Annotated in this window: 213 protein-coding genes, 4 tRNA genes and 3 riboswitches; of the genes, 110 read left to right on the top strand and 107 right to left on the bottom strand. The window is 59.8% G+C overall.

Annotation, left to right across the window (positions count from 1 at the left end):
* Positions 1–247 precede the first annotated feature (247 nt).
* On the top strand, positions 248–1,738 hold the full coding sequence (locus AB4Y71_RS01085; protein WP_441717308.1) for a SulP family inorganic anion transporter: 1,491 nt from the start codon (positions 248–250) through the stop codon (positions 1,736–1,738).
* 5 nt (positions 1,739–1,743) lie between these two features.
* Here the strand turns inward: AB4Y71_RS01085 and AB4Y71_RS01080 are convergent, their stop codons facing one another.
* Together AB4Y71_RS01080 and AB4Y71_RS01075 are read right to left on the bottom strand one after the other, a co-directional pair.
* Entirely contained in the window at positions 1,744–2,703 is a 960-nt protein-coding gene (locus AB4Y71_RS01080; RefSeq protein ID WP_441717307.1) for an IS481 family transposase, read from the bottom strand.
* Positions 2,704–2,845: 142 nt separating this feature from the next.
* Positions 2,846–4,453 carry an AMP-binding protein gene (locus tag AB4Y71_RS01075; protein ID WP_441717306.1) on the bottom strand — a complete coding sequence of 536 codons (1,608 nt, stop codon included), beginning with the start codon at positions 4,451–4,453 and terminating at the stop codon, positions 2,846–2,848.
* A 380-nt stretch (positions 4,454–4,833) separates the two neighbouring features.
* Here AB4Y71_RS01075 and AB4Y71_RS01070 point away from each other — a divergent pair, with 380 nt between their 5' ends.
* From AB4Y71_RS01070 to AB4Y71_RS01040, 7 genes are all read left to right on the top strand, one after another.
* On the top strand, positions 4,834–5,760 hold the full coding sequence (locus AB4Y71_RS01070; protein ID WP_441717305.1) for a LysR substrate-binding domain-containing protein: 927 nt from the start codon (positions 4,834–4,836) through the stop codon (positions 5,758–5,760).
* The gene (locus AB4Y71_RS01065; RefSeq protein WP_441717303.1) at positions 5,741–6,862 is read left to right on the top strand and encodes a mandelate racemase/muconate lactonizing enzyme family protein; all 1,122 of its coding nucleotides are present in this window, start codon (positions 5,741–5,743) and stop codon (positions 6,860–6,862) included. The genes AB4Y71_RS01070 and AB4Y71_RS01065 overlap by 20 nt, the downstream gene beginning before the upstream one ends.
* A gap of 12 nt (positions 6,863–6,874) precedes the next feature.
* Positions 6,875–7,153 (top strand): muconolactone Delta-isomerase, encoded by a 279-nt coding sequence (gene catC, locus AB4Y71_RS01060; RefSeq protein ID WP_441717301.1) that lies wholly within the window; start codon positions 6,875–6,877, stop codon positions 7,151–7,153.
* A 193-nt stretch (positions 7,154–7,346) separates the two neighbouring features.
* A complete protein-coding gene (gene catA / locus AB4Y71_RS01055) occupies positions 7,347–8,204 on the top strand; it encodes a catechol 1,2-dioxygenase (RefSeq protein WP_441717299.1) in 858 nt (285 codons plus the stop codon).
* A gap of 104 nt (positions 8,205–8,308) precedes the next feature.
* The gene (locus tag AB4Y71_RS01050) at positions 8,309–8,809 is read left to right on the top strand and encodes a hypothetical protein (RefSeq protein WP_441717297.1); all 501 of its coding nucleotides are present in this window, start codon (positions 8,309–8,311) and stop codon (positions 8,807–8,809) included.
* Positions 8,810–8,953: 144 nt separating this feature from the next.
* Positions 8,954–9,676 carry a hypothetical protein gene (locus AB4Y71_RS01045; RefSeq protein ID WP_441717295.1) on the top strand — a complete coding sequence of 241 codons (723 nt, stop codon included), beginning with the start codon at positions 8,954–8,956 and terminating at the stop codon, positions 9,674–9,676.
* Positions 9,562–10,512 carry a DUF222 domain-containing protein gene (locus AB4Y71_RS01040; protein WP_441717736.1) on the top strand — a complete coding sequence of 317 codons (951 nt, stop codon included), beginning with the start codon at positions 9,562–9,564 and terminating at the stop codon, positions 10,510–10,512. The genes AB4Y71_RS01045 and AB4Y71_RS01040 overlap by 115 nt, the downstream gene beginning before the upstream one ends.
* 261 nt (positions 10,513–10,773) lie before the next feature.
* Here AB4Y71_RS01040 and AB4Y71_RS01035 read toward each other — a convergent pair whose 3' ends face one another.
* From AB4Y71_RS01035 to benA, 6 genes are all read right to left on the bottom strand, one after another.
* Entirely contained in the window at positions 10,774–13,458 is a 2,685-nt protein-coding gene (locus AB4Y71_RS01035; RefSeq protein ID WP_441717294.1) for a LuxR C-terminal-related transcriptional regulator, read from the bottom strand.
* A gap of 48 nt (positions 13,459–13,506) precedes the next feature.
* On the bottom strand, positions 13,507–14,853 hold the full coding sequence (locus tag AB4Y71_RS01030; protein WP_441717292.1) for an MFS transporter: 1,347 nt from the start codon (positions 14,851–14,853) through the stop codon (positions 13,507–13,509).
* 174 nt (positions 14,854–15,027) lie between these two features.
* A complete protein-coding gene (locus tag AB4Y71_RS01025; RefSeq protein WP_441717290.1) occupies positions 15,028–15,867 on the bottom strand; it encodes a 1,6-dihydroxycyclohexa-2,4-diene-1-carboxylate dehydrogenase in 840 nt (279 codons plus the stop codon).
* Positions 15,864–17,405, bottom strand: coding sequence for a benzoate 1,2-dioxygenase electron transfer component BenC (benC, locus tag AB4Y71_RS01020; protein ID WP_441717289.1), 1,542 nt, complete (start codon positions 17,403–17,405; stop codon positions 15,864–15,866). The genes AB4Y71_RS01025 and benC overlap by 4 nt, the downstream gene beginning before the upstream one ends.
* A 78-nt stretch (positions 17,406–17,483) precedes the next feature.
* Entirely contained in the window at positions 17,484–18,014 is a 531-nt protein-coding gene (gene benB, locus AB4Y71_RS01015; RefSeq protein ID WP_441717287.1) for a benzoate 1,2-dioxygenase small subunit, read from the bottom strand.
* A 19-nt stretch (positions 18,015–18,033) separates the two neighbouring features.
* The gene (gene benA / locus AB4Y71_RS01010; protein ID WP_441717286.1) at positions 18,034–19,392 is read right to left on the bottom strand and encodes a benzoate 1,2-dioxygenase large subunit; all 1,359 of its coding nucleotides are present in this window, start codon (positions 19,390–19,392) and stop codon (positions 18,034–18,036) included.
* A gap of 238 nt (positions 19,393–19,630) precedes the next feature.
* Between benA and AB4Y71_RS01005 the strand changes: the two genes are divergently transcribed.
* Together AB4Y71_RS01005 and AB4Y71_RS01000 are read left to right on the top strand one after the other, a co-directional pair.
* Positions 19,631–21,049 (top strand): MFS transporter, encoded by a 1,419-nt coding sequence (locus AB4Y71_RS01005; protein WP_441717285.1) that lies wholly within the window; start codon positions 19,631–19,633, stop codon positions 21,047–21,049.
* The gene (locus AB4Y71_RS01000) at positions 21,018–21,443 is read left to right on the top strand and encodes a DUF1801 domain-containing protein (RefSeq protein WP_441687528.1); all 426 of its coding nucleotides are present in this window, start codon (positions 21,018–21,020) and stop codon (positions 21,441–21,443) included. The genes AB4Y71_RS01005 and AB4Y71_RS01000 overlap by 32 nt, the downstream gene beginning before the upstream one ends.
* A 24-nt stretch (positions 21,444–21,467) precedes the next feature.
* Here AB4Y71_RS01000 and AB4Y71_RS00995 read toward each other — a convergent pair whose 3' ends face one another.
* Together AB4Y71_RS00995 and AB4Y71_RS00990 are read right to left on the bottom strand one after the other, a co-directional pair.
* Positions 21,468–21,878: a hypothetical protein gene (locus AB4Y71_RS00995; RefSeq protein ID WP_441717284.1), complete on the bottom strand. Its 411-nt coding sequence runs from the start codon at positions 21,876–21,878 to the stop codon at positions 21,468–21,470.
* Between the two features lie 112 nt (positions 21,879–21,990).
* The gene (locus AB4Y71_RS00990) at positions 21,991–23,100 is read right to left on the bottom strand and encodes a hypothetical protein (protein WP_441717283.1); all 1,110 of its coding nucleotides are present in this window, start codon (positions 23,098–23,100) and stop codon (positions 21,991–21,993) included.
* 403 nt (positions 23,101–23,503) lie between these two features.
* Here AB4Y71_RS00990 and AB4Y71_RS00985 point away from each other — a divergent pair, with 403 nt between their 5' ends.
* The 5 genes from AB4Y71_RS00985 to AB4Y71_RS00965 all read left to right on the top strand — a co-directional run bounded on the left by AB4Y71_RS00985 (position 23,504) and on the right by AB4Y71_RS00965 (position 28,151).
* Complete coding sequence (locus tag AB4Y71_RS00985) at positions 23,504–24,280, top strand: electron transfer flavoprotein subunit beta/FixA family protein (RefSeq protein ID WP_441717282.1); 777 nt, start codon at positions 23,504–23,506, stop codon at positions 24,278–24,280.
* 14 nt (positions 24,281–24,294) lie between these two features.
* Positions 24,295–25,275, top strand: coding sequence for an electron transfer flavoprotein subunit alpha/FixB family protein (locus AB4Y71_RS00980; protein WP_441717280.1), 981 nt, complete (start codon positions 24,295–24,297; stop codon positions 25,273–25,275).
* 5 nt (positions 25,276–25,280) lie between these two features.
* Complete coding sequence (locus AB4Y71_RS00975; protein ID WP_441717278.1) at positions 25,281–27,101, top strand: cytochrome b/b6 domain-containing protein; 1,821 nt, start codon at positions 25,281–25,283, stop codon at positions 27,099–27,101.
* 102 nt (positions 27,102–27,203) lie between these two features.
* Positions 27,204–27,872 (top strand): class I SAM-dependent methyltransferase, encoded by a 669-nt coding sequence (locus AB4Y71_RS00970; protein WP_441717277.1) that lies wholly within the window; start codon positions 27,204–27,206, stop codon positions 27,870–27,872.
* A gap of 126 nt (positions 27,873–27,998) precedes the next feature.
* A complete protein-coding gene (locus tag AB4Y71_RS00965; protein WP_173362799.1) occupies positions 27,999–28,151 on the top strand; it encodes a hypothetical protein in 153 nt (50 codons plus the stop codon).
* Between the two features lie 97 nt (positions 28,152–28,248).
* On the opposite strand, the gene AB4Y71_RS00960 is transcribed toward AB4Y71_RS00965, so the two are convergent.
* A complete protein-coding gene (locus tag AB4Y71_RS00960) occupies positions 28,249–30,039 on the bottom strand; it encodes a plasmid pRiA4b ORF-3 family protein (protein WP_441717275.1) in 1,791 nt (596 codons plus the stop codon).
* A gap of 216 nt (positions 30,040–30,255) precedes the next feature.
* Here AB4Y71_RS00960 and AB4Y71_RS00955 point away from each other — a divergent pair, with 216 nt between their 5' ends.
* The 6 genes from AB4Y71_RS00955 to AB4Y71_RS00930 all read left to right on the top strand — a co-directional run bounded on the left by AB4Y71_RS00955 (position 30,256) and on the right by AB4Y71_RS00930 (position 36,887).
* Positions 30,256–30,879 carry a hypothetical protein gene (locus AB4Y71_RS00955; protein ID WP_441717273.1) on the top strand — a complete coding sequence of 208 codons (624 nt, stop codon included), beginning with the start codon at positions 30,256–30,258 and terminating at the stop codon, positions 30,877–30,879.
* A gap of 90 nt (positions 30,880–30,969) precedes the next feature.
* Complete coding sequence (locus tag AB4Y71_RS00950; protein WP_441717272.1) at positions 30,970–31,668, top strand: maleylpyruvate isomerase family mycothiol-dependent enzyme; 699 nt, start codon at positions 30,970–30,972, stop codon at positions 31,666–31,668.
* A 257-nt stretch (positions 31,669–31,925) separates the two neighbouring features.
* Positions 31,926–33,110, top strand: a complete 1,185-nt coding sequence (locus AB4Y71_RS00945; protein ID WP_441717270.1) for a TAXI family TRAP transporter solute-binding subunit — start codon at positions 31,926–31,928, stop codon at positions 33,108–33,110.
* Positions 33,111–33,121: 11 nt separating this feature from the next.
* Positions 33,122–35,170 (top strand): TRAP transporter fused permease subunit, encoded by a 2,049-nt coding sequence (locus AB4Y71_RS00940; protein WP_441717268.1) that lies wholly within the window; start codon positions 33,122–33,124, stop codon positions 35,168–35,170.
* Between the two features lie 30 nt (positions 35,171–35,200).
* Positions 35,201–36,001, top strand: a complete 801-nt coding sequence (locus AB4Y71_RS00935; protein WP_441717266.1) for an enoyl-CoA hydratase/isomerase family protein — start codon at positions 35,201–35,203, stop codon at positions 35,999–36,001.
* 10 nt (positions 36,002–36,011) lie between these two features.
* Positions 36,012–36,887: a 3-hydroxyacyl-CoA dehydrogenase family protein gene (locus tag AB4Y71_RS00930; RefSeq protein ID WP_441717264.1), complete on the top strand. Its 876-nt coding sequence runs from the start codon at positions 36,012–36,014 to the stop codon at positions 36,885–36,887.
* Here the strand turns inward: AB4Y71_RS00930 and AB4Y71_RS00925 are convergent.
* Positions 36,872–37,783 carry a LysR substrate-binding domain-containing protein gene (locus AB4Y71_RS00925; protein WP_441717262.1) on the bottom strand — a complete coding sequence of 304 codons (912 nt, stop codon included), beginning with the start codon at positions 37,781–37,783 and terminating at the stop codon, positions 36,872–36,874. The two genes, AB4Y71_RS00930 and AB4Y71_RS00925, sit on opposite strands and share 16 nt — an antisense overlap.
* 152 nt (positions 37,784–37,935) lie before the next feature.
* On the opposite strand from AB4Y71_RS00925, the gene AB4Y71_RS00920 reads away from it, so the two are divergent.
* From AB4Y71_RS00920 to AB4Y71_RS00905, 4 genes are all read left to right on the top strand, one after another.
* Positions 37,936–39,174, top strand: a complete 1,239-nt coding sequence (locus tag AB4Y71_RS00920; protein ID WP_441717260.1) for a CaiB/BaiF CoA transferase family protein — start codon at positions 37,936–37,938, stop codon at positions 39,172–39,174.
* Entirely contained in the window at positions 39,137–39,586 is a 450-nt protein-coding gene (locus tag AB4Y71_RS00915) for an acyl-CoA thioesterase (RefSeq protein WP_441717259.1), read from the top strand. Before AB4Y71_RS00920 ends, AB4Y71_RS00915 begins: the two co-directional genes overlap by 38 nt.
* Positions 39,587–39,595: 9 nt before the next feature.
* Positions 39,596–40,810, top strand: coding sequence for an acyl-CoA dehydrogenase family protein (locus AB4Y71_RS00910; protein ID WP_441717257.1), 1,215 nt, complete (start codon positions 39,596–39,598; stop codon positions 40,808–40,810).
* 136 nt (positions 40,811–40,946) lie between these two features.
* Entirely contained in the window at positions 40,947–41,996 is a 1,050-nt protein-coding gene (locus tag AB4Y71_RS00905; RefSeq protein WP_441717255.1) for a CobW family GTP-binding protein, read from the top strand.
* A gap of 89 nt (positions 41,997–42,085) precedes the next feature.
* On the opposite strand, the gene AB4Y71_RS00900 is transcribed toward AB4Y71_RS00905, so the two are convergent.
* From AB4Y71_RS00900 to AB4Y71_RS00880, 5 genes are all read right to left on the bottom strand, one after another.
* Entirely contained in the window at positions 42,086–42,292 is a 207-nt protein-coding gene (locus AB4Y71_RS00900) for a hypothetical protein (protein WP_441717253.1), read from the bottom strand.
* An 86-nt stretch (positions 42,293–42,378) separates the two neighbouring features.
* Positions 42,379–43,215, bottom strand: a complete 837-nt coding sequence (locus AB4Y71_RS00895) for a bifunctional allantoicase/(S)-ureidoglycine aminohydrolase (protein WP_441717251.1) — start codon at positions 43,213–43,215, stop codon at positions 42,379–42,381.
* A 10-nt stretch (positions 43,216–43,225) separates the two neighbouring features.
* A complete protein-coding gene (locus tag AB4Y71_RS00890; RefSeq protein WP_441717249.1) occupies positions 43,226–44,479 on the bottom strand; it encodes a DUF6986 family protein in 1,254 nt (417 codons plus the stop codon).
* Positions 44,476–46,107 carry a malate synthase A gene (gene aceB, locus AB4Y71_RS00885; RefSeq protein WP_441717248.1) on the bottom strand — a complete coding sequence of 544 codons (1,632 nt, stop codon included), beginning with the start codon at positions 46,105–46,107 and terminating at the stop codon, positions 44,476–44,478. Before aceB ends, AB4Y71_RS00890 begins: the two co-directional genes overlap by 4 nt.
* A gap of 78 nt (positions 46,108–46,185) precedes the next feature.
* A complete protein-coding gene (locus AB4Y71_RS00880; protein WP_441717246.1) occupies positions 46,186–47,571 on the bottom strand; it encodes an NAD-dependent malic enzyme in 1,386 nt (461 codons plus the stop codon).
* 218 nt (positions 47,572–47,789) lie between these two features.
* Here AB4Y71_RS00880 and AB4Y71_RS00875 point away from each other — a divergent pair, with 218 nt between their 5' ends.
* A complete protein-coding gene (locus tag AB4Y71_RS00875; protein ID WP_013350632.1) occupies positions 47,790–48,563 on the top strand; it encodes an IclR family transcriptional regulator in 774 nt (257 codons plus the stop codon).
* A 12-nt stretch (positions 48,564–48,575) separates the two neighbouring features.
* On the opposite strand, the gene AB4Y71_RS00870 is transcribed toward AB4Y71_RS00875, so the two are convergent.
* Complete coding sequence (locus AB4Y71_RS00870; RefSeq protein ID WP_441717244.1) at positions 48,576–50,429, bottom strand: ABC transporter ATP-binding protein; 1,854 nt, start codon at positions 50,427–50,429, stop codon at positions 48,576–48,578.
* Positions 50,430–50,703: 274 nt separating this feature from the next.
* Entirely contained in the window at positions 50,704–51,300 is a 597-nt protein-coding gene (locus tag AB4Y71_RS00865; protein WP_441717242.1) for a TetR family transcriptional regulator, read from the bottom strand.
* Positions 51,301–51,493: 193 nt separating this feature from the next.
* On the opposite strand from AB4Y71_RS00865, the gene AB4Y71_RS00860 reads away from it, so the two are divergent.
* Together AB4Y71_RS00860 and AB4Y71_RS00855 are read left to right on the top strand one after the other, a co-directional pair.
* A complete protein-coding gene (locus AB4Y71_RS00860; RefSeq protein WP_441717241.1) occupies positions 51,494–52,525 on the top strand; it encodes an aldo/keto reductase in 1,032 nt (343 codons plus the stop codon).
* Between the two features lie 75 nt (positions 52,526–52,600).
* On the top strand, positions 52,601–53,395 hold the full coding sequence (locus AB4Y71_RS00855; RefSeq protein WP_441717240.1) for a carbon-nitrogen hydrolase family protein: 795 nt from the start codon (positions 52,601–52,603) through the stop codon (positions 53,393–53,395).
* Positions 53,396–53,398: 3 nt separating this feature from the next.
* On the opposite strand, the gene AB4Y71_RS00850 is transcribed toward AB4Y71_RS00855, so the two are convergent.
* Positions 53,399–54,283 (bottom strand): alpha/beta hydrolase family protein, encoded by an 885-nt coding sequence (locus tag AB4Y71_RS00850; RefSeq protein ID WP_441717238.1) that lies wholly within the window; start codon positions 54,281–54,283, stop codon positions 53,399–53,401.
* Between the two features lie 131 nt (positions 54,284–54,414).
* Between AB4Y71_RS00850 and AB4Y71_RS00845 the strand changes: the two genes are divergently transcribed.
* Entirely contained in the window at positions 54,415–55,440 is a 1,026-nt protein-coding gene (locus AB4Y71_RS00845; protein ID WP_441717236.1) for a Gfo/Idh/MocA family protein, read from the top strand.
* A gap of 42 nt (positions 55,441–55,482) precedes the next feature.
* Here the strand turns inward: AB4Y71_RS00845 and galE are convergent, their stop codons facing one another.
* From galE to AB4Y71_RS00820, 5 genes are all read right to left on the bottom strand, one after another.
* On the bottom strand, positions 55,483–56,442 hold the full coding sequence (gene galE, locus AB4Y71_RS00840; protein ID WP_441717234.1) for a UDP-glucose 4-epimerase GalE: 960 nt from the start codon (positions 56,440–56,442) through the stop codon (positions 55,483–55,485).
* Positions 56,439–57,635, bottom strand: a complete 1,197-nt coding sequence (galK, locus tag AB4Y71_RS00835; protein ID WP_441717233.1) for a galactokinase — start codon at positions 57,633–57,635, stop codon at positions 56,439–56,441. Before galK ends, galE begins: the two co-directional genes overlap by 4 nt.
* On the bottom strand, positions 57,632–58,747 hold the full coding sequence (galT, locus tag AB4Y71_RS00830; protein ID WP_441717231.1) for a galactose-1-phosphate uridylyltransferase: 1,116 nt from the start codon (positions 58,745–58,747) through the stop codon (positions 57,632–57,634). Before galT ends, galK begins: the two co-directional genes overlap by 4 nt.
* Positions 58,744–59,535, bottom strand: coding sequence for a DeoR/GlpR family DNA-binding transcription regulator (locus AB4Y71_RS00825; RefSeq protein WP_096282740.1), 792 nt, complete (start codon positions 59,533–59,535; stop codon positions 58,744–58,746). Before AB4Y71_RS00825 ends, galT begins: the two co-directional genes overlap by 4 nt.
* 288 nt (positions 59,536–59,823) lie before the next feature.
* Positions 59,824–60,426, bottom strand: coding sequence for a TetR/AcrR family transcriptional regulator (locus AB4Y71_RS00820; protein ID WP_441717229.1), 603 nt, complete (start codon positions 60,424–60,426; stop codon positions 59,824–59,826).
* A 181-nt stretch (positions 60,427–60,607) separates the two neighbouring features.
* On the opposite strand from AB4Y71_RS00820, the gene AB4Y71_RS00815 reads away from it, so the two are divergent.
* From AB4Y71_RS00815 to AB4Y71_RS00800, 4 genes are read left to right on the top strand one after another with little or no spacing between them, the layout of a single operon-like run.
* Entirely contained in the window at positions 60,608–61,948 is a 1,341-nt protein-coding gene (locus AB4Y71_RS00815; protein WP_441717227.1) for an ABC transporter substrate-binding protein, read from the top strand.
* An 11-nt stretch (positions 61,949–61,959) separates the two neighbouring features.
* Entirely contained in the window at positions 61,960–62,877 is a 918-nt protein-coding gene (locus AB4Y71_RS00810) for a carbohydrate ABC transporter permease (RefSeq protein ID WP_049862759.1), read from the top strand.
* Positions 62,874–63,749 carry a carbohydrate ABC transporter permease gene (locus AB4Y71_RS00805; protein WP_441717225.1) on the top strand — a complete coding sequence of 292 codons (876 nt, stop codon included), beginning with the start codon at positions 62,874–62,876 and terminating at the stop codon, positions 63,747–63,749. Before AB4Y71_RS00810 ends, AB4Y71_RS00805 begins: the two co-directional genes overlap by 4 nt.
* Positions 63,746–66,874, top strand: a complete 3,129-nt coding sequence (locus tag AB4Y71_RS00800; RefSeq protein ID WP_441717224.1) for a glycoside hydrolase family 2 TIM barrel-domain containing protein — start codon at positions 63,746–63,748, stop codon at positions 66,872–66,874. Before AB4Y71_RS00805 ends, AB4Y71_RS00800 begins: the two co-directional genes overlap by 4 nt.
* A 21-nt stretch (positions 66,875–66,895) precedes the next feature.
* Here AB4Y71_RS00800 and AB4Y71_RS00795 read toward each other — a convergent pair whose 3' ends face one another.
* From AB4Y71_RS00795 to uraD, 12 genes are all read right to left on the bottom strand, one after another.
* Positions 66,896–67,840, bottom strand: a complete 945-nt coding sequence (locus tag AB4Y71_RS00795; protein ID WP_441717222.1) for an aldose 1-epimerase family protein — start codon at positions 67,838–67,840, stop codon at positions 66,896–66,898.
* Between the two features lie 95 nt (positions 67,841–67,935).
* Positions 67,936–69,117 carry a multiple monosaccharide ABC transporter permease gene (gene mmsB, locus AB4Y71_RS00790; RefSeq protein WP_417365367.1) on the bottom strand — a complete coding sequence of 394 codons (1,182 nt, stop codon included), beginning with the start codon at positions 69,115–69,117 and terminating at the stop codon, positions 67,936–67,938.
* A complete protein-coding gene (mmsA, locus tag AB4Y71_RS00785; RefSeq protein ID WP_441717220.1) occupies positions 69,114–70,652 on the bottom strand; it encodes a multiple monosaccharide ABC transporter ATP-binding protein in 1,539 nt (512 codons plus the stop codon). Before mmsA ends, mmsB begins: the two co-directional genes overlap by 4 nt.
* An 88-nt stretch (positions 70,653–70,740) precedes the next feature.
* Positions 70,741–71,910: a multiple monosaccharide ABC transporter substrate-binding protein gene (gene chvE, locus AB4Y71_RS00780; RefSeq protein ID WP_441717218.1), complete on the bottom strand. Its 1,170-nt coding sequence runs from the start codon at positions 71,908–71,910 to the stop codon at positions 70,741–70,743.
* 175 nt (positions 71,911–72,085) lie between these two features.
* Positions 72,086–73,597 (bottom strand): L-arabinose isomerase, encoded by a 1,512-nt coding sequence (gene araA / locus AB4Y71_RS00775; protein ID WP_441717216.1) that lies wholly within the window; start codon positions 73,595–73,597, stop codon positions 72,086–72,088.
* Positions 73,598–73,604: 7 nt separating this feature from the next.
* Entirely contained in the window at positions 73,605–74,321 is a 717-nt protein-coding gene (locus tag AB4Y71_RS00770) for an L-ribulose-5-phosphate 4-epimerase (RefSeq protein ID WP_441717214.1), read from the bottom strand.
* Positions 74,322–74,346: 25 nt separating this feature from the next.
* A complete protein-coding gene (locus tag AB4Y71_RS00765) occupies positions 74,347–75,960 on the bottom strand; it encodes a xylulokinase (protein ID WP_441717734.1) in 1,614 nt (537 codons plus the stop codon).
* A 169-nt stretch (positions 75,961–76,129) separates the two neighbouring features.
* A complete protein-coding gene (locus AB4Y71_RS00760; protein WP_441717213.1) occupies positions 76,130–77,185 on the bottom strand; it encodes a LacI family DNA-binding transcriptional regulator in 1,056 nt (351 codons plus the stop codon).
* Positions 77,186–77,441: 256 nt separating this feature from the next.
* Entirely contained in the window at positions 77,442–78,929 is a 1,488-nt protein-coding gene (locus AB4Y71_RS00755) for a nucleobase:cation symporter-2 family protein (protein ID WP_013350655.1), read from the bottom strand.
* Positions 78,930–79,052: 123 nt separating this feature from the next.
* The gene (pucL, locus tag AB4Y71_RS00750; protein WP_441717212.1) at positions 79,053–79,976 is read right to left on the bottom strand and encodes a factor-independent urate hydroxylase; all 924 of its coding nucleotides are present in this window, start codon (positions 79,974–79,976) and stop codon (positions 79,053–79,055) included.
* 3 nt (positions 79,977–79,979) lie between these two features.
* Positions 79,980–80,336, bottom strand: a complete 357-nt coding sequence (gene uraH / locus AB4Y71_RS00745) for a hydroxyisourate hydrolase (protein WP_013350657.1) — start codon at positions 80,334–80,336, stop codon at positions 79,980–79,982.
* Positions 80,337–80,399: 63 nt separating this feature from the next.
* Positions 80,400–80,894: a 2-oxo-4-hydroxy-4-carboxy-5-ureidoimidazoline decarboxylase gene (gene uraD / locus AB4Y71_RS00740; RefSeq protein WP_441717210.1), complete on the bottom strand. Its 495-nt coding sequence runs from the start codon at positions 80,892–80,894 to the stop codon at positions 80,400–80,402.
* Between the two features lie 324 nt (positions 80,895–81,218).
* On the opposite strand from uraD, the gene AB4Y71_RS00735 reads away from it, so the two are divergent.
* Positions 81,219–81,413: a hypothetical protein gene (locus AB4Y71_RS00735; RefSeq protein ID WP_013350659.1), complete on the top strand. Its 195-nt coding sequence runs from the start codon at positions 81,219–81,221 to the stop codon at positions 81,411–81,413.
* 71 nt (positions 81,414–81,484) lie between these two features.
* Here AB4Y71_RS00735 and AB4Y71_RS00730 read toward each other — a convergent pair whose 3' ends face one another.
* From AB4Y71_RS00730 to AB4Y71_RS00720, 3 genes are all read right to left on the bottom strand, one after another.
* Positions 81,485–81,781: a hypothetical protein gene (locus AB4Y71_RS00730; protein WP_441717208.1), complete on the bottom strand. Its 297-nt coding sequence runs from the start codon at positions 81,779–81,781 to the stop codon at positions 81,485–81,487.
* A 3-nt stretch (positions 81,782–81,784) separates the two neighbouring features.
* A complete protein-coding gene (locus AB4Y71_RS00725; RefSeq protein ID WP_013350661.1) occupies positions 81,785–82,120 on the bottom strand; it encodes a LuxR family transcriptional regulator in 336 nt (111 codons plus the stop codon).
* Positions 82,121–82,227: 107 nt separating this feature from the next.
* Positions 82,228–83,244: an AEC family transporter gene (locus AB4Y71_RS00720; RefSeq protein WP_441717206.1), complete on the bottom strand. Its 1,017-nt coding sequence runs from the start codon at positions 83,242–83,244 to the stop codon at positions 82,228–82,230.
* 197 nt (positions 83,245–83,441) lie between these two features.
* On the opposite strand from AB4Y71_RS00720, the gene AB4Y71_RS00715 reads away from it, so the two are divergent.
* Complete coding sequence (locus tag AB4Y71_RS00715) at positions 83,442–84,206, top strand: SDR family oxidoreductase (RefSeq protein WP_441717204.1); 765 nt, start codon at positions 83,442–83,444, stop codon at positions 84,204–84,206.
* Between the two features lie 30 nt (positions 84,207–84,236).
* Positions 84,237–84,614, top strand: coding sequence for a nuclear transport factor 2 family protein (locus tag AB4Y71_RS00710; protein WP_441717202.1), 378 nt, complete (start codon positions 84,237–84,239; stop codon positions 84,612–84,614).
* Positions 84,615–84,624: 10 nt separating this feature from the next.
* Here AB4Y71_RS00710 and AB4Y71_RS00705 read toward each other — a convergent pair whose 3' ends face one another.
* The 3 genes from AB4Y71_RS00705 to AB4Y71_RS00695 all read right to left on the bottom strand — a co-directional run bounded on the left by AB4Y71_RS00705 (position 84,625) and on the right by AB4Y71_RS00695 (position 85,928).
* A complete protein-coding gene (locus AB4Y71_RS00705) occupies positions 84,625–85,074 on the bottom strand; it encodes an SRPBCC family protein (protein WP_013350664.1) in 450 nt (149 codons plus the stop codon).
* A 47-nt stretch (positions 85,075–85,121) separates the two neighbouring features.
* Positions 85,122–85,379 (bottom strand): hypothetical protein, encoded by a 258-nt coding sequence (locus AB4Y71_RS00700; RefSeq protein WP_013350665.1) that lies wholly within the window; start codon positions 85,377–85,379, stop codon positions 85,122–85,124.
* An 87-nt stretch (positions 85,380–85,466) separates the two neighbouring features.
* Entirely contained in the window at positions 85,467–85,928 is a 462-nt protein-coding gene (locus tag AB4Y71_RS00695) for a MarR family winged helix-turn-helix transcriptional regulator (RefSeq protein ID WP_441717200.1), read from the bottom strand.
* A 123-nt stretch (positions 85,929–86,051) separates the two neighbouring features.
* On the opposite strand from AB4Y71_RS00695, the gene AB4Y71_RS00690 reads away from it, so the two are divergent.
* Entirely contained in the window at positions 86,052–87,053 is a 1,002-nt protein-coding gene (locus AB4Y71_RS00690; protein ID WP_013350667.1) for a pirin family protein, read from the top strand.
* 17 nt (positions 87,054–87,070) lie between these two features.
* Positions 87,071–87,403, top strand: coding sequence for a GNAT family N-acetyltransferase (locus tag AB4Y71_RS00685; protein ID WP_013350668.1), 333 nt, complete (start codon positions 87,071–87,073; stop codon positions 87,401–87,403).
* Here the strand turns inward: AB4Y71_RS00685 and AB4Y71_RS00680 are convergent.
* The 4 genes from AB4Y71_RS00680 to AB4Y71_RS00665 form a co-directional block, all read right to left on the bottom strand.
* Positions 87,400–88,782 (bottom strand): MFS transporter, encoded by a 1,383-nt coding sequence (locus AB4Y71_RS00680; RefSeq protein ID WP_013350669.1) that lies wholly within the window; start codon positions 88,780–88,782, stop codon positions 87,400–87,402. The genes AB4Y71_RS00685 and AB4Y71_RS00680 overlap by 4 nt on opposite strands.
* Positions 88,783–88,804: 22 nt before the next feature.
* Positions 88,805–89,548 (bottom strand): ZIP family metal transporter, encoded by a 744-nt coding sequence (locus AB4Y71_RS00675; RefSeq protein ID WP_441717198.1) that lies wholly within the window; start codon positions 89,546–89,548, stop codon positions 88,805–88,807.
* 62 nt (positions 89,549–89,610) lie between these two features.
* Entirely contained in the window at positions 89,611–90,966 is a 1,356-nt protein-coding gene (gene dnaB, locus AB4Y71_RS00670; protein ID WP_013350672.1) for a replicative DNA helicase, read from the bottom strand.
* Between the two features lie 655 nt (positions 90,967–91,621).
* Positions 91,622–92,122 carry a flavin reductase family protein gene (locus AB4Y71_RS00665; protein WP_102598877.1) on the bottom strand — a complete coding sequence of 167 codons (501 nt, stop codon included), beginning with the start codon at positions 92,120–92,122 and terminating at the stop codon, positions 91,622–91,624.
* Positions 92,123–92,215: 93 nt separating this feature from the next.
* A riboswitch (SAM riboswitch) is annotated at positions 92,216–92,332 on the bottom strand.
* Between the two features lie 375 nt (positions 92,333–92,707).
* Between AB4Y71_RS00665 and AB4Y71_RS00660 the strand changes: the two genes are divergently transcribed.
* The 4 genes from AB4Y71_RS00660 (at position 92,708) to AB4Y71_RS00645 (ending at position 96,485) form a co-directional block, all read left to right on the top strand.
* Positions 92,708–94,315 carry a long-chain-fatty-acid--CoA ligase gene (locus tag AB4Y71_RS00660; RefSeq protein ID WP_441717197.1) on the top strand — a complete coding sequence of 536 codons (1,608 nt, stop codon included), beginning with the start codon at positions 92,708–92,710 and terminating at the stop codon, positions 94,313–94,315.
* 15 nt (positions 94,316–94,330) lie between these two features.
* Positions 94,331–94,753, top strand: coding sequence for a PaaI family thioesterase (locus AB4Y71_RS00655; RefSeq protein ID WP_441717195.1), 423 nt, complete (start codon positions 94,331–94,333; stop codon positions 94,751–94,753).
* 70 nt (positions 94,754–94,823) lie between these two features.
* Positions 94,824–95,414 (top strand): dihydrofolate reductase family protein, encoded by a 591-nt coding sequence (locus AB4Y71_RS00650; RefSeq protein ID WP_441717193.1) that lies wholly within the window; start codon positions 94,824–94,826, stop codon positions 95,412–95,414.
* A 6-nt stretch (positions 95,415–95,420) separates the two neighbouring features.
* On the top strand, positions 95,421–96,485 hold the full coding sequence (locus AB4Y71_RS00645; protein ID WP_441717192.1) for a PQQ-dependent sugar dehydrogenase: 1,065 nt from the start codon (positions 95,421–95,423) through the stop codon (positions 96,483–96,485).
* Here AB4Y71_RS00645 and AB4Y71_RS00640 read toward each other — a convergent pair.
* The 10 genes from AB4Y71_RS00640 to AB4Y71_RS00595 form a co-directional block, all read right to left on the bottom strand.
* Positions 96,482–97,999, bottom strand: a complete 1,518-nt coding sequence (locus AB4Y71_RS00640; protein WP_441717190.1) for an acetyl-CoA hydrolase/transferase family protein — start codon at positions 97,997–97,999, stop codon at positions 96,482–96,484. The two genes, AB4Y71_RS00645 and AB4Y71_RS00640, sit on opposite strands and share 4 nt — an antisense overlap.
* A 214-nt stretch (positions 98,000–98,213) precedes the next feature.
* Positions 98,214–98,519: a helix-turn-helix domain-containing protein gene (locus tag AB4Y71_RS00635; protein ID WP_013350681.1), complete on the bottom strand. Its 306-nt coding sequence runs from the start codon at positions 98,517–98,519 to the stop codon at positions 98,214–98,216.
* A gap of 285 nt (positions 98,520–98,804) precedes the next feature.
* Positions 98,805–99,263, bottom strand: coding sequence for a 50S ribosomal protein L9 (rplI, locus tag AB4Y71_RS00630; protein ID WP_013350682.1), 459 nt, complete (start codon positions 99,261–99,263; stop codon positions 98,805–98,807).
* 20 nt (positions 99,264–99,283) lie between these two features.
* On the bottom strand, positions 99,284–99,523 hold the full coding sequence (gene rpsR / locus AB4Y71_RS00625) for a 30S ribosomal protein S18 (RefSeq protein WP_013350683.1): 240 nt from the start codon (positions 99,521–99,523) through the stop codon (positions 99,284–99,286).
* 61 nt (positions 99,524–99,584) lie between these two features.
* Positions 99,585–100,154 carry a single-stranded DNA-binding protein gene (locus AB4Y71_RS00620; protein WP_013350684.1) on the bottom strand — a complete coding sequence of 190 codons (570 nt, stop codon included), beginning with the start codon at positions 100,152–100,154 and terminating at the stop codon, positions 99,585–99,587.
* 55 nt (positions 100,155–100,209) lie between these two features.
* Positions 100,210–100,506 carry a 30S ribosomal protein S6 gene (gene rpsF / locus AB4Y71_RS00615; protein ID WP_013350685.1) on the bottom strand — a complete coding sequence of 99 codons (297 nt, stop codon included), beginning with the start codon at positions 100,504–100,506 and terminating at the stop codon, positions 100,210–100,212.
* 171 nt (positions 100,507–100,677) lie between these two features.
* A complete protein-coding gene (locus AB4Y71_RS00610) occupies positions 100,678–102,765 on the bottom strand; it encodes an acyltransferase family protein (RefSeq protein ID WP_441717189.1) in 2,088 nt (695 codons plus the stop codon).
* Between the two features lie 117 nt (positions 102,766–102,882).
* Positions 102,883–103,374: a helix-turn-helix domain-containing protein gene (locus AB4Y71_RS00605; protein WP_441717188.1), complete on the bottom strand. Its 492-nt coding sequence runs from the start codon at positions 103,372–103,374 to the stop codon at positions 102,883–102,885.
* A 139-nt stretch (positions 103,375–103,513) separates the two neighbouring features.
* Positions 103,514–104,065, bottom strand: coding sequence for an LURP-one-related/scramblase family protein (locus AB4Y71_RS00600; RefSeq protein ID WP_013350688.1), 552 nt, complete (start codon positions 104,063–104,065; stop codon positions 103,514–103,516).
* Positions 104,066–104,159: 94 nt separating this feature from the next.
* The gene (locus tag AB4Y71_RS00595) at positions 104,160–105,422 is read right to left on the bottom strand and encodes a M18 family aminopeptidase (RefSeq protein WP_441717186.1); all 1,263 of its coding nucleotides are present in this window, start codon (positions 105,420–105,422) and stop codon (positions 104,160–104,162) included.
* A 258-nt stretch (positions 105,423–105,680) separates the two neighbouring features.
* On the opposite strand from AB4Y71_RS00595, the gene AB4Y71_RS00590 reads away from it, so the two are divergent.
* Positions 105,681–106,067, top strand: a complete 387-nt coding sequence (locus AB4Y71_RS00590; protein WP_441717184.1) for a LapA family protein — start codon at positions 105,681–105,683, stop codon at positions 106,065–106,067.
* A 67-nt stretch (positions 106,068–106,134) separates the two neighbouring features.
* Here AB4Y71_RS00590 and AB4Y71_RS00585 read toward each other — a convergent pair whose 3' ends face one another.
* The 7 genes from AB4Y71_RS00585 to AB4Y71_RS00555 form a co-directional block, all read right to left on the bottom strand.
* Positions 106,135–106,839, bottom strand: coding sequence for a response regulator (locus tag AB4Y71_RS00585; protein WP_013350691.1), 705 nt, complete (start codon positions 106,837–106,839; stop codon positions 106,135–106,137).
* A complete protein-coding gene (locus AB4Y71_RS00580) occupies positions 106,836–108,131 on the bottom strand; it encodes a sensor histidine kinase (protein WP_441717182.1) in 1,296 nt (431 codons plus the stop codon). The genes AB4Y71_RS00585 and AB4Y71_RS00580 overlap by 4 nt, the downstream gene beginning before the upstream one ends.
* Positions 108,132–108,165: 34 nt before the next feature.
* Positions 108,166–109,011, bottom strand: a complete 846-nt coding sequence (locus AB4Y71_RS00575; RefSeq protein ID WP_013350693.1) for a drug ABC transporter inner membrane subunit — start codon at positions 109,009–109,011, stop codon at positions 108,166–108,168.
* 4 nt (positions 109,012–109,015) lie between these two features.
* Complete coding sequence (locus AB4Y71_RS00570) at positions 109,016–109,942, bottom strand: ABC transporter ATP-binding protein (protein WP_013350694.1); 927 nt, start codon at positions 109,940–109,942, stop codon at positions 109,016–109,018.
* Positions 109,943–110,080: 138 nt separating this feature from the next.
* Entirely contained in the window at positions 110,081–111,109 is a 1,029-nt protein-coding gene (locus tag AB4Y71_RS00565; RefSeq protein ID WP_441717180.1) for a YdcF family protein, read from the bottom strand.
* A gap of 6 nt (positions 111,110–111,115) precedes the next feature.
* Positions 111,116–112,549, bottom strand: coding sequence for a phytoene desaturase family protein (locus tag AB4Y71_RS00560; protein ID WP_441717178.1), 1,434 nt, complete (start codon positions 112,547–112,549; stop codon positions 111,116–111,118).
* Positions 112,546–114,009 carry a glycosyltransferase family 87 protein gene (locus tag AB4Y71_RS00555; protein ID WP_441717176.1) on the bottom strand — a complete coding sequence of 488 codons (1,464 nt, stop codon included), beginning with the start codon at positions 114,007–114,009 and terminating at the stop codon, positions 112,546–112,548. Before AB4Y71_RS00555 ends, AB4Y71_RS00560 begins: the two co-directional genes overlap by 4 nt.
* 239 nt (positions 114,010–114,248) lie before the next feature.
* On the opposite strand from AB4Y71_RS00555, the gene AB4Y71_RS00550 reads away from it, so the two are divergent.
* The 7 genes from AB4Y71_RS00550 (at position 114,249) to AB4Y71_RS00520 (ending at position 122,407) form a co-directional block, all read left to right on the top strand.
* The gene (locus AB4Y71_RS00550; RefSeq protein ID WP_441717174.1) at positions 114,249–115,433 is read left to right on the top strand and encodes a cytidylyltransferase domain-containing protein; all 1,185 of its coding nucleotides are present in this window, start codon (positions 114,249–114,251) and stop codon (positions 115,431–115,433) included.
* Positions 115,434–115,445: 12 nt separating this feature from the next.
* Positions 115,446–116,339, top strand: a complete 894-nt coding sequence (locus AB4Y71_RS00545; protein ID WP_013350699.1) for an N-acetylneuraminate synthase family protein — start codon at positions 115,446–115,448, stop codon at positions 116,337–116,339.
* A 76-nt stretch (positions 116,340–116,415) separates the two neighbouring features.
* Positions 116,416–117,423 carry a glycosyltransferase family 2 protein gene (locus AB4Y71_RS00540; RefSeq protein ID WP_441717172.1) on the top strand — a complete coding sequence of 336 codons (1,008 nt, stop codon included), beginning with the start codon at positions 116,416–116,418 and terminating at the stop codon, positions 117,421–117,423.
* Positions 117,420–118,763, top strand: coding sequence for a polysialyltransferase family glycosyltransferase (locus AB4Y71_RS00535; protein WP_441717170.1), 1,344 nt, complete (start codon positions 117,420–117,422; stop codon positions 118,761–118,763). The genes AB4Y71_RS00540 and AB4Y71_RS00535 overlap by 4 nt, the downstream gene beginning before the upstream one ends.
* An 8-nt stretch (positions 118,764–118,771) precedes the next feature.
* Complete coding sequence (locus AB4Y71_RS00530) at positions 118,772–119,785, top strand: hypothetical protein (protein WP_223261403.1); 1,014 nt, start codon at positions 118,772–118,774, stop codon at positions 119,783–119,785.
* Positions 119,786–119,793: 8 nt separating this feature from the next.
* Positions 119,794–121,026: a DUF6716 putative glycosyltransferase gene (locus tag AB4Y71_RS00525; RefSeq protein ID WP_441717168.1), complete on the top strand. Its 1,233-nt coding sequence runs from the start codon at positions 119,794–119,796 to the stop codon at positions 121,024–121,026.
* A gap of 295 nt (positions 121,027–121,321) precedes the next feature.
* Positions 121,322–122,407, top strand: a complete 1,086-nt coding sequence (locus AB4Y71_RS00520) for an inositol-3-phosphate synthase (protein WP_013350704.1) — start codon at positions 121,322–121,324, stop codon at positions 122,405–122,407.
* 185 nt (positions 122,408–122,592) lie between these two features.
* Here AB4Y71_RS00520 and AB4Y71_RS00515 read toward each other — a convergent pair whose 3' ends face one another.
* The gene (locus tag AB4Y71_RS00515) at positions 122,593–122,715 is read right to left on the bottom strand and encodes a hypothetical protein (protein WP_013350705.1); all 123 of its coding nucleotides are present in this window, start codon (positions 122,713–122,715) and stop codon (positions 122,593–122,595) included.
* Positions 122,716–123,299: 584 nt separating this feature from the next.
* A complete protein-coding gene (locus AB4Y71_RS00510) occupies positions 123,300–124,751 on the bottom strand; it encodes a CCA tRNA nucleotidyltransferase (RefSeq protein WP_441717166.1) in 1,452 nt (483 codons plus the stop codon).
* 124 nt (positions 124,752–124,875) lie between these two features.
* On the opposite strand from AB4Y71_RS00510, the gene AB4Y71_RS00505 reads away from it, so the two are divergent.
* From AB4Y71_RS00505 to trxA, 5 genes are all read left to right on the top strand, one after another.
* Positions 124,876–125,415: an NUDIX domain-containing protein gene (locus AB4Y71_RS00505; RefSeq protein ID WP_013350707.1), complete on the top strand. Its 540-nt coding sequence runs from the start codon at positions 124,876–124,878 to the stop codon at positions 125,413–125,415.
* The gene (murJ, locus tag AB4Y71_RS00500) at positions 125,399–127,162 is read left to right on the top strand and encodes a murein biosynthesis integral membrane protein MurJ (protein WP_441684891.1); all 1,764 of its coding nucleotides are present in this window, start codon (positions 125,399–125,401) and stop codon (positions 127,160–127,162) included. Before AB4Y71_RS00505 ends, murJ begins: the two co-directional genes overlap by 17 nt.
* 123 nt (positions 127,163–127,285) lie before the next feature.
* Positions 127,286–128,887 carry a hypothetical protein gene (locus AB4Y71_RS00495; RefSeq protein WP_441717165.1) on the top strand — a complete coding sequence of 534 codons (1,602 nt, stop codon included), beginning with the start codon at positions 127,286–127,288 and terminating at the stop codon, positions 128,885–128,887.
* A gap of 100 nt (positions 128,888–128,987) precedes the next feature.
* Complete coding sequence (gene trxB, locus AB4Y71_RS00490; RefSeq protein ID WP_134778996.1) at positions 128,988–129,953, top strand: thioredoxin-disulfide reductase; 966 nt, start codon at positions 128,988–128,990, stop codon at positions 129,951–129,953.
* A gap of 28 nt (positions 129,954–129,981) precedes the next feature.
* Complete coding sequence (gene trxA / locus AB4Y71_RS00485) at positions 129,982–130,305, top strand: thioredoxin (RefSeq protein ID WP_013350711.1); 324 nt, start codon at positions 129,982–129,984, stop codon at positions 130,303–130,305.
* Between the two features lie 5,639 nt (positions 130,306–135,944).
* Here the strand turns inward: trxA and AB4Y71_RS00480 are convergent.
* The 8 genes from AB4Y71_RS00480 to rpmH all read right to left on the bottom strand — a co-directional run bounded on the left by AB4Y71_RS00480 (position 135,945) and on the right by rpmH (position 142,009).
* Positions 135,945–137,138: a ParB/RepB/Spo0J family partition protein gene (locus AB4Y71_RS00480; RefSeq protein WP_102598864.1), complete on the bottom strand. Its 1,194-nt coding sequence runs from the start codon at positions 137,136–137,138 to the stop codon at positions 135,945–135,947.
* 646 nt (positions 137,139–137,784) lie between these two features.
* Complete coding sequence (locus tag AB4Y71_RS00475) at positions 137,785–138,708, bottom strand: ParA family protein (protein ID WP_013350715.1); 924 nt, start codon at positions 138,706–138,708, stop codon at positions 137,785–137,787.
* A gap of 177 nt (positions 138,709–138,885) precedes the next feature.
* A complete protein-coding gene (gene rsmG / locus AB4Y71_RS00470; RefSeq protein WP_441717163.1) occupies positions 138,886–139,527 on the bottom strand; it encodes a 16S rRNA (guanine(527)-N(7))-methyltransferase RsmG in 642 nt (213 codons plus the stop codon).
* Between the two features lie 45 nt (positions 139,528–139,572).
* Positions 139,573–140,100: a Jag family protein gene (locus AB4Y71_RS00465; RefSeq protein ID WP_013350717.1), complete on the bottom strand. Its 528-nt coding sequence runs from the start codon at positions 140,098–140,100 to the stop codon at positions 139,573–139,575.
* A 2-nt stretch (positions 140,101–140,102) separates the two neighbouring features.
* Positions 140,103–141,077 carry a membrane protein insertase YidC gene (yidC, locus tag AB4Y71_RS00460; RefSeq protein ID WP_013350718.1) on the bottom strand — a complete coding sequence of 325 codons (975 nt, stop codon included), beginning with the start codon at positions 141,075–141,077 and terminating at the stop codon, positions 140,103–140,105.
* The gene (gene yidD / locus AB4Y71_RS00455) at positions 141,077–141,454 is read right to left on the bottom strand and encodes a membrane protein insertion efficiency factor YidD (protein ID WP_013350719.1); all 378 of its coding nucleotides are present in this window, start codon (positions 141,452–141,454) and stop codon (positions 141,077–141,079) included. Before yidD ends, yidC begins: the two co-directional genes overlap by 1 nt.
* The gene (gene rnpA / locus AB4Y71_RS00450) at positions 141,454–141,807 is read right to left on the bottom strand and encodes a ribonuclease P protein component (RefSeq protein WP_441717162.1); all 354 of its coding nucleotides are present in this window, start codon (positions 141,805–141,807) and stop codon (positions 141,454–141,456) included. The genes yidD and rnpA overlap by 1 nt, the downstream gene beginning before the upstream one ends.
* A 64-nt stretch (positions 141,808–141,871) precedes the next feature.
* Positions 141,872–142,009 (bottom strand): 50S ribosomal protein L34, encoded by a 138-nt coding sequence (rpmH, locus tag AB4Y71_RS00445; protein WP_013350721.1) that lies wholly within the window; start codon positions 142,007–142,009, stop codon positions 141,872–141,874.
* Positions 142,010–142,527: 518 nt separating this feature from the next.
* Here rpmH and dnaA point away from each other — a divergent pair.
* The 11 genes from dnaA (at position 142,528) to AB4Y71_RS00390 (ending at position 153,576) form a co-directional block, all read left to right on the top strand.
* Positions 142,528–143,964 (top strand): chromosomal replication initiator protein DnaA, encoded by a 1,437-nt coding sequence (gene dnaA / locus AB4Y71_RS00440; RefSeq protein ID WP_102598860.1) that lies wholly within the window; start codon positions 142,528–142,530, stop codon positions 143,962–143,964.
* 466 nt (positions 143,965–144,430) lie between these two features.
* Positions 144,431–145,558 (top strand): DNA polymerase III subunit beta, encoded by a 1,128-nt coding sequence (gene dnaN / locus AB4Y71_RS00435; protein ID WP_013347405.1) that lies wholly within the window; start codon positions 144,431–144,433, stop codon positions 145,556–145,558.
* Positions 145,559–145,616: 58 nt separating this feature from the next.
* Positions 145,617–146,780 (top strand): DNA replication/repair protein RecF, encoded by a 1,164-nt coding sequence (recF, locus tag AB4Y71_RS00430; RefSeq protein ID WP_441717160.1) that lies wholly within the window; start codon positions 145,617–145,619, stop codon positions 146,778–146,780.
* Positions 146,773–147,330 carry a DUF721 domain-containing protein gene (locus AB4Y71_RS00425; RefSeq protein WP_013347407.1) on the top strand — a complete coding sequence of 186 codons (558 nt, stop codon included), beginning with the start codon at positions 146,773–146,775 and terminating at the stop codon, positions 147,328–147,330. The genes recF and AB4Y71_RS00425 overlap by 8 nt, the downstream gene beginning before the upstream one ends.
* Positions 147,331–147,672: 342 nt before the next feature.
* Positions 147,673–149,676: a DNA topoisomerase (ATP-hydrolyzing) subunit B gene (gene gyrB / locus AB4Y71_RS00420; RefSeq protein ID WP_081461199.1), complete on the top strand. Its 2,004-nt coding sequence runs from the start codon at positions 147,673–147,675 to the stop codon at positions 149,674–149,676.
* 58 nt (positions 149,677–149,734) lie between these two features.
* Positions 149,735–152,362 (top strand): DNA gyrase subunit A, encoded by a 2,628-nt coding sequence (gene gyrA / locus AB4Y71_RS00415; RefSeq protein WP_102598858.1) that lies wholly within the window; start codon positions 149,735–149,737, stop codon positions 152,360–152,362.
* Positions 152,359–152,982 carry a DUF3566 domain-containing protein gene (locus AB4Y71_RS00410; protein ID WP_441717157.1) on the top strand — a complete coding sequence of 208 codons (624 nt, stop codon included), beginning with the start codon at positions 152,359–152,361 and terminating at the stop codon, positions 152,980–152,982. Before gyrA ends, AB4Y71_RS00410 begins: the two co-directional genes overlap by 4 nt.
* Before the next feature lie 122 nt (positions 152,983–153,104).
* Positions 153,105–153,178: transfer RNA gene (locus AB4Y71_RS00405), tRNA-Ile, on the top strand.
* 30 nt (positions 153,179–153,208) lie between these two features.
* Positions 153,209–153,328, top strand: a complete 120-nt coding sequence (locus tag AB4Y71_RS00400) for a DLW-39 family protein (protein WP_441717155.1) — start codon at positions 153,209–153,211, stop codon at positions 153,326–153,328.
* 7 nt (positions 153,329–153,335) lie between these two features.
* Positions 153,336–153,408, top strand: a tRNA-Ala gene (locus tag AB4Y71_RS00395).
* 95 nt (positions 153,409–153,503) lie between these two features.
* Positions 153,504–153,576, top strand: a tRNA-Ala gene (locus AB4Y71_RS00390).
* Between the two features lie 63 nt (positions 153,577–153,639).
* Here the strand turns inward: AB4Y71_RS00390 and AB4Y71_RS00385 are convergent.
* Entirely contained in the window at positions 153,640–154,782 is a 1,143-nt protein-coding gene (locus AB4Y71_RS00385; RefSeq protein WP_441717153.1) for a glycosyltransferase family 4 protein, read from the bottom strand.
* 111 nt (positions 154,783–154,893) lie between these two features.
* Between AB4Y71_RS00385 and AB4Y71_RS00380 the strand changes: the two genes are divergently transcribed.
* Positions 154,894–155,865: a bile acid:sodium symporter family protein gene (locus AB4Y71_RS00380; protein ID WP_441717151.1), complete on the top strand. Its 972-nt coding sequence runs from the start codon at positions 154,894–154,896 to the stop codon at positions 155,863–155,865.
* A gap of 131 nt (positions 155,866–155,996) precedes the next feature.
* On the top strand, positions 155,997–156,866 hold the full coding sequence (locus AB4Y71_RS00375) for a DMT family transporter (RefSeq protein ID WP_441693812.1): 870 nt from the start codon (positions 155,997–155,999) through the stop codon (positions 156,864–156,866).
* Between the two features lie 6 nt (positions 156,867–156,872).
* Here AB4Y71_RS00375 and AB4Y71_RS00370 read toward each other — a convergent pair whose 3' ends face one another.
* Positions 156,873–157,079: a hypothetical protein gene (locus AB4Y71_RS00370; RefSeq protein WP_013347414.1), complete on the bottom strand. Its 207-nt coding sequence runs from the start codon at positions 157,077–157,079 to the stop codon at positions 156,873–156,875.
* 170 nt (positions 157,080–157,249) lie between these two features.
* Here AB4Y71_RS00370 and AB4Y71_RS00365 point away from each other — a divergent pair, with 170 nt between their 5' ends.
* Together AB4Y71_RS00365 and AB4Y71_RS00360 are read left to right on the top strand one after the other, a co-directional pair.
* Complete coding sequence (locus AB4Y71_RS00365; protein ID WP_013347415.1) at positions 157,250–157,795, top strand: peptidylprolyl isomerase; 546 nt, start codon at positions 157,250–157,252, stop codon at positions 157,793–157,795.
* A 248-nt stretch (positions 157,796–158,043) separates the two neighbouring features.
* Positions 158,044–158,754 (top strand): rhomboid family intramembrane serine protease, encoded by a 711-nt coding sequence (locus tag AB4Y71_RS00360; protein ID WP_441717149.1) that lies wholly within the window; start codon positions 158,044–158,046, stop codon positions 158,752–158,754.
* 481 nt (positions 158,755–159,235) lie between these two features.
* Here AB4Y71_RS00360 and AB4Y71_RS00355 read toward each other — a convergent pair whose 3' ends face one another.
* A complete protein-coding gene (locus AB4Y71_RS00355) occupies positions 159,236–159,853 on the bottom strand; it encodes a LysE/ArgO family amino acid transporter (RefSeq protein ID WP_102598853.1) in 618 nt (205 codons plus the stop codon).
* A 70-nt stretch (positions 159,854–159,923) separates the two neighbouring features.
* Between AB4Y71_RS00355 and AB4Y71_RS00350 the strand changes: the two genes are divergently transcribed.
* Together AB4Y71_RS00350 and AB4Y71_RS00345 are read left to right on the top strand one after the other, a co-directional pair.
* Positions 159,924–160,808 carry an ArgP/LysG family DNA-binding transcriptional regulator gene (locus AB4Y71_RS00350; RefSeq protein ID WP_441717147.1) on the top strand — a complete coding sequence of 295 codons (885 nt, stop codon included), beginning with the start codon at positions 159,924–159,926 and terminating at the stop codon, positions 160,806–160,808.
* Between the two features lie 3 nt (positions 160,809–160,811).
* Positions 160,812–160,879, top strand: a riboswitch (guanidine-III (ykkC-III) riboswitch).
* Between the two features lie 11 nt (positions 160,880–160,890).
* The gene (locus AB4Y71_RS00345; protein WP_102598975.1) at positions 160,891–161,208 is read left to right on the top strand and encodes a DMT family transporter; all 318 of its coding nucleotides are present in this window, start codon (positions 160,891–160,893) and stop codon (positions 161,206–161,208) included.
* A 61-nt stretch (positions 161,209–161,269) separates the two neighbouring features.
* Here the strand turns inward: AB4Y71_RS00345 and AB4Y71_RS00340 are convergent, their stop codons facing one another.
* Entirely contained in the window at positions 161,270–161,527 is a 258-nt protein-coding gene (locus AB4Y71_RS00340) for a cell division protein CrgA (RefSeq protein WP_102598851.1), read from the bottom strand.
* A gap of 222 nt (positions 161,528–161,749) precedes the next feature.
* Between AB4Y71_RS00340 and AB4Y71_RS00335 the strand changes: the two genes are divergently transcribed.
* Positions 161,750–162,526, top strand: coding sequence for a class E sortase (locus AB4Y71_RS00335; protein WP_193057850.1), 777 nt, complete (start codon positions 161,750–161,752; stop codon positions 162,524–162,526).
* A 175-nt stretch (positions 162,527–162,701) separates the two neighbouring features.
* Positions 162,702–163,346, top strand: coding sequence for an anthranilate synthase component II (locus AB4Y71_RS00330; protein WP_013347423.1), 645 nt, complete (start codon positions 162,702–162,704; stop codon positions 163,344–163,346).
* Positions 163,347–163,354: 8 nt separating this feature from the next.
* On the opposite strand, the gene pknB is transcribed toward AB4Y71_RS00330, so the two are convergent.
* Genes pknB through AB4Y71_RS00295 form a run of 7 tightly spaced genes read right to left on the bottom strand, consistent with a single transcriptional unit; the run spans position 163,355 to position 172,619 of the window.
* Positions 163,355–165,277, bottom strand: a complete 1,923-nt coding sequence (gene pknB, locus AB4Y71_RS00325) for a Stk1 family PASTA domain-containing Ser/Thr kinase (protein WP_134778988.1) — start codon at positions 165,275–165,277, stop codon at positions 163,355–163,357.
* Positions 165,274–167,079, bottom strand: coding sequence for a protein kinase domain-containing protein (locus AB4Y71_RS00320; RefSeq protein WP_441717144.1), 1,806 nt, complete (start codon positions 167,077–167,079; stop codon positions 165,274–165,276). Before AB4Y71_RS00320 ends, pknB begins: the two co-directional genes overlap by 4 nt.
* Positions 167,076–168,539, bottom strand: a complete 1,464-nt coding sequence (locus tag AB4Y71_RS00315) for a peptidoglycan D,D-transpeptidase FtsI family protein (RefSeq protein ID WP_441717142.1) — start codon at positions 168,537–168,539, stop codon at positions 167,076–167,078. Before AB4Y71_RS00315 ends, AB4Y71_RS00320 begins: the two co-directional genes overlap by 4 nt.
* Positions 168,536–169,933 (bottom strand): FtsW/RodA/SpoVE family cell cycle protein, encoded by a 1,398-nt coding sequence (locus AB4Y71_RS00310; RefSeq protein WP_134778985.1) that lies wholly within the window; start codon positions 169,931–169,933, stop codon positions 168,536–168,538. Before AB4Y71_RS00310 ends, AB4Y71_RS00315 begins: the two co-directional genes overlap by 4 nt.
* The gene (locus AB4Y71_RS00305) at positions 169,930–171,324 is read right to left on the bottom strand and encodes a PP2C family protein-serine/threonine phosphatase (protein WP_441717140.1); all 1,395 of its coding nucleotides are present in this window, start codon (positions 171,322–171,324) and stop codon (positions 169,930–169,932) included. Before AB4Y71_RS00305 ends, AB4Y71_RS00310 begins: the two co-directional genes overlap by 4 nt.
* 3 nt (positions 171,325–171,327) lie before the next feature.
* A complete protein-coding gene (locus tag AB4Y71_RS00300) occupies positions 171,328–171,807 on the bottom strand; it encodes an FHA domain-containing protein FhaB/FipA (protein ID WP_013347434.1) in 480 nt (159 codons plus the stop codon).
* Positions 171,804–172,619 (bottom strand): FhaA domain-containing protein, encoded by an 816-nt coding sequence (locus AB4Y71_RS00295; protein ID WP_441717139.1) that lies wholly within the window; start codon positions 172,617–172,619, stop codon positions 171,804–171,806. Before AB4Y71_RS00295 ends, AB4Y71_RS00300 begins: the two co-directional genes overlap by 4 nt.
* Positions 172,620–172,902: 283 nt before the next feature.
* On the opposite strand from AB4Y71_RS00295, the gene AB4Y71_RS00290 reads away from it, so the two are divergent.
* A tRNA-Leu gene (locus tag AB4Y71_RS00290) sits at positions 172,903–172,986 on the top strand.
* A gap of 84 nt (positions 172,987–173,070) precedes the next feature.
* On the opposite strand, the gene AB4Y71_RS00285 is transcribed toward AB4Y71_RS00290, so the two are convergent.
* Positions 173,071–173,526, bottom strand: a complete 456-nt coding sequence (locus tag AB4Y71_RS00285) for a DUF523 domain-containing protein (protein WP_441717138.1) — start codon at positions 173,524–173,526, stop codon at positions 173,071–173,073.
* Between the two features lie 78 nt (positions 173,527–173,604).
* On the opposite strand from AB4Y71_RS00285, the gene AB4Y71_RS00280 reads away from it, so the two are divergent.
* Positions 173,605–174,141 (top strand): YdeI/OmpD-associated family protein, encoded by a 537-nt coding sequence (locus tag AB4Y71_RS00280; RefSeq protein WP_441693466.1) that lies wholly within the window; start codon positions 173,605–173,607, stop codon positions 174,139–174,141.
* Here AB4Y71_RS00280 and AB4Y71_RS00275 read toward each other — a convergent pair.
* Positions 174,130–174,291 carry a hypothetical protein gene (locus AB4Y71_RS00275; protein WP_441717137.1) on the bottom strand — a complete coding sequence of 54 codons (162 nt, stop codon included), beginning with the start codon at positions 174,289–174,291 and terminating at the stop codon, positions 174,130–174,132. The genes AB4Y71_RS00280 and AB4Y71_RS00275 overlap by 12 nt on opposite strands.
* Before the next feature lie 9 nt (positions 174,292–174,300).
* Positions 174,301–175,350, bottom strand: coding sequence for a LacI family DNA-binding transcriptional regulator (locus AB4Y71_RS00270; protein WP_441717135.1), 1,050 nt, complete (start codon positions 175,348–175,350; stop codon positions 174,301–174,303).
* A 150-nt stretch (positions 175,351–175,500) separates the two neighbouring features.
* Here AB4Y71_RS00270 and uriH point away from each other — a divergent pair, with 150 nt between their 5' ends.
* The 9 genes from uriH (at position 175,501) to AB4Y71_RS00225 (ending at position 182,492) form a co-directional block, all read left to right on the top strand.
* Entirely contained in the window at positions 175,501–176,472 is a 972-nt protein-coding gene (uriH, locus tag AB4Y71_RS00265; protein ID WP_134778979.1) for a uridine-preferring nucleoside hydrolase UriH, read from the top strand.
* A gap of 87 nt (positions 176,473–176,559) precedes the next feature.
* Positions 176,560–177,258 carry a dienelactone hydrolase family protein gene (locus AB4Y71_RS00260; RefSeq protein ID WP_287041644.1) on the top strand — a complete coding sequence of 233 codons (699 nt, stop codon included), beginning with the start codon at positions 176,560–176,562 and terminating at the stop codon, positions 177,256–177,258.
* A 55-nt stretch (positions 177,259–177,313) separates the two neighbouring features.
* Positions 177,314–177,745 (top strand): universal stress protein, encoded by a 432-nt coding sequence (locus tag AB4Y71_RS00255; protein ID WP_038992696.1) that lies wholly within the window; start codon positions 177,314–177,316, stop codon positions 177,743–177,745.
* Between the two features lie 87 nt (positions 177,746–177,832).
* The gene (locus AB4Y71_RS00250) at positions 177,833–178,549 is read left to right on the top strand and encodes a LysR family transcriptional regulator substrate-binding protein (protein WP_441717133.1); all 717 of its coding nucleotides are present in this window, start codon (positions 177,833–177,835) and stop codon (positions 178,547–178,549) included.
* 42 nt (positions 178,550–178,591) lie between these two features.
* Entirely contained in the window at positions 178,592–179,380 is a 789-nt protein-coding gene (locus tag AB4Y71_RS00245) for an enoyl-CoA hydratase/isomerase family protein (protein WP_134778976.1), read from the top strand.
* A 14-nt stretch (positions 179,381–179,394) separates the two neighbouring features.
* A complete protein-coding gene (locus tag AB4Y71_RS00240; protein WP_134778975.1) occupies positions 179,395–180,060 on the top strand; it encodes an alpha/beta hydrolase in 666 nt (221 codons plus the stop codon).
* 9 nt (positions 180,061–180,069) lie between these two features.
* A complete protein-coding gene (locus AB4Y71_RS00235) occupies positions 180,070–180,969 on the top strand; it encodes a PfkB family carbohydrate kinase (RefSeq protein ID WP_134778974.1) in 900 nt (299 codons plus the stop codon).
* Positions 180,970–181,764, top strand: a complete 795-nt coding sequence (locus AB4Y71_RS00230) for an HAD family hydrolase (RefSeq protein ID WP_102598810.1) — start codon at positions 180,970–180,972, stop codon at positions 181,762–181,764.
* Entirely contained in the window at positions 181,761–182,492 is a 732-nt protein-coding gene (locus AB4Y71_RS00225; RefSeq protein WP_441688311.1) for a glycerophosphodiester phosphodiesterase family protein, read from the top strand. The genes AB4Y71_RS00230 and AB4Y71_RS00225 overlap by 4 nt, the downstream gene beginning before the upstream one ends.
* Here the strand turns inward: AB4Y71_RS00225 and AB4Y71_RS00220 are convergent.
* Positions 182,489–183,466: a hypothetical protein gene (locus AB4Y71_RS00220; protein ID WP_441717131.1), complete on the bottom strand. Its 978-nt coding sequence runs from the start codon at positions 183,464–183,466 to the stop codon at positions 182,489–182,491. The genes AB4Y71_RS00225 and AB4Y71_RS00220 overlap by 4 nt on opposite strands.
* A 92-nt stretch (positions 183,467–183,558) precedes the next feature.
* On the opposite strand from AB4Y71_RS00220, the gene AB4Y71_RS00215 reads away from it, so the two are divergent.
* A complete protein-coding gene (locus AB4Y71_RS00215; protein ID WP_441717129.1) occupies positions 183,559–186,741 on the top strand; it encodes a beta-phosphoglucomutase family hydrolase in 3,183 nt (1,060 codons plus the stop codon).
* Between the two features lie 93 nt (positions 186,742–186,834).
* Here the strand turns inward: AB4Y71_RS00215 and AB4Y71_RS00210 are convergent, their stop codons facing one another.
* The 7 genes from AB4Y71_RS00210 to AB4Y71_RS00180 all read right to left on the bottom strand — a co-directional run bounded on the left by AB4Y71_RS00210 (position 186,835) and on the right by AB4Y71_RS00180 (position 194,629).
* The gene (locus AB4Y71_RS00210; protein ID WP_441717127.1) at positions 186,835–188,241 is read right to left on the bottom strand and encodes a sugar porter family MFS transporter; all 1,407 of its coding nucleotides are present in this window, start codon (positions 188,239–188,241) and stop codon (positions 186,835–186,837) included.
* A gap of 213 nt (positions 188,242–188,454) precedes the next feature.
* A complete protein-coding gene (locus AB4Y71_RS00205; protein ID WP_441717125.1) occupies positions 188,455–189,738 on the bottom strand; it encodes a uracil-xanthine permease family protein in 1,284 nt (427 codons plus the stop codon).
* 28 nt (positions 189,739–189,766) lie between these two features.
* Complete coding sequence (gene thiD / locus AB4Y71_RS00200) at positions 189,767–191,191, bottom strand: bifunctional hydroxymethylpyrimidine kinase/phosphomethylpyrimidine kinase (RefSeq protein WP_441717123.1); 1,425 nt, start codon at positions 191,189–191,191, stop codon at positions 189,767–189,769.
* Positions 191,188–191,829, bottom strand: a complete 642-nt coding sequence (thiE, locus tag AB4Y71_RS00195; RefSeq protein WP_441717121.1) for a thiamine phosphate synthase — start codon at positions 191,827–191,829, stop codon at positions 191,188–191,190. The genes thiD and thiE overlap by 4 nt, the downstream gene beginning before the upstream one ends.
* Positions 191,822–192,616 (bottom strand): hydroxyethylthiazole kinase, encoded by a 795-nt coding sequence (gene thiM, locus AB4Y71_RS00190; RefSeq protein ID WP_441717119.1) that lies wholly within the window; start codon positions 192,614–192,616, stop codon positions 191,822–191,824. Before thiM ends, thiE begins: the two co-directional genes overlap by 8 nt.
* Positions 192,606–192,700, bottom strand: a riboswitch (TPP riboswitch). Its footprint overlaps the gene before it by 11 nt.
* A gap of 37 nt (positions 192,701–192,737) precedes the next feature.
* A complete protein-coding gene (locus AB4Y71_RS00185; protein ID WP_441717117.1) occupies positions 192,738–193,103 on the bottom strand; it encodes a GntR family transcriptional regulator in 366 nt (121 codons plus the stop codon).
* The gene (locus tag AB4Y71_RS00180; protein ID WP_441717115.1) at positions 193,100–194,629 is read right to left on the bottom strand and encodes a hypothetical protein; all 1,530 of its coding nucleotides are present in this window, start codon (positions 194,627–194,629) and stop codon (positions 193,100–193,102) included. The genes AB4Y71_RS00185 and AB4Y71_RS00180 overlap by 4 nt, the downstream gene beginning before the upstream one ends.
* 89 nt (positions 194,630–194,718) lie before the next feature.
* Between AB4Y71_RS00180 and AB4Y71_RS00175 the strand changes: the two genes are divergently transcribed.
* Together AB4Y71_RS00175 and AB4Y71_RS00170 are read left to right on the top strand one after the other, a co-directional pair.
* A complete protein-coding gene (locus AB4Y71_RS00175) occupies positions 194,719–196,152 on the top strand; it encodes an aldehyde dehydrogenase family protein (protein WP_441717113.1) in 1,434 nt (477 codons plus the stop codon).
* Positions 196,153–196,231: 79 nt separating this feature from the next.
* Complete coding sequence (locus tag AB4Y71_RS00170) at positions 196,232–197,680, top strand: amino acid permease (protein WP_441717111.1); 1,449 nt, start codon at positions 196,232–196,234, stop codon at positions 197,678–197,680.
* Here the strand turns inward: AB4Y71_RS00170 and pgm are convergent.
* Positions 197,677–199,314 carry a phosphoglucomutase (alpha-D-glucose-1,6-bisphosphate-dependent) gene (gene pgm, locus AB4Y71_RS00165; RefSeq protein ID WP_441717109.1) on the bottom strand — a complete coding sequence of 546 codons (1,638 nt, stop codon included), beginning with the start codon at positions 199,312–199,314 and terminating at the stop codon, positions 197,677–197,679. The genes AB4Y71_RS00170 and pgm overlap by 4 nt on opposite strands.
* A gap of 17 nt (positions 199,315–199,331) precedes the next feature.
* On the opposite strand from pgm, the gene AB4Y71_RS00160 reads away from it, so the two are divergent.
* Positions 199,332–199,655: a DUF4190 domain-containing protein gene (locus tag AB4Y71_RS00160; protein ID WP_134778963.1), complete on the top strand. Its 324-nt coding sequence runs from the start codon at positions 199,332–199,334 to the stop codon at positions 199,653–199,655.
* Positions 199,656–199,735: 80 nt separating this feature from the next.
* On the opposite strand, the gene AB4Y71_RS00155 is transcribed toward AB4Y71_RS00160, so the two are convergent.
* A complete protein-coding gene (locus AB4Y71_RS00155; RefSeq protein WP_441717107.1) occupies positions 199,736–201,193 on the bottom strand; it encodes a peptide MFS transporter in 1,458 nt (485 codons plus the stop codon).
* A gap of 52 nt (positions 201,194–201,245) precedes the next feature.
* Positions 201,246–202,592, bottom strand: a complete 1,347-nt coding sequence (locus AB4Y71_RS00150) for an amidase (protein ID WP_441717105.1) — start codon at positions 202,590–202,592, stop codon at positions 201,246–201,248.
* Positions 202,593–202,659: 67 nt separating this feature from the next.
* Here AB4Y71_RS00150 and AB4Y71_RS00145 point away from each other — a divergent pair, with 67 nt between their 5' ends.
* Both AB4Y71_RS00145 and pheA read left to right on the top strand, forming a co-directional pair.
* Positions 202,660–202,986 carry a rhodanese-like domain-containing protein gene (locus tag AB4Y71_RS00145; RefSeq protein WP_013347463.1) on the top strand — a complete coding sequence of 109 codons (327 nt, stop codon included), beginning with the start codon at positions 202,660–202,662 and terminating at the stop codon, positions 202,984–202,986.
* Positions 202,983–203,906: a prephenate dehydratase gene (gene pheA, locus AB4Y71_RS00140; RefSeq protein WP_013347464.1), complete on the top strand. Its 924-nt coding sequence runs from the start codon at positions 202,983–202,985 to the stop codon at positions 203,904–203,906. Before AB4Y71_RS00145 ends, pheA begins: the two co-directional genes overlap by 4 nt.
* 70 nt (positions 203,907–203,976) lie before the next feature.
* On the opposite strand, the gene AB4Y71_RS00135 is transcribed toward pheA, so the two are convergent.
* Complete coding sequence (locus tag AB4Y71_RS00135) at positions 203,977–205,023, bottom strand: diacylglycerol/lipid kinase family protein (RefSeq protein ID WP_102598790.1); 1,047 nt, start codon at positions 205,021–205,023, stop codon at positions 203,977–203,979.
* Positions 205,024–205,061: 38 nt separating this feature from the next.
* On the opposite strand from AB4Y71_RS00135, the gene serS reads away from it, so the two are divergent.
* A complete protein-coding gene (gene serS / locus AB4Y71_RS00130; protein ID WP_102598789.1) occupies positions 205,062–206,339 on the top strand; it encodes a serine--tRNA ligase in 1,278 nt (425 codons plus the stop codon).
* Positions 206,340–206,463: 124 nt separating this feature from the next.
* Positions 206,464–207,294, top strand: a complete 831-nt coding sequence (locus AB4Y71_RS00125; protein ID WP_102598788.1) for an HAD family hydrolase — start codon at positions 206,464–206,466, stop codon at positions 207,292–207,294.
* 18 nt (positions 207,295–207,312) lie between these two features.
* Here AB4Y71_RS00125 and AB4Y71_RS00120 read toward each other — a convergent pair whose 3' ends face one another.
* Positions 207,313–207,915 carry a hypothetical protein gene (locus AB4Y71_RS00120; RefSeq protein ID WP_441717104.1) on the bottom strand — a complete coding sequence of 201 codons (603 nt, stop codon included), beginning with the start codon at positions 207,913–207,915 and terminating at the stop codon, positions 207,313–207,315.
* Between the two features lie 105 nt (positions 207,916–208,020).
* Here AB4Y71_RS00120 and AB4Y71_RS00115 point away from each other — a divergent pair, with 105 nt between their 5' ends.
* Positions 208,021–209,499 (top strand): protein kinase domain-containing protein, encoded by a 1,479-nt coding sequence (locus AB4Y71_RS00115; protein ID WP_441717102.1) that lies wholly within the window; start codon positions 208,021–208,023, stop codon positions 209,497–209,499.
* On the opposite strand, the gene AB4Y71_RS00110 is transcribed toward AB4Y71_RS00115, so the two are convergent.
* Complete coding sequence (locus AB4Y71_RS00110; RefSeq protein WP_441717101.1) at positions 209,496–210,782, bottom strand: hypothetical protein; 1,287 nt, start codon at positions 210,780–210,782, stop codon at positions 209,496–209,498. The two genes, AB4Y71_RS00115 and AB4Y71_RS00110, sit on opposite strands and share 4 nt — an antisense overlap.
* Complete coding sequence (locus tag AB4Y71_RS00105; RefSeq protein WP_441717099.1) at positions 210,782–212,782, bottom strand: vWA domain-containing protein; 2,001 nt, start codon at positions 212,780–212,782, stop codon at positions 210,782–210,784. Before AB4Y71_RS00105 ends, AB4Y71_RS00110 begins: the two co-directional genes overlap by 1 nt.
* A 48-nt stretch (positions 212,783–212,830) precedes the next feature.
* On the opposite strand from AB4Y71_RS00105, the gene AB4Y71_RS00100 reads away from it, so the two are divergent.
* Positions 212,831–213,301 (top strand): DNA-binding protein, encoded by a 471-nt coding sequence (locus AB4Y71_RS00100; protein ID WP_441717097.1) that lies wholly within the window; start codon positions 212,831–212,833, stop codon positions 213,299–213,301.
* A gap of 10 nt (positions 213,302–213,311) precedes the next feature.
* On the opposite strand, the gene yczE is transcribed toward AB4Y71_RS00100, so the two are convergent.
* Together yczE and AB4Y71_RS00090 are read right to left on the bottom strand one after the other, a co-directional pair.
* Positions 213,312–213,953 (bottom strand): membrane protein YczE, encoded by a 642-nt coding sequence (gene yczE, locus AB4Y71_RS00095; RefSeq protein ID WP_134778957.1) that lies wholly within the window; start codon positions 213,951–213,953, stop codon positions 213,312–213,314.
* Positions 213,954–214,134: 181 nt separating this feature from the next.
* On the bottom strand, positions 214,135–214,794 hold the full coding sequence (locus AB4Y71_RS00090) for a pyroglutamyl-peptidase I family protein (protein WP_441717095.1): 660 nt from the start codon (positions 214,792–214,794) through the stop codon (positions 214,135–214,137).
* Positions 214,795–214,876: 82 nt separating this feature from the next.
* Here AB4Y71_RS00090 and AB4Y71_RS00085 point away from each other — a divergent pair, with 82 nt between their 5' ends.
* On the top strand, positions 214,877–216,085 hold the full coding sequence (locus AB4Y71_RS00085) for a DNA recombination protein RmuC (protein ID WP_441717093.1): 1,209 nt from the start codon (positions 214,877–214,879) through the stop codon (positions 216,083–216,085).
* Positions 216,086–216,146: 61 nt separating this feature from the next.
* Positions 216,147–216,488: a transcription initiation protein gene (locus tag AB4Y71_RS00080; RefSeq protein WP_441717091.1), complete on the top strand. Its 342-nt coding sequence runs from the start codon at positions 216,147–216,149 to the stop codon at positions 216,486–216,488.
* A gap of 58 nt (positions 216,489–216,546) precedes the next feature.
* Here AB4Y71_RS00080 and AB4Y71_RS00075 read toward each other — a convergent pair whose 3' ends face one another.
* Positions 216,547–217,026, bottom strand: coding sequence for an inorganic diphosphatase (locus AB4Y71_RS00075; RefSeq protein ID WP_013347472.1), 480 nt, complete (start codon positions 217,024–217,026; stop codon positions 216,547–216,549).
* Positions 217,027–217,123: 97 nt separating this feature from the next.
* Between AB4Y71_RS00075 and dacB the strand changes: the two genes are divergently transcribed.
* The 13 genes from dacB (at position 217,124) to panC (ending at position 229,385) form a co-directional block, all read left to right on the top strand.
* Positions 217,124–218,488, top strand: a complete 1,365-nt coding sequence (dacB, locus tag AB4Y71_RS00070; protein ID WP_441717089.1) for a D-alanyl-D-alanine carboxypeptidase/D-alanyl-D-alanine endopeptidase — start codon at positions 217,124–217,126, stop codon at positions 218,486–218,488.
* An 18-nt stretch (positions 218,489–218,506) separates the two neighbouring features.
* Complete coding sequence (locus AB4Y71_RS00065; protein ID WP_441717087.1) at positions 218,507–219,433, top strand: zinc-dependent metalloprotease; 927 nt, start codon at positions 218,507–218,509, stop codon at positions 219,431–219,433.
* The gene (tilS, locus tag AB4Y71_RS00060; RefSeq protein ID WP_441717085.1) at positions 219,430–220,356 is read left to right on the top strand and encodes a tRNA lysidine(34) synthetase TilS; all 927 of its coding nucleotides are present in this window, start codon (positions 219,430–219,432) and stop codon (positions 220,354–220,356) included. The genes AB4Y71_RS00065 and tilS overlap by 4 nt, the downstream gene beginning before the upstream one ends.
* A 64-nt stretch (positions 220,357–220,420) precedes the next feature.
* Positions 220,421–220,972, top strand: a complete 552-nt coding sequence (hpt, locus tag AB4Y71_RS00055; RefSeq protein ID WP_441717083.1) for a hypoxanthine phosphoribosyltransferase — start codon at positions 220,421–220,423, stop codon at positions 220,970–220,972.
* Between the two features lie 107 nt (positions 220,973–221,079).
* Positions 221,080–223,005, top strand: a complete 1,926-nt coding sequence (gene ftsH, locus AB4Y71_RS00050) for an ATP-dependent zinc metalloprotease FtsH (RefSeq protein ID WP_441717081.1) — start codon at positions 221,080–221,082, stop codon at positions 223,003–223,005.
* 9 nt (positions 223,006–223,014) lie between these two features.
* The gene (gene folE / locus AB4Y71_RS00045; protein ID WP_013347478.1) at positions 223,015–223,593 is read left to right on the top strand and encodes a GTP cyclohydrolase I FolE; all 579 of its coding nucleotides are present in this window, start codon (positions 223,015–223,017) and stop codon (positions 223,591–223,593) included.
* Between the two features lie 8 nt (positions 223,594–223,601).
* Positions 223,602–224,504 carry a dihydropteroate synthase gene (gene folP, locus AB4Y71_RS00040; RefSeq protein ID WP_441717079.1) on the top strand — a complete coding sequence of 301 codons (903 nt, stop codon included), beginning with the start codon at positions 223,602–223,604 and terminating at the stop codon, positions 224,502–224,504.
* Positions 224,491–225,324 (top strand): 2-amino-4-hydroxy-6-hydroxymethyldihydropteridine diphosphokinase, encoded by an 834-nt coding sequence (gene folK / locus AB4Y71_RS00035; protein ID WP_441717077.1) that lies wholly within the window; start codon positions 224,491–224,493, stop codon positions 225,322–225,324. Before folP ends, folK begins: the two co-directional genes overlap by 14 nt.
* The gene (locus AB4Y71_RS00030) at positions 225,321–225,782 is read left to right on the top strand and encodes a DUF3180 domain-containing protein (protein ID WP_013347481.1); all 462 of its coding nucleotides are present in this window, start codon (positions 225,321–225,323) and stop codon (positions 225,780–225,782) included. The genes folK and AB4Y71_RS00030 overlap by 4 nt, the downstream gene beginning before the upstream one ends.
* Positions 225,751–226,248 carry a PH domain-containing protein gene (locus AB4Y71_RS00025; RefSeq protein WP_441685597.1) on the top strand — a complete coding sequence of 166 codons (498 nt, stop codon included), beginning with the start codon at positions 225,751–225,753 and terminating at the stop codon, positions 226,246–226,248. The genes AB4Y71_RS00030 and AB4Y71_RS00025 overlap by 32 nt, the downstream gene beginning before the upstream one ends.
* Positions 226,245–227,645, top strand: a complete 1,401-nt coding sequence (locus AB4Y71_RS00020) for a PH domain-containing protein (protein WP_441717075.1) — start codon at positions 226,245–226,247, stop codon at positions 227,643–227,645. The genes AB4Y71_RS00025 and AB4Y71_RS00020 overlap by 4 nt, the downstream gene beginning before the upstream one ends.
* A gap of 2 nt (positions 227,646–227,647) precedes the next feature.
* On the top strand, positions 227,648–228,514 hold the full coding sequence (locus AB4Y71_RS00015) for a Rossmann-like and DUF2520 domain-containing protein (RefSeq protein WP_441717074.1): 867 nt from the start codon (positions 227,648–227,650) through the stop codon (positions 228,512–228,514).
* A 4-nt stretch (positions 228,515–228,518) separates the two neighbouring features.
* Entirely contained in the window at positions 228,519–229,385 is an 867-nt protein-coding gene (gene panC / locus AB4Y71_RS00010; protein ID WP_134778947.1) for a pantoate--beta-alanine ligase, read from the top strand.
* On the opposite strand, the gene AB4Y71_RS00005 is transcribed toward panC, so the two are convergent.
* On the bottom strand, positions 229,382–230,335 hold the full coding sequence (locus AB4Y71_RS00005) for an NAD(P)H-dependent flavin oxidoreductase (RefSeq protein ID WP_441717072.1): 954 nt from the start codon (positions 230,333–230,335) through the stop codon (positions 229,382–229,384). The two genes, panC and AB4Y71_RS00005, sit on opposite strands and share 4 nt — an antisense overlap.
* Between the last annotated feature and the right edge of the window lie 351 nt (positions 230,336–230,686).

The raw sequence follows: 230,686 nt of genomic DNA, 5'->3' as shown, positions 1-230,686 counted from the left end.
CCAAGAACCGTAGGAAGCCGAAAAACAACAGTTCGCTAAACATGCAGTCTGCGCTCAGGCACCGCATAGTTCCGGCGGATACATTGGGAAGTACCTCATGAAGGTGCGAGTGATGATCGAGAGGCCCCAGCCGTTGCAAACGGCTGGGGCCTCGACTTTAACCAACTCTGCTCCCAGCCCTCCTAGCGCCTAAGATGGGTAAGTCCCCAAATCTATTCCCTGGGATACCTGACGAAACGGAGCCCCGGTGAGTGCCGCGATCGCTGAACTGACACCCCTGCAACGACAGTCGGTGCTGCGCACCCTGAAGTCCCCGCGGCTGCTCAAAACCGAGCTGCTTGCCGGCCTGGTGGTCTCCCTGGCGCTGATCCCCGAGGTCATCGCCTTCACCGTGATCGCCGGCGTGGATCCGCGCGTGGGCATCTTCGCCTCGTTCACGATGTCCGTGGTTATCGCCATTACCGGCGGGCGACCGGCGATGATTTCGGCGGCAGCTGGCGCGGTGGCCCTGGTAGTCGCCCCGCTGGTGCGCGCCCACGGCGTGGAGTACCTCTTCGCTACCGTGGTCCTGGCCGGCGTGATCCAGGTAAGCCTGGCGCTGCTGGGCGTGGCCAAGCTGCTGCGCTTCATCCCGAGGCAGGTGATGATCGGCTTCGTCAACGGCCTGGCCATCTCGATCTTCTGGGCGCAGATGCCCGAGCTGCGCAACGTGCCGTGGATGGTGTACCCGCTGGTGGTCCTCGGGGTGGCCATCGTCTGCTTCTTCCCGAAGATCACCAAGGCGGTGCCAGCCCCGCTGATTGCCATCGTGGTGCTCACCGCGATCACCATCTTCGCCAAGGTTGCCGTTCCCACCGTGGGAGAGAAGGGCGAACTGCCCGATTCGCTGCCGCTCTTCCACCTGCCCGGCGTGCCGCTGGATCTGCAAACCCTCAAGATCATCGCACCCTACGCGATCGCCGTGGCCTTCGTGGGCCTGCTCGAATCGCTGCTGACCGCCAAGCTGGTCGATGACATCACCGATACCCCTTCGAGCAAGACCCGCGAGTCCTGGGCGCAGGGCGCCGCGAACATCGTCACCGGATTCTTCGGCGGCATCTGCGGTTGCGCGATGATCGGCCAGACCATGGTGGGAGTGAAGGTCTCCGGCGGGCGCACCCGCATCTCCACGGCCTTCGCGGGCATCTTCATGCTGCTGCTGGCGGTGCTGCTCGGCGATATTGTCGCGCAGATTCCGATGGCCGCGCTGGTCGCGGTGATGATCGTGGTTTCGGCGACGACCTTCGATTGGCACTCCATCCGACCGAGCACGCTGAAGATGATGCCCAAGAGCGAAACCTTCGTCATGGCCATCACCGTGCTGCTGACTGTGATCACCAGCAATCTGGCCATCGGCGTGGGCGCGGGCATCCTTTCGGCCATGGTGCTCTTCGCCAATCGCGTGGCCCATCTGGTCACCGTGGAACGGACCCCCGAGGGCGAAACGATGATCTACAAGGTCAACGGCGAGTTGTTCTTCGCCTCCTCCAACGATCTGTACACCCAGTTCGACTACGCGCAGGATCCCGAGCGCGTTGTGATCGACATGTCCGATTCGCACCTCTGGGACGCCTCAACCGTTGCGGCGCTGGATTCGATCCGCACCAAGTACGAGAAGTACGGAAAATCCGTGGAAATCCGCGGCTTGAATGAAGCCAGCCAGAAGATGCAGGACCGCTTGGGCGGCAAGCTGTCCTAGGTGTATTAGCCACGGAGGTTAGGAACACGGTCCGCTGGCGCCAGACCCTCCAGCGAAGTATGTCCACGACGGTGGTTGTAATAGTCTAACCACTGCGGGAATGCAGCCACCCCCTCGGCCTCAGAACGGTAAGGCCGGGCATAAGCCCACTCCTCGATCATGGTGCGATTGAACCGCTCGACCTTGCCATTGGTTTGCGGCCGGTAGGGCCGGGTGCGCTTATGCTTGACCTCCGGACCCAGCGCGTCGGCCAAGGTATGCGAGCGGTAGCAGGATCCGTTATCTGTGAGTACGCGTTTCACGGTGATCCCTGCACCTTGGAAGTAGGCGTTGGCCCGTTCCCAGAATCCTGCGGCGGTTTCCTTCTTCTCATCTGAGAGGATTTCGGTGTAGGCCAGCCGCGAGTAATCATCCACGGCGTTGCGCAGGTACGCGTAGCCCGGACGGCGGTCCTGGGGTGTCTTGGTCTTGTTGCGCCGCCCCGCGGCCCGGTCCATGACCCGGTGCCCACCACCGTCAGGGATTCGTCCGAGTTTCTTGATGTCCACGTGGATCAGGTCCCCGGGTGCCTCGTGCTCGTAACGGCGGATGACCTGCCCGGTGGCACGGTCCTGCCATGCCAGCCTGGAGAGCCCTACCCGGGAGAGGACCTTGTTCACGGTTGAGGGGTGCAGTCCCAGCAGGAAAGCAATCCGGGCCGGTCCCCATCTGCGGTTTACGCGCACTGCGATGATCCGCCGTTCGGTGCGCACGCTGGTGCGGCGCGGTGAATGGTGTGGCCGGCTGGAGCGGTCCTGCATCCCTGCCTCGCCTTGCTCCCGGTAGCGGGAAGCCCAGCGGGAGGCGGTGGACACGGAGACTTGGAACCGCTCGGCGGCGCGGCGCAGTGGCCAGCGGTCTTCCACGATGCACCGTGCCAGCAGCAACCGGCCTTTGGGCGCAAGGATGGCATTAGAATGGGACATGAAGACCTCCGGGATGTCGTAGATGTTGTCGCAAACAGCACTTCACTCGGAGGTCTTCTTTTTGTCACTCAGCTACGCCGCATGTTCCTAACGTCCGTGGTTAATACAACTAGCCCGCGGGATTGCCAATGCCGGTCTGGAGCTACAGCGACCTAGCTGCATCCTCGCGCAACTGGTTCTTGCGGATCTTGCCGGTCACCGTGGTGGGGAATTCTTCCAGGATCCGCACGTAGGCCGGGACCTTGTAATGCGCCAGCTGCCCGGCGGAATATTCGCGGATCGCATCCACGGTGAGCGGCTGGCGCCCGGCCTTCATGCGGATGCAGGCGCAGACCACTTCTCCGAATTTTGAATCGGGCACGCCGATGACAGAAACATCCTCGATATCAGGGTGCTTATAGAGGAATTCCTCGATTTCCGCGGGGTAGATATTTTCGCCGCCGCGGATCACCATGTCCTTGATGCGCCCGACGATGGTGCAGTAGCCGTCCTCGCGCATCACCGCCAGATCCCCGGTGTGCATCCAGCCTTCGTCGTCGATGGCCGCCCGGGTCTTCTCCTCGTCGTTCCAGTAGCCGAGCATCACCGAGTAGCCTCGGGTGCAGTACTCACCGGTTTCCCCGCGTTCCAGGGTTTCGCCACTGACCGGATCCACCACCTTGATCTCCACATGCGGGTGCACCCGGCCGATGGTGGCGGTGCGGCGCTCGAGATCGTCGTCGCCGCGGGTCTGGCAGGACACCGGAGAAGTCTCGGTCATGCCGTAGGCGATGGAGACCGCGCTCATCCCCATGTCATCGACGCAGCGGCGCATCACCTCCACGGGGCAGATGGATCCGGCCATGATGCCGGTGCGCAGCGCGGAGAGGTCGTAGTCCTTGAAGTTCGGGTGGTTCTGCATGGCGATGAACATCGTGGGCACCCCATACAAGCCCGTGCAGCGCTCCTCTGCCACCACGCGCAGCATGGTTTCGGCGTCGAATCCCGGGCCGGGAATCACCATGGTGGTTCCGCGGCTGGTGCAGCCCAAGTTGCCCATGACCATGCCGAAGCAGTGGTAGAACGGCACTGGAATGCACAGCCGGTCATGCTCATTGAGGTCGATCATGCCGGTGACCTGGTAGCCGTTGTTCAGGATGTTGCGGTGGCTGAGCACCGCGCCCTTGGGGTAGCCGGTGGTACCCGAGGTGTACTGGATATTGATCGGGTCTTCGGGCTTGGTGGCCGCCAGCCGCTTCGCCAGTTCCCCGTCGCCGACTTGCTCGCCTTCGGCCAGCAGCTGCGCATAGTCATCGGTGTCCACGTAGACCACGCGCTCCAGGCCGGGAGTATCGGTGCGCGCTTGCTCGATCATTGCCCGGTAGTTGCTGGTCTTGAATTCGGTGACTGCCAGCAGCAGGCGCATCTGGCTGTGGTTGACCGCGTAGGCGTATTCGTGGGTGCGGTAGGCAGGGTTGACATTGACCAGGATGACGCCGATTTTAGCGGTGGCGTACTGGGTAAAAACCCATTCTGCGCAGTTCGGTGCCCAGATGCCGACCCGGTCTCCGGGCTGCAATCCGGCGGCCAGCAGGCCCTTGGCCAGGCGATTGATCTGCGCGTCCAGCTCGTTCCAGCTCCAGCGCCGGCCGGTGGCTGATTCGACCAGGGCTTCTGCCGGGCCGAAGCGGGCTACGGTGCTTTCGAAGTTGGAGCCAATGGTCTCTTCCAGCAGTCGCGGTTCACTCTCGCCCTTGGCATAAGCCTTCATCTGCGCACCCCTTCGTGGATCGCTTCGTCGGAATCTGCGCGGGCATGAATAGTGTGCCCAACGTCACATTCACACACTAGCCGTGGTGTGACCCGCTGCCAAGCAACGGCGCGACGTGCGCCGCCAGGACTGCAACCGGTCGCTTAATTCGGCGGACAGCTCCGTAAGGTACAGCAAGCTTTTCTCCTCCAGCCCGCCTTTGCTGAATTAATGCACGCCGCAAGAACGTTAGAGACTCGGGCTCATAGCGGCGATCTCATTCATACTTGTAGACTCTCAATCAGACCAGAATAAGTATTTCACCCTCTTGGATCGCCGCGTTAGAGTTGCCAGCAAGCGTCTTCTGCGCATTCGACGCGCGGTCCGACGATCGGAGCACCATGGACACGAGACTACTTCGCTACTTTGTCGCTGTCGCCGAAGAGCGCCATTTCGGCCGCGCGGCGGCGCGCCTGCATATAGCGCAGCCTCCGCTCTCCCAGCAGATCAAGCAGCTCGAGGAGACGCTTAATACCCAGCTGCTGATCCGCACCACCCGCAAGGTGGAACTGACCAACGCCGGAGAGCTGCTGCTGACCCGCGGACGCATCCTGCTCGAAGAGCTCGAACAGCTCTCCCGCGACGTGCGCACCGTGGGCGATGGCGCCCTGGGCGTGCTGCGCCTGGGCTCCACGGGCAGCGCCACCTCGCGCATCATGCCCAAGCTCATCGAGAGCAGCTCGCAGCAGATGCCCGGACTGCAGCTGAATGTGCAAGGCGAAATGCTCACCCCGCAGATGGTCGAAGGCCTGGTCGAAGGCCGGCTGGATCTGGCCATCTTGCGCCCACCGGTGCGCGGCGCCGAGGTGGACTACATGCTGCTGGACCAAGATCATCTGGCCGTGGCCCTGCCGCTGGACCACCCGCTGTGCGCCTACGAGGAGCTGGGCCTGGAACAGCTGGCCGGCGAGAAGTTCATCTGCTACCCGCCTTCTTCCGCAGTGAACAGCATCATCGTGGATTCCTGCCGCCGCGTGGGCTTCGTCCCGCAGGTCGCGCAGGTGGCCAGCGAGACCTCTACCCTGCTCACCTTCGTCGCCGCTGGACTGGGCATCGGACTGCTGCCGACCACGCACTACCTGCCGCACAGCAACCGGATCACCTTCCGGCCGCTGCGCAATGCCCCTGCCGTCGATCTGGCGATCGCCTGGCGAGCGGGCAACGAATCTGCGCTGGTGCGCAACTTCTTGGAACTTTGCAAAGAACTATTCCCCGCGAAAAATACCGTCGAAGAAAGGCTGGAACCCCTTGAGAATCCAGCGGATTGAATCAATCCCCTACGCCATTCCGTACAACCACCCGCTGCGCTTTGCCAGCGGCGAGGCGCACACCGCGGACCACGTGCTCATCCGCGTGCACACCGATGAGGGCGTGATCGGCACCGCCGACGCGCCACCGCGCCCGTACACCTACGGCGAAACCCAGAAGTCCATCGTCGCGATCGTGCAGGACGTTTTCGCCCCGCAGCTGATCGGCGTGGACATCATGGACCGCGCGAAGATCCGCCAGGTGCTGGATCGGACCATCTACAACCAGGTGGCCAAGGGCGCGCTGGACATCGCCGTCTGGGATGCCATCGGCCAGGCGCTGGGCACCCCGGTGCACAAGCTGCTCGGCGGGTTCACCGACTCGATGCGCGTGAGCCACATGCTCGGCTTTCGCCCGGCGCAGGAACTGCTCGATGAGGCCCTGCGCTTCGGCGAGCAGTACGGCATTACCACCTTCAAGCTCAAGGTCGGCCGCCGCCCGCTGGCGCTGGATATCGAAGCCTGCCGCGTGCTGCGCGAAGGCCTGGGCGAGGACGTGGAGATCTACTTGGACGCCAACCGCGGCTGGAGTGCCAACGAGTCCATGGAAGTACTGCGCCAGACCGAGGGCCTTGGCCTGACCATGCTCGAAGAACCGTGCGATGCCAAGGAAGCGATGAGCCGCCGCCGACTGGTCGAGCGCTCCCCGATCCCGATCGTCGCCGACGAATCGGTACCGACCGCCGGCGATGTCTCGCGCGAGCTGCTCTCCGGCGGCGCCAACGCGATCTGCATCAAGACCGCCCGCTCGGGCTTCACCGAAGCCACCGAGATCCTGGGCCTGTGCACCGGACTGGGCGTGGACGTCACCATGGGCAACCAGATCGACACCCAGGTCGGCTCGCTGGCCACCGTCACCTTCGGCGCCGCCTTCGAGGCCACCAGCCGCCGTGCCGGCGAACTGTCCAACTTCCTGGACATGGCCGATGACCTGCTGGCCGAACCACTGCAGATCGTCGACGGCCGCATTTCGGTACGCACTGTGCCCGGCGTGGGAGCGGCGATCGACGAATCCAAGCTGGCGCGTTACCGCCAGGACCACGTACTTTCCACCTCGAACTAAAGGAGATGCACCATGTTGTTCCTTGCCCGTATGGACGTTGTTTTCCCAGATCACTTGACCGCCGAGCAGGTCGTCGATTTCCAGGCCCGCGAGAAGGAATACTCCGCGAGCCTGCAGCGCAGCGGCAAGATGCAGGGCATCTGGCGCGTGGTCGGCGAGTACGCGAACCACTCGCTGTACAACGTCGAGTCCAACGACGAGCTGCACGAAATCCTCAGCGGATTCCCGATGTATCCGTACATGAAGATCAAGGTCACCCCACTGGCCAAGCACCCTAATTCGCTGGTCTAGAACGCATCCAGGGCGCCGGCGCCAGACCGTGCCCCAGCCCACAAGTATTGATATTCAAAACGTGTCAATTGGTGGCAAATAAGTATTTCACTCATCAAGAACACTGCACTACATTGAATATCAATCACCCAAGATGGCGGGGGTCACACTATGGATCCCCGTACGTCACACCACAGAATTTAGGGGAGTCACCATGACCATCGAAACTCCAGCAGACGCAACTGCAGCCAAGTCCGGCAACGCCGCCACCGACAGCTTCCGCAACTCCGGCAAGCTCGCCAAGGTCGAGGCTTCGACCGAACGCGTGAACCTGCTTGCTTCCAAACTCGTCAAGGCCGCCAATGACATCATCCTCGAAGAGCGCGTGAGCTACGACGAGTTCAACGCCCTGAAAGCATGGTTGATCAAGGTCGGCGACGACGGCGAATGGCCGCTGTTCCTGGACGTTTGGCTGGAACACTCGGTGGAAGAGGTCGCTACCGACCACCGCGAAGGCAACAAGGGCTCGATCGAAGGCCCTTACTACGTGCCGGAAGCTCCTTCCCAGAACTCCCCTGCCACCATCTCGATGCGCGAAGACGAGAAGGGCACCAACTTGCTCTTCCAGGGCCAGGTCCGCTCGACCGACGGCTCTGCATTGAAGAACGCCAAGATCGAGCTATGGCACGCAGACGAAGAGGGCTTCTACTCGCAGTTCGCTCCTGGCATCCCGGAGTGGAACCTGCGCGGCACCTTCATCGCTGACGAGGAAGGCAACTTCCAGATCAACACCATGCAGCCAGCTCCGTACCAGATCCCAACCGACGGTGCCTGCGGCCAGCTGATCGCCGCTGCCGGCTGGCACGCATGGCGACCAGCCCACCTGCACCTGAAGGTTTCAGCCGAGGGCCACGAGCTGCTCACCGCCCAGCTGTACTTCCCAGGCGACGAACACAACGATGACGACATCGCAAGCGCCGTGAAGCCGGAACTGCTGCTGGACGTCCAGCCAGCCGAGTCGGGCAACGGCAAGCAGGTCACCTACGACTTCGTACTTGACCCAGTGAAGTAAATCCGAAGCAGAAGAAGCACCGCATCACGCGCAACGAGGGGGCGTGAGGCGGTGCTTACTTCATTTAATGCCTCGGTTGACCAGCGCGAGGTTAGACTACTGACATGCGTAAACTTCTAGCCATCAGCGGATTCGCCATAATTGCGGCTTACGCTGTTTATGGCGCCCTGCTCGCGAACAACTGGGCAGTGGAAGCCGCCAGCGGAATTCCTTTGGATGAAACCATCGTGGCGATGTCCGCCGCGGGGCAGGGCTACAGCTCGCGCGGCGGCTGGGTCTTCGCCTGCGCTGGAATCATCCTCGCGATTTCATGGCTACTCGTGACGCTTACCCCGAAATTCCAGCTGCCCGGCTGGGTCGCCGCCGGACTCTGGGGCCTGATTGTCGCGCTAGGCGCACCCACGTACTTCTTCACTGCTTTCGGCAACATAAATTCAGTGGGCGATACCTTTGAGGACTGGAATGCTGGTGCAGCCTTCGCCCTTGAAGCACCGCTATACACTGCCAGCATCCTCGCCGGCGTTCTGCTCGCTGCTATGGCGGCCATTGGAACCTGGTCCGCATTTTCCGGTACTTCACGGCCCCTTCGTCCAACCAGCAGCTAGACTTTCAGGCTGCGCCACCTGACTCGGAATGCTGATTTACCCCATGACGCCAGCTGAAATTACGGTCGAATAAACTTTCTATGAGTTACCCACAATTCGACTTGAATCAGAACAAACTGTCGGTGCTTAGCAGGAAAATTAACTATGAGTATTCCTGCATACCTAGAAGACCGCGACGGAGAACACCGTCTTCCACTGCGCCCACCGGGCACCCGTGAAGAGTCGCATAGGACTTCCGCTGAGGAGGCCGAACGCGAACACCAAACGTTCTTAGGGACGCTTAAGCAGACCGCCCTTGAGCTTTTCGATGCCGGGCCCATTAACGGCCCTACCGACGCGCTGGAGGCCCTGAAGAAAATCCAGCGGCTGCAGAGCAGTACCGAAGCCGCTATCGCCTACATCATGGCCGACGGAGTGGAACACGTCAGCGAATCGTTCAATGACCTGATATCGACCGAACACCCGCACTCCGCCGATGAAGAAACAGCAGCCGCGAAAAGCGCCGCATGCTACGGCGTGGACCGCGGCAGCGAGCAGATCATCAACTCCAACTTCATCGCCGAATCCTCCGTCGCACTGCGCGAGAGCAACCGCAAGGTATCCAAACGGATGTTCCACGCCAAGGGCTTGCGGCATGTCTGCAAGAACACCCTCGCGGCTCTGGCTGCAGGCGAAATCACCGTCAAGGCGGCCACGATATCGTCAAATTCTGCCAAGATCTCTCTCCCGAGCAGATCTCGCTCATGGAACAAATTCTGCTGCCCATGGCGAAGACGGCCCCGGATGAAGCCATCTACCAACGGGCTCGACGCCTGCACGACCGCCTTAATCCCGATTCAGCGGAGAACCGGCAGAGGAACGCGTTAGCTGCCCGCAACGTCCGGATGTGGAACGACGAGGATGGCATGGCCACCTTGCAACTTCATCACAGCGCTGATGTCATCCATTCAATCAACAACTCCATCAAGCACATGGCCAGCCAGATCACTGATCCTAAAGACTCACGCACCCAGGCCCAGGTTGAAGCCGATGCTTTCGCGGACGTCTATCTCAATGGTTGGCCCGGCGCCGAAGGCATGCCGCTGAAACCACGGGTCTCCATCACTATTCCTGCTGTGGAAATGCTGGCCAATCCCTCTCGCGGCCTTGCTGAACTGGAAGGCTACGGACCGATCCCCCTAGGCGTGGCTCTAAAGATCGCAGCTGATGCTCCGTCATTCCAACGGGTCCTGACAGACCCTTGGACCGGGGCTGCGATTGACGTGGAACCCAAGAGGTACCGACCTTCCCAAGGACTGCGGGATTTGCTGCGCCACCGCGACCAGCATTGCGGCTTCCCCGGATGTCGTCGTCCGGCAGATAGCTCAGAAATTGATCATATAGAAGCGTATGGGCAGGGCGGGCACACCACCCGGCAGAATACGCATCTCTTATGCAAACAGCATCAGATGTTCAAGCACGCTCTGGGCTGGAAGGTCCTTGCTTGTCCTGACGGTTCCAAAACATGGATTTCACCGCATGGCCTGCGTTCAATCACGATTCCTGAGAGCGTGAGCAACGTGGAGAACTTTGACCATCTCAATGATCACTGCCCTCAGCGTCCTGAAGATGAAACAACACCCGTAGTTCGGTTGACTCCGGAAACACGACGAGTTCTGAGCCTCGACCAGGATGAAGATCTTCCCGACACCGGAACCGGATAGCCCCTTCGCGAACCTTGAATCTTGAGTGACAAATTTTTTCAGTCACTAGAACAACCACACCACCTATAGACTCGACGGAAGCAGCCTCATCGAAGCTACTCGTATAGCCTGCTACGCCCAGAGTCCGGTTCCTGACGCTTAGTTCTTTTCGCGATAGTGCTGATTGAAAATAAATTTCACTCACTTCGCATCCAAACTACCCACGGCTAGCAGAGCTCCGAAGTTCCTTTAAGACTGAAAATAATTTTCAGTCAGAAGCTTCTAGCTCCCTTGGTCGAAACGAGCGATTGCAGCGAGCTCGGTACGGTTGGATACCGCCAGCTTCGTGTAGATCTTGGTCAAGTGGTACTGCACCGTTTTGGTACCTATATAAAGCTCTTCAGCGACACGGCGATTGCTAGCCCCTTCGCAAACCAGCTTGGCTACGGCCTGTTCCTGCGCGGTCAGCCTGGACCAATCAGCATTCTCCCTGCGTGACGTCCCGGTACCGCTTGCCTGAAGCTCGCGGTTGCAACGATCCATATACACGGTTGCATCGACGTGTGTGAAGATCGCCAACGCACGGGTCAACGGAGCAACGCATTCCGCACGTTTTCCTGCTCGACGCAAGCACTGCCCGTAATAGAAATCAACCTTCGCCCGGTGGTAAATCGAGCCGATGCTTTCCAAGCGGCGAATGGCATCTTCAAACACCAAGCGGGCTGCGTCAATATCACCACGCGCCGCGAGCAAAGAAGCCTGGACACTCTGGAATCGAGCTATTCCGCTCTGATGGCCTGAAGCAATCGCGCCCTCCAGCAATGGCTGAATGAACTTCTCTGCCTCATCAAGACGTTCGCAACGTATGAGCGCCTTGGCATATGTGTCTTGCCAGGTCCAGAAACCTGCCTGATCAATACCCTGTGAACGATCCAGCCGAAGCAAAGGCTCCAGTGCCCGCACTACCTCTTCATGGTTCGCCTGCACACGGGCAATCTCCGCCCGAGCCATCCGGTAAGGCATTTCCATAATGGCATAACTGCCGGTTTGAGCCCATGACTTCCGCAAGTGCAGATCAGCTTGCTCCCAGTTGCCGCGCAATGCGTGAATCTGAACCGCGGTCAGCTGGATCAGTGGACGCAGGATCTGAATTTCAGAACGCTCCTGCAGGGTCTGGGCAGATCGGACGGTCTCCAGCGCTTGATCCCAATCGCCCATGAGGAATTCGGCTCGTGCAGACCAGGCTTTGGCCCACAACGAGATGCGCAGCGATCCATCGCTGAAGTCCGTAGAGCTGGAGGCGGCGAGCTCATGCCGAGCCAGTTCCACGCGATCGGTGGCCAGGTAGACCCATCCCAGAGACATCTCTGCACGCTGCCGCTGGGCTCCCGCAGGAAGAGCCGACAAAAGGTCCATCAAGACCTTCTCCCCTTCTTCTGCCCGGCCCATCATGGCCAGTCCAAGACCTTGGATGACTGCATTTTCAATGGCCAGCGGGCTGCCCACTTGCGCAAGGCGCAGTGATTGCTCGGCCCAGTCAATGATTTTCTGTCCTTTGAGCCTGCATAGCGAATCGAGGACCTGTCGTTGCGCGACCACGGCCATCACATCGTTATCCTGTTCGTGCACTGCATTCTGCCAGGCACTTGAGAGCCAGCGCTGCGCGGTATTGGCCCTGCCCTGCAGGATGGAGATGTATCCCGAGAGCACGTCTCGTTCCGGGCTGCTCTCCAAGCTCGACAGCTGGTGCCCGAAAGTTTGCGCCCTCGGCAGCTCGCCGGCGGCCACGATTGCATCTACGGCGTTGAGCAACAGGGAATCGCGCTGTGCCGGTTCCGGGGACAAGTGCATGGCGTGGAAAAATGCGGTGGCCGCCGATGACCACTCCCCTCGCTTGCCCTGCTCCCGGCCGTAATCCCGCAGTTCCAGGGCCAATCCGCCATCGGGCAGGATGCACGCATCGGCCCGATGGCCCAGCCGCGCGCCCTGGTCCTCGACGATCTGCGCGGCGCTGGCATGCAAGCGGATGCGGGCGCTCAACGGGATCTGGTGGTAGATAGCCATTCGGGTCAGCTCATCCTCGAAGCCGAGCCGCACCTTGCCGCTGTGCCCGTAGGCCTTCGCCAGTGAGGAGTCGAGAACCTGCTGGATGGGCTTCAGCGGATCGGCTTCGCCCACCAGTTTGGCGACGTTGTCGATCCTGGCCTGCGCACCGAGCACGGCAGCCGCTTCAACCAGCGCTCGGGCTCGCGGCTCCAACCCGTCCAACAGCTCGATGACTTGTAATGACAGGGCGCGCGGGGCAGGCGGCCAGCGGTCCAGCTGCTCCCAGTCGCGCTCCGGATTTTCTTGGGCCAGCTCGATGACCACTTGCAGGTTGCCCTGGGTGTAGTCCACCAGCTGCTCCGCGGCAGTGGGAGGCAGGTCGATGCCCGTTCGAGCGCACACGATCTCGCGCACATGCGCCGGATCAGGCACTTCCAGCTGCAGGACCCTCAGCTGGCTGTCTGCCAGGAATTCACGGGTCTCAGGTGTCAGCCCGGCCAGGTTCTGCTGGCGCATCACCAGCACGATGAGTATCGGTTCATGGCGCAATCGGCGCCACGTATAGTGCAGCGCCTGGAAGCTGAGGTCATCGATCCACTGCGCATTTTCCAGCACCAGCACCCGGGGGCGCGATCCGTCCTTGCGCAGGTATTCCAGCAATGCCTCACCCAGCGCCCCGGCCGAACCAGCATGGCTGCGTTGCAGCAGTGGGCCAAGGGCGGCTCCGGGCTGCGCGGTTTCCCAGCGCGATGCGGTGACCAGCTGCACCGATTGGCTGGCCAACCGGGTCAGCAGCGCCTTGATCAGCGTGCTCTTGCCGCTGCCACGCGGGCCTTTGAGCACCGCGAAGATGCTGCCGTTCTGCTGTACTTCATGCGAAAGGTCGATGAGCGCCTCTTGGCCCTGCTGGGCACCGAGCATGGCGTTCACCAACCTTTCAGCATTGCTGCGTTGCTTATCGATGTGCTGCTACTTCCCTGCCCCAACGGTGGCCAGCGGCTCCTGCGCACTGCGATGTGCAGCGGAGCGAGCCATCGGAACAAATGTGGTGACCAGCGTTCCAACGATAGCAACCGCGGCGAAGACATAGAATGCGGTCCCCGGGGAAATCCCAGCCGAGAGCAGCATCCCGCCGAGCAGCGGACCGAAAATCCCGCCCAGACGGCCAAATCCGGCGCACCAGGCAACCCCGGCACCGCGGGCGGCGCTGTGATAGTAGTTCGACACAAACCCGTAGATCAGCACCTGGGTGCCGATGGTACCCACGCCGGCTACGGCCACCAGTGAAAGCAGCAGGCCCAGCGGCAGCTTGAGGGTCATCAGCGCCATCGCCAATGCGGCCAGGAAGAAGGTCACTGCCACTACCTGCTTGGGGCCGACGCGGTCGGCGGCCATCGAGGCCAGCAGCCCGCCGAAGACCGCGGCCAGGTTCAGCACCAGCAAGAAGAGCAACGAGTGGGACTTGCCGTAGCCAGCTTGCTGCATGATCTCCGGCATCCAGGTGTTCAGCCCGTACGTCAGCAGCAATCCGGTGAAGCTCATCATTCCCAGCAGCGCGGTAGGCAGCGCGTAGCGCTTGGTGGCCAGCGCGGCGAAGCCCACGCGTTCGGCCTCCAGGTCCGTGGCCTCGGCGCCGCTTGGAATTTCCAGGACTACCCCGGTGCGTGCGGAAATTTCCTGGGCTTCGGCCACGCGTCCGCGGGAGACCAGCCACTGCGGGGATTCGGGAAGCTTGAACCAGGCCATCGGCAGCAAGAAGACCAGTGGGAGGGCGCCGATGAGGAACAGTCCGCGCCAGCCGATCGCATCGCTGAGCACCATGGCCAGCAGCGAGGCGAGCACGCCGCCTGCGGGTACCCCGGAGTAGACGATCGCGTTGTAGTAGTTGCGGCGGTTCTTCGGGGCGAATTCGGCCACGACGGCACCTGCGGTGGCGACGATCGCACCCACGCCCATGCCGGTGGCGAAGCGCAGGATGCCGAACCACAGGGTGTCGGCAGCCAGCGCGGTCAGGCCCATGCCGACGGAGAACCAGACGATCCCGGTGAGCATGGCCTTGCGCCGGCCGATGTAGTCGCCGATCGCGCCGGTACTCAGCGCACCGACCATCACGCCCAGCAGCGCGTAGCTGCCCAGCAGTCCGGCGGTGGTTTCATCGAGCTGGCCCAGCTGGGTGGGGTCGGCCAGCAGCGTGGAGACGATGGTTCCGAAAACCACCAGGTCGTAGCCGTCGAAGATCAGTGCGATGGCGGCGATAACCACCACCCAGCGCACGGCGCCGGCAGCATTGCTGGAGGTCATAGGGCTGGTATTCACGTGTTTTTCCGTTCGTTTGCGGTGACCGGGGAACCTCGTTGTGCCCCGGAAAATACGTGCCCGTCGAATACAGCACGGCCGGGATGGTGCTTTGATGGTGCTAGATGGAACAAACGGCCCGTGAAGACGAGCCGTTTGTCCGATGGTGGTGCGTTTTTGGTGCTGTGCTGCGTCCTAGCCGAGGTCTCCGCCGGCCACGGCGAGGGTGGAGCCGGTGATGTAGGAGGCTTCGTCGGAGGCGAGGAACACGATCGGTGCGGACTGCTCGTCCAAGGTGCCGTAGCGCTTGAGCAAGGTGGAGTCCACAGTCTGGTCCACGATGGTCTGGTACCAAGCTTTTTCCTGCTCGCCCTGCGGTGCAGGGCCGCGTTTGACCTGGCGTTCAGGAGCTTCGGTGCCGCCGGGAGCGGTAGCGACCACGCGGATGTTCTTCGCCGCGCCCTCCATGGCCAGCGCCGAGGTGATGGCCTTGACCCCGCCCTTGGCCGCCGCGTACGGAGCGCGGTTCATGCCGCGGGTGGCAACCGAGGAGACGTTCACGATGGTGCCCGAGCCGGCCTTGGCCATTTGCTCGAACACCGCGCGGCACATCCACAGGGTCGGGAACAGCGAACGCTGGATTTCCTTCTCGATCTCGCCCGGAGCGTAGTGCTCGTAGGGCTTGGCCCAGATGGTTCCGCCGACGTTGTTGACCAGCACATCGATGCGGCCGAACTGGTCCATCGCCGCGGTAACCGCGGCCAAGGCCCCGTCGTAGGTTTCCAGATCCGCGGTGACGCTCAGCGCGGTGGCGCCGTGGGCGCGCAGGCCCTCGGCAACCTCGTGGATCAGTGGTGCGCGATCCACCAGCACCAACGCGCCATCTTCGGCGGCGATGCGCCGGGCTACGGACCAACCGATGCCCTGGGCGGCGCCGGTGACCATGACGATCTTGCCGGCAAAGCGCCCGGGGTGGAAGGACTCGGGCAGCCCGGCGGCTTCGGTCTGGTTCACCGCAGCCTGCGTGCCGCTCACTTGGCGCCCGCCTTCGCGGCGGCGGCCATGGTGGCCTTGGCGTGCTCGTTGTGGGCGGTGATCGCGGTACGGGCCGCGGCGATGTCCTGCTTTTCGAAGGCGTTGACGATTCCCAGGTGGTCGGCGTCGACCGCTCCATCGATCCAGTGCTCCTGGCGCAGTACGTTGGCCATCAGTGCTGGAACGTCCAAGCGGCGGTAGGCCTGCAGCAGGTGCTCGTTGCCCACGGCCTTGAACAGGAATTCGTGGAAGGCGTCATTGGTGACGGTAAATTCCTCGGCGTTGACGAACTTCTCGCCGTCCAAGGTCTTGCCGGCCAGTTCAGCCAGCACCTTGAATTCGCCCAGCTGGCCTTCGGTCAGCTTGCCCATGGTCAGCTCCACGACGGCCAGTTCCAGTGCCATGCGGGCATCGAACTCGGCTTCGAAGCTGGCGTGCTCTTCGCCGATCTCGTAGCTCTGCGCGGCAGGGGTCGCTGCAGCCGGTGCTGCTGGTGCTGCTGGTGCTTCGGCAGGCTCGGCGTCGGGCACAACGGCCAAGGCGAACTTCTCGTAGTAGAAGTTCTGCGGCTGGATGCCTTCGGATTCCAGGTGGCGGCGCACGCCTTCAACCATCGGAGGAGGGCCGCACAGGTAGATGTCCACGTCGCCCTCGGCCAGGTGCTGCGGCTCGAAGTGGTTGGTGACGTAGCCCTTCTTTTCCGAAGCGCTCTGGGGATCGCCCACCACGGTGTCGAAGCTGAAGCCGGCGATGCGCTGGGTGTAGTCCTGCAGCACGTCGAGCTCGACCAGGTCGATGTCGGTGTTCACGCCGTAGATCAGGTGCACCTTGTTCGGGTTGTCCATGCCGGCCAGCTTCTCCAAGATGGCCAGCAGCGGAGCCAGGCCGGTGCCGCCGGCCAGCAGCAGCGACTGGCGCTTTGGTTCGCGCAGGAAGAAGCTGCCCATTGGGCCGGTGAAGTTGATTCGGTCCCCGATCTGCGCGGTGTCGCGCATGTAGGTGGACATCAGCCCGCCGTCGGTGATGCGGATCAGGAAGGAAACGATGTCCACTTCCGGGCCCGAGCTGAAGGAGTAGGAGCGGGCCTGTCCGCCGGAGCCGGGGACTTCGATGTTCACGTACTGGCCGGGCAGGAAGGACAGGTCTTCGCGCTTGTCGACTTCGAGGCTGAAAGCGTAGGTGGTTTCGGAGATGCGGCGGATTTCGGTCAGCGTCGACTCAAAGGTGGTGGCCGAGGTCTTGGCGACATCCGAGGTGGTCGGGATCTGCAGCACGAGGTCGGACTCGGGGACCATCTGGCACGGCAGGCAGTAGCCGGCCTCTGCTTCGTCGTCGGTCAACGCCTCTTCGATGTAGTCGCCGCCGTCGTACTTGCCTGACTCGCAGAAGGACTTGCAGGTGCCGCAGGCGCCGTCGCGGCAGTCCAGCGGGATGTTGATGCGGGCTTTGTAGGAGGCGTCGGCGACGGTTTCGTTCGCGCCGACCTTGATGAAGCGGGTGATTCCGTCTTCAAAGGCGAGGGCTACCTGATGGGACATGGCTTGCTCATTTCAAGATTTTGGGGATGGCCGGGTCGGCGGGACCTGCTTGAGGTCCCGCCGCCGGATCGGTGGTGCTTAGATGTGGTAGATATCCACGACGTGGTGGATGTAGTCGTTCTTCAGAACGACCTTCTTCGCGGTGATCACCGGCGCGGTGCCGGAGTAGTCAATGGTGTAGAACGAGGTGCCGAAGTAGGTGTCCACATTCTGGTAGCGGTAGTACAGGGTGAACCAGTTGAAGCGGATGTCCACCTTGTCGCCGTTGACTGCAACGATCTCCACGTTGGTGATGTTGTGGCCGGTGCGCGGCTCGGGCAGCGAGGTGGCCGAGGAGCGGTCGGTCTTGATGCGGAAGACGCGGTCTTCCAGGCCGCCGCGGTTTGCGTAGTAGATCAGCGAGATCTCGCGCTGCGGATTTTCGGTCAGCTTCTCGTCATCGGCCCAAGCCGGCATCCAGAAGGTGGCTTCGGGGTGGTAGCAGTCCAACCAGCGGTCGAAGTCGCGGTCATCGAGGAAGCGGGCTTCCTGATAGAGGAACTGCTCGATATCGGTGGTGGTAATCGCGCCGTTGGAGGTCGGCGCCTCGGTCAATGCAATGGTGCTCATCTGGCTTTTCCCTTCGGCCTTAGTTCTGTGCTTCGCGTTCGTTATCCAGAGCCTGGCGCATGGTGGTCAGCCAGTAACCGTGCTGGATCGGGTACAGGCCTTCATCCTCGGTGCGGGCGCCGGAGGAAATCGGCTTCAGGCCGATCTTGTCGGCGTTCTCGTCCGGACCGGTGATCTGGTGGGCCTGGCCGCGCGAAAGGTCGTTCCACTTAGACGCGGTGGCCATGTAGGTCTTCTGGCAGGAGCGGAATTCTTCCAAGTCATCGGGGGTTGCCATGCCCGAGGCGTTGAAGAAGTCCTCGTACTGGCGGATGCGGTTGGCGCGGGCCTGATCGGATTCGCCCACCGGTGCGAAGCAGTAGATGGTGACCTCGGTCTTGTCCACGGCGACCGGGCGGAAGACGCGGATCTGCGAGCCGAACTGGTCCATCAGGTACACGTTCGGGTACAGGCACAAGTTGCGGGAGATGCCGATCATCCAGTCGGCCTTGGCTTCGCCGTGCTTGGCGACCAGCTCGTCGCGCTTTTCAGCCAGCGGACGGTTGGCCGGGTCAAGCCATTCGGTCCAGAGCAGCAGGTGGCCGTTCTCGAACGAGTAGTAGCCGCCCTTCTGCTTGTCCCAGCCACCGGCGTCCATGGTCTTGGTGTCGTTCGAGGATTCCCCGTTGGCGCGGCGGGCCTGGGTGGCGGCGTAGTTCCAGTGGGTTGCCGAGACGTGGTAGCCGTCGGCGCCGTTTTCGGCCTGCAGCTTCCAGTTGCCGTCATAGGTGTAGGTCGAGGCGCCGCGCAGCACTTCCAGGCCTTCTTCGGACTGGTCAACCATCATGTCGATGATCTTGGTGGCCTCGCCCAGGTGCTCCTCCAGGGGCAGCACATCTTCCTTCAGCGAGCCGAAGAGGAAGCCGCGGTAATTCTCGAAGCGGGCGACCTTGGTCAGGTCATGCGAGCCGTCCTTGTTGAACTGCTCGGGGTAGCCGGCACCGCGCGAGTCCTTGACCTTGAGCAGCTTGCCGGAGTTGTTGAAGGTCCAGCCGTGGAACGGGCAGGTGAAGGTGGTGCGGTTATCAGTCTTGCGGCGGCACAGCATGGCACCGCGGTGGCTGCAGGCATTGATCAGCGCGTTCAGTTCACCCTGCTTGTTGCGCGAGATGATGATCGGCTGGCGGCCGATGTTGGTGGTGTAGTAGTCACCGATGTTGGGGATCTGGGACTCATGGGCCAGGTAAACCCAGTTGCCCTCCCAGATGTGCTTCATTTCCATCTCGAAGATCTCTTCATCGGTGAAGATATTTCGATTGGCGCGGAACTCTCCGGTTTCCGGGCTGTCGACCAGTGCGTTATCCAGCAGGCTGGATACCTCATTCAGGGTTTCAGTCATGGCGTGGTGTGCTCCGTCCATTCAAGGCTCGTTTTAAGGGGAAAACCGCTGCAGCCGGTTTGCATGGATTCAACCTTGGCAGAAAGTGGGGGCGGTCACACTAGGGTTATGCCTAGGCTTGGACTAGGCATCTGATCACTATGTTTTCAAGCATCTGAATCCACACCTGTCGCCTATGAATTCGGCGGAGTATCCTTTTGCTACGACCTCCCGCCCACCTTTCGAAGCAGCCTTGCCCATGCGCGAAGAAGAAGCCCCGGACCTTCCCGCGGCCCGCAGCCAGAACCCCGAAGTTCCGCGGCAGGGCCAGCGTTCCTTCCTGCACATCCTGGCCAATACCGCCGTCGCAAACCTCACCACCAGCTACCTGTGGTTCGCGCTGACCTTCTGGGTGTATCTGGAAACCGAAAACGTCATGGCCACCGGCATCATCGGCGGCGCCTTCATGCTGCTGATCGCCGGATTCTCCATGATTTTCGGAACCATCGTGGATAATCACCGCAAGAAATCGGTGTTCGTGTTCTCCGCACTGGTCACCGCGGTGGCCTTTGCCCTGGCCGGGCTGATCTACCTCTGGCTGCCCACCGAGGACATCTTGAATATCGGCGGCTGGCAGTTCTGGATCTTCTGCCTGGTGATCCTGTTCGGTGCGATCGTGGAGCAGATGCGCGGCATCGCGTTGTCCACTACCGTCACCCTGCTGATCCCGGTGGAGCGCCACGCCAATGCCAACGGACTGGTCGGCACCGTCCAGGGCATCGCTTTCATCATCACCAGCGTGTTTTCCGGGCTGTCCATCGGCCTGCTGGGGATGGGGTGGACACTGGTCATTGCGATTGCGATGGTCGTGATTACGTTGCTGCACCTTCTGGGAATTTCCATCCCCGAGCAGGAGCCGGAAAAGGAAGAAGACCTCACGAAAACCAGCGACCTGCGCCTGGGCTTCACGACGGTTATGGCGATCCCAGGCCTGTTCGCGCTGATCATCTTCTCGATGTTCAACAATTTCATCGGCGGCATCTACATGGCTTTGATGGACCCCTACGGGCTGACCATCATGCCGGTCGAAGCCTGGGGCATCACCTTCGGGTTGGCCTCCACCGGCTTCATCATCGGAGGGCTGGCCATTGCCAAATTCGGGCTTGGGCCCAATCCGATCCGCACCATGCTCTTATTGGTGGCCATCATGGGATTCCTCGGAGCGGTCTTCACCATCCGGGAATGGACCTGGCTCTATGTGCTGGGGATCTGGCTCTACATGATGCTCATCCCGGCGGTGGAAGCCTCGGAGCAAACGGTGATCCAGAAGGTGGTCGCCTTCCGCCGCCAGGGCCGGGTGTTCGGCTTCGCCCAGATGATGGAAGCCGCGGCGGCTCCGATTACCGCCTTCCTGGTTGCCCCATTGGCCCAGTACCTGGTCATCCCCTATATGCGCTCGATGCAGGGAGATGAGCGCTTCGGCTGGCTGGTGGGACAGGGGCAGGCACGTGGAATCGCCTTGATCTTCTTGGTCGGCGGGTTGATCATGGTTGTAGCGGCACTGCTAGCCATGGGCACCGGCCAGTACCGCAAGCTTTCTGCAATTTTCCAGGCCGAATCGCCCGCAACGCCCCAGGAGGCATCAGTTGCCAACGAGTCAGAAGACCCTTCCAACTAGCGCGAGCGTTGAGGACTTCATCGAAGCTGCCACCCCGGAAAAACGCCGGATTGACGGGCACGAGCTGGATCGGATATTCCGCGAGGCCACCGGAGAGCAACCGGTGATGTGGGGGCCGAGCATCGTGGGCTACGGCAGCTACACCTACATCTCCCCTGCTAATGCACGCACTACCGGCATCTGGCCCAAGACCGGCTTCTCGCCTCGCAAGGCCCAGCTCTCACTCTATGGTTTGAAGGACCTTCCCCAAGGAGCGTCGCTGCTGCCCCAGTTGGGAAAGTACACCGAGGGTGCCGGTTGCGTGTACGTGAAGAAGCTGGAGGACATTGATCTGGCGGTGCTGCGCGAGCTGATCGCCATTGCGGCCTCGCGGCAGGATGACCAGCCTCGCTAGTAACTGGGGTTTTCACCCCAGCGTCTAATTCGCAGCGGCAGGCCGGGATTTGGCCAAAAGCCTGAAAATTGCACGTCCGCCTGCGACTGGGCCCAACACCATTAGCGCGGCACCGGCGCAGAGCGAAACGGCCACGGGTATCTGCGGGCTGGCGGAATCCGGGAAGGCGTCAAAGAGCAGAAGCGTCCAGAAAAAGCCGGGAATTACACCGACCGCCAAGACAATGAAACTGAAAACCAGCGCGTGCAGCCAGCTCGTAGCTGCGCTGCCCAGCCAGGCCATGGCCGCGGCGACACCCAGCCATGGCAGCAATGGGAAAGCCAATGGCACCCAGAGCCCAGGTTCGGCCCACCATGGGGTTCCCGCGATCAGCGGATCCACGATGAGCATCAGCGCTGCGAAGAGCAGTCCATTGGATGCGGCAAGCCACGTCAATGGCGATCTGTTTTCCCTGCCCACTGCTGATCACCTGTCTGCTGCTGGAGAAGATGCTATTAGGTTGGTGTTGCCCGCAGCGCAATGCAGCTACGGGCAACACCCGCGTTGGCTATTCGGCTTCTTCGAAGAAGGCTTCAACCTCGGAGATACCAGCGGAAATGATCGGGACAAGGCGCTCGTCGATACTGTAGTGCTCGCCGTCCTTGGTGATCAGACCGTAGTCAGCCAGTGAATCCATGGCGAGCTTCGCCTCGGGAAGAACTGCATCGTAGACCTTCGGACCGCAGTTTCGGCGCAGTCCTTCCAGGTCGCCTTCGCGGCCGGTGGATGCGGTAACCAGCAAGTTGCGCAGCACCAGGTAATGGGCCTCATCGCGCAGGGCGACATCGAAGGTCGGGTTCAGGTGCGCCTGCACGCAGCCAACGGCCATTTCGAAGAGCAGCTGCGCACTGGCAGCCTCTTCGCCGGCAACCAGCAGGTCGTAAGCATCCTGGTCGGTGCGCAGGACAGAGCCCTCGGACTCGACCACGGACATGCGCCCGGCACTCCAGATGTAGTTGAAGGCCAGCGGAGCCGGGCCTTCTGGGTCGAAGGTTTGCGCATCCAGGCCAACGGCCTGCATGACCTTGGCGCGCGGCTCCTGCGCTTCTGGGCTGAAGTCTTCCATGTCAACGCCCTCAACCAGCGTCTCAGCGTAGGCCTTGACCTGCGTGAACAGCTTGGTTGCGCGCAGCAGTTCGCACAGTTCCGCATCGCCTTCGGCAAAGCCGTTCAGGGTATCTTCGAGCATCTCGCGCAAAGCTTCGAGATTTTCCTCAGGGCCTTCCCAGAGCTGGCGGTCCTGGGCGAAGCTGAAGAAATCGAGCCACGTGGTGAAGATCGGCTCCGGGGCCAGGGATTCGGGCAGGTTGCCCAGATGCTCGGCAAGGGACTGCCCGAAGACATCTACGTCCAGGTCGAACAGGTTCGAGCTGCGCGCGTTTTCGGCGTACTGCCCGGCGACCTGGCCGATGACATCCAACTCCATGCCCGCTGCCTGAGCTGCCTGTTCAGGCGAGAACGCTGGAACCTGGTTGGCTACCCAAGCAGTGAAATCATGGCGAAGGGCATCAACCTGCGCTTCAGCTTGGATGCGGAAAACGCTGCGTCCACGCGCCGCTGCCTTGGCAGGGTTGCCTGCGCCTGAGTTCTTTTTTCCTTGACGCTTTTTGCTGGCCATGAGCCGTCCTTTGATTCCGAAATTGATCGCTGGCTTAAAGCCTACGGTGCACCGCGAAGAGCCGACGAATAGCGCGATGCGACTCACCTGCCGGCATACAGTTGCAGTTAACCACGCCAAACTGAAGACCTTTTGTTCTTCGAGCTGTTCACTTGCTGTTTTCTTGTCTGCTTTCATTGAAAAATGGCTTGAAATCCGACAAGATGAACACCAAAGAGACATGTAGCCTGCGACACATTACCTACGGCACTTTGGGAGGACTGAGCGGTGGCCTATTAATGAACTTGGATTTCCTAGTATTTTTGCCGGGGTCCAAATCATTGGCCACCAAAGCCCGGGATCAATGCGGCTTCCGAGCAGCGCAACCCCAGTCAACAGCTACTCCGATATGAGGGAGAAAATAATGAAGATCGCGGTCCTGATCAAGGAAGTCCCCGATACCGGAGAGGACCGGCTCCTGAATCTGGAGACCGGCCTGGCTGATCGAGCGGCTACGGAAGTGGTGCTCGATGAAATCAGCGAGCGCACCTTGGAAGTAGCACTCAAGCACGCTGATGCGAATCCAGATACGGAGATCACCGTATTGACCATGGGACCGGGTTCGGCCCAAGCCACTTTGCGCAAGGGCCTGGCCATGGGCGCTGCCAGCGCGGTGCACATCAGCGATGAAGAATTGCTCGGCGCCGATCTGGTGCTGACCGCCGAGGTTCTGGCTGCAGCCTTGCGCCGCGGCAACTACGACCTGATTCTTACCGGCAACATGTCCACAGATGGTTCGGCAGGCGTACTGCCGGTAATGCTGGCAGAGCTGCTGGATCTTCCCGCGGCGACTTCCCTGTCCTCGGTAGAAATTTCCGACGGCACGATCAGCGGTTCACGCGAACTCGAAGGCGCCAGCGCCAAGGTCAGTGCTCCGCTGCCGGCGATTGCTTCGATTACCGAGGCGCTGCCGGACGCGCGCTTCCCTAATTTCAAGGGCATTATGGCGGCCAAGAAGAAGCCGATTGAAACTTTGTCGCTGGCGGACTTGGGTGTTGAGCCTCTGCCTGCTGATACCGCGCGTTCCATCATGGTTTCGGTGGCGCAGCGCCCGGCGCGCACCGCCGGAACGATCGTGACCGATGACGGCGAGGCCGGGAACGCACTGGCCGAATTCCTGATCAAGAACAACCTGGCGTGAGCGGAAAGACGACCATGACTACTTTTGCTACTGACTCAATTCTTGTCTTCCTCGAAACCACGGCAGTCGGCACGCTGGCGAAGAACCACGCCGAACTCCTAGGCGCCGCAGCTGGCGTCGGCACGCCGATCGCGCTGGTCACCGGCTCTTCGGACGCGCTGGAAGCACTCGCCGCCCAAGCTAGCGAGGCAGGGGCCGCCCAGGTCCTGACCGCCGCCGTGGATTCCCCGGTGCAAACCGCACCGCTGGCGGATGCGCTTCAGGCCGCTTTCGCGCAGGTTCAGCCACAGGCCGTTTTGCTGGGCCACTCGCTGACCTCCCGCGAAGTGGCAGCACGCTTTGCGGTGCGCAGCAAACTGGCATTGAGCGTCGACGCGCTCGGAGTTTCACGCGATGATCAAGGCATCATCGCCACCCACTCGATCTACGGCGGTGCCTACTCAACGCACAGCGCCCCGACTTTCGGAGCACCGGTAATCACCGTGCGCGTGGGAAGCATCGAGGAACGCGCCGAAGCCCAGCCGGCGAACAGCACCGCGCTTGAGGTTGCGCCAAGCGGCAAGCCAGAGGTCGAAGTCAAGGAACTTGTTGCCGCCCAGGCGACTTCGACGCGCCCCGAGCTGCGTTCGGCTACCCACGTGGTTTCCGGAGGCCGCGGCCTGGGCAACGCCGAGCAGTTCGATCTGGTCCACCAGCTGGCTGACGCATTGGGTGCGGCCGTGGGTGCTTCGCGTGCCGCGGTGGATGCCGGCTACATCGAGCATGCCGCCCAGGTGGGGCAGACCGGTGTTGCAGTTTCCCCGCAGCTCTACGTTGCTCTGGGCATCTCCGGGGCAATCCAGCACAAGGCCGGCATGCAGACCGCCAAGACCATCGTCGCGATCAACAAGGACGCGGATGCCCCGATCTTCGAGATCGCCGACTTCGGCGTGGTTGGAGACGTCTTCAAGGTTGTGCCGCAGCTGATCTCCGCACTGGAAGCACGCAAGGCCTAATCACCATGAGCGCACCCAATCAATCCATCCGCCAGGGGTTGCCCCGTGTAGCCGGTGGCGACCCGTGGCCACCGGCGGAGCTCTTCGCTGCCGTAGCGGACACAGCCCTCTTGGCTGATCCTGTTGCCGATCACGCCGCCGAGCAGCCCGTACCTGAACAGGTAGCACTTAGCCAGGTGCCTGCTAGTGCCGAACCAGAGCCAGCGGCAGTCCACGAAGCGCCGGCTCAAGCAGAGGTTGCCGAAGAAGCGGCGGCTCCGCTCCCGGGCACCCGGACGTTTCGACAGGGTCTGCCGCGTGTTGCCGGCGGCTCTGCGTGGCCGCCTGCGTCAGTTGCTGCTGCCAGCAGCGTTCCGGAAGCAGCGCCACGTGCTGTTTCCGCGCCGGTTTCTGAACCGGTTTCTGAACCGGTGCCTGAGCCAGTTATCGCAGCGTCCGCGACTCCCGTTGATTCGGCGAGCGCAGCACCAGAACCGGTGGTTGCCAGTGGCGATGCTCCAGTGGTTCGCCGTGGTCTTCCACGAACTGTTGGAGCTGAAGCTTGGCCACCGGCCTCGTTCATCGCGACTCCTGCCCTCTTGGTAGCTGCCCCGGCCGTGAAGGCAGCAGTAGCGCCAGCAGAGGCGGAACCAGCTGCGGAACCAGTTGCGACCAAAACCGCCGCCACTGCCACGGTGGAAAAACCAGCCCCCGTGGAAAAACCTGTGGAAAAGCCGGCAGAGCAGCCAGCGCCCGCCACAAAGGCGCCAGTTGCTTCGGCAACCGCAGCAGCCCCTGTCCGCACCCGGATGGGCACGCCGCAACCATCGGCTCCCGCAGCGGCAAATACTGCTTCGAAGGCCAAGCCTGCAACTGCCCCCTCCGCACAGGTGGCCCCAGCGGCGGCAAAGACCAAGAAGGAACCGGTCAAGCATGGCCCGCTGACAACCAAGCAGTGGGTGCTGGCGGGAATCCTTGGCGCATTCTGCGCCTTGGGCATCGCCACCGCGGTAGTGCTCGTTGCCCGTGGCATCGCCGGCATCGATGCGGTCGAATCCTTCATGAAACGCTACCCAGGCGAATACCACCTGCCGGACTCGGCACCTATCGGGTTCCCGGCATGGCTGGCCTGGAACCACTTCTTCAATGTCTTCCTCATGGTCCTGATCATTCGTTCGGGCTTGCTGGTCAGGCATCAGAAGAAACCGCCTGCCTACTGGTCCTCGAAGCGCAGCCCGAAGGTGAGCATCAACCTCTGGCTGCATCAGGGCCTTGACCTGCTGTGGGTCATCAATGGCCTGGTGTTCCTCGTGCTGCTGTTCGCCACCGGCCACTGGATGCGCATTGTCCCAACCTCCTGGGAAGTCTTCCCGAACGCGATTTCCGCGGCGTTGCAATACCTGACGCTGGATTGGCCTACGGAAAATGGCTGGGTGAACTACAACTCGTTGCAGCAGCTGGCCTACTTCACGACCGTGTTCATTGCGGCCCCATTGGCTGCGATTACCGGTGTCCGACTCAGCGCCTTCTGGCCAAAGAACATGCCTGCGCTGACCAAGAAGTACCCAATCGAGGTTGCCCGCGCACTGCACTTCCCGACCATGCTGTACTTCGTGCTGTTCATCCTCGTGCATGTGATCTTGGTGTTCTCCACCGGGGCGTTGCGCAACCTGAACCACATGTACGCGGCGCAGGGTTCTACGGATCCGGCGCAATACGCGGACAACTGGGCTGGATTGCTCTTCTTCGCGCTCTCGCTGCTGGTGATTGCCGGCGCTTGGTTCGCCTGCCGTCCGATGATCTTGGCTTCCATTGCCCGGCTCTTCGGCAAGGTCAGCGCGAGGTAGCAGCGCAGTTTTTGCCTGCTGCGCAAATTCGATCGCGCACGGAGCCCGTTCGTCAGTAAGGTCTAAGGCAACGGCCGTACTGACGAATGGGGAACACCAAAGATGAGCCACCACCACGAACACGCGCAGGAAGCACTTGACGGCGTTGCCTTCTGGGAAAACCACTACGGCCAGTCCGAACGGGTCTGGTCCGGCAAGGTCAACCAGGTCCTGGAGAACATCGTTGCCCCGCTGGCTGCGGGCACTTGTCTGGACATCGGCAGCGGTGAAGGCGGCGACGTCCTCTGGCTGGCCTCCCATGGCTGGATAGCCACCGGCGTGGACATCTCGCCGACCGCGGTGAAGCGTGCCCAGGACGAAGCCGCCAAGCATGGGCTGGACGCGGGACAGACCCGCTTCATCGCCTCTGATCTGGCTGCGTGGAACACCGATGAAACCTTTGATCTGGTCACCTTGAGCTTCTTCCAGGCACCCTTCGCATTCCCGCGCGCAGACTTCCTGCGCAAAGCGGCCACGTTGGTAGCACCGGGCGGCCACTTGCTGGCCCTGTCCCATGCCACCATGCCGTCCTTCGCAGACAAGCCCGATCACCAGATGCCTGCATTCCCCACCCCCGAAGAGGAACTGGAAGCGTTGGCCCTGGACCCGGAGCAGTGGGACGTGCTGTGTGCCGAAGTGCGCGAACGCACCATCACCGGTCCGGACGGAAACCCGGCAACTTTAGATGATGCGGTGGTCTTCGTGCAGCGCAAGGCGCCGTCCCTAGGCTAGCGCTGTAGAACTAGCTGAAGCGCACTGAGGATTTCCTTACAGCTTCCTGAAAAGCTGGTCCTCCAGCTGACGGGGCTGAAGCGTCCTTGCTAGGTTGGCAGTCCAACCAACGAAAGGGATGGATTTATGAATGAGAAGAACCCTGAAGCTTTCTTGAACAAGAATGAAGCCGAAGAGCCCGATGTCATTTCCGACCCTGCGTTGAATGATGAAGTCGGCCAGGACTGGACCGGCGAGGGCGGTGCAACGCCAAATGGTGCCGCACTAGATAACGAGTAGGACCGCTGGCCAAACCTTCAAGAACTAGAACGCCGGTGGGTTGACGAGCATCCATGCTCGTTAACCCACCGGCGTTTTCTATGGCCTTGACCCAGGCCTAGAACTCAAGATCCAGGTTCGCGTTGATTTCTTCCTTGCTGAAGTAAGCAGGGTCGATTTCCTCGCCATCATCAAGTCCGAAGTCCTCGCCCCACTCCGCGACTTCCTCGTATTCAGGATCATCCGGGTCATTCAGAATTTCCAGCTTGGCTTCCCAGCCACCGATTCCGCCACTGTCTTCCATTGGAGCCATGCGGCGCCCGCCGGTGCAGCGCGGCAGCTGACCGCCGTCAGCGTCCAGAATCTTCTCCACATCGATGCGGACTTCCCAGTTGTCCCCGAAATCATAAACGTAATCCAGGCGGTCTTTTTCCTTCTTCAACACCGAAGAAACCAGGGTTTCCGCTTCATTCTTCTGGTAGTCCATCTCGGCAATTGCCGGACCGTAGGTGGTCCCGCCGAAACCATTTTCGTAGAAGCTATGCAGATGCCCGTCGTACCAGTCGAAGCTGGCCTGAATGATGTCATGCAGGTCGCCGAGGTTCAGGTCCATCGGAACCAGCACGCGGCGCCAGATTGGCGGCTTGGCGTCCTTGAGCGTCAGCTTCAGCTGCAGCACCTCACCGGTGTACGGTGTTTCGCGCTTCAGGCGCTTGGGCTCATCCTCATCGTCCGGACCGAAGATCGCATCGAGCTTCTCATCGTCGAGTTCGTCGTCGTCCTCGAAGATGTCGTCGTCGACATCGGTAACCGCCAAGCGCACGATATTGGGCAGCGAATACGCCTCTCCTGATTCAAGCAAACCCAAAACGCGCAGCTCGTGCATTCGCACCTGGGCGGTTTCCCAAACTTCCGAAGACCACTGCTCATCGCGCGGGGCAGCGGCAAGCTGCGGCTTGCCGTCCGCCGCTTCCACGATCCACAAGGCAGCCAAGCCCCAGGCTTCAAGGGCTGCCTGGTCATTTTCGCCAGGCTGCTCCAAAAGCATGTCCAGGCACGCTTGGAGGAAGTAGAAGTTCACGTCGAATGAATCCGCGTCTACAGGCTCAAGAATGTCCTGGCACCTCACACCGCGTTCCGGCGCTGCCTGCGGGTTCAGAGTTACGGCATTGACGGCCTCCAAGGCCTGGAGCACGAGCGCAACGACCAGGCCCTTGCGCGTCTCTTCCAGCCCTGCGGGCAGATCCTTCTCGACAGCTTTTGCGGCAGTTTCAGCGAACTTCTCGATCGGCAGGCTGGTCCAGAGGCTGCTGCCATCGGCGAGCACCCACGACAGGACCGCTCGACCCAGCGTGCTGATCGGCATGGCGGTGATTTCAGCCAAGGCCGCTATCGAGGCTTCCTCGGAATCCAGAATCACATCAAGTTCATCGTCCGCTTCGACCTCGTCCTCGCCAGCGAACGGATCTTGGGCTTCCAGTGTCTTCTGGAACCAGTCCAGGCTTTCGAACTCGCGCTCCCACAGGTTGGTATCGCGCAGGAACTCAACGTAGTCCACCCACGCCATGTAGATCATGGTGCCAAGTTCATTAGAAGCGGCCTCGGGATTTTCGGCTTCTTCGAATTCAATCATCGAGTTAAGCACCGCCAGCAACTTCGGCGGATCAAAATCGGTGACCTTGTCCAGTCCAACGACTTCTGCGTAGACCCCCAGAGTCTCACGCACCGCAGCTAGCACCATTAACGCCAGTTCAGGGTCATCGCGATATTCGGCGTACCACTGCACGAATTGCCCGGTCAGCGCGTCCAACCCGCGTCCGACCTTGACGCGATCCATGGAGACTACGCCTTGTTGCAAGCGTGCAGGGTGCCCCTGCTTGGGCTTCTGCTTCTTCTTTTTCTTCGCCACTGGACTGCTTTCCTTGGTCGCTTGTCTTCTACTCCTAGGCTACGTGCCAGCTGGCTGCTGATGGAACAGGCCCGGCGCATGTTCGAAGAATCGAACGCGGGCATTCCTTCCTACGGGAGTCCGTGTCATCCAGGGACAGAAAAAACTTTTCCCCGTGGCACGCGTTGGCCCAAGACGCCCGCACAAGGCTGGGCGCAAGGCAAGGAGAAGAATCCCATGATCCACATATCCGATTCCGGTGAAGCGCAACTGCACTATGGCGACCTCACCTTCAAGTACGCCATGACCGACCTCCGTCACGGGCTTGGCGTGAAGGTTTTCGCTGACACCCGAGCGGAGCTGGTGGCCTACCTCATCACCGGCCGACCCATAGATGACGCTGAGCTGAGCGCAACCCAGTTGCTCCGCTTCGCGGAAATCACGGCGGTTCACTTGCAGGGAGAGTTCCTTGACCAGCTGCTGGGCCCGGCCGATGAACTTCATCTCAGCAAACAGCTCGCTGCGGTTCTGGATGGACAGGACATCCCGCTGCAGCCTTCTCTCTGGCCAGATGACGCGCAGGTGCCGATAGTTCCACTGAGCACCAGCTTTGCGCCGCACACCTCGATTCCGGTCCCGGAAGGCGGCAACGTCATCTTGTTGGATCCGACAAACGAAGAGACGCTTCTTGACAGCATGGAACAAGCCGGATTGATCGAAGTCGAAGTCGGCCAAGCGCGTCTTGGTGGGAATGCTGACTACTACTACACCTATGAAGGTGATGTCTGGGGCAATCCGCTGGTCGAGGGGCTGATTGATTCGAGCTGGCTGGATGACACCCAGTGGCTCGACGAGGAATAACGCCACAGGGTTCGCATATGAATCAATTCCTATTCGATATGTATTGCGTAATCCTTATTCTTGCGGACTTCGCGTTGGTAGGGTGGCACCATGATCAACACTGCCCGCTTGCACTCGGACCTCTCACGACTCAGCCGCGAAACCGCGATGATGTCAGCGACGATCGAGACCCTGTCCACCGATGAACTGGCCGCCGCTTCGCTGTGCGAGGGGTGGAGCCGGGCGCATGTCATCGCGCACCTGGCCTCGAACGGACGCACCCTGGTCAAGCTGATCGACTGGGCCACCACCGGTGAGCCGCAGCAGCTGTATGCGTCGCGTGAAGCCCGCGATGCAGAGATCGACCAGCTGGCCGCGCTGCCGCGCGAAGAACTGGTCAAGGCCTTCAACGAGGCAGCCGCGTTCTTCGCCGAGCAGTGCGAACGGCTATCCGGGGACTTGGCCGTTGAAGAAGTGGACCTGCACAGCAAGGTCATCCCAGCGACCTCCATCGTTGCATTGCGCATTTCAGAGGTAGTCATCCACCACCACGACCTGGATACCGCATGGACCATCGAGGAAGCCGATCCTGACTCCCAGGAGAACGCCGTCGAGGCCGCGGTGCGCACCATGCGCGCCAAGAACGCTCCGGGCATGACCATCAACAGCGAAGAAGGCGATGAGTGGATCATCGGCGACGGCGCATTGAAGGTGCGTTCGGACCGCGAAGGCCTGATTGAGTGGCTGGCCCGTGGACAGGCACGCCACATCGAAGCCGATGGCCCGATTCCCGAGCTTCCTGTCTGGTAGACAGCTGGCATTAATCCCAGCACTGCTGGGCTAGAGCAACATGGCCGCTGGCCGTGAAACGTTTTTCGTTTCACGGCCAGCGGTTTTTTGCGTTCCCGGAAGTTCCCGAGATCCTTTCCGCAGGTAAGCGTCATTGTTGCTATTAGAACAACAATAAACGAAAAAGGTGGATTGGATCACATTTTTTATGCATCAATGAGGGTACAGCGAAAGCCGGTTCCCCATGATCGGCGTCGAATTCTTGCATCGGAGATCCAATGCCACGAGCTTTCACCCGCAGATCATTCTTAACCGGGTTGTCCGCCACTGCCGCCCTGGGCGCTTTGTCGGCTTGCGCCCGCTCCGCGGTCGCAGTACCCGGGCTGCCGCACCAGACCGTCTGGTCAACCTACGGGGTGGGCACTGGCACCTACAACGACGTAGCTGCCATCGCCAACACCTTGACCCAGCAAGTCGGGATGCAGGTCCGTTTGATGACTGGCGATACCGGCATTGGCCGCCTCGCCCCGCTGATCAACGGCACCGCCCACTACTCACGCACCGGTGACGAGTACTACTACGCCTTTGAGGGCGACGACGAATACGCCTCTGAAGTCTGGGGTCCCCAACCGTTGCGCCTAGTCATGTCACCCCCTGGCAACTACGGCATTCTGGTCCGCAAAGATTCGGGGATCAAGAAGGTTGAAGATTTGGCGGGCAAGCGATTCCCACGGCTGGTGGCCTCGACCTCGATGAACCGAAAGCTTGAAGGAATCCTCAATTATGGTGGTCTGACCACTGACGATGTAATCCTTGTAGATGTCGCTTACAGCGAGCAGATTGAAGCGATCAAGACCGGGCAAATCGACACCATGTACCAGAATGTGGTTGGCGCCAACGTCTCGGAATTGGCCTCCCAGTACCCCATCCGCTGGATGGATTTGGGCGGCAACGATCCGAGCAAATACGCCACCTGGGAAGACCTCTCCCCGATGATGATCCCCGGTTCCTTCACCGATGGCGCCGGCATGGAGCCCGGGGAAAGCGCGGTCAACCTGCAGTACTCGCTGCCCTTGGTGACCTTGGCTGATCGTCCAGTTCAAGAAGTCCAGACCCTGCTGGCGAGCATGGACAAGCACTATGACAAGTTCAAAGACGCGACTCCAGATGCCCACAAGTTCGGCGCGGACGAGGTCATGCTCACCCCCATGGTCATCCCCATGCATGAAGGCAGCGTGGCCTTCTTCAAGCAGGCTGGCCGGTGGACTGCGGATCTGGAAAAACGCAACCAAGCCCTGCTGGAGCGCGAGCAGCTCCTAGCCCAAGCCTGGCCCGATTTTTGGTCAAAGCACTCCGGGAAACCGGACATCGCGGCACGCTGGCGCAAGTGGAAGAAGCAGAACTTCCCCAAGTTGCCCGCAGTCAATGATGTCCCCACCGATTCCGCCAGCACCTCGGCCTAAGGAGAGTTCCCGTGAGCGTTGCATCCGCTAGTCTTCCCTCCACTAATTCCAACTCCCTACCGCAGTCACTGGCTGCCGCAGCTGTCGAATCTAAGGAACATAATCACCGGCTGACTACCTTCTGGAAATCAGTCATCATCGCGTTGACCATCGCCGGAATCCTAGTGACCATGAACCAGGTCTTTTTCTGGAACCTGTTCAACATGGCGGTGCTGACCAATGCCTTCCTCTACATGCTCACCGCATGTTTCGTACCGATCGTGTTCATCGTCCAGCCACTGCTCAAAGCCACCGGCGGCGAGCGCCCCGGGGTGCCTTGGTATGACGTGCTGTTCCTCCTGGCATTCATGGGCTGCGCTGGTTTCTTCGCCTTCCACGGTGTTGATATCGCCGAGTTCGGCTGGGCCTTCGTCTCGCCAGCCAGCGCGACCGTGATCAGCTACATTTTCTGGGCACTGATCGTCGAGGTGCTGCGCCGCACTGCCGGCTGGATCGTCGCGGCTCTGGCCCTGGTGGTCTCCCTCTACCCGCTGGTCGCCGGCGAGCTGCCCATCGGATTCCTGCAGGGCATCACCTACGACATCAACACACTCGCCCAACTGCACGCCATGGGTTCCGAGTCTATCCTCGGCCTGCCCCTCCAGACCGCCGGATCCGTGCTGGTCGGTTTCCTGCTCTTTGGCGTGGTACTGCAGCATACCGGAGGCGCGGATTTCTTCCACGACCTCTCGCTCTCGCTGTTCGGACGCTATCGCGGCGGCTCAGCGAAAGTTGCGATCACGAGTTCGGCCGCCATGGGCATGATGAGCGGATCGGCCGTCTCCAACGTGCTGACCACCGGCCCAATGACTATTCCAGCGATGATCAAGTCCGGGTTCAGCCGCAAGACCGCCGGCGCGGTTGAAGCCACCGCCGCAGCAGGCGGTTCGATCACTCCCCCGATCATGGGCACCGCGGCCTTCCTGATGGTCTCCTTCGTAGGAGTTCCTTACACCCAGATCATCATCGCCGCAGCCATCCCCGCCTTCCTCTACTACCTGGGCATTTTCCTGCAGGTGGACGGCTACGCCGCCATGCACGGGCTGAAGGGCACCCGCAAGGAACTGCTTCCCCGGTTCATTACCTCGCTGATTTCGGGATGGCCCTACATTGCGGCCCTGGGTCTGCTGACCGTGATGCTCTTCTTTGCCGGCTCCGAATCCCAGGTTCCCTTCTGGGTCGTCGGGCTGCTGCTGGTGATTGCCATAGCCAAGCCGCGACTGAAGTTCGGTGCTGTTGAATTCCGCGACATGATGCTCGACGCCGGCAAGACGCTGGCACAGATCATCGGCATCATCGCTGGTGTCGGATTGATCCTCGGCGGGCTGTCCGCCACGGGCGTCGCCTTGTCGCTGTCCCGCGACCTGATCGCTCTGGTGGGCGAAAGCGTGGTCCTGATCCTGATTGCCGGCGCGATCGCCTGCTTCGTGCTGGGTATGGGTCTGACCATCTCCGCGGCCTACGTCTTCCTGGCCATCGTGATGGCTCCGGCACTCACCGCGCTGGGCGTGGACCCGATTGCGGCGCACCTGTTCGTTATCTACTGGGCCTCGGTTTCCTATATCACCCCACCGGTAGGACTCGCGGCCTTCGCTGCGGCTGGTATCTCTAAGGCTTCACCGATGGGGACCTGCGTCGAAGCGATGCGGTTGGGTGCGGTGAAGTACGTCGTGCCCTTCGGCTTCGCTCTGAATCCCGCCCTGGTGGCCCAAGCCGGGCCCTCCGAGATCCTCGTTTCCACGCTGTTCAGCATCGTAGCTGTGGCCGCTATTGCTTGCTCCTTCAGTGGCTGGCTGCTGTTCGTCGAAACCAAATTGCCGGTGGTGCTGCGGATGGTGCTGGCCGTTGCAGGCTTCGTGCTTTTCCTGCCTGACACCAGCTACCGCTTCATCGCGGTGGCCGTGATTACCGCAGCATGCGCCATGGCGTACTTGACCCGTCGTTCCAAGGGTTCGGACCTTCCCGGCAGCAGCGCTGAAATTGCTTCCGGCGAGGCTCCGATCACCGCATCACGGCACTAATCTTTGAAACCCACAACGAGGAGAGAATACATGGAGCAGAATTCCGCATCACCAGTGATCCTGCGCGAAGACACCGACGGCGTCGCTGTACTGTCCATCAACCGCCCCGAGGCGCTGAACGCGATGAACAGACAGATCCTCGACGCGCTGTCGGCACAATTGACGCAGATCGCCCAGGACGACAGCATCGACGTGCTGGTCTTCACCGGTACCGGGACCAAGTCCTTCGTTGCCGGCGCGGACATCAACGAGCTCGCGCAGCGCACCCCGGTCGACGGGCTGGCAGCCCGGATGCAAACGGTCTTCTCGCAGATCGCCGCCAGTGCCAAGCCCACGATCGCAGCAGTCAATGGTTTCGCCTTCGGTGGCGGGCATGAGTTGGCCTTGGCCTGCGATATCCGCATCTGTTCGGAGAATGCCCAGTTCGCCTTGCCGGAGACCGGGTTGGGAATCATCCCGGCCGCGGGCGGCACCCAGCGGCTGGTCCGGCTGATCGGCATGGGACGAGCCATCGACATGATGCTCACCGGCAGGCGCATGGATGCCCTGACCGCATTAACTGCAGGGCTGGTCACCGAACTCACCGATGCGCAATCACTGCTGGAAACCGCGCACCACACCGCGCAGCGCATCCGTAGCAAAGGCCCGTTGGCCATCCGATTGGTCAAGTCAGTGGTTACCCATGGGGCGGATGCCAGCATGGATACCGGGCTGCTGCTCGAAACCCTCGCACAGTCCCTGCTCTACTCCACCGACGAGAAGATCGAAGGCACCCAAGCCTTCATCGACAAGCGCAAGCCCGACTTCCGTGCGGCCAGCCGCATCAGCTAAGGAGCATTAAATGACGACGTCAACACCGATTGAGCACATCACCGTTCTGGGTGCCGGGAGCATGGGTTCTCAGATCGCCGCGGTCTGCGCCCTATCCGGCTACCGCACCACCTTGGTGGATATCGCAGAAGCACCGCTAGAGCAGGCCAAGGCCCAACTGCGCGCACGACTGGAACGCGATGTCGCCAAGTCGCGCCGCACTGCCGAGGATGTAGCCGCCGCTTGGCAAAGGCTCCAGTTCGCTACCGACCGCGATGCCGTCGTGGCCACCACGGACTTCGTCATCGAGGCGGCCGTGGAGGATCTGGAGATCAAGCGCCAGATCTTTGCGTCGCTGGATGCGGTGGCTCCGGCCCACACCATCCTCGCCACGAACTCGTCGAATATCGTCTCCTCGCGGATCGCCGCGGCCACCCATCGCGCAGACAAGGTCTGTAACATGCACTTCTTCAATCCGGCGCTGGTCATGAAATGCGTGGAAATCGTCCCGCATGAAGGTACCTCGTCGCAGACCATGGAACGCACCCGCGCGCTGGCCGAGTCATTGGGCAAGAAAGTGGTGCAGCTGAATCGGGAAATTCCGGGGTTCGTCGCTAACCGTTTGCTCAATGCCTTGCGCAAGGAAGCTTTGAACCTGATCGACCAGGACATCGCCAGCCCTGCCGATATCGACAAGGCGGCCCGCGATGCGCTGGGCCACCCTATGGGCCCGTTTGAATTGATGGACCTGGTGGGTCTGGATGTCGTCTACCTGATCCGGCTGGCCGAGTACGAGCAGACCAAGGAGGAATCCAGCCTGCCGCACCCGCAGATCAAGCAGTTGTACGAGGCGGGCCGGTTCGGGCGCAAGTCCGGGCACGGTTGGTACGACTACGCGTCAGCGTAGCTGCGCGGATCCGGGAAGATGCGTTCAGCGACGTTAAGCACGCTGCGCACCGCAGGCGAGAGCTCGTTGCGCTGCCAGATCATCCGCACTTCCAGTGCGGTGTTGCCAGAACGCAGCGGAACGAAGTTCACCCCGTCGCAGATGATGTTGTCGCGAATCGAGTCCAGGCTCATCGCGATGCCCATCTCGGCTCCCACCAAGGCCACCAATGTCCAAGAATCCGGGGCAGTCTGCACGATGCGGGGCACGAAACCAGAAGCGATGGACAACGAGTTCATGCGATTCTGCAACGCGCCGCTGAAACCGCCGGGCAGGTTGATCCACCCTTCGCGGGACAGTTCCGAGAGCTCCACGCTCTCGCGGCAGGCCAACGGATGGGATTCGGGCAAGGCAATGAGGATCTGCTCGACGACCAGCAACCGTGAATCCACTTCGGCGGGCAAGAAGTCCCATCGTCCGATGGCGATATCCAACGAACCGTCCAAAACCCTTTCCAAACCAATATGGGAGAACTGCGAACTATGGAATTCCAAGGTCAGGCCCGCGTGAGTGCGGCGTACGCTGCGTGCCAGCTGGCCTACCCGGTCTCCGGTGGAGGCTCCGGCGAAGCCGATCTTCACCCTGCCGGTTTCACCGGTAACGGTGCTTTTCACGGTACTCATGGCAATTTCGGAAGCGTCCACGAGATTCCTGGCCGGCTCCAGCAACGCATGGCCTGCCGAAGTCAGCTCGACAGTACGCGTAGTGCGCGCGAACAGTTGCGCACCAATGGTGCGTTCCAGCTGGCTGATCATCCTGCTCAGCGGCGCATGGCCCATGCTCAGTTGCTGTGCTGCGCGGCCGAAATGCAGATGATCGGCGACAGCCAAAAATGCTCTGGCCTGTGCAACTTCCATAATTCTCCTCTGACTACGAACTTTGCTGCCGAACTCCCCACCCCACCATAATGGCCGGATGCTTCAAGCACTAGTACTTTTCCGGCGCAGCGCCGCCGCACGCAACAACTGCAATTCACCTGAACCACCTAGCAAGAAAACGAGGCCCACCCATGGTGTCACACCTGAACAACCCCGATGCCACCGCCACCGGCGGCCCGCTGTCCGGCGTAGTTATCGCCGACTTCACCCGCGTTCTGGCCGGCCCGTACTGCACCATGCTGCTGGCCGACATGGGTGCGACAGTCATCAAGGTCGAAGGCCCCACCGGAGATGACTCCCGCCAGTGGGTTCCGCCAGCCCGCGATGGCGTGAGCACCTACTACCTCTCAGTGAACCGCAACAAGAACTCGATCATGCTGGATATGAAGAATCCGGATGACCTGGAAACGGCCTACAGCATCATCGACCAGGCCGATGTCTTCATCGAAAACTTCAAGCCCGGCGGGCTGGCGCAATTCGGCCTGGATGAGCAGTCGGTAGCCCAGCGCTGGCCAGGTATTGTGCACGCATCCATCACCGGCTTCGGCACCGCCGAAGGCGCGCACATGCCCGGCTACGATCTGATCGCCCAAGCAGTCTCTGGAATGATGACCGTCACCGGCAGCCAGGACGGTCCTCCGCAGCGCGCCGGAGTGGCCATCTTCGACGTGGTCATGGGCCTGCAAGCCACCGTGGGCGTGCTCGGCGCGCTGCATGAACGCGCCCAGTCGGGCAAGGGCCAGCATCTGGAAATCGACTTGCTGTCGGCTTCCCTCTCCGGGTTGGTCAACCAGACCACCGGCTATGTGGCCTGTGGCAATGTACCCACGCGCATGGGCAACGACCACCCGAGCCTGTTCCCCTACGGACCGTTCAAGGCCGCGGACCGCGACATCATCATCTGCTGCGGCAACGACGCGCAGTTCTCGCGGATGATCATCCGGCTGGGGTTGCCCGAGTTGGCTTCCGATGACCGTTTCGCCAAGGTCAAGAATCGCAACGCCAACCGCGAGCCATTGCGCAACTTGATGGAACAAGCGCTGGCTGCGAAGAGCGCTGACGAATGGTTCGAGCTGCTCCAGCTCGATGGCGTTCCGGCATCCCCGGTGCTCGGCATCGATGAAGGCGTGGAATTCGCTCAAAAGCTCGGTTTGAACCCAGTGATTCACGCTGGGCAGGGGGCAGACACGGTGCCGCTGATCAAGCACCCGGTGACATTCAGCCGAACCCCTGCTCGCTACGACAAGGCCCCACCGACTCTGGACCAGGACCGGTCAGATGTCCTGGAATGGCTCAGCAAAGCCAAATCAACGACCCGAGGAAAGGAAGGCTATGACCTCGCAGGTATCGCAACCAACGCAGCGCGCTGAAAAGCTAACCTTTCCAGTGCCCATCCGCTGGTCCGACCAGGACGCAAATGGACACGTGAATAATGCCCGGATCCTCACGCTGGTGGAAGAAGGCCGAATCCAAGCCGGATACCGCTGGTGGGGTGCGAACCCGGATGAATCCTCACCGCGTGTAGTGCGCGCCATGAGCGTGGACTACCGCAATGCCGTTCATTACGGCCCCGAAACGACCATCGATGTTTGGATTTCGCGGATCGGCACCACCTCCTACACGGTCAGCCAAGAGCTGTTCCAGCAAGGACGTTCCTGCGTAAGCGCCGAAGTGGTCATCGTGATTCTTGATCGCGATACCCGGCAGCCGATGACCTTGCCCGAATCCGTTCGTGAAACTCTGCACGCCAACTTGTTCTCCGATCAGACACCACAGAACTAAGGACACTTCATGACTTCTCCAGCCAACCATTCCGATTTCTTCCTGCTCGACACGGACTTTTCTTCCGAAGAACTGGCGATCCGAGATCGCGTGCGGGCCTACGGCACCAGCCAGGTGCAACCGGTCATCAATGAATACTGGGAACGCGCCGAATTCCCCTATCAGATCCTGCCGGGCCTCAAAGATCTCGGCGTCGTCGGCACCTTCATCGAGGGCTACGGCTGCCCGGGCCTTTCGCGTCGCGCGTCGGGGATCGTCGCCCGCGAGATGGGACGTATCGACGGATCGATCAACACCTTCTTCGGTGTGCATTCGAATCTGGCCATGGGATCGATCTACATGCTCGGCAACGAAGAGCAGCGCCAGCGCTGGCTGCCGCAGATGGCCGCATTGCAGAAGACCGGTGCCTTTGCCTTGACCGAGCCAACCCACGGCTCGGACTCCGTATCATTGGAAACTTCTGCCCGCCGCGATGGGGACAGCTGGATCCTCTCGGGCCACAAACGCTGGATCGGCAACGGAGACCAGGCGGATGTCACCGTGGTGTATGCCCGCGACGTGGCCGATGGGAAGGTCAAGGCCTTCGTCGTGGAGAAGGATCCTGAGCACGGTTTCCCGGCCGGCTACCGCCCGCAGGTTATCGTGGGCAAGGTGGGCAAGCGCGGCATCATGCAGGCTGATATCGAAATCGAGAACGTGCGCATCCCGGCCGATAACCGGCTGGAGCACTGCGAATCATTTTCCGGGGTGAACCGGGTACTGAAAGCGACCCGCGGCGGCGCTTCGTGGGAGGCGCTGGGCCACGGCATTGCCGCCTTCGAGCTGGCGACTTCCTACGCACTGGAGCGCGAACAGTTCGGCGCGCCGATTGCCAGCTACCAGCTGGTCCAGGAGAAGCTGTCCACCATGCTTTCGGACCTGGTGGGCATGCAGTTGATGTGCAATCGCATGGCCGAACTGCAGGAACGGGACGAGTTCACTGCTCCGATGGCTTCACTGGTGAAGATGACCACCTCGCGCAAAGCCTTGGCGATGTGCCGCGAAGCCCGCGACATGATGGGCGGCAACGGGCTGCTATTGGAAAATCATGTCTCCCGCCATCTGACCGACATGGAAGTCGTCTCGACCTACGAAGGCACCGACTCGGTGCAGGCCCTCATTGTCGGTCGCGATATCACCGGGCTTTCCGCGTTCACTCGAACCCGCAGCTCGGTGCTCTCGTAGTTCATCGGCCGTGCGGGAGCCTCCGGATGCCGCTGGGAGCTCCGGCACGATTCGCTAACGCGTGTCAGCTTCATTTGGCGTGGTGCAACGGGGAGAATGGAAGCGGTCTGCCTGTCGAAGTGAAAAGGAGCCGGCATTGATCCCCGTCATCGTGCTCACCGGTTATCTGGGTGCCGGAAAGACCAGCCTGCTCAACTGCTTGCTGAACCGCCCTGGCACCCGCGTCGGCGTCATCATCAATGACATCGGCAAGGTCAATGTGGATACCGGGCTGATTACCGGGCAGATCGACGCGGCCGAATCCATCGCCGGCGGCTGCGTGTGCTGCCTGTCCGATAGCAGTCCGCTCGATGAACTGCTCGAAAAGCTGGCCCAGCCGCGCCTGCGCCTGGACGCGATCATCGTGGAAGCCAGCGGGGCGGCCGACCCGTTGAACGTGGATCGGCTGCTGCGCTTCGGCAAGGCCGACGGGGTGCGTTTCGGCGGCATTATCGACGTGATCGACGCCGTGGAGCATGAGCACACCGTGGATACTTCGGCGATGGCACCGGCACGCTTCAACGCCACCAGCATGGTGGTGGTCAACAAGCTGGACCGCATTGCCCCAGAGGACCGTGACACGGTCCTGGCCCGGATCAGCGGACGAATCCGCGAAATCAACCCGCAGGTGGCCATCGTTCCGGCATCGCACGCCGCCATAGATCTCGAGCTGGTCTTCGACATCGCCATGGATGAAGACCCTGTCGACGAGTTGCCCCTGGCCGCCGCCTCGCGCCCGCACCATGATCACGCTCATGCTGCGCACGCCAACGCGGTGACGGTGCACTGCCCCGAAGCGGCAGATGCAGGAGCCGTATTGGACCTGCTTGAGCACCCGCCGGCTGCTGCCTACCGGCTCAAAGGCCATGTGAAGCTGCGCACCGATCGCGGCACGAAGCGCTTCTTGATTAATATGGTGGGCCGGCAGATCCACTTTGCCGAAGCCACCGCCACCAGCGACCCAGCCGATGACGCACTGGTCGCTGTCGGCATGGGGCTGGATGAAACGGTGGTCGGCGCGGCGTTGGCTGGGGCCTTGGAACCTGCGCGCCAAGATCCTTCTCCGCGCAATCTCACCCGCTTGGAACGGCGGCTGATTCTAAGCAGCAATGCTGGCGATGACGCGGCCGAAGTTGACGCGTCCTAGCTGGAGCAGCCCTGGTGCCTTGCCGATTGGCGATGAGACCAAGGACAACGAGTTTACCTAAGGAACTCTTGTCGCCGAGATCAGCCGGATCAAGCTTCTTTCAGCACGGCGTTCTTCAACAGCTTCACGACAGCAAACCCCGCCAAAGATGCTGTTCCGGCCCAAATTACCAAGCCTTCTTTCAAAGCACTGGGGTCAGTGAATAGTGCTGGCACAGCCAGGATCACGGTTATTGCGCCGAGCACCATCGTGGCAAACGCGGCATAGAAAGCTATTTTCATTTGCCTTTCCTCCACTGCATCTCGAATATGCCTCAATCCAATCACAGGCTGTGGGCAATGCGCGAGACCCTGGCTGACCAAGCTTCTTTTCGCACCATCGCCTACAAAGCGATCTGGCGGTTCTGATCCTTGTAGAGCAGGTAGCGGAAGTTTTCCGGGCCGCCGGCGTAGCAAGCCTGCGGGCAGAAGGCGCGCAGTGACATGTAGTCCCCGGCTTCGACCTCGACCCAGTCGCCATTCATCCGGTACACGCCCTTGCCTTCCAGCACGTACAGGCCGTGCTCCATGACGTGGGTTTCGGCGAACGGGATGGACGCACCTGGTTCGAAGGTCACGATATTCACGCCGAAGTCGAAGGCCACATCGTTGGGATCGAGCATTCGGGTGGTGCGCCATTTGCCATCGGTGCCCGGCATCGGGCCAGGCTCGATGTCGCGTTCGTTGCCCACGACCGGGCCCGGTGCGGCCACGCCTTCGAGCACTTCGTAGCGCTTGCGCAGCCAGTGGAAGCTGGTCAGCTCGGTGCCATCGTTGCGCGCTGACCAGGTAGCGCCGGCGGGCAGGTAGGCGAAGCCTCCGTCGACCAGCACATGCTCGGTGCCCTCGATGAGAAGGGTCAGCTGCCCGGTGAGCACGAAGATGAATCCCTGCACCTGGGCCTGCGGTTCCGGCTTGGTGGCGCCGCCTCCCGGGGCGACTTCCACGATGGCTTGGGAGAAGGTGGTAGCGCCGCCAGCGACCGGGCGGTTCAGCACCCAGGCGCGGGTGTTGGTCCACTCGGGGAAGACGCTGGTGACGATGTCGCGCAGCACGCCCTTGGGGATGACGGTGTAGGCCTCGGTGACGATGGCGCGGTCGGTGAGCAGGTCGCTCTGCGGCGGGTGGCCGCCGAACTTCGAGAAGTACGACGAGGAGTTCTGGATGGCTGGAACAGTCATGGTGCAGTCCTTAGGCGTGGGAGCGATTCAGCGCGATCGCTTCGAGTTCGGGCAGGGTGATCTGGGCCAATTCGGTAACCTCATCGGCGGTGACAGCACCGCAGGCGACCCCGCGGTGGATGTAGCGGGCCAGGGCACGCGCGGTGGCTGGTTCGTCCATGATGGCCGAGCTGATCTGGTGGACGTAGTTGCGCAACCGGGCGCCAGCTGCCTGCAGGCCTTCGCGGAAGAAGGCGAAGGTCGCCAGGTAGCGGGTGACCAGGTGGTTTTCGTGCATATCCCAGCCCTGGTAGATGCCGCGGGACAGGTGGCGGGCCACCAGCCGGGCGTGCAGTTCCCAGGCGGCCGCGATGTTCTCCGGGTCGCCGGCCGGGATGATGTTGGTGGAACCATCGGACAGTTCCACGCCGGTGCCGGCCACGGCTACCTGCATGACATCCTTGGCGAAGTCCGCCACCGGATGCTCCATGGACTGGTAGCCGGCGGCCACGCCGAGCGAAGCGGAGTAGTCGTAGGTGCCGTAGTGCAGCGAGGAGACCCGTCCCTTGCCGGAGGCGATCAGCTGGGCAACCGGATGGGTTCCGTTGGCCGCCAGGATCACCTGCGGGGTTTCCACCTGCACTTCGAAGCGGATCCGCCCCTCTTCCAGGCCGTGGGCCTGCTCCAGCTTTTCGGCCAGGAAGACCATGGACTCCACCTGGGCCACGGTGGTGACCTTCGGCAGGGTCAGGCGCAGGCCTTCGGGAAGCGGCCCGTTTTCCAGCAGCCGGGTGATGAACAGGTCCAGGGTGCGGATGCCGCGGGCCCGGGTGGGGGCCTCGAAGCATTTGAAGCGGATGCCGATGCAGGCCGGAGCCTTGCCAGCGGATACCGCCGCGGACACCGAGTCGGCGGCAGCGATGACTGCTGCGTCCTCCTCGGCATCCGGGCGGTTGCCGTAGCCGTCCTCGAAATCGAGGCGCAGGTCTTCGATGGGTTCGCTAACCAGTTTCGCGGCGACCAGCTCGCCCAGGCGCTCGGGCTCGGCCAAGTTCAGCTTCGCGGCGAGCTCGGCCAGGCCTGCGGCGTCGCCCGCGGCGGCCAGGGCGTTGGCACCCCAGGCGGCAGGCAGATCCGCGGTGTACTTGTCCCCTGGGACGTACACGGTGTGGATCGACTGGCGCGCGCCGGAGTCTCCCGGGTAAGAGGTTTCCAGCAGCCGGTCGGTCGCGGCAAGCTTGGTTTCTACGCTGGCTAGCGTGGTCTCATCGAAGGTGCTGCTCATGGCTTGGTCACGTATTCCTTTTCCAATAGTTCATAGGCTCCGGTGGTGAGGAAGTCTGCGAAATCCTCGTCCTTGCCGCTGGTCAGTTTGGCGATCAGCTCTGCTGCTGGCTGGTAGTAGGCATTGAAGTGCTCTTCATTGCCCACCTCGCCGCGCAGGCGTTCAACTTCTTCGGCAAGAATGCCAGCGACCAGTTCGGCGGTGATGGTGTTGCCGGTGTCGGCCGCGACCACCTTGTTGCGGATCTGCTGCCAGATCTGCGAGCGGGAGATCTCGGCGGTGGCGGCATCTTCCATCAGGTTGTGGATGGCGACCGCGCCGTTGCCCGAAAGCCAGACGGCCACGTAATTCACTGCCACGTAGAGGTTGGCTCGCACCCCGGCTTCGGTGACATCGCCCGGTGCACTGGCCACATCCAGCAGCTGGGCCGCGGTGACCTCTACCTCCGGGCGCTGGCGATCGAGCTGGTTCGGCATTTCGCCCAGCTTCGCGTCGAAGATTTCCTTGCACAGTTCCACCAGGTCCGGGTGGGCCACCCACGAGCCGTCGAAACCGTCATTGGCCTCGCGGGTCTTGTCCTCGCGGACCTTGTCGAAGGCGGCAGCGGTGACATCCGGTTCGCGGCGGTTCGGGATGAAGGCGGCCATGCCGCCCATGGCGAAGGCCCCGCGCTTGTGGCAGGTCTTGACCAGCAACTCGGTGTAGGCGCGCATCATCGGCGCGGTCATCGACACGGCCGAGCGGTCCGGCATGATGAACGCTTCGCCGGCTTCGCGGAAGGTCTTGATGATCGAGAACAGGTAGTCCCAGCGTCCGGCGTTCAGGCCCGCGGCGTGATCGCGCAGTTCGTAGAGGAACTCGTCCATCTGGAAGGCCGCCGGAATGGTCTCGATGAGCATGGTGGCGCGCACGGTGCCGTGCTCAATGCCCAGCTCGGCCTGGGCGAAGGTGAAGATCTCGTTCCACAGGCGCGATTCCAGGTAGTGCTCCATTTTGGGCAGGTAGTAGAACGGTCCCTGGCCGGATTCGGCAAGCACCTTCGCGTTATGGAAGAAGTGCAGGCCGAAGTCCACCAGCGCGCCAACGGCAGGCTTGCCGTCGATCAGCACATTGTTCTCCGGCAGGTGCCAGCCGCGCGGGCGGACCACGACGACCGCACGTGGCGCGTCGGTGCGCAGCGCGTAGGACTTTCCGCTCTTCGCATCGGTGAATGCCAGCGTGCCGCGGGCGGCGGCCGAGAGGTTGGAAATCGCGTCGATGACGTTGGCCCAGCTCGGGGTGGAAGCATCTTCCAGGTCAGCCAGCCAGACCTTGGCGCCGGAGTTCAGCGCGTTGATGGCCATCTTGGCCGGGGAGGCCGGGCCGGTGATTTCCACGCGGCGGTCGCGCAGTGCCTCGGGGGCTTCGGCGACCTTCCAGTCGCCCTCGCGCACGGCCTGGGTTTCCGGATCGAAGTCGATGAAGCGGGCATCGGAGAATTGCTGGCGGCGTACAGCTCGGGCGGCGAGCAGCTCGTCGCGGGTGCCGGCGAACTTCTGGTGCAGCTTCTCGATGAACGCCAGGGCTTCGTTCGAGAGGATCTGCTGCGCATCGGCGACGTCGGGGATGGCGGTGATTTCAATACTCATGGATTGCTCCTTGCTTCTTGTGCTCTGTTCCAATGATCGGTGCGTTGACGTGCACCTTGAAGGTCTTGCGCGCGGGGCCTACTTGCCGGCCGCCGCTTCTTGCACCGCTGTAGCGACATCGGCGGCGACCTGTGGGTCGAACACCGACGGGATGATGAATCCGGGGTTGAGCTCTGATGCGCTGACCCGGGCGGCAATGGCATCCGCTGCGGCTAGGAGCATGGCGTCGGTGATCTCGATGACCCCTGCATCCAGCAGCCCGCGGAAGAAACCTGGGAATGCCAGGACGTTGTTGATCTGGTTGGGGAAGTCGCTGCGGCCGGTGGCGACGACCTCCGCATGGCGGCCGGCAATCTCCGGGTCCACCTCGGGATCCGGGTTAGCCATGGCGAACACGATTGCGCGCTCGTTCATGGCGGCAATGTCGTTCTCATCGAGCACATTCGGTGCCGAAACGCCGATGAAGACATCCGCGCCGACCATGGCTTCCTTGAGGGATCCGGTGAAGTTCTCCGGGTTGGTGTTTTCCGATAGCCAGATGCGGTGCGCATCGGTGTAGCTCTCGTTGCGGCTGATCGCGCCATTGCGTCCGCAGGCGATGATGTTCTGCGCGCCGCGGGCCTTGAGCAGCTGGATGATCGCGTTGCCGGCCGCGCCGACACCGGAGACCACGATGCGCAGGTCCTCGATCTTCTTGTCCACGACCTTCACCGCGTTGAGCAGCGCGGCCAGCGTGACAATTGCGGTGCCGTGCTGGTCGTCGTGGAAGACCGGGATGTCCAGCTCCTCGCGCAGCCGCGCCTCGATCTCGAAGCAGCGCGGGGCGGCGATGTCCTCGAGGTTCACCCCGCCGTAGACCGGGGCCAGCGCCTTGACGATCTTGATGATCTCCTCGGTGTCCTGGGTGTCCAGGCAGACCGGCCAGGCATCGACATCGGCGAACTGCTTGAACAGCGCGGCCTTGCCTTCCATGACCGGCAGGGCGGCGGCTGGGCCGATATTTCCCAGGCCAAGGACGGCTGAACCATCGGTGACGACAGCGATGGTGTTGCGCTTGATGGTCAGGTTGCGTGCATCGGCGGGGTTCTCGGCGATGGCCAAGCACACGCGGGCAACACCAGGGGTGTAGGCGCGGGAGAGGTCATCGCGGTTGCGCAGGGCCACCTTGGGGGTGACCGAGAGCTTTCCGCCCAGGTGCATCAGGAAGGTGCGGTCCGAAATATTGCGCACGGTCACGCCATCGAGCTTGTTCAGCGCATCGCGCACGATTTCGCCGTGGGAGACGTCGGTGGTGTTGCAGGAAACGTCGACCACCATGTGGGTGTGGTGCGATTCAGTGACGTCCAAGGCGGTGATGTGGGCGCCGGCCGAGCCAACAGCACTGGCCAGTTCGCTGGTCGCCGTGATCGAAGCTGGCGTCTGTACGCGAAGCGTCAATGAATACCCCGGGCTTGGTGCTGTCATCAGTTCCTCCTGTAAAAAGTTTCCGTATAGTGGATACTATTATCCTCAAAATGAAAATACAAGAGCGTTTTGTAGCTCCGGGCACTATTCTTTGCTCGGTTAATTTCGGATCGTGGAAGGAATGGCTGATTTTACGCTATTCTTGGGACTAGAATTTCGCATTGCAGAAGTAATGCACAGAGCACTTCCAAAAACCAGTGCCTTTATGAGGAGCAAAGATGACGCAGGTTTCCAGCAAGTCCACCACCGGCGGTGTCCAATCCGTCGAACGCGCATTCGAGCTCCTGGAAGTCATCGCCCGCGCCGGCGGCGAGGCTGCGCTCAGTGAACTTGCCGCTGATACTCCCCTGCCATTGCCGACCATCCACCGCCTGCTGCGCACCCTGGTGGGCGTGGGCTACGTGCGACAGTTGCCCAACCGCCGCTATTCGCTGGGCCCGCGGCTGATCCGGCTTGGCGAGGTGGCGAACCGCCAACTGGGCGCCCTTGCTTCCCCTGCACTGAAGGACCTGGTCTCGAAGCTGGGAGAATCGGCGAATATCGCGGTGCTCGATGGCGATATGGTCACCTACATCGCACAGGTGCAATCAGCCCACTCGATGCGCATGATCACCGAAGTCGGACGCCGCGCAATGCTGCACAACTCCGGGGTGGGCAAGGCCGTGCTTTCGGTATTGGATGATGAACGCGTGCAGCGCTTGGTATCCCAGGCCGGAATGCCGCCGAAAACAGCCAACACCATCACCACTCTGGGAAAGCTGTTCACCGATGTCGAAGCCACCCGCGAACGCGGCTACGCCATCGACGAGGAAGAGCAGGAGCTGGGGGTCCGCTGCATTGCCGTCCCGGTACCCGGCGCCCCGACCCCGATGGCTATTTCGGTCTCCGGGCCGGTCACCCGCGTCGACGAGGCATTCATCGCCAGCGCCGTCCCAGAACTTCAGGAGGCCGCCGAAAAGCTGGGCCGCCAGCTGGTCGCCGCGGTGGACTAGCCCGCCGCAGCCCTACTGGGCGAACTGGGTTTCGTACAGTTCGCTGTAGCGTCCGCCCGAGGCCAGCAATTCGCTGTGCGTTCCGCGTTCGATGATGCGCCCGCCTTCGACCACCAGGATCTGGTTGGCCGAGCGGATGGTGGATAAGCGGTGCGCAATAATCAGCGCCGTACGGTTTTCCAAGGCTTCGCCCAGCGCGGCCTGGACCGCAGCTTCATTGGCCGAGTCCAGCGCGGCGGTGGCTTCATCGAGGATCACTACCTGCGGAGCGGCCAGCAACAGGCGCGCAATGGTCATGCGCTGGCGTTCGCCGCCCGACAGCCGGTAGCCGCGTTCACCCACTACGGTATCCAGGCCGTCGGGCAGCGACTGGATGACCGGCTTGAGCCGGGCACGTTCCAGCGCTTCCCAAATCTGCTCTTCGGTAGCTTCGGGCCGGGCCAAGGTGAGGTTGGAGCGGATGCTCTCGTGGAACAGGTGGCCATCTTGGGTCACCATGGACACCGTGGACCGCAGCGATCCGAGTTTCAGCTGGCGGATATCCTCGCCAGCCAATTCCACGCTGCCCGAATCCACGTCATACAGGCGTGCCAGCAGCGAAGCGATGGTGGACTTTCCCGCGCCCGAGGAGCCGACCAGCGCAAAGGTCTGCCCGGCAGGAATCTCGAAATTAATGTCGTGCAGCACTTCTTCGCCGTCGCGGGTATCCAAGACCGCCACTTCTTCCAACGAAGCCAGCGAAACCTTATCCGCACTCGGGTAGGAGAAATTGACCTGGTTGAACTTCACGCTGACCGGGCCGGCGTCCAAGGCGCGGGCATTGGGCGCATCGGCAATCAGCGGCTCAAGGTCAAGCACCTCGAAGACGCGGTCGAAGCTGACCAGTGCACTGGTGATTTCCACGCGGGCGTTGGCCAGCGCGGTCAGCGGAGTGTAGAGCCGGGTGAGCAGCATGCCCAGCACCACCACATCGCCGGCGGCCAAATCCCCGCGCACCGCGTACATGCCGCCCAGACCATAGACCAAGGCCAGGGCCAGCGCGGCAACGAGGGTCAGCGCTGCCACAAAGTAGAACTGGCGCATGGCCATCTTCACGCCGATGTCGCGGACCTTGCCCGCACGCAGGGCAAACTGCTCGGACTCGTCCTTGGGGCGGCCGAAGAGCTTGATCAAGGTGGCGCCGGGAGCGGAGAAGCGTTCGGTCATCTGGTTGCCCATGGTTGCATTCAGTTCCGCAGATTCACGGCGAAGCAGTGCCACGGACTTGCCGAAGTGGCGGGCTGGAAGCAAGAAGATCGGCAAGAGCACCAGCGCGATGAGCGTGACCTGCCAGGAGGTGGTGAACATGACCGCCGCGGTGAGAACCAGCGCCACGGTATTGGACACCAAGCCCGAGAGGGTTCCGGCGAAAGCGGACTGCGCACCGATGACATCATTGTTCAAGCGGCTGACCAATGCGCCGGTACGGGTTCTGGAAAAGAATGCGACCGGCATCTTCTGCACATGGTCGAAGACCGCGGTACGCAGGTCGTAGATGATTCCCTCGCCCAATCGCGACGAGAACCAGCGGACCACCACGGAAACCACTGAGTCCAGGATCGCGATGACCGCCATGATCAACGCGAGATTGATGATGATCCGAATCCCGGACTGGGCCACGATTTCATCGACTACTCGGCCGGCGAGCACCGGCGTGATGACGGCGAGCACTGCGGCCAGGATGGAGAAGAGCACGAATACCAGCAGGCGTGATTTGTAGCCGGCGGCGAAGCCGAGCACTCGTTTAGGCGTGGTGGAAGCGTAGGCCTTGCCCTTGTCGCCTGACAGTTTCCAAAGGGAATGCCAAGCGGCACTTTCCATGCTCATTCGTTGGTGCTCTCTATCTTGCTTGGGAACTCGGTGGGATCCACCTTTGACCATAATCCCAGCAAGCCACCTGCGACTTCTAGGTAGGTTCAGCTTACGTGCGCAAGGTACCCGAGCACAGCGATCTTGCCTAGGGCGCAAAGATCCGATCATCAACCGTTTGTTCGGCGGACTTTCCGATGCCTCAGGTCATGCCCAGCTGAGGATTCTCAACGGCCTACCACTTTCCCGAACGCCTTGGAAGTACTGCGCTTGCCTCGCTCAGCGTGCAGGATCAGGACTTTACGGCCCACTTGTCGTCAATCATCGCAGCGAAATCGAAGGCCTCATCCAAGACCTCGCGCAGGGTACGCTGCGGAGAATCAAGCCAGCGTACAAGCGCATGATCGAACAGGGTCAGAGCCAGAAGGGCCGAAGTTTCGGCCAGTCGGTGATTCGCGCAAAAGGGCGAAAGCGCCTGGGCCAAGGGCATCTGCTGTTCACGCCGGGATTCCTGCCAGCTGGATCGCAGCGCAGGGGTGCTCCAGACCAATTCGATACGGTCGCGCATGCTTTGCGGATCTTGCTCCGCAGCCACGACGGTTGCTTCGAAACTACGGCGCAGCAGTTCGAGCAGGCTTTCACCCGAGACGGAGGACATGGAGGCTACCATGCCGGAAAAGTGGACGTTCATCGAACGCAAGGCAGTTACTACGGCATCTTCCTTCGAGGAGAAGTACCGGAAGAAAGTCGCCCGGGAAATGCCGATTGCCTGGGCGGCCTGCTGTGCGGTCACATTCTCCATGCCGCGTTCGGCGAATACGGCGTATGCCTGTTGCGCCAACTCGGCTTTCATCTTCTCGCGTACCCGATCGCGAACCACATTGCCCATGGGCAAAATTTTACGCTGAGATCATCACCCAAAACTGAGACACCGTCTCTTACGCCATGTCAGAAGCTATTCAAGCACGGCGTGTCGCCAGGGTTAATGTTCATCAAGCTAAATAGTTTCGCAGATTAGTGCCATGTGTCCGCCCCTTCGCTAGGCTCGACTTCGGACTGAAATGACAACGAGAAGGATCCTCATGACCAATCAGCAGATCGCAACTCGCATCGACCTCGGCCAAGGGTTGAACGTCAACGCCCAGGGTTTTGGCTGCATGTCGCTGAGCGGACCCTACGGTTCTGCAGATGACCAAGAGTCCTTGCGCACGCTGAACCACGTGTTGGATCGCGGGGTCGCCTTCCTTGATACTGCCAATATCTACGGGGAGGGCCACAACGAGAAACTGCTCGCGCAGGTTCTGAAGATCCGACGCGAGGAAGTCACGCTGGCCACCAAAGCGGGAATCGTCAGGCCAAAGAATCCGGGTGATCCCCGCGCCAACGGCGATCCGGAATTCATCAAGAACTGCGTTGACGAAAGCCTGCAGCGGTTAGGTACAGAGCACATCGACCTCTACTACTACCACCGGGTGGATTCGCGCGTGCCGATCGAAGACACTGTCGGCGCATACAAGGAATTGGTTGAAGCTGGCAAGATCCGCCATATCGGCTTGTCCGAGGTGACTTCCAATGAACTGCGCCGCGCCCACCAAGTCCACCCGATTACCGCGATCCAGATGGAGTACTCGATCTTCAGCCGCGATATCGAACGCTGGCTGCTGCCGACCGCCGGCGAGCTCGGTGTGGGGCTGGTGTCCTATGCATCGCTGGGCCGCGGATACTTCACCGGCGAAGTGGATTCCCTCGAGCAGCTCGAAGCCCATGACATCCGGAGGAACTTCCCGCGTTTTGAAGCTGCCCGCATGGAGCAGAACGAACCCTTGCGCCAGATTATCCGTGATGTCGCGCAGCGCGAGCAGATCACTGCCGCACAGGTGTCGCTGGCGTGGGTCTACGAGCAGGCCCGCCAGTATCAGGTCGCCGTTTCCCCGATCCCGGGTACGCGCTTCATTGAGCATTTTGATGAGAATCTGCAGGCCTTGGACATCCGGTTGTCCAACGAATCAATGGGGCAGCTGAATGATCTGGCCGCCAAGGTTGACGGCGAGCGCCAGCAGGATGTCATGTCGGTGTCCAAGGGTCGTGAAGAACAGCAAATGGCCCAAATGTAGCTTCGCGCACCGCTACTGCGTAAAGTCGACAAGTGGGTGCATATCCCCTTATTAGCCGCAGGAAAGGAACCCACCATGAGAATCGCTTTGGCACAGGTGCTTAGCACCGCAGACCCGCAGCGCAATCTGGTGACGGTACGCGACTACGCACGCCAGGCCAAGAAGGCTGGTGCTTCACTGGTGGTCTTCCCCGAGGCCATGCAGGTGTCCTTTGCCCACGATATTTCCAAATACGCCCAGCCTCTGGATGGCCCGTGGGCAACCCTGCTGCGGCAGCAGGCCCGCGAAATCGGCATTACCATCGCGGCAGGAATGTTCACTCCCGGAGTTGATCAGCGGGTACGCAATACCCTGCTGGTTGCCGGCTCGCAGGTAGATACGCACTACGACAAGATCCATCTCTACGATGCGTTCGGCTACCTGGAATCGGATTCGGTAACCCCCGGGGATGCTCCGGTGCAGTTCGAGCATGAGGGCGCGAGCATCGGCCTGGCCACGTGCTACGACCTGCGTTTCCCGCAGCTTTTCGTGCATCATGCCAAGGCCGGAGCCAGTGTATGCATTGTCAGTGCATCGTGGGGTCAGGGCGACGGCAAGGTCCAGCAGTGGACCACGCTGGCCCAGGCCCGCGCCCTGGACTCGACGACGTTCGTGCTGGCGGTAGACCAGGCGGATCCAGAAAGCGTGGGACGCAAGATCAGCGGTGCCGCGCCGCTGGGCGTGGGGCACTCCATCGCAGTGGATCCGCTGGGCCGGGTCATTGCCCAGGCTGGCACGCAGCCCGAGTTGCTGGTGGTTGATCTGGATCTGGATTTGATCGATACCGCGCGCAAGCAACTGCCGGTGCTGGCTAACGCGGTGCAGTTCTAGAAGCTACTGTGCCTTCTGGCTTGCATCCTGCAGCCAGGCAAGAATTTCATCCCATGCTCCGGTGCCGACGCCTCGGCGCATCAGTCCGTGATGGCCGATGCTCTTGACCGAAAGACCTGCCGGCGTATAGGTCTTCCGCTCTACCTTCGCTGCACTGAGCTGGGCGGTGAGAAGATCCATTTGCCGCGGTGAAGCCCACAGGTCATCGCTGGCCCCTGCGGCGAGAATCGGAACGGTAGTCCGCGCGGCCCGTTGGGCAGCGTTCATGCTCGGATCATCGAAGAAGTAGTTCTTCTTGAGCGCCCAGCCAGACCATTCCATCATCGCCGCACGGGGCATGTCCTCGCCCAGTCCCAGCTTGGTACCGGGCATGTAGCCGAATATCGTGCTGAGTACCGGGCCAAGCACTTTCAGCACCATGTTGACGCGCAGCCGTTCATGCCATGGCTTGATGGTGCGAATTGAAACGACATGGCTGGAAATGATGGCCGCTGCATCCAGGTGCTCGGTGCCGAAGCCCAGCACCAGCGCGTGGCCGCCGAGGCTGTGCCCGATAGCGTAGTGCGGCAGGTCCGGGTACCGGTCTTTGGCCCAGTGCGCCACCGCCGGTGCGTCCTGCTGGATCCAGTCGCGCATTTTGAAGCGGCTGTTCTGCTTGGGCGGACCCGAGCGCCCGGTACCGCGGTAGTCATAGGTCATGGCCACCAGCCCGTTGGCCGCCGCATGCTGCGCGAAGGCGCGGTAGAAGCCCTGCGGGGTGGCGGTGGCCGAGTGCACAACCAGCACCGCCTTGGGAGCAACCGCGGGGGCATAAACCGTGGCTTGGACCGTGTCCTTGGCGGTGATCAGGATGCGCACCATTTCGGCGCTGGAGTACTGGGCCTGCATGCAGCCATCCTAGCCACAAGTTACCGATCGGTAAATAGTTGATCGGCATTCAAAATCCACTTTCCCGCAGGGGCTGGCTGAACTAGTCTGAGTAGTAGTCACCCTGCTTTTCCTGCCATCGGAGATCCCCCGTGAGCCTAGCGCTGCCCCAGTCCGTTCTGCCCCATCCTTCTACGGCGCCGGCGCTGAACTGGGGGATCCTGGGGCCGGGCTGGATCGCCTCGCAGTTCGCCACGTCGCTCAAGGAGCTGACCAAGAGCAAGCTTGCTGCCGTCGGGTCGCGCACCCTGGCACGCTCGGAGGATTTCGCCCGCACCTACGGGGATGACGGCACGCGCGCCTACGGCTCCTACGCCCAGGTGCTCGAAGACCCGGCAGTAGATGTGCTCTACATTGCGGTCCCGCACAGCGGGCATGCAGATCTTGCGCTTCAGGCGATCGCGGCGGGCAAGCATGTGCTGGTGGAGAAGCCGTTGAGCCTGAACGCCCAGCAGAGTGCCCAGATCGTCCAGGCAGCCAAGGCCGCTGGGGTGTTTGCCATGGAAGCCATGTGGTCGCGCCTGCTGCCCATCGGCAATGTGGTTTCCCAGGTGATCGCCTCCGGGATGCTGGGGCAGGTCATCACCGTGCAAGCCGACTTCGGCGCCAAGTTCCCGGTTGACTACGAGTCGCGGATCTACGACCCGGCGCTGGGCGGCGGCGCCTTGCTGGATGTGGGCATCTACCCCATCGCCTTCAGCGCCATGGTCTCCCCCGCCAAGCAGCTCCTGCATGCCTCGGGGCGCCTGGCCAAAACCGGTGTTGATGCGTCCTTCACCGCGGTCCTTGCCAATGAAGACGGTTCTACGGCCACCGTGTTCAGCAGCATCGAAACGGAATCGCCGCAGAGCGCATGGATTGCCGGAACCGAGGGAACCTTGGTACTGGAGCGTCCGATTTGCTGCGGATCAGGTTTGGTCCTGCGAAGTGCCGACGGGAATATCGTAGATAGCCGCGAGTTCACCGAAACTTCCCCTGCCGCAGGCCTGGGCTGGGAGGCGGCCCACGTGACCCAGTGCATTGCCGATGGCCTGGCCGAGTCCCCGGTCATGCCATTGGCTCAGTCTCTGGCCATCGCGCAGACCATGGATGAGATCGCCGCACGGCTGCGCGCCTAGGCCCAAGCAGGGCCCGGACGCGTCAGCCTCGTGCCGGGTGCGTCAGCGGCGGGCCGAAGCCTTCCACGCGCTGTGCACCATCTGCTCAAGGCTATGGCGCATCTTCCAGTCCAGGTCGCGGGCGGCCAGCGTGCCATCGGCAACGATGCGCGCCGGATCCCCGGGGCGTCGGGCCTCTTCGAGGGCGCTGAACTCGATGCCGGTCACCTTGGCCACCGCGTCCATGATCTGGCGCACCGAAACGCCATCGCCGGAACCCAGGTTGTAGACCGGCTCCAGCGGCGCATCCGCCTCAAGCTTCTTCGCGGCCTCGACATGGGCCAGCGCGAGGTCTGCCACGTGCACATAATCGCGCACGCAGGTGCCATCGGCAGTGTCGTAGTCGGTGCCGAAGATCTTCGGAGTCTTCCCTGCATTCAACGCCTGGAAGACCAGCGGGAACAGGTTGTGCGGGCTGGCGTCGTAGAGCTCGCCGCTGCCCGAACCGACCACATTGAAGTAGCGCAGCGAGGTGTGCTTCAACCCGGCGGCAACGCCCTGATCACGGATCAGCCATTCGCCCACCAGCTTGCTCTGCCCGTACGGGGATTCGGGGAAGGTGCCGGTGGCTTCGGTAACCAGGTCCTCATCCGGGGTGCCGTATACGGCGGCCGAAGAGGAGAAGACCATATTGTGCACGCGGGAGCTCTCCATGGCTTCCAGCAGATGCGCGGTGCCCGTGACGTTCTGCTCGAAGGCCAGCAACGGGTGCTTCACCGATTCGCCCGCGTACTTGTAGCCGGCCAGGTGGATGACCCCGGAAACGTCATGGCGCTTCATGATTTCCACGAGCTTTTCGGTCTGCAGGATGTTCAGCTGGTAGAACGGAACCTGATCGGGCACGAAGCCGCGCACGCCACTGGCCATCGAGTCCACGACCACCGGGTCAAGGCCCGCAGCGGACAGCGAGCGAACCACATGCGATCCGATATACCCGGCTCCGCCGGTCACTAGCCAACTCATGCTTTTCCTGCTCCCTCGTCTGCGATCACGGTGAAAATAGCCGGTTCAACATAGCCGGCCTGGTCAAATGCTTCACGCACCGCCTGGCTAACCTTATCGATGTGCTCGCGCTTGATCAATGCGATGGCGCTGCCGCCAAAACCTCCACCGGTCATGCGCGCGCCAATGGCTCCGGCGGCCATCGCAGCTTCCACCGCAACGTCCAGTTCCTCACTGGAGATCTCATAGTCATCGCGCATGGATTCGTGGGACTGGTACAGCAGTTTGCCCACGGCTTCCAGGTCCCCTTCGCGCAGTGCGAAGACGGTGTCCAGCACGCGGCGGTTCTCGGTCACGATGTGCATGGCCCTCCGCTTGGCTACCGGATCCTCGATGGCTTCAAGCTCGGCCACGGCGTTGACATCGCGCAGCGACTGTACTTCCAAGGCGGCGGCGGCCTGCTCGCAGCTGGCTCGCCGGGCGGCGTACCCGCCATCAACATGCGAATGCTCCACCCGGGTGTCCATCACCAGCACCACCGCATCGTGCTGTGCCAGCGGCAGTGGCACCGCCTGGGTTTCCATGGAACGGCAGTCCAGGAACAGGGCGTGCTGGGCGTGGGACATCAGCGAGGCGCTCTGGTCCATGATGCCTGTCGGGGCGCCGACGAACTCATTCTCGGCGCGCTGGGTCAACTGCGCCATCTGCACCTTGGACAGGCCCAACTCGTAGAGGTCATCCAACGCCACGATGGTTGCCACTTCCAGGGCGTGCGAGGAGGACAGTCCCGAACCCACCGGAACATCGGAGTCCACCAGCAGCTGGATCCCGCCGAGTTCCACCCCGTCGAGCTGGTTCAGCGCCCAGAGCACGGCCGCCGGGTACGCTGCCCAGCCGGGAACCGCGCGCGGCACCAGCTCATCGAAGGTGATGGAGGTGATCGGCGGGTGTTCCCCTGACCCGTAGGTAGACGCAAAATCCAGTGTCTGGCGATCCGCGTCGAGCTGCGTCTTGCGGCGCACAGCCACCAGCGCATTCTTGTCGATGGCGAAGGGCAGCACAAAACCCATGTTGTAGTCGGTGTGCTCGCCGATCAGGTTAACCCGTCCCGGGGCGCGCCAGATGCCTTCTGGCTGGTGCCCGTAGATCTTGGCGAACTTCTGGTGCAAAGCGGCCATGCGCTGCGTGGTTTCCTTGGAGTTGCTGATGCTCATGGCATGACCTCGCGCAGTCGTGCCGCGGTCTGCTCGGCTGGAACGTCGTTGATGAATGCACCCATGGCCGCTTCGGAGCCGGCCAGGAACTTGAGCTTGTCGGCGGCCCGGCGCGGGCTGGTCAGCTGCAGGTGCAGACGGGAAGCTTCACGTTCCTTGCCTGCCACCGGCGCCTGGTGCCAGGCGGAAATGTACGGGGTGGGAGTCTCATAGAGGGCATCGAATCCGCGCAACAGATCGCGGTACACCACGGCCAGCTCGTCTTTCTCCGCCTCATTGAGCGCGGCGAAGTCCGGCACGTGGCGATGCGGCACCAGGTGCGCTTCCAACGGCCAGCGTGCAGCGAAGGGCACGAACACGGAGAAGTGCTCGCCGGCAGCAACCATGCGCGTACCTTCCTTGCGTTCGAAGTCCAGGATGTCGCCCATCAGGGTGCGTCCGGTCTTCTCCAGGTGGGCCACCGCTTGGGCGGCCATCTTGGTGGCGGTCGGGGTCAGGTAGGGGTAGGCGTAGATCTGTCCGTGCGGGTGGTGCAGGGTCACGCCGATATCCTGGCCACGGTTCTCGAATGGGAACACCTGGGCAATGCCTTCCATCGCCGACAGGGCCGCGGTACGCTGCGCCCACGCGTCGATGACGGTGCGCGCCCGGGCATCATCCAGCGAGGCGAAGGAACCCTCGTGGTCCGGGGTGAACACCACGACTTCGCAGCGGCCGTAGGCCGGGGCAGGAACCTGCACCGGAGCAGCAGCCGGGATCCGGCCCAGATCCGGTCCCAGCGAGGGGAAGCGGTTCTCGAAAACCACCACGTGGAAATCCTCGGCCGGAATCTCGCTGTGGCGGCCCTGGGTACTAGGGCACAGCGGGCATTCTTCCTTGGGCGGAAGGTAGGTGCGCGACTGCCGGTGGGCCGCGACGGCCACCCAGTCTCCGGTCAACCGGTCGTAGCGCAGCTGTCCAGGTTCCCCACGCGGATCCAGCGCCCTGGCGTCGGGTGCCGGTTCGGGGGCGATGGCATTGGCATCGGCGAAGAAGATCGCCTCGCGGCCATCGGCCAGGTGATGGACCCGGTGTGATATCAGGCCAGAAGGGATCCTGCCGGTAACGCTCATGATTCGACCACCTTTTCAATTTTCAAGTTCTCGATGTGCTGGCGGAGTTCCTCGACGGCCGTCTCGTCCAAGCCGTCGTCGCTGACGAGTGTGTCGATTTCGTGCAATGGAGCACTGGAGTACAAACCGGCCAAGCACCATTTGCTGGAATCCGCGACGACCACGCGGCTGTCACAGCGTTCCAGGAAAAGTCGATTGACTTCCACCTCGAGCATGTTCGGTGTCGTGATTCCGTCCTGGACGCTGAACCCGTGGACCCCCATGAAGCATCGGTCGACGTGCAGTGTCCGCAGGGCCGCAGTGGCCAGTGGACCGACCAACGCGTCGGATACCGTTCGCAGGCCACCGGTGAGCTGCACGGTCTGGCCTGCAGCCGGGGCATCTTGTAGGAGGTCGGCGATGCGCGGAGAGTTGGTCACAATCGTGAGGTCGGGGACTGCCCGCAGCAGGCGGGCCACCTCATAGGTCGTAGTCCCCGACGTAAGGGAGATGGACATTCCTGGTTCAACCATTTGCGCCGCCGCACGGGCAATGGCCGCCTTCTGCGGCAACTGCAGAGTTGACTTGCGCTGGAATCCCGGCTCTTCAGCAGACGCAGATTCCTGGAGCAGTGCGCCTCCGTGGACCTTATGCAATTCGCCGTCCTTGACCAGGCGGTCCAGGTCACGGCGCACTGTCATGTGCGAAACGCCAAATTCCTCAGCCAACTGGGCTACCTTGACTGCACCGTTGGCACGAACTCTATCCAGAATCCGCCGTCGACGCTGGGTTGGGAAGTTCTCGCTCATCGGGACTCCTTGGCAGACAGGTTGAAATAACACGCTCCGTAAAGCGATACAACCCTAATTCAAACACACTCAAACATATTTGAACACATTTGAACACGTTTTCAACCAGACTCGTCCACTTGCCGGGCAGCCCGAGAACGTAGATATCAGCCCCGGAAATACTTCGGGATCATCGCTCCGGCGTGCCGCTGCAAGTGCTTCGCCCTGCTTGCGCCAAGTCCGCGCGCAGTGGGGAGCTGGATTTTCGCGCGGCTACGGCGCCCCGGAGCCAATTTCGGCAAACACCCCTCATGATTCAGGCAAAATGACCAGGTCCAGATACGCCTTGAGGGTGCCAGCCATGTCAACATCGTCGGGAGACAAGAGCCACTGCACTTGGATCCCGTCCCACAGGGCCAGCAGCGACGCTCCCGCCACATGCGGGTCCACCCCGGGGCGCAGCCGACCAATGCTCTTCATGAATTCGAATTCAGCGCCGTACTCGCCGCGCAAGCGCTCGAAGCGGGCCTTGAAATACGAGCGCGCCGGATGATCGGAAGTGGTTGATTCCCCGCAAAGGGCTGCGTAGAGCTCGATCAACTCCGCGGCACCCTCGTTGAATTGCGCTTGCTCGACAATGGACTGGGCAAAGCGCTCACCAGTGCCCGGCGTGCCGTCGGTGACGGCGTCGCGGCGCTTGAGAGCGGCAATGAGAAGTTCCTGCTTGTTCGGATAGTGGTGCAAAATGCTGGTTTGGCTCATGCCTGCCGCGTCGGCAACATCCTGCACAGTTCCGCCGCGATACCCCCGCGCGCCGAATACCTGGAGGGCAGCCTGGGCGATCTGTTCCCTTCGGGCTGCAGATTTGGCATATGGACCGCGCCGGCGGCGGCCGGATTCATTGCTCGTCACAGTTACTCAGTGTAGGTAGGCCCAGCAGTATTCGAAAATGATGCATCGGCCTAGCAAGCCAGCATGATCGGCAAACAAGAAATTTAACCAAAACTGAGTAATCACTCTATTTTTGCAGTAACCTATTTCACATGCCCTCGTCCCGGGCACCATAAAGAAAACTACTTTTAAGTGAGCACGGATGCCATTGACAACAAGACGCCGCCTTCTCAAGGCCGGCCTGGGCGCCGCCGCCCTGGGCGTAATGACTGCATGCGGCACCGCAGGCCCCCGGTCTGCAGATGCCATGCCAACCATTGCGCCGGCCGCCCCAGGAGAAAAAGTCAGGCTGACGTATTGGAGCTGGCTCAAGGATATCCAGCGAGTCGCAGATGCTTTCAACGCCATGCATCCGAATATCCATGTTGAGGCGGTTTGGATCCCCAGTGGAAATCAAGGCGGATACCCAAAGCTCTACTCTGCTCTCGCAGCAGGCGGAGGACCCGATCTGGCCCAAATCGAATTCCGCACCCTCCCGGAGTTCATGCTCGTCAATGGCGTCGTGGATCTCGCGGCGTACGGTGCGCAGCAGTACGCTCACCGATATGATCCGTCACTGTGGGGCCAGGTCAGTTTTCCCAACGGAATATTCGGCATGCCTCAGGATTCCGGGCCGATGGCAATGTTCTACCAGCCAGAAACTCTGGACAAAGTCGGCGCCGTCGCCCCGGAAACATGGGCGCAATGGGCCGAGATCGGGTCAGAACTGCGTCAAGCCAACAGCTACATCGACTGCTTCTCCCTCAGTGATGCCTCCTACTTCGTGTCCTACGCGGCACAAGCAGGAGCCCAATGGCTTCGGCCATCCGACGACGGCTGGGTCATTAATATGACCGACGACGCAACACTGGAAGTCGCCAGGTTCTTCGACCGGGCCATCGACGAAGATGTCGTAACTACCGCGATCTCGCCCTTCAGCCCGTCTTGGTATGCTGCGGCTGCATCCGGCCAGCTCGCCTCTGTCACCAGTGGGAACTGGGCTGATGCGCTTGTCAGCTCTGTCGCTGGCGGACAGGGCAAATGGAGGGTCGCATCGATGCCGAAGTGGACCCCGGGCGGATACGGCTCCAGCTACCTGGGCGGATCGACGGTTGCGGTTCTGGCTAATAGCCGCCATCCGCATGAGGCCTTGGAGTTCGCCGCCTGGATGACGTCCACGGAAGCCGGGATCAACAACGAAATCGCGCACAGCGGCATTGGCTGGTCACCGGTTCCGGGCATCATCGGCGAGTCGCGCGAAGGCCCCTCCGAATTCTTCGGCGGGCAATCGTACAACAAGCAAGTCATTGTCCCAGCCAGCAAATCGCAGAATCCCAATTGGAGCTGGTGGCCGGTCACCCAGCAATCCTTCAATATCCTTTCCGACGGATTCCGCCGGAAAGCCGCCGGAACCAGCTTGGTCGATTCGGTGGTATCCGCAGAGCAGGAAATCATTGCGGTATTCCGCAACAAGGGCCTGAAGATCCGCAAGGAGGCATCGTGAGCACGCCGACCATCACCCGAGGCACCCGGAGAAAACGTGGTCCCTCACCAAGCAGGTTTGAGCTCGCCCCGTGGCTGTTGCTCGCGCCTTTCCTCGCGCTCTTCACCCTGACTTTCATCTTGCCCATCATTGCAGCCATACAAGCCAGCTTCACCCGTATCACACGGCGCGGATTGTTCGGAGAAGCCGGCGTGCACAGCGAATTCGCTGGATTCGGCAATTACGCGCAAGCCCTGGGAGACGAAGCCTTCGTTGCTTCGATTGGCCGCATGATCGTGTTCGGCATCGTGCAGGTTCCTATCATGATCCTTCTTTGCACGGTCCTGGCTCTGCTGCTTGAGTCGGCGAGCGCCAAATGGCCGGCCTTTTTCCGGGCGGCGTACTTCCTGCCCTACGGCGTGCCGGGGGTCATTGCCACTATCCTCTGGTCATTCCTCTATGTTCCCGGCCTGAGCCCGATCATCGATGCCGCCTCAGCCGTCGGCTTGGAAGTCGATTTCCTCGGGCCACAGAGCATCTTGTGGTCCATCGCCAACATCGTGACATGGAGCTACACGGGCTACAACATGCTGATCGTCATCGCGCAGCTCAAGGCAATTCCCGGCGAGATCTACGAAGCCGCACGCTTGGACGGGGCGGGTCCACTGCGTGTGGCATGGCATATCCAGCTGCCGCTCATCAGCCCGGCACTGGTCTTGACCACGGTCTTCTCCATCATTGGCACCTTGCAGCTTTTCGCCGAAGCGCAAGTTCTCATGAGTGTCGCACCCGCCATCGACAGCCAATACACCCCTAACCTTTCCGCCTACACAACCGCGTTCGCCTACAACGACTACAATGTTGCGGCTGCGCAATCCGTTCTCATTGCCTTGGCCGCATTCGCGCTCTCATTCGCCTTCCTGCGCCTGACCAATAGGAAGTCCTCATGACTCTGATCCGCCGCCAGTCCTTCGAAAAGCCCGCCTCTTCAAAACCAGCGGCTCTGATTGTCACGGCCTTGCTGACCATAGCCGCATTGTATTTCCTGGTCCCGGTCTACTGGGTCGTCGTTGCAGCAACGAAATCGACCCAGGACTTGTTCAGCACAAATGGTTTCCTCCTCTCCGGTGACTTCGTCCTATGGAAAAATCTGGGCCAGGTTCTGGCCTATGACGGCGGAATTTTCCTGCGCTGGTTCATGAACTCGTTGCTATACGCGGGGGCAGGGGCGCTGATTGCCGCTTACCTTGCTGCAGCTGGCGGATACGCCCTGGCCAAGTACCGTTTCCGCGGAAGCAATCTGGTCTTCGGTGTGGTCTTGGGAGGCGTTCTCGTGCCTGGAACCGCAACCGCCTTGCCCCTATTCCTGTTGTTCAGCGAAATGGGGCTGTCCAATACCTATTGGAGTGTCCTGCTGCCATCATTGGTGTCCCCGTTCGGCCTGTTCCTCTGCCGCGTTTACGCTTCCAGCACCGTGGATAGCGCGTTACTCGAAGCCGCGCGCCTGGATGGCGCAAGCGAACTGCGGATCTTCCACACGATAGGACTCAGAATCCTGTCCCCTGCTCTGGTGACGGTATTCCTGTTCCAGCTTGTCGGAATCTGGAATAACTATTTCCTTCCCCTGGTGATGCTGTCCGATTCGGATCTCTATCCAATTACCCTGGGCCTGAACACCTGGCTGGGACAGGTTGACCGCCTGCCAGAATTCTACGAGCTGACCACCGGCGGCGTCTTGCTGTCCACTATTCCCTTGGCCATTGCCATGATCGTCCTGCAGCGCTTCTGGCGCGGGGGCCTGACCGAAGGATCCGTTAAATGACTTCCCCAACAGCCTATCTGGCCGATACCGCCCCGGGCGGAGGCCGGCGCCTGCCGGCAACGTCCTGGACCCACAGTGATGCCCCTGAACTGAGCCTCGATGGACAGTGGAAGTTCCGCTGGCTCCCTGGCGTACCGGGCACGCCCGGAGGGCGCGGACTGCTGCCGGCAGGCGAGCTTCCCGAGTCCATGGCAGATGCTGGCTATGACGACTCGAGCTGGGACAGCATCGCAGTCCCTGGGCACTGGGTATTGCAGGCCGATGGCGCCTACGGACGCCCTTCGTACACGAACGTCCAATTTCCCTTCCCTTGCGACCCGCCCTATCCACCGGATGAGAATCCTACCGGCGACTACCGGCGGACCTTCGAAGTGCCCCAGAGCTGGACTTCCGGAATGGAGCGGCTGGTGCTGCGCTTCGACGGCGTTGAATCCCGGTACAAGGTATGGGTCAATGGGCAAATGATTGGCTGGGGTACCGGTAGCCGCCTTGCCCAGGAATTCGATGTGAGCTCGGCCGTAGCCGCCGGTGAAAATACAATCGTTGTCCGCGTGCACCAATTCTCCGCTTCGAGCTACGTCGAGGACCAGGACCAGTGGTGGCTCCCGGGAATTTTCCGATCGGTAACGCTCAAGGCCCGTCCGCACGGCAGCATTGACGACCTCTGGATAAAAACCGGCTATTCCTCCGGTACCGGAATCATTACACCGGAAATCATGGCCGCTGACGATGCGTTCCCGCTACGTTTCGTTGTTCCCGAACTGGAAATCGACGAAGTGTGGCAAAGCCGCGAGGATATCCGAGAGGTGGAAGTGCCCGCCGTTTCCCCATGGAGCGCTGAGCGGCCAAAACTCTATGGAGCAACCGTTTCCAGCACTGGCGAGACCATCAGCCTGCGGCTAGGTTTCCGCACGGTAAGAATTGCAGGCGACCAGTTCCTGGTCAACGATCGCAAAGTGGTCTTCAACGGGGTGAACAGGCATGAAACCCACCCGCTCCTCGGCCGGGCGTTCGATGAGCAATTCGCACGAGAAGACCTGATGCTAATGAAGCGCTTCAATGTCAACGCCATTCGCACCAGCCACTATCCGCCGCATCCGCGGCTCCTGGACTTGGCCGACGAGCTCGGTTTCTGGGTCATACTCGAAAACGATCTGGAAACCCACGGATTTGAACGTCACGGCTGGCAGGGCAATCCCAGTGACGACCCGGCCTGGCGAAGTGCCTATCTTGATCGGATGGAGCGGACTTTCGAACGGGACAAGAACCATCCCTCAATCATCATGTGGTCGCTTGGCAACGAGTCCGGCACCGGGGCCAACCTTGCCGCGATGTCCGCATGGATCCATGCGCGGGATAGCAGCCGCCCGGTGCATTATGAAGGCGACTACACCGGAGAATACACCGATGTGTATTCGCGAATGTACGCTTCGTTCCCCGAAGTGCAGACAATTGGAGAGGACCGGATGACCGCTCCGCTGCTGGGATGCACCACCGCAGAGGCCGCGCGCCAGCGGACCAGGCCCTTCCTGTTGTGCGAGTATGCGCACGCCATGGGCAATGGGCCCGGAGGATTGCAACGGTATGCGGATCTGGTGGACCGCTATCCCCGGTTGCATGGAGGCTTCGTCTGGGAATGGCGTGACCACGGGCTGCAGGCCAGCACACCGGATGGCAAGAGCTTCTATGCTTACGGCGGCGATTTCGGCGAGGAGCTCCACGATGGCACCTTCGTCATGGACGGACTGGTCCTCTCCGATTCCACTGCCTCACCGGGGCTCCATGAGTTCAAGCATGTAGTCGCCCCGATCAAGTTCTCCCTGTCCTCCGTGGACGGACACCGGGTGCGCTTGGGCATCCGGAATGACCGCCACAGTGCCGACAGCGGCGACCTCGCATTCAGCTGGCGCTTGGAAGCGGCCGGGCATCCGGTCACTAGTGCAGAATTCTTGGTATCCGGCTCTGACGACGCGCTGGAAGCTGGCGAAACTGCCACGGTTGAACTCGCCTTGCCGTACCCCCTGCCCGCAGGTGAAAACTGGTTAACCGTGGAGGCGCGGCTGGCCGAGGATGCAGCGTGGGCGGCCGCGGGCCATGAGGTGGCCAGCGCCCAATGGCCGATAGCTGCTCCATCCACCGCAATGCCGGGGCCGCGACCCGCACGGTTGCCCTCTTCGGCTGATGCGGGCGGAGCATCGATCCCTCTGGACAATGGCCGGATGCAGCTTGGTGCCGCAGTTTTCGCCGAGGGCAAGCTCATGGAGTTGGCCGGGCAGCCGGTGCATGGGCCGCGGCTGGAGTTGTTCCGCGCACCCACCGACAATGACCGTGGCGCACACTTCGGCAGCTATAACCATTCTGATCCCTGGCAGGAAGATGAGCACGGAGTCCCGGGCAATGGAGAACCCGGTCCGTCAAATGCGGACCTCTGGACGGCGGCCGGATTGGACCGGCTGAAGGCGCGGGTGCTCAGTGTCGCTACCGGTCCGGGTCGCGTGCAGGTGGCGACCAGGTATTCAGCAGCGGACCAGGCCTGCTCCATCCGGGTCGACGAGCAATGGAGCCTGGACGAGTCCGGCCTGTGGCTTCGCATCGATATGGTTCCAAGCCGAGGCTGGACATCGGTGTGGCCCCGATTCGGCGTGCGTTTCCAACTGGGCAAGGAGGTCGATTCGGCATCCTGGTACGGCTTGGGCCCGCACGAATCCTACCCGGACAGCCGTCTGGCGGCACGAGTAGGCCGCTACAGTGCAAGCATTGACGATTTGCCGGTCGAATACGCACGTCCGCAGGAAACAGGGCACCGCAGCGATTTGCGCGAATTGGAGCTCGGCGTGGGCGGTGCGCCGTGGCTGCGCATCGAGGCCTGGCCCGACGGATTGGACCGCCGCCCCGGTTTCACGTTCAGCCGCCACACGGCACAGCAGCTTGCCGGCGCTGCCCATCCGCACGAGCTGCCGGAACCAACCAACTCCTGGCTGTACCTGGATGCGGCTCAGCATGGCGTAGGTTCCCGGGCCTGTGGTCCCGATGTCTGGCCGGAAGACGCGCTGCGCCCCGAGGCGCGCTCCTTGCTCCTGCGGATCACCGGATTGACAGGGAACGAAACCTCGCGGAGCGGGTAGCGCCGCGAACTTCCCTGCCGCTCATCGCGGCTGGACCGGGCCAATCAGCCAGCTGGCTTCATGGCTGGCGCCCGGGGCCAGCGCGATGACGTCCTGGCCGGAGTTGAAGCCGCCGGGCGGGCAGGTCATCGGCTCGATGGCCAGCCCGGTGCGGTCAAGCGCCGGGTCATCGCGGTCTGCCGTGTGGATCTGGACCCACGGGCAGGCTTCGTCCCAGGTGATCTGCGACCCGAGGCCCTTGGCGTCGGTGATCGACGCGCTGAACAAGCCGTCCGCGCCGGCGGCCAACCCGGTGTAGGCATGATCGATGAAGAGGTCCCCGATCGGCTTCGGGGTGCGGAAATCCAGCTCGGTGCCGGACACCTCCACCACTTCCTTCGGCAGCAGGCGCGCGCCGTCGGTGAGCTGCACCTTGCCGGCTGGCAGGGTGAATTCCCATTCATCCGCCTTCGTGCCCGGTGCGACCAGGTAGGCGTGCGAACCCCAGCCGAAGGGCGCGGTGCCCTCCCCGAGGTTGGTGGCGGTGGCGAAGGTGCGCAGCCCGCCGGCCTCCAGCCGGTATTCGACCACCAGCTGCACCCGGTAGGGGTAGCCGGCGCTCGGTTCGATCACGGTGCGCAGCTGCGCGAAATCCGCGCGATGCTCGGCGATCTCGAAGGCGGTATCGATCACCAGGCCGTGCAGCGCGTGGCCGCGTTCGGGCTCGGTGATCTCAAGCTGCTGGTCCTGGCCCCGCCAGGAGTAGGCCCCGTCGATCACGCGGTTGGGCCAGGGTGCCAGGATGGCGCCGGAAAAGACCGGCCGCGGGCTGCGCGGGTCGAACGCACGCACCAGCGGGCGCGAGTTGTATTCCAGGGAAACCACGGTGGCGCCGTTGGCAGCCACTTGCGCGGTGAAGCCGTTGGCTGCCAGCGTGGCCACCTGTCCATTGGCGGTGTCCTGCAGGGGCAGTGCGGAGCGGGTCATCTGTTCATCCTTCTGGCGGGGCCGTCAAAATCCATCGGGCACGCACAGGCCCTCCCGCAATTGCGTGCGAGAGGGCCCATGGCGCTAATCAAATGCTAGTTGCCCGCACCTGCGCGGCGCTTGTTGTAGATGTCGAAGGCTACTGCCAGCAGCAGCACCACGCCCTTGACGATCTGCTGGGTGGAGGCTCCCACGCCCATCAGCTGCATGCCATTGGACAGCACTGCCATCACCAGGCCACCGACGATAGCGCCGGTAACACGTCCGACACCGCCGGTGGTCGAGGCGCCGCCGATGAAACAGGCCGCGATGGCGTCGAGCTCGAACATGTTACCCGCACCTGGCTGCGCGCCGTTGGAACGCGAGGAGAAGACCACGCCGGCCACGCCGGAGAGCAGGCCCATGTTGATGAAGATCCACATGTTGATGCGCTTCACGTTCACGCCTGAGAGCTTGGCTGCCGACAGGTTGCCGCCGATGGCGTAGACGTGGCGGCCGAAGACGGTCTTGGTGGTCAGCACGTGGTAGCCCAGGATCAGGGCGGCCAGGATGATCAGCACGATCGGCATGCCGCGGCTGGTGGCGATCTGCCAGAAGAACCAGAGGATGATGATGCCCGTGATGATGTTCTTGGCCAGGAACATGGCCATGGATTCAACGCTCTGGCCGTACTTCGCGCGGCCGGCGCGGTTGCGCCACTGCGAGACGATCAGGCCGGCTACGGCGATCACGCCGATGATCACGGTGAACAGGTCAAAACCGTTGCCGCCCAGCAACCCGTTGAGGAAACCGCCGGCAATCTGGCCGTATTCGCCAGGGAATGGCGAGAGCGAAACGTTGCTGAGCACTTCATAGGTCAGACCGCGGAAGAGCAGCATGCCGGCCAGAGTCACGATGAACGCGGGGATCCCGACGTACGCCACCCAGAAGCCCTGCCACACACCGCACAATGCGCCGGTGGCGATGCCGGCAAGCATGCCGACCCACCAAGGCATGTCGCCCTTGATCACCAGTACCGCGGAGACCGCACCGGTCAGTGCCACCAGCGAGCCCACGGACAAGTCGATATGCCCGGCGACGATCACGATGATCATGCCCAGGGCCAGGATCAGCACGTAGGAGTACTGCAAGATGATGTTGGTGATGTTGATCGGGCTGAGCAGCAACCCGTTGGTCAGGATGGTGAACAGCACCACGATGAGCACGAAGGCAATGTAGATGCCAGAGGTGCGCAGGTTCTTGGTGAAGATATCCTTCAGCTCGTTTGTGATGGTCATCGGGTGCTTTCCTTCTCGATGGTCATGAGTTCCATGAGGCGTTCCTGGGTGGCTTCACTGCTTGGCAGCTGGCCGGTCATCCGACCGTAGGCCAGGGTGTAGATGCGATCGCAAATACCCAGCAGTTCGGGTAGTTCTGAGGAGATCACCAGGACCGCTTTGCCGGCCGCGGCCAGCTCATTGATGATGGTGTAGATTTCGTATTTGGCGCCGACGTCGATGCCGCGGGTGGGCTCGTCGAGGATCAGCAGCTCCGGAGCGGTGTGCAGCCATTTGCCCAGCACGACCTTCTGCTGGTTGCCGCCCGAGAGGTTTCCGACCTTCGCCATCACATTCGGGGTCTTGATGCGCATGGACTTGCGGTAGTGCTCGGCAATCTGGATTTCCTTGTTGCCGTCCACGAAGCCCTTGGAGGAGATCTTGTCCAGGCCGGCCGCCGTGGTGTTCACGCGGATGTCCTCGATCAGATTCAGGCCGAACTTCTTGCGGTCCTCGGAGACGTAGGCGATGCCGGCGGCAATGGCCTTGCCCACCGTGGAGGTATCCACTGGCTTGCCGTCCATCTTGACGGTGCCGGTGATATTCCGGCCGTAGCTGTGCCCGAACACGCTCATCGCCAGTTCGGTGCGTCCAGCGCCCATCAACCCTGCGATGCCAACGATTTCGCCTGCACGGACGGTGAGGCTGGCGTTGTCCACCACGGTGCGCTCTTGCTGCACCGGGTGCTGGACCGACCAGTTTTCGACCTCGAAGACCACGTCGCCGATATCCGGTTCGCGTGCCGGGTAGCGGGCGGAGAGTTCGCGGCCCACCATGCCGCGGATGATGCGGTTCTGGTTGGAGGCCGGATCTGCCATATCCAGGGCTTCGATGGACTGGCCATCGCGGATGATCGTGGTGGTGTTGGCGATATCCTCGATTTCACCGAGCTTGTGCGAAATGATGATCGAGGTGATGCCCTGTTCGCGCAGTTCGCGCAGCAGGTTCAGCAGGTGCTCGGAGTCATCATCGTTCAGCGCCGCGGTTGGCTCGTCAAGGATCAGCAGCTTCACGTTCTTGCTCAGTGCCTTGGCGATTTCCACCAGCTGCTGCTTGCCCACGCCCAGCTGTCCTACCGGGGTGATCGGCAGTTCGTCCAGGCCCACACGGGCCAGCAGCTGCGCGGCACGGTGGTTGGTGCTGTTCCAATCAATGAAGCCACCGCGTGCGGTTTTATTGCCAAGGAAAATGTTCTCGGCCACCGACAGGTAGGGCACCAAGGCCAGTTCCTGGTGGATGATCACGATGCCTTGGGCTTCGGAATCCTTGATGCTCGAGGCCTTGAGTTCTTCGGCCTCGAAAATGATCTTGCCCTCGTAGCTGCCGTGCGGGTAGACCCCGGAGAGCACCTTCATGAGGGTGGATTTGCCGGCGCCGTTTTCGCCGCAGATCGCGTGGATTTCGCCCTGCCGGACCGAAAGGCTGACGCCGTCCAGCGCCTTGACCCCGGGGAAAGTCTTGGTGATGTCCTGCATGTGCAGGATCGTGGTGTCCATAGTGCAGACGTCCTTGGTGTTTGCTTGAGCTGGGCATCAAGCCGGCGGGAGCGAAAATGCGCCCCCGCCGGCTTGATAGCGGCCTGGACTACTTGGTCTGGCCGGCCTTGACTTCCTCGGCGGTGTAGTAGCCGGAGTCCACCAGCAGCGAGGTGATGTTGTCCTTGACTACGATGTCCGAGTCCAGCAGGTAGGAAGGAACAACCTTCTTGCCGTTGTCGTAGGTCTCGGTGTCGTTGGCTTCCGGCTCGCCGCCGCCGGCGTAGGCCTTCACGGCCTCTACTGCCTGGGTGGCCAGCTTGCGGGTGTCCTTGAAGATGGTTGCGTACTGCACGCCATCGTCGATCAGCTTCACCGAAGCGATTTCTGCGTCCTGGCCGGAGATGATCGGCAGGCCATCTTCGATGGACTTGCCGTAGCCGGCGTTGGACAGTGCGGTGATGATGCCGCGCGAGATGCCGTCGAATGGCGAGAGGATGCCGTCGATCTGGGTCTTGCCGCCCTTGTAGTGGGCGGTGATCAGGTCTTCCATGCGCGACTGGGCTTCTTCCTGGCTCCAGCGCAGGGTGGCTGCCTGCTCGATCTTGGTCTGGCCGGACTTGACCGTCAGGGTGCCGTCGTCCAGGAATGGCTTCAGGGTATCCATGGCGCCCTTCCAGAAGAAGTGCGCGTTGTTGTCGTCGATCGAACCGGCGAACAGCTCGATGTTGAACTTGCCCTTCTTGTCGGTGCGCTTGCCCTCTTCGTCAGCCAGGCCCATGCCGGTCAGCAGCGAGGTAGCCTGCTGCACGCCGACGTTGTAGTTATCGAACGTGACATAGAAGTCGACGTTCTCGGTGCCGTTGATCAAGCGGTCGTAGGAGATGATGGGGATGCCCTGGTCCGCTGCGGCCTGCAGCTGGGTGGACAGTGCGGTGCCATCGATGGAGGCGACTACCAGGATGTCATCACCCTTGGTAATCATCTGGTCGATCTGCTGCTGCTGGGTTGGGATGTCGTCATTGGCGAACTGCAGGTCGACTTCGAAGCCAGCTTCTTCCAGCTGGGACTTGACGGCTTCGCCGTCAGCGATCCAACGCTCCGAAGTTTCGGTTGGCATAGCCACACCGACCTGGATGTCCTCTGGGGCAGTCGACTCTTCGCCGCCAGCACCTGCTCCACCGCCGGCGCCACCGCCGCTGCAAGCCGCCAATGCGCCAACCAGCGCCAGTGATCCTACCGTTGCCGCAGCTTTGCGGGTCCAGTTATTCCATGCCATCTTTTCCTCCTTGAAAGGTTGCCATATCTGATAATGAGACTAGGCTCACACCATGTTAGCGCTAACACAGTGATTTGAGCCACCCCAAATGTAAATAAATTAAGATTCCTTACTCATTGGTTATGCACACGCATTGCAGCACGTGCATATCCATGGGAAAGGGCCTTGTGAGCTGCTAGAAACCCTGAGCCAAGCGATAGTAGCTCTGGTTCACGCGAATCTGTTGCGCGAAGTTCCGGCGGGTGGTTTCCTCATCGATGACCAGCAGCTCGGTGCCCGCGATTTCAGCGAACACCTCGAATGCCTCCAGCCCTGCGGCGGTGGACATCACGGTGTGGTGCGCGCCGCCGGCGGCCAGCCAGGACTCGGACGAAGTGTTGAAGTCCGGACGCGGGCTCCACACGGCACGGGCTACCGGAAGGTTGGGAAGGTCTGCCGGCGGGGTGACCACGTCGACGACATTTGCGGTCAAGCGGAAACGCTCGCGCATATCAGCCATGGAGACCACGACCGCACCTTCGGTGGCGTCGGCATTGAAGACCATGCGTACTGGATCCTCGCGGCCTCCAATGCCCAGCGGGTGGATTTCCACGCGCGGCTTGGAGGTGGTTAGCGACGGGCAGATCTCCAGCATGTGGGCGCCGAGAATCAGTTCCTTGCCCGGGGTCAGGTCGTATGTGTAATCCTCCATCAGCGAGGCGCCGCCGGGCAGGCCTTCGCCCATGACCTTGGCCGCACGCACCAGCACCGCGGTCTTCCAGTCACCCTCGGCACCGAAGCCGTAGCCCTTGCCCATCAGGCGCTGCACGGCCAGGCCTGGCAGCTGCTTCAACCCGCCCAGATCTTCGAAGTTGGTGGTGAAGGCCTTGGCGTGCGCTGCGCCCAGGAAGGTCTCCAAAGCGATTTCCTGGCGCGCGGCGTAGCGCAACGACTCATGGCGGGCACCGGAAGCGCGCAGTTCTTCGACAACGTCGTATTCACGCTCGTATTCGGCGACCAGTGCGTCGACCTCGGTTTCGGACACGGCTTCTACGGCTTCGACCAGGTCGTTGACCGCCCAGGTGTTCACCGAAACGCCGAAGCGGATTTCGGCTTCGGTCTTATCTCCCTCGGTGACTGCGACATTGCGCATGTTGTCGCCGAAGCGGACCAGATTCAGGTTCTGCACGGCGTGGAAACCGGCAGCGCCGCGGATCCAGGTGCCTATGCGCTTGGCAACGGCAGGGTTGGACACGTGCCCCACCACGGTGGTGCGCGCAGCGCCCAGGCGGGTAGCCAGGTAAGCGTATTCGCGGTCGCCGTGCGCGGCCTGGTTCAGGTTCATGAAGTCGAAGTCGATTGAGTCCCATGGCAGTTCGACGTTCGCCTGAGTGTGCAGGTGCAGCAGCGGCTTGGTCAGGGCCTTGAGGCCGTTGATCCACATCTTGGCCGGGCTGAAGGTGTGCATCCAGGTGATGACACCCAGCACGTTCTCATCCGAGTTGGCCGCCAGCATGGCGCGGCGGATCGACTCGGAGTCCTTGAGCACTGGCTTCCAGATGATCTTTGCCGGAACCTGCTCCGAAGCGTCCAGTGCTCGGGCCACCTCGGTGGATTGCTCGGCAACCTGGCGCAGGGTTTCTTCGCCGTACAGGTCCTGGCTTCCGGTGAAGAACCAGATTTCTTTGTCGTTATATGCCTTGGCCATGATGTCCTTACTGTCCGTAAACGTTCTGGTAGCGCTCGTAGAGCGAGTCGATATGCTGCTGGTCGATGGCCGCTGGGTCTCCCAGCTGGCGCGAGATGTGCACGGTGCGCGCTACTTCCTCGCACATCACTGCGGCCTTGACCGCGGCCTTGGCATCCTTGCCGATGGTGAATGGCCCGTGATTGCGCATCAGCACCGCAGGGCTGCGCGATTCGCTCAAGGTAGAGACGATGCCGCGTCCAATGGAGTCATCGCCGATGATCGCAAACGGGCCAACCGGGATCGGGCCGCCGAATTCATCGGCCATCATGGTCAGCACGCAAGGAATTTCTTCGCCGCGGGCCGCCCAGGCGGTGGCGTAGGTGGAGTGGGTATGCACCACGCCGCCGACTTCTGGCATGTGCTCGTAGGTGTAGGCGTGGGCCGCGGTATCCGAGGAAGGTGCACGGGTGCCATCCAGGAGCTTGCCGTCCAAGGTGCAGACCACCATGGACTGTGCGGTTAGCTCGTCGTAGGCGACGCCCGATGGCTTGATCACGAACAGATCCGCGCTGCCGTCGGTGATTTCCGGGTGGCGTACGCGCTGGGAGACGTTGCCAGCGGTCCAGACCACCAGCTCGTAGCGCGGCAATTCGGCGTGCAGGTCGGCGACGATCTGGCGGACCTTGGACACCTCGTCCTGCATCGACTGCGGGTAATCCGCCAGGGACTTGAGCTCACTCATGGTTTCTTGGCTTTCTTCTCGAAAATTACAAGGCTGCGATGGCTGCGCGCTGAATGGCCAAACCGGATTCATAGTTCGCCAGCCAGGCGCTGTAGCCGGCAACATCCTCCGGCAGTGGCGATGCCTCCTGGGTTTTGGCCGACGCGAAGACCTGTCCGTTGAGGAAGGCATCCAGGCTGGTGTCCGGGTTGGATTCCAGGTACTTCCGGAAGCTGGCAAGCACCGCAATTCCCCACGGACCACCGTGGCCGGCGGTTTGCGAAACGCTCACCGGGGTATCCAGTGCTGCGGCGAGGAAACGCTGGGCCACACCGGCAGTACGGAATATGCCGCCATGGGCATGCATCTTTTCCGCCCTCACGCCTTCGGCAGCCAGCACCTTCATGCCCAGGCTCAGGGTGGCGAACATGCCGTAGACCTGTGCGCGCATCAGGTTGGCCAGGTTCAGCGAGGAATCCGGGGTGCGGATGATCAACGGGCGCCCCTGCTCCAAGCCGGTGACCGGCTCTCCGGAAAGGTTGTTGTAGGCCAGCAGCCCGGCGCCATCGGCCGCGCCTTCCAATGCGGAGCCGAGCAAGGCCCCGAAGACCTCATCGCTGGAGGCGGTAGCGCCCAAAGCACGGGCGAAGTCGCCGAACACCCCGGCCCAAACACCGATTTCGCTTGCTCCGTTGTTGCAGTGGACCATGGCAACGCTATCGCCTGCCGGGGTGGTCACCACATCGATTTCGTGGTGCAAGCCTGCCAGGGGCTGATCGAGCACCAGCATGGCGAAGATCGAGGTTCCTGCCGAGACGTTGCCGGTGCGCACGGCCACCGAGTTGGTGGCCACCATGCCGGTTCCGGCATCGCCCTCTGGCGGGCAGAAGGGCACTCCTGCTTGCAAGGTTCCGGTGGGATCCAGCAGCCGGGCACCTGATTCGCTGAGCTTGCCGGCCGCAGCGCCAGCTGGCAGCACGGCAGGAAGCAGTTCCTCCAAGGAACGCCGGGCTGGGTAGGAAGCAGCTAGTTGCGCGAAGGTTTCAAGCATTGCGGCATCGTAATTGCCGGTGGCAGTGTCGATCGGGAACATGCCCGAGGCATCGCCTACACCCAGCACCTTTTCGCCGGTGAGCTGTTCATGGACGTACCCGGCCAGGGTGGTCAGGTGCGCAACCTTGGCCGCATGCGCTTCACGGTCCAGCATGGCTTGGAAGTAGTGGGCCACCGACCAGCGCAGCGGAATATTGAACCCGAAGGCTTCGGTGAGCTTCGCGGCGGCGGCCGAGGTGTTGGTGTTGCGCCACGTGCGGAAAGGCACCAGCAGTTCACCGGATTCATCGAAGGCCATGTAGCCGTGCATCATGGCCGAGATGCCAACCGAGGCGAAGCTGGTGGGGGTTACGCCGTAGCGCTGGCGGCAGTCGGCAAGCAGGGCTGCGAAGCAGTCCTGCAGGCCGGCGTGGATGGACTCGATCGAGTAGGTCCACAGCTGGTCGGAGAACTGGTTCTCCCACTGATGGCTGCCGCTGGAGAGTTGCTGGAAGTCCGGGCCAATCAGGCTGGCCTTGATGTTGGTCGATCCCAATTCGATGCCAAGGACGGCGTTTCCTTCAGCAATCAACTGGGCCGCGGGTGCAGTCGGGTGCACGTTCTCCATGGATTCTCCGTCCTGAAGCCCGCCTGTTGCGGACTGCGTCTTTGCATTGCCAGCGATCGCCAAGGGCTTCACCACGATTAGCTGGCTGAACTTCGACTCAATGTTAGCGCTAACAAAATGCGATGTGCAACACCCATGCCATTGCCCCACGGCACAGTGGAGTTTTTATCTACTCCAGCGCGGCAGTGCTGTCCCGAACCACCAGCACAGGGACGATGACCTTTGGCAGAGTATGGCCAGGTTTGCCCTCAAGCAATTCAGCCAGGGCGGTCCGGCCAATTTCCTGGAAGGGCTGGCGCACTGTTGAGAGCGTTGGAATCAAGTACTCAGCAACCTGCAAGTCATCAAAGCCAATGACCGACACATCCTGCGGAATCTTCAATCCCGCCTCCCAGAAGGCGCGCATCAGACCGATGGCAAGGTAGTCATTAGCGGCAAAGACCGCAGTAACTTCGCCCGAACGCACGTGCTCGACCAGGCGCTTTCCGGCTTCGTAGCCTCCTGGCGACATCCACGAACCACCTGGCACCTCCAGTGGAGAGTCATCGAAGTGGGCCATGGCCTCTAACCAGCCCACCTTGCGTTCGGCGGCGTCGAACCAGCCGGTGGGACCCGAAACATGGGCGATCTTCCGGTGCCCCAGCTCCAACAGGTGGTTTACCGCCTGATGCGCGCCGGCACGCTGATCAACATAGACATAATGCGCCGGGTCATCAGCGGGAACATCGGTGCGGGCAGCAACAACCACCACCGGAATCTTCAAGGCCGCAGCATCCAAGGCGTCTGTGACCTCGTTGAAGGGAGCGACCACGACCACACCGTCAACGCCTTGGTCAATCAAATGGCTCAGGGCTTTGGCGGAGGAATGAACGTCATAATCTTCCATCGCGGTTACCGTTACGAAATAGCCCTCGGCCCGGGCCGCCGCCTCGACACCGAGCACCGTGGATTGCGGTCCGAAGAACTCGCTGCCGATAGTCAGGATGCCGATAGTGCTTGATGACGCTGTGGCCAGTTCGCGTGCGGCTCGATTGCGCCGGTATCCGAGTTGGCGGATCGCGTCCATCACCTGTTCACGGGTTCGGGCCCTGACATTTGGATGGTCATTGAGCACGCGGGAGACCGTCTGATGGGACACCCCTGCCATGACCGCCACGTCTGCCATCGACGGTGGTCGGTTTCCTCGGCGCCCTTCACCGGGCTGAGCAATGTTCACAACCGTCATTATTGCAAACACTTTCCATCAGGCGGGCATGGTTCATCTGGAGCGAGGGTCTAAAATCTTGCTAAATCGCCTATCCCGCCAGCTAACCAGGTGAAGAGTGCAGCGCTGCTAATCGATGGGCTTCCCGCGATGCCGGTTGCTTTGCCAGCCCATATGGGAAAGTGCCGGCAAGCCTTAATCTGCCGACACTTTTCACCTTTGGGAGCTCTCGCTTCCACACCCTGATTCGGGTTCACCGCGCACCGCTTCGGCTCATTCAGTGCCCGGAAAGGTTGGTCGGCTTGGGCACCGGCATCTGAATGGCTCCGGTCTGGATCTTCTCGAATTCATCGGGTGTGACTACCGGAATTTCGTAGCCTTCCTTGTCGATGAGCTTGCCGCCCACGTAGTGGTCGCCCTCGAGCAATCCGCAGATCTCTTCGGTCTTGACCATGCGCGGTGGAGCGGCGGAGAAGACCGAGCTGTTCTTTGTATTCCCGAATTGGAATTCATTGAAAAGCAGGTTCAACAGCACCGCCATGACGGCTGCCGAGGAGATTCCGGAGTGGAAGATCGTCTCAAACCAGGTTGGGAATCCGGCATAGAAGTCAGGCTTCACAATCGGAATGCATCCGAAGGCAATTGATGCCGCAACAATGACCAGGTTCATGCCGTCGTACTTGACCTTGGAGAGCGTGCGAATCCCAGAGGCCGCGACCGTACCGAAGAGCACGATACCGGCACCGCCGAGCACCGGGGTGGGGATGGCGGCCACGACCCGTCCGAGGATCGGGAGCAGGCCGAGCACCACTAGGATGCCACCGCCGGCAGCGACGACGAAACGGCTGGTAATCCCGGTAATAGCCACAAGTCCGACATTCTGCGCAAACGCCGACTGCGTAAAGGTGTTGAAAATCGGGGCCACCGCAGAAGAAGCCATATCAGCACGAAGGCCGTTCGCGATGCGTTTGGAATCGACCTTGGATCCGGCGATCTCTCCCACTGCCAGAATATCTGCGGTCGTTTCGGTGAGAATCACCAGCACCACGATGGTCATGGAGATGATGCCGCCGATCTCGAAAACCGGCATGCCAAAAGCCAGCGGCTGCGGGAACGCGAAGATGGCGCCATGCCCGACCTGGGAGAAATCTGCCATGCCAAGCAGTGCGGCCGCGACGGTGCCGAATACGATGGCCAGCAAGATCGACATCCGTGAAATCGCCGCGTTGCCGACCTTGGAAAGCAGCAGCACAACCAGCAGCGTACCCGCGGCCAGGCCGATATTGGCCAGCGACCCGTAGTCTGGGGCCGCCGCATCCCCGCCCATCGCCCAGTTGGCGGCGACCGGGGTCAGCGAAATGCCGATCATGGTAATCACCACGCCGGTGACAACCGGCGGGAAGAATCGGATGATCCTGGCGAAGAAAGGAGCAATGAGGAATCCAATGAGCGCTGCGGCCAGCACGGCGCCAAACACCGCCTGGATTCCCCCGCTGCCGTTGACGATTGCCACCATGGTGGCGACCGAGGCAAAGGAGGTGCCCTGGACCAGCGGCAATTGGGCCCCGAAGAATGGGATGCCGATGGTCTGCAGGATCGTTGCCAAGCCGCCGACAAATAGGCAGCAGGCGACCAGCAGTCCAACTTCATCTGGCGCCATCCCCGCGGCGTTGCCGATGATCAGCGGCGGTGCAATGATGCCGCCGTACATGGTCAATACATGCTGCAGCCCATAGGCGAAGGTCTTCCCAAAAGGAAGGCGCATGTCTTCAGGCCGGGGGCTTTTGATAGATTCATTGTGCGTAGCGCTCAAGGCTGACCTCCTACGTCAGTCGCTGCCAAAGTGATGCCGGCGTTGCCGCGCCGGCATCACTTCAACGCCGTCAGGTTAGGCAAATGCCGGGATATTGGACCAGATTGGGTGATTCGACTCGGTCTCCTCGCGGGTGATGGTCGCTTCGATCAGCCCATAGGGGCGGTCAGCGGCGAAGAAGACTTCGTTCGGGTTATCCTGCCCGAAAGCGTCCAAATCAACGAGGAAATGGTGCTTGTTCGGCAGTGACATCCTGATCTCGGCTATTTCCGTATGTGCTTCGAGTACCGCCTTGCCCATCTGGAACATGCTCTGCTGCAGTGCGTATGAATGGGTGCTGGCGAAGCGCGTGAGCAAGAGGTTGCGCACCGAGGCGTAGACTCCATCGAAGTCGATGCCCGCTTCGAGGCCCTGATCGGTGTAGCGCCAGCGGGCAGTCACGTCGGTGGCCAGGATGCGGTCTGTGGTTTCCTTCAGGACCGTATATTTGTCCACCGGGAAACCGTGGAATTCGCTGCCCGTGGATTTGAGCACGGTGAGGTCCTCCAAGCCGGCCACAATGGACTTTTTGCCGTCGTCGCCGATTTCCAGCACCGCTGTGCGGACCTCCGACTTGTTCTGCGAGAACGCATGGTCATGGTCGTTGATGCGATCCCAGAAGAACTGCTGGGCTGCCCAGCGGCCTCCGGTGACCCAATCGAACGAGCCGGTGAAGTGCTCACCGAGCTGGAGAAGGAATTCCTCCACGGTGCCAACGCCATTGCGGGCCAGTCCGTAGACGGTGTTTTTCTGGGTGTCGGTGGCAACGACATGTGAATTGTCGCCATCGATGTGGGCCGCGGTGAAGTCGCCATGCAGCTGGCTGGTGACGTTCAGGTCCTGGATCTGATGACGAGGGGTGTCGCGGGTGATCTTGACCAGGCGGACTTCAGCCTTGCCGTATTGATTGGATCCGAGCACGATCTTGGTGTCGGTTGGGGCGGTGGTTTCGATAGTCATTTTCTAACTCCCTCGGTACGTGGAATATGCGAACGGGCTGATAAGAAGGGGTACGTGGTAATGCTCAGCGACATCATTGACGAAGAAGTCGATTGTTACCGCGGGGAAGAAGGTTTCCGTTCCCTGCTTCCCGAAGTAGGCTCCGGTTTCAAAGGAAATCCGGTAGTGGCCGGCTTCAACCTGCACCGGTCCGAGGTTCTTGATGCGGCCGTCCGCATCGGTGGAACCTGAACCGATTTCTTGCCAGCCGGATGCGCTCTTGGCTTCCAGCATGGCCTTGACACCGGAGGCAGGCCTCCCGGTCCCGGTGTCGAGAATATGGGTAGTGATCTGGCTGCGTTCTTCGTTGGCAGCTGGCATGATTTCATCTCCTAGATTTTTGGAGGGCATTGAGGCGTGCACGGGGATGGTCTTGGCACCGGTCTAGTCCTGAACGGAGTCCTTGAGGCGCAGGACAGCAATCTGGCGCAACTGCTCGCCTACTTCGCGAAGTTCATTTTCTTCGTCATTCCCCAGACGGCGTTCGCATTCGGCCAGGATTTCTTCAGTGCTTCGCCCGGCGGCTCGGATGAGGAAGACTCTGTTGAAGCGCTGTTCGTAAGCGCGGTTAGCGGCTTCTAGGCGTTCGGAGGCATCGCCGTCCAGCTTGAGGCTGGCTTGCTCGCCACGGGAGAGGTCCGCCTCCCTGCTCGCTCCAGGGGCCCGTTCTCCGATCCGCGGATGATGGGCCAGTGCCGCGGAAATTTCGCCGGGGCTGAAGGCCGGAACATGCTGGAGCGCGAATGAGGACAGCGCGTGAAGGCTGTGGAAGGGGCGGGCAGAAACAAGTGTGTCGATCCAGCGATCGACGTCAACGCAGGGGCGCAAGAAGTTGGCGGCCTCGCCTGCGGGCAATTCATTGAATACGTCTAAGCGCATCGGGTGATCAGCTCTTTTCAAACGGTCGTTCTTTCCACGGACCTTGGCTGAACACCCTTAACCACCGAATAATCATTTCGGCTTCGACTCGATGCTGGTTTCGTGGAACCTTGTGACACCACTGTAATCCAGCTCACAGCATGGTAGTCAAGGGGAATTGGAAAAATTTTTAACAAGTGTGACTTTAGGCAGGATTCCGTATCGCGGATAAAGAATTTTGCGCATTACTATTGCCAACATCACCATCCGGCATTCATACTGGTTTCACAAAGCAGAAGATTCCTTCCGCAATACGAAAACTTTGAACTGCAAAGGAGGGTCGCAATGACTGCCCTGAACCCGGCTAAAAACAGCTGTCCACCGGAAGGACACCGCCTCATTGCCACCACGGACGCCCTGCGTACCGGACTTTTCCAGTCCATCGAGGGCCTGGATCCGGATATCGTCCGCCAGCCGCGGATTTCCACCGGCTCAGCCTCGCTGTGGAATCGGCTCTTCGGCCAGCATTCAGATCGCTGAGCGATCTTTCCTAGACCGCGTAGAGGCCAACCCCCTGAGGCGTCGGGACTTGGCCTCTACGTCTATGCAACTCACCTGCCCACTGTCCGGGCCCAGCCCTCGTTGAAATCCATGGAGTCGACAGGAGCGGTGCTCGGCGCCGCGAGCATGCCGACAATTGAATCCACCAGGAAATACCCCAGTGATTCCCAATTGCCCTGCTGCGCATCATCATTAACCATGCGTTCGTACTGGGCGCAGATACCCAGGACCATCGGCCCGAGGATCACGGCGCGCGAGCGCAGTACGACCTGAGGGATCCCGGCGAGTTCAGCGCACAACCAGGCCCGCGCCATTTCATCGCTCAGGCCTTCGCCCAATTTTCCCATCCGCTAGCGATCGATTTTGGCGACCGTAAGCAGCACGCTGGAGTCCTCATTGGCGCTGATCTGCAGCCGTCCATCGGGAAGAGCAATGAGATCCTGGTTGCGGCCCTCCCACTGCTGCCCATTGGATGAAACCGTGACCCGGCCTTGCAGAACCAGCAGTGTCGCTTCGCCGGGGTTCAGGTGCTCCTGCAGCTGCGTTCCGGCCTTCAGGCCAATGACGGTTTGGCGCAGCGTGTGCTCATGCCCGCCGAAAACCGTGCTAGCTGCTCGGCCGTTGGCGGTTTCGCCTGCCTCACGCAGCTGGGCGCGGGCGATGGCGGTCAGCGAAAACTTCTTCATCGAATCCCTGCATCTCGTCTCAGGCCCGGTGAAAAGCTCCGGGCCGCATGGCATGTGGTGCTTCAAGACTGTCCGCAGCCGGCATAAAGGTCAAGGAAACTGGGGCGCTACTTCAGCACCAGCTGAGCGATCACCGGCAGGGCGATGACCGACAGGACGCAGGTAATGACAATGGCCACCGCGGTCGGCTCACCGTCGCCGGTGTCATTCTGCGCCATGATATAGGCAGTCGCGCTGACCGGCATGGCGGCCATGAGCACCGCTGCGTTGAACCAGATGCGATCCAGATCCGGGGCGAAAGCAAGCAGCATGGCCACCGTGAGCAATGGCAATGCCACCAGCTTTCCCAGCACCATGACCGCGATTGATGTCTTGGCCCACTTCACGGTGCCTGCCACCCCGACAGCATCAACCGGCGTATTCCGCTTGGCACGAGAACGCGCAATGGTCCGCTTCAGCGACATCCCGATCACAAAGAGGGCACCAGGGGCGGCGGCGGCCGAAAGCGAGTCGACGGTGTCCTCCACCGGCTGGGGTACTGGAACGGCAAAGAGGACTACCGCAGCGCCCGCGAGCATGGCCCAGGTGACCGGACTTTGAATCAGCGCATTGCGGATGGTTCGAGCAATGCGCGCTGGGCTTGATTGGTGCTGGCCTCCAGCTCCACTGGGCAGCAGGATTTGGGCCAGGACAGGGAATCCGAGCATGAAGATGACGTTGTGAACCACCTGGCCCATGCCGGCAGCGAAGCCAGCCTGCGGGCCCATCACGCCCAGGATAATGGGAATCCCAAGATAGGAGACGTTGCCGAAGCTCGTGCTGAGCATTCCTGCCAGCGCCCGCGCACGGCCAACACGCAGCAGGTAGCGGAACCCCAACCAGCAAAGCGCCGCGAACGCCAACGTCGAGGCGACGCTGATCCACAAGAAGGACCCTGGAATACCGTCGCTGATGTCAGCGCGTGCCACTACTTTGTAAAGCAGGGCCGGCAGTGCGACATAGAAGACGAACACGTTGAGCGCCGGCTCCACACCGGGCGGGAACTTGGGCGCATAGCTCGCCGCGTAGCCGATGAGCATGACGAAAAACAGCGGCAGCACACCGTAGAACACGTCGAGGAACACAAGACTCCTTATCAAGTCGCTGGTCCCAGTCGAAGGACGAGCTCTTCAAGACTAGTAGTTTGCGCCTAGTAACCAGTAAATCCGTTGTCTGCTGGGGCGCAACATCCAGAAGAAAACTGGGGTTTACTCCCCCAGCTTCCTAGGATGGGACCACGCGCCTCATTTCCTTTTGCCCCAGAATTTTCCGAGGAGAATTAATGTCCCACGCATCCGAAGTTCCTGCCAGCACACCTACCATCGTGGTTACCGGGGCCGGTTCGGGAATTGGCCGTGCCGCAACCCGGTTGCTGCTGGCGCAGGGATGGAATGTAGTGCTTGCCGGACGCACAGAGGCAAGCTTGCTGGAAACCGCGCAGGAGCACAGCCGCGCCTTGGTGGTGACCGCAGATGTTTCGGATCCCGAGGCTGTCCAGCAGGTATTCCTCGCAGCCCAGTCGCACTTCGGTTCGGTAGATGTCCTGTTCAATAATGCAGGGATTTTCGGGCCTTCGGTGGCGATCGACGAGCTGACGCCCCAGCAGTGGGACGAGGTCTGCCGGATCAACCTCACCGGTGCCATCAATGCCGCCCGCGCTGCCTTCGCGCATTTCAAGGTCCACGGCGGCGGGCGCATCATCAACAACGGGTCAATTTCCGCCCAAACTCCTCGGGTGAACTCGGTGGCATACACCGTCACCAAGCATGGCATCGCCGGGCTGACCAAATGCTTGGAACTCGATGGCCGCCCCTACCGGATCCGCGCCACCCAGCTGGATATCGGAAATACCGCCAGCGACCTGCTCAATGATTTCGGCGCCACGCAAGGTGCGCTGCAGCCTAATGGCGAACGGATGGTCGAGCCGACCTTCCCGCTTCAGCAGGCAGCCGAAGCCATTGCCTATATCGCAGGGGTTCCCTTGTCAGCTTCGGTCAACCAGCTCACCATCACCGCAGGAGGCATGCCGTACATCGGCCGTGGCTAGACTGGTCGTACACCGGAAGGAGGGAACGCCATGCAGGTAGATATCCCGGGGAATTGCGGAAATGCTCCTCGCCACCAGATCATCATTGGGATCATCGAAGCCCTCCACGCCAAGGACCTCCAAGCGCTGCACGAGCGATGCGCTGAGGACGTCCGGTGGGAGATTGCCGGTTCAGGCAAGATTACCGGTTTCGAAGCCATTGCGCAGTGGGCAAAGTCAGGAACGGCAACCGATTCCCTGAAGTTCTCCAGCGTCCTTACCCACGGCAAGGAAGGCAGCGTCGACGGGATTTCCACCGATGATTCGGGAGCCTCGACGCATTTCAGCCACGTCTTCCAGTTCGCTTCAGCTGGCAAGAACGCAAAGCTGAAGGCAGTGCGCAGCTACTTCATCCCAGCTGCTTCCTAGCAGCAGTTATTTAGAAGAACTCGGCGAGCAGGGTTTCGAGCTTGGCGAAAGCGGAGTTCCAGGCCTTGGTGCTTGTTTCGATGACATCGTGAGGCAGCGGGCTCTGGGTAAGGGTGAGCATGGTCTGGCCGGCGAATTCCTTGAATTCAATGCGGGTTTCAATGACCAGGTCCAAGGTCATTTCATGCGGCCCGTCGGCACTGGCCAAGCACTCGTACTCATCGAAGGTGGTGAACACTGCCTTGAGCGGAACAACCGATTCGGGATTCGCGTCCTGGACCATGTGCAGCTCGTGGCGTCCACCGATCTTCGGTTCAAGGACTACGGAATCCTCTGGGACATTCCAGCCGTGCGGACCCCACCATTGGGCGATAATTTCCGGTTCAACAAAGGCAGCCCACACGGCGGTCTTCGGCGCTGAAAATTGTCGGGCGACTACGAGCTCAGTCATGGAATCCATGGGTTCAATATTATCGCGACTCCCCTTGGCAACCTACGTGAGATTGGCTACCGCGAAGGACGGCGAGGCTCCATGCGGCTCACGGTGTACAGGGTTTGGTCATCAGGCTGCGTGCCGGCAGCCTCATGCGCGCGCATCACCTTTACTGCACGGTCCCACTTAATGCGCTCGCGCGGACTGGCAAGGACGCGGCGCTCGGCAGGACCGAAGATGCTCAGCCCAAGGTACTTCAATCGCCAGAAGGCACGATAGCGAGCGCTCAGGCCTGTGGTATCTGAAATGATAGGTAATGGGGATTCATCCATGATCGTCGTCCTCTGCGGTCACAGCTGCTTGCGGTCATCTACGGTTCCATCATACGTCATTAGTTGGTGCACCAACTAAATCTGCCGCTACTCTTTCGGTGCATTTGCACCCGAGGCGATCATCCGGTCAAGGATGCTGCGCAATTCCAAAACGTCGTTTTCCGATAAAGCCAAACGTTCCATCATTTCGCGCGGCACCGCCATTGCCTTTGATCTCAATTCCTGGCCCTTGGGGGTGGGCTGGATGACTACAGCGCGTTCATCGGCCGGGTTTTTCGTCTTCGCCACCAGGCCGGCACCTTCAAGGCGTTTGACCAGAGGGGAGAGCGTACCAGGGTCAAGATGCAGGTGGCCGCTGAGTTCTCGCGCACCCATCGGGCCCTTGTCCCACAGGGCAAGCATCACCAGGTACTGGGGATGCGTCAGGCCCAACGGATCCAGCACTGGCTTGTACGCGGAAATCACCGAGCGCGAGGCCACAGCCAGCCCAAAGCAAACCTGTTTTTCCAGCTTGAGAAGATCTTCGTCGCGAAGAATAGTCCTGTCCACGTTGCTGCAAACTCCTTGAAAGACGCCGATAACGCTTTAACGATCGTACCCCGGGTGAATCTGGCGTATTCCGGTGGGCTAACGGGAGTGGTCACAGCCCTCGAACATGAATAACCTTAGGCCATGAGCAATCTTGAGCACACGCCTGCAGAAATTGATTGCAGGTCTGAACAGTCCCAGGGCGAGGTCGAGATCCTGGAGCCACGCGAAGTGCCGCTGGGCGGCCCGCGAGCCATGACCGTCTTCCGCACCCTGCCCCAGAAGCAACGCAGTCTGATCGGCGCCTGGTGCTTCTTGGATCATTATGGGCCCGATGACGTCAAGGTCACCGGAGGAATGAATGTTCCGCGCCACCCGCATACTGGGCTGCAGACTGTCTCATGGCTTTTCACCGGCCAGATCGACCATATGGATTCGGCAGGATTCAAGGCAACAGTGCGTCCCGGCGAGGTTAATCTGATGACCGCCGGGCACGGTATCAGCCACTCGGAAATCCTGACCGAAGACACCACGATCCTGCACGGAGCGCAGCTTTGGACCGCGCTACCGGATCACGCCCGCGACATGGAACATACTTTTGAGAATTACCGCCCCGAGCCGCTGGCCGGAGCAGGCTGGCGCATGGCCGTATTCATGGGAACCTATGGGATTTCCGGGCAGAGTTCCACCTCGCCGGTAAAGACCCAGACCGAGCTTGGCGGTGCTGAACTGCGCCTGGAACCGAATACCGAAATTGAGATTGCCGTCCCGGCACATCATGAACACGGCATCTTGGTGGATTCTGGAAGCTTGAGTGTGAACGAACACCAGCTCTCTGCCCGGGATCTCGGCTTCGTGCGTGCCGGTTGCAAAACTTTGCGGCTGTCAGCAGGCGATGAGCCGGTGCTGGCGCTGTTGATTGGCGGTGAACCGCTGAATGAAGAAATCCTGATGTGGTGGAACTTCGTGGGCCGCACCCACGAAGAAGTCCTCGCTTTCCGTGCTCAGTGGCAGGCCGAGATCGGAGCGGAACCCGGGGATGCTTCCGAGGATCGGTTTGGCCCCTTCCCGCCGAATACTCCCGCGGCCTTGCCCGCTCCAGCACTTCCTACTGTTCGCCTGCGCCCGCGCGTGAACCCATCCTAGAAAGCAAGGTAAAGACAATGAGCGAGATCAAGCCAGTTTTCCTGCCAGAACGACAGCGCTTCGCCCTGGATGACGAGGGAAAAATCATCGGTGCAGCGCATTTCCACGACTTCGATGGCGCTGCTGGTACCGAACGCATCTTCTTCCACACCACCGTGGATGAAGAATATGGCGGACAGGGCCTAGCAGGCATCATGGTGAAGTTCGCTTTGGAGAACACCATTGCCAGCGGCGCCAAGATTGTTCCGGTCTGCCCGTACGTGAAGTCCTACGTTGCCAAGCACACCGAATACGACCAGCACCTTGTACAGCCAACCAAGGCCCATCTGGAGATCCTGCCGCGAGGCTAATCCTGCACCGCGGGCGCGATTCCCTTGGTTCGCGGCGAGATCACGATCAGTATCAGGATCAGGATCATGCTGAAGCCGAAGACCGAGATGAATCCCATCCCCGTGGCTGCCATTGCAAAAATCACTCCGCCGATGGCGGTGGCGCCGGCATTTCCCAACGAGTCCGCCACCGTCATGGCCGAGGAATTGAACCCCTGCTCGCTCTTGGCCGACAGGGCCAGCATGTTCACGTTCTGGCGCGGGAAGATCATGCCCATGCCGAACCCGCCCACAGCCCAGCCGCACACCAGAACGATCACCGGAGGGTGGAAGATAGCGGTGGCCAGCGCAGTGCCAATTGCCACGCTGCCGGCGAGCGCACCCACGGTGATGCACCGCGAGTTAGAGACCTTCTCCCCCAGCTTTCCTTGCAGCCAGGAGCCGATGGACCAGCACAACGCGGATGCTGTCAGGATCAGGCCAGCACGGTCCGGAGTCAGCTGGTAATCCTCGCGCAGCAGGTAGGGAAGATAGACCTCCACCCCGAAGAATGCGCCGGTCACGAAGATTCGAGTCATCATCGTAGCCGGCAGGCCCTTGCGAATGGTGAACGTGCCTTTGGGCAGCAGCGGTCGGATCGCTACCAGCGCCACGACCAAGGCAAGCAGCAAGCCTGCCAGCGACCAGCTGCTATGCAAATTGCCCAACAAGTTCATGGAAATAACGGCCAGGCCGGTGAGCCCGGCCAGCGCCAGGCGCTTCACTGAAATCGGACCCAATTCGGGATCGCGTTCAGAGCTCATGGATCTGAGGCTGGGGATGATTCCGGCGAAAGCAGCGATCACCAGGATGGCCACACCGGAAAAGACCCAGCGCCAGCCGATATGCACGGCAATCAGCCCGGCCAGCCACGGACCGACCATGGCCGGAATAACCCAGGCGGTAGCAAAGAGGGCAAAGATTTTTGAATGCAGGTGCCCAGGGTACGCGCGGGCAATGAGCACATAGAGGGCCACGGTAATTGCACCGCCGCCGACTCCCTGCAAGATCCGCCCGCCAATCAGCATCTGCATAGTCATCGCTGAACCGCAGATCACCAAACCGATGCAGAACACGGCTACCGCAATGTGCAGCAGATGCTTAGGCCCCCAGCGGTCGGTGATCTCACCTGCAGCGACCATGCCCAGCATGCCACTGGCAATGGGCGCTGCGAAGGCCAAGGCGAAGTAGCGTTCACCCTCCAGCAGTTCGCTGACCATTGGCATCACGGTGGTAACAGCCATGGATTCAAAGGCAACTAGGAATACGAGCACGAACATGCCAAGGGTGGTGGCAAGGTATGGCGGTGCGTAGATTGTCTGGGTTTCAGACGCAGAAGAGCTGCTGCTTTTCAGTGGCATTGAACCATGATCTCAGGTTTGCTCAGCCTCCGGTAACGTGCAGGCTGAAGGCGGCGAGGAATCCCGTGGTGACCAGCAGTCCGGTGTAGTCGTGCTCCGCGGCATAGGCTTCGGGAATCATGGTGTCGGCAATCATCGTCAAGATGCCGCCGGCGGCCACGGCGGTGGCGAAAGCCAGAACCTCTCCGGGCATGGATTCGAGCAGCAGCGCGCCAAGGAACGCAGAGATGCCGCAGCAGATCGCGATCGATCCCCACAGGGCCGCCACCGAGGAGCCTTTTCGCCCCGCGCCTTTCATCTGCGCGGTGCTGGCTAGTCCTTCCGGGACGTTTGAAATGAAGATCGCGATGAGCATGGCCGGGTTGATCGCCGAGCTGGCCACCACGGTCAAGCCCAACGCTACCGATTCAGGAATCCCGTCAATCAGCGCACCGACAGCCAGATCGCTTCCAGCGGATTCATCCGCACCGCCCGTGCCCTTCTTTGCCCGGCGCCGCTTGGTCCGCCAGTCAAGGAGCCGGTTGGCCCCGAAGTACAGCAGGGCACCAGCGATGACTCCGATGAGCGTAGCGGCCAGGCCACCGGTCGTATAGGCCTCCAGCACCAGCTCGAAGGTCAACGCGCTGATTAGCACGCCTGCGCCGAAAGCCATGATGGCGCTGACCCAGATCTTGGGAATCTTCAGCCACCACGCCGCCGCCGAGCCCAGCAACAGGGCCGAGCCGGCCACCGTTCCCCACAGCAAAGCCTGCATAGAATCGAACATGGCACCCACTATAGCCAGCAATCAGCTGGCTATAGTGGGTGCCATGCAAGTCCTGACTGGGATTAACCCTCGTTGGACATGTTGTTGAAGCGCGAGTAGTGGCCCTGGAAGGCCACCGTAATGGTCTTAGTCGGACCTGCACGGTGCTTAGCGATAATTACGTCTGCTTCGCCCGGACGGTTTTCCTTGTCGTAGACGTCGTCGCGGTGCAGCAAGATCACCATGTCGGCGTCCTGCTCGATCGAGCCCGATTCACGAAGGTCCGAGATCATCGGCTTCTTATCAGTACGCTGTTCCGAGCCACGGTTCAGCTGCGAAAGTGCAATCAGCGGAACGTCGAGTTCCTTGGCCAGCAGCTTGAGGTTACGCGAGAATTCGGAAACTTCCTGCTGGCGTGATTCCACGCGCTTGCCCGAGCTCATCAGCTGCAAGTAGTCCAAGACAATCATGCGCAACTCATTGCGCTGCTTCAGGCGACGGCACTTGGCGCGGATTTCCATCATGGACATATTCGGAGAATCATCGATGAACAACGGGGCTTCGTTCAATCGACCCATCGTGGTGGCAATTTTGGTCCACTGGGCATCCTCGACAGAACCCTTGCGCAGATCTTGGAGCTGGATAGATGCTTCGGCGGAGAGCAAGCGCATCGCAATTTCATTGCGGCCCATTTCCAAGGAGAAGAAGACGGTAGCCATATTGTGCCTGATGGCAGCCGAACGGGCGAAGTCCAAGGCGAAGGTCGACTTGCCCACTGCAGGACGTGCGGCGATGATGATCATCTGGCCGCCCTTGAGTCCCTGGGTCAGTTCATCGAATTCGTAGAATCCGGTAGGTACGCCGGTAATGCCGTCACCAGCATTCGCCGCATTCTCAATTTCATCGACCGTATCTTCGATGATGTCCGAGAGGCGCACGTAGTCTTCACTGTTGCGGTTTTCGGCAACCTTGTAAACCTCTGCCTGGGCTTCGTTGACGATGGCGTCAACTTCACCATCTGGCGAATAACCCATCTGGACAATGCGGGTACCTGCGTCGACCAATCGGCGCAGCACAGCACGTTCACGCACGATTTCTGCGTAGTACCCTGCGTTGGCTGCAGTTGGAACCTGCTGGATGAGGTTATGCAGGTATGCTGCACCGCCAATGCGTGAAATCTCTCCGCGCTTGGTCAGCAAGTCGGCAACTGTCACCGCATCAGCTGGTTCGCCGCGACCATAGAGGTCAACAATCGCCTCATAGATGGATTCGTGGGCCGGGCGATAGAAGTCGGTGCCACGGATGGCTTCGACCACATCAGCAATGGCGTCCTTGGAGAGCATCATGCCGCCGAGGACCGACATTTCGGCCTCAACATCCTGTGGCGGCTTACGCCCTGCGTCGGATTCTCGTCCTTCATAAACCGGCTCAGCACTCATTGCAGACACTTCCATCCCTATTGACCCGCTGAGAAAAATTCTCCCTGCCTCATGGCAACGCTCCATCATGTCAGTCGACACGGACATTTGGATATTAAGCGCCTGTGGATATTTCTCTCCCAAAGCCAACAGTAGGGGTGTTATTAACAGGCGTAAACCTCATTATCCACAGAATATGTGGATAACCACGCTGTACCTGTGGACGTCCCTGTTCACTGTCTGGGGAGAACTCTGTGGATTACCCCACTTTGCACCCATCAAAATAGATTTGACTAGGCTTTTTCGGTTTACACACCTGTGGACAGAAAGTATATTCATTGAAGGTCACGGCATCACGCCCAGAGTTATCAACACCCAAAATCACCCAGTTTCCGGGGTTTTTCGCTCCTTGTGCACATTTCCCCACCCCCAGTCCACAGTTCTGTGGATATCCTTGTGGATACTCGAAGTTTCACAAAACCCTTAGTCATCCCGGATTAAATTCATCCGAATACGTCAAAACCGTGAATAGTCCACAATCGGCGGCCCTCGTATCCCAGGGTCCGGTGGATAACTTATTGTGCGTAACGATGAGGCGAACAGGCGCGCGCTTAAAACAAACAGCGCCGACTGGATCAACTAAATGAACCAGCCGGCGCTGAAAGCTAAGAGAGTTTTATACCAGTTCAGGAACTGGCAGCGAGTGGAACTGCGAATCATGGAAGATCTGTGGCAGGTGCCCTGAGGTGCGGTGCCCATGAACTTCCAAAAGAACTACCCAGTGATCGCCTGCTTCGACTTCGTTGTAGATTGAGGTCTCCAGCCAAAGCGTGGAATCGTCAACAAAGAGCGCACCCTGATCTGTGCCGGTGGTTTCGATACCGCGGAATCGATCGCCATTCTTCGAAGCAATCTGCGCGCAAACACCTTCATTGCGTTCACTGAGCACCGAGACACCAATGCGACCAGCGTCGCGCAGCTTGGGCCAGGTGTTCGAGGATTTCTGCACCGCGAACATTACCAATGCAGGTTCAAGGGAAACGCCAACGGTAAACGATGAAGCGACAATGCCGGTCTTCTCGCCGTCCAATTCAGCACAAAGGGCGGCTACGCCCGAGGGATGCTGAGCGAACACCTTGCGTAGGGTCAACGGGTCAAGTTCAAGATTCAATGACATGGCTCGATTCCTTCGGTCTTGCCCACCGCGCAGTAGCTCGTAAGCTAAGGCTTCTTGTTACCCGAAGCCGCTTGAGCTGATATCCCGCGCCGTGTGCGGTACTTGTTCCAGCACATTTTGTGTGGAACCGAATCCTCACCTGGAGCACCCCACTACCGTTGAGAGGGTTGCCGATCAGCAAGCCAGGGCTTATAGCTGATGCTCTTGATTCTGATTAAAACGATATGGCCCATGACGAAGAAGCGTCAAACATTTCACTTCGCAAATCGCAATATTTAAAGAAATGTTCGATTCAACCCATCACTAGCGCGCATTTGGCAGTCTTTTATTCGTTGAATGACGTTGTCGCTAGAACCTTCCGGCCGACGAGCGCAGCAAGGCCCCGCGACCGCCGAATCGGCATGAGATCAGCATTCTTCCGGAAACTAGAGCCCTGCCGCGAATTCCCTACCGCCCACCGTAATGAAACTTGGTTTCTCCGCATGACGCCGAGGTTCATGCCATTATTGGTCACAGAGTGCGTTGAGTCACACTCCTGCTTAATGTTGACCGTACCCGCGATGACGATTGAGGAATAGCCACACCATGGTAGAGATTCAGGCCAACCATTCAGAATTGACCCCACTGCGCTTCCTGGAACGCACCGCCGAGGTCTACCCGAATAAAAGCGCCGTCATCCATGGAACCCGCAGCTATTCCTATAACGAGTTCGAAGCACGAGTGCACCGCTTTGCCCAAGCGCTCAAAGCACGCATTGAGCCCGGTGACCGCGTCGCCGTCCTGGCGCCGAACACTCCAGAGATGCTCATGGCGCACTACGCCGTGCCGCTGGCCGGTGGCGTGCTCATTGCCCTGAACACCCGGCTTTCGGCCCACGAACTGCAGTACATCGTTGATCATTCTGAGGCGAAGCTGATGCTCGCCGATACCGAACTGCTGGAAAACGCCAAGACCCTGCGCCGGGAGAACCCGACGCTGGATGCCCTCATCGAGATCACCGATGACCAATATGACGGAGCACGCCCAAACGTCCAGGTCGATGCCACCCTGGATGAGCTGCTGGCCGAAGCCTCCGATGAAAAGCTTCCCTACGCGATCGCTGACGAACGGGCCCCGATCACCCTGAACTACACCTCGGGCACCACCGGCAAGCCCAAGGGCGTGCTCTACTCGCACCGCGGCAGCTACCTGAACTCCTTGGGCGAAGCGCACCACCAGGGCTTCACCGCACAAACCCGCTACTTGTGGACTCTGCCGATGTTCCACTGCAATGGCTGGTGCACCCCGTGGGCGGTCACGGCGGCCGGTGGCACCCACCTGAGCCTGCGCGGGTTGCGAGAAGATGCTGTTTGGGATGCCATCGAGAATCTGGGGACCACCCACCTGTGCGGCGCCCCGACCGTCTGCTCCATCATCGCCGACTCCACCCGCGCCCACCAGCTCGATTCCCCGCTGCGCATCACCACCGCAGGCGCTCCCCCGTCACCGGCAATCATCTCCAAGCTGCAAAAGCTGGGCATCGAGGTCGTCCACGTCTATGGGCTCACCGAGGTCTACGGCCCGTACACGGTCTGCGAGTACCAGGATGAATGGGATGAGCTCGATGGCCCGGGCCGGGCCGCGAAACTGGCACGCCAAGGCGTTGGCATGATCACCGCCGAGTCCGCGCGCATTGTTGATGAGAACATGAACGATGTTCCGGCCGATGGGCAGAGCATGGGTGAAATCGTGCTGCGCGGCAATAATGTCATGATCGGCTACTACCGCGACGAAGCCGCCACCGCCCAAGCTTTCCATGGCGGCTGGTTCCACACCGGAGATCTGGGCGTCATGCACCCGGATGGCTACATCCAGGTGCGCGACCGTGCCAAGGACATCATCATTTCCGGCGGCGAGAACATCTCCACCATCGAGGTGGAGCAGGCGCTGGCCTCGCACCCGGACGTGCTGGATCTGGCAGTAATCGGCATTGCCGACGAGAAGTGGGGCGAACGTCCGGTGGCTTATGTCATCCGCGCCAGCGGATCCACCCTGGATGCCCAAACGCTGATTGAATTCGCCCGCGAAAAGCTGGCCGGTTTCAAGGTGCCAAGAACCATTCTGTTCCCGCAGGATCTGCCGCGCACTTCCACTGGTAAGGTGCAGAAGAATGTCTTGCGCGCCCAGGTGCTCGAAGACAGCACGTCGAACTAGCCCGAGGATCACCAATTGGAAAACACTGCACCGCGGATTCCCAACAAGACCAGCCGCTTCACCGAAAGCATCGGTTTGGAATTCGACGAAATCACGGCCACGGAAGTACGCGGCCACGCGCAGCTGGACGAGAACCACCACACCCCTTGGGACGTAGTGCATGGCGGCGTATACACCTCGATCATCGAGAGTGCAGGATCAGTGGGCGCCAGCTACGCGGTGGCCGAACGCGGGCAATTCGCCGTGGGCGTGCACAACGCCACCGACTTCCTTCGTCCTTCCACCGGCGCCAGGGTCCTGGTTCTCGCCACCGCATTGTTCCAAGGGCGCACCCAACAGCTCTGGGAGGTCATCATCACCGATGAATCCACCGGCAAGCAGATGTCCCGCGGCCAGCTGCGTACCCAAAATGTGGATTTGCCTGAGAATCGGGCCTAACGGGTTTCCACACTGCGGGCGGAGGCGTACGGTAGGTGGCATCTAACGCCCAGGCTCCAGGAGATTGGCCATGAGTGCGACCTATACATTCGATGTGTTCAGCAGCCTCGATGGCTTCGGCAGCGCCGGTGGCGATTGGGGCGGTTACTGGGGAAAGCAGGGGCCAGAGCTGCTGTCCCGCCGCCTCGATCTCTACACTCCGGCGTGCCGCATGGTTTTCGGAGCCAACACCTTCCGGCTCTTCAGCCGATTCTGGGCGGAAATCGAGAATAATCCCGAGGTAGAAGATGCCTGGGGCGTTGCCCTGCACGACAAGCCCGCCACCGTCATCTCAACCACTTTGGAAGAGCCGCTGTCCTGGCCGAATCCCGCACTGGAACGCGCAGATGCGTTGGAAGTCGTCGCACAGCTCAAGGAAACTTCAGATGTTCCGCTGCGCTCTCACGGCTGCTTGGCAATGAATCATTCCCTGCTGGCAGCGGGTCTGGTGGACTTCATCCAGGTGACCATCTTCCCGGTCCTGACCGGGCATAGCGGCTCCGCACCGGTATTTGGCGGGGTCGATGACTACGATCTTGAATTGGTCGACGCCAAGCTGCTGGACGGCCGGACCCAGGAACTGACCTATCGCCCGACGCGCCATCATCCGGCCCACGCATAGCAAGCGATGAACCGCCTTCTGGGTTCCGGCGTCCTGCTCAGCGCTTTGGTCCTCGCCGGATGCTCCACGCCAACGCCTCCTCCAATCACGGCTACCGAATCGCAAGCTGTTCCAGCACCACTGGCCACCGGACTCGAAGCCCCCTGGTCCATGGCCTACGCGCAGGGCAGCTTGCTGGTCAGCGAACGTGATTCCGGGCGAATCGTGGAGGTTTCGGAGTCCGGAGAACTGCGCGAATTAGCCCGGCTCGATGATCTGGTGGCGACGGGAGAAGGCGGACTGCTGGGCTTGGCCTTCCTCGCCCCAGACCAGCTTTTTGCGTATTCCACCGCTGAATCCGGCAACCGCATCCAGCGGTTCACGTTGCAAGGCAGCGCCGGGAATCTCTCGCTGTCGGCGCCGCGCACCCTGATTGACGGGTTGCCCTCGGCCAGCATCCACAACGGCGGGCGGCTGGCCATCGGCCCCGACGGGATGCTCTATGCCACCGTGGGCGATGCGGGCAACCCCCGGCAAGCCCAGGATCTGCAGCAGCTGGGCGGCAAGATCCTGCGCATGGCACCTGATGGAAGCGTGCCGGGCGATAATCCGTTCGAGAATTCCCATGTCTACAGCTATGGGCACCGCAATGCGCAGGGCCTGGCGTGGAGTGATGATGGCACCATGTACGCCAGCGAGTTCGGGCAGAACACCTTCGACGAGCTGAACATCATCGAGGCCGGCGGGAACTACGGCTGGCCCGAAACCGAAGGGAAAAGCGGCGGAAGCCAGTCGTACATCGATCCGATTGCGCAGTGGTCCCCCTCCGAGGCCAGCCCCAGCGGCATCGCCATCCTCGATGGCACGGCCTACCTGGCGAATCTGCGCGGTGAAGTGCTGCGCGCGGTGGAACTGGAAAAGCCGGCCACCGAGCATGAACTGCTCGATGGCCGGCTCGGCCGGCTGCGCGACGTAATGGTGGATCCTGGCGGCGGGCTGCTGGTGCTGACCAACAACACCGACGGGCGCGGCCAGCCGGCAACCGGCGATGACCGCATCGTGCGCATCGCGCCGGGCCAGGCCGGCGGCTAGCTGGCCGGGCGCATGTCTCCGGTCTCCTGGAAGCGCTGGTGCCACCTCAGGGCTTCGCCCAGCAGGTGCGGGGTGTGCTTGCCGTAGCTTTCCTTGCGTGCACGATCGAAGTAATCCTGCAGCATCGGGCGGTAGTCCGGGTGGGCGCAGTTGTCGATGACAATCTGCGCACGCTGCTTAGGCGAGAGGCCGCGCAGGTCGGCCAGACCCTGTTCAGTAATCAGGATCATGGTGTCGTGCTCGGTGTGGTCCACGTGCGAGGCAAAAGGAACGATGCCCGAGATCTTGCCGCCCTTGGCGGTGGACGGGGACATGAACACCGACAGGTAGCCATTGCGGGCAAAGTCGCCCGAACCGCCGATGCCGTTCATCACGTGCGATCCCAGCACGTTGGTGGAATTCACGTTGCCGTAGATATCCGCCTCGATCATGCCGTTCAGGGCAATGCAGCCCAGCCGGCGGATGATCTCCGGGTGGTTGGAGATTTCCTGGGCACGTAGCAGGATGCGTTCGCGGTAATGCTCCACGTTGCGGTTGAATTCCTCGATGCCTTCGGAGGACAGCGAGAAGCTGGTGGCGGAGGCGAACTCGATGGTGCCGTCCTTGATCAGCTGAAGCATGCCGTCCTGGATGACTTCGGTGTAGGCGGTCAGGCCCTTGTAGCCGCCGCGGGCCAGGCCAGCGAGCACGGCATTGGCGATGTTGCCGACGCCCGACTGCAGCGGCAGCAGCTTCTCGGACAGGCGGCCGGCGCGGATCTCGGAGTCCAGGAAGCCCAGCAGGTGATCGGCGATCTTCTCGCTGGTCTCGTCTACTGGTGCGAAGGGGCTCAACCGGTCCGGTGCGTCGGTTTCCACGACCGCGACGATCTTGTTCACGTCGACGTCCAGGTACTTCTGGCCGATGCGGTCGCGCACCGTGGTCAGGTCGATTGGCTTGCGGTGCGGCGGCAGGGCGGTGCCGTAGTAGATATCGTGCATGCCGTCCATGGCGGCGGACTGCTGGGAGTTGACCTCGATGATGATCTTGTCGGCCATCTCCAGCCAGGTCTTGTTGTTGCCTACCGAGCTGGAAGGGATCAGGTCGCCCTCGGCGGTCACGCCGACAACTTCCACGATGGCCACGTCGATCTTGCCGTAGAAGCCGAACCAGGCGTGCTGGGCGACATGGGACAGGTGGATGTCCATGTATTCCATGTTGCCCTCGTTGATGCGGCGGCGCAGCTCAGGGTCGGACATGTACGGCAGGCGCAGGTTCATGCCTTCGGCCTTGGCCAGCACGCCGTCCAGCTCAGGGGCGGTGGATGCACCGGTGAGCACGTTGATCTTGAAGTCTTTGCCTGCTGCATGCTGGCGTTCCATCTGGGCGGCCAATGCCCCGGGAACGGACTTCGGGTATCCGGCACCGGTGAAGCCGCTCATTGCGACGGTCATGCCCGGCTTGATGAATTCTGCTGCCTGCTCGGCACTCATCAAACGATCGGTAAAGGCCCGGTGGTGAATACGCTCGTGCAAAATAACCCCTTCTAGACTTCCTTGTGACACGGGCCTGTAACCTGCATCTCATCGGAACACTTTAGCCGGTCATTGGCGTGAGTCAGACCTCACTGTGCACGTCTGCGCGATAGGTGGCGCATTTCTCGATGAGGTGGGTTCTATTTGCGCTGACCGGTCGGTCAGGAATGCTATTGGCGTAGGATTTAGCCTTCAAATAACTGCCGCAGCGCAGTTAGCCTAGTTCCGCATGAGAATCGTCGCGGATCGCCTTGACCTGCAAGCGCGCGCCCAGCGATTCTGCATAGCGACGCAGGGTGGACAGCTGGACGCGGTCAAGGTCCCCGGTCTCCATGCGGGCGATGCGGTCCACGCTCAGCTTCATGACGCTTGCAACTTGCACCTGGCTCAGCTCTGCTTCTTCGCGCAGTGCGCGCAGCGAGAGCCTGCGCGACTCATGCTGCACATGGCGTCGATGCTCGGCAACGGCCTCGCGTTGCTGCTGCGTCAATACTTCCGGATCGGCATACGCAAAACCCATTTGTTCCACCGTTTCTCTCGATCGTTCTGGCTGAGCACATTCTCTTCTTTGAGGCTATTGCTGCAAAGTGGCCAAGCCAATGATTATGACGCATTGGATGCAAGACGATCTGGTGAATTATGGGCCAAGTCCCGGTTACGCCATGAAGGGCCAGACGGAATCGCCTTGGAGTCTGCGCGCTCGTTGATCCGGCGGCCCAAAGAAATCCGTTTAATCACCAAGAGGTGGCGTGCTCTCCTTGCGGAGTGCACGCCACCTCTTGGTCAGAAGCTGTGTCTAGAAGACTTACTTCTTTGCAGCAGCTACAACCTGCAGACGCAGGTTTGCAACAACGTCAGCGTGAACGCGAACGGTTGCGGTGTAGTTGCCAGTCGACTTGATCTGGTCGTTGACCTCGATGTTGCGCTTGTCGATCTTACCCAGACCGGCAGCCTCTACGGCAGCAGCAATTTCGGTGGTCTTGACGGTGCCGAACAGGCGACCGTTCGAGCCAGCCTTCATGGTGATCTTCACCGGCTGGGACTTCAGCTTAGCTGCAAGTGCCTGAGCATCCTCAAGGTTTGCAACGGCGCGAGCAGCACGTGCAGCCTTGATCGACTCCACCTGCTTCTCACCGCCCTGGGTCCAGACGATTGCGAAGCCGCGTGGCAGCAGGTAGTTACGGGCGTAGCCGTTCTTTACCTCGACAATATCGCCAGCAGCACCGAGACCGGATACTTCGTGAGTCAAAATGATCTTTGCCATGTTGTTATATCCCCTCTTCCTTAGCCGCGGCCAGCGCCGGAGTAAGGCAGCAGGGCTACTTCACGTGCGTTCTTGATTGCCTGTGCGATCTTGCGCTGTTCCTGAACGGAAACGCCGGTCACGCGACGAGCGCGGATCTTACCGCGGTCGGAGATGAACTTGCGCAGCAGTGCGGTGTCCTTGTAGTCGATGACAGTGATGTCAGCGGCCTTCAATGGGTTGGACTTTGGTTTGGGCTTACGGATTTCAGCCTTAGCCATCGTGGAGCTCCTTAGTTTTGGAGCCCGCAGAATGATCTGCGGGATGGTGAATAAATATTGTTTAGAAAGGTGGTTCGTCTGCGCCTGGGTTGCCCCAGCCGCCACCGTTGTTTCCGCCGGTGCTCCATGGGTCTGCGGCTGGAGCATTCCATCCGCCACCCTGCTGAGGCTGCTGCTGACGCGGCGCCTGAGCTGGAGCACTTTGCTGTGGTGCGTTGGAGAAGCCTCCACCACCATTGCCGAAGCCACCGTTGCCACCGCCGGAGCGCTGGGTACGGGTGACCTTGGCGGACGCGAAACGGAGCGATGGGCCGATTTCATCGACTTCAAGCTCCATGACGGTGCGACGTTCGCCTTCCTTGGTGTCGTAAGAACGTGAACGCAACCGACCCTGGGCAATGACACGCATGCCCTTGGTCAGCGTTTCAGCAACGTTCTCTGCAGCCTCACGCCAAACCGATGCGCGCAAGAACAGGGCTTCCCCGTCCTTCCACTCATTGGACTGGCGATCAAAGGTGCGAGGAGTCGAAGCGATCGTAAAGTTCGCTACGGCTGAACCGGATGGCGTGAAACGCAGCTCCGGATCGGCGGTCAGGTTGCCGATAACGGTAATAACAGTCTCGCCTGCCATTGACTCTCCTTAGAAAGATTGAACGTTAATTCCTACGACGGAAGGTTGCGCGTAATTAAACGCGTGCCTCTTCCGGACGGGTGACCTTGTGGCGCAGGATCAGTTCGTTGATCTTCAGCTGACGCTCAAGTTCAGCCGAAGCAGCTGGTTCTGCGGTGTAGTTCACCACTACGTAAGTGGCTTCTGCCTTCTTCTGGATCTCGTAAGACATCTTGCGACGTCCCCAGATATCAACCTTGTCGATCGTTCCACCATTTGAGCGAACAACTTCGAGGTACTTCTCGAGAGTTGGCTCTACGGTGCGGTCATCGACCTCTGGATCGATGAGGACCATAAGTTCATAAGCACGCATGTGAACCCACCTCCTTTGGGCTAAACGGTCGCGGTATTTCCGCAACAGGAGGTTCTTGCGTTATCCATGCTCCGCGGCACCCAAGTTTCGGGCGTGCAGTAGCACAGACCTTCCAATCCTACCCGAGAGACCCCAAGTTGCATAAGCCTAGGTGTCCTAAATCATGCCGGGCTAGTTGGCAGCGAGCGCCTTTTCGATCCTTTGGCCGAAGACCGGCGCCAAGGTGCCCATATAGGTGTCGCTGATGTGGTGCTTGTCGCGGTAGACCAGGACGTTTCCCACCACGGCAGGGCAGGTTCCCTCCATGCAGAAGTGGTCGCTGAAGTCGAGTACCTCGACGCGCGGTTCCAGTTCGGCAGCACGCTCGGTGGCATCGCCCTTTTCGAAAGCACCCTTTTCCGGGAACGCGCATTTCTCCGGGTCTTGCGCGTTTTCTTCCACGCAATCACGTGCATAGGAGTCCTGTGGAGGCCGCGGGGTGTCCACAATGGCATAGACCGGAAGGCCGGCGTCTTCGAGTTCGGACCAGATCGCGGCTTGGCCCTTCGCTGCGTCAGTGGTGAAGGTGGCTCCACCCCAGTTCGCTGTGATCACCGCGTTGATGTCATCGCGCGTCTTCAAGGCCTGGAGGCTCTGACCGATTGCTTCTTCGCAGTTGATGCTGCCATCTTGATCCGCTTTGCGCTGAGCCGCTGAGAATGGACAGGAATTTTTCAGATAAGTCACTACTTTCCAGCCCTTGCTTTGGGCGTATCCATGCACGGCTTCAAACCAATGCGCCGCATGTGAATCTCCCACCAGCGCCACGGTATAGGTGGCGTCCTTGCTGCCGAATTCGCATTCCTTGATCTGCATGGACTTTGGTTCCTGGACGCAGTCACCCAGATCCGGCTGGTCCTCAGCTGCCGTGGCAGGCAACGGGACGACCTGCTGATGGCCTGCTACAAAAGCGGGGGCACCCTGGGCAACGGACGCAGCACCAAAACCAACGGGAGGGCTTTGCATCATCGTGGTCAGCTCTTGCCGCTCCTGGTCAACAAGCCGTTTTTGCATGGTGCCTGGCAGCGTCGCGAGCGAAGCCGCGAGCCCGACCATTACCGCCCCGGCAACCAAGGACCGGGCAGGGGAACTGGCCAGCGGGCGGAAACTGCGCAAAGGAGCTTCAACCCACTTCAGGCTGGCCCAGGCCAGCAGCAGCGACCCAGCCAGCAACGCTACTGACTGCCACGGCGAAGGCTCGCCGCCAGCAAGCTCAATGAAGAACACGATCAACGGCCAATGCCACAGGTACAGCGAATACGAGGCCAGGCCAACCCACTGAACCGGAGCCCAGTTCACCAATGGATGCAAGGATCCGGGCCCGCGAGTGCTGCCTGCAGCAATCACCACGGCGCAGCCAAGAACCGGAATGGCCGCCGCAATGCCGGGGAAGACGGTTTGGGCGTTGTAGCTGAACGCCGCGAAGCAGATCGCCGCTAACGCTGCAAGCACCGCCAGATTCCTCAGCTGCCAGCTCATCGCCCACGCTGGCAGCGCCAAGGAGCCATTGGCGTGCGCCTGAACCGCCAAGGCGAGAAGTCCGCCGACTGCCAATTCCCAAACACGGGTGGTGGTAATGAAGTATCCGGCGGCATTTCCGGAGTAGCCGGCATACGCCGAGTAACACAGCGAAACCACTGCGATGCCGGCGAAGATCATCCAGAGCATGCGGCGCCGAGAGGCGAACCCATCGCCACGAGGATCAGCATTCGGCTTGGCCATCAAGCACACTGCTAGAACCAGCAACGGCCAAAACAGATAGAACTGCTCCTCAACACCCAGCGACCAGAAGTGCTGCAACGGCCCCGGAACTTGATCTGCAGCCAGGTAATCGACCGAGTCCGCGGCGAGCACCCAGTTCTGCACCGAGAATGCCGAAGCAATCGCTTGGGTACCCAGAGTTTCCCATTGCGTTTTGGGCAGGATCAAGAAGCTTGCCGCGACAACCACCAGGATCACTAGCATGGCAGCAGGAAGGATTCTTCGCGCTCTCCCGGCAAAAAAGGCCGCGAGCTTGACCCGACCGGTGCGTTCGGCTTCTCGCAGCAGGTGCGAGGTAATCAGGAAACCGGAAATGACGAAGAAGATATCGACGCCGATGTAGCCGCCGGGAACTACCGACGGTTCGAGGTGATAGGCAACGACCAGCAGCACCGCCAGGGCACGGAGGGCCTGGATCTCCGGACGGAAATTCTTGACCTGCGGGGAATTCGAACTCATAGTCATTGATCAGACCAGCACGGGGTAAACAGCAGGTTATAAATGAGCAACTGGCGGTCTAACGACCCGTGGGAACCTCATGAGTGGTCCCACGGCTAGGGCTTCGCGACTTGGGCTCTAACCCAGTAGTTTCCTATTTGGCGTGGACAGTGGATATTTGGCATCAAGTTTGGAATCGAGACTCAACCGGAAAACTGCTTCGAGCAACAGGTTCCCGACGCCCCAGTATGCCGGGATCAGCAGCCAGATGTACCAGCCAAAGTTGCCGGTGGTTGCCAGGATGATTGTGCCGAAGGTGACCAGGATGCCCAGCCCGCGGAACACTAGCAGGATCCCCTTGATTGCTGAATCCCGGCGTTCCTGGTCCGCTTGGGTTCTGGCTTCGAGTCCATCTACGGCCTCGGAGAATTTTGGAGTTTGAACGCTTTTGAAAAGATCACCAACCTGCACATCCAAGGCTTTGGCGACCAGCGAGATAGTTTCCAAGCTCGCGTCGTTGCCTGCTTCAAGGCGTTGGACCGTCCTGACAGTAATGCCGCTTTCCGTGGCCAGTCGTTCTTGCGTCCAGCCCTTAACACGACGAAGTTCTGCAATCCGTGATTCATTCATGCTCCTCACGCTAGCCAATAGCACACCGAAAGCACCACGACATCCAGGCGACAGTTACCCGACAACAGCACGTCAGACAGCCGAGAGACCGCTTGACCTGCTGTGGAGAAGTATTACCAGCGACGACTATTCCAGGGTGTTACGAGTTCCGCTGCTGCTTCTCACGGATCAAGTCCAGTGCCAGCACCGAGCCGATCACCGCTTGGCGTTGCTGTATGGTGAGATTTTCCGCCAATCGCAGGGCGTAGGTTGATTTGCCGAGCAAGGCGTTGCCCATCCCGGACCACTCCCGGGTCACGGTTCCCAGAACTCCGCCGGGGCCAGTGATCTGAAAGTCGAAGTCCCAGATGCTTCCCAATAATTCGAGCTCTTCCCCCAGCATCGAGATGGCGACCCGGGTCTTGAAGAAGGTGATTTTCTTGACCAAGCTGGCTAATGGGCCCGCGTTGCCATCGAGGATCTCAAAACGATCGCGGCCGACGGTCATCGTATCTTTGACAATGATGACCGGATTGCCTGGTCCGTCAAAGACCGTAAGCTCTCTGGCTCCCGCAAACATGCGACCCAACGTACTTCCGCCGGTATCCACATGGGCAATCTGCTGTCCGGTCTGATCACGGATCGCGAAGTCGTTCTTGGAGAAATTCTTCGTCTGCTGGAAAATCAACATGTCCTGGTTGAAGATCGTCATGGTGCCGATTATGCCACCGTTTGGGCGTATCCGGAGCCGACGCCTGGGGAAAGCGAAGAGCCAGCCTAGCGGCTGGCTCTTCGCGTTGGCCTAACTAGGCTCCGAAGAATTCGCGCGAAACCTTGGACAGGTACCAAGGATCATCCACGCCGCACATCTCGCGAGCGGAGTGCATGGACAGCAGCGCTACGCCCACGTCCAGGGTGCGAATGCCGATTCGGGTCGCGGTCAGCGGACCGATGGTTGAGCCGCAAGGCACGCGGTTGTTGGAAACGAATTCCTGGTACGGAACACCGGCAGCCTCGCACCAGTTGGCGAATGCGGCGGCACCGACAGCGTCGGTGGCATAGCGCTGGTTGGCGTTGATCTTCAGCAACGGGCCTGCGTTCAACTGCGGACGGTTGGCTGGGTCGTGGCGCTCGGGGTAGTTCGGGTGCACGGCATGGCCGGCATCTGCAGACAAGCACACCGAGTTCGACAGCGCACGGGCATTGTCTTCAACATTGCCGCCCAGGGATGCCTGGATGCGGTTGATCAGCTCTTCCAAGAACGGTCCGCAGGCACCCGATCGCGACGATGAACCTAGTTCTTCATGATCAAAAGCCGCCAGCATCGCAATGTGATTGCCTGCTGGCTTGCGGGAATGATCAGCCAATGCGATCAGGCCCGCGTGCACCGAAGAAAGGTTGTCCAATCGCGAGCTGGCGAAGAAGTTCTTGCCTTCGCCGAAGACTTCGCCACGCTGGGCAGGAGCGGTCAGGATGTCGTAGCCAGCTACCTGCGCCGGGTTGACCCCTGCAGATTTCGCTAGGATCGCCAGAATGTCAGCATCCGCCAAATCGCCTGCGCCGAAGACTGGGTTGGTGTGGGTCTGTTTGTCCAGGGCCAACCCTTCGTTGACTTGGCGGTCAAGGTGAATAGCCAACTGCGGGATGCGCAGGATCGGTTCGGTCTGGGCTAGATGTTCGGAACCGTCCTTGAGAACCAAACGGCCGGCGAGCACCAGTTCGCGGTCCAACCAGGAATTGAGCAGAGGTCCGCCGTAAACTTCAACGCCTGCTTGCCACCAGCCGTTGGAACCGATGGTTGGCTTTGGCTTGAGCTTGAAACCGGGGGAATCGGTGTGGGCACCAAGGATATGGAAGCCGCTGGTCGCGGTAGCTGCTTCTGGCTGCACCCAGGCAATGATCGCTCCGTCGCGGATGACGTAGTAAGAGCCGGGACCCAAGTTCCAGGCCTGCTTTTCGTCCAAAGCGTTGAATCCAACGGCATCCAGGCGTTTCGCGGCCGAGGCTGCAGCGTGGTAGCTCGATGGCGAGGTTGCGACGTATTCGGCCAGGTCTGCAATGTGGGCCATTGCTGCGGCTTGTGCCATAGCTGGTTACTCACTTCTTTCTGTCAAGAGATATTTGTCAGACGGTTTTCCAGGTTTCGGTTCCCGCCTGAAAAGTCGAGTTGCCCTCCAGCTTAGTAGCCCAAAGCACATTTCCCGGTGTCCTGCTGAACCTCGGAGCTCTCTGGCAACCTGAGATATACCCATATCTTTAGCTTGACTTGGGGCCTAGCTCTCGAGGATGCTGAAAGCAGTCCCGGAGACAAGGAAAGCGAGTTCATCATGGCTACAGCCGATCGAACACCAGAACAAAACGAGATTCCAGCAAACTCACCCGCAGGCGAGCTGGAGACTACCTTGCCGATGGATTCCAAGGTCCAGCAGTCCGGACCTGCCGGCACAAACAAGCTTCCAGCCACAAAGCTGGGGCGCATCTGGACCGCTACGATCTTCGGCCTGGTCGTCCTGATCTTACTGATTGTCTTCATCGCCCAGAACCAGGATCAGGTGACGCTGAACTACTTCGCTTATCAGGGACAGGTCAACCTTGGACTGGCGTTATTCTTTGCCGCCGTTGGCGGTGCCCTGGTGGTTGCGATCGCCGGAGTGGCCCGCGTAATCCAGCTGCGCGCTACTGCCAAGAAACGGCGCAAGGCCAACAAGCGCTAAAAGAATTCATGGCCGCCGCAGGAAACCTCCAAGTTTCCTGCGGTGGCCATTTTTGCGTTTATGGTTCCTAGTAGTCCAAGCCTTGGGACGGGATCACCAGTCCGGTCTCGTAGGCGTACACCACCGCTTGCACTCGATCGCGCAGATGCAATTTGGTCAGGATCCGCCGTACATGGGTTTTCACCGTCGCCTCAGAAAGGAAGAAACGGTGCGCAATCTCAGCATTGGACAAGCCCTCGGCGAGCGCACGCAGCACTTCTTGTTCTCGTGGGGTCAGATCATCGAGCAACGGGTCTCGCTTGGGTTCGGCAGCTTGGCCCGGAACACCATGTCCTGCGTTGCGCACGTAGGTTTCCAGCAGTCGCGCGGTTACGCGCGGCGCCACGACCGCATCACCGGAAGCGACCAAGCGCACCGCGTGGACCAGTTCCTCCGGGGCCACATCTTTGAGCAGGAACGCGCTGGCTCCGGCCTGGAGGCCGGAGAATGCGTACTCGTCCAGGTCAAAGGTGGTCAGGATGATGATCTTGGTTTCCGGATGCTCTTTGGCGATGCGTTCGGTCGCTTCAAGACCGTCCATCTTGGGCATGCGCACGTCCATCAGCACCACGTCTGGCTTCAGGGCGGCGGTCTGCGCCAGGGCGTCGAGACCGTCAGCTGCTTCACCGGCGATGACAATATCGTCTTCGCCTTCGAGGATGAGGCGGAATCCCATGCGTAAGAGGGGCTGGTCATCGACCAGCAGGACCTTGATTTTATCGTCCACGCTCATTCGTTCACTGCCTTCTTAGTTTCGTTCTGCAAGCTGCATTCGGGAAGTTTCAGAACCGCTTTGACGATCCACCCGCCGCTGGCCAGCGGCCCGGCGTCAACGGTTCCGTCAAAGAGTGCGGCTCGTTCGCGCATGCCACGCAGTCCCCGCCCACTGCCGATACTCGGAACTCTGGTCGCATCGCCGTTATCCATAATTTCCATGCGAAGTTCATCCCGGCGCCGTTCCAGACGGACCTGCACATCACTTACGTTACGGGCATAGCGCAGGGAATTCGTCAGGGACTCTTGAATAATACGGAAGACAGTCAGTTGGAAGGTGGTGTCTTCTGGCAACGGGTCGCCGGTATGCGTGAAGGAAACCGGAAGGCCTGCGGTGCGGAACCCTTCAAGCAACTGCTCCACGTTGCCGCCAGTTGGCTGCGGGGCCAGGTCTCCGGATTCTTCTTGCCGCAGCACCCCAAGCATGCGGCGCATATCGGCCAAGGCGGCACGGCCAGTTCCAGACAGTTCGTTGAGCACTTCATCTGCACGGGCCTGATCACGCTTAGCCACCACCCGCGCGCCCTCGGACAAGGCGATCATCACCGAGAGCGAGTGGGCCACTACATCGTGCATTTCGCGGGCAATGCGGTTGCGTTCTTGCACCTGGGCGAGTCTGGATACCTGCGACGCCCAGTGATTGAGTTCAGCTTCGTGGATGCGCGAATTGCGCACGTTCATGCCTACGGCCGCTGCGGCAATGTAGAACCCGATGACGAAGCTTCCCGAAACGGCAATGATGACGCGGGTGAAGATCATTTCGTCAATGCCATCTTGCGGATCGAATTCCATGCCGTCCATATCGGGGAAGCCCATGAGAACCATCAAGACGGTTTGGAAACTACCGGCCAGGATTGCCAATGGGATGGTGCGTTTGGCCGAGTAGCTGGTGGCAACCGTATACAGGGCGATGACCATCCCCACCCCGCCAAGGCCGCCTTGCGAACCGGCGATCACCAAAGCCAGGCATTCAAAAATGAAGACCAGGATAATCACCGTCATCGGGGCCCTGCGCCGGTACAACAGGGCAGCGCTGATGGCGAGAGTGACTACCAGCAGTCCGGTGGCGTTGGCATCTGGCATTGCGGCGAACACCAATACACCGGGCAAGGTCAGCAGCAGGTAGATGACCACCGCGCCGATGACCACCAAGCGGGGGTGGGTACGCAAATAGCGCCGTACCCGGCCCATTCGCTTGGCGGCCAGTTCATCGAAGGAAACCACGGTTTCCTGCAGCGTCGGTTGACTCATATTCCCAGTCTAGGTTTCTCGTGCACTCGGCGAGCTATTTGATGTCCCGCTTGGCCAGCAAGACAGCTCCCAGTGCCAGGGGAAGCACTATCCAGCCTGCCACGCCCAACAGCTGCTGCCATTGCTCCAGATCCGTGGAAACGCTGGCTGGAGTGGCCAAGCCGATACCCAGCTGATCTGGCATGAACTTGGCAACGTACTGTGCCCAGTCGGTGAAAGCAGTCAGCAGGGCAACGATGATCGGCAGTACGAAGAACAAGCCTGCCAGGCTGGTGATTCCGCCGGCAGAATTGCGCAGCAACACCCCGAGCGCCAATCCGATCAATGCCGCCATGATCACGGCCAGTGCCCCGAACCAGAGCACCTTCTGGAAGGACTCGCTGCCGAATTCCAGACCTAAGTTGTATGCATCGGAAATCGGCTTGCAAAGCGCGAAGGCGGCCAGGGTGGCGGCAATCTGGACGATACCGGTCAGCAGCGTAATCAGGATCGTCTTGGCCGCCAGCACGCGGAAGCGCTGCGGGCTGGCCAAGAAGGTGCTCACTGCGGAGCCAGTGGTGAATTCACCACTGAAAAGCAGCACGCCGAGCACGCCGAGGATCAGCTGGCTGAAGACCAGCCCTGAGCCGATCAGCTGGGCGGCCATGTTGGGGTCTGTCATCATCTCCATCCCTTGCACTTCCCCCATGCCGGCCATGTCGCTGTTATTCAACGACCCGACTCCCCAGGTCGCAATGGCTGCGATGCCCAGGTAGACCACGAAGGCGACAGCGATCAAGATACGCGTGGAGTTCAGTGCGAAGAAACGGATGGCTTCACTGCGCAGCACGCCCCAGAGGGTGACTTTGCCGGCAGGTGCGGTTGCGAGATGGGTAGTCATGTCCTTACTTCCCGCCGCTTGGTTCGGCAACGATAGTCGAGTGATATTCAACGGCATCACGGGTCAGCTCCATATAGGCGTCTTCCAAGGTGCGCTGCAACGGACGTAATTCGCTCAGTGCCACCCCGTGCTCCAAGGCACGACGGCCAATGGCCGCAGAATCGGGACCGGTAACTTCCAGGGCGTGCTCATCAATCCGCCGCAGCTGAACACCGTCGGCGCTGAGCACATTCATCAGAACTTCGATGTCTGCTGCTCGCACAATCGTTTGGTCCAGACCGTTATCGATGAATTCGCTGATTGGTGCGTCGGCCATGATCCGGCCGCGGCCAATCACGATCAGGTGATCAGCGGTCTGAGCCATTTCGCTCATCAAGTGCGAAGAAATGAACACGGTTTTACCTGCAGCTGCCTGCTGGCGGGCCAGGTGGCGGACCCATGCCACGCCTTCAGGATCCAGGCCGTTGACCGGCTCATCGAGGATCAGCACCTGCGGATCTCCTAACAGGGCTGTCGCGATGCCCAAGCGCTGTCCCATGCCCAGAGAGAAACCTCCGACTTTCTTACGCCGCACGCTACTCAGACCGGTGAGCTCGAGTACTTCATCCACCCTGGCTGCCGGCAGTCCTGCAGTTGCAGCCATTGCCCGCAAATGCGCCAGCGGAGTCAGTGACTTATGGACCGATTTGGCTTCCAGCAAGGTGCCAACCTGGGTCAGCGGGTGGCGCGATTTCCTGAAATCGCTTCCGTTGACCAGAACCTCGCCACTGGTAGGTTTGGCCAGCCCTACGATCATGCGCATGGTGGTGGATTTACCGGCGCCATTCGGGCCCAGGAATCCGGTCACCATTCCTTCTTGGACTGCGAACGATGCATTATCGACCACGGTCTTTCCACCGTATTTCTTCGTCAACTGCTGTGCCTGGATCATGTTTCCAGCCTAGAGAATTCCGGTTCCCAGCTCACCGCCCCCAGTGCTGATTTATTGCTCAACCAAAAGAGTGATAGCAGGCAAAAGACGCCGGGGCCCATGCACCAGATGGTGCATGGGCCCCGGCGTCCAAGCGCGTTAGATCAATACTGCGGGCAGTACAAGCATCATCCCTGCGATGGCCAAGGCGAAGGGCAAGGCCAGCAAGATCATCAGTTTCTTTTGATCCCGCACGATCGCTACGCATTCTCGCAGGAAAGCACTGGGCCGGTAGTACGCAGCGGTCTTCCCACCGAAAGCACGGGCGTCCAGGCCCAGCTGGCGGGAAGCCATCGCTACCCGCAGCGCGTGATAGTCGCTGGTGACCAGCCACAGCTGGCCATCCGGGCGCTGTTCGCGGATCAGGGCGTTGGAGAACCTCAGGTTCTCCATAGTGTCCTTGGCCCGGTCTTCGATCAGGATCTGCGCCTCGTCGATCCCTTGCTCTTGCAGGTACTTAGCCATGCTCACGCCTTCTGGCTCCACCTCATCATGGCCTTGTCCCCCAGTGGGAACCATGAAGGGACGAGGCGAGTGCTGAAGCTGCTGCAGCTCAATGCCCTTATCCAAGCGACCGCGCAGCAACGGGGTGACCTTGCCTTTGATGGTTCGAGCGCCTAGGACCACCACAGCTGCGCTGTCAGCTTTCGACGGGAATCTGCCGTGCACCCACGCATACAGCAGCAGCATCGCAAATAGGCTCGCGGTAAAGAGCGAGGCCATGAACAAGATGAATGCCAGCGCATAGGTCCACCAGGATTCGATGCGGATCAGCAGTACGGCGATGACCGGCAAGGCAAAGACCGCGAGCCCGGCGACCAAGGACAACAGATTTGCGGGTTTAGCTCCTTCACGCCGGCACATCAAGATCCCGTTGTAGACCAGGGCCGCGCCGAACACCACGACCATCAGCGGGGTAAGGACCAAGAGAATGGAGAACAGGAACCCGAATCCGGGAAGCACCGCAGTTAGCAGATCAACAATCGCCGAAATGGAAAACAGCACCAACGGCAATAGCAGCACCGCCAGGATCAAGCGTCGCGGGTCCTTGCGGTATTGCCGGACAAAAACCCACCAGAGCGCTGCCAAAAAGATCCAGCCGACAAGCTGCGCTAATGCTGCTTCCATTGTTTCTCAGTTCACCGATTTCCAGTTTGTAATTCCGTATTCTCGTTTCAGCATCGATTGAGCCCCGAGGAATCCGCCCATGCCATGCACCGATGGGCCCGGAGGAGCAGCTGAGGAAACCAGGTACAGCCCCTTGGACTGCAGGTACCACGGATCGGTGGAGATCCGCGGGCGTTTGATGCTGCCCAGCAGGTCCATGGTTCCCCCGGAAAGGTCCCCTCCGACCAGCGCCGAGTTCTGTGCTTCCAATTCCTTGGCAGTCACTACATGTGCTTCAAGGATGGCATCGCTGAACCCCGGGGCCGCCTGTTCAATCATGTCCTTGATTTCCCGGCTCATGTTGACCGGAGAATCCAGTGGCACGTGGCAGTAAGCCCAGATCACATGCTGGCCCCGCGGTGCCCTTGAATTATCGAATTGCGATGGCTGGGCCACGATCATGTACGGCTTAGCCGATCCCCTGCGTATCGCGGTGCGTTCGGCCTTCCCCACCTGGAGGGCTGTGCCGCCCAGGTGCACCGTCCCGGCCTTGCCCAGCGTCGCATCGCGCCACGGCACCGGTTCGGAAAGCACATAGTGCACCAAGCAGCTTCCCGGCGAGCGCCGGGTATTGAGCATTGCGTGGGAAAGCTGTGCTGGCAGATGGCCCTTAGAGAGCTTGGCGGCGTCTTCTGCCGACGTATCAAACAGGACGTTCTGCGCAGAGAGCTCATCAATATGGTTGATGCGAACCCCGGTGTGGATTTTTGCTCCGTAAGCCATTGCCTCTTCGGCCAATGCGTTGCTGATGGCTTGGGAGCCGCGACGCGGAATAGCCCATCCCTTGCCATGTGCGGTTGCCGCGAGGAACAAGCCTGCCCCGGCATTAGCCGGGCCGCGCGAACCGCCTGCGACGTGCGCGGCGCAGCCTGCATATAGCGCGGCAGCGCGCTCAAATTTTCCAGAAAAGAGGTTTTTGAGACCCATCCCGGCTACCGTACCCAAAGCAAAAGTCGCCAAGGCTAACGGGTTCGAAGGGACCTTGAGCAGGGGATTGAGCAGGGTCTGGCTGACCCCGTCGATCTGCTTGACCAGTGGACCGAGCAGCCGCGTGTACATTTCACCGTCTGCCCCGCCAAGTTCTTCTCCGGTGCGTTCCAGGTCCTTATAGGCATAGGCCGTTCTGCGATCCAGCACGTGAGCAAAGGAAATCTCCGGAACGATGAAATCCACCTTGTCGTGGACGCCCAGTTCATGCATGGCCTGGGATTGCATCGCCATTGGATGCACCGCACTGCCCAAATCAAACTTCGCCTGGGAACCGTTGAGCATTTGCGTACGCGCGGCCCCGCCAATGCTGTCATTGGCCTCGTAAACCGTGACTTCCAATCCGGCACGGGCAGCTACTGCTGCGGCCGCCAGCCCGTTGGGTCCTGCTCCGACAACGGCAACGTCAATCATGATTTATTTTCCGCCACTTCGTTCGTGTTCTTGGATCCAGCCAGCAGACCTCGCAGGGTCCAGCGATCGGGTGCACCGGCGTACGGTCCGGCCAATGGATCGTCTTGGCCCACTGCCCGAATCGGATCGTGGCGCGGGTCAAGGATGGAACGTGCAACCAGGAACATCAGGTATCCCAGCATCACCATATGCGCCAGCACCAGCACTACGTAGCCGGTCTCCGGGAAGGCTTTCTGCGCTTCTTCGGCAGACAGGGAATCAAGATAGAACCAAACACCGTAGAAGTGCGCCACCTCCACCAGCATCCAGATCACGAATTCACGCCATCGCGGCAAGGCCAGGGCAAATAGCGGAATCAACCAGACGATGAACTGCGGCGAATACACCTTATTGACCATGACAAATGAGGCGATGATCAAGAAGGCCATGGAAGCCAGTCGCGGGGTGCGTTTAGCCGTCAGCCCCAGCACCGCTACACCCACGCAGCACAGGAAGAAGAGAATCAGGCCGTAACGGGAAATCTGTTCCGCTTCAAATTGCGCGATGCCCTCCCGGTTATCGGCAATGACATTGAATGCGTGCCAGAAGCTGGAGAAGCCTGCCCCGCGTTCAGAGGAAAAGTTGAAGAAGTGCATGAAGGATGTGGGGAACGCCAGCGCATAGGGAAGGTTCACCAGTACCCAGGTTGCCGCGGCAGTACCGGCGGTGACCCAGAAGGTCTTGAACTTTCCGGTGCGGATAGCCAAGACCAGCACCGCGCCGAGGATGAAGAACGGATAGATCTTCATCGCGGCGCCCAAACCGATCAGCACTCCGGCTAAAACGGTGTGCTTGCGGGCGAAGGCCAACATGCCCAGGGCCAGCAAGGCCACAGCCCACATATCCCAGTTGATGCTGCCGGCCAGGATGATGCCCGGTGCGATTGCTACCATCGCCGCATCCCAGGGGCGCCGCCCAGTCATGCGCAGGGTGGCGATGACCGTGACCATCCACAAGATCGCTACCAGCAAGAGATTGATATCGAAGTACAGCAGGGAACGGTTCTCGATCCCGGTGGGGATGATCGAAGCGACAGCCGAGGCGACCGTGCTCATCAACACCGGATATTCGAACTGGGCCGCGGCGCTGAAAGGCGCCCACGGGTTTTCCGCGAAACCACGAGCGGAAAAGAGCGGGACCCAGTCGCTATAGCAGGCGTAGGCGTAAGGGTTGTTACCAGTCCACCCGTTGATCCGGCACGGGTTCTTTGCCAACAGCATCAGCAGTGCACCGACGGTAGTCATCAAGATGATGACGCGTTCAACGCTGAAGAATCCCGGGTCGATTCGACCCGGTTCGCTATGCCGGCCCAAAGGTCCGCCGATCAGTGCAGTGAACTGTCGAAGGAACCCGTCAGCGCGTGATGGCACGGTAATCCGCACAGGTCCACGCGCCGGCTGGGGCTGGTTTGGCTCGTTCATACCTCCCAGCCTAAATGTTCTGCCCCCGAGCACCGTCTTACACGCTCATGTTTCATTATTCGCTTTGATCATTTACGCACTTCCGGTTCACCTGAACCCTGTTCCAATCCCCCGAACACTAACGTAAAACGCTTGCTGACCTCACATTCAGCAAATAGTCAGGTGATTACATCGGCACTTCACCGTGCGTTCACCCAGATACCCCCTCTTGGTTAACTTGTGCCCATAGCGTCTTACTCGTGAGCAAAACCAATCAGCCAAAAGCCATGGCCATCATCCCCGCTCGGGGAGGATCCAAGGGCATCCGGCTCAAGAACCTGCGTGAGATCGGCGGCAAGTCGCTGCTGGGACGCGCAATCGAATCAGCCAAGGCCGCGACGGCAGTCAGCGACGTCGTAGTCAGCACCGACCATGAGCAAATCAAGGCCGAAGCACTGCGCTACGGAGCTACCGTCATTGATCGACCGGCAGAGATCGCCGGCGATACGGCCAGCAGCGAATCGGTTCTGCTTCACGCATTGGACAATGCGCCAACCCAGCTAGAGGTCACCGTATTCATCCAGTGCACCAGCCCGATGATCGATCCGAAGGACCTGGACGCAGCTATCGCAACCGTGTCTTCCGGGCGAGCAGATGTGTGCTTCGCAGCGGTTGCCGATCACGGTTTCCATTGGGCACTCGATGCCCAGGGCGAAGCGGCCGCCGTGGGGCATGACAAAATGCACCGCCCGCGCCGCCAGGACCGCGAACCCCGCTTCCGCGAAACCGGAGCCTTCTATGCCATGGAAACCACCGGGTTCCGTGAAGCAGGGCATCGCTTCTTCGGACAGGTCCGGATTCAAGAAGTTCCCGCAGAGCACGGCATCGACATTGATACCGAAGCCGACCTGCAGCTGGCAGAACTGACCGTTCCCGCCAGCCAGGAACCAATTGAAGTGGATGCGGTCATCACTGATTTCGACGGGGTGCACACCCCGGACACCGCGTATGTCGATGAGCACGGGACAGAAACCGTGCGCGTCTCCCGCTCCGATGGAATGGGAGTGGCCCGGCTACGGGCCGCCGGAGTGAAGTTCCTGATTCTCTCCAAGGAAACCAACCCTGTTGTCGCTGCCCGCGCCGCCAAGCTGAAGGTGGAAGTGGCCCACGGCATCGAGAACAAAGCCGAATATCTGGCGCGCTGGCTTGCCGACGAATCCATCAACCCGGCTCGTGTTGCCTACGTAGGCAACGACATCAACGACCTGGGTGCGATGGCACTGGTTGGCTGGCCGATCACCGTGGCCGACGCCCAAGACCAAGTACACCGGGCTGCACGCCACCGGCTGACCCGCAAAGGCGGGCATGGCGCGGTACGCGAACTAGCCGAACTAGTTCTCGCCGCCCGCTCAGCTACCAAAATTTCTCCAAGTTTCACCCACTGAAAGGCAATAACCATGACCTCCATGACTACTGACATCAAGCCAGTTGCAATCGGCGAATCGCTGCTCGGCGCAGGCCAGCAGGTCTACGTCATCGGCGAGATCGGCATCAACCACAATGGCGACATCGAGATTGCCAAGCAGCTGATCGACGTTTCGGCTGCTGCCGGCGCCAACGCAGTGAAGTTCCAGAAGCGCACCCCGGAGATCTCCACCCCGATGGACATGCGCGACAAGATCCGCTCCACCCCATGGGGCGACATGACCTACCTGGACTACCGCTACCGCGTCGAGTTCGACCAGGCCCAGTACAAGGAACTCATCTCCTACGCAGCTTCCAAGGGCCTGCACGCCTTCGCTTCGCCATGGGACGTTCCATCGGTTGAGTTCATGGAAGAACAGGGCGCAGTCACCCACAAGGTCGCTTCCGCATCGGTCACCGACATCGAGCTGCTCAAGGCTCTGGCCCAGACCGGCAAGCCAATCATCTTGTCCACCGGAATGTCCACCATCGAGCAGATCGACAAGGCCGTGGAAACCCTGGGCACCTCCAACCTGGTGATGATGCACGCAACTTCCACCTACCCGCTGCCTCCTGAGGAGGCCAACCTGCGCATGGTCGAGACCCTGCGCGACCGCTACCAGGTCCCAGTGGGCTACTCGGGCCACGAGCGCGGCCTGCAGATCTCGCTGGCTGCTGTCGCCCTGGGCGCAGTGACCGTCGAGCGCCACATCACCCTGGACCGCACCATGTGGGGCTCGGACCAGGCATCGTCCCTGGAGCCAAAGGGCTTCGAGTCGCTGATCCGCGACATCCGCATCCTGGAGCAGGCCATGGGTGACGGCGTGAAGAAGGTCTTCCCAGGCGAGCTGGCACCGCTGAGCCGCCTGCGCCGCGTCGACGCCTAAGCACGCCAACGTATCCGGCGGTTGGACTCACCGACGGGTCCAACCGCCGTTTATTTTTGTCTGCATGAGGAAGGCCGTGAAGAGCACAATGACTTTGATCCCCGGGCGCATTTCCGTGGTTATCCCCGCCTATAACCAAGAAGCATATATTTGTGACGCCCTGTCATCACTAGTCCGGCAGAAGCTGGGACGCTGGGAGCTTGAAGTGCTCGTCGTCGACGACGCTTCTGATGACCAGACCGCGGCCCTGGTCCGCAGCCACCAGGACCAGCTGCCTGGCCTGAAGCTGATTTCACTGACTGAGAATGCCGGTGTCTCGGCTGCCCGCAACGCCGGCTTGGAGCAGGCCACCGGCGAATACTTCACCTTCCTCGATCCAGATGACTGGTACTCCCCCGAGCACCTGGAAACGCTGGCCGAATCCTTGACGGAACTGCACGTGGACTTCGTGCGTTGCGATCATGTGCGGGTCACCGGCACCAACCGGGTCATCCACCGCGCCCCGCAGGCCTTGCGCGGCATGCCCCTGCATCCGGCCGATGACATTGAGCCGATCGATTCTCCCTCCATGGTGGACTACGCCTTTGTCTGGGCCGGGATGTACCGCACCGAGCTGATGAGCGCCCGCGGGCTGATGTACTTCGATGCGCAGCTGCACAGTGCCGAGGATCGCCTGTGGCTGTGGAAGCTGCATCTGAATACCGAACGCTATGCCGTGGTCTCCTCGCCCGGGGTGTTCTACCGCCGTGGACTGCCAGGCTCGCTGACCCAGGTCTTCGACCATCGGCAGCTTGGATTCATTCAGGCCTACTCGCAAATCCTCACCGAAGTGCGCCTGCACCCGGACGCAGATCGCCACCTGCCCAAGGCGATGCGCCAGTTCTTCGCCATCGTGTGCCACCACGAGAAGCGCGCGAAGAACTACCCGCCTGAGGTCCGCCTGGAAATGAAGCAGAAGCTGCGCCAGGTCTTCACCACCATTGATGCCCCGATGGCCCGCCAAGTCGCCCTCGAGATGGACGTTGCCCGCCGCCGCCATATTCTCTCCTTCCTCCAGCCAGGCCAGATAGGGGTTGCCAAGTGATCGCACTGATTGAAGCCAGCAGCTACTTCCAGCTTGCTTCTCTGGCCGCCATGGCCGATGCAGGACTGCTCCCCGAAGCAGATGAACGGATCCTTGTCCTGGCCAACGGCTCGCAGGTACCGGAACTGACTACCGCGTTGGATGAAGTGCCGGGCTTTGACAAGCTTGCGGCCCGTTTTGACCGCGTCGTGGATTTCGCGGCGCTGAGCGCACCGCGCCGCCCGGCACAGTTCAACCCGCGTGAAGACGAACTGCATATCTTCGAACGCCTGTTGCGCAGCGCCTGGGATCTGGATGATGAACCGCTGACCTTGGTATTGGAATCAATCCAGGTCAATCCGGCCCGGGCATTGGCACGGATTTTCTTCGATGCCCAGCTGTGGATTCATTCCGACGGTCTGATGTCCTATGGCCCCACACGCAACCGACTTCCCATGCCACTGCGCCAGCGCATCATGGGTACCATCCATGTGGATCTGGTTCCCGGACTGCAGCCTCATCTGCTCGCCGAGCTTCAGCCACGGCGCGAGGTCCTGTCCACCGAGAACCTGGCTGGGATCTTCAGCGAACTGGCCCATGGAGCAGAATTCGACCTGCCTTCTTCCAGCGCACTGATCCTCGGGCAATATCTGGGCTCTTTGGGCTTGATGGATGCCGAGGAAGAATTCGAGCTGCACTTGGAGATGCTCAACGAAGTATCGCGGCGCGAAATTTCCACCGTCTTATTCAAGGCCCACCCTTCGGCCAGCGCCACCTCGGCTGCCCGGCTGGCTGCCGCTGCGAAGGACATGGGATTGGATTTCCGGCTGCTGAACACCGACCACCTGGCCGAAACCGTCATTGCCGCGGTGCGCCCTGCTGTGGTGATCTCTTGCTTCTCCACCGGATTGGCCACCGCCAAATTCATCTTGGGCACCGAGGTCTACGCGGTGGGTACCGGCATGCTGTTGCAGGCCCTGGCACCCTATGAGAATTCAAACCGCATCCCGCTGTCCATCATCCACGCGCTGTTTGTCCAGGACTTGCCGGTTCCCAAGCACAGCGGTGCGGAGGATCGCCTGTCCGACCTGCTGCTTGCCGTCGCCTACTGCATGCAGGCTGCCCAGCTGCCTCATCTGCGTAAGCAGGCTGAATCCTTCCTGGCCGCGCACTACCCGGAGTTCTCGGCCCATTTCAAGCGCCGCCGCATCACCAAGCTCGAGCTGCCTCCGCGCTGGGCGCACATCAGCTCACGCCGTTCACTGCCTTCGAAGGTTCGTGGCGCATCGCGTCGTGTACTGCGCCATGGGTCTAAACGCCTTGATACGCTTTCCAAATCCCTGGGCCGACTGGCAAAATGACCCTCACCATGATGAAACTGACTCAACATGACACCAACGAGGTCCCGCGTCCCCGTTTCGGCACGGCACACGTTTGGGTCGAGTCGCCATTGCAGCTGCTTTCTGCGGTGGAAACGCACGCTGCCGGGCTGCTGGGCACCGACATCCGGATCATTCCCCGTCATGGGATGCCACTGGAAGCCACGACCGAAGCGATGCTGCGTCATGCCCCTGCCGGGGTGCAGTTCGAGCCGGCGGCGCGTAAACCACCACAGCCCAAAAGTGCTGCCGAACGGTACGTCACCGGCGACGCCTACTCAGGCAAGATCCAACGTGCCTTGCTCGCCGGAGTACGCGCCAAAGAAATAGTGATCATCGATGATGGCATGGCTACGCTGGCACTGATCAAGCAGCTGATTTCCGCTGATCCGACTCCGTTGGTGCGTGCCCGAACCAAGAATTCTGCTGCGCGAACGGCCATGGGGTTGGCCGCTTGGCATCGTTTGCGCCAGTTGGCCCGCGAAGATCGTTTGCTGATCGTTTCAGCGCTATATGTCGACCTCGAATCCCGGCAGAGGATGGCTGATCTGGGCATCAAATTCGCGCAGCACAAGTTCGAGTGGCTCGCGACGCAGCCGGTGGCTGAGAAGTTCACCGAACCTACCTTGCTCATTGGTTCTGCCATGGTCGCCGACAACCTGATTCATGAGCAGCCGTATTTGCAGTGGATCGAAGAGATCGCTGCAGAAGGTCCGGTTGCCTACTTCCCGCATCGCCGTGAAACTCCCGAATTATTGGCGAAGATTTCCACCATTGACCAGGTGGTGCTCAAGGAGCACACCATTCCCATTGAGATGCGTTTGCGAGTTTTGCGCCCGGGCCAGGAGATCCGCGCCTTGCCCTCCACGGTAATTCCTTCCCTGCGCCTGTTGCTGGGTCCTGATTCCCGTTTCCTCTATCCCCAGGCCGTTCCCGATGGCTGGTGGACTGCAAGTACTCCCATTGAGCTGCGCGAGCACCTATCTAGTTCACTGAAGGTGTGACTGCCCTGATGAAGCCTTCAATTCTTGCCATCGCCGACTCGGATTCCTATCTGAAACTGGCAACAAGTTTCTTGCACCGCTTAGGTCCTGGTTGGGACCGCAAGGTGTATCTGGCGCGCACCCCGGTGATGCCAACTGCCCAGCAGATCGCCGCTGCCTTTGAAGGCACCGATCTTGATCCTGCCGCCTTGCAGGTGGTTTCGGTATCGCAGTTGGAAGCTGACTCCGTCGATGAAGATATTATTTTTGCCTCGGCCACCGGTCCAGTTGTTGCCGAGATCTACTCGCGCATGCTGCGTACCGAACCGACAGATGGCCGCTGCACCGCACTGATCTCGGCACTGCCTGGCGTTGCCTTTCCCGCAACGCAGAAGGGTTGGAATTATCGTCGAGCCGGCGATGCTTTCATCTGCCACTCGCATGCTGAAGCGCGGGATTTCTCATTCATGACCGAGGGCCAGCCCGGGCACCAGCCGACAATCATGGTCAGCAAGCTGCCGTTCTTGCATTCTGCAGGCTTTCCTCCAGAACAAAACCACGTGGTCGACCGCTTGGTGTTCGCCCCGCAGGCGAAGGTGCCCGCTGAACAGAGTGAACGCGAATCAATCTTGCTGGCTCTCGAGCAGGCCAGCAAACTGAATCCAGAGCTCGAGGTGGTAATCAAGCTGCGCGCCAAGGCTGGCGAACCACAGACTCATCTTGAGGCCTTTCCCTACGACTCGCTGTTCACCAAGCTGCAGTCAGAGCATCGAATCAGCAAGGACTCGCAGCTTCGCTTTGATACCGGTTCAATGAGTGAAGCACTGGCAGCTGGCAGTGCTCTGGTCACGGTATCCTCAACTGCTGCACTCGAATCCCTGGATCGAGGTCTGCCGACTCTGATTCTCTCGGACTTTGGTGTCAGCGCTCAGATGATCAATACGGTCTTTACCGCTTCGGGCGTGATCGGCACCTTGGATGATGTCGTGGGCCTGAACTTCGGCGAACCCAACAAAGCATGGTTAAGGGAAAATTACTTCCACAGGGTTGACCACAGTTTCATCCATGCCCTCGAGGTGCTCGCGCAGCGAGCTCGAGCCGGGAAACTGCAAACTGATCTGCAGATGCTGGCTTTTATCCGTCGCCAGCCATTGCGCCATCGACTGAGAACCACTTTGCCTTCGCCTCTAGTCAAAGTATTGGTGAAGTTGCGACGCTATTTCAGGCAAGCACGCAGAAATGGTGCAAATTCATTGTCATGAGTAAAACTCACTTTATTCATGAAGGGCATTCTAACGTGCTGCAGCACAATCAGTCATGAGTGTATTGCATCTAGCTCTCGTACGTTTTTGCAAACTTCGGCAGTGAACCGAAGTAAGAGCCCTGCCACTTTGCCCTATCCAAGCACAGTTTCCCGAGAGTTATTCGGTGATAACGGGCACGATTGGGAATGTTTGGGCTCCATTAAGACTTACGATCAATATGGGTCATTTTGCGGGACACGCTTTCGCGCGCCCGAATGTCCAAAGGATTTATACATTTCAATAAGGAGTTCATGTGTCGGCGAACCCGATTCGCGTTGCCATCGTAGGCGTAGGCAACTGCGCCACTTCCCTTATCCAAGGTGTCGAGTACTACCGAAACGCCGATGCTGATGCCACCGTTCCCGGTCTCATGCACGTGCAGTTCGGCCAGTACCACGTTGGCGACGTTCAGTTCGTTGCTGCCTACGATGTCGACGCCAAGAAGGTCGGCCTCGACCTCTCGGAAGCCATTCTGGCCAGCGAGAACAACACCATCAAGATTGCCGACGTTCCAACCACCGGCGTGACCGTTCAGCGCGGCCACACCTTTGACGGACTGGGCAAGTATTACCGCGAGACCATCGAAGAGTCCGACGCGGCTCCAGTAGATATCGTGCAGTCCCTCAAGGACAACAAGGTCGACGTTCTGGTCTGCTACCTGCCAGTTGGCTCCGAGAAGGCTGCCAAGTTCTACGCGCAGTGCGCCATCGACGCCGGCGTTGCTTTCGTCAATGCACTGCCAGTATTCATTGCCGGAACCCCGGAGTGGGCCCAGAAGTTCACCGATGCCGGTGTGCCAATCGTTGGCGATGACATCAAGAGCCAGATCGGCGCAACCATCACCCACCGTGTGATGGCGAAGCTGTTCGAAGACCGCGGCGTGGTCCTGGACCGCACCTACCAGCTGAACGTCGGCGGCAACATGGACTTCAAGAACATGCTCGAGCGCGAGCGCTTGGAATCCAAGAAGATCTCCAAGACCCAGGCAGTCACCTCGAACACCTCGGCCGCCCTGGGCGAAGACGATGTTCACATCGGTCCAAGCGACTACGTTGCTTGGCTGGATGACCGCAAGTGGGCCTTCGTTCGCCTGGAAGGCCGCAACTTCGGCGACGCTCCAGTGAACCTGGAATACAAGCTGGAAGTTTGGGACTCGCCAAACTCGGCCGGCGTGATCATTGACGCTGTTCGTGCAGCGAAGATCGCTCTGGACCGCGGCATCGGTGGTCCGATCCTGTCGGCATCGAGTTACTTCATGAAGTCGCCACCAGAGCAGTACGACGATGAGAGCGCACGCAACAAGGTGGAAGCCTTCATCCGCGGTGACATCGAGCGCTAAGCCTTAGCAATAGGCAAAGCGATGGCCAGGACCGAAAGGTCCTGGCCATTGTTGCATCCAACCTTGCCGTGGATGCGGAAAGCCCGCCGGCTTGAAGGCCGGCGGGCCTCTTGGAAATACCTAGCGAGTTCATCTTGTGTACCTCAAATTCTAGTTAGCTGACAACGGTAATGGCGTTGTCAGCCTCAGCGAATCCGGAAGTACATTTCTGCTGGCACGTGGTTCTTCAGCTCACGCTGACGCATGCTGCGATGGAATTCAGTGCTATCGAGATTGGTGAACTTGCGCTTGCTTTGACGCTTTTTCATTTATTCTCCCTCCCTTCGGTCAGTGTCGAAGGGGCGGGAAGATCTTGGCGCGTAGTTGAAATTGCGCGAGCTTTCAGGCTTTCTGGACCTGCGAAGATTAATTCCGAGGTGCGAACTGCCCGTTGAGCGGACGAGGTGAACAGTGGGCTGGACATGAAAAAAGTTCCTAAGGGAGAGAGTCGAATACTGACCTGCAACCTCAGGAACTTAGGCGGGATTTACCTTGGGTTAAAAATCCGCTAGTCCGGAGGTTGGGGAAATGTACTTGCAAAGACGAGTCATACGAGAGAAGCCATTAAATCGCGCTCCGCGATGAGTCTCTGTGTACCAATTGGTATTAATCATTTCGCCACCTCCTAAAATCTGTTCTCGGCCTAACCATGTATTCCATGGGGCCTCTTTGGAATAATTTCTCGATCCGCAAGTCTCATTGAGACTTCCCAATCACAGTATTCAGCATACATGGATTTAGCTGTCCGTGCTACAAATTAGCGCAAAATATTTAAGAACTTTTCCCGGGACGAGAAAAGCACCTGAATCCTTCCGGATTTCAGGTGCTTTTGCCTTGACGGTCAGGTCAAAGATTACTCTTCGGTAGTCAGATTTTGAGCTTCAGGCTGCTCTTTCCACCAGTTCCGCAAGCGCTCGATGGCAATTTCTTCACCCAGTGGGCCTTCATCCAAACGCAGTTCCAAGAGGAACTTGTACGCGCGGCCAACGACCTTGCTCGGCTTGATATCCAGCAGGCGCATGATCTGCTCGCCATCGAGGTCAGGACGAATGGACTGCAGTTCTTCTTGCTCGGCGATCTTCGCGATGCGCGCCTCGAGGTCATCGTAGGCAAACCCCAGGCGGTCAGCCTTCTTACGATTGCGCGTGGTGACATCCGAACGGGTCAAGCGGTGCAGGTGCTCGAGCAGATCTCCCGCATCAGTGACGTAACGGCGTACTGCGGAGTCAGTCCAGCCAGCCTCGCCGTAGCCATAGAAGCGCATATGAAGCTCCACCAGGCGTGCTACGGCCTTGGTGGTGTCCTTGTCGAAACGCAGTGCGCGCATCCGTGCCTTGGTGAGCTTGGAGCCCACCATGTCGTGATGGCGGAAGGACACTGCGCCGCTTGGTTCAAATTTTCGGGTCGCAGGCTTGCCGATGTCATGCATCAGCGCAGCGAAGCGCAAAATGAAGTTCGGACCGGGGACCGGCCCGTCGTCATCGGTTTCCAAGGCGATCGCCTGTTCCAGCACGGTCAGCGAGTGCTGGTAGACATCCTTATGGCGGTGGTGCTCATCGATTTCCAAGCGCAGTGCCGAAACTTCGGGCAGCACCTTGTCCGCCAGACCCGATTCCACCAGCAGATTAATGCCAGCTCGCGGGTCGGCGCCGTTAATCAGCTTGATCAGCTCATCACGGACACGTTCAGCGGAAATGATGTCGATGCGATCGGTCATTTCGCTCATGGCTTTGCGAACTTCTGGGCTTACTTCGATTTTCAGCTGCGAAGCGAATCGAGCAGCTCGCATCATGCGCAGCGGATCATCAGAGAAGGAGATATCCGGAGCTCCAGGAGTGCGGATGGATCCATCTTCCAGGGAACTCACTCCGTCAAAGGGATCTACCAGCTCGAGCAGCGGCAAGCGAAGTGCCATGGAGTTCATGGTGAAGTCACGACGGAACAGATCGTCATGCAAGTTATCGCCAAAAGCGACGATCGGCTTACGTGATTCCTTGTCATAGGCATCAGCGCGGTAGGTCGTGACTTCTAAGGTGTGTTCGCCCTTTTTGAAAGCGATAGTTCCAAACTCGCGTCCCACATCCCAAATGTTATCGGCCCACCCTGAGATCACCTTGATGGTTTCTTCCGGACGTGCGCTAGTAGTGAAGTCCAGGTCCGGGGATACCCGTCCCAAGTACAGGTCGCGAACCGGTCCACCGACTAGAGACAACTCATGACCCGCCCGAACAAAACGGTCGGCCAAGTCGAAAATGACCGAGGGCAGGATTTGACGCAACGCGTCAGGTGAGGGAAGTGCATGCATAGTTACTTAAGCGTGCCAGAAATCTGGGAAGAATGCTTGAAATTTCGGCGAAATCCCCTGCGAGATAACTTACTCATCCACGTCGATCAGGCGAGGAACGGTACTTTCTCGATAGAGTGGTTCCATGAAACGTCCGATCCCGTCTGCCCCAAAGCGCACCCCATTGACTGCGTCAATGGCTCATGCGCAGGCAACCGGCGGCCACACGAGCCTTCCCACCGTGGAAGAGGTCTCCTCCGGTGGCATCGTGATCGACTTCAATGACCCAAGTTTCCCCGTGGCAATTATTGCCCGGTACAACCGTGGCGGACGATTGGAATGGTGCCTGCCCAAGGGCCACCCGGAGGGCGTGGAAACCAATGAGGAAGCGGCAATCCGCGAAATCGAGGAAGAAACCGGCATCGCCGGGCGCATCCTCGCCCCGCTGGGCTCGGTTGACTACTGGTTCACCGTGACGAATTACCGTGTGCACAAGACCGTGCACCATTTTCTACTGGAAGCTACCGGCGGACATCTGACGATCGAGAATGATCCCGATCATGAGGCCGTCGATGTTGCCTGGGTGCCTCTGGGCTCCCTGGGCAAGCGCCTGTCCTTCCCTAATGAGCGCCGGATCGCTGATCTGGCACGCGAGGTCCTTACAAAGCATGTCTCAGGTTCCTAATTCATCTGCCGGCTCCGATCAGCCACACACCGGAGCCACGGACGTAGTCGCCGAACCTCCACAGCAACAGCACACAGCGCAGCCAGCGGGTTCGCGCTCCAAAATTTATGCCCTGATGGCCTCCGGCACGATGGTTTCCCGCGTACTGGGCTTCGTGCGAACTGCCTTCCTGGCAATGGCCATTGGCTCGGTGACTTCGGTTGCGGACATCTTTGAAAAAGCCAATGTCATTCCAACCATCATCTACATGCTCTTGGCTGGCGGCATTTTCAATGTCGTGCTCATCCCGCAGTTGATCAAGGCTTCCAAAGCCAAAGACCGCGGTGCCGCGTACACCTCCAAATTAGTCACGCTGACCGTGGTGGGCATGGGAATCCTGACATTGATTCTCACCCTCTGCGCCAAGCCATTGATTACGGTGCTCACCAATAACTGGACCGAGCCGATGATCGCGTTGGGAACGGCCTTCGCCTACTGGTCGCTGCCGCAGATCTTCTTCTATGGGCTCTATGCTGTGCTGGGCCAGGTACTGAATGCCAATGGCCGTTTTGCCGCGTTCTTGTGGGCTCCTGCGGTCAACAACGTCATTCAGCTGATCGTCATTGGCGCCTTCATCCTGACCTTCGGAGCTTATTCTTCGGGTGATCCGATGCAGGACTGGAGCAGCGTCAAAACCATGTGGCTGGCCGGCGGCGCCACCTTGGGAATCGTATTGCAATCCGTAGTACTGTTCTGGCCATTGAAGAAGACCGGGCTGAAGCTCACCTTGGACTTCCAATGGCGCGGCATGGGGCTGCGCCACGTGGGCAAGCTGGCCATCTGGACCCTGGCGGCCATGGTGATCGGCAACCTCTCCTCACTGGTCTATTCCAAGATCGTTTCTGGAGCTACTGCCGCTCGAACGCACCTGCCGGCCGAACAGGCTGCCTCGGTGGCCGGCGAGTATGCGTTGAATACCTCGCAGCTGATCACGGTGCTGCCGCATTCGCTGTTCGCGCTGACCGTTGCCACCGTGCTGTTCAATGACTTCGCCCGTGCTTTCACTGAGAACCGCCGCAAAGACGTTGGCAAGCTGCTGAATCAGGGCATGCGCTCCACCGCCATTCCTATCGTGTTCTGCACCCTGGTCTTCATCGTGCTCGCTGGTCCACTGGGGCGGTTGTTCGCAGGCAGTTCCGAAAATGCAGCACAGGCGGCCGGAGCCCTTGGCCAATTGCTGGTGCTCACCGCGCTTGGCCTGCCATTCAAGTCCCTGCAGTTCTTCATGCTGCGTGTTTTCTATGCAGAGGAAGACACGCGCACCCCGATGCTGATCCAGTCGGCCACAGCGGCTGTGGGACTGGTCCTGGCATTCCTAGCTGCTGCCTTGATCGATCCGCTTCATATCGCCGCCGCGATTGCCTTCATCTACGGGTTGACCAACGTTCTAACCTGCATCGGCACCCACTATCTGATCAAGCGTCGCTACGGAAACTACGGTGTTTCCTCGGTTATCGACACCTATATCCGCGTTGGATGGATGGCCACGCTCTCCGCCGGCATTGGCGTTGTGGCGCTTTGGCTGCTGGGTGGATTCAACTTCGGATTCGCCTACGACTCGGTGTTTACCGCTCTGATTTCGGTGGCTATCGTGGCCTTTGTAATGGGTATTGTCTTCATTGGCCTGCTCTACAAAACCAAGGTTCCCGAGCTCCGTGGCTTCCTCGGTCCGATCCTTCGCAGAATCCCAGGGCTCAAAGGCAAATAATCCACGGAAACTTGCCAGTGATTCTGGGCAAATGGGCACCAAATAGCCTGTTCCGACCGGTAACATGGCAGGTGGTAGTCTGCGGACTGCCACCGAACCAAAACCAACCCCTTGGAGATGCACGTGTCGCAGCCAATTGATGTCGGCTCAGTCCTCAGCGGTCGCTACCAGGTCACCGAGAGCGTCCTTTCATCAGCTGAAGGAGACTTGGTACTCGGTGGCGTGGATCAGGTACTGAACCGCACGGTCAGCATCATGGTGGCTTCCGTGGAGAACTCTTCGCAGTTGGCAACGAGCGCACGTGAAATCGCCATGGGCGAGCGTGCTTCCAACGTACAGGTTCTGGATCTGGGCATCACTGACTCCAACCAGACCTACCTCGTGGCCAACACCGCGCGTTCCTCAGATCTATTGGATCTGGTGTTGGAAACCGACGACGCTCCATACGTAGAACCGTTCTTCACCGACACCTTGGGCACCGAGATCTTCGGCGAGTCCCGTCAGGCCGTCCCAGAGACCTACGAAGACGACAACGAGTACTACGAACAGCTTCAGTACGATGACGAGCCGGAACACCAGGGCAAGATCGGTTCGGCCTTGGCTGGCGGCTTCGCTGGTCTGAAGAACCGCTTCGGCAAGAAGAATCAGGAACAGCCTGGCGAAGAAGAGCAGTTCGACCAGACCGCACCTAATGAGCAGGTTCCTGCAACCGTGGCTACACCGGTTGCACCTGTAGAAAAGCCAAAGCCACAAGACAAGCCAAAGGTCTCCCGTCTGGAAGACGAGGACGAACCAAATGTCACGGCAACTGCAGCTTTGGCGGCTGCGGCCCAGTCCAAGGGCAATTCGCCGGCTAAGCCTTCAAAGGAGCCTGCTGAAGCCAATAAGGCTGCGCAGGAAGAAGAGAAGCCAGCCAAGAAGAAGGGCGCCGCTGTTGCCGGTGCCGCCACTGGCGCTGCTGCGGGTGCTGCAGCTGCCGCTCCAAAGGCTTCCACATTCCCAGCTGCTGCCAAGAATGCTCCTGCCCAGGATCCACAGGTGGATGAGCAGGACGAGGAAGAGAGCGGTTCGAAGGGTACCCGCCTGCTGGTAGGTGCCGTATTGCTCATCGTGCTGGTAGTTGCCGTAGTCTTCGCCTTCAACTTCCTTGGTGGCGACAAGAACACCACTGCCGATAGCACTTCGCCAACTTCCGTGGAATCCTCGGAAAAGCCATCTGAGTCGGACAAGGAAAAAGAATCCTCTGAGCCGTCTTTGCCTGCCCCTGAGATCGCTGACGTATCCCGTCTGGTTCCTGGAAATCAGCAGCTGAATTCCGAAACCGATGACAGGTTGAGCAAGATGATCGACGGCAATGCCTCGAGCGCCTACGCCACCTACTCCTTCACCACCGCTGACTTCGGCGGCTTCGCTTCAAACATGGTCTTCATTTTGGAGTTGGAAGAGAAGTCAAAGATCTCCGAGGTCAATCTCGAAGGCCTGAACGGCACCGGCGGAGACTACGAAATCCTCGTAGGCGAATCCGATGATCTAGGCGACGCCAAGTCCGTAGCCAAGGGTTCGTTCTCCGGCCCTTCGGTCTCGGTCACCGTCAAGGGCGACGACAAGGATCATATGGAAGGGAACCACGTGTTCCTGAACATCACCGAGCTGCCTCGCAAGGCATCCGGTGGCAATGATTCGCGTCCATTCGGTCTCCAGATCGGTGAATTCTCCGCCAAGTAATAGAAGCGGAATTTTTTACGAAAGCAATGCGTTGAGGTGGATAGTGAGGTAAGACCTTGCTATCCACCTCGCATTATTAGAACGAAAGGGTTCTACCCCCGTGACTTCAGCACAGAACGAAGAAATCCGCGATGTCATCATTGTCGGCTCGGGTCCTGCCGGTTACACCGCCGCGATTTACACCGCCCGTGCAAATCTGAACCCGCTGGTTATCGCTGGCTCCGTCACTGCTGGCGGCGAACTGATGAATACCACCGATGTGGAAAACTTCCCTGGATTCCCTGAAGGCATCATGGGTCCAGATCTCATGGACAACATGCAGAAGCAGGCAGAACGCTTCGGCGCTGAAATTCTCTTCGATGATGTCACCGAGATGAACCTCGAAGGCGAGATCAAGACCCTATCCCTCGCAGATGGTACTGTCTACCGCGCGCGCTCCATCATCGTCTCGACCGGCTCCGCCTACCGCGAGCTCGGCCTGGAAGACGAGAAGCGCCTCTCCGGACACGGCGTCTCGTGGTGCGCGACTTGCGACGGTTTCTTCTTCCGCGAGCAGACCATTGCTGTGATCGGTGGTGGCGACTCAGCCATGGAAGAAGCCCTCTTCCTGACCAAATTCGCTGCCAAGGTCATCGTGGTGCACCGCCGCAATGAGCTGCGCGCCTCGAAGATCATGGCAGACCGCGCCCTGGCCCACGAGAAAATTGAGTTCATCTGGGACTCCGAAGTTATCGGCATCAACGGCGCCGACAAGGTCGACGGCCTGGTCGTGAAGAACCGCAACAGCGGCGAAGAAACCACTGTAAATGTCACCGGCATCTTCGTAGCCATCGGCAATGACCCACGCGTGGATCTGGTCAAGGACCAACTGGAGCTCACTGCCGAAGGCACCATCGCCGTCGATGGACGTACCTCGAAAACCTCGCTTCCTGGCGTATTCGCTGCCGGAGACGTCATCGATTCCACCTACCGCCAGGCCATCACCGCGGCAGGCTCGGGCTGCGCCGCAGCCCAGGACGTGGAGCACTACCTGGCCAACGTGTCCGAAACCCTCGCTACCGCCTAATAGTTTTCTCAGAAAGGGGTTGTCTCTCATGAGCAACGCAAAAGCAGTAACTGAAGCAACCTTCCAGGCTGAAGTCCTGGATGCCGACAAGCCAGTCATCGTCGATTTCTGGGCTGAATGGTGCGGCCCTTGCCGCCAGCTCGGTCCAATCCTGGATCAGATCGCAGAAGAGCACGCTGCGAAGGTTGACGTCGTGAAGGTCAACGTTGATGAGAACCAGGCCATCGCCGCAAAGTACGGAATCACCAGCATTCCTGCTGTATACGTATTCAAGGGTGGCGAGCACGTCGCGACCTCGATCGGTGCTAAGCCAAAGGCAGTTATCGAGAAGGACTTCGCCGAATACCTCTAAGTCGAAGAACTGATTGAAGTGAGGATCGACCTAGCGGTTGATCCTCACTTCTTTTTTAACCAAATATTTTCAGCAGTGGCTTAACGCGGGCCCTTTTACACCCTTACCCCAGTCCAGGTTAGGCAGTTTCTGATTCGAAGGCTGTCTTGGCAACTGGCAGCAACTATACAAATTAAAGACTTTGTTTTTGAATTAATTCACGATGAAAAAGCTATAAAGCTCCCAAGATCAGATATTTTTGGTCCCCCAACCCGTTCCCTAGTTTCGAGCCTCACGCATGTATGGTTGCACGTCTTCGTTTCTTCTCGAGCAAGAATCATACTCACGTCGATCCATCACTAATTCTGGGTTTCTGATTTACCGTGTTCCTTAAGATCAAGAATTTCGTTGTTCTGATGCCATGAGTCTAAACGGCAAGCGTCTCTTGTTTTGAAAAGGCCCTACGATAGCTTCTTGTTGTTCAGTTCCAAGTAACTCAGTTTCGACGCTACAAGCGGTGGCCGCCGGCTCCATGTTTCCTAGGTCGAACACAAGATTTTTTACTCAGCCAATGATTGCCAGAGTATGTCTCTTGAGAGAGCTACCAGCTGCTCGTGGTGGTAGACGCTCTTCCTATGGTGGCGATTCTAAGAGATATTGCAGGAATCGATCATCTTTGCGTACGCCGATACCTGCGGATTTTACTGCCCACTTTTCCCCGGCATTCAGTGTCCAGGTCCATGCGAGGGTACATTGAATCAGAGTTCCCAAGCTGCGATGCCGAGAGAATGTATATCTTCCCTAATATTCTTCGCCTTGATCGTGTGGCCTGTCCAAGGCTCTCTCCTCCATCTCGACGCATAGAATCAGCGGTTCAAAGTTGTCCCACGGACCCTCACCTGGAGCCCAGGACACTTATCGGTCGTCAGCGTGAAGAATCCACTGGACCATACTCTGCAACTTCACTAATGATTGAACTGACGATTCAGGAACGGCCACGATCGGTCCCACATTGCAGGCTAAAACTCCGAATCTCGGATTTGAGTGGCTGCAAGGATTTGATTCGTCCTTTCCTTGAACCTCAGAATCCATAGATCTCTGACAATGCTGAACACACCGGGAAGTTCCCATCATCCCTGGACAATGTAGGTGGTTTCCTCATGACGATTTCCTGTCGGCAATACGGTCCAGCATAGGTTACTCAGACTGCCCGGAACACGATGGTGCGCATGAAGAACCAAAATCTGAGTATGAGTACTATCCTTCGCGTATATCTAACGATTCACCGGCAACATGCGACCCTGGTAGAAAACTAAACATGTTGATCCATTTCATTCGATGAGCACCCCTAAAGTACCTGCGTTCTATCTCGCAGTGGAGTGTTTCTATGAGATCTGGTTCCTGCGAGCTAACACCCTTAAGGCAGCATTCCCCTGGAAAACCCGACGTGCGAGCTTCCACGAAGCCATTTGCAGAGTAGATGCTCTTGTAAATGACACTTCTGAAAGTTCGTATTGCGTCTAAAAACGTATCGCTCATAAACCCCTGTCAATAAGCTTGGTTCCTCAATCCAGCTTCACGACCCGCACTGGTTGCACTGAACACCCGTCATAGCTAATTCCTTCTGGGAGTTATCGACAAACCAGCTACATCCTCTAGTCCCCCAGTAGACCTACGGCAGCCTGCATAAAGGTCTGTATCTAGGCAGCGACAGTTCGCATCGTGCGCTTGGAAATAGCCGCTCCATTAACGTGGGGGAAGCTGACAACTGTGCGAACTGAGGTAGGCGACCTCTACGCCCCCTGAGGCGACCTATCAGAGTCCGAAATGCCCGATGTCACTCCGGAGGCCGTTCAGGTACGCATTCCAGGCCCTTGTGAGGTTTCTAGCAAGCTTCGGGGTCATTAGCCTGTGGTTTGTTGGCCTACTGACGGCTCATCAACGCTTGGGGGTGCTCGGTTCTCGACGCTCCAGACTACTCCAGTCACCCTGGTCGGTTACATGAGTATCTGATTCCTTGAGCGCTCACCCAATGGCATTTTCTAGATCTCAGTCTTCCCAGTGAACCTGCGGCTACTAGGATCTGTTCTTATTCTGACTCGCGAAGTTGTCCACCGCTCCCCTTTTTTCCATGGTCTCAGCTTCACTAACTATGTTTCGGGGTAGGTTCTAGAATTTGCCGTCTACTTCAAGGTCAAACCGACAAGCCTGACGCCTAATCTACGTTCGAACCTTCGCGGGGATAAATTTCAGTATCTTTGCAAACGATCAGTTTGTTTCACGTGAAACAAGGATCGAATCATCTTTCGTTCAATGATGCGTCGCTGAGCGGACTAATGTTTCACGTGAAACGAAGCTACTAACCAAGTTCAAGGGAGAGTAAGTTCGAGGTTATTGCTTTATACCTATTAATGGTTGACCAAGTCTAGGAAGCGTTAGGTACATCAGAACGAATTCAGGTGTCTTCTTCCTTCGGTCTTTTGGACCCGGCAGAATCACGAACGACATGGAGAACAATACGTCGGTACACATTTGTCGGCCATGTTCGCACTAGTTCGAACCCAGGAGACCAACCTTCGTCGGCTAAACAAATGATCGCAGCCAAAGAAAGACTAGAGACGTTCTGCCAATTCTGAAGCGGGTAATCAGTAAACAGCAAACAGTCCGTGTTCAATTTTTTGACGTCTGTTGTCGAACGATTGACGACAAGACGTCGACCTCCTGGTCCTCCGTCTTACGTCAATGGCGGGCTAGCGCACCTTCAGGCATATGGTGCCGTAGGGCTATACACAAATGTGTCGTTCGGCAGAAGTCCGATTACAAGATTCCCGCATCAACCGCTATGAGCTCCGGCCTCAAACCATTACTATCCACAAACTAGGCACCAACGACCTATTGCACCAAGATATGTAGAACGCTCCTACTAAACCCTTGAAACTGGATACGAGGTATTCGTTCTCGGTAACTGTGGCTTACGAGAGGGGGAGCTTTATATACGTATATGGCGGTCGCAATGACAGTAGACGAGACGTTTCACGTGAAACATTAGACTCTCGATTCCCGCTTCGCGGTCTTGGCCGTATAATCCGGTAAAAACTATATTGGCTACTATTGCCCTTATACGGGGTCAATGCCGAAAAAGAAATCCAGAAGTACGCAACCTTCCTCCACAGAGCACATGGCTCAATTAATCCATTGCGCGGCAACGTGAACATATGAATCAACTTCAGAGTAACGAGACTGGAATAGACAAACGATGTCCACCATCTTCCTTTCAGCGAAACGGGGTTAGCTACACTCCCCCGCATACAAGGACGATGGTTGTCCTGAAGGTCGCCGGCGATCTTCCAACAACACGTGTGGAACAGATGCAATGACATCATATGTTCCACTTCGAGGTCCTCATGCTCGGCAAACCTATGACAAGCTCTACCGTAATTTTTATCAGGAGTTGGACTCATAGTTGCTTGTTGGACGTTCGTACCAGTGCGAGTTCACCAAGATTAAAAATGATCGTTGTAGCCCAGTCGGGCGATAAGAATTGCAGTCATCCTAAAGCGACGTACAACTATATTAATTTGAGTGCCTAGGCATTGAGGTGCTTCGTGTACTTTATCTCGATGTATTCAAGATAAGTTCGCGTTTCATTCTTAACTTCCGCACACTTTGCCCCATTTCTTTGTTGGGCTTCCATAACCGGGTAAGCGCTGTTGCACTTCATTACCGGTATCTACCAGCATCCAAGTCATCACTAAACCAGTTATCCGAGAATCTTCTTAGGATCAAAGGTGCCGTCGCAGAAGGATACCGTGGTTTCTCCTCTTCTGCGCCGAAACCAATCATCGATGAAAATGCTGCATGGATGTTCAACTGTCGTATCAGAATAAATAATTGACTCATTCAGAGCCACCAAAATTTCGGTTCAGAGCTAACCTCGGGCAAACAGTAATATTCTCGAACAGATCCACCGGATATTCTCTTTCAGAGCCACTCCGCCTAAGCTCCTCCCAGCATGCATCAGCTTGTGCGGTGGACTGAGCCATTTTCAGTGATGCGAAAGTTCAAAACGAAGCGAAAACTCCAGTCTCTCTCCGACGATTTCATTGCACACGCCATCGCGTCGATGCAAGGCGTCTACCGCAACAGCGCTTATTCGTGGATCCGGTTACCACCAGAAATGGTCATTGCGGACCATAAATATTGTCATTGGGATCCAGTACGTCTCCAAGTGGGAATGACTAGCCTCCAAGTGATGCAACTATTCCTGAACGGCGCCGATCTTCACGCGTATATATGAGCTTCCGGACTCGATCCAAATGATGTTGTGGACGATCCGGCCCGAGATAGGGCCTGACTGGATAATGGAGCAGGAGACAAACTATCCCACACCTAAATCTAGCTGAAAGGTCTGAACGAAGAGCAGGTTTACCAATTGTTGTTCCCCTGACGCGGCGAACTCTGGGCCGTGGCCAGGTTGGCTCGCCCCAAAAAGAAACTGGCAACAGTCGTTACGAACTTCAAGCTGATGCACGCCGACAACGACCAACTGACAGGGGCCGCATTAATGGGCTACGACCGGTTCTGCAACTCCTACCAGCGCTGATCAGCTGTTTGCAGCGGCCCTTTAAGACCACAATCGATGGTCTCTCTGAACGACAATATTCGGTGGTTTCCCAGAGAATATCGGTGGCTCTAATAGAGTCAAATGTTCAAGGAGCATTCGATCTCATGCTTCACCTTAAATTCAATGGCAGGACACTCCCCCGGATCGATGTATCAATTAGTTCTGGAACTCGCGTCGCTGCCTAGCCAATCATGTTGAGGGTGACGACTATGGAATTACGAATCCCTGGAATCGTCCCAAGCCCAACGGTCTTGCTGCTGGGATGAGATTCTCTCTTTCATTATGAAATGACCTGATGCTCAGCAGCTCTGTCGCAGCCAGACACGGCCAAGGGCGACACCAGGAGCATGGATTTTTAGGGCCTACTAATCCACTGCCAGATCAAGGGAAGTGACTTAGCAGTTTACTTGTAGCTGTGGATGCGGATGCCCGCAGCAAGTTGTTTGTCAGTCTTCCTGCTAAGGATTGTCCCCGCGGCATTGTCCAGCGGACATTCCATTTCGATTAATCGATACACTCTGCCCGATGCTCTGCTTTCGACGGGAGACTCTGGTCGTCTTGAAACGCTGTCGTAATGGCTCCAGCTCCACCTGAAGTGCGTCTATCCGCCACGGGCAATAAGTCGGCTCATGATAGGCGCTCAGAACGCCTCAGGCTTGCCCATGGCCTTCTGAGTGCATAGATGGCGTCTCGTCCACACCTAAGTCTTCAGGGAGGCATGCAGGACACATGGGGCCTTGTTTCTCGCGCAAAACATGATGCCCCCCCTGTTGTTCGTGCGAGTTCAAATCCTTGCATCGTTTCTATACCTATGGCCCCGCTCTCGTGCTGCCTGGACAGCTACGTGGACATCCCCTTAGATCATTCTTTGGTTCAAAGTGGTTTCACTGCTATCGCATCTTTCCGGGCACGTTCTTATACGGCTCGCAAATTACGTGAGCTAACCCTTGATTCTCCCCAGCTGTTTCACGTGAAACATAATTTTGGATATGAGAAAGGCGCATGTTTCACGTGAAACATGCGCCTAGTCCCGGATTTAGGAATTCATCGTTGGATCAATGACTTGCATGATCCTGTTCAGGTCGTCAACTGATGCAAATTCGATGCTGACTTTGCCCTTACGGCTCCCCAGCTGTATCTTCACGTTGGTGTCCAACCGATCAGACAGCGAGGTTGCCAAGAAGTCTAGTCTCTCATTCCGCTGAGTTTCACGTGCCTTCTTGGCTGGCTTGCGTGGTTTGTCATCACTGAGCGCAACTGCTTCTTCGGTTGCACGGACCGACAATCCCTCGTTGATGATTCGCTGCGCAAGCTGTTCAATGGCCTCATTGTTGGACAGTCCAAGCAATGCTCTGGCATGTCCTGCAGAGAGAACACCCGCGGCAACACGACGCTGAACTAGCGGTGGTAGCTTCATCAAGCGGATTGTATTCGAAATCTGCGATCGTGACCGACCAATTCTGTCGGACAGTACTTCTTGAGTACATTCGAACTCTTCTAAGAGCTGCTGGTATGCAGCAGCCTCTTCCAAAGGGTTCAGTTGCGAGCGATGCAGGTTTTCAAGCAAGGCATCGCGCAACAGATCCGTGTCTTGGGTATCGCGGATGATCGCTGGGATCGTGGATAGACCGGCCGCTTGTGTCGCACGCCAACGGCGTTCACCCATGACCAGTTCGTATGGAACGTCGTCCTTCTCACGAGACGGACGAACGACGATAGGCTGTAGCAGCCCGATTTCTCGGATCGAATGGATGAGCTCATCCATATGTTCCTGATCAAAGTTAGAACGCGGTTGCTTGCGATTAGGATGGATCAGCGTTACATCGAGCTCAGCGAACTGCGCGCCTGGAACTTCTACCAGTTCAGGAGAGGTAGCAGCCACCTCCTGCGAGTCAGCCTTCTCTATAGCCTGCTTCTCCGTCTGCAAATCATCGTGCTGAACAGTAGCGCTCTTGCTTCCCAGGGTGGTGCTCAGTCCCGGCATAGTTGCCCGAGCTCGTTTAGTTGGCTTGCTCGGTGCAACCGGTGCCTTCGGAGCAGAAGACTTACGCCCTGGCTCAAAGAACATGTCGACGGGACGAGTAGCGCGTGTTTTTGACGCTTCTGCGGCAGATTCTATTGGCTTTGTTTCACGTGAAACATCTTGCTTTTCCTCAGGAACAGCCGCAGATGGCGAACTGGAAATCAGGGCTCCCAGTCCTCTGCCTAGGCCCCTCTTCTTGTCTGCCATTGTCTACGCACACCCTTTCATCAGAAATCTCAGCCCGAGACTAGTCTACTGTTTATTACCATCGAACCGGGGACGCGAACAGCTCGACATCCTAAGGTGTTCAATACATGAAACGAAGATTTGATGCATAGAGATGCTTTAAACAATCTAAAATAATAGTTTTAGGGAAAAATACGTGTAAATCGCTTTCAGTAGACCTCTACTACATCTCCTGCTACTTATGAGGGTCCCCATCGGGTCTACAGACTTCGTTCTATGCCTGCTCTAGTGAGTATTCATCACCAGTCTGTTTCACACCACTCTTCGTGGCAATTCAAAAAAACACTCGACAGAACGCTACTGTCCGCTCGCCTACCGATCATAGCTGCGTCAAGCGGAAAACGTCAGGAACTATACGGATGCCATCCAGCCATCCCCCGCTACATATTTTCAATGACTGCGAACGAAACGAACCCATTACCAGCGGCAGGCGGCGCACGCTTGATGCATGTCTGGAGCTACAAATGATAGAAACGGTTCAGTTGTCCCTGGCAGTCAACTCGCACCACGCTTCACCGACTGGATCCCAAGATAATTAGCGGAAGCAAAAGAAGCGCCACTGAACGATAAATCGTAGCCACCGACCGGGCGAACAACGACTACATCTTTATACGCCGCGTTCAGCCATCTCTAGTGCTGCTTCCGAGTACGAAAGTGCGCCAGTCGAATTCGGATCGTATGTGATTACGGTCTGCTGGTAGCTCGGCGCTTCGGAGATACGCACCGAACGTGGAATAACAGCCTTAAGAACTTGCTCTGGGAAGTGTTCGCGAACTTCATTAGCTACCTGTGCAGCCAAATTCGTGCGGCCGTCGTACATGGTCAGTAGTATCGTCGATACAGTCAGCTTGGAGTTCAGGTGCTTCTGAATCATTTCAATGTTCTTCAGCAGCTGGCTAAGTCCTTCAAGCGCGTAGTACTCACACTGGATCGGGATGAGGACTTCACGTGCGGCAACGAATGCGTTGACAGTGAGCAGTCCCAAGCTCGGTGGACAGTCAATGAAGACATAGTCTAGGCGCGGCAATCCCTTGCGTTGGCGGGTGCGCGCGTAGTCGTCCAAGGCGCGTTGCAAACGCTGTTCGCGGGCTACCAGGGAGACTAGTTCGATTTCTGCGCCGGCCAAGTGAATGGTCGCCGGAGCAACTTCCAAAGATGGCAAGTCTGGGCACGTAGCAACTACGTCAGCCAACGGCAGGTCATTGATTAGCACGTCGTAAATACTGTCCACTTCAGCGTGGTGTTCAATGCCCAATGCAGTGGATGCGTTTCCCTGCGGGTCGATGTCGATAACCAGAACATTCAGTCCACCCTTCGCCAGAGCGGCTGCAAGGTTCACGGTGGTCGTGGTCTTGCCGACTCCACCCTTCTGATTGGAAATGGTGAAATAGCGGGTCTTCTCAGGCGCGGGCACCTTGCGGGCCTCCAAAGCTTCACGACGACGATGTTCACTAGCTATCTGAGTAGCCAAAGGCGAGGACGAGTCGTTGAAATCAAACGCGCTATTCGATGAATCCTTAGTCTTAGACAAAGGTAAAACTCCTCCTCGTGACTTGATGCACTCTTCGAACGTGACGTGCACCGACAATGTTTCACGTGAAACATTCAAAACAAGTCATATAGACTGCGAAATGGCTTCACCCTTGAAACTTCTAAGGATGAGAGCCATTTCGCTTCTATAACTCTTTAATAGACTATCGTGTCAGCCTTAGCCAACCTTGATGCGAACCACCGTAGTCGGCTCTGCCAGGATGCTTTCGCCCACAGTAAGCACCTCGGTTTCCTTACCGCCAAGCTTGCGGATGGCCTTGGTTGCCTTCGAAATCTCTTCGGCAGCGGAGCGGCCCTTGATAGCGATGAGCTCGCCGTGGCCATGCAGCAGAGGAATGGTTAAACCGGCCAGGTTAGTCAGCGCTGAGACTACACGGGCAGTGACATAGCGTGCATTGACCACATCAACCATCTGCTCTGCGCGTCCGCGCATTACGGTGACGTTGGTCAGTCCCAGGTCATCGATAACCTCGGAGAGCCAGATGCAACGGCGCTCCAGAGGCTCAATCAGGGTCAGCTTGAGGTCAGCGCGAGCGATGGCCAAGCAAAGCCCTGGGAGGCCCGCTCCGGAGCCTACGTCGGCTACCTCGGCGTCCTTTTCCATGACTTCTTCAATCACGGCGCAATTCAGAACGTGACGGGACCACAGACGCGGTACTTCACGTGGCCCGAGCAGGCCGCGTTCGATACCGGAGGTCGCCAGGTGCTCTACATAGCGCTTGGCGAGATCCAGGCGATCGCCGAAGATCTTTTCGGCGGCTAGGGTCTCTTCTGCAGTAAGGCTGAGGTCCTCAGTCATGGCGTTGGTCCTTAGGTCGATCAGCACGCTTTCGCGTGATGGGTCTTAGCTGTCCAGTACCGAAATGACGATATGGCGTCGGGTCGATTCGCCCTCGGATTCCGAGTGCAATCCTGCATCGGCGATTACGTCGTGGACGAGCTTACGCTCGTAGGCGCTCATTGGATCCAAATGGACCTTCTCGCCGGTTTCACGAACGGTGGCCACAGCATCTTCAGCGATCTTGCGAAGCTCCTCAGCGCGGTCTGCGCGGTAGCCGCCGATATCCAGGATCAGGCGTGAGCGTTCACCAGTGGCCGTGAGTACCGCCAGGCGGGTGAGTTCCTGCAATGCATCCAGAACTTCACCGTCCTTGCCTACAAGGCTTTCGAGCGAGGCGTCATCGTCCTCGGTAAGGATCGAGATGTAGGTGCGTCCGCCGCGGATTTCGATGTCAATGTCGCCATCGAGATCAGCGATATCCAGAAGTTCTTCAAGGTAGTCGGCAGCGACGTCACCCTCATCTAGAACTTCCTGATCGTCATCGATCTGGTTTTCCAGCTCTGGGATGTCGATGTTCTCCGTTGCAGTCATGGCTACTTCTTCTTTCGACGGTTCTTGCGCTGTGGCTGTGTACGCTGGCCCTTGGCGGCCTGCTCTGCTGCGGCCTGCTCTGCTGCTTCAGCGTCTTCCTTCTTTACGCCTACCGGAGGCAGACCCTTGGCTGCACGGCGGGCGTTCAGTTCGCGCTCTGCTTCAGAACCAGGGGTTGGGTTGTTGCGGATAACCCAGAACTGCTGGCCCAAGGTCCAGAGGTTCGAAGCGGTCCAGTAAATCAGCACACCGATTGGGAAGTTGATGCCACCGATACCGAAGACCAGAGGCAGGATGTAAAGCATCATCTTCTGCTGCTGCATGAATGGGCCCTGCAGGGCTTCGGCGCTCATGTTCTTGGTCATCAGCTGGCGCTGGGTGAAGAACTGCGACGCGGTCATGGCAAGGATCATGACCACGGCAACGATGATTACTGCCCAGTTGACGGCACCGGAGTTGATGGTGCCCAAGAAGGTCTCGGACAGTGGAGCACCGAGAATCGAAGACTGGTCGAAGCTGCGGATATGTTCAGCGGAGAGGGCACCGATCGAACGGCCGTCATCACTGGCGCGCGAAGCTTCGTTGAGAACTCGGAACAGTGCGAAGAAGAATGGCATCTGCACGAGCAGGGGCAAGCAGGAAGACAGCGGGTTGGTCTTATGCTTCTTGAACAGCGCCTGCTGTTCCTGAACCATAGCCTGACGCGACATCTGGTCGGTCTTGCCCTTGTACTTGGCCTGGAGCTTGCGCAGGTCCGGCTGCAATGCCTGCATCGCACGCTGGGACTTGATCTGCTTGACGAAGACTGGGATCAGCAAAGTACGGATCAGCAGCACGAGGAAGATGATCGACAAGGTCCAGGTAACACCCGAATCCGCGTTCATTCCAATCGTGGTGAACAGTTCGTGGAATGCCCACAGAACCCACGAGACTACGTATGTAAACGGAGTCAGTATCGTGTCTAGGAAGTTGTTCATCAGTGGTCGAGCTCCTTGCGGCCGCTATCCGCGGCGTCTTCATCGTCGGGAATCACAGGATGATTCAGAACTATGATCCTCGGCAGTTTGCCTTCTGGCCAAATCCTCGGTCCCTCGGGAACGTGGTCGACGCCTCCGTCGGACCACGGATTGCACCGCAGGATCCGCCAAGTGGTCAGTCCAGCGCCTTTAACAACGCCATGCTGAGTCACTGCTTCGAGCCCATAGGCAGAACAGCTAGGAAAGTATCGGCATACATCGCCATATAGGGGCGAGATGAGTTTGCGGTAAGCCTTCAGCAACCCGATAACGATATTGCGTGGGATGTCAATGATGAACCACAGCAAACCAGTACGCGGGGCTAAGTCTTTACGCATCAGCGCGCCTCAATCTTGCGCAAAACAGCGGCTAACGCTGAATTGATCTGGGAGTTCAGTTCTTCCCAGGAGAGTTCGGCGGCACCTGGAAGCGCACGAACGACAAAATCGACATCGCCATCCACGCGCCGCAGCACCCGGGCGATCTCTCGCATTCGTCGTTTAGTGAGGTTCCTTTTAACGGCAATACCTACAGCCTTGGAAACAATGAATCCAAACCTGTCACCTTGGAACTCTTCGGTTTCGCGGTGTCGTGCATATAGCACGACGTTCCGGCGTCCGCTTCGGACGCCGGAACGTACAGTGGCTGTAAGGTCTTGCGCTAGGCGCAATCGCTGGTTCTTAGGCAACATGGCTTTTATGTAGCTCTTTAGTCGAGCTCGATGAAATTATGCTGCCAAGAGCTGGTTCGCAAATTTATGCGGACAGCTCGGCACGGTTCTTGCCACGGCGTGCCGAAAGGATGGCACGGCCTGCACGGGTACGCATGCGAAGGCGGAAGCCATGCTTCTTCGAACGACGACGGTTGTTAGGCTGAAAAGTCCGCTTGCTCACGGTGACACTCCAAAACGTTTTAGATGAGGCGCTTTACCCGTTACTAGCTAGCTGGATAACAACAGGATGGCGCTCGAGATTTCTTATAAAAATGCGCTTTTCTCACGGGCTCTTCTAAAAATGAGCAAGTCGCGAAAAAGATGCGCATAGGACTGAATAACAATAGAAAAATATGAGCGCAAGGTCAAATTGGCGCACGAGTACTGGCCTAACCCTCGCTTCGAGAGCCTGCCTGTGAATAATCTACCCCAAAGTTGTGGATTACGGCTGTGCATAACGAAAGAAATTTCACATCACGGAGGGAAAGTACAGGTCATCTCACCGTGAAAAAGGCTTGATATCAAGGGAAAACCCGTTTTCCACAGTATTAACACCCTGTTTTTCCACCGGACTGTGCATAACTGTGTGGATGATGGATAGAATTGGCGCAGACGTTGTCCAAAAAACAACGTTTCGAGAGCCTGGAAACGGGTTTCTTGTGACCAAGATTGCATTTAAACGGAAGTGGGGCGCCCTTAGTGAGCAGCGACGAAACCAATAGCATTGGTAGCTCTTGGCGCCAGGTCATCCGAAAGATCGAGGATGATGATCGGGTCAAGGCGCGTTACCGTGCCTTCGTATCGCTCGCCAAGCCGCAGGGTCTGATTGGTACGACGCTTCTGGTTGCTGTTCCCAATGATCTCACGCGCGATATTTTGCAGACCCAGCTGCGCGAGCCGCTGGATGAAGCATTGCGCGAAGTCTTCCAGGACGATATCCGCTGCGCGGTCAGTGTCGACCTCTCGTTGTCGGACGAGCTCGAAGAAGATGAGCAGGAAACCAAGCCGGCACCACCAGCTGCGCCTGCCGTCGTTGAAACTCCGGGCCCGCGCCCGCAGCCTGCACCACAGCCAACACCGCCGTCGAACTCCCAGGAGTTCGGCCGGCTGAACCCGAAGTACATTTTCGATACTTTCGTGATCGGCTCATCTAACCGCTTTGCCCATGCCGCAGCAGTTGCTGTCGCCGAAGCTCCAGCCAAGGCTTACAACCCGTTGTTCATCTACGGTGACTCGGGCCTCGGCAAGACTCACTTGCTGCATGCCATCGGCCACTACGCACGCCACCTCTACAAGGGCATCCGTGTTCGCTACGTAAACTCCGAAGAATTCACCAACGACTTCATCAACTCAATCCGTGACGATGAGGGTGCAAGCTTCAAGCAGACCTACCGCAATGTCGACATCCTGCTGATTGACGATATTCAGTTCTTGGCTAATAAGGACGCTACGCAGGAAGAGTTCTTCCATACTTTCAATGCGTTGCACAACCACAACAAGCAGGTTGTCATCACCTCGGATCTGCCGCCAAAGCAGTTGCAGGGCTTTGAAGACCGCATGCGTTCACGGTTCGAATGGGGTCTGCTAACTGATATTCAGCCGCCTGAGCTCGAGACCCGTATCGCAATTCTGCGTAAAAAGGCCGATGCTGAGAATCTTTCGGCTCCAGGCGATGTCATGGAATACATCGCTTCACGCATTTCAACGAATATCCGTGAACTCGAAGGTGCGCTCATCCGCGTCACCGCTTTCGCCTCGTTGAACAACCAGCCGGTGGACCTTGCCTTGGCTGAAACTGTGCTCAAGGACTTGATCAGTGAAGATGGCGCCCAGGAAATCACGCCGTCGACCATCATCAAGCAGACTGCAGAGTACTTCGGGCTGTCTATCGATGAGCTGAACAGCAAATCTCGTACTCGTACTTTGGTCACCGCGCGACAGATCGCCATGTACTTGCTACGTGAGCTTACCGACATGTCGTTGCCAAAAATTGGTGCCGAACTCGGCGGCCGCGACCACACCACCGTAATTCACGCAGATCGTAAGATCCGTGAGCTCATGGCTGAGCGTCGCGCGATCTTTAATCAGGTCACAGAGCTAACCAACCGGATTAAGCAGAGCCAGCGAGAGCATTAAAGCCAAGAAATCACAGGTGTGGATAAGGCTGTGGATGATCTGGTGACGACCTGCGGATAAGTATGGGGTCCCATGTGGACGTTAAAAACCATGAAACTCAGTGTCAACAGGTTGATGGAACTGAGTGTCATGTTCAACCACAGATTGTTCACATGCACAATCGTGGTCGGGTCAGGGGATATGAGGCTTATCCACAGTATCCACAAGGGTTATTAACACTTCTCCTTTAAACACTTATTCATCCAAATAACGAGTCCATTCCCTCCCCAAGCCAAAAACCTGTGCAGAACAAAATTTATGTTGCTTCGTCCACACTTCATTCGCTGAGCTGACGTTGCGCTATCAGGGCGTGGCAAGATTAGATGGATAAAACGTGCAACTACCTGCTCTATGCTTAAGAACTTGGCGAGGGAAAAACCTTCTTGGCCTGACTTAAGACTTATGGGTTCCGAAAGGCGGATTTTTCGTGAAGTTCAGCGTTGAAAAGGATGTATTGGCAGACGCCGTATCCTGGACTGCTCGGTCCCTGGCGCAGCGCCCACCATCACCTGTTTTGGCTGGCATTCTCATCACCTCCCACGAAGGCCTAGTTCGCCTCGAGGGCTTTGACTATGAGATTTCCTCGCATATCGAGATCCCTGCAGATATTTCAGAGCAGGGCTCAATCTTGGTTTCTGGCAAGCTCTTGGCTGAAATTACCCGGTCACTGCCTAACTCGACAGTCACCATCGAAACTGACGGTACGAAGATCTCGCTGAACTGCGGTCGTTCACGTTTCCACTTGGCCACCATGCCAGTAGATGAATATCCAACCCTGCCTGAACTTCCAGCTATCGCCGGCACCATCGATGGCCAGGCATTCTCCGAAGCTGTTTCCCAGGTTATTGTCGCCGCTTCGAAGGACGACACCTTGCCAGTGCTCACTGGCATCAAGGTTGAAATCGAAAATGATCTGATCACCTTCCTTGCCACGGACCGCTACCGTCTGGCACTGCGTGAATTGAACTGGTCGCCAAACAAGTCAGAGATCTCGACTTCATTCCTGATCAAGGCAAAGACCCTGAGCGAAGTTGCCAAGACTCTCTCAAACTCCGGTGAACTGAAGCTCGCCTTGGGCGAAAACGGCGAAATGGTGGGCTTCGAAAGCTCCAACCGCCGCACCACCTCCTTGCTGATCAATGGCGAATACCCAAAGATCCGTTCGCTATTCCCAAGCGACACTCCAATCCATGCCACCGTTCGCACCAGCGAGCTGATGGAAGCTGTGCGCCGTGTATCGGTTGTTGCCGAGCGCAATACGCCTGTTCGCATGGCCTTCACCGATGGCCAGCTGACCTTGGACGCTGGCACCGGCGAAGACGCACAGGCAGAAGAAGCCATTGTTGCTGCCCTTCGCGGCGAAGACATCGTGGTTGCCTTCAACCCAACGTTCTTGTCCGAAGGCCTGAACTCCTTCAACACTGATTTCGTTCGCTTCTCCTTTACCAGCGCGCCAAAGCCAGCCATGCTGACCGGCCAGAAGAAATTGGATGAAGACGATCAGGACCAGTATCGCTACCTGGTAATGCCGGTTCGATTGCCAAACTCGAACTAATCAAATTTCGTGGTGGATGGCGTGAGCCATCCACCACCTCGTTTCCGTCAGGATTCCGGTGTATATCTCGCAGCTTTCACTCACGGGCTTCCGCTCGTATGCGCAGGCCGACGTGCACCTAGCCCCTGGAATTAACGTCTTGATCGGCCCTAACGGCGTCGGCAAGACAAATATTGTTGAATCCATTGGTTATCTGGCCAATCTGTCATCGCATCGCGTAAGCAATGACGCTCCACTGCTGAATTTCGAATCGGATCGCGCACTGATCCGCGGCACTGTCCATCGTGGTCCGCAAACTACGACGCTCGAGGTCGAAATCACCAGCGGCAAGATCAACCGGGCCCGCATCAACAGGGCCAACCCGGTACGCGCTCGCGAAATTCTGGGAATGGTTCGCACCGTGCTTTTCGCCCCCGAAGACTTGGCTCTGATCAAGGGCGATCCATCCAACCGGCGAAAGTTCTTGGATGAATTACTGGTTGCTTTGCGCCCGATTGAATCCGGCACAAAAAATGACTACGACCGCATCGTCAAGCAGCGCAATGCCCTGCTCAAGTCCATTCGCGGCAAATCCAAGCTGAGCACTTCGCAGGAGAACACCCTCAAGGCTTGGGATCTGCAGCTGGCAATGACCGGTGCCCGGCTGATTCGCGGGCGACTTGATGTTTTGGCATTGATCCGGCCGTATATGCAGGCCGCCTACGCTGATTTAGCTGATGGCGCCAAGGACGCACGCGCCGTGTACCGTTCATCGCTCGAGGGCGAACTAGATGAAAACAGCCTGCCGGCCGAAGACCTGGAATCCTTGGAACAAGAAGAAATCCAAGAACTCCTGCTCACAGCCATTGAAGCTAATCGCAGCCGCGAAGTTGATCGAGGGATTTCCCTTTTTGGTCCGCACCGCGATGATCTGACCCTGATCCTGGGCCCCGCTGCAGCCAAGGGCTATGCTTCGCATGGCGAAACCTGGTCCTTCGCACTGGCCCTACGTCTGGCTGCCTACCGTGTTTTCGGTGATGATGATCCGCGCCCAGGTTCAGGTCCGATCCTGATCCTGGATGATGTGTTTGCTGAATTGGATACCACACGTCGCGATCGGTTGGCCCATATCGTTGCCGGTGCCGAACAGGTTCTGGTCACTGCCGCTGTTGTTGAAGATGTTCCCGAAGCGCTGAAGGGACATTTCTTCCAGGTCTCCCCTGGCCAGGTTGTCGATGCATGAGCCATCAGAACGCGATGAACACCGCTTCGATCCGGAGATCGATGCGGCAAAAGCGCTGCTCAACCGCATGCGAAAGCTGGCTGAAGAACGCGGCGAGACACGGGTAGACGCTGCCCGCATGGAAAAAGTGCGCAAGCGAAAGGCCTCCCGCCGTGGATTCGCGGCTGAAAAGCCAGAATCGGCCGAAGGCGCTATTCGCGATCCGCGTGCCATCGGTGACGTGGTCTCCCGCCTGTCCAAGGCCCGTGGCTGGAACACCCAAGTTGCCGTCGGTTCCGTGCTTGGACGCTGGGCGGAGATCATTGGGGCCGACAATGCAAAGCACTGCCAACCGGAATCCTTTGAGGATACGGTCGTGGTGATGCGCTGCGATACAACTGCTCGAGCTGCGCAGATGCGCCTAATGAGCCACGATATTCTCAAGAAATTCGATGCCGAATTGGGCCCCGGAATCGTCACCGTGCTCAAGGTTCTGGGACCAAATGCTCCCTCTTGGCGACATGGCATGCGCTCGGTTGCCGGAAGAGGGCCGCGCGACACCTACGGGTAAAAATTGCTAGCACGGCATATGGCGCACTCACGGACCCGGAGGGTGGATCCCCCCACACTTGAACGCCACAGCCGCCTCAGAACATCAATTGCTTGCTATTGGTGGGCGATTTAGGCCTCAAAGTCATCGTTTATTTTGCTCTACGCGGTAGAATTAGAGGTAGTGAAATGACTTTGTCGCGGGCAAACCCGCTGCATCGTCCCTCCAGACCATGATTGCTTGACGCGCTGAATCCGACGCAGAGGGCAATCGCGCGCCAAATTCGAGGAGTTCGTAGCACCCGTGTCTACCGAAAATGCTTCACCGCAGGAACCGGCTGAAAGCCAAGCCGCAGCGGAATCGATGACTTCTAAAGTCGAACACACTTACGGCGCCCAGGATATTACCGTCCTCGAAGGGCTTGAAGCGGTACGCAAGCGTCCGGGCATGTACATCGGTTCCACCGGCCCCCGCGGCCTGCACCACTTGGTCTACGAAGTTGTCGACAACTCCGTCGATGAGGCGCTGGCTGGGTACTGCGACACCATCAATGTCACCCTGCAGGCCGACGGCGGCGTGCGTTGCGAGGACAATGGCCGCGGCATCCCAGTGGATGTCCACCCAACCGAGGGCAAGCCAACCGTAGAGGTTGTCATGACCATCCTGCACGCCGGCGGCAAGTTCGGCGGAGGCGGCTACGCGGTCTCCGGCGGCCTGCACGGCGTGGGCATCTCCGTAGTGAACGCACTGTCCGAGAAGGTCAACACCATCGTGCGCCGCCAGGGCCACGCTTGGCGCATTGGCTTCGGCAACGGTGGGCACACGACCCAGCAGCTGACCAAGGGCGAAGAAACCGATCGCACCGGCACCAGCCAGACGTTCTACCCGGATCCGGAGATCTTCGAGACCGTCGAGTTCGACTTCGAGACACTGCGCGCCCGCTTCCAGCAGATGGCCTTCCTGAACAAGGGCCTGCGCATCACCCTCACCGATGAGCGTCCCCAGGACAATGCAGAGCCTGAGGCCGAGGTCGAAGAGGAAATTGAGAACCAGGTAGTCAAGCCACGCACCGTGGACTACCTGTACAAGGACGGCCTGCTGGACTACGTCAAGCACCTGAACGCCGCCAAGAAGATCGAACTGGTCCACGATGAGGTCATCGCCTTTGAATCCGAAGATTCGAAGCGCGGCATCAGCCTGGAAATCGCAATGCAGTGGACCAACGCGTACGCCGAGTCCGTGCACACCTACGCGAACACCATCAACACCCATGAGGGCGGTACCCACGAAGAGGGCTTCCGCGCGGCACTGACCGGCCTGCTCAACCGCTATGCACGCGATAACAAGATCCTGCGCGAAAAGGATGACAACCTCACCGGTGAAGACGCCCGTGAGGGCTTGACCGCGGTCATCTCGGTCAAGCTCTCCGAGCCGCAGTTCGAAGGCCAGACCAAGACCAAGCTGGGCAACTCGATGGCCCGCGGCTTCGTGCAGGGCGTGGTCAACGAGGAGCTGGGCGACTGGTTCGAACGCAACCCGAATGTCGCCCGCGACATCATCCGCAAGGCACAGCTGGCCTCTCAGGCCCGCATGGCTGCCCGCAAGGCCCGCGACAACGCCCGCCGCAAGTCGCCGATGGAATCCTTCGGCATGCCGGGCAAGCTCTCTGACTGCTCCTCGAAGAACCCGGCCGAGTGCGAAGTATTCATCGTGGAGGGCGACTCCGCAGGCGGCTCGGCCAAGCGCGGACGCGACCCGCACACCCAGGCCATCTTGCCGCTGCGCGGCAAGATCCTGAACGTGGAGCGTGCCCGCCTGGACCGTGCGCTGGGCAATGCCGAAGTACAGGCGATGATCACTGCCTTCGGCACCGGCATCGGCGAAGAATTCGACATGGCCAAGCTGCGCTACCACAAGATCGTGCTGATGGCCGATGCTGACGTTGACGGCCAGCACATCACCACGCTGCTGCTGACCTTGATCTTCCGCTTCATGCGTCCGCTGATCGAGCACGGCTACGTCTACCTGGCAGCCCCTCCGCTGTACCGCATCAAGTGGTCCAACGCAGCGCATGACTACGTGTTCTCCGATAAGGAACGCGATGATGCGCTGCTCGCCGGCCAGGCATCGAACAAGCGCCTGCCCAAGGACAACGGCATCCAGCGCTACAAGGGTCTGGGCGAGATGGACTACTCGGAACTGTGGGACACCACCATGGATCCCGAGCGCCGCACCCTGCGCCAGGTCACCATGGATGACGCCGCAGCTGCGGATGAGGTTTTCTCCGTGCTGATGGGCGAGGACGTCGAGTCCCGACGTAACTTCATCCAGCAGAACGCCAAGGACGTGCGCTTCCTGGATATCTAACCGGTCCCAGCCACCACAGATATCCACCGAAGACTTTTTTGACTTGTAAGGGAAGAAATTGAGCGACGAGCAAACCCCGGAAAACGCACCAATGGACGGCGAGATCATCGAGCCGATCCATGAAGGTGGTCGCGTTGACCAGATCGACCTGCAGACCGAAATGCAGCGTTCGTACCTTGACTACGCCATGGCCGTGATCGTCGGCCGTGCGCTGCCGGACGTGCGCGATGGCCTGAAGCCAGTGCACCGCCGCGTGCTGTACGCGATGTACGACGGCGGCTACCGCCCGGAGCGTTCGTACAACAAGTGCGCCCGCGTGGTCGGCGAAGTCATGGGCCAGTACCACCCGCACGGCGACACCGCGATCTACGATGCGCTGGTGCGCCTGATCCAGGACTGGGTCATGCGCTACCCGCTGGCCCTGGGCCAGGGCAACTTCGGCTCCCCGGGCAACGATGGCGCCGCCGCCCAGCGTTACACCGAAACCAAGATGGCCCCGCTGGCCATGGAAATGGTCCGCGACATCAACGAGAACACCGTTGATTTCCAGGACAACTACGACGGCAAGAACCAGGAACCAACCGTTCTTCCGGCCCGTTTCCCGAACCTCTTGGTCAACGGCTCCTCCGGCATCGCCGTGGGCATGGCCACCAACATTCCACCGCACAACCTGCGCGAAGTCGCCGAAGGCGTGCAGTGGTACCTGCAGAACCCGGAAGCTTCCCGCGAGGAACTGCTCGCCGAGCTGATGCTGCGCGTCAAGGGCCCGGACTTCCCATCGGGCGCCATGATCCTGGGCACCAAGGGCATCTCCGATGCCTACCGCACCGGCCGCGGCTCGATCACCATGCGTGCAGTGGTCAACGTGGAGGAAATCCAGGGACGCACCTGCCTGGTGGTCACCGAACTGCCATACATGGCCAACCCGGATAACCTCGCGGTGAAGATCGCCGAACTGGTGCGCGATGGCAAGATCTCGGGCATCGCCGATATGCGCGATGAGACCTCGGGCCGCACCGGCCAGCGCCTGGTGATCGTGCTCAAGCGCGACGCCGTGGCCAAGGTAGTGCTGAACAACCTGTACAAGCACACCGAGCTGCAGTCCAACTTCTCGGCCAACATGCTCGCGATCGTCGATGGCGTGCCACGCACGCTGCCGCTGGACGGCTTCATCCGCCACTGGGTCACCCACCAGATCGAAGTGATCGTCCGACGCACTGAATACCGCCTGAAGAAGGCCGAAGAAGAAGCCCATATCCTGCGTGGCCTGCTCAAGGCCCTGGACGCTTTGGACGAGGTCATCGCCCTGATTCGCCGTTCGGCCACCACCGAAGCAGCGCGCGACGGGCTGATGGAGCTGCTGGATATCGACGAGGACCAGGCACGCGCCATCCTGGATATGCAGCTGCGCCGCCTGGCCGCACTGGAACGACAGAAGATCCAGGATCGCCATGCGGAGCTCGAGCGCATGATCGCCGAATTCAAGGCCATCATTGCTGATCCAGCCCGCCAGCGCCAGATCGTTTCCGAGGAACTGCAGGAAATCGTCGCCAAGCACGGCGATGACCGCCGCACCAAGGTCTTGATGGGCTACGACGGCGACATGAGCGTCGAAGACTTGATTCCTGAAGAGGAAATGGTCGTCACCATCACGCGCGGCGGCTACGTCAAGCGCACCCGCATCGACAACTACCGTTCGCAGGCACGCGGCGGCAAGGGCATCAAGGGTGCAAACCTGCGCGGGGACGACGTGGTCGAGCACTTCTTCGTCACCTCGACCCACAACTGGCTGCTGTTCTTCACCAACCACGGACGCGTGTACCGCACCAAGTGCTACGAATTGGCTGAGGCCGGTCGTGACGCCAAGGGCCAGCACGTGGCGAACGTGATGGCTTTCCAGCCTGATGAGCACATCGCCCAGGTGCTGGATCTGCGCACCTACCAGGATGCGGCATACCTGATGCTCGCTACCCGCAACGGCCTGGTGAAGAAGACCCGCCTGGAAGATTACGACACCAACCGCACCGCCGGCGTGATTGCAATCAACCTGCGCGAGGACGATGAACTGGTCTCCGCGCAGCTGGTCAGCGAATCAGATGACGTGATGCTGGTCTCACGCAAGGGCCAGTCGGTCCGCTTCACCGCCACCGATACCGCGCTGCGCCCAATGGGCCGCGCGACCTCCGGTGTTACCGGCATGAAGTTCCGCGAGGGCGATGAGCTGCTGGCAGCCGACGTAGTCCGCGATGACTCCTACGTGTTCACCGTGACCAACGAGGGCTACGCTAAGCGCACCACGGTTGCCGAATACCGTGTGCAATCCCGCGGTGGTTTGGGCATTAAGGTGGCAAAGCTCAACGAGGAACGCGGCGAGCTGGTCGGTGCGCTCATCGTTGACGAGACCGACGAAGTCCTGGTCGTGATGGGTTCGGGCAAGGTAGTCCGCTCGGCCGTATCGCAGGTTCCATCCAAGGGACGAGACACCATGGGCGTCATCTTCGCCAAGCCCGATAAGAAGGACCACATCATTGCGGTTGCCAAGAACTCCGAGACTGAGCTCGAAGAGAACTTGGAGGAAGATGCCGTAACGTTGGACGCAGAAAACACGATCGATGAGTCATCGGCTGCGCCAGAAACCGAATCCGGCGCGGAAAACGATGACGACACTAACGGAGGTAACGCATGAGCACGCCCTCGACGCCACGCCCCAGCGGCAGTGCCCCGAAGAGCGCCGCGCCGCGACCTACCCAGGTAAAGCGTCCGGCTCCAACCGGCACCGGTGACCGTCCGGCTAACGCCGGAGCACGACCAGCTGCAGGCCAGCAGCGCCCAGCCGGTGCTCGTCCAGCCGGACAGCGCCCAACTGGAGCACCGCAGCGTCCAACCAGCCAGCAGCGTCCGGCTAACGGCCAGGAACGCCTGGTTCGTCCGGCGCCCAAGGCAAAGGTCCGCAAGGCCCGCCTGCTGGTTTCCAAGGTTGAGCCGTTCTCGGTACTCAAGCTCGCCTTCCTGCTCTCGGTAGCCTTCGGTGTGATCACCGTGGTCGCCGCCGTCGGCATCTGGGCAGTTCTGGACCTGACCGGAACTTTCGACTCGTTCAACCAGCTGATGCGTGATGCTATCGGCGCGGACGGCAACTTCGACCTGCGCGACTCCATGTCGCTTGGCCAGGTAGCTTCCTACGCAACGATCATCGCCGTAGTGAACGTCGTGGTGATTTCCGTGGTTTCCATGCTTGGCGCGGTGCTGTACAACATCGCAGCTTCGCTGGTTGGCGGCGCCGGTGTGACCCTCACCGACGACTAAAAACACCCCATGTCGAGCCCGGGATTCATGCTGTGATGCATGACACCCGGGCTCGATTTGTATCTTTAGAAAAACACCGGTAAAGTTTTATTTCGTTCCGAAGGGAACAAAAACAAAAGCAAGGGCGTATAGCTCAGGCGGTTAGAGCGCTTCGCTGATAACGAAGAGGTCCCAAGTTCAAGTCTTGGTACGCCCACAGAATCCTTGCTGGAGAGAAAGAGGAGAAATGAAAAAGTTCCTAGTTCTCGCATCGATCGCGACTGCTGCAGTAGTCTTGATCAAGAAGGCGAAGGCTTCGTCGGAAACAAAGGAAACCTGGCATCAGGTAGCCGATAAAGTTTCCTAAAGCTTTTGGGGCCTTAGCTCAGTTGGTAGAGCGTCTGCTTTGCAAGCAGAATGTCAGGAGTTCGATTCTCCTAGGCTCCACAAAAGAAATCGGCGGAAAGTGAAAACTTTCCGCTAATTCTTTTTGATTGGTTCGAAAGAACTGATCGCGGAGCGGAAGCTTCAAAACTAAATACGGGGCCTTAGCTCAGTTGGTAGAGCGTCTGCTTTGCAAGCAGAATGTCAGGAGTTCGATTCTCCTAGGCTCCACATTTGCCAAAAGGCGGAAAGTGAAAACTTTCCGCCTTTTGCGCTACCCGGAACGGAATTTGCCTAGTTCCGGACCTTGGCGGTTCGCACCTGCTCATAGTGGCCGAGCAACTGCTCGCCAATACTGTGCCAAGAACGGTCCTGGACACTGCTCAACGCAGCACTGGCAAAGGCCAAGCGCTTCGCATCGTCATAGGCCAAGTCGCTGACCCGACTGCGCAGCTCCTCGAGGTTTCCCGGCTGATAAAGCCAGCCCGTGCGGGAAGAGTCCACAAGATCCAGCGGCCCACCCCGGCCTACGGCTACTACCGGCACGCCACAGGCCATGGCCTCCTGAATGGTCTGGCAGAAGGTCTCCGAAGACCCGGGGTGAACGAAAATATCCATCGATGCCATCACCTCGGCCAGCCGCTCACCGGAAAGGAATCCAGTGAAGTGGGCGTTGGGCAAGATTTCGCGTAATTCGTCCTCGAGCGGTCCGGAACCCACGATCACCAAGCGCGTATTCTCCAGATCAGCCAGGGCCTTCAGGTCAGCGACCTGCTTCTCTGCCGCTAGCCGGCCCACATAGCCAATGACCACGTCGTCATTCGGCGCGACAGCCCGCCTGAATTGCTCACTGCGCAGCCTAGGGGTGAACTGAGCGGTGTCTACTCCCCTACCGCAGATGGCAAGCCGCTGAACGCCCAGAGATTGAAGCTGCCGGTAGGAAAACGTGCTCGGTACCAAGGTCCGGTCTGCGGCCGTGTGAATCGCTCTGACGTGCTCCCAGAGCCTTTGCGTAAGCCATGGCATCTTATAGCGTGCGGCGTAGCTGGGAACTTCTGTCTGATACAGCGCCACCGTGGGCAGATCCAGCTCCTGCGCAGCACGAAGTGCCTGCCATCCGAGGATGAACGGACTGGCCAGATGAACCACGTCGACTTGTTCCCGAGCCAGCAGCTTGCGCAGACGCCAGACGCTGGCGGTAGCTACCCGGACTTCGGGATAGCTCGCCAATGGAACGGAGGGCACCGTGATGATCTTGAAGCCTTGGTACGCCTTGGGGACACCTTGTCCGGACAGCTCGCCGGCCAGCGAGCTGTTGGGGGTGATGACAACGGCCTCGTGGCCGGCCTGCCTCAGGTGATCCAAAGTCTTGAGGATTGAGTTGGTTACCCCATTGAAATGGGGAAGGAACGATTCAGCGACGATTGCTACCTTCACATCTTCAGGATGCACATCGTGGATGACGCGCAAGTAAATATGGCAGGATAACGGGCTTAACTTCAGCTATCTCGTTGTGAGACGCAACTATTTAGTGGCAAAATACGGTAAATGCACAGTGAACAGCCCGGCCCGGATGCCGTAGCGAGCAAAGCCAAAAAATTGGACAAGGACTCACGTATCGCCGTGCTGCTTTTCCCCGTGCTGATTTTGCTCGGCGGCTTGTGCGGAATGCTTCTCCCCCAAGCTTTTGCGGGGCTCGCAGGGTGGATCAATCCCCTGCTCATGGTGATCATGTTCTGCATGGGATTGACGTTGGCCCTGCCGGACTTTGCCTTGGTATTCAAGAATCCCTTGCCGGTGCTCGGCGGCGTAGCCGCACAGTTCATCGTGATGCCGCTGGTGGCCTGGCTGGTGGCTGCGCTGCTGCAGCTTGAACCGGCATTGGCCGCCGGACTGATCTTGGTTGGCTGCGCGCCGGGCGGTACAGCATCCAATGTGGTTTCCTATCTGGCTCGAGGCAATGTTGCCCTCTCTGTGGCGATGACCTCGGTTTCTACTTTGCTCGCTCCATTGCTGACCCCGGTGCTGGCACTGTGGCTGGCCGGCCAGTACATGCCTGTGGATGCCAGTTCCATGGCCATCAGTGTTGTTCAGATTGTCTTAATCCCTGTCGTGCTGGGCATCGTGCTGCGAATGCTGTTCAACCGCATCGTCACCAAGATCAATGCTGTGCTTCCATGGCTCTCGGTGCTGGCTATTACCTTCGTGGTGACAATCATCGTTGCTGGCAGTGCGCAGACTATCTTGACTGCGGGGCTGCTGGTTCTGGTGGCGGTGGTATTGCACAACTCGCTGGGCCTGGCACTGGGATATGGCATTGGTGTACTGCTGCGTGTCCCAACAGCCTCCCGACGAACAATAGCCATTGAAGTAGGTATGCAAAATTCCGGCCTGGCCGGCGGATTGGCGAAGCAATATTTCTCACCAGAAGCCGCTTTGCCCGGTGCTATATTCTCTGTTTGGCATAACTTATCCGGCGCATTAGTTGCGGCATACTGGCGACGAAAAGATGCTGAATAGCCCGGAAATACTGGGATACACTTCCTATATTCCAAAAGAAGAATATTTTGATTCCTTGAAGAAATCAGGGTGAGCGCGGGCTTCTGCCGTAGCAAGGCTAGAACCACGCGGAGAAACTGTAATCTTAGCTGGTGACCATCTTGCTCGCCTTGGTCGGAATCATCGGGATTTCGGCATCGGGCCCCATCATTGCAGCCTTCCCGGGCGTACCAGTGCTTTCCATGGCCTTTTGGCGCAACGGAGCTGCGGCTGCTGTCCTCAGCGCACCGGCACTTCGCAAGAACCCCAAGGCCTATCTGCACATGACCTCGCGAGAGTGGTTCTTCACCGGGATCGCTGGGGTAGCTCTTGCCTTGCACTTCGTATGCTTCATGTATTCGATGCGGCTAACCAGCGTGGCAGCTGGAACGGCACTGGTATGCATCCAAGGAGTCTGGATCGCGATGTTCCAGGTTCTGCGCGGAACTAAATATCGTACGCAGGTCTTCCTGGGCATGGGAGTCGCTTTGCTTGGGGCTATCGTCATTACCGGATTCGACATGGGTCTGGGACGCGATGCCATAGTGGGAGACCTGCTGGCACTAGCAGGCGGCGTCCTCGCCGCGGTGTACACGCTAGCAGGTTCCGTAGCTAGGCGGACTCTGGGAACCACTACATATGCTTCGAGCTGCTATGCAATTACCGCGGCAGTGCTGTTGGTACTTTGCTTCCTTACCGGAACGCCGATTTGGGGCTTTGACGCTCGCGGGTGGATTGCGATCATCCTGCTGACCTTGTGCGCGCAGATCTTTGGCCACACCGCCATGAATCATTTGCTATCCGTGCTCGGCCCACTGACGGTTTCTACGCTGATTCTGCTCGAGATTCCGGGTGCTGCCATCTTGGCCGCATTGTTCTTGGGACAGGTAGTTTCCATCGCTACCTATGCCGGGTTGGCTGTGATCCTCGTTGGGCTTGCCCTGGTGATACGAGGGCAAGCCCAACCAAAAACCGAGGTCTAGACAGATTTACTTGTCATCTTCGAGGATTTCACGGATTTCTTCCACGCTGGCTTCTCGTGTCTGAACAGGCTGATGCGGCTGTGCCGGTACTGGCTCGTTTTCCCATGGATCCTCGATTGGTTTCGAGGCCTTCCACACGGCAACCAGTACTGCGACAAGTCCCGCAATCAGGCCAACGGCTAGTACTTTTCCTACTTTGCTCTTCTTGCTCATGCGTTGCTCCTGATCAAAAAAATTCACGCTAACCGACAGTTCAAGACTAGGCAGTTCCGTCCCCAGTAGCCAGCATTAGCTGGGCTTCAGCCTGATATTGGCCTAAATTTTCACTCAACGCGTACGTCAGCATTTAGCGGGTCGAGCATAGATCATGGAAGAATGAAGGCATGACCGCAAACGCAACTCATAAAGCCACGATTCACACTACTTTGGGCGACATCGTTGTCGATCTCTTCGGCAACCACGCACCAAAGACCGTTAAGAACTTCGTTGGCCTGTCGACCGGTGAGCAGGAGTGGGTACACCCAGAATCCGGTGACAAGAAGACCAACACCCCGCTGTACAGCGGAACCATCTTCCACCGCATCATTGCTGACTTCATGATTCAGGGTGGCGACCCACTGGGCCAGGGCTTCGGCGGCCCAGGCTACCAGTTCGATGATGAAATCCACCCAGAACTGAACTTCAACGAGCCTTACAAGCTAGCTATGGCCAACGCGGGTATCCGCATGGGCCGTGGAACCAACGGTTCGCAGTTCTTCATCACCACTGTTCCAACCGCCTGGCTTCAGGGCAAGCACACCATTTTCGGTGAAGTTGTTGAACCAGAATCACGCAAGATCGTTGATGCGCTGAACGCTGTTTCTACCGATGGCCGCGACAAGCCACTGGAAGACGTCGTCATCAACTCGGTCGACATCGAGACCCTGTAACCACACAGACGCACCAACCCGAGGCTCCGGCGATTCCCTAACGGTTATTGTCGGGGCCTCGGGCTTTTAATCCTTCTCTCTCACATGCAAGGCAGGTACCGATGTCCTACGGACAGGTTTCCCCAGAAGGCCAGGCTGCGCCTACGTGCTTCAGGCACCCGCAGACGATCTCTTTTGTTTCGTGCAACCGCTGTGGACGTCCGGTCTGCCCGCAATGCCAGGTCTCGGCACCTGTTGGAGTGCAATGCGTGGAGTGCGTCGCCCAAGCGAACAAGCGTCTACCGCAGCAGAAGACCCAGTTCGGCGGCCGGCTGCGCGCCGGGGCGCCAATCGTGACCTATACGTTCATCGGGCTCAATGTCCTGGTGTACGTGCTGCAGTGGGTCATTCCCGGACTCACGAACCAGCTTGTTCTGGCACCTGCACTGGCGGCCTATGAGCCATGGCGGCTGATCACCAGCGCCTTTGCCCACGCCACGAGTTCGCTGCTGCATCTGGCGATGAACATGTACGGCGTCTACATTTTCGGCACCATGCTCGAGCCGCGGATGGGGAGACTGCGTTTTACCTGGCTCTATCTGCTCAGCGCCTTCGGTGGTTCCTTGGGGATCCTTCTGCTTAGCGCACCACTGAGTGCAACGCTCGGTGCGTCGGGCGCACTGGCAGGCCTGTTCCTCGCGACTTTCGTAGTGTTCCGCTCCAATAAGCAAGCGCTTCGCTCAATGGGAATCATCCTTGCACTGAACGTGGCTCTTGGCTTCTTCGTGCAGAGCATTTCCTGGCAAGGGCACTTGGGAGGCGCAATTCTGGGCATTCTTGCCGCTTGCTGCATCGTGCTTATTCCACGGAGTAATCCACAGCGTGCTCGCATTCAGATACTTTTGCTCACAGCCTTGTCGGTAGCGCTGCTGACGGGGATCTATGTTTCAACGGAAGCTGTGAAGTGGCCACTTGGATAGTTCGAAAAGAACTGGGTTAGTTATCCACACCGATTATCCACATTGTTAATAACTTACAAGCGTGTAAGTATCAGAGTGTAGGTGTTATTAACACCCCTACTCCCCCATGGATTCAGGGATATTCATCTTCGGGTACACAATACTCACATCTTTGCCCACATCTGTGGATAAGTTTTAAACAACCCCTGTAGATAGCGTATATACGAATCGACAGGTTGTTAATAACTTGGGGTTCGAAAGTTTAAACGAACCACTGGATTGGTATGGAATTCAGGGCGTTTAGGCCTTATCCACAACCGGAATCCACAGTGTTAATAACTTACAAGCATGTCATTTTGAATCGAGATATATAAGTTGACTAGTGTGAATGTCTAAATCCTCGCTCGTTAGCCAAAGTTCTCCCCAGCTGTGGATAAACTTGTGAACAAGTGTTTATAAAACTTGTGCACATCGGCTGTGGATAAGCGCTTTATCCTGTGGATTAGTCGGTGATGATGGGCAGGATGAGCGTGGTGGCAAACAAGATCATGAGCAGCCCTACGAGTACATCAAGTACCTGCCACGCTTTGGGCTTGGCGAAGAATGGCGCAAGGAAACGTGCGGCATAAGCAAGCGCGAAAAACCAAACGAAGCTGGCCACGATTGCACCGACTGCGAAATAAGCTGCGCCCTCTGCCTGGGAAGTCGCGATCGAGCCGAGAAGCAGCACCGTGTCGATATAAACATGCGGGTTGAGCCAAGTTAGGGCCAAAACTGTTCCGATAACGGAAATCTTGGCTGTGCGGCCCTGTATGGCTGAAACTTTGAGTGCTTCAGGTTTTACTGCTCGGCGGAAAGCGAAAATCGCATAACTTAACAGGAAGATGAAACCTCCAACGCGGGCAAACACCAGCAACAATGGGGCTCGTTCAACCAGTGCGCCCATGCCGCTGGCGCCGGCCGTAATCAGGATTGCATCCGAGAGTGAGCAAACCAATGCGGTGATAAGAACATGTTCTTTCCTTATGCCTTGGCGCAGGACAAACGCATTTTGTGAACCAATGGCGACGATGAGGGACAAGCCAGTGGTGAAGCCGAAGACTAGGGATCCGAAGAGCATGTACAAACTGTAGGAGATTCGTAAATCGACGTCGAACTTAAGATCCTGAATCTAGATTAGAGTTCCTTATGTGAATCTGGATGTGGAACACCTTGAAACCCTGTTGGCAGTCGTTGACGCCGGAAGCTTCGACGACGCATCCATTGATCTAGGAGTGACTGCCTCAGCGGTCAGTCAGCGGATCAAGGCTCTGGAGAACCGCCTTGGTGCCATCTTGCTGGTACGCAGCCGTCCTGTCGTTCCCACCGATCAGGGAACCAGAGTGCTGCGCTATGCGCGCCAGATGTCGTTGCTCAGCGCCGAGTTTTCTGCCGAGGTTGCTTCCGAACAACCCATTGCGGTTGCCGTCGGAGTTAACGCCGATTCGCTGTCTACCTGGTTTGCCCCGGTATTCGCCGAGCTTGCCAAGTACGAAGATTTGTCCTGCGAATTCGTGCGTACCGATGAAAACAGGGGACTGGAACTGCTGAGGACCGGTAGGGTCAGCGCCGTAGTTACCAACGCTGTGGACACCATCCAAGGCTGTACAAGCCATAAGCTGGGCACGATGCGCTATCGCGCAGCGGCGAAATCTGCCTTTGCGCAACGCTATGTGCCAACCGGGAACGCAGCAGAGCTCGTTCATGCTCCGATGGTGGTGTATGACCGTGAAGATCCTTTGCAATACGACATGCTCAAGCAAGTGGCCGGGGCCGAAGCACGACCGGCAGCGCAGGTTCATCACGTTCCGGATTCGATGCAGTTTGTCGCTGCCATCGAAGCGGGAATGGGGTGGGGGATGGTTCCTGAACCACAGCTGCTCAAAGCTAGCGATCTACGCGTGCTCGATGAGCAATGGTTTATTGATGTGCCGCTGTATTTCCAGCGCTGGTCGGTGGACTCGAAGATCTTGGGCCGCATAGGTGACATTCTGGTCACAGCAGCCCGTGATCATGGTCTGCATTTGCTAGCCTGAAGTGGTCACCAGCAATGAATGCTTGGACCCGGACGAGGGAGCCGTACCCGGAGAGCGACAAGACGGCCAGAAAGAATCTGGCATGTATTGGATTGTTTTGATCGTTTCCGGACTATTTGAAGCGGTGTGGGCTATCGCGTTAGGAATGAGCGATGGCTTGTCCAAACTGGTTCCGTCAATCGTCTTCTTCGTCGCCTTGGCTATTTCCATGGGCGGATTGGCCTACGCCATGAAAGAGATCCCCGTCGGCACGGCGTATGCCATCTGGGTTGGCGTTGGAGCCTCCCTAGCAGTCATTTATTCCATGGTCACTGGGCAAGAAGCGTTCAGCATCTTGAAAATGGTCTTTATTCTCGGACTGGTTGGTTGTGTCATCGGGCTGAAAGCCGTCAGCAACTAAAAGGAAAAGCTCGGGTTAAAAAATATCGCCGGCCCACCAAGACAGGGAGCCGGCGACGTGGCTATTTCCAGCCTGTTGTCATGAAGAATCCGACCATCGCGATGCCGAAACCGACCACGATGTTCCATCCGCCGATATTCGGAATTGGGTACAGAGTCTGGGAAACGTAATAAACGATGATCCATACCAGGCCGAGAAGCATCAAGCCGAACATCACTGGCTTGTACCAGCCTGGCATCGGCTTATCGATGGCATGGGCGCTCTGGCGCGACTCCTGCGGCTGTGAATTCTTCTTGCGTCGTGGCTTTGACTCCGGCACTCGAATGCTCCCTCGGCTTCATCTGCTTAATGTAGTAAATGTGGGCGACCGTCAGGTCTTCCCGGTAGGCTTGGGTGCAAGAATGCTGAGAACTGCTTGATGCATTCCTACGTAGTTTCCATACTAGCCGTTACCCGCTGCAGCAACGGGGTTTTGGCCAGCTTCGGCCCACGTTAGTTGACCTATTTCGTGCATTTCGTTGCCTTAAGGAGCCAGACCGCCGTGAATCGATCTGCCACTGCGCAGGGCCGTCGCCTGCAGCGCCGACAAACCTCGGCAGGAAGCCGTGTTGTCGGCTTCTTCGGCGAACTGATGATTACTCTTGGCATCCTGCTGATGCTTTACGTGGTTTGGGAACTGTGGTGGACGAATATTGATTCTGCGCAGGCTCAGAAGGAAGTCACCGCAAACCTCGTGGAAGAACTTGGCGAGGTAGTGGTCCCCGAAAAGACCGAGCAAGAAGAAGTGGAAAAGGACTACGGTCCGGCTCTGGTAACGGAAGTATCGGCCGGCGAAACCTTCGGCATCATGTATTTCCCGCGGTTTGGTGCCAACGGTTCGCACCACCCGGTGACCTATGGCGTGGAAGACCGCGTGATCGATAACCTCGGCATTGGATACTATCCAACCACGCAACAACCGGGGGAGATGGGCAACTTTGCCGTTGCCGCCCACCGTCAGACCCATGGCCAGGTCTTCTGGGATATCGACAAACTGCAAGAAGGCGACAAGATCTACCTGCAGACTTCAGAGGGGTATTACACCTACACCTGGTATGCCACCGAAATCGTGGCTCCATCCAACGGAGACGTCCTGTTGCCCACTCCACACCAGTGGGGCGTGGAACCGACTAAATCCATCTTGACCATGACTACATGCCACCCCAAGTACTCAACGCAGCAGCGAATGATTGCGTATTCGGAACTGACCGATTGGCGCCCGCTTGATGCTGGCCCTCCAAAGGAAATCCGCGACATGGTCATTGAAGCAACGAGCTAGGAGAACAGATGTACGCCTGGATTTTTAGAAATCTGCCTGGCCCTTTGTGGCTTCGCATTTTTGAAGCATTGATTCTCATTGCTGCGATCGTGCTATTACTGATGATGTACGTTTTCCCGTGGCTGAACCAGTACATCAGCCCATTCACCGATTCAACGATTGGCCAAAGCACCCCGTGAGCAGCACCAAGATCCTTGTGATCGATAACTACGACAGTTTCGTGTACACCCTGGTGGGTTACCTGCAGGAGATGGGCGCGGAAACCACCGTTTACCGCAATGACGATTTGAGCGTCGAGGATGCGCGCGCCATGGCTGCTGAGTATGACGGCGTGCTGATCTCTCCAGGCCCAGGCGAGCCTGCAGGCGCGGGCGTTAGCATTGATCTGATCAAATGGTGCGGTGAGCAGCGTAAGCCAATGCTCGGTGTCTGCCTTGGCCATCAGGCCCTGGCTGAAGCCTATGGCGGGACGGTCACGCACGCTGAGGAATTAATGCACGGCAAGACTTCCTTGGTTAACCATGAAAATCATCCGGTCTTCAATCAGGTAGCCAACCCGTTCACGGCCACGCGTTACCATTCCTTGGCCGCGGTGCGCGAGAGCATTCCTGCTGAGCTTGAAATCATTGCAGAAACTGCCGGGGGAGTCATCATGGGATTGGCTCACCGCGAAGCTCCACTATGGGGGCTGCAATACCATCCCGAGTCTGTCCTGACCGAGCAGGGTTACCAAATGCTCGGTAACTGGCTGGAATTCGTAGGGCTTGAGGGGGCAGCCAAGAAGGCCGCCGCCCTGAGTCCGCTATTCAGCGGAGAATAAACTGTCCGCTAACGATCGTTTCCGTTTTCCCGAGGGGGACCTGGGCGATCCGGTGGACCATTTCCGCTGGACGGTGGCGAATCTTCGCCGCTAGGTGAAGATTCCTCGGTCGAATCATCGGATTCTTCCGAGTCCGGGGATTCGCTCTCGGGCGGCGATGATTCTTCGGTTGGCTCTGGCTCTGGCTCTGGAGCCTTAGCCACCGAAATCTTCACTAAGCTGCCCTGGGGGACATCCTCGCTGGCTGCAGGTGACTGCTTGAACAAAGTGCCTTCCGCATAGTCAGCGGTTACGACCTCATCGAACTGAGCTTCCAGCCCGATGTCTTCAGCGCCAAGCTTTTCTTCAGCTTCCTTGCGGCTCATCTCGGTCACGACCGGAACGGTCACCATGCCTGTAGAAAGTATTAGATCAACTTCGCTGCCGGCCTTTACCTTGGAACCCAGCTCGGGGGTGGTGCCGATGACCCAGTCGGTTGGAATAGTTGCCGAGTTCTTGCGGCTGACTTCACCAACCTCCAAGCCTGCCTCACGCAGAGCATCGCGAGCAGCGGTCTCCGACTGGTTCGCCAGATCCTTAGGGATCGTGCGCTGCTCGGAACCGTCAGAGATGAACAAGGTCACCGTGGAGTCCTTGGAAGCCATGGCGCCTTCTTCAGGCTCGGTGCGGGTTGCCTTGTCCTGCTCTACATCATCGCTGAATTCATGTTCCACACGCACCTGGAAAGTGGCGTCGCGCAACGCGGCCCGTGCATCATCTTCAGTCATTTCCAAGACCTTGGGTACGGCAACCGGTGCCCGCTTCTCGGCCTCGGTTTGAATCGAGCGAATCACCAAGAAACTTGCGATACCAACAGCGAGCAAGGCAATGATGGTCAGCAAGATGATCAAGCCGCGATTGGACTTGTGGCGCCGCTCGGATCCATGGGCTTCTTCTTCGGCGAAAACTGGATGCTGGCTGGTGTGCGGAGCTGACTGCGCAATGAAACTGGTCTCAGTCTCGCTGTGCGTGCCGTAGATCGGCAGAGTGTAGGTGGATGGCGCTGATTGCTCATCATGGAATTCAATGCCGTTCAGCGCGTCTTCCAAGGCCGCGGCAAACGCTCCGGCGGTTTGGAATCGATCATCGCGTTCCTTGGACAGAACCTTGGAAACGATTGGGTCGAAGATCGGATCAACGCCGTCCTTGACGTCGCTGAGGGTCGACGGGATTTCGCCAACATGCTGATATGCGACCGAAACCGGTGAATCACCGGTGAAAGGAGGCTCCTGGGTCATCAGCTCATAGAACAAGCAGCCAACGGAGTAGATATCCGACCGGAAATCGACCTGTTCACCACGTGCCTGCTCAGGAGAGAAATACTGGGCAGTGCCAACCACGGCAGCGGTCTGCGTCATGGTTGCCGAAGTATCCACTGCTCGCGCAATGCCGAAGTCCATCAACTTCACGTGACCGGCATCGGTCACCATCACATTGGCAGGCTTGATGTCACGGTGGACAACATTTTTATGGTGCGAATGGTCCAAGGCATCGCACACGCCGCGGGTTACGTGAACTGCGAAAGCGGCATCAATGTCCCCCGAAGCAATAACCTGCTTCAGGGTATGGCCGGTGACGTATTCCATGACCATGAAAGGCAAGCGATCACGGTGGAAATCGGTGGCCGGAAGCTCGCCGGTGTCGTACACCGAAACGATGTTAGGGTGGCTCAGGCCGGCAACAGCCTTGGCTTCACGGCGGAATCTATTGACCACCATCGGGTTGCTGGCAGTGTCCGGGCGCAGCACCTTCACGGCGACCTTGCGCGAGAGGACGTGGTCGGTGGCCAAATATACATCTGCCATGCCGCCGCGGCCAATCAGCGATTCGATCTCATAGCGGTCATTGATCAACCGTGGCAAGCCGGGAGGCAAAGCTTCATTGTCGCTCATGGGGCTTCGCTTTGCTCCGGCTTTGCAGCTTCTGGGGATTCAGTTGCCGTCTCCGAAGGGGATTCGGATTCTTCGACTTCTTTTGGTCCGGCGGAAATATCCAAAGTCACCGTGGTGCCAGGCTCTACTTCGCTTTCGGCAGCAACATCCTGTTCAAGCACGGTGCCGGCTACCGAAGGATCATTGCGTTCCTCGCCCTTGGCTACAGCCAAACCGGCATCCTGGATGCGCTTTTGCGCAGCTTCAAAGCTCATGCCGGTCACTGAAGGGACGGCAACGGTTTCAGGAGCCATGGCGTACGTGATTGAAATGGTTTCGCCCTCTTCAACACTGCCAGTTGGGTTCAGCGAGATCACTTCGCGTGGCTCGTACTCGCTGGTTTCCTGCGGAGTCGAGTCAACGACCAGGCCCTTGCCCTCGAGTTCAGCTGTCACGGTGTCGATATCCTGGCCAACCAGCGAAGCCGAAACCTCTACGTAGGTCACGGTTTCACTGGGCGTCGGGGAAGAAGACTCGGAAGTTTCTGAGGCCTCGGTGGTTTCTTCCGAAGGTTCAGTCGTTTCCTCGGTAGGCGAGGGCGATTCAGAGAGTTCGGTGCTCTGGGTAACCGAAGCAGTAGGTTCGTTGTCCTTGTCGCTGCTCATGGCAGGGATCAGCCAAGCCAGCAACGCAATCACTGCGGCCAAAGCGATGATGACAATCAGCGGGATCAGCCAAGGGCTGCGCTTGGAGGCAGGTTCCATGGCTGGATCCTGGGCATCCACGTCTTCGTCATCGAAGCCCTCAGCGGCACTTGACCCGGAGAATCCACTGGAAGCGCGAGCAGGTTCCACCACGGTCGGCATGGCGTTGGTCATCGTTGGCGCGGAATCAGCACGCGGCACCACCTGGGTGGAGTCGTTATCCATGTTGACCACTTGGGTAGCGTCATCGGAGATTCCGGTGGCCAGCATGCCAGGCACAGCTAAGGTCGCGGTGTTGGTATCACCGGAGCGCAGCGCATCGGCAGCCTTGGCCAGTGCGGTTGCGTCCTTCGGACGGTCTGCTGGGTTCTTGGCCAGCATCGACATGATCAGCTGGCGTACCGGAGCCGGAATGGTATCTGGCAGTGCCGGGGGAGCATCGTTGACCTGTGCCAGGGCAATGGCGATTTGGGACTCGCCGGTGAATGGGCGACGTCCTGCCAAGCACTCATAGCCGATGACACCCAGGGCATAGATATCCGAGCTGCCGGTGGCCACCTGTCCGGTGGCCTGCTCGGGTGCCAGGTACTGGGCGGTGCCCATCACCTGTCCGGTGGCGGTCAGCGGAACCTGGTCGGCCAGTCGGGCGATGCCGAAGTCGGTAATCTTCACGACGCCCGAAGGCATGACCAAGATATTCCCGGGCTTCACGTCGCGGTGCACCAGGCCGTGCTCGTGGGCTGCTGCCAACGCGCGGGCGGTCTGCGCGATCAGCGAGAGCGTACGATCGACCTCGAGCTTGCGTTCACGCTCGATGATGGTGGACAGCGGCGGTCCGGGAACAAGCTCCATCACCAGGTAGGCCGAACCCTGTTCTTCGCCGTAGTCGAAGACGCCAGCGATGCCAGGGTGGTTCAGCAATGCAGTGTGGCGGGCTTCCACGCGGAAACGCGTCAGGAAGCTCTCGTTATCGGTGTATTCCTCTTTGAGGATCTTGATGGCGACCAGACGTCCAAGGACCTGGTCTCGTGCTTTCCAAACTTCGCCCATGCCACCGATCGCAATGCGATCGGTCAACTTGTAACGACCGCCCAAGGTGGTGCCGGTTACTGGCCTCACTTGTTGAACACCGCCTCTAACATCGTCTTCATAAGTGCACCAACCGTGTTGTGGCCAGTGTTGTAATCTACGTCTTGAATATTGACCGTGATGGCAACCTGCGGATCATCGGCCGGTGCGAAACCGGTCATCCATGAATTCACTATGCGTGTTCCGTCTTCAAGCGGAGGCCGCTGTGCGGTGCCGGTCTTGGCTCGGAAATCAACGCCGGGAACGCGGGCATTCATGGCGGTACCGTGCAGGACCGGGCCTTCCATCAGCTCGGTAAGCTGTTCGGCGACCTCCGGAGTGGTGGCCGTGGAGAACTTCTCCGGCTTTGGATCTTCAATGACCCGAAGGTCCGATGCAATGACCTTGTCAATCATATTCGGCTTCATGATCACGCCGTCGTTGGCGATGGCCATGGCGGCCATGTTCATCTGCAGTGGAGTTGCCTTGTTGTCCCATTCTCCGATGGCCATCTTCGCCATCTCTGCTTCAGAGGCCTCGGCCGATGGGAACTGGCTTGGGACAACATTCTGCGGGATGCTCAACTGCTGGCCGTAGCCGAAGCGTTCAGCGACCTCAGTGAAGTCCGCTTTCCCGACCGTCTGGCTGATCTCGATGAATGGGGTGTTGCAGCTCTGGGCAAAGATGAACTCGAGCTTCGCGCGGGTGTCGCGTGCACAGATGCCCTCGCCGAAGTTGTTCAGCGGTGTATTCGTATGCGGATAATTCTTCGAGACCGGGTTGTCGATGGGGGTCTCCATATCGAACTTGCCGGATTCCAAAGCCGCGACGGTGCTGATGATCTTGAACGAGGAGCCAGGGGTTACCAGATCACTAATGGCCGGGTTCCGGTAGGGGCTCAGGCCGTCAATGTTGCTGATTTCCTTCAGGTTCGCAGCAGCCTCCGATGTCGAGTGCACCGCCAACTGGTTGGTGTTGAAGCTTGGTTTGGAAGCCATGGCCAGGATGTCGCCGGTCTTCGGATTGGTCACGATAATCGTGGCCTTCAAATTATCCGGGATCGCATCGAAAGCGGTCTTCTGCAGCTGGCCATCGATGGTCAGCTCAACGGACGCACCTTCGGAACGGGTTCCGGTGAACATCGCCGATAAGCGGTCGAAGAGCAGATCCGAACTAGTACCGGTCAGCCAGTCGTTCAACTGCGACTCGAGCTGGGTGGTGCCATTCGCGAGGGAATAGTAGCCAGTCAGATGCGCGTAGGTTTCGGGGTCGTTGTAGACACGCTGGAACTCGAACTGGCCATCATCGGTTGGAACCGATTCGGCAATGGGCTTGCCATCAACCAGGATCGCTCCGCGCGGCAAGTCGAATTCACGGAAGAGCTGGCGCTTGTTCAGCGCGTTTTCCGAAAGCGACTCGGCATCGAAGAACTGAATGTAGCTCAGTCCACCAAGACAGATGATGAACAAGGTGGTTAGCGCAACCCAAACGCGTTTGATTGCATGATTCACTTCTTGGTCACCACCTTGGTGCTATTGGTAAAAGTCGTTTGAGCGGATGCGAATTCATCGGTTGGTCCTACTACGCCAGTCTTTGGGCGGCGCGAGTTATGGGAAATCAGAAGCAACAACGAGATGATGATCCAGTTTGCCAGCAGTGAGGAACCGCCAGCGGCCATGAATGGCGTGGCCAAACCAGTGAGCGGGATCAGCCGGGCGACGCCGCCGATGATCACGATGCACTGCAGACCCAGGGTGAATGACAGGCCGGCAGCCAAGAGCTTGCCGAAGGTATCAGCCGAACCCAATGCGGCACGCAGTCCGCGGGAGATCAGCAGCATGTAGAGCAGGACGATGGCAGTCAGGCCGATCAGGCCGATCTCTTCACCGAAGGAAGCGATGATCATATCGGAGTTGGCCAGCGGCACGCGGTACGGCGAACCAGCGCCCAGGCCCGTGCCGAACAAGCCGCCGTCAGCCATGCCGAACAAGCCTTCAACGATCTGCATGCTCCCACCCGTGGCCTGATAGATCGCCGGATCAAAGGCATTGAGCCACACGTCGAGGCGGCGGGTTACGTGGCCCATCGTCAGTCCGGCGACAATGCCGCCGACGACAACCATCAATGCGCCAATGAGCACCCAGGAAATACGGGCGGTAGCCACATAGATCATCACGATGAATAAGCCGAAGAACAGGATCGCGGATCCAAGGTCACGCTGGATTACCAGCACGCCAATGGACAGCAGCCATGCAATAACCATGGGAGCCATATCGCGCAGGCGTGGCAGTTGCAGCGGTCCGAACTTGCGCCCCGCCATCAAGATCAAGTCGCGGTTCGATGAGAGATACCCAGCGAAGAAGATCGACAAGGTGATCTTCGCGAGTTCACCTGGCTGCATCGAGAAGATGCCAATGCGAATCCAGATGCGGGCGCCGTTGATGGTGACACCGAGGTTTGGAATCATCGGAAGCAAAAGCAGGAACACTGATGCAAGCAGGGCAATATATGTGAAGCGCCGCAAGATGCGGTGATCCTTGATTGCCCACAAGACTACGCACGCAATGACGATGGCAATGGCAGTCCAAAGCAACTGTCGAGCCGACTGTGAAGTGCCTTTTGCCAAGTCAATTCGGTGAATCATGGCTAGCCCAAGTGAGTTCAAAGCCACCGTGATGGGAAGTATTGCCGGATCGGCATATTTGGCGAAGATACGCAGCAGCACGTGGACCGTCAGCGCCAAAGCCGACAGAATGCTGATCTGCACGTAGAAGTCGGTGTTGTCCACGCCGTCGGTCGAGCTGCCTACTAGGTAGAACGCTGCTCCGCCGACGCACAGGGCCAGAAGCACGAGCAATAGCTCGAGATTGCGCCGTGGCACCGGTGCAGTTTGCACTTCGGTCATTGCATGATCTCCTGGCAGTAGGCGGGCAGGTTGGTTGAGGCATCGGAATCAGTAGCTCCGGGAACAGTGACCGGGCAGTTCTGCTTCGCGGTGACCAAAAGTTCCTGGATGATCATCTGGGCATGCTGTTGGTTCTCTGCCGAGATGGTCGATTCGACGCGGTGGCGTGAATACTCCGGCAAGGCCTCCAATGGAACCTTGCTGACCGTGGCGACTTCAGAGAGCGAAATGGGTCCAAGCTCCTGGGGGACGCCCTTGTAGATTGCGACCTTGCCGTCTACCGTTCCAACGAAATACTGGGTCTGGGTCCACATATAGCCCCAGACGCCCAAGGCGATGACCAAGAATGCCGTAAAGGTCAACAGGATCGGCATTAGCCAACGACGTTGCTGGGTTGGCGTATCCAAAGGATCCAGGACTTCACCAGCGGCAGGGGAGCGGTGGGTCAGCAAGGCTGCGGCACGGCGTTCCCCGGTGTGCTGGGTGACCACAGGAATCTGGCCGGTCTGCGTTGCCAGTTGTGCGGCGCCCACCAGCAGGTGCGGACGCTGGGAAATCTCGTGGCGAAGCAGCGAGGCGCTGGCTTCAACGTCGCCTTCGGCGGCAATGGTCAGCTGGCCGGTATCCGGCGCGGGTTCCTGCTCGGCAGGTTCTTCACCTTCGATGACCGAATCTTGGACCACTTCGAACATCACCACGGTAACGTTATCCGGCGCACCATTTTTCAAGGTGATGGCAACCAGATCATTGACCGCTTCGTCCATGTCCGGAGTGCTGCGGATGATCTGTTCGATCACGGGAACGGGTACCGCGTCGGTCAGCCCGTCGGAGCACAGCATCCAACGTTCCCCAGGTTCTGCCTGGAACTGGTCGACATCCAGCTCCGGCGAAGCATCTGAGTCGCCCAGCACGCGCAGCAGCACGTTCTTGTGGGGGTGGACTTCGGCTTCTGCGGGCTTGATGCGGCCTTCATCGACCAAACGCTGAACGAAGGTGTGGTCTTTGCTGATTTGTTCAAAGACACCGTGCTTCAGCCGGTAGGCCCGGGAGTCGCCAATGTGCGCCATGTGCAGGGTATCGCCCGAGAGCAGCAGAGAAGTGACAGTGGTTCCCATGCCGGAAAGCTTGGGATTGGCGCCAACGAGTTCATTGAGCACCAGATTGGCTGCCTGGATCTCATCTGGAAGGGCGTTTTGCGGATCTGCTGTTTCATCGTGGTCAAGGTGCACCAGATCAAGCACGGTAGAGGCCGACGCGACGTCACCGCCGACGTGTCCGCCCATGCCATCGGCGAGTACTGCAAGGTACGCGCCAGCATAAGCGGAATCGTCATTCTTCTTGCGAACCCGGCCCACATCGGATTTCGCAGCGAATTTTAGTTTCAGGGCCATAGGCTAGGACTTCAATTCCATGACAGTCTTTCCGATGCGGATTCGCTGGCCGGGTTCCACGGCCTGGGCACGTGAGAGCTGGCTGTCGCCCACAAAAGTTCCGTTGGTCGAACCGAGGTCTTCAATGAACCAGCGCGAGCCCTGCGGGAACAGTCTGGCATGGCGCCCGGAAGCATAGTCATCATCAAGAACGACGGTGGCATCCTGGGCGCGGCCGAACAAGATCGGCTGGCCGCGCAGCGGAATGCTGCTGCCAGTCAACGGGCCTTCCACAACTTCTAAAGTGGTGGCGGCCTTGCGGGCAGGCACTTCTGGTTCAGCTAGCTCTGGGTTCTTCTTCAGTTCCCGGGCACTGGGCTTGCCGGTGCGGGCACGTGAGCCGATGGCCAAATCGCGACGCATTGATCCGACGACGCTCAAGACCAGCAACCAGATGAGGACCAAAAAGCCCAATCGGAACAAGCTTAGAACCAGATCGTTCATGCGCGGCCTCCGTTGTTTGCGGTAATCAGTCGAAAGACGATTTTTGTCTGTCCGATGGTAATGATCGAACCGTCAAATATACGGGTTTCTTCCGAAATCTTCTTGCCATCTACGTAAGTACCGTTGGTGGATCCCAAATCGGTGACGACAAAGCTGGTTTTGCCACGGGTCTCTACCCGAACATGCTGGCGGGAAACACCCGAATCATCCACTGGAATATCAGTGCTTGCCGAACGGCCCAACACGATGGAATGGTGATTCAACGCGAAACGCTGTCCGGCGACCTCCAAGATCGCCTGCTTCTGCATTGGCTTATTGGGGATTTCAGCAATCGGACGCACCGTTGGACGTGGCTGTGCGGTTGTCTTCGGAGCAGCAACAGGTGCTGCTGGTGTGGTTGCCGGCCTCTTCGCCGGTGCTGAGGCCACTGGCCGCGCGCTGGATTCCTTGACCGAGCTGGCAATTTCCATTTCGCCAGGCTTGAAATCATCCTTGGAAACGAAATGGATCATGACATCGCCACGAACTGAGTAGTCCTGGGCGACCGCATGCTCGGCGGTGACCTTTGCCATCTCATTGACCACGCCGCGGCCCCATCCCTGGGCGGTGTTGTAGTCCTTGGAGCTTAATGAGACGACGAAGTCATTGGCTGCGAGGCTGCGGCCTTCGCTGATCGGCATGATGCCGCGGTCCATCTCATTGCGTATGGCGGTAGTCAGTTCGACTGGCTTGAGATCTGCGGTGCTGGTGCCACGAAAGAAGCTAGTGACGACCTTCTCTAAGCCGCGTTCGACATTGTCGAGAAAGCCCATTATCCGTGCTCCTTTCCTTAGGGTCCATGGCTGGTTGGCGGGAGGCTGCATCCACCCTGACCAAGCTGCGAACACAGAACTTCATAATCGATCTTACTGTTTTCAGCTGTGCAAATGCCGAAAAAGCTTCGAGGAACTCAAGTGCATCAATATCAACGATAAATGCCGAAAAAGGTTCCTTGTGTGTCGCTAACCACAATCAGGGGTTTCGATTAGGCGAACGGAAAATGTATGTGTAAGCTATTTCTTGTTGCAAAGAACGAATGCAGCAAAAAAAGAATATGCGCGAGTGGCGGAATTGGTAGACGCGCTGGCTTCAGGTGCCAGTGATCGCAAGGTCGTGGGGGTTCAAGTCCCCCCTCGCGCACAAATGGAAAATAGCCTCTGATCTTCGGATCACGGGTTATTTTTTCGTTAAAAGTGAAACTGAATCGTTACCTTCCAAGGTGTGTCAGAGTGCCGAACTTCCGCTGACAGTGACGCCGCGGCGCTTGAGCAGCGCAGCAAGCACTCCATCGCCTTCGACGAGCTTTCCGGAATGCGTGCCATCGTAGATGCGTCCGCAGCCGCATGAAGGACTGCGATCTTGCAAAATCGCTTCGGTGATCCCCTCGCGCTGAATGACAGTCACGACTTTCTGAGCACCGTCAATAAACTGATTGCTGACATCTTCACCGTTGATATCAATAACTGCAGCTAGGCCGTCCAGTACCGCTTGGCCGTCGCCCCCGACGATTTCTGCCGGTGGCCGGGGCGTTGGGAGATTTCCAAGCTCTTCGGCGCAAAGCGCGATGGCTTCGTTGCGTTCCACGGATTCGAGAATTTCCGGGTCGGTTTTAGCCTTGCCGTTATATCGGCAAGGAATGCCAGCCAGGCAGGAGCTAACGAGTTTCCAGCGGTGAATCACAACAGCAGTATAGCTAGAGGCACGTGCAAGGCTTCTGTGCCATAGACTGCCCTTTAAGCAGTGGAGAGGGGAATTCTGATGGCGGTATCGAATGAAGAAATTGAATTGCGTGGCACAGTTGACCTGGTCAATGAGCGGAAGATCCTGAGGTTGGAGCAGGAATCCAGTGATAAATTGCCAAGCCGCGGCCAGGTTGCGGTGGAGCTGCTTTCAGCCCATGAAGGCCACACGATTGTGGTTGATCCCGACGGACGTCGAGGCCATTGGCTGGCCCTTGATAACCCGGGGATGCCCCAGCTGCCAGCTGAGGCAGGCGAACAGGTGCTGCTGACCGCACGGGTGGCCGGCACCTGGCCGGAAACGAAGATTCCGCAGGATTTGGCTGGTGCCTTGGATGAAGCTGACGATCTAGAACAGATGTGGGCCGGTCTGACTCCGATGGCACGGTGGGAATGGGTGCGCTGGGTTGGTGCCACCAAGAACCCGTCTACCCGCGAACGCCGGGTGGAGGTCAGTATTTCCAAGCTGCGCGACGGCAAGCGCCGCCCGTGCTGTTTCGATTTGTCATCCTGTACCGATCCAGAGGTGGCCAAGGGCGGAAAACTAATCCAATAGCGGCAAGCTGTGTACGGCTGACTCTATTTCGGAACCCGAAGGATCTTCCGGCCCGGTGATCAGGCTCAGCGCTCCGCTGGAGATCACGACTAAGCCCAGAGCAACGAGCAAAGCGATGACGGCGGTGACCTTGGCGGGCCATTTACGCATGTTCACTAGTTAGTTTCCTTTGTTGTTCAGTGTCGATCCACGAACAATCAACGAACTTGGCAGCATGCTCTGCAGCGGATCAGGAGTCTTGCCGTCCAGCAGCGCACGCAATTTCAAGGCGGCCTGGCGTCCGCCTTCTTGGGCGTTGAGCTGGACCGAGGTGATAGAAGGGTTGGACGTCGCTGAATAGGGCAGGTCGTCGAATCCGGCTACCGCAAGCTGCTGTGGAATGCTGATCCCCAAGTGGCGGGACGCGTGCAGCACGCCAAAGGCATGGTTGTCGGTGGCGCAGCCCAAGGCGGTGACTCCGGAATCACGCCACTGGGTCCAGCGCTGGGTAAAGACGGCTGAAGCCGCGGTGACATCAATCATCGAGCTGGCAACAGAAGATGGCAGCACCTTGATCCCGTATTCGGCTGCGGCAGCCAGGAAAGCTTCACGGCGCACTGCCAAGGTTTCGGTGCCAGTACTGGCATCAAGATAGGCGGCCCTAGTGTGTCCCTGTGCGGCAAAATGCGCAACGACCTCTCGAGCGCCCTGGGCAACATCCATATTCACCGCTGGAATCCGAGGATCGATGCCCGGAGCATCCAGGGCTACCAGCGGAAGGTTGCTGGAAATTTCTTCAAGGAAGTCCTGGCTCGGGGCGTGGACCAGCAGGCCTGCCGGGCGAAGGCCCATGATCTTCCTGGTTTCACTGGCGCTGGGGGAGACGCCTGCGTCGGTGACCGAAAGCAGCAGCTGGTAGTCGCTGGCCAGAACCGAGCGCACCCCGGCGATGACCTTGGCGAAGAACGGGTTGGAGATATCGGGGGCCACCAAAACCACCAGCGAGCTGACACCTTTGGCCAGCGAGCTGCCGATGCTGTCAACGAAGTAGCCCAATTCGCGGATGGCTTCACGTACGCGCTGTTCATTGACGGCAGATACGCGGCCCGCTGACTTTCCGTTGGCCACAAGTGAAACAGTTGCGGTGGAAACGCCGGCATGTTCGGCGACCATCGCTGCGGTGACGCGACGTGGAGCGCGCGAGTTGCCGGAGTTCTCACCATTGTTCATGGCTCTATCGTAGTCGGAAACGTGATGCGCGACAGCTTTCCGTTAAGCGCTTGACGGTGGCGTGCAGACGCGAAAGAATTATCAAGGGATAATAATCCACCCTCCACGACTAAGCTGCCGGCGCTCAGCTGGCAGAGCGAAAGAAGATCCATGACCCAGGACAATACTGCCCCGCGCAAGATCATTTTGGACTGCGACCCGGGTCATGACGATGCGGTGGCAATGATTCTGGCGCACGGAAATCCGAAAATCGAGCTCTTGGCCGTGACCACCGTTGCCGGTAACCAGACCCTGGACAAGGTCACCACCAACGCACTGGTTGTGGGCACCATTGCCGGCATCACCGGCATTCCCTTCGCCGCAGGCTGCGCCCGACCGCTGGTGCGCGAGGTGGAAACCGCCGGAGACGTCCACGGGGATTCTGGAATGGACGGCCCGGCGCAGCCCGAATCAACGATCGAACTCGATGAGCGCCACGCGGTGGATGTCATCATCGATCTGGTGATGAGCCACGAGCCAGGTGAAATCACCTTGGTGCCCACCGGCGCCTTGACCAATATCGCGTTGGCGGCACGCAAGGAACCACGCATCGTCGAGCGCGTTCGCGAAGTGGTGCTGATGGGCGGCGGCTACCACACCGGCAACTGGTCGGCAGTGGCTGAATTCAATATCAAGATCGACCCGGAAGCGGCTCACATCGTCTTCAACGAAGCCTGGCCGGTGGTCATGGTCGGACTGGATTTGACCCACCAGGCCTTGGCAACCGCCGATGTCGTGCAGCGCATTGAGCAGATCGGCACCGGGCCTTCGCAGTTCGTACGCGAACTGATGGACTTCTTCGCCCAGGCCTACCGTGATCACCAGGGCTTCGACGCTCCGCCGGTCCACGACCCGTGCGCCGTAGCGTACGTGATCGACCCGGACATCGTGCGAACCGTCAAGGCACCGGTCAGTGTCGAATTACGCGGCGAGCTCACCTTAGGAATGACCGTCACCGACTTCCGCGCACCAGCATCCGCCGACTGCAATACCTCGGTGGCCGTGGACCTGGACCACGAGGGGTTCTGGAACCTGGTTGTAGATGCCCTGGAGCGTATCGGCGAGGTCACAGCCGGGAAATAGAACAACTTGGGCGCAATGTGGGGCAGGTCAATGCCAATCTCACCCAGACCTGCATAAACTGGAAGCACACGCACAGCAGGAGGCACCATGGCGGACAAGACCCCGCATCAGAACGTGACTTTCCCTTCTTCAGGCGCGCAGGCGCACGGTTATCTAGCCGTTCCCGAATCCGGCAAGGGTCCGGGGGTCATCGTGATCCAGGAATGGTGGGGACTGACCGACCATATCCGCGACGTAGCAGACCGGCTGGCGGCCCTGGGCTTCGTAGCGCTGGCCCCGGACCTCTACGGCGGATCGATCACTCATGACGGCGAGGAAGCTGTGCAGATGATGTCCCAGCTGCCTGAAGCCAAGGGTGCGCAGCTGCTGAGCGGCGCGGTGGATTACCTGCTGGCCAGCGATCACGTGACCAGCGAAAAACTGGGTACCATTGGCTTCTGCATGGGCGGCGGCTTCGTGCTGCAGCTCGCTGCGCAGCAAGGCGAAAAAATCGCTGCCGCGGTGCCGTTCTACGGTGTCGGCCAGGGCGTGCCCAACGATTTTTCCGGTGTCCGCGCAGCCATCCAAGGCCACTACGCGAACTTCGACCAGATGTACCCGCCGCAGCAGGCCAAGGCGCAAGAAGAGCAGATTCGCCAGGAATCAGGGGCGGAAGTCCAGTACTTCTACTACGACGCCGACCACGCATTCCACAACGACGAGAATCCTGCCGGCAATTACGATCCCGAGCAGGCTGCCGTCGCTTGGCAACGCGCCGTGGACTTTTTACAAGCTAAAGTGGCCTGAAGGCCATAAAGTGTTACCCATCACTTAATGCATGACTCATATAAAGGAGAACAATATGTCTGAAACCATCATCGTAGGCGTCGACGGTTCCGAAACCGCACAGCGCGCTGCCCGCCGGGCTGCAGAACTCGCCGTCAAGCTCGACGCTGACCTGGTGGTCATCACCGCTCACGCATCGGATAACACCGAGGTCGTCTCCATCGGTTCCGATACCTGGATCCTGGACGATGCAGAGCAGGCCCGCAAGCTGGCCCAGCGCGTTGCCAACGACGTGAAGAACGCTGTTCCAGGCGTGAAGATCACCGCTGCTGCCGGCCACGGCAAGCCAGGCGACGTGCTGATCTCCGATGCAGAAGACCGCAAGGCTTCGATGATCGTTGTCGGTAACGTAGGCATGAAGGGCCTGGGCCGTGTGCTCGGTTCCGTAGCTTCCTCGGTTGCCCACTCGGCACCGTGCGACGTTCTGGTCGTCAAGACCGACAAGTAAGTCTCCCAGACTTCCCAAGTGCAGGCGGGCACCGATTTCTCGGTGCCCGCATGCACTATTTAACCCGGCACAGCGTAGGCTTAACCCGTGCAAAAACTTTCAATCGCCTACCAAACCGGCGTCACCCCAGGCAAATGGATAGACCGCTTCGTTGAACGGTATCCCGCCGTAGATTTGAAAGTCTGGCGAGAAGACGAGGGGCAGATCCTGGACCTGCTGGCCACCGGGGAAGCCGATGCGGTTTTCGTGCGCTACCGCGGGGAATCACCCAAGGACGCAACAAGGCACGTCATCCCGCTTTATGAAGAGCTGGAAGTAGTTTGTGCAGGCAAAGACCACGACGTGGAGTACTTCGAAGAATCGGTTCCCCTGGAAACCGTCGAGTCCTTCCCGCAACTTGATTTGGCCGACTACCCGCTATCGACCGGTGGCATTCCGGTAGCCATGGAAGTTGTCGCTTCCGGAGCCCAGGTGCTGCGCACCCAGCAGTCCATTGCCCGGCTCTTTGCGCGCAAGGACGTGGTGGTCCGCTTCATTGAAGACGGTTCGCCAACGCAGGTTGGCATCGCGTGGCCCTCGGCGGCCGAAGATACGACCCTGCTTGAAGAGTTCATCGGAATTGTCCGCGGACGTACCGCCAGTTCTTCGCGGCAGACTTCGGTGCGCAACCAGGAGCAGAAGGCCAAGCGCATCAATGAGCAGAAGAAGGCCCAGGCCAAAGCTCAGGCTAAGGCAAAACAGCAGGCCAAAAGCTCATCGAAGAAGCCGCAGGGTGCCAAAGCGAAGCCACGCAAACACCGCTGAGAATCCAATAGGTGACGCGCGTTACGTGAGAGAGTTAGGGGTATGAAACAATTCGATACCCTCAGCCTGAGCACCCAGGGCTCGGCCCTCATCGTCACTGTCAACCAGCCAAAGTCGCTGAATGCACTGGCCAAGGAGGTCGTCAACGACCTCGAGGCTTTCCTGGACTGGTTCCAGGGCACCGGTTTTGAATACCGCGGCGTGATCCTCACCGGCGCGGGGGAGAAATCCTTCGTCGCCGGCGCCAACATCGTGCAGCTGCGCGAAATGGACCCGGAAGCGGCGCTGGCCTACGGCCGCCAGATGCACGCGGTCACCGAACGCTTGGAGAAGCTGCAGGTCCCAGTGATCGCCGCGGTCAATGGCTTCGCCTTGGGCGGCGGTTGCGAACTGGCCCTGGCTTGTGACTTCATCTATGCGTCTGAGTCGGCCAGCTTTGGCCAGCCAGAAGTCAACCTCGGCCTGGTTCCAGGCTTCGGCGGGATGGTCCGCCTGCCACGCCGCGTAGGTAATGCGATGGCCAGGGAACTGATCTTCACCGGACGACGGATCAAGGCCGCCGAAGCACTGCGCATTGGCCTGGCCAACCGCGTGGTTCCTGCCGGGGAACTGATTGACCAGGCGGTAGCGGCCATCGAGGAAGTCGCCAAGGTCGCGCCGACCGCCGTGGCCAATGCCAAGAACGCGCTGATGGACATGGATGGACTCAATACCCACGACGCCTTGCTGGTTGAGGCAGACTCCTTCCAGCAGGCCTTCAAGACCGCTGATTCGGTGGAGGGCCGTGCCGCGTTCGTGGAAAAGCGCGCTCCGCAATTCCCGGGCAACTAGCCGAAACATCAGCAATGCACTACGGAGCGCACCAAGACCAATACCTGCAGTTCTACGAACCGCAGCACATCACCGCTGCAGGCGCTGTGATGATCATCCACGGCGGATACTGGCGCGAAAAGTACACCGCTGAACTTGGCGTGCCGCTGGCAGAAGATCTCGCTGCCCGCGGGATCCCTGCCTACAACCTCGAATACCGGCGCGGGCCGGGCAGCGCAGCGCAAATGCTGGCCGATGCCCGGCTCGCGCTGGGCCTGATTAAGGAAGAAGGCCCGATCACGCTGATCGGGCATTCGGCCGGAGCCCAACTGGCCTGCGTGCTGGCCGCTCACGATGAACGCGTTTCGCAGGTGATCAGCCAGGCCGGGGTGCTGGACCTTGAAAGCGCCCAGCACCTGAAGCTCAGCGATGGTGCGGTGGACCAGATGCTCGCAGGCGCGTCATTGAGCGCCTACAGCCCGGTGGAATTATGGCCTATGCGCGCCCGTGTCGTAATCTTTCATGGACGGGATGATGCCGATGTTCCGTTGAGAATTGCCCGCAGCGCAGCGCAAAAAGCCGCCGCACTGGGACAGGAACACAGCTTCGCACTGTTCGCCGGCGATCACTACACGTGGATCGATCCGCGCAGCAGCCAATGGGCCGCCTGCGTACGCGCGCTGTCCCCACTGCACTACTGAAGGAGCAGCATGAACCCGACCGTGATCGGCGAGGCCCTCGTTGACGTCTTGGCCTCCGGCATTGCCCCAGCCCAGGAGTTCGTTGGCGGCAGTCCGTTGAACGTCGCGGTTGCGCTCTCCCGCCTGGGCTACCCGGGTACCCTGATTTCTCGTTGGGGCGCCGACGACAAGGGCCGGAAAATCGAGGAATACCTCAAGGACAATAACGTCGCCTACCTCGGCGGCGCCGATGACGAGGCCACCGTGATCGCCCATGGCATCCTGGATCCGGCTGGCGGTGCGGCCTTCGCTTTCAACGCCTACTGGCAGATGCCGACCATTGGCCCGGAACTGGCCCAGGACGCCGAGCTGGTGCACACCGGCTCCATTGCCACCTTGTTTAGCCCCGAGGAACTGCTGCCGCTGCTCTCGGCCGCACGCACCCACGCCACCATCAGCTATGACCCGAATCTGCGCCCATCGCTGGTCACTAATCACGCCCAGACCGTAGCCGAGGTTGAACGATTCGTCGGCCAGGCCGACGTGGTGCGGGTTTCCGGTATCGACCTGAAGTGGCTGTACCCGATGCGCTCGGTGCGCGATTCAGCCCGCGCCTGGCTGGATATGGGGCCGGCGATTGTCGTGTCCACCGCCGGATCCCAAGGATCGTGGGGCGTGGTGCGGGCCGGGGATGCCGAATTCACTTCGCCGTCCGTTGAGGTGACCGACACCGTGGGGGCCGGGGATACCTTCACCGCCGCGCTGCTGTGCTGGCTGGCCGAGCACCAGATGATTGGCGCGGGAAACCGCGAGAAGCTGAACCAGCTGAAAATCTCAGAGCTTTCGCAGGCCTTGGAATTCGCGGCGATGGCCGCCGCAGTGACCGTGCAGCGTGCCGGGGCGAACCCGCCGCGCCGTGAGGAGCTGTAGATGATCAAGCTGATCGCCTCGGATCTGGATGGCACCATCGTTTCGCAGAATGGAACCATTTCCGAGCGCACCAAGCGCGCCTTCATCGAAGCGCGCGACTCGGGCATCCAGATTGTCTTTGTTACCGGACGCCCCTTCCGCTGGCTCACCCCGGTCATCGAGTCCTTCGGCGGGCTGGGCAAGGTCATCTGCTCCAACGGCGCGGTGCTCTACGACTTGGAACAAGATGAAGTGATCTGGTCGCGCACGCTCAGCGCAGCCACCGCCCGGCGGGCCACCGAAATCATCTTGGAGCTGGAACCGCAGGCCTCCTTTGCCGCCGAAACCACCAAGGGATTGCACTTGGGTGATGGTTTTGCCGACCGCCATCACAAGTCGGGGGTGCAGGCAGTATTGGATCTGGCTAGTGATTCCATTGATTCCGAGGGGATCGTGAAGTTCCTTGCCCGTTCCAAGACCATGCCCATCGACCAGTTCTATGCCTCGGTGCAGCCGCAGCTGGCAGACCTCGTAGAAGTCACGCACTCGGCCTTTGACGTATCGTTGCTGGAAATGTCGCGGGTGGATATCCATAAGGCCACGACGCTACATGAATACTGCCAGCGCTTGGGCATCACCGCCGATGAAGTGATGGCTTTTGGCGATATGCCCAATGACATCGAGATGCTTGAATACGCAGGCCACGGCTACGCGATGGCCTCCGGGCATCCGGCCGCACTGGCCTCCGCACGCTTCCGCGCACCAGCCTTGGCTGAGGACGGGGTAGCCCAGATCATCGAGAAACTGCTGAAATGACCTACGCCTTCTCGCACCGCGGGGTACGCACCGGGAATGAAGAAAACACGCTGATTGCTTTCCAGCGCGCCGTAGATCTGGGAATCACCCATCTGGAATCGGATGTGCACGCTTCGGCCGACGGCACCGTCTACCTCTTCCACGATGAAACCCTGGACCGGGTCACCGACGCCAGCGGGAACTTCAACGACTGCACCGATGAGCAGCTGGCTCAGATCCGCGCCGGTGGGCAGCCGTTGTGCACCCTCGATGCCCTGCTCGATGCGTTCCCGCAGGCCACACTGAACCTGGATGTAAAAGACGAGCAGGTCATCGGACCGCTGGCCGCGCTGATTGAACGCAGAAAAGCCCACGGGGCCATTGCCCTGGCAGCCTTCTCCACGGCACGCAGCGCCGCGGTCAGCCACCTGCTCTCGGCACCGATACGGCGCTCGCCGGGACAGCGTGAACTGGTGCTCATCTGGCTGTGCGCCCACCTCTTGGGCTGGGTGCCCAAGCGGATGCTGGCTAGCTACTGGGCCGTGCAGGTGCCGTTGAAGCAGGGCCCGCTTCCGGTGGCGACCCGCCGCTTCATCAAAGCGGTCCATCGCGCAGGAGCGCAGGTGCATGTGTGGGTCATCGATGACGAACCGACCATGCGGCTGTTAATGGACCGCAAGGCCGACGCCATCATGAGCGACGACGCGGCCTTGCTGGTGCAGGTTCTCGGTTCTCCCGCAGCTGGCTAGGAAAGATCCAGGGTGTCCAGCACGGTCGGGGCATTTTCCTGCAGTCGCTCATCGCTGACATCCAGCAGCAGGCGCAGCCAGGTCTCGTGCTGCGACAGCGGTGCTACCAAGCAGGCTGGATTGATCAGGTCGTAGAGTTCATCTGGTGAACCGTAGGCAGCGAACTGGTCCAGGTACGCGAAGAGCGCCTTCATCACGCGCTCATCGCTGGTCTGGCAATCCCACGCCTCGCACATGGCGGCCAATGGGGTATTGAGCGAGGAGAACGGATGCGCCCAGTGCGCCGACGCCAAATTCAGGATGCGGCCGTGATCGTCTGGCTCAGCTGGCACCACTACTTGGGAAAGGTCGAAGTTTCCATGCTCCAGGCTCAGCGGAACCGGCCCTGAATGCAACGTGGCCGCGGCCTTCTTGAGCGTATCGATGTGCGAAGCCATCTTGTCCGCACTGGAGCCATCCACATGCAGGGGGTGGGAAGAATCCAGCGACACATGCATGGTCAGGGCTTGTTCGTACTGCTCAGGCAGGAACTGTGGATCCACCACGGTTACCCCTGAATCGAAGAATTCTTCTTCACGGCCCATCAGTGCGACCTGGAAGGAACCGAGCGAGGCCATGGCCAGCTCCCAGTTCTCCACCGTGTCACCCAGATCGGCCAGGGTGTGGCCGTAGTCCGGGCTGAGCATGTAGCCAGCCATGCGGTCGATTGCCAGCGGCATGACGACCCGATCAGGCAGCAGCGTTCCGGCAGTCACGGTAGTCGCCGCTTCGGAGGTCAGTCCAGGAGCGTTGGCGCTGAAGATCAGATCAGCGGCATCGGTCTGGACTACAGCTTGGATCTGGTGCAAATTGGCAGGCCAGAAATCAGGTCCTGCGGTGCGTTGGATGCCGTAGGCCTCGCACGCAGCATCGATCCACTCGGCGGTTGCTTCACGCCAGTCATCGGAATTCCATACATCTATCCACTGAGCCACATTCTTATCGTAGTATGTCGAAGCAAGCGCATTCAGTTGCTACGGTAAGGAATACGGCCCGCAGTACGCACCCAAGTCGAAGGATTTCGATTGTGAACGCATTTCGTCCCGAGTACCGACACCGTGATTACAAAGCTGTCCTCTTTGATCTGGATGGCGTGATCACCCCTACTGCGTTATTGCATCGCAAGGCATGGGAAGAACTCTTCACCGCTTATTTCAGCGAGCATCCGGGCGTGTCTGCCTACACGTCTGAGGATTACTACAACTTGCTCGACGGCCGGCCGCGCTATGAAGCGGTGGCCGCAATCCTTGCATCCCGCGGCATCTCATTACCGCGCGGAAGCGAAAGCGATCCTGCCGGGACCAACAGCATTTGCGCCCTGGGCAATATGAAAAACGATAAATTCACCCAGGTCCTGCACCGCGACGGAATTGAACCCTACGCGGGCTCGCTGGCGTACCTGCAGCAGGTCCTGGATGCCGGGCTGAATGTGGCTGTGGTTTCTTCTTCCCGCAATGCCCGTACGGTGCTGAAGGCCGCCGGGCTTGAAGAGCATTTCCCGCTGGTAATCGGTGGGCAGGAGGCTGCCGCCCGCGGTCTAGCGGGAAAACCGGCTCCGGATACCTTCTTGGCTGCCGCGGCGGATCTGGGCTGGCGCCCCGAGGAGTGCGTGGTCATCGAAGATGCCACCAGCGGGGTGGCCGCGGCGCGTGCGGGCGGCTTCGGCGTCGTCGGCGTGGCACGTGAAGACAACGCGGCGGCACTGCTGGAAGCCGGCGCTGATTTCGTGGTCGAGGACCTCTCGGAGCTGGTTTCCGAGCAGGCGGTGAAAGCTTGGGAGGAGGACCCCTGGTCCATCGCCCGCACCGGGCACCGCGAGAGCAGCGGCGCTGAAGATACGGTCTTCTCCTTGGGAAACGGCTTCCTAGGTTCACGTGCGGCACAGCTGGGCCTGGGGGATCAAAGCGGCGGTACCTTCATCAACGGGCTGCATGAGGTCTGGCAGATCCGCCACGCGGAAAGCGCCTTCGGCTTGGCTGAAACCGGCCAGACGATGATCAGCGCCCCGGACTTCCGGACCTTGCGGGTATTCATCAATGATGAGGCGCTGGAAGTTGGACGCACCGAAATGCTGCGCGATGACCTGCGCCTGGACTTCCTCGATGGCACCTTGAACGCGCATACGCTGTGGCGGACCGCTGAGGGACACCGGATCGAGGTCAAGGCCCGCTCCATGATTTCCTTTACCGACCGGCATTTGGCGGTGCAGGATATCCATGTGCGGCTGCTGGATGCTCCGGCGCGGGTGCTGATCCAGTCTTCGGTGATTGGCTACCGCTCAACACGCACGGTAGCTTCCCCAGAAGAGACCGATGCCGGGGGACCGGTTGATCCGCGCAAGAGCGAAGAAGCCAGTGCCAATCCGCTGAATCCTGCCGGAACCTTTGCCGAGGACGCCCGGCTGGGTATCTCCTATAAAGTGTCCGGTTCTGGCATGAGCATGGCGGCGATGGTGGAACACCAGGTGGCCATCACCGGTGGGGCGCAAGCTGACTTGTCGATTTCCCGCAAGGCAGCCGATGAACGTGCGGATGAGGTGATCAGCACCCGGCTGGGAGCTGGCCAGGGCGTCCGCGTTTCCAAGTTCGCGGTGTACCACTCCTCCCGCCGCCACCCAGCCCAAGAGATGCTCTTGCGCTCGGAACGTGTCTTGAAGCATCTGGTGCCACTGGGTATCGACGAGCACTTCCGCACCCAGCGCCGCTTCCTTGCCGATTACTGGGAGCGCAGCGATGTGCAGGTGGACTGCGATGACCCGGCGCTGCAGCGCAAGATCCGTTGGAACCTGTTCCAGCTCGCCCAGGCAGCTGGTCGGGCCGATGGCCTGGGGATCAGCGCCAAGGGCGTAAGCGGCAATGGATATTCCGGGCATTATTTCTGGGATACCGAGATCTACGTGATGCCGTTCTTGACCTATACCAATCAGCAATGGGCCCGCAACACCCTGCGGGCCCGCGTTTCGATGCTCCCTGCAGCCACCCGCCGGGCGCGCACCATGAACGAAGCAGGGCTGCTTTTCCCTTGGCGGACCATCAACGGTGAAGAAGCCAGTGCCTACTATCCGGCAGGTACAGCCCAGTACCATATCAACGCCGACGTGGTGTATTCGCTGAACCGCTATCTGAGCGTGATGGAGGATGACGAGTTCCTGCTCGCTGGTGGCGCGGAAATTCTGGTGGGTACCGCACGCATGTGGGCATCCTTGGGATTCTGGCGTGGAGAGCCCGGTGATGAACGGTTCCATATCCACGGTGTCACCGGACCCGATGAGTACACTGCGGTAGTCAATGACAATCTCTATACCAACGTGATGGCCCGGTTTAACCTGCGCCGAAGTGCTCAGCTGCTGACCGAGATGGCGCAGGAGCGTCCGCGTGACTACGCGCTGCTGGCTGACAAGTATGCGCTGGAAGAAGAGGAAATCCTGCTGTGGCTTAAGGCCGCGCACTGCATGCATATTCCGTATTCGGAATCAGTGGGAATCCATCCGCAAGATGAGCATTTCTTGAATCGCGAGGTCTGGGATCTGGAGAATACCGCCGCGGATAAGCGGCCGCTGCTGCTTCACTACCACCCGCTGGTGATCTACCGTTTCCAGGTGATCAAGCAGGCTGACGCGGTGCTGGCCTTGTGGTTGCGCTCCAGCGACTTCACTGCCGAGCAGAAACTCGCTGACTTCAACTACTACGATCCGCTGACTACGGGAGATTCGACTTTGTCAGCCACGGTGCAGTCCATCTTGGCAGCCGAGGTCGGGTACCGGGATCTTGCTTTGGAGTATTTCGAGCATGCGCTGAACGTGGATTTGGACAACCTGCATGGAAACACCGCAGACGGCGTCCATGTGGCTTCCACCGGTGGTGTGTGGTCGGCGTTGATCTATGGCTTTGCCGGGTTGCGCGATGACGATGACCGGCTGTGCTTCGATCCGCGCCTGCCAGAAAAGTGGCGGTCGCTGAGCTTCAGCCTGGGCTGGCGGGGGATGCGGATCGCGGTCGAACTCAGGGCCCGCTCCATCGAGTTCACCTTGCAGGGCGACTTCTCGCGACCGATCTGGGTACGCGGTGAGCAAATCGACCTGCAACCCGGGCAGGCTCTGGTGGTACCGCTGCCTGACCAGGGACCGGCACTGGAAGGCCGGCCAAGTTTGGATCATGTGCTGTCCTTGCAAAGAGTTGCCGGCGTCGAAGTGCCCAAGAAGGCCTGGTAGACCCAGCCTGTGCGGCAAGAGGGAGGCCAAGAACCGATCCGGTTCTTGGCCTCCCTCTTTGCGTGCAGTGCCCGCTAGGGGCCGCGTTGCCGCTTAAAGCGTCATTTCCTCGAGCTTGCGCCCCTTGGTTTCCTTGACTAGGAAGATCACGAAGACCAAGGAGAGCAGGGCGAAGAAGGCATAGATGCCGTAGGCCAAGGCCAAGCCTGCTTCTGCCAGGGCCGGGAAGGAAGTGGAGACGATGAAGTTCGCAATCCACTGCGCAGCGGCGGCTACGCCCAGCGCCAATGCGCGGATGGAGTTCGGGAACATTTCGCCCAGGAGCACCCAGACAGCTGGCCCCCAGGTCGCGCCGAAGCCGACGACGAACAGGTTGGCTGCGACCAGTGCGACGATGCCCCAGCTGCCCGGAAGCTCGACGGCACCGTTGGTGGTGACCGACTGGGCAAAGGCGACGGCCATCATGCCCAGTGACACGGTCATGATTGCCGAACCGATGGCCAGCAGCAGCTTGCGGCCGATCACGTCGATCAGCAGCACGGCCACGATCGTGGCCACCACATTGGTGACCGAGGTGATCAGTGAAATGGTGAAGGAGTCGGACTCGGCGAAGCCCACGGACTTCCACAGGGTGGTGGAGTAGTAGAAGATCACGTTAATGCCGACAAACTGCTGGAAGACCGATAGCAGGATGCCGGTCCAGACCAGCGGGTGGAACCCGAAGCGGCCGAGCAGGTCCTTCAATACCTGGCGGCGTTCAATGTGCACAGTAGCTCGGATTTCTTCGATTTTGGCTTCGGTTTCGGTGCCGGCCTGCATGCCTATATCGCGGGTGAGCACGGTGGCGGCTTCCACGTAGCGGCCACGCTCAACGAGATAGCGCGGGGATTCAGGCAGGCGCAGGACCAGCAGGCCATAGACTACGGCCGGAACGATCAGCGAGAGGTACATCCAGCGCCAGGCGGCCAGGCCGAACAGGCCGATGGCATCCGCGGAGCCCATGACGAAGACGAGCAGGGCGCTGACGAGGAAGGCCACGAAGATGCCCAGCACGATGGCCATCTGCTGCATGGTGCCCAAGCGCCCGCGATGGGCTGCTGGGGAAACTTCGGCGATGTAGGCCGGGGCGATTACCGAGGCGAAGCCCACGCCGATGCCGCCGACAATGCGCCAGAGGATCAAGTCCGCAACGCCGAAGCACAGCCCGCAGCCCAGGGCCGAGATGAGTAGCAGCACCGATGCAATGAGCATGGTGCGCACGCGGCCCACGCGTTCGGAGACGACGCCGGCCACCCAAGCGCCCACGGCTGCGCCCAGCAGGGCGCAAGATACGGTGAAACCGATGGTCACTGCGTTGAGCCCGAATTCGTGCTCGACAGCGTCCACGGTGCCGTTAACGATTGATGAGTCATACCCGAAAACAAACCCACCCAATGCCGCGCCGAGGGCGATGAAGATGAGCCGTGCGGATAGTTTTCCGTCTGATGTAGTCGCAGTCACAAATAGTCATGCTATCGGATTCGACCCCACCAACAATGGCCAATTTTGGCTTTTGAATGGGAGATGAATCACATTTTGGAAGGAGTCCTTACTTTAACTTGCCGTGAGCCGCTTCCGGCTCCGGATCTCTTCCCACACCAGTGGGGGAATTCAAGCAAAAAGGCCGGCCGCCGCCACGATTTTTCGTGACGGCGGCCGGCTGGATGCATTTGATTACTGCTTCGCAGGTTTCTGCGAGTCGGCCAAATCATTTCCGCGCGCCTTGGCGACAAGGCTCATGACGTGGAAGACCACCAAGGTCGCGATCGAGCCCAGTGCGATGCCGCCGAGCTGGAATTGGCCGAAAGCGATCTCCTTGGTTACCGCGATCGCGATGATCAGGCCGGTGCCTGCGGTCATCAGGTTGATCGGGTTGCCGAAGTCCACCTTCGCCTCGATCCACAGGCGGGCACCGACGATGCCGATCATGCCGTAGAGCACGATGCCCAAGCCGCCGATGACGCCCACCGGGATGGTGCCGATCAGCGCGCCGAACTTCGGCAGGAAGGCCAGGGCCATCGCCACAATCGCCGCCACCCAGTAGGCCGCAGTGGAGTAGACGCGCGAGGCGGCCATCACCCCGATGTTCTCGGCATAGGTGGTGGTGGCCGAACCGCCGCCGAATCCGGCGAGTACGCTGGCTGCCCCGTCGGCCATCAGCGCGCGGCCGTTGAACTTGGACAGGTCGCGGCCGGTCATCACGCCTACGGTGCGCACGTGGCCGATGTTCTCGGCAATCAGCACGAACACCGCTGGCAGAAACATCAGCGCAGTATCCAGGTGGAAGGTCGGGGTGTGGAATTCAGGCAGGCCGACCCAGGCAGCCTGCCCGACGGCCGAGAAATCAACCTGGCCCTGGACCAGAGCCAGCAGGTAGCCCAGCACCAGACCCACCAGAATCGACAAGCGGCCCAGCAGGCCCTTGAAGGCCACCGTAGCCACCACGGTGAAGATCACGGTCAGGAAGGTGGTCAGCGGGAATTCCTGCATCGGTGCCAGGGTCGCACTGGCCAGGTTCAAGCCGATCAGCGCAACGATGGTGCCCATGACCACCGGCGGCATCAGGGTATGGATCCAGCCGGTGCCGGTCTTCTGCACGATCAGCCCGACGATAAACAGCAGCGCACCGGTCATCACGATGCCACCTAAGGCACCGGACATGCTGTGCGACTGGGTGGTCGAGATGACCGGGGCGATCATCGCGAAGGAAGAGCCCAGGTAGCTAGGTACCCTGTTCTTGGTCATCAGCAGGAAGATGACGGTGGCCAAGCCGGTGAACAGCAAGGTCGTGGTCACCGGGAAGCCGGTCAGCGTCGGCACCAGGATGCTGGCGCCGAACATCGCCAGGATGTGCTGGGCGCCAATGGAAATGGTCTGCGGCCAATGCAGCCGCTCATCCGGGGCGACAACCTCACCGGGGGTGATGGTCTTGCCGTTGCCGTGAATGCTCCAACTCATGAATTCCTCTTCCCGGGCCCTGCGCGTTTTAGGCCGTAGAGAATTCTACTCGGTTCTCATGGGCCTGCGCGAAGAACGATCGCTCATGTTCCGCAGAACGGACAAATGCGGCCTCCATGCGTGCGCGCAGCTGCCCATCGGCCTGCTCGTAGGCCTGGCGGACCATCTCGATGGCCTTGGCGGTCGCGGAATCGAATTCCTGGGAGGCATAGGTGTCCAGCCATTGCCGGTAAGGATGCTGGTCATGGTTGGCCGCCGCCAGCCGCTTGCCGATGTCCTGGTAGAGCCAGTAGCACGGCAGGATCGCGGCAATCAGCTCGCCGTAGCTGTCTTGGCTTGCGGTCAGGTGGTTGGTGTAGTTCAGCGTGGTGGCACTGGGCTCTTCGCAGAATTCCTCCACGTAGCTGCGGTGCAGCTGTAGCTCGCCGTCCAGGATGCTGTTGGCCCCGCGCGCCCAGAAGCGCTGGGCGGCCAGATCCGGGGCCATGGAGCTGGCCAGGGACAGGACCTTGGCGTAGCGCAGCAGATACAGCGCATCCTGGGAGATGTAGTAGTGGAAGTCCTCTGGCTCCAAGGTGCCCTGCGATAGCTGGGTGATGAAATCCAGCTGGTCGATATCCTCGCGGATGTGCTGGATCTTGGCCCACCAGTGGCCCATGGGATCTGCCGTACCGAAGAAGCCGATGAAGTGGTTGACCGGTCCGTGGCCGCTGCCCACCTGCAATTGGTCGGCTGCGGCAATGGCCCGGTCAAGGTAGGACTTTGACTGTTCCAAGGCGATGCTCCAGTCGCCGGTGGCCGCAAAGCGGGTAGCCAGGGTGCTGGAGAGGGTGCAGCCGGTGCCGTGGGTATTGCTGGTGGCATGGCGCGGGCCGTTGAGCTCAAGCTGAACGCCGTTGGCTGAGACCAGCGCATCGGGGCACTGTGCCCCGGCCAGATGCCCGCCCTTGGCCAGCACCAGGGCATCGTGCTTGGCCGCCAGGCGCTGGGCCTGGGACAGAACTTCCTCCCATGCGCTGGCCACTGGTTCGCCCAGCAAGCTGGCAAGCTCCAGGATGTTCGGGGTGATCACCGTGGCACGGTCCAGCAACGAATCAAGGGCTGAATGATCCTCAAGCAGGCGGTCCCCGCTGGTGGCGACCATGACCGGGTCCAGGACTACCGGGGCGTTGATAGTTTCCAGCCAGCTGGTCACTGCGCGGATGACCTCGGAGTTGGCGAGCATCCCGATCTTGATGGCGTCGATGCGAATATCTGTACTAATGGCTTCAAGCTGCGCGAGGACAAAGTCGCCGCTGACCGCCTGGACGCCGGAAACCCCGTGGGTGTTCTGCGCGGTCAGTGCGGTGATGACGCACATGCCATAGCCGCCGTTGGCGGAAATGGCCTTCAAATCTGCCTGGATTCCCGCTCCGCCGGAAGGATCGGAGCCTGCAATGGACAAGATATTCACTTGGCCGCCTCCCATGCCGCCACCAGCTGCGCGCTGGCCTGCTGCGGATCTTCGGCATTGCAGATGGCGCGAACCACGGCCATGCCCGCTCCGCCGCCGGCGCTGATCGCGGCGGCATCGTCCTGGGTCAGCGCGCCGATGGCGACGCAGGGTAATTGAGTTAGGGTGGTGGCCCGGGCAAAGCCCTCAAGCCCCAGGGGCGTGGGGTGGTCCTTTTTAGTCGGAGTGGCGCGGATGGCTCCGACTCCCAGGTAGTCAATCAACGAAGCGTCCGCATTCGCCTGGGCCAGCTGCTCGTCCGTGGAAGCGCTCAAGCCGAGGATCCCGTTGCCGATGAGCTGGCGGGCCAGCGCCACCGGCACATCCTTTTGCCCGATGTGGATGCCGTTCACGGCGGCTCCGGCAGCCCGTGCCGCGAGGTAGACGTCGATCCGGTCGTTGATTAGCAGCTGGGCTTTGCCCTCGGTGAGCTTGGCGGCCGCGCAGGACAGTTCGAAGAATTCCCGGGCGCTTTCTTCCTTGGCGCGAAGCTGGATCCATTCGATCCCTCCGGCGACCGCGCCTTCGATGACTTCCAGGGTGCTGCGCGGGGTGCAGCTGGCGGTGTTGGCAACTAGGTAGGCACCGTAGTTATGCATGGTTCACTTCCTCGTACTTCAAGTTCTGCAGTTCTTCGGGTTCGGTAGCAGCCAGTGCATCCAGGAATGCGACGGCGAAGCTTCCCGGGCCGGTGCTGGCCTCCAGTGCCTTCTCGGCGGCTAGGCCATAGAAGCCGTGGGCGGCGATGGTGGCTTCGAATGGGTCATCGTGCACCGCGAGCATGCCAGCGCAGAAAGCGCCCAAGGCGCAGCCTCCTCCGGTCATCCGGGTCAGGCCGACGCCGTTGGTGTGCACCAGTACGGTGCGCGTGGCATCAATGATGGCGTCGGATTCACCGGAAATTGCCACCACGCAGCCATGCTCTTGTGCAAGCTCGCGGCCAGCATCCAGGGCCGCGGAAACAGTATCCAGAGCATCTACGCCGCGACCGGTGGAGCTCTTCCCGGCCAGTGCCAGGATTTCCGAAGCGTTGCCGCGAATCAGGGCAGGGCGTTGGGTCACGAGGCGCCGGGCGAAGTCGGTGCGTACCGGCAAAGCTCCCACGGCCACCGGGTCCAAGACCCACGGGGTGCCTGCGGCGCTCGCCGAATGCACGGCCTCATCCATGGCGGTGAGCTGTTCGGTGGTTGGCGTACCCAGGTTCACCAGCACGGCCGAAGCAACTTCTGCAAAAGGGCCGGCTTCGCCTGGCAGGTCGGTCATCGCCGGTGAAGCGCCCGATGAGAGCAGCATATTGGCGGTGAAGTTGGATACGACGGTATTGGTCAGGCAGAAAACCAAAGGTGATTGTTGCCGGTATTTCAGGGCAACGGCATGTAAAGCCATGCGACATCCCTCCGCTAGCGTGAACTAGATCAGGTTCTACGGGTCTTATCTCAGTCGGCTTCTCCGACACCCCGTGTCACTGCCCTTGAGCGTACGCACCTAGAGCGTCCACGACAAGTTTTTAACGTTCGCGCCGCGCCACCAGGGCCTTGAGGGTTGCGGCATCCACCTGCTGGGCGGATGCCAATTCCCAGAGATGGTCTACTGCGGCCAAGAGATCCTCACTAGGGTCCACCGAGTGCGCACGCTCATTGACCACCGTGCCGGCACGCCGCCGTGAGCTGATCAGCCCTTCGGCTTCCAATTCCTTGTAGGCGCGCGCCACGGTTCCGGCGGCAACACCGAGGTCCGTGGCCAGGGCACGCACGGTCGGAAGCTTGGCCCCGGCAGCCAGCTCACCTAGGGAAATCAATGAAGCAATCTGCGAGCGGATCTGCTCATAGGGAGGGGTCGCTGCCTGGAGGTCGACTCTGATCTGCGAGCTCATGAAGTACTTGACCGTTGGGGCGAAGGCACGAAGGCGCTGCCCGGGCGCTCAAGGACAATTACCGCTGGGACAACAAAGATCAGCAATGCAAAGAGTCCCAACCCTGCCGGGAACCCATAGCCAATGAGCAGCATGGCCGCCACTGCGCTGGCGGTAACCCGCATCGAACGCAATTCCAGAACCCTGCGGTACCAGATTTCTTCGGCAGCCGAGACGCACCAGGGAATAATTACCCGGCGGGCAAGCCATGTGAATCCACCATGGGAGGCCAGCAGCAAGAGGAGTAGCCCGGCAACAATCACCTTGCTCGGGGATGCGAAGCCCCATAGGTAATCCAAGGGCGGATAAAGCAAGAAGTAGGTGCTGGTGGCAAGCAGCAGGCCCGCACAGGCGTAGGACCACCACGGCAGCGGTGCCGAATGCTTTTCAGCGGCTGCCGCCTGTCGAGATGCCCAATTCATGTAGCCCAGGTACAAGGCATTCAGCCCAAGGTACAGCATCGCAGCTGCCGTGAAGAGGGCGAGGATCCACGTGGTGCGCTGGGCGCTGGGCCATTGGGTTTCATCGGTGACAGTCAAGAAGGTCCAGCCGATTGCGAGGCCGAGCAAGGCCAGCGTTGCAGTGGAGTATTGCAAAACGAATAGCTGTTCACGCAGACGTCCAAAAGCGGTCGGCGCCTTGGCAGCGGAATGAGCTTTCAATGTTGAACGCGGTCCCCAGAAGAATAAGGTGAGGCCCACGGCAAGAGCGCTGTAGTTCAATAATGCGTTCTGGTCAGTGAATAGATTGACCTGTGAATAGTTGAGCACCGACACGGTGAACGCCAGCAGCACGATACCGGTATTGCGCAGCAAGCGGTTAAGCCAGACAGTGCGCAGCGCCTGGTTATCCTCGCTGGTGATACCGGCCAAGGGGCGCCTTCTCAAGATGGCCGCCGCAACCACGGCGGCGGCCACGACGATGCCCGCCAGAGCCACGATGAAGATCGGGAGCATCTGGAGGCCCGATAGTTGCCCGTCCGTTGCGATACCCGACTCGTACATGGAGTATCCGCCCGAATCAACGGAGGTTATTTCAGTGGCAGGGACGCCGATGCGTCCTTCGACCGTGGAAGCCGGCCATAACGACCCCACGGCGGCCAGCAGCAGCAGCCCGACAAAAATCCCGAGCGACTTAGGGAAGGGGGTGGCCAGGGTGCGGGCTTCGAGCGAAGCGGTGCGCACCGGCTGCAATTCCTTGGGCCAGGTGAACAAGCCGATCATATAGACCAAGGGAACCCAGATTCCCGGGGTGAGCGCCTCGATGAAGGCAGAACTTGGATTCGGTTCGGAAACCGGAATGCTCCATGTCCTGGACAGGTCCCACGAGGTTGAAGCGAAGAATGCGATTAAAGCGCACCAGAATGAGTGCGACTGGGCTCGGTCGATCGCCGGGGCCCCGCGCCGGTGAGCTACAGAGCGCAGCCATGCGTAGATGATGGCTGCCACGACAGCAATGGAGGCGGCGCTCGCCGAGAACTGGGTCATGAACATTAATGTATCAAAGGCTTGATACATATTGAATACGTTGGCGAATTAAATAATGAATATCTGCCGCGGTGACGTACGCTCAAAACATGGGTCTGTTTACTTCCACTCCGTTGCCCGAACCGGTTGGTGATTCCGCACCTCCGGTGGACGAGCATCCATCACGCATTGCCACGGTTCTGAGCCACTTGCGGCGTTCTGCCGATACCCGCATCACGCATCCGCGGCGCTTCCGCTTGCAGCAGCTCAAGGCCCTGGAAAAGATGCTCGAAGAGCATGTGGATGACTTTGTCCAGGCCCTGGCCGAGGACTTGGGCAAGAGCGCCACCGAGGCCAAATTCTCCGAAATTGACGTGGTGCGCGCGGAAATAGACTTCGCCCAACGCCACCTCGTTGAGTGGATGGACTCCACGAGTGTGAAGGTCCCGCTGGCGCTTCAGCCTGCAATGGCCAAAATTGAACCGCGCCCGCTGGGAGTTGTGCTGATTATCGGTGCATGGAACTATCCGGTTCAGCTGGTGCTGGCACCGCTGGTCGCGGCGATTGCCGCCGGTAACGCAGCGGTGATCAAGCCTTCGGAACTGGCCCCTGCCACCTCCGGTGCCTTGGCCAAGTTCCTCCCGGTATACCTGGACGAACGTGTTTACGCGGTAGTCGAGGGCGGAGTGGATACTTCCACCGAACTGCTTGCCGCGCGCTGGGATCATATTTTCTATACCGGTGGCGAGCGGGTTGCCAAGATTGTCGCGGCGGCCGCGGCGAAGCATCTGACACCGACGACCTTGGAGTTGGGCGGAAAGTCGCCAGCAGTAGTCGAGAACGATTCCTTGGCCACTGCCAAGCGATTGGCCTATGCCAAATTCATGAATGCGGGACAGACCTGCGTGGCGCCGGATTATGTGATCAGCGTGGGCGACAGCACCGAACTCATTAAGCGTCTGGGCCAAGCGATCACCAGCTTCTACGGCAAGGAACCGCTGACCCATCCGGATTACGGGCGGATCGTCAGCCGCAAGCACTTTGACCGGCTCATGTCGATGCTTGAGCAAGGCGAAGTAGTTTTCGGCGGGGAATACGATGAAGAAACCCTGCGCATCGCGCCGAGCATCATGCGCGATGTGGACCTTGAAGCAACGCTGATGACTGAAGAAATCTTCGGTCCAATCCTTCCGGTGATTGAAGTGGAGAACTTTGAAGAAGCGCTGGAATTCATTGCTCGCAGGCCCTCTCCGCTGGCCGCTTACCTGATGAGCGAAAGCCCGCGGCTGCAGTCGATATTTTCTGACCGGGTGCGCGCAGGCGCTATCGTGCACAACGCGCCACTGGCCCAAATGATCATCCCAACCCTGCCTTTTGGCGGCATTGGTCCTAGCGGTATGGGCACTTATCACGGCAAGCATGGTTTCGACAGGCTTTCGCAGATGCGCTCTGAACTCAACAAAACGACCGTCGTTGATACCTTGAGCGCAATATATCCTCCGTATTCATGGGCTAAGCGAAAGATTATTGATCGCTTACTGTAGCGCGGTTCATAGCGTTTTAGCTTGTCAGGGTGCTTGGATGGATAGGTTGGAAATTTTCAAGCATCAGGAGATGTAACGCATGACTGAGCCCGCACCGTCTCAGGACGGTCTGAAGCGTGGCCTCAAAGCACGCCATATGCAGATGATTGCTATTGGCGGCTCGATTGGTACCGGACTATTTGTCGCGTCCGGCGGCACCATTGCCCAAGCAGGACCCGGTGGGTCACTGGTGGCCTACGCACTGATCGGCATGATGGTGCTGCTCCTGATGCAGTCACTGGGTGAAATGAGCGCCCGGCTCCCGGTAGCCGGCTCGTTCCAGACCTACGCGTCGGTCTTCGTGAACCGCCACTTCGGCTTCGCGATCGGCTGGAACTACTGGTTCAACTGGGCCATCACCGTGGCCGCTGAACTGGTGGCTGCTGGCATCATCATGTCCTACTGGTTCCCCGATACACCGGGATGGATCTGGGCAGGGCTCTTCCTGATCCTGCTCACCGGATTGAACGCGCTGTCGGCCAAGGCCTTCGGCGAGGGCGAATACTGGCTGGCCGCGATCAAGGTCATCACCGTCGTGGTCTTCTTGATCTGCGGCGTCGCGATGATCTTCGGCATCTTGGGGGATTCAACCCCGGGATTCAGCAACTGGACCGATGGTGAAGCTCCCTTTGTGGGCGGCTGGCTGTCCATTGTCTCGGTCTTCATGATCGCTGGCTTCTCATTCCAGGGTACCGAGCTGATCGGCGTTGCCGCCGGTGAAGCCGAGAACCCGAAGCGCGATATCCCCAAGGCCATCAAGGCGATCTTCTGGCGCATCATGCTCTTCTACATCGGCGCGATCTTCGTCATCGGCATGCTGATCCCGTACCTGGATCCTTCGCTGCTGTCTTCCGAAGCTTCGGATATCACCACCTCGCCATTCACCCTGGTCTTCGAGCGTGCAGGCGTGGCCTTCGCTGCTGCGCTGATGAACGCCGTGATCCTCTCGGCCATCCTCTCGGCGGGCAACTCCGGACTATATGCCTCATCACGCATGCTTTATTCGATGGCGCTCGACGGCAAGGCACCAAAGATCTTTGCCCGCTTGAACAAGCGCGGCGTACCGATGCCGGCAATGCTCTTGACCGCCTCGGTAGGCCTCTTTGGTTTCCTGACCGCCATTGTCGGACAGGGTTCGGCCTACACGTGGCTGCTGAACGTATCCGGCCTTTCCGGCTTTATCGCCTGGATAGGTATCGCGGTGTGCCACTACAAGTTCCGCAAGGCGTATATCGCCAGCGGCCAGGACCTGGCGAACCTTCCGTACAAGGCGCCGCTGTTCCCATTGGGCCCGGTCCTAGCCTTCGTCATCCTGATCGTGGTCATTGCAGGCCAGAACTACCAAGCCGTCCTCGACGGCAACCTGCTGCAGATGGCTTCCAGCTATGTCGGCCTGCCGATCTTCTTGCTGCTGTGGCTGGGCCACTGGCTGGCTACCCGCAAGCAGCCAGCCGAGTTCATCGACCCATGGACCGCAAAGCTGAACTAGCCAGTTAGCGCAGCGTCAACTATCACCCGGGCCTCTGCCAGCACCTGCTGCAGATGCTCGGGTGATTTTGTTGATTCAGCATAAATTTTGTAGATGTCTTCGGTGCCCGAAGGACGCGCGGCAAACCATGCGTGCTCACTGGAGACCTTCAGTCCGCCAATGGCGAAGCCAGCAGCTTCCGTCACCTTGGCGGTAATCGTGTCGCCGGCCAGCTCGGTGGCGGCCACCATCGAGGCATTCAGCTTGGAGAGCAACGCCTTCTGCTCGCGATCAGCCGGCGCATCGAAGCGGTCATAGAAGCTTGCGCCATGGCGCTGGACCAGCTGCGCATGCAGCTGGCTTGGGCTCTTGCCGGTGACCGCACGGATCTCGGACGCCAGCAGAGCCAGCATCAACCCATCCTTATCGGTGCTGAACGCCTTGCCGGAGAAGTCCAGGAAGCTCGCCCCAGCGGACTCCTCACCGCAGAAAGCGACCATTCCTGAAGACAGCGGTTCAACGAAGTACTTGAACCCGACAGGCACCTCGCGCAGCGTCCGGCCGTGGGAGGCCACCACCTTGTCGATAAGCACCGACGAGACCAGGGTTTTGCCGATCTGCGCATCTGCTGGCCAGTGCTCGCGATGGGTCAGCAGGTAGTCGATGGCCACGGCCAGGAACTGGTTCGGATTCATCAGCCCTGCATCCGGGGTGACGATGCCGTGGCGGTCTGCATCCGCATCGTTGCCGGTGGCGATGTCGTACTTCTCGCGGTTGGCCACCAAGGAGGCCATGGCGTGGGCCGAGGAGCAGTCCATGCGGATCTTGCCATCTTTATCAAGGGTCATGAAGCCGAAGCGCGGGTCAACGGATTCGTTGACCACTTCCAGATTCAAGCCATAGCGGCGGCCGATTTCGCCCCAGTAATGCACCGAAGCTCCGCCCAGCGGGTCCGCTCCGATGGAAATGCCCGAGGCTGCGATGGCCTTGAAGTCGATGACTGCAGCCAAGTCGGTGATGTACAGCTCGCGGAAGTCGAACGGACGGGCGCTTGGCTCGCCTCGCTTGATCTGGCCGTTGGCCAATAGCTCATTGGCGCGGGCGGCAATGGGCCCGGTGATCTCGGATTCGGCCGGGCCGCCATGCGGCGGGTTGTACTTGATGCCGCCGTCGGCTGGCGGATTGTGCGAAGGCGTGATGATCAAGCCGTCTGCCTGCTCGCCGCCCTCGGCGTTATGCACCAGGATTGCATGGCTCACGGCAGGGGTGGGCGTCAGTCCGTCTTCAGCCAGCACCGTGACGCCGTTGCCTGCCAGCACCTCCAGCGCAGTGCGGTAGGCAGGCTCGGACAGTGCGTGGCTGTCCTTGCCCACGTACATCGGGCCGGTGATCCCAGCGCCGTTGCGGTAGTCCACCACAGCCTGGGTAATCGCCGCGATATGCGCTTCGTTGAAGGTGCCGTTCAGCGAGGAACCGCGGTGCCCTGAGGTGCCGAAGATGACCGCTTGTCCGGGGTTGCTGGCCGAAGGCGTGATGCTGCTGTAGGCATCGAGCACCTCCTGAAGATTAATGAGGTCGGATTCGGTTGCTGGTTCTCCAGCTCGAAGGTGTGCCACAGATTGCCTTTCAGGTTGATGCGCGTAACGCGGATCCATAGAAGAATGGTAGGCAAATGAGCTATTACCCGTATCCGCAGAACCCCTATCAACGACCGCCAGAGTCCGCCAGCCTGTCGGTGGCTTCCCTGGTGCTGGGTATCTTGTCGTTGCTGGGCTTCTCTGTCATTATCCTTGTTCCGTTGGCAGGAGTCATCACAGGACACCTGGCTTATCGGCGCGAACCTGCTTCCCGCGGGCTATCGCTGGCCGGGCTGATCACCTCATGGGTCGGATTAGCCCTTGCCATCGTCATTTATGCCGCGGTGATCTGGTTCTTCTGGGCGGTATCCACAGGCTTCGGCTACGACTCGTATTACGAGAACACGACCCTGTCCTAAGCCCAGGACGGATAACCCCCGGGCATGCAAAAGGCGGTTGGACCAAACTGGACCAACCGCCTTCAACGTGCTCGAACCTTTTAGAGGATCGGGCCCATCAGCTTCTTCAGGGCCGGGGTAGCTGCCATCATGGCAACACCCAGGACGACAGCGGTGCCGCCCATGGCGATGAAGTAAGGGATCTCGTTACCCTCGGTGTAGTAGCCGGCCAGCACGCCGGACAAGGTGGTGCCCAGCGATACCGACAGGAAGAACAATGCGATCATCTGGGTGCCGAAAGCGGCCGGAGCCAGCTTGGTGGCAATGGCCTGGCCCACTGGCGAAAGCAGCAGCTCGGCAAAGGTGCACAGCAGCAAGATGCCCACCAGTGCCAGCAGCGGGGTCTTCACGAAGGATTCCAGCGGGATGAACAGCAAGAAGGCCGCACCCACAACTACCAATGCCAGGCCGAACTTCATCGAAGTGCGCGGCTGGCGCTTGCCCAGCTTGGTCCACAACGCGGCGAAGATGCCGGCGAAGATGATGATGAAGACCGGGTTGATCGAGGTGACCCAGCTCGGCGGCATTTCCCAGCTGCCCAAGTGGCGGTCGAGACGCTGGTCCGAGTAGGCAGCGATGAAGGTGAACTGCTGCTGGAACAGGGCCCAGAAGGCAGCCGAACCGATGTAGAACGGAATGAACGCCCAGACCTGCTTGCGCTCGGTGGCGTCAACCTTCTTGCTGCGCAGGATCAGTGCGAAGTAGATGATCGAAGCGGCGATGACCACGTAGGCGATGGTGCTTGCCAGGTTTTCCGGGGTCACGATCTTGGAGGCGAAAGCGGCGACGATCAGAACGATCACGGCAGCGAAGATGACCACGTAGCGCTTGCGCTCAGCGGCTGGCAGCGGGTTGCTTGGGATGCGTCCGGATTCCGGAAGGTTCTTGCGTCCCACCGCGTAGATGCCCAGGCCGATGCCCATGCCAACTGCTGCGGCAGCGAAGCCGATGTGGAAGCCGTAGGCAACCTGCAGCCAACCGGTGAGCAGTGGGCCAAGCAGGCCACCGATGTTCACGCCCATGTAGAACAGGGAGAAGCCGGCGTCGATGCGTGGATCGTCCTTGGAATACAGGGAACCGACCAGGGCCACGGCGTTGGCCTTCAGGCCGCCGGAGCCGACTGCTACGAAGATCAGGCCGATAACCAGTCCGGTGTAGCCAGGCAGAAGCGCCAGGCCGATGTGGCCGATCATGATCGCTATAGCGGAGAAGAACAGGACCCGTTCCGAACCGTACAGGCGGTCAGAGAGCCATGCGCCCAGAATGGTGGACAGGTAAACGGCGCCGCCGTAGGCGCCGACCAGGGACAGAGCCAGGGCCTGGTCCATTCCCAGGCCACCGTCGGTGACCGAGTAGTACATGTAGTAAGCCGGCAAGCCCTGCATGCCGTAGAAGGAGAAGCGTTCCCACATTTCCACGCTGAAGAGGCTTGCGAGCGCGCCGGGATGGCCGAAGAAGGTCTTCCCGGAAGCTTTGGTGCTCGTTGTTGCAGTAGACATACGTAACATTTTTCGCTTTTGTCCACCCGAGTACCTACTTATATGGGAAAGGTCACAGCTGTATCTGAGTGGCCAGCGCGAGCAGCAGCCCCTCGTCGGAGCGCGGGGAAATCAGCTGAATACTCATTGGTAACCCCTCCTTGGAGTGACCCACCGGGATGGTGATGGCAGCTACTGAGGCGACGTTCACCATCGAGGTATAGGGCGTGTACTGGCACTGCAACATATAATCCACATCGGCCGTGGATTGTGTATAGTGCCCGATCCTCGGTGGGATCGAAGCCATGGCAGGGGTAGCCACCACGTCGAAAGCGGACCACTGGCGCACGAAATCCGCCGCAATCTGCTTCAACCTCGATCCGGCCTGCAGGCTCTGTTCCAGCGAGCGGTCAGCGGCACGGCCGCGGAAGTCCCTGGCCAGCTCACCGAGCAGCGAATCATCGGAAACCGGAACGTTCTTCAGCCCATTGGTCCACACCGCCGCGAAGGTTTCAGGATAATCCTCGGCATAGTGCAGATCGGCTGGCTCGACGCGGTGGCGTTGCCCCAGGCGTTCAAGGCCCTGGGTAAAGGCGTCCCTGGCTTCGGGCGCCAGCGAAATCTCATAGACCGGTTCAAAAGGAGAATGGGTGCTGTACCCGATTTTCAAGTCGGACAGGCGCTCGGGATAGCTTCCCTGCAGCAGTGGCAGGTAATGGTCCTTGCCGCGCATGGCATCAAGCAGCAGGGCTGCATCCAAAGCATCATGGGCCAACGGGCCGGAGACTGCCAGTTTCGGGGCTCCCATGGGGTCGTTGTAGCCATCAAGGACATCGCTGGGAATGCGTCCCAATGAGGGCTTGAGTCCAACCAGTCCGCAGGCCGCCGCGGGGATGCGAACCGAACCGCCGCCATCGGATCCCGGTCCCAGCGGAATCATGCCGGCGGCAATGGCCGCGGCCTGCCCGCCGGAGGATCCGCCGGAAGAGCGCGTGGGATCCAGTGGATTACGTGATGGGGCAGCGACGAGGTTCTCCGAATAGCTGCTCAACCCGAACTCCGGAACCTGCGTCTTGCCCAGGATCACCACCCCTTCGCAGCGCAGCCGGGCCACCAGTGAATGGTCGCGTTCGGCTACCGTTGTCGGCATGGCCGCGGTGCCGTAGGTGGTGGGCATCCCGGCCACCTCGTTCAGGTCCTTGAAGGCGGTGGGCAGTCCGTGCAGGCGGCCGATTTCCCCGCGGGCATGCGCCGCATCGGCCGCGGCCGCTGCTTCCATGGCATTTTCTGCCACGTGCACGAAAGCGCCTAGGTCCGCCTGCTCTTCGATGCGCGCAAGGCAGTGCTCGGTGACCTCGCGGCTTGAACGCTCGCCGCGGGCCAATTCGTCTCGCAATTTCAGGGCGCTTGAGGGAAACATGTCTGCTTTCGACGCAGGAAATGACTAGTCTTATAAGCAAACACCCTATGTGAGAGGAATGCCAGCCATGAGCGATTTCGAAACTGTCTCGGTCAACGATGTCCCGAAGGACGCCTTCATCCTTGATGTGCGCGAAGACTTCGAATGGGAAGCCGGACGAGCTGCCGGGGCCACCCACGTTGTGCTTGGCACCCTGCCAGAGCGCGTGGGCGAGCTGGACCCGGATGTCGATACCTACGTGATTTGCCGGACCGGCGGGCGTTCTGCGCAGGCCGCAGCATGGCTGACCGGCATGGGCTACACCGCGTTCAACATCGCCGGCGGTTCCGACGCATGGCTTGAAGCGGGCCTGCCGATGGAAGCCGAGAACGGCCAGGAGCCAACCGTACGATGAGCTATGCCTATCTGGGACCTGCCGGCACTTTCACCGAGTCGGCCCTGCTGCAGGTTCCCGGGGCAGCCGATGCGCAGCGGATTCCCGCATCCAGCGTCAACGTGGCCCTGTCCATGGTGCGCGAAGGCAGCGTGGAAGCGGCGATGGTTCCGATCGAGAACTCGGTAGAGGGCGGCGTTTCAGCCACTCTGGATGCGATCGCGCAGGGCGAGGCCCTGCAGATCGTCGCCGAAATCCTCGTTCCGATCTCTTTCGTGCTTGCCGTGCGCCCTGGCATCGATTCGCTGGAGCAGATCAAGCGGATCTCCACCCACGGGCATGCCTGGGCGCAGTGCCGCCTCTGGGCCGAAGCCAACATCCCGCAAGCGGCCTTCACCCCGGCCTCATCCACGGCCGCCGGCGCCCTGGCGCTCGAAGAGGCCGAACCGCCGCATGATGCGGCGATCTGCTCTCCGCTGGTGGCCCAGGAACGCGGCCTGAAGGTGCTGGCACGCGGGGTCGAAGACAACCAGGGAGCGGTCACCCGCTTCATCCTGGTCACCCGCCCCGGAAAGATCCCGGCACCGACCAAGGTGGATAAATCCACGCTGATCCTGCCGCTGCCAGAGGACCGTCCCGGTGCGCTGATGGAAATCCTGGAACAGTTCACCGCTCGCGGGGTGAACCTTTCACGCATTGAATCGCGTCCTACCGGCCAAGGGTTGGGGCAGTACTTCTTCTCCGTGGACTTCGAGGGCCATGTGGCCGATGAACGCGTGGCTGCGGCCTTATCCGGCTTGCACCGGCTCTCCCCGGAACTGCGCTTCCTGGGTTCCTACCCGGCCGCCGAAGGTGTCGAGCCTTTTGTCGATGCGCACAATTCCGACGCGGCGTTCAGCGAAGCCCGCGATTGGGTCAAGTCGCTGCGCGAACGCCTGTAAGCAGGCAACGCAAAGGCCTGGCCGGTTTCCCTTGATTGAAGGGAAGCCGGCCAGGCCTTTTTGGTGCAGGCTACGGGGTGCGCAGGCGCAGGGCGCTCGGGTTCACCGAGACCTGCAGTTCGTTGACCTGGCCGGTAGGGTCCCCGTCAATCTGGGTGTTCATCGGCTCATCGCAGCGCAGCGAAACCCCTGCGGTCTGGTAGAAGCTCATCACCGGAATCTTGTTCTTGGCGCGGAAGGCGGTCTTGAGCAGGATCCAGGTCCAGCCGGCGGCCGAGCGGGGCGAAAGGATCACCGCGTCCAGCACCCCGTCGTCGATCTTTGCGTCGGGCACGAAATCCAGGCCCTGCAGCTTGCCGCAGTTGGCGAAGAGCACCGAGCGGACCTTGCGGGTCTGCCAGTTCTCGTCATCTGCCAGCTTGAAGCTCACCTTCTTGCGCTGGCCGGGCAGCTGGCGCAAGCCGGCTTCGGAATAGGCCAGCCAGCCAACCTTGGACTTCAGTTCTTCATTGGTGTCATCAAACAGGTCGGCATCAGTTCCCACCCCGGCGATCACCAAGAACGCGTGGTCTGCCTGCTCTCCGTCCAGCAGCTTCAGCTTCATATGCCCGACGTCGATGCGCCGGACCATTCCGCGCACGGCAACCAGGGCTGCGGTGTGCAGGTCATCGAGGGGAATATCCACGTTGCGGGCCAGCAGGTTGCCGGTGCCCAGCGGAAGGATTCCCAAGGAAGCATCGGTGCCTTCGAGCACTTCCGCCACGGCGCGGATGGTTCCATCGCCGCCGGCAGCCAGAATTGTGTCGCATTGCGCATCCAGCGCTTCGCGGGCCGCATCCTGGCCGGCATTCTCCTTGGTCGTCTCAATGATCAGGGGGGCTTCCAGGCCCGCTTCGGCGCAGACGCGCTCCACGGCTTCCTTTGCTTCCTCAGCCCCTGACTTGGAAGGATTGATGACAATGGCAACCTTGGTGGCGGCTGCCTGTTCCGCTGCTTCGGGCTGCTTGACTAGCGGCTTGCTGTAGTGCGAAAGCTTGCGCACCGAATACCAACTGGTCGCCGCGGCGGCAGCTGCGGCAGCCACGGCAGAGAAAACGATCACACGATTTGTCTGCATAATGCTCTCATCGTACTCATGATTGCTACGCTTAAGATGTGATCGACCTTAAAATGCTCACCGAAAATCCGGATATGTACCGCGCCTCGCAACGCGCGCGCGGTGCCGACGAGTCGTTAATTGACCAGCTGCTGGCAGCTGACACGGCGCGTCGTGAAACCATTGCTACCTACGAGCGCCTGCGTGCCGAGCAGAATGCGTTCTCCAAGAAGGTCGGCAAGGCCAAGGGCGATGAACGCGCCGCCCTGCTTGCCGAGGTCAAGGAGCTCGCCGCTTCGGTCAAGTCTGCCCAGGCAGAGTCTGACGCGGCCGCTGCCAAGTGCACCGCACTGCAGCGCTCGATCCCGAACCTGATCATCGACGGCATCCCAGCCGGCGGCGAAGATGACTTCACTGTCGTCAAGCACGTAGGTACCGTTCGCGACTTCAAGGCCGAAGGGTTCGAGCCGCTGGACCACCTGCAGCTGGCTGAGAAGCTGGATGCCATCGATATGGAACGCGGCGCCAAGGTCTCCGGCTCGCGCTTCTACTTCCTCAAGGGTATCGGCGCCCGCTTGGAAATCGCGATGATGAACATGGCCCTGGACGTGGCCATGGAGCACGAGTTCATCCCGATGATCACCCCGACCCTGGTTCGCCCCGAAACCATGCAGGGCACCGGCTTCGATGTCGAGCACGACGACGAGATCTACAAGCTCGAGCGCGACAACATGTACCTGGTCGGCACCTCCGAGGTGGCCTTGGCCGGCTACCATGCCGATGAGATCATGGACCTGGCCGAAGGGTCGATCCGCTACGCCGGTTGGTCCTCCTGCTACCGCCGCGAGGCTGGTTCTGCCGGCAAGGACACCCGTGGCATCATCCGCGTGCACCAGTTCAACAAGCTGGAGATGTTCGTCTACACCAGTGTTGAGAACGCCGAGGCAGAGCACGCGAAGCTGCTGGCCATGGAAGAGGACATGCTTGGACGCATGGAACTTCCATACCGCGTGATCGACACCGCCGCCGGCGACCTGGGCATGAGCGCGGCCCGCAAGTTCGACTGTGAAGCTTGGGTTCCAACCCAGGACACCTTCCGCGAGCTGACCTCGACCTCCAACTGCACCACCTTCCAGGCCCGCCGCCTGAACATCCGCGAACGCGAGATCATCGACGGCAAGCCAGGAAAGACTCGTTCGGTGGCAACGCTGAACGGCACCTTGGCCACCACCCGTTGGATCGTCGCGATTCTGGAGAACCACCAGAACCCTGACGGCTCGGTCAACGTGCCAAAGGCCCTGCAGCCTTACCTTGGCGGACTCGAAGTCCTCAAGTAAATCAGGTTCCGCAAGTTGCCGGCCATCCATTGCTGATGGCCGGCAACTGCATTTAACCCGTTGTTAAGGTGCTCCTGTGCCGCGGGTCATCGCGAAATAGCGGCGGTGATGGTTAACTTGAGCCATGACAGTAATGGCAAAGATCGGCAACGACGACCGACTCGATAAGCAGAAATTGATGATTTGCCTTGATGTTGACGGAACTATCGTCAACCACCAGGGACAGATGAGCCAGCGGGTACGCGATGCGGCCCGGGCAGTGGTGGAACGAGGCCACGAAGTGGTCATTTCCACCGGACGTTCCCTCGGGGCAGCCTTGCCGGTGATGGAAGAGCTGGGCATCGACCACGGCTATGTGGTCGTGAGCAATGGCGGTGTGCTCGCCAAGGTCACCGGATCAGATATCGAAGTGATCCACCGCGAGGTCTTCGATCCTTCAGCAGCGCTCAAGGCGCTATGGAAGCAGCTGCCCAAAGCCAAGTACGCGCTGGAAAATGAGCGCGGCGAATTCCTTTCCAACGAGTCTTTTGGCGATGCCAGCTTTGGTGCCGAAACCAAGGTCGTGGATTTCGATGAATTGCTGGAGAACAAGGCCGTGCGCGTTGTCGTGTTCTCCACGGATAATACTGCCGAGGAGTTCGGCCATGCAGTGCAGGGCCTGGGCTTATCCGGGGTGACTTACTCGGTAGGCTGGACCGCTTGGCTGGATATCGCCGCCGACGGCACCACCAAGGCCAGCGGCCTGGAGCGACTGCGCGCCATCTTGAAGTTCGACCTGGCCGATTCCCTGGCCGTGGGCGATGGCCGCAACGACATTGAAATGCTCCAGTGGGCTGGCCACGGCGTGGCCATGGGCCAGGCGCCAGACGAGGTCAAGGACGCAGCAGATGCTGTGACCGAGGGCGTCGACGACGACGGTTTGGCGATCGTGCTCGAAGAACTGCTGCAGGACTAGCCTGCGGCGTGACGCCTTTTAGAGCTGGTCGGTGAATTCCAGCAACCGGGAGATGGCTGCCCGGGCGCCGAGCTCATCGTTGTAGCCCGATCGCACAATCGCGGCTGATACCGCCTGCGGGGTGATGCCCAAGATCTCGGCCACCGCCTTCTGCTGGCCGCGCACGCCCGGGGTGAGCAGATCCACCACGGACCATTCGGCTTCGGTGCGGGTGCGGATCCAATGGCCGAGCATGCGCAGCAGCCCCTCCAGCTCAGCATCCGTTTCATCGGTGCCCGAGGAAACGCAGATCGGTACGCGTTCCCCGCGATGGCTGGCCGCCTCAAGGGCACCGAGCGCGCGGCGCATTGCCTTGCCTTCCACCAGGTCCGCCTCGGCTGGCACCGGCTCATACAGGCTGCCGATGCCCAGCCCGATATTGCAGAAATTCAACCGCGTCACCCGCATCAGCGCATCCACCGCGGCCTCGGGATCCTTGGGCACGCCCAGCAGCAATTGCCCGCTCACTGCGGTGAACGGGGCATGGGTGTCCACTTCGGAGAGCTGATCCCACAATTGCTCGCTGGCGGCTGCAACATCGGTGACCGAGCGGGGCCGGGGGCTGAGCGCAACGACAAACATGTTTCCAGTATTGCGTGCAAGTCCGGGATTGTCTTGCAAATGGCGGAAGTGACGCGGCAGGTGGCAGCCCGATAGGCTGGTACCGGAAACATTGAAGGAGCAGCGATGGCTGGTGAGATCATTGCCGGGCGGTTCGAACTGATCGAGCATATCGCCGGCGGCGGGTCCGGGAGCGTGTGGTTGGCCCGGGACCTGCGGCAAGCGCAGTTGTGCGCGGCAAAGGTCATGCGCCAAAGCTATAGCGGAGAACTCCTGCGCTTCGTGCGCGAACAGGGAGTGAAATTCGACCATCCCCATCTGCTGACCCCCTACGGCTGGGCTGCCGTTGATGACCGCGTGGTGATCGCCAGCGCGCTGATGCGCGGGGGAAACCTGCACACCGCCATGCAGGATTACGGCGCCTTCTCCCAGCATCTGGTTGCCGAAATTTTGGTGCAGCTGCTGGATGGACTGGAACACGTCCACGAATCCGGGTGGATCCACCGCGACGTGAAACCTGCCAATGTGCTGCTCGAATGCACCGGCACCGGCGTGCCAAAGGTCCGCCTGACCGACTTCGGCATCGCAGCGCACCGCGACCAGCCCCGGCTGACCGAGCATGGCATGGTCGTTGGCACGCACGGGTTTCTGGCTCCGGAACTCAACGGAACCCAGGCGCCGGAAGCCAGCCAGGACCTCTATGCGCTCGGCGTGCTGGCAGTGCAGCTGCTTAATCCGCAGCTGCGCGGGGCGGAACTGGCAGAAAAGTGCCGTTCGGCCCATTTCGGGGTGGGTACCACGCTGACCGCAGTGCTCGACGGTTTGCTCGATGAGCGTCCAGAACGCAGAATTGCCGCCGCGCATCGCGCACCGGATGCGTTGTCGGTGTTGCGCAATAAGAGTGGCTACAAGGTAGCCTCCGGGGACGCTTTCGAGGTCTTCGACCAATTTGAGGACATAGTTATTCCGGCGGAAAATTCCGCTCCGGCTACGCCATCTCCTACGGCACCTACACCGCCAACCACCGGTGAACCGCAACAATCCGAGCCGGTGGCCAACGAAACGGTACTGCGCAAAACTCCGCATCCAGCGCTTGCTGAAGAACCAGAGCTTTCGGTTGACAAGGCGTTAGAACCAGAGCGCAAAGCTGAGACTGCGTCTCATGCCAAGGACCGTCCCAAGCTTTCGAAATCCATCTTGCTGCCGCTGGCCGCAGTGGTGCTCGCCGTGCTGCTGGGCGGGCTGTCTCTGTGGCTGGTCTTCGGTTCCTCCAACGATCCGGCGCAGCGTCCGGCTCAGACTGAACAGCTGCGGGAAATAGACAAGTCCAGCGCTCCGGAGGACACGCAGGCCGCCACGAAAGAGGAACCGGCTCAGGAGCCGTCCAAGCAACAGCAGCCTAAAGCAAGCGAAACCGCCAAGGAATCAGAGCCAGCGGAGCAGGATAAGGCACCGGAGGGGATCGATGTACCGATCAGCTCCAATGTGCGAGCTGGTGAAGACTGCGCGGCTTTGGAAGCCGGGCTGGTTGTCACCAGCGCCGACGGCCACAGGCTAACCTGCGAGGCCGACGGCGCCGAGTACTACTGGGTTGCCGATAGCTAGGAATTCTTGCGTCGCAGGAACCACAGGCCGGCAAAGCCCGCTAGTGCTACGGCGGCGCCACCAAGCAATGCGCCGATCTGCGCACTGTCGGGAAGCCAGCTGCCTGAATCATCGGATTGCTCTGGGTCCTGCGAGCCGCCGAACAAGCCAAGCAGTCCATCCCCGGTCTCGGAATCGTCGTCATAAGACGGCTCCCAGGTCTCGGAACCCGTTGGTTCTCCGGTAACTTCAATGGCCAGCTCATAAGCCAAGGGGTTCAACCCGCGCGGTTCATAAGCATCGCCAACGACAGTGATGTAGTAATCACCTGGGTAGCCCAGTGCGTGGTGGCCAGTACCCTCGGCAATGAGGTCACGGGAAACGACGGTTTCCATGCTGCGCGACAGCGAGGCGCCACTGTCATCCCGGCTCAGCGACTGGCCGCTCGGATTGGTCATGATGCCATCATGCAGCAGCGGGCTGAACGTATCCGTGTAGACATCTTGGGCGCTGGCATTGGGAGAATCCAGGACAGTCATGCGGTAATTCAGGCGCTGGCCTTCGGCCACATGGACCTTGTAATACTTGACCTCGAAGGGCAGGGCCGAATCGGAGTACACGGAGCCCGATTCCAATTTCGCGGCATTGGAGAAACCGCTTCCGCCACTCACCTCGGTCGCCTGCGCATTCAAGCTCACGGTGATCGGCGGCTCGGAATCTGGGACAACGCCACTGAGCGTTGTCGGATCAAGCGCAGGTTCGACGACAACCCGGATTTCCATTGGAATTTCCAGATCATCTTGCCATTTTCCCCCGCGTTGCACCGAGAGGTACAGCTCGTCGTTTTGCGAGTCCAGGCACCTTGAATAACCCTCGGCGTCCTTGACGCTGGAATCCAATTGAACCAGCGAGAGGTTCTCCATGCCTTGGCGGCTGGTGTGGGCGCTGCTGGAATTGCAGCTGTCGCCATCTTCTTGCACCAACGCGGCCTTGAGGTCAATGTGCTCATTACTGGTGGGTTGCTGCATTGGATCAATGAGAAGCTGCGTGCTGACATGCAGGCGTTCGCCATCTTGAATCTGTGGCAGCTTGTAGAATATCGAACCATTCTCGCCGGTGGCGGGCAGCATGTCCTGGGACATGCCAGGTTCCAGGACGGGAGCCGAACCCTGGTTCTCGGATCCTTCGACCTGGGTTCCAACCGGAGAGTGGGTAAGGATTGTTGATTCTGGGACGGCGCCAGATGCCGGGACCGCAAGGCCCAAGCACAGGCCGGTGGCCAGCAGGGTCGGGAAGAGTCGCATTACCGGTCTCCTGGAACAGTTGGATCGATCTGGGTGGTTGCTGCTTGGTGGGCTGAGGTGGCTCGATTGCGGAAGAGGAAGCTTCCTGCGCCGAGGAGCAAGGCTGTTCCAAGCAGGCCGCCGGTGAACCAAGGCCACAAGGCACGCTCCCCAGAGGCAGCTTGTGCTGCGGTTGGTTCACTGGATTGCGCTTCCTGGCTTGTTGCCACGTCGCTGGAAGGGGTTGCGGCCGGCGTGCTGGCTGCGGCTGATTCCGATGGAGCTGCCGAGTCGGCTTCCTGGGATTCAGCTGGAGTTTCACTTGATTCGAAAATCGGGGCTGCACCTGCGAAATCCTTCTCGGTGCCGGTGACTTCAACAGCCAGGTCGTAATCGAAGGCAACGCCGCTGCGTTCAGTACCCCAGGTGTCTGAGTAGACCACAACGTAGTAGTCGCCAGCCAGATAGTTGGAACGTCCATACGGGCTGTCGTAGTTGGACTGGTCTACGGCCGTGACCATATTCTGCGTGACGACTTCGTCAGGGGTGAAGGTGTTCAGCCGGGATCCACCAAGTTGCTTCACCTCGTCGCGAACTGCCGAGAACATGGTGACATTTACGGCCTGAACGGCTGAATCCGTATTGTTTCCACCGGTCAGACGAACATTAAGTTTCTGCCCATTGCCGACATGCACCTTGTAGTAGCGAGCCTCGCTGATCATGACCGAGTCGGTGTAGATGTTGCCAGACTCAACGGGGACAGCGTCATTGAAGCTTGAGCCGCCGAATATTTCTTCCGGGGTTCCGGTCAAAGTGACGGACTGCGGCTGATCGGGTGCTTGTACTGGTTCGCCCAGTAGGGTGAGGTCTACGGCTGGCTCCAGCACGTAGCGCAGTTCCACGGCCATCGGCTCGTCTTTGAACAGCTCTCCAGAGCGGGTGACCTTGGCAAAAATTTCACCGGTTCCATCTGCGAAGCAGCCGCTAGTGCGATCCTGCACGAATTCAGGGCTTCGGGTGTACGCGGCCAAGGGCCGGCCCAATTCGCTGCTGTTCGAGATGTAGCTGTCGCCGGTGGAACACTGGGTTCCTTGTCCATTGACCAGCTCGACGGTGATTTTGGTCGGATCGCTGACGGTTTTTTCCTGCCTCTGCTCCGGAATCATGGTTGCGGAGAAATGGGCGAATTCGCCGGGCTTGATGGGGCCGATCTTGTAGTACTTGGTAGTGCCGTCTTTGGAGGTCCAGGACTTGGATTCGCCCTTTTCAAGGCTATCCAGGTACTGGCCGGGGACCATTGCGGGTGCTTCATGCAGTTTAGGTGCGCCTTCAATCGGGGTGCCAGCAGTTGCATATCCCTGGAAGGCGCGCAGCGTGCGGACGGTGAGCTCTTCTTGGAGCGCGTCGGCATTATCAACGGTGACGTAGGTTCCATCGGTGGCATCGGCGATGCACTCCAGTTGTTTGCGAGCCTTGTCGTTGACCTTGAAGCCGATGGTGTGCACGGTTAGATCGATACCCTGGCCGGCAAGGTCCTTGGCTGCTTCGCAAGCTGGCGGCTCGCTGCAGTTTTCCTCGCCATCTGAAACGAGGATGATCGATTTCTCCTCGTCGATGTCCTTCATTTCATTCGCCGCGTGCATCAGGGAAGCACCGATAGGGGTTTCGCCTACAGCTTTGAGCTTATCGATCTTCTTGAGCAAGGCTTTCTTGTCGACTTTTCCCGGCTTTTGCACGGTGGTGATGTCGTCGCATTTCTTGGGAGTTTTCGATCCGTAGACGACCAAGCCCATGGTTGCCTCGTCCGGAGCGTTGTTGATCAGGTGCTTGGCGGCTTTCTTCGCCGCGTCGATACGGCTGGTTCCCTTTGAGTCCGCATCTTCTTCAAGCATGGAGCTGGAATAGTCCATGATGACCATGACTGGCTGGGCGGATTCCTGCTCATCGGCTTGGGCCGAGACCAGTGGTGTAATGACCAGCAGTGCTGCCGTGGCCAGCGTGAGCAATTGGCGGCGTAGCATTGGAGGTTCCTTCCGGAGCGTGTGTTTGCATTTGCAAATATAGCGCAAATGTTTGCAAATGCAAACAGTCGTGCCAAAATGAATTTCATGGACAGTTCTATCGAGCAGCAACGGGCGCTCTACGGCATGCCTTTGGCGGAGCGTTTCGGCTATGTAATGGATAAATATGCTTTATCCCAGCGGTCGCTGGCCGCAGTCCTTGGCCTCTCTGCCCCGATGCTGTCCCAGTTGATCAGCGGAAAACGCATCAAAATCGGCAATCCAGCGGTGATCGGCCGGCTGATGATACTTGAAGCGCACGCCGATGATGTTGATCTGGAATCCGTGCTGGAAAAGGTGAGCCAGTTGGATTCCGCCACGGCAACGCAGAATGCGCCGGAAGCAGCGGAATTCAGGGTTGCAGCCGACTACCTCGCAGCAATGGCAAGCGTCGAAACCTTGCGTGAATTGGCGCAAGTGGCGACTGCGCGCGGTGAACAGCGCTTGGCTGGCCTGCTCCATAAGGCCGCAGGGTTCTAGCCTGAAGACCCTAGGCTCGCTGGGTTGATGGCAGGGTCACGATCGTGTACTTGAAGAAGAACTGCGTGGCCGGTCCAATCAGCAGCGCATAAGCCACGGTGCCCACGCCTACCGGCCCGCCCAGCAGCCAGCCGATGGCCAGCACGGACAGCTCGATGACCGTGCGGATCAGACGGATGGATTTCCCGGTGCGCAGGTGCAATCCGGTCATCAGCCCATCGCGCGGACCAGGCCCGAAATGGCAGCCGATATACAGTGCTCCGCCCAGTCCGTTGATGATGATCGCGCCGAGCAGTACGGCGATCTGCCAGCCAAGTCCATGGACATCTGGGATGGCCCACAAGAAGAAATCCAGTCCCAGTCCAATGACCAGCACATTGGCGATAGTTCCCAGGCCCGGCCACTGCTTCAGTGGAATCCACGCGAGCAGGACCGCGAAACCGACCAGGATCACGATGGTTCCCAGCGACAGCGGAATATGGTTGGCAAGACCCAGGTGCAGCACATCCCAGGGGTCCACGCCGAGCTGGGCGCGGATCAAAAGCGCCATAGCCAGTGCGAACAGCAGCAGGCCAATGAATAGATTGGTTAAGCGCAGCGAAAGTCTTCCGGCGCGCAGTTGCTCGAATGGGGTGAGGTTGTACAGGGTCATGATGATTCCAAGGCTATCTGTGAGCCGCGCGGCCGCGGGAATTGCGCTTGGATTTCTTTGTCACATTACTAGTCCCAGTCCAGCCATTGAGCGGGTATGCCTGAAGCGACCAAGACAAAGGTGCCGATAAATAGCACACCTACGATGATCGAGAAGAAGATGAGCCATCGGGTCGGGTTGTTCACTGGTGCTCATCTCCATTGTTCTCCGAACCGGTTTCATGTTGGTTCGAACAGGCACCCCGTATTGCCGCTTCCAAGACCCGTGGCAGCTGTCCGACTTCTAGCGTGGAACGCTTACGTGCGCCGGGATCGGTTTCAGCGCCGACGGTAGCCTCGACACTGTGAGGACGAAGTGCGGGCACATGGATGAACAGCGAGGGGACTAGCTGGCGGTATGCCAGATAGGCCACGTGATTGCAGACGAATCGTCCGGCATCTGTGGAGAGTTCGGCTTTGAATCCCTCATTCAGCATCATTTTCACTGCGGCCGCAGGATTCAATGACGCTTCCAGGACATCTGGACCTCGAGGGTCGATGGCCGCAGCGCGCGGCTGATCCCCATCGTTGTCCTGGATGCGGGCATCATCAAGGTTCGCACCTCGGGCTTCCGGAGTGATCGCATCGCGGCCACCGGCTTCTCCGACGCAAATCACAGCATCAGGTCGATGTTCTGCCAGCAGGTGGTCCAGTTCTTGGGCGGATCGCTTGAAAGACACCGGAAGGATCGCGGTAGTGATTCGATGATTGGATATTTGCCCTGGCAGCTGGCTGACGGCCTCCTGGCTGGCGTTGAATGAGTCTTTGCCGAAGGGCTCGAAGCCGGTGACCAGAATATGCATGGTTCCATTATGTCCCCAAACTGTCGGTGCCCGCTGGTAGACCTTTGGTGTCGGTGCAATCCAAGATTTTGGTGGGAGTCACATGGTTATCGCAGTATTGGTCCTTGTCATCTTAAATATTCTCGCAACGGTATGCATTGCATTACTGCTGATCCGCCGGACTGCGGGCAGCGATGAGGCGCAGATTTCCGAAGCTGTTCGCTCCGCCAACGCGGAACTGCGCCAAGAGTTGGGAATCCAGCGCACCGAGCTGCGCCAGAGCATGGGGGAGGTCCGCACCGATATCGACTCCAAGCTCACTGCGATGGCCGAATCCAATGCCAACCGCCATCTGCAGGTCCAGGCGTTGCTCCAGCAGGAAATGGACAAGCTGCGTTCCGGCAACGAGGCCAAGCTGGAGAAGATGCGCGAGACCGTGGACGAGAAATTGCAGGGCACTTTGGAGAAGCGCCTGGGCGAATCATTCGAGCTGGTCAGCAAACGGCTGGAAATGGTCCAGCAAGGTCTGGGCGAGATGCAGTCGCTGGCCCAGGACGTCGGTGGGCTCAAGCGCGTGCTCACCAATGTGAAAAGCCGCGGATCCTGGGGAGAAGTGCAGCTCTCACGCCAGCTGGAAGACATCCTCACCGCGGAGCAGTATGAACAGAATGTCACCGTGGTGCCCGGCAGCCGCGAGAGCGTGGAATTCGCAGTGATCCTGCCCGGACGCGAAGCCGGGACCATCTACCTGCCCATCGATTCCAAGCTGCCGCAAGAAGACTATGAACGGCTGCTCGATGCCCAGGAATCCGGGGAGAAAACCGCCATCGATGCGGCGGCCAAGGCCCTGGATCGGGCAATTATCGAGCAGGCCAAGCTGATTTCCAGCAAATACATCGCCCCGCCATACAGCACCGATTTCGCAATCATGTACCTGCCCACCGAAGGGCTCTTCGCAGAAGTCGTGCGCAGCCCGGGGCTAGCCAGCAAGCTGCAGACCGAGCACCGGGTCTTGGTTACCGGGCCGACAACCCTGATGAGCCTGCTCAATTCCCTGCAGATGGGCTTCCGCACGCTGGCCATCGAAAAGCGCAGCAGCGAAGTGTGGCAGGTGCTTTCTGCGGCCAAGGAAGAGTTCCGCAAATACGGGGATGTCTGGGACAAGCTGGGCAAGCAGCTGGCCACCGCGCAGAACACCGTTCGCGAAGCCGGAACGCGCACCCGGGCGGTGGAGCGAAAGCTGAAGGACGTTCAAACCCTGGAAGTTTCGACGCAGGAAGACGTACTGACCGGGTTGCTTCCCGAAGCCTAGAAACGAGCGCCGCGCAGGACTACGCTTGGCGCAGCAAGCGGCGTCATCCAAAGGAGCAGCCATGTCCAAGTACCTCATCTCTTTCCCCAGCCCGGCCATGAAATTTCCGGAAAGCGACCTGAAAGCCGTTGCGCACGCAGCCCATGAAGTTCTGCGTGAAGCCAAAGCGGCAGGGGTCTGGATTTTCGGCGGCGGCATTGACGAAAGCATCGCTCCGGTCATGGTGGAATCAGACGGCACGCTCCGTGAGGGCACCTATCCGCAGACCGCGCATATCGAGGGCGGGTACGCGGTACTCGAACTGGCCAGCTATGAGCAGGCGGTTGCCTGGGCCGCGAAGTTTGCGGCAGCCTGCCGCTGCGCCCAAGAAGTCCGGGTCTTCCAGGGCGACCCCGAAAATTAAAGCAATGGCGGCGACCCCGTTTCCGGGGTCGCCGCCATTTTCAGCTTAAGCCTAGTGGCTAGGCCTTGAAACGCTCGATGGAGCGAGCCAGCTCAGCTTCGGCAGCCTCGCGGCCTTCCCAGCCTTCAGCCTTGACCCACTTGCCCGGTTCCAGGTCCTTGTAGCGGGTGAAGAAGTGCTCGATCTCCTTGATCAACCATTCGTCGATGTCTTCAAGTTCCTTGATGTGGTCAAAGCGCTTGTCGGCAGGAACGCACAGCAGCTTGGCATCGCCACCGCCATCATCGGTCATGTTGAATACGCCGATTGGGCGAGCTTCGACAACAACACCTGGGATCAGGTCAACACCTGGGATGTAAACCATGGCGTCCAATGGATCGCCATCTTCGCCCAAGGTATCGTCGAAGTAGCCGTAGTGGGTTGGGTACTGCATCGAGGTGAACAGCACGCGATCCAGGCGCAGGCGGTGGGTCTCGTGGTCGATCTCGTACTTGACGCGCGATCCGGTAGGGATCTCGATGGTAACGTCGTGGCTCATGAAAAGCACACTCCTAAACTAGTCTTAGGGATATCCGATAATAAGGGTATCGCCCCATTGCGCCTGATGGATAAAACTTCGAGAGGAATGTAACCATATGAACACTGCCGCCCGACGCGCGATTACGTTGGGGGTGGCGATTGTTGCCATGGTTGCAGTCATCGTCGCGATGTTGCTGGCCCCGCGATTCTTCACCGGAGAGCCGGAAGCTTCCTACATTCCGGCAAGCGCCCAGCTGGCCGAAGCGTCCCCAGCCGCTGTGCAGGATCTGGATCCCAACGCGGCACAGCCAGACCCTGCGGTGCTCACCGCATCTTTGGATGCCATCCTGGCTGACAAGCCTGATAAGACATCGTTCAACGCCCAGGTGGTGGACGTGGCCACCGGCAACGTCCTGTATGACAGGAACTCCGAAATAAATGGCACCCCGGCCTCCAGCCTGAAGGTTGTCACCGCCATTGCCGCCCTGGATGCCCTCGGCGGAGATACCCAGCTGTCAACCAGCGTGCTGCTCGACGGCGGCACCCTGGTCTTGCGTGGCGGGGGAGATGTGCTGCTGGGTGACGGCGAATCCGACCCAACGCACCCCAAGGGCTATGCTGGATTGGCCACCCTGGCCAAGCAGACCGCCGACGAACTCGACAAGCGAGGCATCGAAGAGGTCGAGCTGTGGCTGGATGATTCCCTGTTCGGCGACGCCCGCAACAACCCGGCCTGGGACAAGTCGCTGTTCACCTCCAACAACATTGGCGAGGTCTACCCGATCGCGCACTACGCCGGGCGCGCCGGTGAAAGCACCAGCACCGCCTACCAGTCAGATGCCGCCCAGCAAGTGCGCAAGGTCTTCGTCAAAGTCCTGGCCGAACGGGTGAACGTCACTGAAGGCGGCCGCGGCCCCTACGCCGGCGGGCAGCAAATCACCGAAGTGAAATCGGCTCCGCTGCGCGATGTCATCAAGCATATGCTGCTGGTCTCGGATAACTACATCGCCGAAACCATGGGCAGGCTGGTTGCCTTGAACCGCCAAATGCCTGCCGAGCAGGCCGGAGCAGCCGTAGCGGCTGTTGCCCAGGAGCATGGAGCCTCGGTCCTGGCGCTTTTCGATACCAGCGGACTGGCGGCCAAGAACAAGATTTCCCCGGCATCGCTGACCGCAGTACTGCGTTCGGCGGCCACCAGCAAGAAGCCGGAACTGCGCGAAGTGGTCTATTCGCTGCCGGTCGCCGGCTACAACGGCACCCTGATGAACCGTTTGGGCGGCTCCGAGACCCTGGGCCTGGTCAGGGCCAAGACCGGTTCGCTGACCGGGGTGGCCACGCTGACCGGCATGACCATGACCGAAGATGGCAGGCTGCTGGCCTTCTCCATTTTTGCCAACCAACCCAACGGAACACTCGCACCTCACAAGCCCACCATTGACTCTGCTGTCACCGCCATCCGCGGCTGTGGCTGCCGGGCCTAGAAGCCGCAGGAGAAGCAAATGAACCAATTCGTCGATTGGAAGCTGGCGGCCAAGGCCGCAAAAACCCTGATGCCTGCCGGGCCGAAAATCCAGTCCCAGGATGCTGCCCGGATCGTGGAAGAACTGCGCATTGCCGCCGGCGAAGGACTGGTGGAAGCCGAGAAGGTTTCCAAGCTCTCCTCCTCCGCGCCGTCGCAGACCCTGGTGGTGGATCGTGCCGGCTGGGCCAAGGCGGTCAGCCAGAATTTCAGCGCGATGCTCCCCGCAGTACGCCAGGAGGTTCCCGGGGCAGTGCCGCTGATTGCCGGCGCTGAACTGGGCGCAGTGCTCTCGGTGCTCGGCACCCGGGTGCTAGGCCAGTTCGACCCGTTCGTTGGACCGCGCCTGTTGCTCAACGCCCCGACCATCACGCAGATCCGCGGGGAACTGAACGTCAACGCCCGCGACTTCTACCTGTGGATCGCCACCCATGAGCAGACCCACCGATTGCAATTCGAGCACGCGCCATGGATCCCGGAGGTCATGAAGCAGACCCTGGCCGAGGCCTTCGAGCCGCTGGCCGGGAACACCAGCTCCATGCGCGATCTGGGCGAGCGCCTCAAATCCATGAAGTCCGAAGTCAGTGAACTGACCAGCATCATGTCCGTGCTGGAGGGCCACGCCATGGTGGTGATGAACGATGTCACCTCGATTCGCAGCATCAAGACCATCCGCCGCCGCTTCGAAGCCCGCGGTGAAAACCGTTCGGCGCTGGCGATCCTGCTGGGCAAGGTGCTGGGCCTGGATGCCAAGGCGCTGCAGTACAAGCGTGGAGCCAAGTTCGTGCGGCACATTGTCGACGAGATCGGCTACGAAGGCTTCAACGAAATCTTCACCGCCCGCGAAATGTTCCCCTCGGCCGACGAGCTCGATCACCCAGAACGCTGGCTGGCGCGCACCCGATGACCCACGCCCTGCACGTTGCCCGTGCCGCCATCAGCGCCAGCAGCGCACCGGGGCTGAACCTGATCGGGGTCTCCGGCGGTGCCGACTCGCTGGCCTTGGCCATTGCCGCCGCTACGCTGCCCGGCCGCTTCGGTGCTGTGATCGTGGACCACTCGCTGCAGGCAGGCAGTGCCCAGGCAGCGCAGCGCGCTGGGCAGCAGTGCCGCGAATTGGGCTTGAACCCGGTGCTGATCAGCGAAGTCGAGACCTCGCCCGACGAGGCCTCGGCACGCGACGCCAGATACCAGGCGTTTGACCAGGCCCTGGCCCAGTTCGATGCGGATACCTTGATGCTCGCCCATACCCGTGATGACCAGGCCGAGCAGGTGCTGCTGGGACTAGTGCGCGGATCCGGAACCCGGTCGCTGGCCGGAATGCCGGCCCGGCGCGGAGCCTACCGGCGTCCGCTGCTTGAACTTTCCCGGGCGCAAACCGAAGAAATTTGCAGGCACGCCGGAATCGAGTACTGGGATGATCCAAGCAATGCGGATACCGGGTACAAGCGCAATTTGATCCGCCATCGCATTCTTCCCTTCCTGGAACAGGAACTTGGCACGCACCTTCGGCAGGCTTTGGCGCGCACCGCCAACCTGGCTGCCGCCGATGCGCAGGCCCTTGACCATTGGGCCCAGAAAGCCAAGGATGAGCACGGTCTCCAGCTCCCGGAATTACGCAAGCTCCCGGTGGCGGTCAGCTCGCGAGTATTACGCCTGGGCGCCATGGAAGCGGGTGCGAAAAATGTGGGCCATGAGCGAACGGCCGCGCTGTGCGCGCTGGCTGGAATCGGCCAACCCATGTCCAAATCTGCTGGTCCGGTGCAGCTGGACGGCGCGATCAGCGCCCACAGGCGAAGATCGGTGATCGTTTTCACCACAACCGGCTAAACAACCTTCCGCTAAATGTGGCACTCTAGGTAAGTACCACACCTCTAGAATCAGGAGAATTCTCGTGGATTCCAATGCAGTCAAAGCTGATCTCACGCATGTTCTGTACACCAAGGAAGAAATCCAGGCCCGCGTGGAAGAACTCGCCGCGCAGATCGACAAGGATTACGAGGGCCGCGACATCCTCGTCGTAGGTGTGCTCAAGGGCGCGGTGATGATCATGGCTGACCTGGTCCGTGCGCTGGACTCCCACCTGACCATGGACTGGATGGCAGTGTCCTCCTACGGTTCGGGTACCCAGTCCTCCGGTGTGGTGCGCATCCTCAAGGACCTGGACTCGGATCTGATGGGCAAGCACGTGCTGATCGTCGAGGACATCATCGATTCGGGCCTGACCCYGTCGTGGCTCAAGTCCAACCTCGAATCCCGCGGCCCGGCATCGGTGGAAATCTGCGCCCTGCTGCGCAAGCCGGAGGCCGCCAAGGTGGAAATCGACGTGAAGTACGTCGGCATGGACATCCCGAACGAATTCGTCGTGGGCTACGGCCTGGACTACGCCGAAAAGTATCGCAACCTCGACTGCGTGGCCACCTTGGCCCCGCACATTTATCAGTAGGGAACTTTTCTCGCCACTAGGGCGTTGAGAAATATCGAAGGTGGCGTGACCCGGACGCCAGAGCAGTGCGTGAGGGGGATGCGCCAGGCGCGGGGCCTGGCGGATCAATGAAAACGAAGAAGCTTTTTAACAGCTGGATCATTTGGGTCCTGGTCGGCGTTGTCGCCGTAGTGTTGTTCCTGCCCATGGTCTTTGGCAATAATTCGGCCAAGGTGGACACCTCTGTGGGTCTGCACCAGCTGACCAGCGGCAATGTCACCGAAGCGAAGATGTTCGACGGTGACCAGCGAGTTGACCTGAAGCTGCGCGACGCCTTGAAGGTGGACGGCGTGGACAAGGGCACCTCGGTGAGCTTCTACTACTCCACCGCACGTGCCGAGCAGGTCGTTGACGAAATCAACAAGGCCAACCTGGGCAAGTTCACCGACCAGCCGGTAGAGAGCAATTGGCTGTTGTCGATGCTCGGAGTGATCATCCCGTTCCTGCTGATCGCAGGCATCTTCTGGTTCATCCTCGCCCGCTCCCAGGGCGGCGGCTCCAAGGTCATGCAGTTCGGCAAGTCAAAGGCCAAGCTGATCACCAAGGACATGCCGCAGGTGACCTTCAAGGATGTCGCCGGCGCCGATGAAGCCGTGGAAGAACTCCACGAAATCAAGGCATTCCTGCAGGAGCCTGCCAAGTTCCAAGCCGTCGGAGCGAAGATCCCCAAGGGCGTGCTGCTCTACGGTCCTCCGGGTACCGGCAAGACCCTGCTCGCCAAGGCTGTCGCCGGCGAAGCCCAGGTGCCGTTCTACTCGATCTCCGGTTCTGACTTCGTCGAGATGTTCGTCGGCGTGGGCGCTTCGCGCGTGCGCGACCTGTTCGAACAGGCCAAGACCAACTCCCCAGCCATCATCTTCGTTGACGAGATCGACGCCGTAGGCCGCCATCGCGGTGCCGGCATCGGCGGCGGCAACGATGAGCGTGAGCAGACCCTGAACCAGCTGCTGGTTGAAATGGACGGCTTCGACGCCACCACCAACGTCATCCTGATCGCCGCGACCAACCGTCCGGACGTACTGGACCCGGCGCTGCTGCGTCCGGGCCGCTTCGACCGCCAGATCCCGGTGGAGGCACCGGATCTGAAGGGCCGCGAGCAGATCCTGCAGGTCCACGTCAAGGGCAAGCCGATGGATGCCACCGTGGATCTGAACGCCGTTGCGAAGAAGACCCCGGGCTACACCGGTGCCGATCTGGCCAACGTGCTCAACGAAGCCGCGCTGCTCACCGCCCGCTCCAACGCCAACCTGATTGACGACCGCGCACTGGATGAGGCCATTGACCGCGTCATGGCCGGCCCGCAGAAGCGCACCCGCCTGATGGACGAGCATGAGCGCAAGGTCACCGCCTACCACGAAGGCGGCCACGCACTGGTCGCCGCGGCGATGAACCAGACCGCACCGGTCACCAAGATCACCATCCTGCCGCGCGGCCGCGCGCTGGGCTACACCATGGTGGTTCCCGAGTCCGACAAGTACTCGGTGACCCGCAATGAGCTGCTGGACCAGATGGCCTACGCCATGGGCGGCCGCGTGGCCGAGGAGATCGTCTTCCATGATCCTTCCACCGGAGCCTCGAACGACATCGAGAAGGCGACTTCCACCGCTCGCAAGATGGTCACCGAATACGGCATGAGCGAAAAGATCGGTGCCGTGCGCCTGGCCGGCTCGGCCGCCGAACAGGGCATGGGCACTGCTAGCCGCGACTTCTCCGACGAAATGGCCCACCTGGTGGACCAGGAGGTGCGCGAGCTGATCGAGCAGGCGCACAATGACGCCTACCAGGCGCTGACCGCCAACCGCCATGTGCTCGACCGCCTGGCCCTGGCCTTGCTGGAGCGCGAGACGCTGAACCAGAAGGAAATCGCCGAGATCTTCTCGGATCTGGTCAAGCGCGAGAAGCGTGAAGTCTGGTTGAGCAATGAGGCCCGCCCGGTGCACACCGAGGGTCCGATATTAAGCCCCAAGGAGCGCGCAGCTTCCTCGACCGACTAGGATCGTAGCGTGAGTGAACTACAAGAGATTGATCAGCCGCGGATCGCGGCAGCCGTGCGCGAGATCCTGGAGGCCATTGGCGAAGATCCGGACCGCGACGGCCTGGTAGACACCCCGAAACGGGTAGCCAAGGCCTACGCGGAGTTCTTCGCCGGCCTGCACCAGGACGCGGCAGACCACCTGGCCACCACCTTCGACATCGAGCACGATGAGATGGTGCTGGTCAAGGACATCCCGTTCTACTCGACCTGCGAGCATCACCTGGTGCCGTTCTACGGTTCGGCGCATATCGGCTACATCCCGGGCAAGGGCGGCAAGGTCACTGGCCTGTCCAAGCTGGCCCGGCTGGTTGAGGTGTACGCCCGCCGTCCGCAGGTCCAAGAACGCCTGACCACTCAGATCGTCGACGCCCTGGTGGAGCACCTGAGCCCCTCCGGTGCCATTGTCGTCGTTGAATGCGAGCACATGTGCATGTCCATGCGCGGGGTACGCAAGCCCGGCGCGAAGACCGTGACCAGCGCGGTGCGCGGGCAGTTGCGTGAAACTGCCACCCGCGCCGAAGCCATGAGCCTGATCCTCGGAAAGTAGGAACCCCCATGTCGCTTGGAGCGATCCCGGGCACCGGCCCGAACACCAGCCCCTTGCCAGTAATCCGCAAGTCCAGCAAGAAGACCTTGGCAGACCTGCCCACCGGGCGCACCTTGGTCATGGGCATCTTGAACGTCACCGAGGACTCCTTCTCCGATGGCGGGAAGTACCTGTCCACCGATGCCGCGATCGACCAGGGGCTGAAGCTGCTGTACTCCGGCGCGGACATCATCGATGTGGGCGGGGAATCCACCCGTCCCGGTGCAAGGGACGTGGATCCGGCACTGGAAAGCGAACGCATCCTGCCGGTCATCGAAACGCTGGCCAAGGCCGGTGCGGTGATCTCCGTGGACACCATGCACGTGTCGACCGCGCGGGCGGCCATCGAAGCCGGCGCGCACATCATCAACGACGTCTCGGGCCTGACCTATGAAGAGGGCATGCCGGAGCTGATCGCAGAGACCGGTGTTCCCTACGTCCTGATGCACCGCCGCGGCACCGCACAGAACATGGTGTCCGAAGCGAACTACACCGACGTCGTCGCCGAGGTAGTCCAGGAACTGCGCCAGCTGCGCGATGAATTCGTCGCCAAGGGCGTGACACCCGAGCAGATCATCATCGACCCGGGACTGGGCTTTGCCAAGGATGCGCAGCACAACTGGGCATTGCTGGCCAACCTTTCGGCCATCGAGGAGCTGGGCCACCGCGTTCTGATCGGCACTAGCCGCAAGCGCTTCCTGGGCGAGCTGCTGGCCGAGGGCTCCAAGAGCCGCGAACCGCTGGCCCGCGATGCGGCCACCGCAGCGACTACCGCGCTGGGCGCCCGTGACAAGGTCTGGGCAGTGCGCGTGCACGATGTGGTGGGCAGCCGCGACGCCATTGAAGTCGTGCAGGCTTATGGATCGCATTAGCGTCTGCGGAATTTCGGCCACCGGCTACCATGGCGTATTCGACCATGAGAAACGCGATGGCCAGAAATTCATCATCGACGTGGTGCTGCATGTGGATATTTCACGTGCAGCAGCCAGCGACAACGTCCTTGACACCGTGCACTATGGCGAAGTCAGCGAACTGGTAGTCCAGCAGATCCAGGCAGGTCCGTGGGATCTGATCGAGAAGCTGGGCAGTGAAATCGCCGAGGCGATCCTCGCAGCCTACCCGAGCGTTTACACCATTGACGTCGTGGTGCATAAGCCGCATGCACCCATCCCGGTACCGTTCACCGATGTCACCATTTCGCTGACCCGGCACCAGAAGCAGCACACCGCGATCATCGCGTTGGGCGCCAACTTGGGCGATCCGCAGGCCACCTTGGCCGCCGCGGTGCAGGAGCTGGGCGCCGATGTCGAGCTGCTCAAGGTTTCCCCGCTGGCCATCACCAAGCCGGTGGGCGGCCCTCCGGAACAGCCGGACTACACCAACCAGGTAGTCCAGGTGCGCACCGGGTTGAGCCCGCATGAACTGCTGGATCTGTGCCAGAGCATCGAAGCCAAGCACCACCGCACCCGCGAAGTGCGCTGGGAGGCGCGCACCCTGGATCTGGATCTGATCGCCTACGACCATCTGCGCATGGACGATGAGCGACTGACCCTGCCTCATCCGCGCGCCGCGATTCGCGGATTCGTCCTGGCTCCGTGGAGCTGGATGGATCCGGACGCCGTGCTCGATGGCCAATTGGTTTCCCGGCTGGCCGCTGAAGCCGCCGACACGAAGGACATCATCCGGCTATGACCAAGCTGAAGCTGCGCTGGTTGCTGTGGTGCGCGGTCCTCGGGGCCCTGGCCGGCTGGATTGCGCTGCGCCTGCTCACCGCGGCAGGCAAGTACGCGCCAGTTCTGGACTACTCTGCCCTGTACTCGTTGGGTGCAGTCTGCGCAGTGATCCTCTTCTTGGGGATTCGCGTCAAGCGTTCCAGCCAGGGCAAGTCGGACTTCGAGCCGATTGCCGCGGCCCGTACCCTGGTACTGGCCCAAGCCTCGGCCTATGCTGGTGCGGTGATCGCCGGGTGGCATGTTCCGGCCATCATCACCCTATGGCTGGCAAACGGGCTGACCCCCACACTGACCCGTGGACTGGTGTTGACCGGAGCCGGGATTCTTATGGTGGTTATCGGGTATATTGTTCAGCATTTGTGCAAACTACCGCCGGAGGATACTGATGGCAACAGCGATTCCGTGGTCACCGAGTAATTTCACCCCTGCTCATCCGAACTATGTGAAGGTCAAGCTGACCACTTGGGCCATCACCTGGGCGCTGGTGCTGCTTGCCTCTCTGGTGCCGCTGCTGATGGCTGTGCTGGATTTGATCCACCCGCTATGGGTCACGCTGATTCCGGTGGCGCTCGTGCTGGCTCTTGCGCTGCTTCGGCTGCGCATCATCCGCCGGCAGGTGCGGGCTCTGGGCTATCTGGAACGCGAAGAGGACTTCATCGTGCGCTCAGGAGTGCTGTGGCGCAAGCAGGTTGTCATCCCCTACGGCCGCATGCAGTATGTCGAGGTCAACAGCGGACCGCTGGAGCGCCGCTACGGGCTGTGCAGGCTGACGCTGAATACCGCCGGCAGTGCTGCTACCGCCCACGTTTTCGGACTGCCCGAGGCTGAGGGCCAGGCATTGCGTGAACGCCTGGTGGCTGCGGGCGAAGAGAAAATGCTATGAGCCAGCCCGAAGAAGCGGCTGCTGCTGCTGAGACCGGCGAATCCTGGCAGCGTGTGCACCCGGCCAGCCCTTTTGTCCATGGCTGGCTGGCCGTGGTCGGCCTGGCCTACATCTACTGGCAGAACACTGACGATCTGTCATGGTCTGAGCGTTTCACCGGAGACCGGCTGATCTGGACCGTGGCAGGTGCAACCATCGCGCTTCTCGTGGTGCTCATCTTCTATTTCCTTTCGTGGTACTTCACCCGCTACAAGCTCACCGGCACGCATGTGTACGTTAATGCGGGGATGCTTTTCCGCAGCCAGAAGCAGGCACGGATCGACAAGGTGCAGGGCATCGACATCGCCCAGCCGCTGGTGGCGAGACTGCTGGGCCTTGCAGAACTGCGATTCGACGTTGCAGATTCTTCCGAATCGGTGCTCAAGCTGGCATTCCTGCGCAAGGCCGAAGCGCACCAACTGCGCGTGGTCATCCTGGAACGCGCCCACGGCGCAGAGCCCGCGGCCGTGCAAGAACCGGCATCAGAGATCGCTGCCGCGTCAAGTGCCGCAGTAGGGCTGGCTCCAGCAGTACAGCCGCCGCTGATGGCCAAGGTCCCGGCGGGACGGCTGCTGGCCTCCTTGTTCTTGCAGCTGCCGGTCATCATCGGCATGCTTGCCTGCCTGGCGATGCTGATTATGTGGATCAGCGGGGTGGATGGAATTGTCGCCGGCCTGATTCCCGCCGTTTTGACCTTCGGCAGCTGGTTCTACAAGCAGCTGAACCAAGGGTGGAACTTCACCGCCAGCGCCTCGGATACCGGGATGCGCATCAGCTACGGGCTGGCGGACACGCGCCAGCACTCCATCCCCGCCGGACGCGTCCAGGCCATCTCGGTGACGGCTCCCTTCTTCTGGCGCATGCTCGGCTGGTACAAGGTGGAAGTCAATGTCCTTGGCACCAAGAGCGATGACATGGACAACCTCCAAGTGCTGCCGGTCGGGGACTTCGAAGCAGTCACCCGAATCATGGGCATCTTGCTGCCCCAGCTGGGCATCGAAAACCAGCGTGAGGTACTGGCCACTGCGGTCAGTACCGGATATGAGCATGGCTTCATCGGATCCCCCCAGCGGGCGAAGCCGCTCTCACCCGGAGCCTGGAAGCACCAGGGGTTCCTGGCCACCGATACGACGGTGATTTCCCGCTACGGCTGGCTCGCGCGCCAGGCCAGCTTCGTGCCGCATAATCGCGTGCAGGGCATGAGCTGGGTGCAGGGTCCATGGGAGCAACGACGTAAACTAGCCGGGGTCCGCCTGCACTGCGCTGGCGGAAGTGTCATCGGTTACCTGCATCAGCTCGATGCGGATGTCGCCGCAGGATTTACCCGGGCGCAAGCGCAGCGCCTGGTCGAAAGGTAGAAGTGGACGCACCACGTTTGGGAATCGGGATCATCTCCGCTGGCAAGGTCGGCACCGTGCTCGGCGCGGCGCTGGCAGCCAGCGGTCACCGGATTACCGGGATCCATGCAGTTTCCGAAGACTCGCGCGACCGCGCCGACGCGTTGCTGCCGGAAGTGGAGTTGCTCGACCCGCCAGAAATCCTGCGCCGCAGCGAACTGGTGATCTTCGCAGTCCCCGATGACGTGCTTGGCGAACTTGTCGCAGGGTTGGCCGAGGCCGGGCATATTGCCCCGGGCCAGCTGATTGCGCACACCGCCGGACGGTACGGCACCTCGATTCTGCAGCCGGCCATGGATGCCGGAGCTTTCGGTCTGGCCATTCACCCTGCCATGACGTTCACCGGCATGAGCATGGACCTGCAGCGCCTGACCGATTGTGTCTTTGCCGTCACCGCAGATGAAGCGATCCTTCCGGTGGCACAGGCCCTGGTCGTTGAGATGCGTGGTGAACCGGTGGTCATCGCCGAAGCAGACCGCGTCAGCTATCACGCGGCACTGGCCCATGCGGCCAACCATCTGAACACCATTACCGCGCAATCGGCCGACATCCTGCGTCGAATCGGCGTGGAAGATCCATCGAACACGTTGCGCGCCTTGATGTACGCGAGCCTGGACAATGCGTTGCGCTCCGGTGCCGGAGCCTTGACCGGGCCGGTAGCCCGAGGGGACAGCGGCACCGTAACCGCGCACCTGCAGGCACTGTCGCATGATCCGGCAGAGACCAATCATTCCTACCGGAGCCTGTCGCGCGCCACCGCGTTGCGGGCGGCCGCACGTGGCCTGATCTCGCAGCGCACGCTTGAAGAGCTGTTGCGAGTTCTAGAATAGAAGGGTGAAAACCCCGAAGATTGCCAAGACCCGTGCCGAACTCAAGGCTGCTATTGCAGAAGCCAACCCGGGATCACTGGGCTTTGTGCCCACCATGGGTGCCCTGCACAGCGGCCATGGTTCCCTGTTCAAGGCAGCCCGTGAAGAGAATGAAGTTGTAGTTATTTCCGTGTTCGTCAATGAACTGCAGTTCAACGACGCCACGGACTACGCGAACTACCCGCGCCAGCTCGAGGCAGATGTGCAGCTGGCCGCCGAGGCCGGGGTGGATATTGTTTTCGCTCCGGAAGCCGAAGAGATCTACCACGCCGGCCTGCCCCTGGTACGGCTTAATTCTGGTGCATTGGGCGATATGTATGAAGGAGCCTCACGACCGGGGCACTTCGATGGCATGCTGGCAGTCGTAGCCAAGCTGCTGCACCTGGCCGATCCGCGCCAGGGCCAGTACCGTGCCTACTTCGGGCAGAAGGATGCCCAGCAGCTGGCATTGATCCGCCGCATGGTCGCTGACCTTGATTATCCGGTGCAGTTGCGTTCGGTGCCGATCGTGCGCAGCGAGAAGGGGCTGGCTCTCTCCAGCCGCAACGCGTTGCTCAGCGAGGAGGAGAAGGAAGCAGCTCTGGTGCTGCACCGCTCGATCCAGCTCATTGCCGGCCGTGCCGCACGCAACGAACCCCTGTATATCGAAGACGCCATCGGCATGTACCAAATGGCTCCGCTGGTGGAACTGGACTACTTCGTCGTGGTCAATCCCGACACCTTGCAGGAACTAGCCTTCAACTGCCAGGACACCCCATTTACCGGCGAAGGCCTGATCCTGGTCGCGGCGAAGGTTGGCAAGGTCCGCCTGATCGACAACCAGCCGATCTAGGCGAACCGCGACGCGGCATCTGCAAGAACCTTGCGGAATCCGGCAAGCTCGGCCATCACTTCGGCCGCGCTCTGCACGGAGTCGATGAACTGCACTGCCTCACCGGCATAGACCGGAGACATGGAAGTCCGTGCTTCGGCACGGGCTTCCTGCATTTCCAAGCGAAGCTGCTCATCTGGTGCCCATGTTGAGAGGTCCGCGTGGGTGTCGCTGAATTCGTTGCGCAGTGCCCGGCCGCCGAACTCCGGAGCCCAAGGCAGCTGCTGTGCGACATCGAAGGCGCGGGTATAGGTCGTGTCATCCAAGCCGGCCTGCTGTACCGCGTCCTTCACATTCTTGTGACCGGTTGCTTCGCTGGCTGCTAGGAATCGGGTTCCGACCCAAGCCGCGGAGGCCCCAGCGGCGAGAACGGCCGCCACTCCGCGGGCGGTGCCGATACCACCGGCGGCAATCACAGGTTTCTGCTGCTGTGCGGTGGCCAGCTGCAGCAGTGGCAATGTTCCTGCTTCATTACGGCCATGGCCTCCACCTTCGCCGCCTCGGGCAATGATGATGTCGATGTCATCAGCCATTGCTCGTTCCAGATCTGCCGCATGGCCTACTTGCATCGCAGTTAGAACGCCAGCCTCATGTGCCAGCGCTGCAGCTCGGCTGACGTCGCCGAAGCTCAGGGTGACCAAGGAAGGGCCGAAATCTAAGAAGGCTTCGAGTGGATACAGATCAGCTTCCAGCGCCCAGGCCATGAAACCGACACCCCACGGAGTGCTCAGGGATGCCACGTGCTGAACTTGCTGTTCGATCCACTCTGTCTTGGGTGCTGCCGGCGATCCAATCATGCCTACACCGCCAGCTTGGGAAACGGCGGCCGCCAAGGCACCACCAGCAGCACCGGCCATCGAGGCATTGAAGATGGGTTCGCGGTATCCAAGGAGTCTTTGCAGGTCGCTCATGTGCCCAGACTAGAACAACGAAGTGAATGTGACCTAGAGCTCGGCCCCTCAATTTGTGCGTATGGAAAAACGTGTGTATAGTTTTTATCTGTTGCCGGAACGGAAACAACACGGAATCTACCGATTGTTTACCCGGCAGCCAATCACTTTTCACTGAAGGTTTCCAGCCGATTTTGATCGGGTTACGGATTCTGGTAAGTTGGAAAAGTTGCTCCGGAGCGAAGCAGCCATCGAAGGTCTGGTGGTTGTGGTGTCGAGAGTGTTTGTTGTTTGAGAACTCAATAGTGTGCCAAGTTTGTTGATACCGAATATTTATTTTATTTGGTGAATACATATTATTTGCTTGAGGCA

This window comes from Glutamicibacter sp. MCAF14, from assembly GCF_052114325.1.
Taxonomy (GTDB): Bacteria; Actinomycetota; Actinomycetes; order Actinomycetales; family Micrococcaceae; genus Glutamicibacter; species Glutamicibacter arilaitensis.
This window is presented reverse-complemented; position numbering and strand designations above follow the sequence as displayed.

Bases quoted from the DNA above. Each gene is read 5' to 3' on its own strand.
- AB4Y71_RS01080 (WP_441717307.1), bottom strand. From the start codon at position 2,703: ATGTCCCATTCTAATGCCATCCTTGCGCCCAAAGGCCGGTTGCTGCTG.
- AB4Y71_RS01075 (WP_441717306.1), bottom strand. From the start codon at position 4,453: ATGAAGGCTTATGCCAAGGGCGAGAGTGAACCGCGACTGCTGGAAGAG.
- AB4Y71_RS01070 (WP_441717305.1), top strand. From the start codon at position 4,834: ATGGACACGAGACTACTTCGCTACTTTGTCGCTGTCGCCGAAGAGCGC.
- catC (WP_441717301.1), top strand. From the start codon at position 6,875: ATGTTGTTCCTTGCCCGTATGGACGTTGTTTTCCCAGATCACTTGACC.
- catA (WP_441717299.1), top strand. From the start codon at position 7,347: ATGACCATCGAAACTCCAGCAGACGCAACTGCAGCCAAGTCCGGCAAC.
- AB4Y71_RS01050 (WP_441717297.1), top strand. From the start codon at position 8,309: ATGCGTAAACTTCTAGCCATCAGCGGATTCGCCATAATTGCGGCTTAC.
- AB4Y71_RS01045 (WP_441717295.1), top strand. From the start codon at position 8,954: ATGAGTATTCCTGCATACCTAGAAGACCGCGACGGAGAACACCGTCTT.
- AB4Y71_RS01035 (WP_441717294.1), bottom strand. From the start codon at position 13,458: ATGCTCGGTGCCCAGCAGGGCCAAGAGGCGCTCATCGACCTTTCGCAT.
- benC (WP_441717289.1), bottom strand. From the start codon at position 17,405: ATGTCCCATCAGGTAGCCCTCGCCTTTGAAGACGGAATCACCCGCTTC.
- benB (WP_441717287.1), bottom strand. From the start codon at position 18,014: ATGAGCACCATTGCATTGACCGAGGCGCCGACCTCCAACGGCGCGATT.
- benA (WP_441717286.1), bottom strand. From the start codon at position 19,392: ATGACTGAAACCCTGAATGAGGTATCCAGCCTGCTGGATAACGCACTG.
- AB4Y71_RS01005 (WP_441717285.1), top strand. From the start codon at position 19,631: ATGCGCGAAGAAGAAGCCCCGGACCTTCCCGCGGCCCGCAGCCAGAAC.
- AB4Y71_RS00990 (WP_441717283.1), bottom strand. From the start codon at position 23,100: ATGGCCAGCAAAAAGCGTCAAGGAAAAAAGAACTCAGGCGCAGGCAAC.
- AB4Y71_RS00985 (WP_441717282.1), top strand. From the start codon at position 23,504: ATGAAGATCGCGGTCCTGATCAAGGAAGTCCCCGATACCGGAGAGGAC.
- AB4Y71_RS00980 (WP_441717280.1), top strand. From the start codon at position 24,295: ATGACTACTTTTGCTACTGACTCAATTCTTGTCTTCCTCGAAACCACG.
- AB4Y71_RS00975 (WP_441717278.1), top strand. From the start codon at position 25,281: ATGAGCGCACCCAATCAATCCATCCGCCAGGGGTTGCCCCGTGTAGCC.
- AB4Y71_RS00970 (WP_441717277.1), top strand. From the start codon at position 27,204: ATGAGCCACCACCACGAACACGCGCAGGAAGCACTTGACGGCGTTGCC.
- AB4Y71_RS00965 (WP_173362799.1), top strand. From the start codon at position 27,999: ATGAATGAGAAGAACCCTGAAGCTTTCTTGAACAAGAATGAAGCCGAA.
- AB4Y71_RS00955 (WP_441717273.1), top strand. From the start codon at position 30,256: ATGATCCACATATCCGATTCCGGTGAAGCGCAACTGCACTATGGCGAC.
- AB4Y71_RS00950 (WP_441717272.1), top strand. From the start codon at position 30,970: ATGATCAACACTGCCCGCTTGCACTCGGACCTCTCACGACTCAGCCGC.
- AB4Y71_RS00945 (WP_441717270.1), top strand. From the start codon at position 31,926: ATGCCACGAGCTTTCACCCGCAGATCATTCTTAACCGGGTTGTCCGCC.
- AB4Y71_RS00935 (WP_441717266.1), top strand. From the start codon at position 35,201: ATGGAGCAGAATTCCGCATCACCAGTGATCCTGCGCGAAGACACCGAC.
- AB4Y71_RS00930 (WP_441717264.1), top strand. From the start codon at position 36,012: ATGACGACGTCAACACCGATTGAGCACATCACCGTTCTGGGTGCCGGG.
- AB4Y71_RS00925 (WP_441717262.1), bottom strand. From the start codon at position 37,783: ATGGAAGTTGCACAGGCCAGAGCATTTTTGGCTGTCGCCGATCATCTG.
- AB4Y71_RS00920 (WP_441717260.1), top strand. From the start codon at position 37,936: ATGGTGTCACACCTGAACAACCCCGATGCCACCGCCACCGGCGGCCCG.
- AB4Y71_RS00915 (WP_441717259.1), top strand. From the start codon at position 39,137: ATGACCTCGCAGGTATCGCAACCAACGCAGCGCGCTGAAAAGCTAACC.
- AB4Y71_RS00910 (WP_441717257.1), top strand. From the start codon at position 39,596: ATGACTTCTCCAGCCAACCATTCCGATTTCTTCCTGCTCGACACGGAC.
- AB4Y71_RS00895 (WP_441717251.1), bottom strand. From the start codon at position 43,215: ATGACTGTTCCAGCCATCCAGAACTCCTCGTCGTACTTCTCGAAGTTC.
- AB4Y71_RS00890 (WP_441717249.1), bottom strand. From the start codon at position 44,479: ATGAGCAGCACCTTCGATGAGACCACGCTAGCCAGCGTAGAAACCAAG.
- aceB (WP_441717248.1), bottom strand. From the start codon at position 46,107: ATGAGTATTGAAATCACCGCCATCCCCGACGTCGCCGATGCGCAGCAG.
- AB4Y71_RS00880 (WP_441717246.1), bottom strand. From the start codon at position 47,571: ATGACAGCACCAAGCCCGGGGTATTCATTGACGCTTCGCGTACAGACG.
- AB4Y71_RS00875 (WP_013350632.1), top strand. From the start codon at position 47,790: ATGACGCAGGTTTCCAGCAAGTCCACCACCGGCGGTGTCCAATCCGTC.
- AB4Y71_RS00870 (WP_441717244.1), bottom strand. From the start codon at position 50,429: ATGAGCATGGAAAGTGCCGCTTGGCATTCCCTTTGGAAACTGTCAGGC.
- AB4Y71_RS00865 (WP_441717242.1), bottom strand. From the start codon at position 51,300: ATGGGCAATGTGGTTCGCGATCGGGTACGCGAGAAGATGAAAGCCGAG.
- AB4Y71_RS00860 (WP_441717241.1), top strand. From the start codon at position 51,494: ATGACCAATCAGCAGATCGCAACTCGCATCGACCTCGGCCAAGGGTTG.
- AB4Y71_RS00855 (WP_441717240.1), top strand. From the start codon at position 52,601: ATGAGAATCGCTTTGGCACAGGTGCTTAGCACCGCAGACCCGCAGCGC.
- AB4Y71_RS00850 (WP_441717238.1), bottom strand. From the start codon at position 54,283: ATGCAGGCCCAGTACTCCAGCGCCGAAATGGTGCGCATCCTGATCACC.
- galE (WP_441717234.1), bottom strand. From the start codon at position 56,442: ATGAGTTGGCTAGTGACCGGCGGAGCCGGGTATATCGGATCGCATGTG.
- galK (WP_441717233.1), bottom strand. From the start codon at position 57,635: ATGAGCATCAGCAACTCCAAGGAAACCACGCAGCGCATGGCCGCTTTG.
- galT (WP_441717231.1), bottom strand. From the start codon at position 58,747: ATGAGCGTTACCGGCAGGATCCCTTCTGGCCTGATATCACACCGGGTC.
- AB4Y71_RS00825 (WP_096282740.1), bottom strand. From the start codon at position 59,535: ATGAGCGAGAACTTCCCAACCCAGCGTCGACGGCGGATTCTGGATAGA.
- AB4Y71_RS00815 (WP_441717227.1), top strand. From the start codon at position 60,608: ATGCCATTGACAACAAGACGCCGCCTTCTCAAGGCCGGCCTGGGCGCC.
- AB4Y71_RS00805 (WP_441717225.1), top strand. From the start codon at position 62,874: ATGACTCTGATCCGCCGCCAGTCCTTCGAAAAGCCCGCCTCTTCAAAA.
- AB4Y71_RS00800 (WP_441717224.1), top strand. From the start codon at position 63,746: ATGACTTCCCCAACAGCCTATCTGGCCGATACCGCCCCGGGCGGAGGC.
- AB4Y71_RS00795 (WP_441717222.1), bottom strand. From the start codon at position 67,840: ATGACCCGCTCCGCACTGCCCCTGCAGGACACCGCCAATGGACAGGTG.
- mmsB (WP_417365367.1), bottom strand. From the start codon at position 69,117: ATGACCATCACAAACGAGCTGAAGGATATCTTCACCAAGAACCTGCGC.
- mmsA (WP_441717220.1), bottom strand. From the start codon at position 70,652: ATGGACACCACGATCCTGCACATGCAGGACATCACCAAGACTTTCCCC.
- chvE (WP_441717218.1), bottom strand. From the start codon at position 71,910: ATGGCATGGAATAACTGGACCCGCAAAGCTGCGGCAACGGTAGGATCA.
- araA (WP_441717216.1), bottom strand. From the start codon at position 73,597: ATGGCCAAGGCATATAACGACAAAGAAATCTGGTTCTTCACCGGAAGC.
- AB4Y71_RS00770 (WP_441717214.1), bottom strand. From the start codon at position 74,321: ATGAGTGAGCTCAAGTCCCTGGCGGATTACCCGCAGTCGATGCAGGAC.
- AB4Y71_RS00765 (WP_441717734.1), bottom strand. From the start codon at position 75,960: ATGGAGAACGTGCACCCGACTGCACCCGCGGCCCAGTTGATTGCTGAA.
- AB4Y71_RS00760 (WP_441717213.1), bottom strand. From the start codon at position 77,185: ATGACGGTTGTGAACATTGCTCAGCCCGGTGAAGGGCGCCGAGGAAAC.
- AB4Y71_RS00755 (WP_013350655.1), bottom strand. From the start codon at position 78,929: ATGCGCCTTCCTTTTGGGAAGACCTTCGCCTATGGGCTGCAGCATGTA.
- pucL (WP_441717212.1), bottom strand. From the start codon at position 79,976: ATGACTATCGAAACCACCGCCCCAACCGACACCAAGATCGTGCTCGGA.
- uraH (WP_013350657.1), bottom strand. From the start codon at position 80,336: ATGCCAGCTGCCAACGAAGAACGCAGCCAGATCACTACCCATATTCTC.
- uraD (WP_441717210.1), bottom strand. From the start codon at position 80,894: ATGCGCTTAGACGTATTCAATGAATTGCCCGCAGGCGAGGCCGCCAAC.
- AB4Y71_RS00735 (WP_013350659.1), top strand. From the start codon at position 81,219: ATGACTGCCCTGAACCCGGCTAAAAACAGCTGTCCACCGGAAGGACAC.
- AB4Y71_RS00730 (WP_441717208.1), bottom strand. From the start codon at position 81,781: ATGGGAAAATTGGGCGAAGGCCTGAGCGATGAAATGGCGCGGGCCTGG.
- AB4Y71_RS00725 (WP_013350661.1), bottom strand. From the start codon at position 82,120: ATGAAGAAGTTTTCGCTGACCGCCATCGCCCGCGCCCAGCTGCGTGAG.
- AB4Y71_RS00715 (WP_441717204.1), top strand. From the start codon at position 83,442: ATGTCCCACGCATCCGAAGTTCCTGCCAGCACACCTACCATCGTGGTT.
- AB4Y71_RS00710 (WP_441717202.1), top strand. From the start codon at position 84,237: ATGCAGGTAGATATCCCGGGGAATTGCGGAAATGCTCCTCGCCACCAG.
- AB4Y71_RS00705 (WP_013350664.1), bottom strand. From the start codon at position 85,074: ATGGATTCCATGACTGAGCTCGTAGTCGCCCGACAATTTTCAGCGCCG.
- AB4Y71_RS00700 (WP_013350665.1), bottom strand. From the start codon at position 85,379: ATGGATGAATCCCCATTACCTATCATTTCAGATACCACAGGCCTGAGC.
- AB4Y71_RS00690 (WP_013350667.1), top strand. From the start codon at position 86,052: ATGAGCAATCTTGAGCACACGCCTGCAGAAATTGATTGCAGGTCTGAA.
- AB4Y71_RS00685 (WP_013350668.1), top strand. From the start codon at position 87,071: ATGAGCGAGATCAAGCCAGTTTTCCTGCCAGAACGACAGCGCTTCGCC.
- AB4Y71_RS00680 (WP_013350669.1), bottom strand. From the start codon at position 88,782: ATGCCACTGAAAAGCAGCAGCTCTTCTGCGTCTGAAACCCAGACAATC.
- AB4Y71_RS00675 (WP_441717198.1), bottom strand. From the start codon at position 89,548: ATGTTCGATTCTATGCAGGCTTTGCTGTGGGGAACGGTGGCCGGCTCG.
- dnaB (WP_013350672.1), bottom strand. From the start codon at position 90,966: ATGAGTGCTGAGCCGGTTTATGAAGGACGAGAATCCGACGCAGGGCGT.
- AB4Y71_RS00665 (WP_102598877.1), bottom strand. From the start codon at position 92,122: ATGTCATTGAATCTTGAACTTGACCCGTTGACCCTACGCAAGGTGTTC.
- AB4Y71_RS00660 (WP_441717197.1), top strand. From the start codon at position 92,708: ATGGTAGAGATTCAGGCCAACCATTCAGAATTGACCCCACTGCGCTTC.
- AB4Y71_RS00650 (WP_441717193.1), top strand. From the start codon at position 94,824: ATGAGTGCGACCTATACATTCGATGTGTTCAGCAGCCTCGATGGCTTC.
- AB4Y71_RS00645 (WP_441717192.1), top strand. From the start codon at position 95,421: ATGAACCGCCTTCTGGGTTCCGGCGTCCTGCTCAGCGCTTTGGTCCTC.
- AB4Y71_RS00635 (WP_013350681.1), bottom strand. From the start codon at position 98,519: ATGGGTTTTGCGTATGCCGATCCGGAAGTATTGACGCAGCAGCAACGC.
- rplI (WP_013350682.1), bottom strand. From the start codon at position 99,263: ATGGCAAAGATCATTTTGACTCACGAAGTATCCGGTCTCGGTGCTGCT.
- rpsR (WP_013350683.1), bottom strand. From the start codon at position 99,523: ATGGCTAAGGCTGAAATCCGTAAGCCCAAACCAAAGTCCAACCCATTG.
- AB4Y71_RS00620 (WP_013350684.1), bottom strand. From the start codon at position 100,154: ATGGCAGGCGAGACTGTTATTACCGTTATCGGCAACCTGACCGCCGAT.
- rpsF (WP_013350685.1), bottom strand. From the start codon at position 100,506: ATGCGTGCTTATGAACTTATGGTCCTCATCGATCCAGAGGTCGATGAC.
- AB4Y71_RS00610 (WP_441717189.1), bottom strand. From the start codon at position 102,765: ATGAGTTCGAATTCCCCGCAGGTCAAGAATTTCCGTCCGGAGATCCAG.
- AB4Y71_RS00605 (WP_441717188.1), bottom strand. From the start codon at position 103,374: ATGAATGAATCACGGATTGCAGAACTTCGTCGTGTTAAGGGCTGGACG.
- AB4Y71_RS00600 (WP_013350688.1), bottom strand. From the start codon at position 104,065: ATGACGATCTTCAACCAGGACATGTTGATTTTCCAGCAGACGAAGAAT.
- AB4Y71_RS00595 (WP_441717186.1), bottom strand. From the start codon at position 105,422: ATGGCCCACATTGCAGACCTGGCCGAATACGTCGCAACCTCGCCATCG.
- AB4Y71_RS00590 (WP_441717184.1), top strand. From the start codon at position 105,681: ATGGCTACAGCCGATCGAACACCAGAACAAAACGAGATTCCAGCAAAC.
- AB4Y71_RS00585 (WP_013350691.1), bottom strand. From the start codon at position 106,839: ATGAGCGTGGACGATAAAATCAAGGTCCTGCTGGTCGATGACCAGCCC.
- AB4Y71_RS00580 (WP_441717182.1), bottom strand. From the start codon at position 108,131: ATGAGTCAACCGACGCTGCAGGAAACCGTGGTTTCCTTCGATGAACTG.
- AB4Y71_RS00575 (WP_013350693.1), bottom strand. From the start codon at position 109,011: ATGACTACCCATCTCGCAACCGCACCTGCCGGCAAAGTCACCCTCTGG.
- AB4Y71_RS00570 (WP_013350694.1), bottom strand. From the start codon at position 109,942: ATGATCCAGGCACAGCAGTTGACGAAGAAATACGGTGGAAAGACCGTG.
- AB4Y71_RS00565 (WP_441717180.1), bottom strand. From the start codon at position 111,109: ATGGAAGCAGCATTAGCGCAGCTTGTCGGCTGGATCTTTTTGGCAGCG.
- AB4Y71_RS00560 (WP_441717178.1), bottom strand. From the start codon at position 112,549: ATGATTGACGTTGCCGTTGTCGGAGCAGGACCCAACGGGCTGGCGGCC.
- AB4Y71_RS00555 (WP_441717176.1), bottom strand. From the start codon at position 114,009: ATGAACGAGCCAAACCAGCCCCAGCCGGCGCGTGGACCTGTGCGGATT.
- AB4Y71_RS00545 (WP_013350699.1), top strand. From the start codon at position 115,446: ATGACCTCCATGACTACTGACATCAAGCCAGTTGCAATCGGCGAATCG.
- AB4Y71_RS00530 (WP_223261403.1), top strand. From the start codon at position 118,772: ATGATGAAACTGACTCAACATGACACCAACGAGGTCCCGCGTCCCCGT.
- AB4Y71_RS00525 (WP_441717168.1), top strand. From the start codon at position 119,794: ATGAAGCCTTCAATTCTTGCCATCGCCGACTCGGATTCCTATCTGAAA.
- AB4Y71_RS00515 (WP_013350705.1), bottom strand. From the start codon at position 122,715: ATGAAAAAGCGTCAAAGCAAGCGCAAGTTCACCAATCTCGATAGCACT.
- AB4Y71_RS00510 (WP_441717166.1), bottom strand. From the start codon at position 124,751: ATGCATGCACTTCCCTCACCTGACGCGTTGCGTCAAATCCTGCCCTCG.
- AB4Y71_RS00505 (WP_013350707.1), top strand. From the start codon at position 124,876: ATGAAACGTCCGATCCCGTCTGCCCCAAAGCGCACCCCATTGACTGCG.
- murJ (WP_441684891.1), top strand. From the start codon at position 125,399: ATGTCTCAGGTTCCTAATTCATCTGCCGGCTCCGATCAGCCACACACC.
- trxA (WP_013350711.1), top strand. From the start codon at position 129,982: ATGAGCAACGCAAAAGCAGTAACTGAAGCAACCTTCCAGGCTGAAGTC.
- AB4Y71_RS00480 (WP_102598864.1), bottom strand. From the start codon at position 137,138: ATGGCAGACAAGAAGAGGGGCCTAGGCAGAGGACTGGGAGCCCTGATT.
- rsmG (WP_441717163.1), bottom strand. From the start codon at position 139,527: ATGACTGAGGACCTCAGCCTTACTGCAGAAGAGACCCTAGCCGCCGAA.
- AB4Y71_RS00465 (WP_013350717.1), bottom strand. From the start codon at position 140,100: ATGACTGCAACGGAGAACATCGACATCCCAGAGCTGGAAAACCAGATC.
- yidC (WP_013350718.1), bottom strand. From the start codon at position 141,077: ATGAACAACTTCCTAGACACGATACTGACTCCGTTTACATACGTAGTC.
- yidD (WP_013350719.1), bottom strand. From the start codon at position 141,454: ATGCGTAAAGACTTAGCCCCGCGTACTGGTTTGCTGTGGTTCATCATT.
- rnpA (WP_441717162.1), bottom strand. From the start codon at position 141,807: ATGTTGCCTAAGAACCAGCGATTGCGCCTAGCGCAAGACCTTACAGCC.
- AB4Y71_RS00425 (WP_013347407.1), top strand. From the start codon at position 146,773: ATGCATGAGCCATCAGAACGCGATGAACACCGCTTCGATCCGGAGATC.
- gyrB (WP_081461199.1), top strand. From the start codon at position 147,673: ATGACTTCTAAAGTCGAACACACTTACGGCGCCCAGGATATTACCGTC.
- AB4Y71_RS00410 (WP_441717157.1), top strand. From the start codon at position 152,359: ATGAGCACGCCCTCGACGCCACGCCCCAGCGGCAGTGCCCCGAAGAGC.
- AB4Y71_RS00400 (WP_441717155.1), top strand. From the start codon at position 153,209: ATGAAAAAGTTCCTAGTTCTCGCATCGATCGCGACTGCTGCAGTAGTC.
- AB4Y71_RS00380 (WP_441717151.1), top strand. From the start codon at position 154,894: ATGCACAGTGAACAGCCCGGCCCGGATGCCGTAGCGAGCAAAGCCAAA.
- AB4Y71_RS00370 (WP_013347414.1), bottom strand. From the start codon at position 157,079: ATGAGCAAGAAGAGCAAAGTAGGAAAAGTACTAGCCGTTGGCCTGATT.
- AB4Y71_RS00365 (WP_013347415.1), top strand. From the start codon at position 157,250: ATGACCGCAAACGCAACTCATAAAGCCACGATTCACACTACTTTGGGC.
- AB4Y71_RS00355 (WP_102598853.1), bottom strand. From the start codon at position 159,853: ATGCTCTTCGGATCCCTAGTCTTCGGCTTCACCACTGGCTTGTCCCTC.
- AB4Y71_RS00345 (WP_102598975.1), top strand. From the start codon at position 160,891: ATGTATTGGATTGTTTTGATCGTTTCCGGACTATTTGAAGCGGTGTGG.
- pknB (WP_134778988.1), bottom strand. From the start codon at position 165,277: ATGAGCGACAATGAAGCTTTGCCTCCCGGCTTGCCACGGTTGATCAAT.
- AB4Y71_RS00310 (WP_134778985.1), bottom strand. From the start codon at position 169,933: ATGACCGAAGTGCAAACTGCACCGGTGCCACGGCGCAATCTCGAGCTA.
- AB4Y71_RS00305 (WP_441717140.1), bottom strand. From the start codon at position 171,324: ATGGCCCTGAAACTAAAATTCGCTGCGAAATCCGATGTGGGCCGGGTT.
- AB4Y71_RS00300 (WP_013347434.1), bottom strand. From the start codon at position 171,807: ATGAACGATCTGGTTCTAAGCTTGTTCCGATTGGGCTTTTTGGTCCTC.
- AB4Y71_RS00295 (WP_441717139.1), bottom strand. From the start codon at position 172,619: ATGGGCTTTCTCGACAATGTCGAACGCGGCTTAGAGAAGGTCGTCACT.
- AB4Y71_RS00280 (WP_441693466.1), top strand. From the start codon at position 173,605: ATGGCGGTATCGAATGAAGAAATTGAATTGCGTGGCACAGTTGACCTG.
- AB4Y71_RS00275 (WP_441717137.1), bottom strand. From the start codon at position 174,291: ATGCGTAAATGGCCCGCCAAGGTCACCGCCGTCATCGCTTTGCTCGTT.
- AB4Y71_RS00270 (WP_441717135.1), bottom strand. From the start codon at position 175,350: ATGAACAATGGTGAGAACTCCGGCAACTCGCGCGCTCCACGTCGCGTC.
- uriH (WP_134778979.1), top strand. From the start codon at position 175,501: ATGACCCAGGACAATACTGCCCCGCGCAAGATCATTTTGGACTGCGAC.
- AB4Y71_RS00260 (WP_287041644.1), top strand. From the start codon at position 176,560: ATGGCGGACAAGACCCCGCATCAGAACGTGACTTTCCCTTCTTCAGGC.
- AB4Y71_RS00255 (WP_038992696.1), top strand. From the start codon at position 177,314: ATGTCTGAAACCATCATCGTAGGCGTCGACGGTTCCGAAACCGCACAG.
- AB4Y71_RS00245 (WP_134778976.1), top strand. From the start codon at position 178,592: ATGAAACAATTCGATACCCTCAGCCTGAGCACCCAGGGCTCGGCCCTC.
- AB4Y71_RS00240 (WP_134778975.1), top strand. From the start codon at position 179,395: ATGCACTACGGAGCGCACCAAGACCAATACCTGCAGTTCTACGAACCG.
- AB4Y71_RS00235 (WP_134778974.1), top strand. From the start codon at position 180,070: ATGAACCCGACCGTGATCGGCGAGGCCCTCGTTGACGTCTTGGCCTCC.
- AB4Y71_RS00230 (WP_102598810.1), top strand. From the start codon at position 180,970: ATGATCAAGCTGATCGCCTCGGATCTGGATGGCACCATCGTTTCGCAG.
- AB4Y71_RS00225 (WP_441688311.1), top strand. From the start codon at position 181,761: ATGACCTACGCCTTCTCGCACCGCGGGGTACGCACCGGGAATGAAGAA.
- AB4Y71_RS00205 (WP_441717125.1), bottom strand. From the start codon at position 189,738: ATGAGTTGGAGCATTCACGGCAACGGCAAGACCATCACCCCCGGTGAG.
- thiE (WP_441717121.1), bottom strand. From the start codon at position 191,829: ATGCATAACTACGGTGCCTACCTAGTTGCCAACACCGCCAGCTGCACC.
- thiM (WP_441717119.1), bottom strand. From the start codon at position 192,616: ATGGCTTTACATGCCGTTGCCCTGAAATACCGGCAACAATCACCTTTG.
- AB4Y71_RS00185 (WP_441717117.1), bottom strand. From the start codon at position 193,103: ATGAGCTCGCAGATCAGAGTCGACCTCCAGGCAGCGACCCCTCCCTAT.
- AB4Y71_RS00180 (WP_441717115.1), bottom strand. From the start codon at position 194,629: ATGACCCAGTTCTCGGCGAGCGCCGCCTCCATTGCTGTCGTGGCAGCC.
- AB4Y71_RS00175 (WP_441717113.1), top strand. From the start codon at position 194,719: ATGGGTCTGTTTACTTCCACTCCGTTGCCCGAACCGGTTGGTGATTCC.
- AB4Y71_RS00170 (WP_441717111.1), top strand. From the start codon at position 196,232: ATGACTGAGCCCGCACCGTCTCAGGACGGTCTGAAGCGTGGCCTCAAA.
- pgm (WP_441717109.1), bottom strand. From the start codon at position 199,314: ATGGATCCGCGTTACGCGCATCAACCTGAAAGGCAATCTGTGGCACAC.
- AB4Y71_RS00160 (WP_134778963.1), top strand. From the start codon at position 199,332: ATGAGCTATTACCCGTATCCGCAGAACCCCTATCAACGACCGCCAGAG.
- AB4Y71_RS00155 (WP_441717107.1), bottom strand. From the start codon at position 201,193: ATGTCTACTGCAACAACGAGCACCAAAGCTTCCGGGAAGACCTTCTTC.
- AB4Y71_RS00150 (WP_441717105.1), bottom strand. From the start codon at position 202,592: ATGTTTCCCTCAAGCGCCCTGAAATTGCGAGACGAATTGGCCCGCGGC.
- AB4Y71_RS00145 (WP_013347463.1), top strand. From the start codon at position 202,660: ATGAGCGATTTCGAAACTGTCTCGGTCAACGATGTCCCGAAGGACGCC.
- pheA (WP_013347464.1), top strand. From the start codon at position 202,983: ATGAGCTATGCCTATCTGGGACCTGCCGGCACTTTCACCGAGTCGGCC.
- AB4Y71_RS00135 (WP_102598790.1), bottom strand. From the start codon at position 205,023: ATGCAGACAAATCGTGTGATCGTTTTCTCTGCCGTGGCTGCCGCAGCT.
- AB4Y71_RS00125 (WP_102598788.1), top strand. From the start codon at position 206,464: ATGACAGTAATGGCAAAGATCGGCAACGACGACCGACTCGATAAGCAG.
- AB4Y71_RS00120 (WP_441717104.1), bottom strand. From the start codon at position 207,915: ATGTTTGTCGTTGCGCTCAGCCCCCGGCCCCGCTCGGTCACCGATGTT.
- AB4Y71_RS00115 (WP_441717102.1), top strand. From the start codon at position 208,021: ATGGCTGGTGAGATCATTGCCGGGCGGTTCGAACTGATCGAGCATATC.
- AB4Y71_RS00110 (WP_441717101.1), bottom strand. From the start codon at position 210,782: ATGCGACTCTTCCCGACCCTGCTGGCCACCGGCCTGTGCTTGGGCCTT.
- AB4Y71_RS00105 (WP_441717099.1), bottom strand. From the start codon at position 212,782: ATGCTACGCCGCCAATTGCTCACGCTGGCCACGGCAGCACTGCTGGTC.
- AB4Y71_RS00100 (WP_441717097.1), top strand. From the start codon at position 212,831: ATGTTTGCAAATGCAAACAGTCGTGCCAAAATGAATTTCATGGACAGT.
- yczE (WP_134778957.1), bottom strand. From the start codon at position 213,953: ATGACCCTGTACAACCTCACCCCATTCGAGCAACTGCGCGCCGGAAGA.
- AB4Y71_RS00090 (WP_441717095.1), bottom strand. From the start codon at position 214,794: ATGCATATTCTGGTCACCGGCTTCGAGCCCTTCGGCAAAGACTCATTC.
- AB4Y71_RS00085 (WP_441717093.1), top strand. From the start codon at position 214,877: ATGGTTATCGCAGTATTGGTCCTTGTCATCTTAAATATTCTCGCAACG.
- AB4Y71_RS00080 (WP_441717091.1), top strand. From the start codon at position 216,147: ATGTCCAAGTACCTCATCTCTTTCCCCAGCCCGGCCATGAAATTTCCG.
- AB4Y71_RS00075 (WP_013347472.1), bottom strand. From the start codon at position 217,026: ATGAGCCACGACGTTACCATCGAGATCCCTACCGGATCGCGCGTCAAG.
- dacB (WP_441717089.1), top strand. From the start codon at position 217,124: ATGAACACTGCCGCCCGACGCGCGATTACGTTGGGGGTGGCGATTGTT.
- AB4Y71_RS00065 (WP_441717087.1), top strand. From the start codon at position 218,507: ATGAACCAATTCGTCGATTGGAAGCTGGCGGCCAAGGCCGCAAAAACC.
- tilS (WP_441717085.1), top strand. From the start codon at position 219,430: ATGACCCACGCCCTGCACGTTGCCCGTGCCGCCATCAGCGCCAGCAGC.
- ftsH (WP_441717081.1), top strand. From the start codon at position 221,080: ATGAAAACGAAGAAGCTTTTTAACAGCTGGATCATTTGGGTCCTGGTC.
- folP (WP_441717079.1), top strand. From the start codon at position 223,602: ATGTCGCTTGGAGCGATCCCGGGCACCGGCCCGAACACCAGCCCCTTG.
- folK (WP_441717077.1), top strand. From the start codon at position 224,491: ATGGATCGCATTAGCGTCTGCGGAATTTCGGCCACCGGCTACCATGGC.
- AB4Y71_RS00030 (WP_013347481.1), top strand. From the start codon at position 225,321: ATGACCAAGCTGAAGCTGCGCTGGTTGCTGTGGTGCGCGGTCCTCGGG.
- AB4Y71_RS00025 (WP_441685597.1), top strand. From the start codon at position 225,751: ATGGCAACAGCGATTCCGTGGTCACCGAGTAATTTCACCCCTGCTCAT.
- AB4Y71_RS00020 (WP_441717075.1), top strand. From the start codon at position 226,245: ATGAGCCAGCCCGAAGAAGCGGCTGCTGCTGCTGAGACCGGCGAATCC.
- AB4Y71_RS00005 (WP_441717072.1), bottom strand. From the start codon at position 230,335: ATGAGCGACCTGCAAAGACTCCTTGGATACCGCGAACCCATCTTCAAT.